Annotated in this window: 210 protein-coding genes, 5 tRNA genes and 1 pseudogene (2 of these 216 running past the window's edge); 94 read left to right on the top strand and 122 right to left on the bottom strand. The window is 61.4% G+C overall.

Annotation, left to right across the window (positions count from 1 at the left end):
• Positions 1 to 146 carry the 3' portion of a PEP-CTERM-box response regulator transcription factor gene (gene prsR, locus EOE18_RS04730; protein WP_127706775.1) on the top strand. 1216 nt of this gene lie to the left of the window's left edge, so the window shows 146 of its 1362 coding nt (coding positions 1217-1362); its start codon lies off the left edge, out of view; it ends in the stop codon at positions 144 to 146.
• A 225-nt stretch (positions 147 to 371) separates the two neighbouring features.
• On the opposite strand, the gene EOE18_RS04735 is transcribed toward prsR, so the two are convergent.
• Both EOE18_RS04735 and panB read right to left on the bottom strand, forming a co-directional pair.
• Entirely contained in the window at positions 372 to 1424 is a 1053-nt protein-coding gene (locus EOE18_RS04735; protein WP_127706777.1) for a DUF475 domain-containing protein, read from the bottom strand.
• Positions 1424 to 2302 carry a 3-methyl-2-oxobutanoate hydroxymethyltransferase gene (gene panB, locus EOE18_RS04740; RefSeq protein WP_127706779.1) on the bottom strand — a complete coding sequence of 293 codons (879 nt, stop codon included), beginning with the start codon at positions 2300 to 2302 and terminating at the stop codon, positions 1424 to 1426. Before panB ends, EOE18_RS04735 begins: the two co-directional genes overlap by 1 nt.
• Before the next feature lie 248 nt (positions 2303 to 2550).
• Here panB and EOE18_RS04745 point away from each other — a divergent pair, with 248 nt between their 5' ends.
• Positions 2551 to 4080 (top strand): amino acid permease, encoded by a 1530-nt coding sequence (locus tag EOE18_RS04745; RefSeq protein ID WP_127706781.1) that lies wholly within the window; start codon positions 2551 to 2553, stop codon positions 4078 to 4080.
• A 62-nt stretch (positions 4081 to 4142) separates the two neighbouring features.
• Here EOE18_RS04745 and phoB read toward each other — a convergent pair whose 3' ends face one another.
• The 6 genes from phoB to recJ all read right to left on the bottom strand — a co-directional run bounded on the left by phoB (position 4143) and on the right by recJ (position 9238).
• Complete coding sequence (gene phoB / locus EOE18_RS04750; protein WP_127706783.1) at positions 4143 to 4832, bottom strand: phosphate regulon transcriptional regulator PhoB; 690 nt, start codon at positions 4830 to 4832, stop codon at positions 4143 to 4145.
• A gap of 29 nt (positions 4833 to 4861) precedes the next feature.
• Positions 4862 to 5545, bottom strand: coding sequence for a phosphate signaling complex protein PhoU (gene phoU, locus EOE18_RS04755; RefSeq protein WP_127706785.1), 684 nt, complete (start codon positions 5543 to 5545; stop codon positions 4862 to 4864).
• A gap of 173 nt (positions 5546 to 5718) precedes the next feature.
• Positions 5719 to 6948: a sensor histidine kinase gene (locus EOE18_RS04760; RefSeq protein ID WP_246027264.1), complete on the bottom strand. Its 1230-nt coding sequence runs from the start codon at positions 6946 to 6948 to the stop codon at positions 5719 to 5721.
• Positions 6949 to 7098: 150 nt separating this feature from the next.
• Positions 7099 to 7173 (bottom strand) — tRNA-Glu (locus EOE18_RS04765).
• A 60-nt stretch (positions 7174 to 7233) separates the two neighbouring features.
• Positions 7234 to 7308, bottom strand: a tRNA-Glu gene (locus EOE18_RS04770).
• A 136-nt stretch (positions 7309 to 7444) separates the two neighbouring features.
• Positions 7445 to 9238, bottom strand: a complete 1794-nt coding sequence (gene recJ, locus EOE18_RS04775; RefSeq protein WP_246027265.1) for a single-stranded-DNA-specific exonuclease RecJ — start codon at positions 9236 to 9238, stop codon at positions 7445 to 7447.
• 192 nt (positions 9239 to 9430) lie between these two features.
• On the opposite strand from recJ, the gene EOE18_RS04780 reads away from it, so the two are divergent.
• Entirely contained in the window at positions 9431 to 10192 is a 762-nt protein-coding gene (locus EOE18_RS04780) for a hypothetical protein (RefSeq protein ID WP_164852664.1), read from the top strand.
• 47 nt (positions 10193 to 10239) lie between these two features.
• On the opposite strand, the gene leuA is transcribed toward EOE18_RS04780, so the two are convergent.
• The 6 genes from leuA to miaA all read right to left on the bottom strand — a co-directional run bounded on the left by leuA (position 10240) and on the right by miaA (position 17914).
• On the bottom strand, positions 10240 to 11916 hold the full coding sequence (gene leuA, locus EOE18_RS04785; RefSeq protein WP_127706789.1) for a 2-isopropylmalate synthase: 1677 nt from the start codon (positions 11914 to 11916) through the stop codon (positions 10240 to 10242).
• Positions 11917 to 12093: 177 nt separating this feature from the next.
• The gene (locus tag EOE18_RS04790) at positions 12094 to 13233 is read right to left on the bottom strand and encodes a glycosyltransferase (protein ID WP_127706791.1); all 1140 of its coding nucleotides are present in this window, start codon (positions 13231 to 13233) and stop codon (positions 12094 to 12096) included.
• Positions 13234 to 13276: 43 nt separating this feature from the next.
• The gene (gene ilvC / locus EOE18_RS04795; RefSeq protein WP_127706793.1) at positions 13277 to 14296 is read right to left on the bottom strand and encodes a ketol-acid reductoisomerase; all 1020 of its coding nucleotides are present in this window, start codon (positions 14294 to 14296) and stop codon (positions 13277 to 13279) included.
• A 134-nt stretch (positions 14297 to 14430) separates the two neighbouring features.
• Entirely contained in the window at positions 14431 to 14946 is a 516-nt protein-coding gene (ilvN, locus tag EOE18_RS04800) for an acetolactate synthase small subunit (RefSeq protein ID WP_127707393.1), read from the bottom strand.
• A gap of 17 nt (positions 14947 to 14963) precedes the next feature.
• Positions 14964 to 16706 (bottom strand): biosynthetic-type acetolactate synthase large subunit, encoded by a 1743-nt coding sequence (gene ilvB / locus EOE18_RS04805; protein ID WP_127706795.1) that lies wholly within the window; start codon positions 16704 to 16706, stop codon positions 14964 to 14966.
• Between the two features lie 230 nt (positions 16707 to 16936).
• Entirely contained in the window at positions 16937 to 17914 is a 978-nt protein-coding gene (miaA, locus tag EOE18_RS04810; protein ID WP_127706797.1) for a tRNA (adenosine(37)-N6)-dimethylallyltransferase MiaA, read from the bottom strand.
• Here miaA and serB point away from each other — a divergent pair.
• Positions 17907 to 18782 (top strand): phosphoserine phosphatase SerB, encoded by an 876-nt coding sequence (gene serB / locus EOE18_RS04815; RefSeq protein ID WP_246027266.1) that lies wholly within the window; start codon positions 17907 to 17909, stop codon positions 18780 to 18782. The two genes, miaA and serB, sit on opposite strands and share 8 nt — an antisense overlap.
• 210 nt (positions 18783 to 18992) lie before the next feature.
• On the opposite strand, the gene purL is transcribed toward serB, so the two are convergent.
• A complete protein-coding gene (gene purL, locus EOE18_RS04820; RefSeq protein WP_127706799.1) occupies positions 18993 to 21164 on the bottom strand; it encodes a phosphoribosylformylglycinamidine synthase subunit PurL in 2172 nt (723 codons plus the stop codon).
• Between the two features lie 159 nt (positions 21165 to 21323).
• Between purL and EOE18_RS04825 the strand changes: the two genes are divergently transcribed.
• The 5 genes from EOE18_RS04825 to queA all read left to right on the top strand — a co-directional run bounded on the left by EOE18_RS04825 (position 21324) and on the right by queA (position 24996).
• On the top strand, positions 21324 to 21581 hold the full coding sequence (locus EOE18_RS04825; protein WP_127706801.1) for an exodeoxyribonuclease VII small subunit: 258 nt from the start codon (positions 21324 to 21326) through the stop codon (positions 21579 to 21581).
• A 9-nt stretch (positions 21582 to 21590) separates the two neighbouring features.
• Entirely contained in the window at positions 21591 to 22499 is a 909-nt protein-coding gene (locus EOE18_RS04830) for a polyprenyl synthetase family protein (RefSeq protein ID WP_127706803.1), read from the top strand.
• Positions 22500 to 22574: 75 nt separating this feature from the next.
• Positions 22575 to 23111 carry a pantetheine-phosphate adenylyltransferase gene (gene coaD / locus EOE18_RS04835; RefSeq protein ID WP_246027267.1) on the top strand — a complete coding sequence of 179 codons (537 nt, stop codon included), beginning with the start codon at positions 22575 to 22577 and terminating at the stop codon, positions 23109 to 23111.
• Between the two features lie 123 nt (positions 23112 to 23234).
• A complete protein-coding gene (locus tag EOE18_RS04840) occupies positions 23235 to 23942 on the top strand; it encodes a peptidylprolyl isomerase (RefSeq protein WP_127706805.1) in 708 nt (235 codons plus the stop codon).
• A 16-nt stretch (positions 23943 to 23958) separates the two neighbouring features.
• On the top strand, positions 23959 to 24996 hold the full coding sequence (gene queA, locus EOE18_RS04845) for a tRNA preQ1(34) S-adenosylmethionine ribosyltransferase-isomerase QueA (protein ID WP_127706807.1): 1038 nt from the start codon (positions 23959 to 23961) through the stop codon (positions 24994 to 24996).
• Here queA and EOE18_RS04850 read toward each other — a convergent pair.
• Entirely contained in the window at positions 24993 to 26057 is a 1065-nt protein-coding gene (locus tag EOE18_RS04850; RefSeq protein ID WP_127706809.1) for an FUSC family protein, read from the bottom strand. The two genes, queA and EOE18_RS04850, sit on opposite strands and share 4 nt — an antisense overlap.
• 120 nt (positions 26058 to 26177) lie before the next feature.
• Here EOE18_RS04850 and EOE18_RS04855 point away from each other — a divergent pair, with 120 nt between their 5' ends.
• On the top strand, positions 26178 to 26654 hold the full coding sequence (locus EOE18_RS04855) for a hypothetical protein (protein ID WP_127706811.1): 477 nt from the start codon (positions 26178 to 26180) through the stop codon (positions 26652 to 26654).
• A gap of 30 nt (positions 26655 to 26684) precedes the next feature.
• Here the strand turns inward: EOE18_RS04855 and EOE18_RS04860 are convergent, their stop codons facing one another.
• Positions 26685 to 27440 (bottom strand): TSUP family transporter, encoded by a 756-nt coding sequence (locus EOE18_RS04860; protein ID WP_127706813.1) that lies wholly within the window; start codon positions 27438 to 27440, stop codon positions 26685 to 26687.
• A gap of 118 nt (positions 27441 to 27558) precedes the next feature.
• Between EOE18_RS04860 and tgt the strand changes: the two genes are divergently transcribed.
• The 3 genes from tgt to EOE18_RS04875 all read left to right on the top strand — a co-directional run bounded on the left by tgt (position 27559) and on the right by EOE18_RS04875 (position 29923).
• Positions 27559 to 28686 carry a tRNA guanosine(34) transglycosylase Tgt gene (gene tgt / locus EOE18_RS04865; RefSeq protein WP_127706815.1) on the top strand — a complete coding sequence of 376 codons (1128 nt, stop codon included), beginning with the start codon at positions 27559 to 27561 and terminating at the stop codon, positions 28684 to 28686.
• Between the two features lie 73 nt (positions 28687 to 28759).
• Positions 28760 to 29587, top strand: a complete 828-nt coding sequence (locus EOE18_RS04870) for a MipA/OmpV family protein (protein ID WP_127706817.1) — start codon at positions 28760 to 28762, stop codon at positions 29585 to 29587.
• Positions 29588 to 29593: 6 nt separating this feature from the next.
• Complete coding sequence (locus EOE18_RS04875) at positions 29594 to 29923, top strand: gamma-glutamylcyclotransferase family protein (RefSeq protein ID WP_127706819.1); 330 nt, start codon at positions 29594 to 29596, stop codon at positions 29921 to 29923.
• Here EOE18_RS04875 and EOE18_RS04880 read toward each other — a convergent pair.
• The 10 genes from EOE18_RS04880 to EOE18_RS04925 form a co-directional block, all read right to left on the bottom strand.
• Positions 29908 to 30108 (bottom strand): hypothetical protein, encoded by a 201-nt coding sequence (locus tag EOE18_RS04880; protein WP_127706821.1) that lies wholly within the window; start codon positions 30106 to 30108, stop codon positions 29908 to 29910. The genes EOE18_RS04875 and EOE18_RS04880 overlap by 16 nt on opposite strands.
• 163 nt (positions 30109 to 30271) lie before the next feature.
• Positions 30272 to 30883, bottom strand: a complete 612-nt coding sequence (gene rpsD, locus EOE18_RS04885) for a 30S ribosomal protein S4 (protein WP_127706823.1) — start codon at positions 30881 to 30883, stop codon at positions 30272 to 30274.
• A 211-nt stretch (positions 30884 to 31094) separates the two neighbouring features.
• Entirely contained in the window at positions 31095 to 31865 is a 771-nt protein-coding gene (locus tag EOE18_RS04890) for an RNA methyltransferase (protein WP_127706825.1), read from the bottom strand.
• On the bottom strand, positions 31862 to 32341 hold the full coding sequence (gene nrdR / locus EOE18_RS04895; RefSeq protein ID WP_127706827.1) for a transcriptional regulator NrdR: 480 nt from the start codon (positions 32339 to 32341) through the stop codon (positions 31862 to 31864). Before nrdR ends, EOE18_RS04890 begins: the two co-directional genes overlap by 4 nt.
• A 2-nt stretch (positions 32342 to 32343) precedes the next feature.
• Positions 32344 to 33642 (bottom strand): serine hydroxymethyltransferase, encoded by a 1299-nt coding sequence (glyA, locus tag EOE18_RS04900; protein ID WP_127706829.1) that lies wholly within the window; start codon positions 33640 to 33642, stop codon positions 32344 to 32346.
• A gap of 16 nt (positions 33643 to 33658) precedes the next feature.
• Entirely contained in the window at positions 33659 to 34096 is a 438-nt protein-coding gene (gene rpiB, locus EOE18_RS04905; RefSeq protein ID WP_127706831.1) for a ribose 5-phosphate isomerase B, read from the bottom strand.
• 77 nt (positions 34097 to 34173) lie between these two features.
• Entirely contained in the window at positions 34174 to 34740 is a 567-nt protein-coding gene (locus EOE18_RS04910; protein WP_484213843.1) for a DUF2238 domain-containing protein, read from the bottom strand.
• Between the two features lie 69 nt (positions 34741 to 34809).
• The gene (gene rpoD / locus EOE18_RS04915) at positions 34810 to 36837 is read right to left on the bottom strand and encodes an RNA polymerase sigma factor RpoD (protein WP_246027292.1); all 2028 of its coding nucleotides are present in this window, start codon (positions 36835 to 36837) and stop codon (positions 34810 to 34812) included.
• Positions 36838 to 36885: 48 nt separating this feature from the next.
• Positions 36886 to 38814 carry a DNA primase gene (gene dnaG, locus EOE18_RS04920; protein WP_127706835.1) on the bottom strand — a complete coding sequence of 643 codons (1929 nt, stop codon included), beginning with the start codon at positions 38812 to 38814 and terminating at the stop codon, positions 36886 to 36888.
• Position 38815: 1 nt separating this feature from the next.
• Complete coding sequence (locus EOE18_RS04925; protein WP_127706837.1) at positions 38816 to 39268, bottom strand: GatB/YqeY domain-containing protein; 453 nt, start codon at positions 39266 to 39268, stop codon at positions 38816 to 38818.
• A gap of 270 nt (positions 39269 to 39538) precedes the next feature.
• On the opposite strand from EOE18_RS04925, the gene carA reads away from it, so the two are divergent.
• The 3 genes from carA (at position 39539) to greA (ending at position 44616) form a co-directional block, all read left to right on the top strand.
• Positions 39539 to 40705 (top strand): glutamine-hydrolyzing carbamoyl-phosphate synthase small subunit, encoded by a 1167-nt coding sequence (gene carA / locus EOE18_RS04930; protein WP_127706839.1) that lies wholly within the window; start codon positions 39539 to 39541, stop codon positions 40703 to 40705.
• Positions 40705 to 44019 (top strand): carbamoyl-phosphate synthase large subunit, encoded by a 3315-nt coding sequence (gene carB, locus EOE18_RS04935; protein ID WP_127706841.1) that lies wholly within the window; start codon positions 40705 to 40707, stop codon positions 44017 to 44019. Before carA ends, carB begins: the two co-directional genes overlap by 1 nt.
• A gap of 120 nt (positions 44020 to 44139) precedes the next feature.
• On the top strand, positions 44140 to 44616 hold the full coding sequence (greA, locus tag EOE18_RS04940) for a transcription elongation factor GreA (RefSeq protein ID WP_127706843.1): 477 nt from the start codon (positions 44140 to 44142) through the stop codon (positions 44614 to 44616).
• A gap of 99 nt (positions 44617 to 44715) precedes the next feature.
• Here greA and EOE18_RS04945 read toward each other — a convergent pair whose 3' ends face one another.
• The 4 genes from EOE18_RS04945 to EOE18_RS04960 all read right to left on the bottom strand — a co-directional run bounded on the left by EOE18_RS04945 (position 44716) and on the right by EOE18_RS04960 (position 46455).
• A complete protein-coding gene (locus EOE18_RS04945; RefSeq protein WP_127706845.1) occupies positions 44716 to 44937 on the bottom strand; it encodes a DUF4170 domain-containing protein in 222 nt (73 codons plus the stop codon).
• 109 nt (positions 44938 to 45046) lie between these two features.
• Complete coding sequence (locus EOE18_RS04950) at positions 45047 to 45415, bottom strand: hypothetical protein (RefSeq protein WP_127706847.1); 369 nt, start codon at positions 45413 to 45415, stop codon at positions 45047 to 45049.
• Positions 45412 to 45816, bottom strand: coding sequence for a hypothetical protein (locus EOE18_RS04955; protein WP_127706849.1), 405 nt, complete (start codon positions 45814 to 45816; stop codon positions 45412 to 45414). The genes EOE18_RS04950 and EOE18_RS04955 overlap by 4 nt, the downstream gene beginning before the upstream one ends.
• 63 nt (positions 45817 to 45879) lie before the next feature.
• The gene (locus EOE18_RS04960) at positions 45880 to 46455 is read right to left on the bottom strand and encodes a hypothetical protein (RefSeq protein WP_127706851.1); all 576 of its coding nucleotides are present in this window, start codon (positions 46453 to 46455) and stop codon (positions 45880 to 45882) included.
• 186 nt (positions 46456 to 46641) lie between these two features.
• Between EOE18_RS04960 and eno the strand changes: the two genes are divergently transcribed.
• Positions 46642 to 47928 carry a phosphopyruvate hydratase gene (gene eno / locus EOE18_RS04965; protein WP_127706853.1) on the top strand — a complete coding sequence of 429 codons (1287 nt, stop codon included), beginning with the start codon at positions 46642 to 46644 and terminating at the stop codon, positions 47926 to 47928.
• Between the two features lie 65 nt (positions 47929 to 47993).
• On the opposite strand, the gene EOE18_RS04970 is transcribed toward eno, so the two are convergent.
• Complete coding sequence (locus tag EOE18_RS04970; protein WP_246027268.1) at positions 47994 to 48635, bottom strand: hypothetical protein; 642 nt, start codon at positions 48633 to 48635, stop codon at positions 47994 to 47996.
• A 739-nt stretch (positions 48636 to 49374) separates the two neighbouring features.
• Here EOE18_RS04970 and EOE18_RS04975 point away from each other — a divergent pair.
• Positions 49375 to 49635: a hypothetical protein gene (locus EOE18_RS04975; RefSeq protein ID WP_127706855.1), complete on the top strand. Its 261-nt coding sequence runs from the start codon at positions 49375 to 49377 to the stop codon at positions 49633 to 49635.
• Positions 49636 to 49643: 8 nt separating this feature from the next.
• Here the strand turns inward: EOE18_RS04975 and ribH are convergent, their stop codons facing one another.
• From ribH to EOE18_RS05025, 10 genes are all read right to left on the bottom strand, one after another.
• On the bottom strand, positions 49644 to 50066 hold the full coding sequence (gene ribH / locus EOE18_RS04980) for a 6,7-dimethyl-8-ribityllumazine synthase (RefSeq protein WP_127706857.1): 423 nt from the start codon (positions 50064 to 50066) through the stop codon (positions 49644 to 49646).
• Between the two features lie 26 nt (positions 50067 to 50092).
• Positions 50093 to 51376 (bottom strand): 3,4-dihydroxy-2-butanone-4-phosphate synthase, encoded by a 1284-nt coding sequence (gene ribB, locus EOE18_RS04985; RefSeq protein WP_127706859.1) that lies wholly within the window; start codon positions 51374 to 51376, stop codon positions 50093 to 50095.
• A gap of 55 nt (positions 51377 to 51431) precedes the next feature.
• A complete protein-coding gene (locus EOE18_RS04990; protein ID WP_127706861.1) occupies positions 51432 to 52415 on the bottom strand; it encodes an acyltransferase family protein in 984 nt (327 codons plus the stop codon).
• 54 nt (positions 52416 to 52469) lie between these two features.
• Positions 52470 to 52545: transfer RNA gene (locus EOE18_RS04995), tRNA-Lys, on the bottom strand.
• A 31-nt stretch (positions 52546 to 52576) separates the two neighbouring features.
• Positions 52577 to 52652, bottom strand: a tRNA-Lys gene (locus EOE18_RS05000).
• Between the two features lie 153 nt (positions 52653 to 52805).
• Complete coding sequence (rodA, locus tag EOE18_RS05005; RefSeq protein WP_127706863.1) at positions 52806 to 53924, bottom strand: rod shape-determining protein RodA; 1119 nt, start codon at positions 53922 to 53924, stop codon at positions 52806 to 52808.
• Complete coding sequence (gene mrdA, locus EOE18_RS05010; protein WP_127706865.1) at positions 53921 to 55978, bottom strand: penicillin-binding protein 2; 2058 nt, start codon at positions 55976 to 55978, stop codon at positions 53921 to 53923. The genes rodA and mrdA overlap by 4 nt, the downstream gene beginning before the upstream one ends.
• Positions 55979 to 56545, bottom strand: coding sequence for a rod shape-determining protein MreD (mreD, locus tag EOE18_RS05015; protein WP_127706867.1), 567 nt, complete (start codon positions 56543 to 56545; stop codon positions 55979 to 55981).
• A gap of 1 nt (position 56546) precedes the next feature.
• Entirely contained in the window at positions 56547 to 57464 is a 918-nt protein-coding gene (locus EOE18_RS05020; protein WP_127706869.1) for a rod shape-determining protein MreC, read from the bottom strand.
• Between the two features lie 117 nt (positions 57465 to 57581).
• Positions 57582 to 58628, bottom strand: coding sequence for a rod shape-determining protein (locus tag EOE18_RS05025; RefSeq protein ID WP_127706871.1), 1047 nt, complete (start codon positions 58626 to 58628; stop codon positions 57582 to 57584).
• A gap of 315 nt (positions 58629 to 58943) precedes the next feature.
• On the opposite strand from EOE18_RS05025, the gene mutL reads away from it, so the two are divergent.
• The gene (gene mutL / locus EOE18_RS05030) at positions 58944 to 60779 is read left to right on the top strand and encodes a DNA mismatch repair endonuclease MutL (protein WP_127707402.1); all 1836 of its coding nucleotides are present in this window, start codon (positions 58944 to 58946) and stop codon (positions 60777 to 60779) included.
• Here mutL and EOE18_RS05035 read toward each other — a convergent pair whose 3' ends face one another.
• The 8 genes and pseudogenes from EOE18_RS05035 to EOE18_RS05070 all read right to left on the bottom strand — a co-directional run bounded on the left by EOE18_RS05035 (position 60780) and on the right by EOE18_RS05070 (position 68157).
• Positions 60780 to 61400, bottom strand: coding sequence for a DUF2490 domain-containing protein (locus EOE18_RS05035; RefSeq protein ID WP_164852665.1), 621 nt, complete (start codon positions 61398 to 61400; stop codon positions 60780 to 60782).
• Positions 61401 to 61471: 71 nt separating this feature from the next.
• The gene (locus EOE18_RS05040; protein ID WP_127706875.1) at positions 61472 to 62707 is read right to left on the bottom strand and encodes an alkaline phosphatase family protein; all 1236 of its coding nucleotides are present in this window, start codon (positions 62705 to 62707) and stop codon (positions 61472 to 61474) included.
• Positions 62708 to 62741: 34 nt separating this feature from the next.
• Entirely contained in the window at positions 62742 to 63842 is a 1101-nt protein-coding gene (gene ychF, locus EOE18_RS05045; RefSeq protein ID WP_127706877.1) for a redox-regulated ATPase YchF, read from the bottom strand.
• A 160-nt stretch (positions 63843 to 64002) separates the two neighbouring features.
• A complete protein-coding gene (locus tag EOE18_RS05050; RefSeq protein WP_127706879.1) occupies positions 64003 to 65169 on the bottom strand; it encodes a PEP-CTERM sorting domain-containing protein in 1167 nt (388 codons plus the stop codon).
• A 111-nt stretch (positions 65170 to 65280) separates the two neighbouring features.
• On the bottom strand, positions 65281 to 65850 hold the full coding sequence (gene pth, locus EOE18_RS05055; RefSeq protein ID WP_127706881.1) for an aminoacyl-tRNA hydrolase: 570 nt from the start codon (positions 65848 to 65850) through the stop codon (positions 65281 to 65283).
• A 121-nt stretch (positions 65851 to 65971) separates the two neighbouring features.
• Positions 65972 to 66259: pseudogene (gene rplY / locus EOE18_RS05060) on the bottom strand (50S ribosomal protein L25); the annotation flags it as partial.
• Positions 66260 to 66379: 120 nt separating this feature from the next.
• Positions 66380 to 67240 (bottom strand): TraB/GumN family protein, encoded by an 861-nt coding sequence (locus EOE18_RS05065; protein WP_127706885.1) that lies wholly within the window; start codon positions 67238 to 67240, stop codon positions 66380 to 66382.
• Positions 67240 to 68157 (bottom strand): TraB/GumN family protein, encoded by a 918-nt coding sequence (locus EOE18_RS05070; RefSeq protein WP_127706887.1) that lies wholly within the window; start codon positions 68155 to 68157, stop codon positions 67240 to 67242. The genes EOE18_RS05065 and EOE18_RS05070 overlap by 1 nt, the downstream gene beginning before the upstream one ends.
• Before the next feature lie 174 nt (positions 68158 to 68331).
• Between EOE18_RS05070 and EOE18_RS05075 the strand changes: the two genes are divergently transcribed.
• The 3 genes from EOE18_RS05075 to ppdK are packed head-to-tail and all read left to right on the top strand — an operon-like array spanning position 68332 to position 74022.
• Entirely contained in the window at positions 68332 to 69258 is a 927-nt protein-coding gene (locus EOE18_RS05075; protein WP_127706889.1) for a glycine--tRNA ligase subunit alpha, read from the top strand.
• Entirely contained in the window at positions 69255 to 71309 is a 2055-nt protein-coding gene (glyS, locus tag EOE18_RS05080; RefSeq protein WP_127706891.1) for a glycine--tRNA ligase subunit beta, read from the top strand. Before EOE18_RS05075 ends, glyS begins: the two co-directional genes overlap by 4 nt.
• A 49-nt stretch (positions 71310 to 71358) precedes the next feature.
• Entirely contained in the window at positions 71359 to 74022 is a 2664-nt protein-coding gene (ppdK, locus tag EOE18_RS05085) for a pyruvate, phosphate dikinase (protein ID WP_127706893.1), read from the top strand.
• Positions 74023 to 74166: 144 nt separating this feature from the next.
• Here the strand turns inward: ppdK and EOE18_RS05090 are convergent, their stop codons facing one another.
• On the bottom strand, positions 74167 to 74946 hold the full coding sequence (locus EOE18_RS05090; RefSeq protein ID WP_127706895.1) for a class I SAM-dependent methyltransferase: 780 nt from the start codon (positions 74944 to 74946) through the stop codon (positions 74167 to 74169).
• A gap of 86 nt (positions 74947 to 75032) precedes the next feature.
• Between EOE18_RS05090 and EOE18_RS05095 the strand changes: the two genes are divergently transcribed.
• Entirely contained in the window at positions 75033 to 75761 is a 729-nt protein-coding gene (locus EOE18_RS05095; protein ID WP_127706897.1) for a ComF family protein, read from the top strand.
• A gap of 350 nt (positions 75762 to 76111) precedes the next feature.
• Positions 76112 to 76486 carry a phosphoribosyl-AMP cyclohydrolase gene (hisI, locus tag EOE18_RS05100; protein WP_127706899.1) on the top strand — a complete coding sequence of 125 codons (375 nt, stop codon included), beginning with the start codon at positions 76112 to 76114 and terminating at the stop codon, positions 76484 to 76486.
• Between the two features lie 36 nt (positions 76487 to 76522).
• Here hisI and EOE18_RS05105 read toward each other — a convergent pair whose 3' ends face one another.
• The 4 genes from EOE18_RS05105 to tyrS all read right to left on the bottom strand — a co-directional run bounded on the left by EOE18_RS05105 (position 76523) and on the right by tyrS (position 80259).
• Positions 76523 to 77221, bottom strand: a complete 699-nt coding sequence (locus EOE18_RS05105) for a dienelactone hydrolase family protein (protein ID WP_127706901.1) — start codon at positions 77219 to 77221, stop codon at positions 76523 to 76525.
• The gene (locus EOE18_RS05110; protein ID WP_127706903.1) at positions 77214 to 78506 is read right to left on the bottom strand and encodes an MFS transporter; all 1293 of its coding nucleotides are present in this window, start codon (positions 78504 to 78506) and stop codon (positions 77214 to 77216) included. The genes EOE18_RS05105 and EOE18_RS05110 overlap by 8 nt, the downstream gene beginning before the upstream one ends.
• 84 nt (positions 78507 to 78590) lie before the next feature.
• Positions 78591 to 78929, bottom strand: coding sequence for a PilZ domain-containing protein (locus tag EOE18_RS05115; protein ID WP_127706905.1), 339 nt, complete (start codon positions 78927 to 78929; stop codon positions 78591 to 78593).
• Between the two features lie 100 nt (positions 78930 to 79029).
• The gene (tyrS, locus tag EOE18_RS05120; protein ID WP_127706907.1) at positions 79030 to 80259 is read right to left on the bottom strand and encodes a tyrosine--tRNA ligase; all 1230 of its coding nucleotides are present in this window, start codon (positions 80257 to 80259) and stop codon (positions 79030 to 79032) included.
• A gap of 79 nt (positions 80260 to 80338) precedes the next feature.
• On the opposite strand from tyrS, the gene EOE18_RS05125 reads away from it, so the two are divergent.
• From EOE18_RS05125 to EOE18_RS05135, 3 genes are all read left to right on the top strand, one after another.
• Positions 80339 to 80869 carry a DOMON-like domain-containing protein gene (locus EOE18_RS05125; RefSeq protein WP_127706909.1) on the top strand — a complete coding sequence of 177 codons (531 nt, stop codon included), beginning with the start codon at positions 80339 to 80341 and terminating at the stop codon, positions 80867 to 80869.
• A gap of 2 nt (positions 80870 to 80871) precedes the next feature.
• Positions 80872 to 82071 carry an exo-beta-N-acetylmuramidase NamZ family protein gene (locus EOE18_RS05130; RefSeq protein ID WP_127707404.1) on the top strand — a complete coding sequence of 400 codons (1200 nt, stop codon included), beginning with the start codon at positions 80872 to 80874 and terminating at the stop codon, positions 82069 to 82071.
• Between the two features lie 79 nt (positions 82072 to 82150).
• Positions 82151 to 82891: a glutathione S-transferase family protein gene (locus EOE18_RS05135; RefSeq protein ID WP_127706911.1), complete on the top strand. Its 741-nt coding sequence runs from the start codon at positions 82151 to 82153 to the stop codon at positions 82889 to 82891.
• A 26-nt stretch (positions 82892 to 82917) separates the two neighbouring features.
• On the opposite strand, the gene EOE18_RS05140 is transcribed toward EOE18_RS05135, so the two are convergent.
• The 4 genes from EOE18_RS05140 to EOE18_RS05155 form a co-directional block, all read right to left on the bottom strand.
• Positions 82918 to 83328, bottom strand: coding sequence for a GFA family protein (locus EOE18_RS05140; protein WP_127706913.1), 411 nt, complete (start codon positions 83326 to 83328; stop codon positions 82918 to 82920).
• A gap of 3 nt (positions 83329 to 83331) precedes the next feature.
• Positions 83332 to 84417: an acyltransferase family protein gene (locus tag EOE18_RS05145; protein ID WP_127706915.1), complete on the bottom strand. Its 1086-nt coding sequence runs from the start codon at positions 84415 to 84417 to the stop codon at positions 83332 to 83334.
• Positions 84414 to 86411, bottom strand: a complete 1998-nt coding sequence (parE, locus tag EOE18_RS05150) for a DNA topoisomerase IV subunit B (RefSeq protein WP_127706917.1) — start codon at positions 86409 to 86411, stop codon at positions 84414 to 84416. Before parE ends, EOE18_RS05145 begins: the two co-directional genes overlap by 4 nt.
• Positions 86412 to 86485: 74 nt before the next feature.
• Positions 86486 to 87694, bottom strand: coding sequence for a penicillin-binding protein activator (locus tag EOE18_RS05155; protein WP_246027269.1), 1209 nt, complete (start codon positions 87692 to 87694; stop codon positions 86486 to 86488).
• Between EOE18_RS05155 and rsmI the strand changes: the two genes are divergently transcribed.
• Genes rsmI through EOE18_RS05175 form a run of 4 tightly spaced genes read left to right on the top strand, consistent with a single transcriptional unit; the run spans position 87693 to position 91036 of the window.
• Positions 87693 to 88538, top strand: a complete 846-nt coding sequence (gene rsmI / locus EOE18_RS05160; protein WP_127706918.1) for a 16S rRNA (cytidine(1402)-2'-O)-methyltransferase — start codon at positions 87693 to 87695, stop codon at positions 88536 to 88538. The genes EOE18_RS05155 and rsmI overlap by 2 nt on opposite strands.
• Positions 88535 to 88906 (top strand): YraN family protein, encoded by a 372-nt coding sequence (locus EOE18_RS05165; protein ID WP_127706920.1) that lies wholly within the window; start codon positions 88535 to 88537, stop codon positions 88904 to 88906. Before rsmI ends, EOE18_RS05165 begins: the two co-directional genes overlap by 4 nt.
• Before the next feature lie 25 nt (positions 88907 to 88931).
• Positions 88932 to 89936: a glutathione synthase gene (gene gshB / locus EOE18_RS05170; RefSeq protein WP_127706922.1), complete on the top strand. Its 1005-nt coding sequence runs from the start codon at positions 88932 to 88934 to the stop codon at positions 89934 to 89936.
• Positions 89933 to 91036, top strand: coding sequence for an acyltransferase family protein (locus EOE18_RS05175; protein WP_127706924.1), 1104 nt, complete (start codon positions 89933 to 89935; stop codon positions 91034 to 91036). Before gshB ends, EOE18_RS05175 begins: the two co-directional genes overlap by 4 nt.
• Here the strand turns inward: EOE18_RS05175 and EOE18_RS05180 are convergent.
• Together EOE18_RS05180 and hemW are read right to left on the bottom strand one after the other, a co-directional pair.
• Positions 91033 to 91950 carry a tyrosine recombinase XerC gene (locus EOE18_RS05180; RefSeq protein ID WP_127706926.1) on the bottom strand — a complete coding sequence of 306 codons (918 nt, stop codon included), beginning with the start codon at positions 91948 to 91950 and terminating at the stop codon, positions 91033 to 91035. The genes EOE18_RS05175 and EOE18_RS05180 overlap by 4 nt on opposite strands.
• Complete coding sequence (hemW, locus tag EOE18_RS05185; RefSeq protein ID WP_127706928.1) at positions 91947 to 93095, bottom strand: radical SAM family heme chaperone HemW; 1149 nt, start codon at positions 93093 to 93095, stop codon at positions 91947 to 91949. Before hemW ends, EOE18_RS05180 begins: the two co-directional genes overlap by 4 nt.
• A 74-nt stretch (positions 93096 to 93169) precedes the next feature.
• On the opposite strand from hemW, the gene EOE18_RS05190 reads away from it, so the two are divergent.
• Positions 93170 to 93730: a CAP domain-containing protein gene (locus tag EOE18_RS05190; RefSeq protein ID WP_127706930.1), complete on the top strand. Its 561-nt coding sequence runs from the start codon at positions 93170 to 93172 to the stop codon at positions 93728 to 93730.
• Here the strand turns inward: EOE18_RS05190 and rdgB are convergent.
• Positions 93727 to 94356 carry an RdgB/HAM1 family non-canonical purine NTP pyrophosphatase gene (rdgB, locus tag EOE18_RS05195; protein ID WP_127706932.1) on the bottom strand — a complete coding sequence of 210 codons (630 nt, stop codon included), beginning with the start codon at positions 94354 to 94356 and terminating at the stop codon, positions 93727 to 93729. The two genes, EOE18_RS05190 and rdgB, sit on opposite strands and share 4 nt — an antisense overlap.
• 45 nt (positions 94357 to 94401) lie before the next feature.
• Complete coding sequence (gene rph, locus EOE18_RS05200) at positions 94402 to 95115, bottom strand: ribonuclease PH (RefSeq protein ID WP_127706934.1); 714 nt, start codon at positions 95113 to 95115, stop codon at positions 94402 to 94404.
• 82 nt (positions 95116 to 95197) lie between these two features.
• On the opposite strand from rph, the gene hrcA reads away from it, so the two are divergent.
• Both hrcA and grpE read left to right on the top strand, forming a co-directional pair.
• A complete protein-coding gene (gene hrcA, locus EOE18_RS05205; protein WP_127706937.1) occupies positions 95198 to 96250 on the top strand; it encodes a heat-inducible transcriptional repressor HrcA in 1053 nt (350 codons plus the stop codon).
• Between the two features lie 21 nt (positions 96251 to 96271).
• The gene (gene grpE / locus EOE18_RS05210) at positions 96272 to 96808 is read left to right on the top strand and encodes a nucleotide exchange factor GrpE (RefSeq protein WP_127706939.1); all 537 of its coding nucleotides are present in this window, start codon (positions 96272 to 96274) and stop codon (positions 96806 to 96808) included.
• 41 nt (positions 96809 to 96849) lie between these two features.
• Here grpE and EOE18_RS05215 read toward each other — a convergent pair whose 3' ends face one another.
• Complete coding sequence (locus EOE18_RS05215; RefSeq protein ID WP_127706941.1) at positions 96850 to 97371, bottom strand: copper chaperone PCu(A)C; 522 nt, start codon at positions 97369 to 97371, stop codon at positions 96850 to 96852.
• A gap of 239 nt (positions 97372 to 97610) precedes the next feature.
• Here EOE18_RS05215 and dnaK point away from each other — a divergent pair, with 239 nt between their 5' ends.
• The 9 genes from dnaK (at position 97611) to EOE18_RS05260 (ending at position 109402) form a co-directional block, all read left to right on the top strand.
• Positions 97611 to 99515 carry a molecular chaperone DnaK gene (gene dnaK, locus EOE18_RS05220; protein ID WP_127706943.1) on the top strand — a complete coding sequence of 635 codons (1905 nt, stop codon included), beginning with the start codon at positions 97611 to 97613 and terminating at the stop codon, positions 99513 to 99515.
• A gap of 65 nt (positions 99516 to 99580) precedes the next feature.
• Positions 99581 to 100720, top strand: coding sequence for a molecular chaperone DnaJ (gene dnaJ, locus EOE18_RS05225; RefSeq protein WP_127706945.1), 1140 nt, complete (start codon positions 99581 to 99583; stop codon positions 100718 to 100720).
• Positions 100721 to 100796: 76 nt separating this feature from the next.
• Positions 100797 to 102188, top strand: a complete 1392-nt coding sequence (gene radA, locus EOE18_RS05230) for a DNA repair protein RadA (protein WP_127706947.1) — start codon at positions 100797 to 100799, stop codon at positions 102186 to 102188.
• Between the two features lie 12 nt (positions 102189 to 102200).
• Positions 102201 to 102776, top strand: a complete 576-nt coding sequence (locus EOE18_RS05235; RefSeq protein WP_127706949.1) for a CvpA family protein — start codon at positions 102201 to 102203, stop codon at positions 102774 to 102776.
• Positions 102776 to 103213, top strand: a complete 438-nt coding sequence (locus EOE18_RS05240; RefSeq protein ID WP_181953015.1) for an iron-sulfur cluster assembly scaffold protein — start codon at positions 102776 to 102778, stop codon at positions 103211 to 103213. Before EOE18_RS05235 ends, EOE18_RS05240 begins: the two co-directional genes overlap by 1 nt.
• A gap of 132 nt (positions 103214 to 103345) precedes the next feature.
• On the top strand, positions 103346 to 103930 hold the full coding sequence (phaR, locus tag EOE18_RS05245) for a polyhydroxyalkanoate synthesis repressor PhaR (RefSeq protein WP_127706951.1): 585 nt from the start codon (positions 103346 to 103348) through the stop codon (positions 103928 to 103930).
• Between the two features lie 96 nt (positions 103931 to 104026).
• Positions 104027 to 105592, top strand: coding sequence for a proline--tRNA ligase (proS, locus tag EOE18_RS05250; protein ID WP_127706953.1), 1566 nt, complete (start codon positions 104027 to 104029; stop codon positions 105590 to 105592).
• Between the two features lie 97 nt (positions 105593 to 105689).
• Complete coding sequence (locus EOE18_RS05255) at positions 105690 to 106994, top strand: M20/M25/M40 family metallo-hydrolase (protein ID WP_127706955.1); 1305 nt, start codon at positions 105690 to 105692, stop codon at positions 106992 to 106994.
• A gap of 47 nt (positions 106995 to 107041) precedes the next feature.
• On the top strand, positions 107042 to 109402 hold the full coding sequence (locus EOE18_RS05260; RefSeq protein ID WP_127706957.1) for a ribonuclease R family protein: 2361 nt from the start codon (positions 107042 to 107044) through the stop codon (positions 109400 to 109402).
• On the opposite strand, the gene EOE18_RS05265 is transcribed toward EOE18_RS05260, so the two are convergent.
• The gene (locus EOE18_RS05265; RefSeq protein ID WP_127706959.1) at positions 109399 to 109854 is read right to left on the bottom strand and encodes a universal stress protein; all 456 of its coding nucleotides are present in this window, start codon (positions 109852 to 109854) and stop codon (positions 109399 to 109401) included. The two genes, EOE18_RS05260 and EOE18_RS05265, sit on opposite strands and share 4 nt — an antisense overlap.
• 144 nt (positions 109855 to 109998) lie before the next feature.
• Between EOE18_RS05265 and EOE18_RS05270 the strand changes: the two genes are divergently transcribed.
• The 4 genes from EOE18_RS05270 to EOE18_RS05285 all read left to right on the top strand — a co-directional run bounded on the left by EOE18_RS05270 (position 109999) and on the right by EOE18_RS05285 (position 114696).
• The gene (locus EOE18_RS05270) at positions 109999 to 111255 is read left to right on the top strand and encodes a pyruvate dehydrogenase complex dihydrolipoamide acetyltransferase (protein ID WP_127706961.1); all 1257 of its coding nucleotides are present in this window, start codon (positions 109999 to 110001) and stop codon (positions 111253 to 111255) included.
• Between the two features lie 6 nt (positions 111256 to 111261).
• Complete coding sequence (locus EOE18_RS05275; protein WP_127706963.1) at positions 111262 to 111669, top strand: acyl-CoA thioesterase; 408 nt, start codon at positions 111262 to 111264, stop codon at positions 111667 to 111669.
• 5 nt (positions 111670 to 111674) lie between these two features.
• Complete coding sequence (gene lpdA / locus EOE18_RS05280) at positions 111675 to 113087, top strand: dihydrolipoyl dehydrogenase (RefSeq protein ID WP_127706965.1); 1413 nt, start codon at positions 111675 to 111677, stop codon at positions 113085 to 113087.
• Positions 113088 to 113205: 118 nt separating this feature from the next.
• Positions 113206 to 114696: a hypothetical protein gene (locus EOE18_RS05285; RefSeq protein WP_127706967.1), complete on the top strand. Its 1491-nt coding sequence runs from the start codon at positions 113206 to 113208 to the stop codon at positions 114694 to 114696.
• Between the two features lie 81 nt (positions 114697 to 114777).
• Here the strand turns inward: EOE18_RS05285 and EOE18_RS05290 are convergent, their stop codons facing one another.
• The 8 genes from EOE18_RS05290 to EOE18_RS05325 form a co-directional block, all read right to left on the bottom strand.
• On the bottom strand, positions 114778 to 115557 hold the full coding sequence (locus EOE18_RS05290) for an MBL fold metallo-hydrolase (protein WP_127706969.1): 780 nt from the start codon (positions 115555 to 115557) through the stop codon (positions 114778 to 114780).
• Positions 115554 to 116333, bottom strand: coding sequence for a TatD family hydrolase (locus EOE18_RS05295; protein WP_127706971.1), 780 nt, complete (start codon positions 116331 to 116333; stop codon positions 115554 to 115556). Before EOE18_RS05295 ends, EOE18_RS05290 begins: the two co-directional genes overlap by 4 nt.
• On the bottom strand, positions 116333 to 117913 hold the full coding sequence (gene metG, locus EOE18_RS05300; protein WP_127706973.1) for a methionine--tRNA ligase: 1581 nt from the start codon (positions 117911 to 117913) through the stop codon (positions 116333 to 116335). The genes EOE18_RS05295 and metG overlap by 1 nt, the downstream gene beginning before the upstream one ends.
• A gap of 104 nt (positions 117914 to 118017) precedes the next feature.
• Positions 118018 to 118962 (bottom strand): AAA family ATPase, encoded by a 945-nt coding sequence (locus EOE18_RS05305; protein WP_246027270.1) that lies wholly within the window; start codon positions 118960 to 118962, stop codon positions 118018 to 118020.
• Positions 118953 to 119579 (bottom strand): dTMP kinase, encoded by a 627-nt coding sequence (gene tmk / locus EOE18_RS05310; RefSeq protein ID WP_127706975.1) that lies wholly within the window; start codon positions 119577 to 119579, stop codon positions 118953 to 118955. Before tmk ends, EOE18_RS05305 begins: the two co-directional genes overlap by 10 nt.
• Entirely contained in the window at positions 119576 to 120865 is a 1290-nt protein-coding gene (locus tag EOE18_RS05315; RefSeq protein WP_246027271.1) for a D-alanyl-D-alanine carboxypeptidase family protein, read from the bottom strand. Before EOE18_RS05315 ends, tmk begins: the two co-directional genes overlap by 4 nt.
• Before the next feature lie 8 nt (positions 120866 to 120873).
• Positions 120874 to 121893: an SPOR domain-containing protein gene (locus EOE18_RS05320; protein ID WP_127706977.1), complete on the bottom strand. Its 1020-nt coding sequence runs from the start codon at positions 121891 to 121893 to the stop codon at positions 120874 to 120876.
• Positions 121877 to 122974 (bottom strand): lytic murein transglycosylase, encoded by a 1098-nt coding sequence (locus EOE18_RS05325; RefSeq protein WP_127706979.1) that lies wholly within the window; start codon positions 122972 to 122974, stop codon positions 121877 to 121879. The genes EOE18_RS05320 and EOE18_RS05325 overlap by 17 nt, the downstream gene beginning before the upstream one ends.
• A 111-nt stretch (positions 122975 to 123085) precedes the next feature.
• Between EOE18_RS05325 and EOE18_RS05330 the strand changes: the two genes are divergently transcribed.
• Positions 123086 to 123175 (top strand) — tRNA-Ser (locus EOE18_RS05330).
• A 328-nt stretch (positions 123176 to 123503) separates the two neighbouring features.
• Here the strand turns inward: EOE18_RS05330 and EOE18_RS18675 are convergent.
• The 8 genes from EOE18_RS18675 to EOE18_RS05370 all read right to left on the bottom strand — a co-directional run bounded on the left by EOE18_RS18675 (position 123504) and on the right by EOE18_RS05370 (position 127730).
• Positions 123504 to 123878, bottom strand: a complete 375-nt coding sequence (locus EOE18_RS18675) for an HGGxSTG domain-containing protein (protein WP_220445971.1) — start codon at positions 123876 to 123878, stop codon at positions 123504 to 123506.
• Complete coding sequence (locus tag EOE18_RS05340; protein WP_127706981.1) at positions 123878 to 124693, bottom strand: hypothetical protein; 816 nt, start codon at positions 124691 to 124693, stop codon at positions 123878 to 123880. The genes EOE18_RS18675 and EOE18_RS05340 overlap by 1 nt, the downstream gene beginning before the upstream one ends.
• A gap of 50 nt (positions 124694 to 124743) precedes the next feature.
• Positions 124744 to 124938, bottom strand: coding sequence for a hypothetical protein (locus EOE18_RS05345; RefSeq protein WP_246027272.1), 195 nt, complete (start codon positions 124936 to 124938; stop codon positions 124744 to 124746).
• A gap of 92 nt (positions 124939 to 125030) precedes the next feature.
• Positions 125031 to 125234, bottom strand: a complete 204-nt coding sequence (locus tag EOE18_RS05350; protein ID WP_127706985.1) for a hypothetical protein — start codon at positions 125232 to 125234, stop codon at positions 125031 to 125033.
• A 187-nt stretch (positions 125235 to 125421) separates the two neighbouring features.
• Positions 125422 to 125607 carry a helix-turn-helix domain-containing protein gene (locus tag EOE18_RS05355; RefSeq protein ID WP_127706987.1) on the bottom strand — a complete coding sequence of 62 codons (186 nt, stop codon included), beginning with the start codon at positions 125605 to 125607 and terminating at the stop codon, positions 125422 to 125424.
• 91 nt (positions 125608 to 125698) lie between these two features.
• Positions 125699 to 126178 (bottom strand): hypothetical protein, encoded by a 480-nt coding sequence (locus EOE18_RS05360; RefSeq protein WP_127706989.1) that lies wholly within the window; start codon positions 126176 to 126178, stop codon positions 125699 to 125701.
• A complete protein-coding gene (locus EOE18_RS05365; RefSeq protein ID WP_127706991.1) occupies positions 126175 to 126489 on the bottom strand; it encodes a hypothetical protein in 315 nt (104 codons plus the stop codon). The genes EOE18_RS05360 and EOE18_RS05365 overlap by 4 nt, the downstream gene beginning before the upstream one ends.
• Positions 126486 to 127730 (bottom strand): tyrosine-type recombinase/integrase, encoded by a 1245-nt coding sequence (locus EOE18_RS05370; protein WP_127706993.1) that lies wholly within the window; start codon positions 127728 to 127730, stop codon positions 126486 to 126488. Before EOE18_RS05370 ends, EOE18_RS05365 begins: the two co-directional genes overlap by 4 nt.
• 350 nt (positions 127731 to 128080) lie before the next feature.
• Here EOE18_RS05370 and EOE18_RS05375 point away from each other — a divergent pair, with 350 nt between their 5' ends.
• From EOE18_RS05375 to EOE18_RS05390, 4 genes are read left to right on the top strand one after another with little or no spacing between them, the layout of a single operon-like run.
• Entirely contained in the window at positions 128081 to 130000 is a 1920-nt protein-coding gene (locus tag EOE18_RS05375) for a potassium transporter Kup (protein WP_127706995.1), read from the top strand.
• 8 nt (positions 130001 to 130008) lie between these two features.
• The gene (locus tag EOE18_RS05380) at positions 130009 to 131442 is read left to right on the top strand and encodes a DUF4118 domain-containing protein (RefSeq protein ID WP_127706997.1); all 1434 of its coding nucleotides are present in this window, start codon (positions 130009 to 130011) and stop codon (positions 131440 to 131442) included.
• Entirely contained in the window at positions 131439 to 132107 is a 669-nt protein-coding gene (locus EOE18_RS05385) for a response regulator transcription factor (protein WP_127706999.1), read from the top strand. The genes EOE18_RS05380 and EOE18_RS05385 overlap by 4 nt, the downstream gene beginning before the upstream one ends.
• A 3-nt stretch (positions 132108 to 132110) precedes the next feature.
• Positions 132111 to 132521, top strand: a complete 411-nt coding sequence (locus EOE18_RS05390) for a ribonuclease HI (protein WP_127707001.1) — start codon at positions 132111 to 132113, stop codon at positions 132519 to 132521.
• Here EOE18_RS05390 and EOE18_RS05395 read toward each other — a convergent pair.
• The 8 genes from EOE18_RS05395 to EOE18_RS05430 form a co-directional block, all read right to left on the bottom strand.
• Positions 132500 to 134071: a family 43 glycosylhydrolase gene (locus EOE18_RS05395; protein ID WP_127707003.1), complete on the bottom strand. Its 1572-nt coding sequence runs from the start codon at positions 134069 to 134071 to the stop codon at positions 132500 to 132502. The two genes, EOE18_RS05390 and EOE18_RS05395, sit on opposite strands and share 22 nt — an antisense overlap.
• Positions 134068 to 135087 carry an alpha/beta hydrolase gene (locus EOE18_RS05400; protein WP_246027273.1) on the bottom strand — a complete coding sequence of 340 codons (1020 nt, stop codon included), beginning with the start codon at positions 135085 to 135087 and terminating at the stop codon, positions 134068 to 134070. Before EOE18_RS05400 ends, EOE18_RS05395 begins: the two co-directional genes overlap by 4 nt.
• Before the next feature lie 59 nt (positions 135088 to 135146).
• On the bottom strand, positions 135147 to 138002 hold the full coding sequence (locus EOE18_RS05405; RefSeq protein ID WP_127707005.1) for a TonB-dependent receptor: 2856 nt from the start codon (positions 138000 to 138002) through the stop codon (positions 135147 to 135149).
• A gap of 301 nt (positions 138003 to 138303) precedes the next feature.
• Positions 138304 to 139839: a carboxylesterase/lipase family protein gene (locus tag EOE18_RS05410; RefSeq protein ID WP_127707007.1), complete on the bottom strand. Its 1536-nt coding sequence runs from the start codon at positions 139837 to 139839 to the stop codon at positions 138304 to 138306.
• Positions 139826 to 140836: a sugar kinase gene (locus EOE18_RS05415; RefSeq protein WP_127707009.1), complete on the bottom strand. Its 1011-nt coding sequence runs from the start codon at positions 140834 to 140836 to the stop codon at positions 139826 to 139828. Before EOE18_RS05415 ends, EOE18_RS05410 begins: the two co-directional genes overlap by 14 nt.
• A 28-nt stretch (positions 140837 to 140864) precedes the next feature.
• A complete protein-coding gene (gene kduD, locus EOE18_RS05420; RefSeq protein ID WP_127707011.1) occupies positions 140865 to 141632 on the bottom strand; it encodes a 2-dehydro-3-deoxy-D-gluconate 5-dehydrogenase KduD in 768 nt (255 codons plus the stop codon).
• A gap of 28 nt (positions 141633 to 141660) precedes the next feature.
• Positions 141661 to 142299, bottom strand: coding sequence for an RpiB/LacA/LacB family sugar-phosphate isomerase (locus EOE18_RS05425; RefSeq protein WP_127707013.1), 639 nt, complete (start codon positions 142297 to 142299; stop codon positions 141661 to 141663).
• 138 nt (positions 142300 to 142437) lie between these two features.
• Positions 142438 to 143457 (bottom strand): LacI family DNA-binding transcriptional regulator, encoded by a 1020-nt coding sequence (locus tag EOE18_RS05430; RefSeq protein ID WP_127707015.1) that lies wholly within the window; start codon positions 143455 to 143457, stop codon positions 142438 to 142440.
• Positions 143458 to 143624: 167 nt separating this feature from the next.
• On the opposite strand from EOE18_RS05430, the gene EOE18_RS05435 reads away from it, so the two are divergent.
• The 4 genes from EOE18_RS05435 (at position 143625) to mazG (ending at position 148202) form a co-directional block, all read left to right on the top strand.
• Positions 143625 to 145130, top strand: coding sequence for a UxaA family hydrolase (locus EOE18_RS05435; RefSeq protein WP_220445972.1), 1506 nt, complete (start codon positions 143625 to 143627; stop codon positions 145128 to 145130).
• Positions 145131 to 145214: 84 nt separating this feature from the next.
• Entirely contained in the window at positions 145215 to 146021 is an 807-nt protein-coding gene (locus EOE18_RS05440) for a 2-keto-4-pentenoate hydratase (protein ID WP_127707019.1), read from the top strand.
• 50 nt (positions 146022 to 146071) lie between these two features.
• Positions 146072 to 147349, top strand: a complete 1278-nt coding sequence (locus EOE18_RS05445; protein WP_127707021.1) for an MFS transporter — start codon at positions 146072 to 146074, stop codon at positions 147347 to 147349.
• Between the two features lie 79 nt (positions 147350 to 147428).
• Positions 147429 to 148202 carry a nucleoside triphosphate pyrophosphohydrolase gene (gene mazG, locus EOE18_RS05450; RefSeq protein ID WP_127707023.1) on the top strand — a complete coding sequence of 258 codons (774 nt, stop codon included), beginning with the start codon at positions 147429 to 147431 and terminating at the stop codon, positions 148200 to 148202.
• Positions 148203 to 148219: 17 nt separating this feature from the next.
• Here mazG and hflX read toward each other — a convergent pair whose 3' ends face one another.
• The 7 genes from hflX to dusB all read right to left on the bottom strand — a co-directional run bounded on the left by hflX (position 148220) and on the right by dusB (position 157620).
• Positions 148220 to 149542: a GTPase HflX gene (hflX, locus tag EOE18_RS05455; protein WP_127707418.1), complete on the bottom strand. Its 1323-nt coding sequence runs from the start codon at positions 149540 to 149542 to the stop codon at positions 148220 to 148222.
• 2 nt (positions 149543 to 149544) lie between these two features.
• A complete protein-coding gene (hfq, locus tag EOE18_RS05460; RefSeq protein WP_127707025.1) occupies positions 149545 to 150150 on the bottom strand; it encodes an RNA chaperone Hfq in 606 nt (201 codons plus the stop codon).
• A gap of 181 nt (positions 150151 to 150331) precedes the next feature.
• Positions 150332 to 151723, bottom strand: a complete 1392-nt coding sequence (gene ntrX / locus EOE18_RS05465; protein ID WP_127707027.1) for a nitrogen assimilation response regulator NtrX — start codon at positions 151721 to 151723, stop codon at positions 150332 to 150334.
• A gap of 24 nt (positions 151724 to 151747) precedes the next feature.
• Positions 151748 to 154012: a sensor histidine kinase gene (locus EOE18_RS05470; RefSeq protein WP_127707029.1), complete on the bottom strand. Its 2265-nt coding sequence runs from the start codon at positions 154010 to 154012 to the stop codon at positions 151748 to 151750.
• Positions 154013 to 154084: 72 nt separating this feature from the next.
• On the bottom strand, positions 154085 to 155506 hold the full coding sequence (locus tag EOE18_RS05475) for a sigma 54-interacting transcriptional regulator (protein ID WP_127707031.1): 1422 nt from the start codon (positions 155504 to 155506) through the stop codon (positions 154085 to 154087).
• A gap of 3 nt (positions 155507 to 155509) precedes the next feature.
• Positions 155510 to 156607, bottom strand: a complete 1098-nt coding sequence (locus EOE18_RS05480) for a two-component system sensor histidine kinase NtrB (protein WP_246027274.1) — start codon at positions 156605 to 156607, stop codon at positions 155510 to 155512.
• The gene (dusB, locus tag EOE18_RS05485; RefSeq protein WP_127707422.1) at positions 156607 to 157620 is read right to left on the bottom strand and encodes a tRNA dihydrouridine synthase DusB; all 1014 of its coding nucleotides are present in this window, start codon (positions 157618 to 157620) and stop codon (positions 156607 to 156609) included. The genes EOE18_RS05480 and dusB overlap by 1 nt, the downstream gene beginning before the upstream one ends.
• 110 nt (positions 157621 to 157730) lie before the next feature.
• Here dusB and EOE18_RS05490 point away from each other — a divergent pair, with 110 nt between their 5' ends.
• The 3 genes from EOE18_RS05490 to EOE18_RS05500 are packed head-to-tail and all read left to right on the top strand — an operon-like array spanning position 157731 to position 159945.
• Complete coding sequence (locus EOE18_RS05490) at positions 157731 to 158864, top strand: bifunctional 2-C-methyl-D-erythritol 4-phosphate cytidylyltransferase/2-C-methyl-D-erythritol 2,4-cyclodiphosphate synthase (protein WP_164852666.1); 1134 nt, start codon at positions 157731 to 157733, stop codon at positions 158862 to 158864.
• On the top strand, positions 158861 to 159406 hold the full coding sequence (locus tag EOE18_RS05495) for a hypothetical protein (RefSeq protein ID WP_127707035.1): 546 nt from the start codon (positions 158861 to 158863) through the stop codon (positions 159404 to 159406). Before EOE18_RS05490 ends, EOE18_RS05495 begins: the two co-directional genes overlap by 4 nt.
• Positions 159403 to 159945, top strand: coding sequence for a CinA family protein (locus tag EOE18_RS05500; RefSeq protein ID WP_127707037.1), 543 nt, complete (start codon positions 159403 to 159405; stop codon positions 159943 to 159945). Before EOE18_RS05495 ends, EOE18_RS05500 begins: the two co-directional genes overlap by 4 nt.
• On the opposite strand, the gene EOE18_RS05505 is transcribed toward EOE18_RS05500, so the two are convergent.
• Together EOE18_RS05505 and lipA are read right to left on the bottom strand one after the other, a co-directional pair.
• A complete protein-coding gene (locus EOE18_RS05505) occupies positions 159942 to 160382 on the bottom strand; it encodes a type II toxin-antitoxin system RatA family toxin (RefSeq protein ID WP_127707039.1) in 441 nt (146 codons plus the stop codon). The two genes, EOE18_RS05500 and EOE18_RS05505, sit on opposite strands and share 4 nt — an antisense overlap.
• Before the next feature lie 7 nt (positions 160383 to 160389).
• Positions 160390 to 161337, bottom strand: a complete 948-nt coding sequence (lipA, locus tag EOE18_RS05510) for a lipoyl synthase (RefSeq protein ID WP_127707041.1) — start codon at positions 161335 to 161337, stop codon at positions 160390 to 160392.
• A gap of 143 nt (positions 161338 to 161480) precedes the next feature.
• Here lipA and EOE18_RS05515 point away from each other — a divergent pair, with 143 nt between their 5' ends.
• Entirely contained in the window at positions 161481 to 162152 is a 672-nt protein-coding gene (locus tag EOE18_RS05515) for a carbonic anhydrase (RefSeq protein WP_127707043.1), read from the top strand.
• A gap of 69 nt (positions 162153 to 162221) precedes the next feature.
• Here the strand turns inward: EOE18_RS05515 and EOE18_RS05520 are convergent, their stop codons facing one another.
• Positions 162222 to 163478 (bottom strand): hypothetical protein, encoded by a 1257-nt coding sequence (locus tag EOE18_RS05520; RefSeq protein ID WP_127707045.1) that lies wholly within the window; start codon positions 163476 to 163478, stop codon positions 162222 to 162224.
• A 351-nt stretch (positions 163479 to 163829) separates the two neighbouring features.
• Between EOE18_RS05520 and gyrA the strand changes: the two genes are divergently transcribed.
• Genes gyrA through trmFO form a run of 3 tightly spaced genes read left to right on the top strand, consistent with a single transcriptional unit; the run spans position 163830 to position 168244 of the window.
• Entirely contained in the window at positions 163830 to 166502 is a 2673-nt protein-coding gene (gene gyrA, locus EOE18_RS05525) for a DNA gyrase subunit A (RefSeq protein ID WP_127707424.1), read from the top strand.
• Positions 166499 to 166840: a DUF952 domain-containing protein gene (locus EOE18_RS05530; protein WP_127707047.1), complete on the top strand. Its 342-nt coding sequence runs from the start codon at positions 166499 to 166501 to the stop codon at positions 166838 to 166840. The genes gyrA and EOE18_RS05530 overlap by 4 nt, the downstream gene beginning before the upstream one ends.
• 33 nt (positions 166841 to 166873) lie before the next feature.
• Complete coding sequence (trmFO, locus tag EOE18_RS05535) at positions 166874 to 168244, top strand: methylenetetrahydrofolate--tRNA-(uracil(54)-C(5))-methyltransferase (FADH(2)-oxidizing) TrmFO (RefSeq protein ID WP_127707049.1); 1371 nt, start codon at positions 166874 to 166876, stop codon at positions 168242 to 168244.
• On the opposite strand, the gene EOE18_RS05540 is transcribed toward trmFO, so the two are convergent.
• The 5 genes from EOE18_RS05540 to EOE18_RS05560 form a co-directional block, all read right to left on the bottom strand.
• Positions 168241 to 168774 (bottom strand): EF-hand domain-containing protein, encoded by a 534-nt coding sequence (locus EOE18_RS05540; RefSeq protein WP_127707050.1) that lies wholly within the window; start codon positions 168772 to 168774, stop codon positions 168241 to 168243. The two genes, trmFO and EOE18_RS05540, sit on opposite strands and share 4 nt — an antisense overlap.
• 38 nt (positions 168775 to 168812) lie before the next feature.
• Positions 168813 to 169445 carry a hypothetical protein gene (locus tag EOE18_RS05545; protein ID WP_127707052.1) on the bottom strand — a complete coding sequence of 211 codons (633 nt, stop codon included), beginning with the start codon at positions 169443 to 169445 and terminating at the stop codon, positions 168813 to 168815.
• Between the two features lie 69 nt (positions 169446 to 169514).
• Positions 169515 to 170846, bottom strand: coding sequence for a pyruvate dehydrogenase complex E1 component subunit beta (locus EOE18_RS05550; RefSeq protein ID WP_127707054.1), 1332 nt, complete (start codon positions 170844 to 170846; stop codon positions 169515 to 169517).
• A gap of 1 nt (position 170847) precedes the next feature.
• Entirely contained in the window at positions 170848 to 171912 is a 1065-nt protein-coding gene (gene pdhA, locus EOE18_RS05555; RefSeq protein WP_246027275.1) for a pyruvate dehydrogenase (acetyl-transferring) E1 component subunit alpha, read from the bottom strand.
• Between the two features lie 146 nt (positions 171913 to 172058).
• Positions 172059 to 172370 (bottom strand): FtsB family cell division protein, encoded by a 312-nt coding sequence (locus EOE18_RS05560; protein ID WP_127707058.1) that lies wholly within the window; start codon positions 172368 to 172370, stop codon positions 172059 to 172061.
• Positions 172371 to 172636: 266 nt separating this feature from the next.
• On the opposite strand from EOE18_RS05560, the gene EOE18_RS05565 reads away from it, so the two are divergent.
• Positions 172637 to 173038 carry a PilZ domain-containing protein gene (locus EOE18_RS05565; RefSeq protein WP_127707060.1) on the top strand — a complete coding sequence of 134 codons (402 nt, stop codon included), beginning with the start codon at positions 172637 to 172639 and terminating at the stop codon, positions 173036 to 173038.
• Here the strand turns inward: EOE18_RS05565 and EOE18_RS05570 are convergent, their stop codons facing one another.
• Together EOE18_RS05570 and EOE18_RS05575 are read right to left on the bottom strand one after the other, a co-directional pair.
• Entirely contained in the window at positions 173039 to 174412 is a 1374-nt protein-coding gene (locus EOE18_RS05570; RefSeq protein ID WP_127707062.1) for a cytochrome P450, read from the bottom strand. It lies immediately after the preceding gene.
• The gene (locus tag EOE18_RS05575; RefSeq protein WP_127707064.1) at positions 174405 to 175535 is read right to left on the bottom strand and encodes a hypothetical protein; all 1131 of its coding nucleotides are present in this window, start codon (positions 175533 to 175535) and stop codon (positions 174405 to 174407) included. Before EOE18_RS05575 ends, EOE18_RS05570 begins: the two co-directional genes overlap by 8 nt.
• A 21-nt stretch (positions 175536 to 175556) precedes the next feature.
• On the opposite strand from EOE18_RS05575, the gene EOE18_RS05580 reads away from it, so the two are divergent.
• Positions 175557 to 175841, top strand: coding sequence for a hypothetical protein (locus EOE18_RS05580; RefSeq protein ID WP_127707066.1), 285 nt, complete (start codon positions 175557 to 175559; stop codon positions 175839 to 175841).
• Between the two features lie 162 nt (positions 175842 to 176003).
• Here EOE18_RS05580 and EOE18_RS05585 read toward each other — a convergent pair whose 3' ends face one another.
• The 3 genes from EOE18_RS05585 to EOE18_RS05595 form a co-directional block, all read right to left on the bottom strand.
• On the bottom strand, positions 176004 to 176696 hold the full coding sequence (locus tag EOE18_RS05585; RefSeq protein ID WP_246027276.1) for a response regulator transcription factor: 693 nt from the start codon (positions 176694 to 176696) through the stop codon (positions 176004 to 176006).
• Positions 176693 to 178207, bottom strand: coding sequence for a sensor histidine kinase (locus EOE18_RS05590; RefSeq protein WP_164852667.1), 1515 nt, complete (start codon positions 178205 to 178207; stop codon positions 176693 to 176695). Before EOE18_RS05590 ends, EOE18_RS05585 begins: the two co-directional genes overlap by 4 nt.
• A 78-nt stretch (positions 178208 to 178285) precedes the next feature.
• Positions 178286 to 179632, bottom strand: coding sequence for an MFS transporter (locus EOE18_RS05595; RefSeq protein WP_127707070.1), 1347 nt, complete (start codon positions 179630 to 179632; stop codon positions 178286 to 178288).
• A gap of 191 nt (positions 179633 to 179823) precedes the next feature.
• On the opposite strand from EOE18_RS05595, the gene cyoA reads away from it, so the two are divergent.
• The 7 genes from cyoA to EOE18_RS05630 are packed head-to-tail and all read left to right on the top strand — an operon-like array spanning position 179824 to position 186621.
• Complete coding sequence (cyoA, locus tag EOE18_RS05600) at positions 179824 to 180996, top strand: ubiquinol oxidase subunit II (protein ID WP_127707072.1); 1173 nt, start codon at positions 179824 to 179826, stop codon at positions 180994 to 180996.
• A 12-nt stretch (positions 180997 to 181008) separates the two neighbouring features.
• Positions 181009 to 183027, top strand: a complete 2019-nt coding sequence (cyoB, locus tag EOE18_RS05605; protein WP_127707074.1) for a cytochrome o ubiquinol oxidase subunit I — start codon at positions 181009 to 181011, stop codon at positions 183025 to 183027.
• Positions 183027 to 183641 (top strand): cytochrome o ubiquinol oxidase subunit III, encoded by a 615-nt coding sequence (gene cyoC, locus EOE18_RS05610; protein ID WP_127707076.1) that lies wholly within the window; start codon positions 183027 to 183029, stop codon positions 183639 to 183641. Before cyoB ends, cyoC begins: the two co-directional genes overlap by 1 nt.
• Positions 183641 to 184018 (top strand): cytochrome o ubiquinol oxidase subunit IV, encoded by a 378-nt coding sequence (cyoD, locus tag EOE18_RS05615; protein ID WP_127707078.1) that lies wholly within the window; start codon positions 183641 to 183643, stop codon positions 184016 to 184018. Before cyoC ends, cyoD begins: the two co-directional genes overlap by 1 nt.
• Positions 184018 to 184752, top strand: a complete 735-nt coding sequence (locus EOE18_RS05620; protein WP_127707080.1) for an SURF1 family protein — start codon at positions 184018 to 184020, stop codon at positions 184750 to 184752. Before cyoD ends, EOE18_RS05620 begins: the two co-directional genes overlap by 1 nt.
• Before the next feature lie 13 nt (positions 184753 to 184765).
• Positions 184766 to 186088, top strand: a complete 1323-nt coding sequence (locus EOE18_RS05625; RefSeq protein ID WP_246027277.1) for an ATP-binding protein — start codon at positions 184766 to 184768, stop codon at positions 186086 to 186088.
• Complete coding sequence (locus EOE18_RS05630; protein WP_127707083.1) at positions 186085 to 186621, top strand: response regulator transcription factor; 537 nt, start codon at positions 186085 to 186087, stop codon at positions 186619 to 186621. The genes EOE18_RS05625 and EOE18_RS05630 overlap by 4 nt, the downstream gene beginning before the upstream one ends.
• Before the next feature lie 225 nt (positions 186622 to 186846).
• On the opposite strand, the gene EOE18_RS05635 is transcribed toward EOE18_RS05630, so the two are convergent.
• From EOE18_RS05635 to EOE18_RS05655, 5 genes are all read right to left on the bottom strand, one after another.
• Complete coding sequence (locus EOE18_RS05635) at positions 186847 to 188319, bottom strand: phosphomannomutase (protein ID WP_246027278.1); 1473 nt, start codon at positions 188317 to 188319, stop codon at positions 186847 to 186849.
• 89 nt (positions 188320 to 188408) lie between these two features.
• Entirely contained in the window at positions 188409 to 189530 is a 1122-nt protein-coding gene (locus tag EOE18_RS05640; protein WP_127707085.1) for a glycerophosphodiester phosphodiesterase, read from the bottom strand.
• A gap of 84 nt (positions 189531 to 189614) precedes the next feature.
• The gene (locus EOE18_RS05645; RefSeq protein WP_127707087.1) at positions 189615 to 190523 is read right to left on the bottom strand and encodes an SDR family NAD(P)-dependent oxidoreductase; all 909 of its coding nucleotides are present in this window, start codon (positions 190521 to 190523) and stop codon (positions 189615 to 189617) included.
• A 105-nt stretch (positions 190524 to 190628) separates the two neighbouring features.
• Positions 190629 to 191855 carry a BaiN/RdsA family NAD(P)/FAD-dependent oxidoreductase gene (locus tag EOE18_RS05650; RefSeq protein ID WP_246027279.1) on the bottom strand — a complete coding sequence of 409 codons (1227 nt, stop codon included), beginning with the start codon at positions 191853 to 191855 and terminating at the stop codon, positions 190629 to 190631.
• 46 nt (positions 191856 to 191901) lie between these two features.
• Positions 191902 to 192843 carry an NAD(P)/FAD-dependent oxidoreductase gene (locus EOE18_RS05655; RefSeq protein ID WP_127707089.1) on the bottom strand — a complete coding sequence of 314 codons (942 nt, stop codon included), beginning with the start codon at positions 192841 to 192843 and terminating at the stop codon, positions 191902 to 191904.
• 222 nt (positions 192844 to 193065) lie between these two features.
• Between EOE18_RS05655 and EOE18_RS05660 the strand changes: the two genes are divergently transcribed.
• Entirely contained in the window at positions 193066 to 193662 is a 597-nt protein-coding gene (locus tag EOE18_RS05660; RefSeq protein WP_127707434.1) for a PAS domain-containing protein, read from the top strand.
• A 167-nt stretch (positions 193663 to 193829) separates the two neighbouring features.
• The gene (locus EOE18_RS05665) at positions 193830 to 194537 is read left to right on the top strand and encodes an SDR family NAD(P)-dependent oxidoreductase (protein ID WP_127707091.1); all 708 of its coding nucleotides are present in this window, start codon (positions 193830 to 193832) and stop codon (positions 194535 to 194537) included.
• Position 194538: 1 nt separating this feature from the next.
• Here the strand turns inward: EOE18_RS05665 and EOE18_RS05670 are convergent, their stop codons facing one another.
• Entirely contained in the window at positions 194539 to 196962 is a 2424-nt protein-coding gene (locus EOE18_RS05670) for a zinc-dependent metalloprotease (protein ID WP_246027280.1), read from the bottom strand.
• Between the two features lie 166 nt (positions 196963 to 197128).
• On the opposite strand from EOE18_RS05670, the gene EOE18_RS05675 reads away from it, so the two are divergent.
• From EOE18_RS05675 to EOE18_RS05685, 4 genes are all read left to right on the top strand, one after another.
• Entirely contained in the window at positions 197129 to 197623 is a 495-nt protein-coding gene (locus EOE18_RS05675) for an Lrp/AsnC family transcriptional regulator (protein WP_127707093.1), read from the top strand.
• The gene (locus tag EOE18_RS18425; protein WP_164852668.1) at positions 197620 to 197787 is read left to right on the top strand and encodes a hypothetical protein; all 168 of its coding nucleotides are present in this window, start codon (positions 197620 to 197622) and stop codon (positions 197785 to 197787) included. The genes EOE18_RS05675 and EOE18_RS18425 overlap by 4 nt, the downstream gene beginning before the upstream one ends.
• 179 nt (positions 197788 to 197966) lie before the next feature.
• A complete protein-coding gene (locus EOE18_RS05680) occupies positions 197967 to 200936 on the top strand; it encodes a TonB-dependent receptor plug domain-containing protein (protein ID WP_127707095.1) in 2970 nt (989 codons plus the stop codon).
• A 28-nt stretch (positions 200937 to 200964) separates the two neighbouring features.
• Positions 200965 to 202542, top strand: a complete 1578-nt coding sequence (locus tag EOE18_RS05685; RefSeq protein ID WP_127707438.1) for an amidohydrolase — start codon at positions 200965 to 200967, stop codon at positions 202540 to 202542.
• A gap of 48 nt (positions 202543 to 202590) precedes the next feature.
• Here the strand turns inward: EOE18_RS05685 and EOE18_RS05690 are convergent, their stop codons facing one another.
• The gene (locus EOE18_RS05690) at positions 202591 to 203592 is read right to left on the bottom strand and encodes a phytase (protein ID WP_127707097.1); all 1002 of its coding nucleotides are present in this window, start codon (positions 203590 to 203592) and stop codon (positions 202591 to 202593) included.
• A complete protein-coding gene (locus tag EOE18_RS05695; RefSeq protein WP_127707099.1) occupies positions 203592 to 206378 on the bottom strand; it encodes a TonB-dependent receptor in 2787 nt (928 codons plus the stop codon). Before EOE18_RS05695 ends, EOE18_RS05690 begins: the two co-directional genes overlap by 1 nt.
• 230 nt (positions 206379 to 206608) lie before the next feature.
• Here EOE18_RS05695 and EOE18_RS05700 point away from each other — a divergent pair, with 230 nt between their 5' ends.
• From EOE18_RS05700 to EOE18_RS05760, 13 genes are all read left to right on the top strand, one after another.
• Positions 206609 to 207700 carry an alpha-hydroxy acid oxidase gene (locus tag EOE18_RS05700; RefSeq protein WP_127707101.1) on the top strand — a complete coding sequence of 364 codons (1092 nt, stop codon included), beginning with the start codon at positions 206609 to 206611 and terminating at the stop codon, positions 207698 to 207700.
• Positions 207701 to 207711: 11 nt separating this feature from the next.
• On the top strand, positions 207712 to 208407 hold the full coding sequence (locus EOE18_RS05705) for a Fe2+-dependent dioxygenase (protein ID WP_127707103.1): 696 nt from the start codon (positions 207712 to 207714) through the stop codon (positions 208405 to 208407).
• Positions 208408 to 208608: 201 nt separating this feature from the next.
• Positions 208609 to 210582, top strand: coding sequence for a methyl-accepting chemotaxis protein (locus EOE18_RS05710; protein ID WP_127707105.1), 1974 nt, complete (start codon positions 208609 to 208611; stop codon positions 210580 to 210582).
• 27 nt (positions 210583 to 210609) lie between these two features.
• A complete protein-coding gene (locus EOE18_RS05715; protein ID WP_127707107.1) occupies positions 210610 to 212196 on the top strand; it encodes a chemotaxis protein CheW in 1587 nt (528 codons plus the stop codon).
• Between the two features lie 38 nt (positions 212197 to 212234).
• A complete protein-coding gene (cheB, locus tag EOE18_RS05720) occupies positions 212235 to 213335 on the top strand; it encodes a chemotaxis-specific protein-glutamate methyltransferase CheB (RefSeq protein ID WP_127707109.1) in 1101 nt (366 codons plus the stop codon).
• A 25-nt stretch (positions 213336 to 213360) separates the two neighbouring features.
• On the top strand, positions 213361 to 213963 hold the full coding sequence (locus EOE18_RS05725) for a HEAT repeat domain-containing protein (protein WP_164852669.1): 603 nt from the start codon (positions 213361 to 213363) through the stop codon (positions 213961 to 213963).
• A gap of 4 nt (positions 213964 to 213967) precedes the next feature.
• Complete coding sequence (locus EOE18_RS05730; RefSeq protein ID WP_127707113.1) at positions 213968 to 214831, top strand: CheR family methyltransferase; 864 nt, start codon at positions 213968 to 213970, stop codon at positions 214829 to 214831.
• 8 nt (positions 214832 to 214839) lie between these two features.
• The gene (locus EOE18_RS05735; RefSeq protein ID WP_127707115.1) at positions 214840 to 215253 is read left to right on the top strand and encodes a response regulator; all 414 of its coding nucleotides are present in this window, start codon (positions 214840 to 214842) and stop codon (positions 215251 to 215253) included.
• Entirely contained in the window at positions 215244 to 217544 is a 2301-nt protein-coding gene (locus EOE18_RS05740; RefSeq protein WP_127707117.1) for a chemotaxis protein CheA, read from the top strand. The genes EOE18_RS05735 and EOE18_RS05740 overlap by 10 nt, the downstream gene beginning before the upstream one ends.
• Complete coding sequence (locus EOE18_RS18610) at positions 217544 to 217978, top strand: hypothetical protein (RefSeq protein ID WP_181953016.1); 435 nt, start codon at positions 217544 to 217546, stop codon at positions 217976 to 217978. The genes EOE18_RS05740 and EOE18_RS18610 overlap by 1 nt, the downstream gene beginning before the upstream one ends.
• The gene (locus EOE18_RS05750) at positions 217975 to 218349 is read left to right on the top strand and encodes a response regulator (protein ID WP_127707119.1); all 375 of its coding nucleotides are present in this window, start codon (positions 217975 to 217977) and stop codon (positions 218347 to 218349) included. The genes EOE18_RS18610 and EOE18_RS05750 overlap by 4 nt, the downstream gene beginning before the upstream one ends.
• Positions 218350 to 218354: 5 nt before the next feature.
• Entirely contained in the window at positions 218355 to 219473 is a 1119-nt protein-coding gene (locus EOE18_RS05755) for a methyl-accepting chemotaxis protein (protein ID WP_127707121.1), read from the top strand.
• Between the two features lie 381 nt (positions 219474 to 219854).
• Complete coding sequence (locus EOE18_RS05760; RefSeq protein ID WP_127707123.1) at positions 219855 to 220226, top strand: response regulator; 372 nt, start codon at positions 219855 to 219857, stop codon at positions 220224 to 220226.
• Between the two features lie 26 nt (positions 220227 to 220252).
• Here the strand turns inward: EOE18_RS05760 and EOE18_RS05765 are convergent, their stop codons facing one another.
• On the bottom strand, positions 220253 to 221218 hold the full coding sequence (locus EOE18_RS05765; RefSeq protein WP_127707125.1) for a helix-turn-helix domain-containing protein: 966 nt from the start codon (positions 221216 to 221218) through the stop codon (positions 220253 to 220255).
• Between the two features lie 401 nt (positions 221219 to 221619).
• Here EOE18_RS05765 and EOE18_RS05770 point away from each other — a divergent pair, with 401 nt between their 5' ends.
• Both EOE18_RS05770 and EOE18_RS05775 read left to right on the top strand, forming a co-directional pair.
• Positions 221620 to 222930: an MFS transporter gene (locus EOE18_RS05770; protein ID WP_127707127.1), complete on the top strand. Its 1311-nt coding sequence runs from the start codon at positions 221620 to 221622 to the stop codon at positions 222928 to 222930.
• A 98-nt stretch (positions 222931 to 223028) separates the two neighbouring features.
• Positions 223029 to 224516, top strand: coding sequence for an alginate export family protein (locus EOE18_RS05775; RefSeq protein ID WP_127707129.1), 1488 nt, complete (start codon positions 223029 to 223031; stop codon positions 224514 to 224516).
• 36 nt (positions 224517 to 224552) lie between these two features.
• Here EOE18_RS05775 and EOE18_RS05780 read toward each other — a convergent pair whose 3' ends face one another.
• The 3 genes from EOE18_RS05780 to EOE18_RS05790 form a co-directional block, all read right to left on the bottom strand.
• The gene (locus EOE18_RS05780; protein ID WP_127707131.1) at positions 224553 to 227300 is read right to left on the bottom strand and encodes a bifunctional diguanylate cyclase/phosphodiesterase; all 2748 of its coding nucleotides are present in this window, start codon (positions 227298 to 227300) and stop codon (positions 224553 to 224555) included.
• A gap of 95 nt (positions 227301 to 227395) precedes the next feature.
• A complete protein-coding gene (locus EOE18_RS05785; protein ID WP_127707133.1) occupies positions 227396 to 228502 on the bottom strand; it encodes an NADH:flavin oxidoreductase/NADH oxidase in 1107 nt (368 codons plus the stop codon).
• A gap of 14 nt (positions 228503 to 228516) precedes the next feature.
• Positions 228517 to 229035: an SRPBCC family protein gene (locus EOE18_RS05790; RefSeq protein WP_127707135.1), complete on the bottom strand. Its 519-nt coding sequence runs from the start codon at positions 229033 to 229035 to the stop codon at positions 228517 to 228519.
• A gap of 105 nt (positions 229036 to 229140) precedes the next feature.
• Between EOE18_RS05790 and EOE18_RS05795 the strand changes: the two genes are divergently transcribed.
• The gene (locus EOE18_RS05795) at positions 229141 to 230040 is read left to right on the top strand and encodes a LysR family transcriptional regulator (RefSeq protein WP_127707137.1); all 900 of its coding nucleotides are present in this window, start codon (positions 229141 to 229143) and stop codon (positions 230038 to 230040) included.
• Here EOE18_RS05795 and EOE18_RS05800 read toward each other — a convergent pair.
• On the bottom strand, positions 230031 to 230686 hold the end of the coding sequence (locus tag EOE18_RS05800; protein ID WP_127707139.1) for a chemotaxis protein CheW. The gene runs 811 nt beyond the window's last position; 656 of the gene's 1467 nt are visible here — the last part of the coding sequence; its start codon lies beyond the right edge, outside the window; its stop codon occupies positions 230031 to 230033. The two genes, EOE18_RS05795 and EOE18_RS05800, sit on opposite strands and share 10 nt — an antisense overlap.

Genomic DNA, 230686 nt, shown 5'->3' on the forward strand with positions numbered 1-230686 from the left:
AAGCGGCGCGTGAACAGGCCGACCGGGTAGTGATCCGTCAGGCCTTGGCGCGCAGCGAGGGCAACATTTCCTCGGCGGCCAAATTGCTGGGTATCAGCCGGCCCACTTTGTATGATTTGCTGAAACAATATGCGATGCAGGCCTGAGGCCAAACGCATTCGCCCAATTGAAAAGGGCGGCCCGCGAAGGCCGCCCTTTCCTCTCCCTTTTTTCTTCCGAAGCCCGTTTTGCACGGCCAGCCTATCCGGACAATCCCCAAATTCAGCGACTGGCCGCTCTTGTCACACTTCCTGTCGTATCGTTGCAATATAACCACACTGGCACAATGGCGTGAGGGACATTGACAGGGCTGTCATCTGGTCAATCGCAAATTAGTCCGACAATTCCTCCGACTTTTTGCCACGAATCGAAGCCCATAGCGCCGCGCCAATCAGAACCGCGCCAATCAAACCGGTCACCGATTCGGGAATTTCCACCAGAGCCGATGCCAGCATGATTCCCGCCAGCGCGATGATCGCCCAGAAAGCGCCATGTTCAAGGAAGGCATATTCGCTCAACGTCCCTTGCTCCACCAACAGCACGGTGAGCGAACGCACAAAGATCGCGCCGATGGATAGGCCGAGCGCAATCACGATCATGTTGTTCGACAGGGCAAAAGCGCCAATCACGCCATCAAGGCTGAAGGAGGAATCGAGCACGTTGAGATAGAGAAATCCGCCAAGGCCCGAACGGACTGCCGTTCCCGCCAAAGCGCGGGCGGCCTCGCGGCTTTCCAGATAATGGCCCAAAGCCTCCACCGCGATGAAGGTGACAATGCCAGCAATGCCCGAAACCAGCAGCGTATAGGCTTCCTCCTGAGGCAACCAGCGGCCAATACCCACCAGAGCCAGCAGCAACAGCGCCACTTCGCCCGCTTTGATTGAACCCACCAGTTTTAACCGCACTTCCAGCCAATGCAGCCAATGGGTTTCCTTGTCCGGATCGATAAAGAAGCCAAGCCCCACCATCGCCAGAAAGGCCCCGCCAAAGCCCGCGATGGGGATATGGGCGTGGATCATGATCGCTTCATATTCGGCCGGATGCTGCAGCGAAAGGCGCACCGCCTCCACCGGACCCAGCCCCGCCGTCAGCCCTACAATCAACAGCGGGAAAGCCACGCGCGTGCCGAATACCGCAATCAACATGCCCCAGGTCAGGAAGCGTTTGCGCCAGATCTCGTCCATTTCCTTCAACACCGCGGCATTGACCACCGCATTGTCAAAGGAGAGCGAAACCTCCAGCACCGCCAGCACCAGCACCACCCATAGCATGCTGCCTGTGGCGGCCAAAGATCCGGTATCGCTCCAGCCATAGGCAGCGGCCAGAGCAAGGCAGATGGCCGAAAAGATCAGCGAGCCGCTGAAATGTTTGAAGAAGGTAGCCATTATTTGGGAGCCTTGGGCTGATAGGTCTGTTCCACGCCGGGGAAGCTGCGCTCTCGCACCTCGGCGGCGTAACGTGCGGCGGCGCCCGAAATGGTGGTGGCAATATCCTCGTAACGCTTCACAAAACGGGGCACGCGCTCGAACATGCCCAGCATGTCCTCGGTCACCAGCACTTGCCCGTCGCATTGCGCCGAACCGCCAATGCCGATCACGGGGCAGGGCACAGCTTGGGTCACGGCCACGGCCAAAGGTTCGATCACGCCTTCGACCACGATGGAAAAGGCACCCGCATCGGACAAGGCCTTGGCGTCATCAATGATCTTGGCCGCTTCGGCCTCGCTGCGCCCGCGCGCGCCATAGCCGCCTAATACATTGACCGCCTGCGGCGTCAGGCCAATATGCCCCATCACCGGAATACCGCGCTGGATCAGGAAGTTGACGGTTTCGGCCATCGCCACCCCGCCTTCCAGCTTCACGCCCGCACAGCCGGTTTCCTTCAACAGGCGGGCTGCGCTTTCAAAGGCTTGCTGGGGCGATTGTTCATAGGTGCCAAAGGGCATGTCGACGATCACCGCTGCATGCCACGATCCGCGCACCACCGCCGCGCCATGGGCCACCATCATATCCAGCGTGACCGGCACGGAAGAAGGCAGGCCATAAATCACCTGCCCCAGCGAATCCCCCACCAACAGCAGGTCGCAATGGGCATCAAGCAATTGCGCCTGCCGCGCGGTATAGGCGGTCAGCATCACCACCGGTTCGGCGGTAACACCGTCCACTTTACGCTGGCGGATGGCGGGGATGGTCAACCGGCGCATGGGCGCGGGGGTGGGGTTGGCTCGGCTCGTGGCCGTGTCGATCTGAAAGGTGCTGGACATGGCACGCCTTCTAGTCCCAGTCTGGGGCGGGGGAAAGCGCCTAGAGCGAAATCCCTTCTGACTGCGTCATCCGGGGCGCTCTAGGTTTCTGTTATGCCGCGATTTCCGAGTCACCGGATGATTTCAGCCGGTTCGAAATCGCTCCGGAATGCGTAAAACTGGGGAACTACGCGAATCCGCCCCTTGCGAATGTTGCGCGTTCGGTTAACTTTCTTGCCCATTGCTCTTAATGAGTTCAGGGGAACTGCATGTTCGGTCGCGTAAAGCCGTTAGACGCCATATTGGCCACGGCTGAGAAAAAATCATTGCACCGCTCGCTCGGCGCTTTCCAGCTAACCATGCTGGGCGTGGGCGCGGTGATCGGTACGGGTATCTTCGTTTTGACGGCCGAAGCCGCGCAAAAGGCAGGTCCCGGCATGTTGATCAGCTTCATCATTGCGGGCTTTGTCTGCGCGGTGGCGGCGCTTTGCTATGCCGAAATGGCCAGCATGGTACCGGTGTCGGGCTCGGCCTACACCTATTCCTATGCGGTGATGGGTGAATTGGTCGCATGGATGGTCGGTTGGGCGCTCATTCTGGAATATGCGGTGGCCGCGGGCGCGGTCAGCGTGGGTTGGTCAGGCTATGTGGTCGGCTTGATCGAGAACGCGTTCCATATCGACATCCCCGACATGCTGGTGCGTGGCCCCTATGATGGCGGCATGGTCAATCTGCCCGCCATGTTGATCGCCGGTCTGGTGACCTGGTTGCTGGTGATCGGCACCAAGGAAAGCGCCACGGTCAATGCGGTGCTGGTGGCGATCAAAATTACGGCGCTGACGCTGTTTGTGATCCTGTCGGTTCCCGTGATGAAGATGGAGCATTTCGAACCTTTCGCGCCCATGGGCTTTGCCGGTATCGGCGGCGCGGCAGCTTCGATCTTCTTTGCCTATGTGGGCTTTGACGCGGTTTCCACCGCAGCCGAAGAAACCAAGAACCCCCAGCGCAACATGCCGATCGGCCTGATCGGCAGCCTGGCGATCTGCACCGTGTTCTATCTGCTGGTGTCTTCGGGCGTGATCGGTTCGGTGGGCGCACAGCCGGTGATGGACGCTGCCGGTAAGGCTTTCGAACCGGGCAGCCGCGAATTGTCGCATGCCTGTTCGGCGATCAATGATCAGGCGGTGGTCTGCTCGAAGGAAGCTTTGGCATGGACGCTGCGCCAAATCGGTTGGCCGCAGATCGGCAATCTGGTCGGCCTTGCTGCCGGTCTGGCGCTGCCTTCGGTGATCTTGATGATGATGTTCGGCCAGACCCGCATCTTCTTTGTGATGAGCCGCGATGGCCTGCTGCCCGAAGCTTTCTCGCGCATTCACCCCAAGTATAACACGCCGCATTTCATCACCATTCTGACCGGTGTGTTCGTGGCCCTGTTCTCGGCCTTCTTCCCGGTGGGTCTGCTGGCCAATATTTCGAACTCCGGCACGCTTTTCGCTTTTGCCGCCGTGTCGGTTGCCGTGATGGTCATTCGCAAGAAAGACCCCACCCGCCACCGCCCGTTCCGCACTCCGGCGCTGTTCCTGACGGCGCCGTTGTCGTTTCTGGGCTGCGCCTATCTCTTCTACAGCCTTGATGTGAAGAGCCAGATGCTGTTCGCGATCTGGGGTGCTATCGGTCTGGTGGTTTATTACAGCTACAGCCGCAGCCGCTCTTATGTGGGCCGTGGCATTATCGACGTGCATGAAGATGACGCCGGTGCGCCCGATCTGCCCGTTCCGCCCCTGCCGGGTATGGAATAAGGTTATCGTGCCTTGAATCAGAAAGGGCGGCCTTTGCGGGCCGCCCTTTTCGTTTGGGGATGTTACACCGCTTCCAGCGCATAGCCCGCCGAGCGGACCGTGCGTACCGGATCGGGCGCGCCTTCCAGCTCGATACCTTTACGTAGGCGGCGGATATGCACGTCCACGGTGCGCAATTCGATATCGCTATCGGTGCCCCATACCGCATCCAGCAATTGCCCGCGCGAAAACACGCGGCCCGGATGCTCCATAAAGAATTTGAGCAGGCGGAATTCGGTCGGGCCCAGCGCCAGAATGCTGCCGCGGCGCGTCACCTTATGCGCAGTGGCATCCATGGTCAGGTCGCCCACGGTAATCGATTCGCCCGCCAGAGCAGGGCGAATGCGGCGCATGATCGCCGATACGCGGGCGATCAATTCACGCGGCGAGAAAGGCTTGGTTAGATAATCATCCGCGCCGGTTTCCAGCCCGCGGATCATGTCATCTTCGGCCCCGCGCGCGGTCAGCATGACGATGGGAACATGGGCGGTGGCCTTGTCGCGGCGCAGACGGCGGCAAACCTCGATCCCGCTGGTGCCCTCGATCATCCAGTCCAGAATGACCAGATCAGGCGCTTCTTCGGACGCCCAGAGCAAGGCTTCATCGCCATCGGGCGTGACGCGCACATCGTAATTTTCAGCCTTGAACCGGAATTCCAGCAGTTCGGCCAGCGCCGGATCATCCTCGACCAGCAATAGGCGGGGTTGTTTCATGGCAAGCGCACTCCAGTTGATCGGCTTTATCAGTTCATCGGGCGTTCGGTGCGATCGGCCAGATATTCGGCGGTCGCGGCAAAATAGACCTGTTCGGCAACATTGGTGGCGTGGTCGCCGATCCGTTCAATGTTGCGCGCCACGAACAGCAGATGGGCCGCCGAGGTGATGGTGGAGGGATTTTCCACCATGAAGGACACCATATTGCGGAAGATGCTGTCGTAAAACGCATCAACCTTGGCATCGCGCTCGATCACTTCCACCGCCAGCGCGGCATCGCGCGCGGCATAGGCGGTCATCACATCATGCACCATGTCGGCGGCCATTTCGGCCATGGCGGGGATCAGCGTCAGCGGTTCAAAGCGCGTGCGTTCCTCGATCCGGCTGACGCGCTTGGCAATATTCTTGGCATAATCGCCGATGCGTTCCAGAATGCCGGCAATTTTCAACGCGGCAATCACCTCGCGCAGGTCGTCAGCCACCGGCGCCCGCAGGGCGATGATGCGGATGGCCAGACGGTCGACCTCGGCCTCCAGCTTGTCCAGCCGGGCATCGCGGGCGATCACCGCTTCGGCCATCGACAGCGAGCCTTTGGCCAGCGCCTGAATGCTTTCGTTAATGGCCATTTCGGCCAAGCCGCCCATTTCCGCGATCAACCCGCGCAGGCTGGTGATTTCGGCGTCAAAGGCCTTTACCGTATGTTCGGCCATCATAATCCGTCCTTTGTCACAATCCCGCCTGTGTTATTCGGCAGTGTGAGTGATCGTCACAAACTTGTCATAAATTCAGTTTTCGCCGCCTGAAACATGACGGCTACGCTGCAATTGTGACACTCTGTGACGTGGATTAATGACAGGACTATGACAAGTCTGAACTGCTTGCCGTCTTAGGCCTTTTTTACAAGAATAGGCAGGGCAATTGTGACCGTCGTGCCCACGCCCACCGTGCTGGCAATGTCCAGCTTGCCGCGGTGGCGCTCGACAATATGTTTCACAATGGCAAGGCCAAGGCCGGTTCCGCCCGCCGCGCGGCTGCGGCCCGGATCGGTGCGATAAAAGCGCCGCGTCAGATGGGGCAAGTGATCGGCGGCAATGCCCGGCCCGCGGTCTTGCACGGTCAATTTGGCCATGCCGCGCGCATCGGCGGTCAGGGCAACGCTGACTAGCTTATCCGCATCGGCATATTTCAACGCATTGTCGATCAGATTGCGGACAACCTGTTCGATCTGCTTCACGTCGCCGGTTACGGGGAAGGGCGTTTCGCCACGCTCCAGTTCCACACGGGCAGCACATCCGGGGGGCGGGGCAAATTCGGCCACCACCCGCGCGATCAAGGCGCCCAGTTCAATCTCGGCGGTGGGCGCATCATGCTTTTCCGCCTCCAGTTGCGACAAAGACATAAGGTCGATCAACAGGCTCTGCATCCGCTTTGCCTCACGCAAAACGGTGCCGAGGAAGCGGTTGGTGATTGCCGGTTCCATCGCGCCTTCGGCATCGGCCAGAGTTTCGACATAGCCGATGATGGAGGACAGAGGCGTGCGCAATTCATGGCTGGCATTGGCGACGAAATCGGTATGGGCGCGGCTGATGTCGGCTTCCGAGGTGCGGTCCTTGGCCTCGATGATCCATTGCCCCTGCGCCACCGTGTAGCGCGTCAATTGCCACAGGCTGCCGCTGCGGGTCAGGCCGGGGATGGTGGCGCTCACGGCGCCCTGATCGCTCTCGGGCGCCTCCAGCAGGTTGAAGGCATCGGGATGGCGCAAGGCGATGCGCGGGTCCTGCCCCACAATATGCCCGCCCAATGCCTCACGCGCGGCGGCATTGGCGAAAAGAATGCGTTGGCGGGTGGTGATCAGCAGGGCCGATGCCACCGGCTCCAGCGCGCTTTCTATCGCATGGCGCAGGGCGCGTTCCTGTTCGGCAGGATTGGGTTTGCGCTCGACGCTGGCCGGTTCCTGCACATCGGTCAGCCGCCACCACAGGAAGAACAGCGACAGGCCCCATAGCAGCGCCGTGATCGCCAGCATGATGAAGCCCGTTCCGCCAGTCCACAGCAGCAGGAGAGCCACCAGCGGCAGGATCAGGCTGGACCATGGAGAAAGAGATTCGCGCATCATTTGTCCCGTAACGCATAAGCGATAACTTGCTGCGGCACAGGCGCGGAGCAAGGGACAAGGTCCATGCAACACAGCGATGACAGATTCATGTCAAAGACAGATTATTGTCAATGACGCTGCGCGAGGATGATGATGGAATTGGGAAGAAAATGGTGACCCCTACGAGAATCGAACTCGTGTTTCAGCCGTGAAAGGGCCGCGTCCTAACCGCTAGACGAAGGGGCCATGCAATGGTGAACGTTACCGTTCCGCGCCATGCCAACAGGTTGCATGAACCTGAAAGAATGGTGACCCCTACGAGAATCGAACTCGTGTTTCAGCCGTGAAAGGGCCGCGTCCTAACCGCTAGACGAAGGGGCCAACTACCGACCGGAGCCGATGGCGTGGGCGGCCATCTATGTTGAAGAGGGGGGATGGTCAAGCCACAAAATTCAAAAAATTGCATTTGTTTGACAGAAGGCCGGAAATGCGGGGCTTTTGCCGTCTGGGCCGTGGTCTAGGCCCAGGCGGCATCGTCCACATGCAATTCGGCGGCGCGGCGCGAACCCCAATCATCGATTCGCGCGCGGCCTACCAGCCAGAATTTTCTATCCTGCGCGCCATGCAAAAGGGCCTGCCCCATATCGCTCTGTGCAGCGCGGAAAGCCATGGCTTTAAAGCTGGCGCCATCGTCCCCGCGAACGATCATGCGCAGATGGTCTGCGCCCACCACATCGGCCTTTACCATGCGCAACGGGCCAACCGCCACACGCGGGCTGGGCCAGCCCATGCCATAGGGGCCGGCGCTTTCCAACGCTTCCACCAGTTGCGGTTGAAGCCCGCGCGGGGCCACGGCCAGATCCAGCGCCAAACTCTGATGCATCCGCGCCGCCGCCACATCCGAGGCAAGGCGCTCGTCCAGCCAGTCGCGCAAGGGTTCCAGTTGATCGGGCGCCACCGTCAGGCCCGCCGCCATCGCATGCCCACCACCGGCCACCAACAGGCCAAATTCACGCGCCGCAATAATCGCCGCGCCCAGATCGACGCCGGCGATGGAGCGGCCCGAACCCTTGCCGTGGCCCGCCTCATCGGCATCCATGGCGATCACCAAAGTCGGCTTGCCGGTCTTTTCCTTCAACCGCCCCGCCACAATGCCGATCACGCCCGGATGCCAGCCAGCCCCGGCCACCACCACTACGGAGCGGTTATCCTGCGCGGGTAATTGCGCCTCGGCGGCCTCCTGCACCGCCATTTCGATGGCGCGGCGCTCTTCATTCAGGCGGGATAGTTGCGCGGCAATCTCCCGTGCTTCCTCTGCGTCCTGCGTGGTCAGCAGGCGCACGCCCAAAGTGGCCTCGCCCACACGTCCGCCTGCATTCACCCTTGGCCCCAGCGCAAAGCCCAGATCGGTGGCCGTAGGTGCCCGATTAAGGCGGCTAGCGTCGATCAGCGCGGCCATGCCGATGTTGTCCCGTCGTGCCATGACTTTCAGGCCCTGTGCCACCAGAGCGCGATTGAGCCCATGCAGCGCGGCGACATCGGCCACCGTGCCCAAGGCCACCAGATCGAGCAGGGCGAACAGGTCCGGCTCCTTGCGTTGGGCAAACCAGCCCCGCGCCCGCAGCACACGCAGCAGCGCTACCGCCAGCAGGAAGGCCACGCCCACCGCTGCCAGATGCCCATGCGCCGCGCCAATATCGCTTTCATCCAAACGGTTGGGGTTCACCAAGGCCAAGGCAGCGGGCAGTTCCGCACTGCATTTGTGGTGGTCGACCACGATCACTTCCACGCCTGCCTCGGCCGCCATGGCCAAGGCCTCATGCGCCATGGCCCCGCAATCGACCGTCACCACCAATTGCGAGCCTTCCTGCCCCAAGCGGACCAGAGCCTCGCCGCTGGGACCATAGCCTTCCAGCAGGCGGTCGGGGATATAGTGGCGCGCATCATGGCCCAGCATGCGGATCAGGCGGATCATCAGCGCGGCGCTGGTGGCGCCATCCACGTCATAATCGCCATAGATGGTGATCGCCTCGCGCCGCTCCAGCGCATCGGCCAGACGCTGCGCCGCCTTGTCCATGTCGCGGAAAGCAGAAGGGTCGGGCAGGAAGGCGCGCAGGGTAGGGGCTTTGTGCCGTTCCAGATCCTCACGCGGGACGCCGCGGGCCAACAGGATCTGCGTTACCAGATTGTCGCTCAGGCTGGCGGAAAAGCCGCCCTGCGCCGCCATATCCATATTGCCCGCGCGCCAGCGCCACTGGCGGCCCGTCAAGGAATGGGCCGCGCCGATCAATGCGTTATGTCCTGTATGCATGGCGCGCCTCTAGCCGATTGCGGGGCGGGGCAAAAGGGTGATGGCGGCGCGTGGCGTGGAATTGGAAAGCAAAGCTGCAATAAATATCTGAAAATACGACTATGATAAGAATTTGCGCTGCCATGGACCGCCATGCATTAATAGGCAGGCCAAGTGCGGCCATCCGGTCGTGGAGTCTGTTTGCCAATTGCCATGATCACGCCTGATGCCCCCTCTGCTATGCCCGCTTCGGGGTTTTACATCCTGTTTGCAGGCGGGGCTCGGCCCAATTTGGCCTCTGTGCTGGAATTGGCCGATACGGGGGCAGGCTTTGCCGTGGTGCATGAGGATGCCGGGCAGGGGTTGGCAGAGCTTTTGCAACATGGCCTGTCCTTCGATCTGACGGGGCTGGCGCCATGGGAAGGGGTGGCTGCTCCCGCCATCGCGCATCCTTTCGGTTTGGCCGTGCAAGGTATCCCGCAGGGCGAATGGGTGGTGTTGCGACCGGGCGCTCATCTTTCTGGCGGGCATCATCTGTTGCCGGTGATGCGGGCGATGGTGGAACTGGCACTGGCGCTCTTGGCCTTGCCACAGGCGCGGGCCTTGTGCTGGGCACCGGCAAGGACGGTGATGGCGCCCGATTATGCGCGGCATGTGTTGGCGCCATGGTTGGCGGGTGGGGCTTTCCCCGCCTTGGGGCTGACCGCGTTGGGGCAAGCAGGCGATAGCTCTTTTGCCAGCACAGGCATGGAATTTTTCACGGGGCAGGAATTGCGCATCACGCCTTCTGTCGCGCCGGACTGGGCAAGGGCTGCGCCTATCGCCTTTCATCTGATCCACAGGCTGGTCTCGCAGGGGGGCGAAGTCTCCAGCCCGATCGAGGTCGCAGGCCCGCAGGGGGAGCCATTGTTGTTGCAGCCCATGGCGGATGGGCGCGAGATATGGGTGCAGAGTGCCAAAGAAAACGGCCTGTAGGGTCATCACCCCACAGGCCGTTTCATGTTCCAATTGTTGGGACCAATTTATCCCAGACGAAGCGCGTTGGCCGCGCTCAGAACGGCACGGACCGAAGCGGTGGCGATGTCGGTGTCGATGCCCACGCCCCAGATGGTCTGGCCATCGGGACCGGTGCATTCGACATAGGCCGCCGCGCGGGCTTCCGAACCTGCCGCCATAGCGTGCTCGGAATAATCCTTCACCGACAGAACCACGCCAAAGCTTTCGGCCAGCGTGGAAACCACCGAGGAGATCAGGCCATTGCCACGGCCCGACACCGACTGCACCTGACCGCCCACGCCGATCTTGCCGGCAAAGACGCGCGTGCCATCATTGGCGCGGGCTTCTTCAAAGTCGATCAGTTGCAGATGCTGCGGATCGTTCACGTGATAGGCGCGCTGGAACACGTCCCAGATATCGCCCGCCACCAGTTCGCGGCCCAGTTCGTCGGCCAGTTCCTGCACATGGCGGCTGAAATGCGCCTGCATACGCTTGGGAAGCTTCAGCCCCTGATCCTGCTCCAGCACCCAGGCAAAGCCGCCCTTGCCGCTCTGCGAGTTGACGCGGATCACCGCCTCATAGCTGCGGCCCAGATCGGCGGGGTCGATCGGCAGATAGGGCACGGCCCAGAGCTGGTCATTGCGCTCGCCCTGCTTGGCAAAGCCCTTTTTGATGGCGTCCTGATGGCTGCCGGAGAAGGCGGTGAACACCAGCTCGCCGCCATAGGGGTGGCGCGGGTGGACGGGCAGTTGGTTGCAATATTCCACCGTCTGGATCACTTCGTCGATATCCGAGAAATCCAGTTGCGGATCAACGCCTTGCGTATAGAGGTTCATGCCGACTGTCACGAGGCAGCAATTGCCCGTGCGCTCGCCATTGCCGAACAGGCAGCCTTCCACGCGATCCGCGCCTGCCATCAGGCCCAGTTCAGCCGCAGCCACGCCCGTGCCACGGTCATTATGCGTGTGCAGGCTGATCACCGCGCTTTCGCGATTGGGCAGGTTGCGGCAGAAATATTCAATCTGGTCCGCATAGACATTGGGTGTGGCGCATTCCACCGTGGCGGGCAGGTTGAGGATGATCGGGTTCTCCGGCGTGGGCTGGAGAATGTTCATCACCGCCTCGCAGCATTCGATGCTGAAATCCAGCTCGGCGGTGGAGAAGGTTTCGGGGCTATATTCAAACTGCCACTTGGTCTGCGGGAAACGGGCCGCATTGTCGCGCAGCAGCTTGGCCGCATGTTCGGCAATCCCGCGCACTTGGCTCTGATCCATGCCGAACACCACCTCGCGCCACAGGGGCGAAACGGCATTGTAAACATGGACGATGGCCGAATGGATGCCCGCCAGCGATTCAAAGCTGGTCTTGATCAGATCCTCGCGCGCCTGCGTCAGCACCTGGATCAGCACATCGTCCGGCACGCGCCCATTATCGACCAGCCCGCGGATGAAGTCATATTCGGTCGCGCCCGCGCTGGGGAAGCCCACCTCGATTTCCTTCAGCCCCACTTTGAGCAGCAGATCAAAGAAGCGGTTCTTCTTTTCCGCGCCCATCGGGTCGATCAGGCTCTGGTTGCCATCGCGCAGGTCGGTGGAGAGCCAGCGCGGCGCCTTGTCGATAATCTTCGAGGGCCAAGTGCGATCTGGAATGTTGATCTGGGGGAACGGACGATATTTGACCGAAGGGTCTTTGAGCATGGGCATGACAGGATCTCGTATAAGCTGAAAATGCGACTGGTTAGCTTGCCTCCCTTGAGCGCCGCGCGCGCTCAGACGGCACGCCAGCTCACGCCCAAGGGCGGATTAGTCGCAGGGTAAGTTTCAGCTGGATGGTCATGGCACAAGCCTATGGGCAGGCGAGGGCCGTCTGTAAAGGGGTAATTAGCCTCGTTTGGCCGCCATAGCATCAAACCACGCCAGATAAGCGTCAGCGCAAGGCTCCGGCGCCAGATGGGCGATCAAGGGGCGCAAGGCTGCGGGCGAGGGGCGGGGGGCGGTGCATACCTGCGCCAAGGCTTGGGCCAAGTCCTTTGCGGTGCTGCTGGCTGTGATCTGCCCTGCTTCTGGAATCGTCATAATGTCGCGCAGGAAATGCGAGCAAGGGGTTGAAACCACGGGAACTCCATGCGCCAATGCCTCCACCGCCACCGCTGGACCGCCTTCAAACACAGAGGAAACCAGCAAGGCATCGGCCTGCGCCAGATAGGGGTCGATCGAGGGCACATGGCCGATAAAGCTCACTTGGTCGCCCAAACCCATTTTCGCGGCCAGCGCTTCCATCTTGGGCCGGAGATAGCCTTCGCCCAGCATGGTCAGCCGCGCTGGCATAAGGCGGTTGAGTTCGGCAATCGTGCGCAGGGCCAGCGGCGCATCCTTTTGCGGCTCGAACCTTCCCGCCCAGAGGATCTCCTTCACCGCCGTTTCCGCACGCGGTGCAGGGGGGGCGTCGGTCAGATAGACCGGATCATACAAAGTGGTGACATGGGTATCGGGCGCAATGGCGCGGATTTCAGCCTCCAGCCCGCGGTTCATCGCCGCAAACCCGTCCAGATGGCGCGCAAAACGGCGCAGCAGCCAACGAACGGGCAGCGCCACCAAACCCTGCGGCACGGCGGGATTGGAGATTTTTGCCACCAGCGCCGCCCGCCCGCGTGCCTTGCCCAAAGCGGGGATCAGCGGGAAATGGAAATTGCCGGGCAGGAAAATCACGTCCGGCGCCAATTCGGCCAGCATTTTGGCCATGGCGGGGCCAAGCTGCAAACGGCTGATCGGGCTGCGCGGGATTGGGGGGGATAGTTCCAGCACCGTTACGCGCGGGTCCACCGTGTCCTCCAGACCGCCCTGACGTGCGCCACAAAGGATCGTGACCCGGCGCCCCAATTCCACCCAGCGTTTTGCCATGCCGATGGCAATCCGCTCTGTGCCACCACGGTTGAAATCGTGGAAGCAGATCAGGATGTGGTTTGCAGTTTTACCGGTATTCTCGCCCATTCCTGCGCCAAACACCAAAAAGCGCGCCATGGGAAGCCCATGACGCGCCTTTTTGCAAACTATGCCGAAAGGCTTAGTTCTTGGTCTGGTCCACCAGCTTGTTGGCGCCGATCCAGGGCATCATGGCGCGCAGCTTGGCGCCGGTTTCCTCGATCGGGTGACGCTTGGCGGCAATACGCGAAGCCTTCAGCTCGGGCTGGCCGGCGCGGTTGTCCAGCACGAAGTTCTTCACAAAGCGGCCCGACTGGATGTCTTCCAGAACGCGCTTCATTTCCTTCTTGGTTTCGGCGGTGATGATGCGCGGGCCGGTCACGATGTCGCCATATTCGGCGGTGTTCGAGATCGAGTAACGCATGTTGGCGATGCCGCCTTCATACATCAGGTCCACGATCAGCTTCAGTTCGTGCAGACATTCGAAATAGGCCATTTCGGGGGCGTAGCCAGCTTCCACCAGCGTTTCGAAACCGGCCTGCACCAGCGCCGTGGCGCCGCCGCAAAGCACAGCCTGCTCACCGAACAGGTCGGTTTCGCATTCTTCGCGGAAATTGGTTTCGATGATGCCCGAACGGCCGCCACCAACGCCCGAAGCATAGGCCAGAGCGATGTCATGCGCGTTGCCGGTCACGTTCTGGTGGATGGCCACCAGACAGGGCACGCCGCCGCCCTTCACATATTCGCCGCGCACGGTGTGGCCAGGGCCCTTGGGAGCGATCATGATCACGTCAATGTCGGCGCGGGGTTCGATCAGGCCGAAGTGGACGTTCAGGCCGTGAGCGAAGGCCAGAGCAGCGCCGGGCTTCAGGTTGGCGTGCAGATCGGCGGCATAGATGGCAGCCTGATGCTCGTCGGGAGCCAGGATCATCAGAACGTCGGCCCAAGCAGCAGCTTCGGCGTTCGAGAGAACCTTGAAGCCAGCGCCTTCAGCCTTGGCAGCCGAAGCCGAACCGGGACGCAGCGCGATGGCCACTTCCTTCACGCCCGAATCGCGCAGGTTCTGCGCATGGGCGTGGCCCTGCGAACCGTAACCCAGGATCGCGATCTTCTTGTTGACGATCAGGTTCAGATCGGCATCTGCGTCGTAATAAACTTTCACAAAACTTCCCCTTTAATGCTCCCGTCATTGCAAGGGGAGCCAGCGGATGAAAGATACCGTGTCTCCACGGCGGATAATTTGACGGGCGCCCTGCAACAGAGCGCCAGTCAGGTCAAGCTTGGAGTAAGATCAGGTTAAACGCCCTTGGCTCCGCGGGTCATGCCCACAACGCCGGTGCGCGCCGTTTCCACCAATCCCAATTCGCTCATTAGGGCGACAAAGCTGTCGATCTTGTCCGGCGTGCCGGTCAGTTCGAAAATGAAGCTGCCGGTGGTGGTGTCCACCGGACGCGCGCGGAACACATCGGCCAGACGCAGCGCTTCGACGCGATGCTCGCCCTTGCCCGCCACTTTGACCAGCGCCAGTTCGCGCTCGACATAGGGGCCTTCCTCGGTGAGATCGATCACCTTGTGGACGGGCACCAGACGGTCAAGCTGGGCGTGGATCTGGTCGATCACGGCAGGCGGGCCATGCGTCACGATGGTGATGCGGCTCGTGGTGTGGTCCTCGGTGATTTCCGACACGGTGAGGCTGTCGATATTATAGCCGCGCGCGGTGAACAGACCCGCGATCTTGGCCAGAATGCCCGCCTCATTGTCCACCACCAGCGTCAGAACGTGGCGCTGTTCGGCCTTATGCTTGATTTTCATCATCTTGTCGGCCTCCCTTACACCAGAGCCTTGGCTTCATCATCGACAATCCCTGCCACGGTATCACCGTAGAGGATCATGTCCGTATGCGCCGCGCCGCTGGGGATCATCGGGAAGCAATTGGCCTCATTATGCACGCAGCAATCCACGATCACCGGACCATCATAGTCGATCATCGCCTGAATGCCCGCGTCCAGCTCGCTTTCGTTCTGGATGCGGATGCCCTTCCAGCCATAGGCTTCGGCCAGACGCACGAAGTCGGGCAGGCTGTCCGAATAGGAGTTCGAATAGCGGCTTTCATAGGTCAGTTCCTGCCACTGGCGGACCATGCCCATCCATTCATTGTTCAGGATGAACACCTTGACCGGCAGGCGATATTGCGTGGCGGTGCCCAGTTCCTGAATATTCATCTGGATCGAGGCGTCACCGGCAATGTCGATCACCAGACTGTCGGGATTGCCGACCTGCGCGCCAACCGCGGCGGGCAGGCCATAGCCCATCGTGCCAAGACCGCCACTCGTCAGCCACTTGTTGGGGCCGAAGAAGTGGAAATATTGCGCGGCCCACATCTGGTGCTGGCCAACCTCGGTGCTGATGATCGGGTTATGCGCCTTGGTCAGCTCGAACAGGCGTTCCACCGCATATTGCGGCATGATGCGCGATTCATGGCGGGGATAGGCAAGACTCTTCTTGCCGCGCCATTCGTTGATGCGCGCCTTCCAGGCGGTCAGATCCTGCGGCTTGCGGGTGCCCCAAGCGGTGATGATCTGTTCCAGCACCGTGGCGCAATCGCCCACGATCGGCAGGTCGACGCGCACGATCTTGTTGATGCTGGCGCGGTCGATGTCGATGTGGATCTTGGTCGAATTGGGCGCAAAGGCGTCAAGACGGCCCGTCACGCGGTCATCCCAACGGGCGCCGACGCAAAGGATCAGGTCGGCCTGATTCATCGCCCAATTGGCTTCATAGGTACCATGCATACCCAGCATGCCCAGCCAGTTTTCATTCTGGGCAGGGAAGGCGCCAAGGCCCATCAGCGTGGACGTCACCGGCGCGCCGGTCAGCGCCTGCAACTGGCGCAGCAATTCGGCCGCACGTGGACCCGAATTGATCACGCCGCCGCCGGTATAGAGCACGGGCGCCTTGGCATTGGCCAGCAGTTCGACCGCCTGCGCGATTTCGGCATCGCTACCGGCAAGGCGCGGGCTGTAGCGGTTCTTGCGCTGAACGGGGCCTTCGCCAAAGGCGGCGGTGGCAATCTGCACGTCCTTGGGAATGTCGATAACCACCGGACCGGGGCGACCCGTCGTGGCGATCTGGAAGGCTTCGTCGATGACGGCGGCCAGATCGGCAGGATCCTTCACCAGATAGTTATGCTTGCAGCAGTGGCGCGTGATGCCCACCGTGTCGGCTTCCTGAAAAGCATCCGAACCGATCAGCGGCGTGCCGACCTGCCCCGTGATGACCACCAAGGGAATCGAGTCCAGAAAAGCATCGGCAATGCCGGTGACCGCGTTTGTCGCGCCGGGGCCAGAGGTGACCAGCACAACACCCGGCTTACCCGTAGAGCGGGCATAACCTTCGGCGGCATGGGCCGCGCCTGCCTCGTGACGCACAAGGATGTGGCGGATGCGTTCATCGCCAAACAGCGCGTCGTAAATCGGCAAAACCGCACCGCCCGGATAGCCGAACACGAATTCCACACCCTGACGGGCAAGGCTTTCGACCAGAATTTGGGCGCCGCTCAGCTCTTGGCTCACGGTAACTATCCTTCTTTCCAACGTTTTGACGCACAGGCCGCGCGTGTTGCGCGTGGCCGGACCAGCAAAGGTGCAATCGAGCGCCCATGCCGCCGCTTGGCCATCAGCGCAAGGGATTTGGCTGGCCCGCCGCCGGGTTTACGCCCTTTGGCCAGTATCCAGTCGCAACCTGACGCGCCTGCACCAGAGAGTGAGGCGGCGATAGGGAATGGAAAATGTCATGTCAACGGCTAATCGTGAAATAAAGAAACAAAATGGGAGCTGAAGTCGAAATCTTTGGGCGGAATCGCGGTGTAGCGTTGCCATTCCGGCGGGGGCTGGTTGCGGAACCACGTATATTGCCTTTTGGCATAGGTGCGCGTGGCCTGCGCGCCTTGGGCCATGGCTTCTTCCAGCGTCCAGTCTCCGCGCAGATGGGCGGCCAGTGCCTCCACGCCAATCGCGCGCATCACCGGCAACTGCGGATTAAGCCCGCGCTCCAGCAAACGCGCCACTTCCTCCAGCGCGCCTTGTTCCACCATCAGGCCAAAGCGGCGGTTGCAACGTTCATACAGCCACGCACGATCGGGCAGCAGGATGAAGGGCGCCAGCGTGATGCGATGGCCGATCCCGCCCACCAAGGCCTGTTGCCAATGGGTGATCGATTGGCCGGTGGAGAGCACCACTTCCAGCGCGCGATGGACACGGGTGGTGTCGGAAGGATGCAGGGCCGTAGCTTTTGGCGGATCGAGGCGGGAGAGTTCCTCATGCGCCTGCGCCACCGGCATGGCGCGCACCGCCTCACGAATGGCGGGGTCGATGGGCGGCACGGGGGCGATGCCGTCCAATAAGGTGCGCATATAGAGGCCGGTGCCGCCCACAAGGATGGGCGTGGCACCCTCAGCATGGGCTTTGTCGATGGCCTCGCGCGCTCTGGCGGCCCAATCGGCGGCGGAGCAACTGTCCGCCCCGTCCCATGCGCCATAGAGCAGATGGGGCACGGCGGCCAGATCCTGTGGCGGAGGCGCGGCGGACAGGATCGGCAGATCGGCATAGAGTTGCGCGCTATCGGCGTTGATAATCACTGCAGGCTTGCCCGCGGCCATCAGGCTTTGCGCAAGGCGCAGGGCAAGATCGCTCTTGCCGCTGGCGGTCGGTCCTGCAATGAGGCCGACCGCAGGGTGTTGATTGGCTCTGCCGCAGGAATCAGGGGAAGAAAAAGTGCTCATCGCGCGCGTACTAGCAGATCCTACCGGACTTTCGGCAAAGATTGATGATCTGCTGGAGGCATTGAGCCAAGGCGATGCGCTGGTCGAAGCGCGGCCCATCGCTGGCGGTGTGTGGGAAGTGGCAGCCGAAGGCGTGACCGACGATGTGATGCGCTGGGGCTTGGACACTTATATCGGCGCTTGCGACGCGCTGATCACCGATCACAAGCCGCGCATCCCCAAGCTGTTCATTTCCGACATGGATTCGACGATGATCAGCGCCGAATGCATTGACGAACTGGCCGATTTTGCCGGTATCAAGGATCAGGTAGCCGATATTACCGAGCGCGCCATGCGCGGCGAACTGGATTTCGCACAGGCTTTGACCGAGCGTGTGGGCCTGCTGGCTGGCCTGCCCGAAGAAGCGATTGCGCAATGTCTGGACGAGCGGATCGCGCCGATGAAGGGCGCCAAGGTGCTGGTGGCCACGCTGAAGGCCAAGGGTTGCCGCACGGTGCTGGTGACCGGCGGGTTCCATCAATTTGCCGATCCGGTGGCCGAAGATCTGGGCTTTGAGCGGGTTGTCGCCAACCGTCTGGGCGTGGACAATGGCAAGCTGACTGGCGGCCTCGTCGGCCCGATTTGCGACAGCAGCACCAAGAAGGCGACGCTGCTGGAAGAAATGGCGGCGTTCGGGGAAGGGGCTGCGGCTCTGGCCACGGGTGATGGCGCCAATGACATTCCGATGATCGAGGCGGCTGCCTATGGCGTTGCCTTCGTTGCCAAGCCCAAGGCGCGCGATGCGGCCAATGGTTGGGTGGATAGCGGGGATTTGACTTCTGTGTTGCGCCTGTTGGGCGTGCCGGAGAAGGATTGGGTTTTGGGGTAAGGAGCAAATGCCTCCGGCGGGCCAAGGGCGGGGGCCCTTGGCAATCCCATGAATGGGAACTCGCGTCTAAACAAATAAAGCCTGCGGCGCTCTACAAGGACAAGCGCCGCAGGCTTTAATTTTATCCATCAAGCGCAAGGCAGAAGCCCTAGCGCCACCCCGTAACGGGATTGCAAAGGCACGAGTCCCTTTGCTCGCCGGAGGCTAAACTCAGCCTTCCATCCAATCCTTGAAGAAGCCTTCATGCGCCTTCTTCAGATCGGACACCAACACGCCCGCTACTTCGGCACCGCCCACCGTGCCCAGACGGGTCGCGCCTTCCAGCACAACATCGGCTGCCGTGGTGACGAGATAGCGCGACTGGTCTTCACCAAAGGCCTGCGCCGTGCTCAGCGCGGTTTCCAGACGGATGCCAATACCGCCCGCCATCGCCATTTCGGCCAAAGCCACCAGCAAGCCGCCATCGGAAATGTCATGCACAGCGGTGGCCACGCCATCGCTGATCAACTGGCGCACGCTTTCGCCATTGCGCAGTTCGACGTCCAGATTGACTTCCGGCGCAGCGCCAGCCTCGCGGCCAAGGATCTCGCGGGCATAGAGCGACTGGCCAAGGTGGCTGCCTTCGCTGCCGATCAGCCAGACCACATCGCCAGCCTGCTTGAACTTCACCGTGGCCATCTTGGTGTGGTCCAGCATCAGACCCACGCCGCCAATCGCGGGGGTGGGCAGAATGGCGCTGCCGCCGCCGGTGGCCTTCGATTCGTTATACAGCGACACGTTGCCCGACACGATGGGATAATCCAGTGCGCGGCAGGCGTCCGCCATACCTTCAAGGCAGCCCACGATTTGCGCCATGATTTCGGGGCGCTGCGGATTGGCAAAGTTGAGGCAGTTGGTGATCGCCAAAGGCGTTGCGCCCACGGCGCAAATGTTGCGCCAGGTTTCGGCCACGGCCTGCTTGCCGCCTTCATAGGGGTTGGCATAGCAATAGCGGGGCGAGCAGTCCGTGCTCATCGCCAGCGCCTTTTGCGTGCCGTGGATACGCACCACAGCCGCATCGCCGCCCGACTTTTGCAGCGTGTCGCCGCCTACCTGACTGTCATATTGTTCAAAGATCCAGCGGCGCGAGGCCAGATCGGGGCAGCCAACCAGCTTGAGCAGATCCGCGCCCAGATCGGCGCTTTCGGGCACCGCATCCAGCTTGGGCACCTTGGCCCATGCGGCATAATCTTCACGCGTCAGGTGCGGGCGGTCATACAGCGGGGCATCTTCGGCCAGCGGGCCCAGCGGGATGTTGCAAACTTCCTCGCCTTCGAACGTCAGCACCATGTGGCCGGTGTCGGTCACTTCGCCGATAACGGCAAAGTCCAGTTCCCACTTCTTGAAGATGGCCTCGGCCATGGCTTCCTTGCCGGGCTTCAAGACCATGAGCATGCGCTCTTGGCTCTCGCTCAGCATCATTTCATAAGGCGTCATGCCTTCTTCGCGGCAGGGCACCTTGTCCATGTGGAGGATGATGCCGGCCTTGCCATTGGTGGCCATTTCGACCGAGGAGGAGGTGAGGCCCGCAGCGCCCATGTCCTGAATGGCGACGATGGCATCGGTGGCCATCAGTTCAAGGCAGGCTTCGATCAGCAGCTTTTCCACAAAAGGATCGCCCACCTGCACGGTCGGGCGCTTTTCCTCGATATCATCGCCAAAATCGGCGCTGGCCATGGTCGCGCCATGGATGCCATCGCGGCCGGTCTTGGAGCCGACATAGACGATGGGATTGCCAAGGCCGGTGGCGGCGGAATAAAAAATCTTGTCCGTATCGGCGACACCCACGGTCATGGCGTTGACCAGAATATTGCCGTCATAGGCGGGGTGGAAATTGGTTTCGCCGCCCACGGTGGGCACGCCAACGCAATTACCATAACCGCCGATGCCCGCGACAACGCCCTTGACCAGCGACTTCATCTTCGGGTGATCGGGGCGGCCAAAACGCAGGGCGTTCATATTGGCAACGGGGCGCGCGCCCATGGTGAACACGTCGCGCAAGATGCCGCCAACGCCGGTGGCCGCGCCCTGATAGGGTTCGATATAGGACGGGTGGTTATGCGATTCCATCTTGAAGATGGCGGCCTGACCATCGCCAATGTCGATCACGCCTGCGTTTTCGCCGGGGCCACAAATCACCCAAGGCGCCGTCGTCGGCAGCTTCTTGAGGTGGATACGGCTCGACTTATACGAGCAATGTTCCGACCACATCACCGAGAAAATGCCCAATTCCACAAGGTTGGGCTCGCGGCCAAGGGCGGAAAGAACCTTGTCATATTCCTCGGGGCTAAGCCCGTGGGCGGCGACAGTTTCGGCGGTGATGGTGGAGGCTGCTTGGGTCATGGCAGGGCCCTTAGCGGCATGAGCGGCGGATTTCCAGCCTGCATATGAACCCGCGCGGCACAGCGCCTGTAGATTGTTGGCAACAAGCAACATCCCCTTTGGTGCAAATGCCGGAGCGATGCCTTGACCGCTCGGCCCTGCGCGGTCATTGCTAGGGGCATGAACCAGACTTTGACTGATACGCCCGACCTTTCCGCCCTGTCTTTCGAGGAGGCGCTGCGGGCTTTGGAAGATGTGGTGCGCCGTCTGGAAAGCGGCGATGTGGCGCTCGATGATTCGATTTCGCTGTATGAGCGTGGCGAGAAATTGCGGGCGGCCTGTCAGGCCCGCCTTGATGCCGCGCAGGCGCGGATTGAACGGATCGTGGCGGGGCCTGATGGCAAGCCTGCCGGTACTAGCCCGCTAGACGGAGCATAAGGGAAGGACATGGCTGTGACGCTGGTAACCGATAATGTGCTGGCCGAAGGGCTAAAGACTATCCAGCGCGAGGTGGATGCAGCCTTCGATTCGCTGCTGCCCTTGCCGTCTGATCCGCGCAGCCGTTTGGTAGAGGCGATGCGTTACGCCACCATCGGCGGGGGCAAGCGTTTGCGGCCCCTGTTGCTGGCCGCTACGGCGGATATGTATGGCGTGGACCGCGATGCGGCCGTGCGGGCTGGCGTGGCGATCGAGGCGGTGCATGTCTATTCGCTGATCCACGATGATTTGCCCTGCATGGATGATGACGCCCTGCGCCATGGCAAGGCGACGCTGCATATCGCCTTTGACGAGGCGACAGCGGTGCTGGCAGGCGATGCCTTGCAGTGTTTTGCTTTTGAAGTGCTGGGCGATGTGGCGACCAGCGGCGATCCCTTTGTGCGGATCGAACTGGTGACCACACTGGCGGTGGCCAGCGGGCATAATGGCATGGCCGGTGGGCAGATGATGGATATTGCCGCCGAAACCTCCAGCTTTGATCTTTCCACCGTCACCCGCCTGCAACAGCTGAAAACCGGCGCTCTGCTGGGCGCGGCGGTGGAGATGGGGGCGATTCTGGGCAAGGTGCCGCATGAGGCGCGCAAACCCCTGCGGGCCTATGCGCGGGACATCGGTCTGGCGTTCCAGATCGTCGATGACCTGCTGGACCATGAGGGTGACGAGGAAGCCGCTGGCAAAGCCTTGCGCAAGGATGCCGAGCAGGGGAAGGAGACCTTCGTCTCGTTGTTGGGCCCCGAACGCGCGCGCGAACAGGCGCGGATGCTGGTGGATCAGGCGATCGGCCATCTGGCCACGCACGGACCGGAGGCGGACTTGTTGCGCGCCTTGGCCCGTTTCATTGTCGAGCGCGACCGTTAACTATCCAACACTTGCCGCTGCGCCTCTGTGGTTCTACCAAGCACAGAGGAGCAGCCGGCCAGAGAGGGTTATCGCGTGGCGCAAGAGCAGTTGACGCAAAAGGCGGAACGGGTTGGCATTTATCCCGGCACGTTTGATCCGATTACACTGGGCCATGCCGATATTATTCGGCGCGGAGCCAAATTGGTGGACCGGTTGATCATCGGGGTCACCACCAATCCTTCCAAAAACCCGCTGTTCACGCCCGATGAACGCATCGCCATGGTCGAGCGCGAGGCGGCAGTCTTGGGCTTGGACAATGTGCAAGTTGTGGGTTTCAACGCGCTATTGATGAAATTTGCCGAGAAGCAGGGGGCGAATATTATCATTCGCGGCCTGCGCGCGGTGGCCGATTTCGAATATGAATATCAAATGGCGGGCATGAACCAGCAGCTGAACGCCGGCATCGAGACGGTGTTCTTGATGGCCGATGTCTCGCTACAGCCGATTGCCAGCAAGTTGGTGAAAGAAATCGCGCTGTTTGGCGGGTCGATCAGCAAATTTGTCAGCCCCGCCGTGCGCGCCGATGTGTTGGCCCGCATTGATGAAGTGGGGCGCATGGGCGAGGATTGAGGCGTTTGCCCGACATTCGTTGCATTCCATTCATTGCCCCCATTCCATTCATTGCAACGTCAGGCTAGGCCAGCTAGACGCGCCGCAACACAGGCCGCCAACGCCCTTTTGCAAGAGAGCCGCATGACAAGTTCCCTTTTTGCCAAAACTGCCCTGACCCTTGCTTTGGGAACTTCCGTGCTGGTGGGCGGCTGCGCTCCTGGTAAGGACAAATTGGCCGCTGCGGCCAACAAGGCGGTGATCGCCGCCAAGGCCAAGCATTCGGCCAAAATCGATGCTGACATCACGCATGATCCCGAAAACGTCTTGCTGCTGGACTTGTCCAATGGTGGCCGCGTGGCGATCCGCCTGTCGCCCGATTGGGCGCCGGCGCATGTGGAGCGCGTGAAAAAGCTGACCCGTGAAGGTTTCTACGACGGCATCATCTTTCACCGCGTGATCGATGGTTTCATGGCGCAGACCGGTGATCCGACGGGCACGGGCGCGGGCGGCTCCAAGCTGCCCGACCTGAAGGCAGAGTTCAACGACATGCCCCATGTCCGCGGCAGCGTGGCCATGGCGCGCACCAATGAACCGAACACGGCCAACAGCCAGTTCTTCATCGTGTTCTATCCCCATTTCGCGTTGGACCGCCGCTATACCAATTTTGGCCGCGTGATTGCGGGCATGGATGTGGTCGATTCGGTTGTGCGTGGCGAGCCGCCAGCCAACCCGACCAAGATCGTTCAGGCCTCGATCGCAGCGGATAAAAAGCCGCGTCCTGTGGCCCCTGCCATTGCCGCCGGTGCCAAGATCAGCGCGGATGCCTTGTCCAACTCGCGCTCTAACTGAGCCAGAGAGATAGATTTTGCGCGTAGACCTGTTCGATTTCGACCTGCCTGCTGAAAATATTGCCCTGCGTCCGGCCAGCCCGCGCGATGCCGCGCGGATGCTGGTGGTGCGGCCTGATGGGCTGGTGGATAGCGGCGTGCGCGATCTGGCGCAGTGGCTGCGGGCGGGCGATGTGCTGGTGTTCAACGACACGCGCGTTATCCCTGCCCAGTTGGAAGGCATCCGGCGCTCGCAAAGCGGGGAGGCGCGCATTGGTGCTACCCTGCACAAGCGGTTGGACCTGCGCCGTTGGCAGGCCTTTGTTCGCAATGGCAAGAGATTGAAGGTTGGGGATGTCATTCACTTCCCCGCCGATGTTAAGGCGACTTCTGAAGAGCGCTTCGACGATGGCAGCTGGACCTTGGCCTTCCATGGCGAAGAGCCGGTGGAGGTTCTGCTGGAACGCGCAGGGCAAATGCCGCTGCCGCCCTATATCGCGGGCAAGCGCCCAACTGACGAGGCGGACAAGCGCGATTACCAGACCATGTTTGCCGCCAAGGATGGCGCGGTGGCGGCTCCAACTGCGGCTCTGCACTTCACGCCCAATCTGATCTCTTTGCTGGAAGAGGCTGGTATCGCGCGAGAATTCCTGACGCTGCATGTCGGCGCGGGCACGTTCCTGCCGGTGAAGGCAGATGATACGGCCGACCATGCCATGCATGCAGAATGGGGCACGATCACCCCCGAAGCAGCGGGGCGCTTGAATGCGGCGCGGGCTGCGGGTGGGCGGATTATCGCGGTCGGCACCACCAGCCTGCGCCTGCTGGAATCGGCTACTGGTGATGATGGCGTGATCCAGCCTTTCAGCGGCGATACGTCGATTTTCATCACGCCGGGCTATCGCTTCAAGGCGATTGATGGGCTGATGACCAATTTCCACCTGCCCAAATCCACCCTGTTCATGCTGGTCAGCGCGCTGATGGGGCTGGATGTGATGCAGGGTGCCTATGCCCATGCCATCGGCAATGGTTATCGGTTTTACAGCTACGGCGACTCCAGCCTGCTGCTTCCTTAATCGGCTTTGCGCATCATCCGCCGCCGCAGGGCAGGGTGATGCATCGCCACGCCAAACACCAGCGCCACACCGCAGCCGACCACCGTATCCCACAGCCGCGCCTTGATCAGCATGTCTGGCGCGATGCCTGCTTTGGCCTGCGCTTCACTGAGCGCAATGGCCAGTGGGGTGATGAAGATCACCGCTGTGCCAAAATGCCGGACGATCAGCATTTCGACCACGCAGGTCAGCCCCCCGATCAGCAGCGCCAATGGCCAGCCATGCAGCGGATGGGCCAGCATAAAAGACGCCAGCCCCAGCCCGACCACCGTGCCGATCACGCGATGCATATGCCGCGTCCAGACCTTGCGGAGCGAAATGGCCTGCACCACGGTCAGGCAACTGATCGGTGCCCAAAATGGTTTTTCCAGCCCCAGAAACAGCGCGAGCCATAGCGATAGGCCGCAAGCCACCCCGATCATCACAGGTTCAAAGCCCAAGGTTAGCCGGTTGAGCGGTGCTTGCGGCCGGTCGGGCGTAAACGGACGATGCCACAGGATGAACAGGCTGTAGAGTGTGCCAGTGACAAAGGCCAAAGCCGTGCCCAGAAACAGGATGCCGGTCCGCTGGGCGAAATGGGACGGGTCCGGCGTGATAAACAGCCCAATTGCGCAGGCCATCACGAAAAACAGCCCCGCTGGCGGTCCTTGGCGCAAGTATCGGCACATCACGGTGGCCGCAATCGCCACCAGCGTGATGGTCAAAGGTGCCAAAGCCGGAGCCAGAATTGCCGCTAACTGCCCCAGAGCAAAAGCGAAAGTGATCCCGAAGGCGCAAGCCATCAGCGTGGTCAGGCGCCGTGTCAGATCGCTAGGCGTCAAATAGGCAAAAATCATCGTACCCAGCGCCGCCGCGCCGCCTTCCGCCTCATGCCCCAGCCACCAACCGATCAGCAGTGGCAGCGCAGTGGTCACGCCTGCTGTAAAGGGCATTTGCCAGGGGCGGGGGCTGGGCTGGACATGGGACAGTTCGGCCCATTGATCGGCAAGGAAGGCGCGGGCGTTATCAGCGGGATTGGACATGCTTTCCCTCTTGCCTTGGCCAGCGCGCTTGTTCAACCTGTGTGCAGAAAAGTCGGATTAGGTTCGCAGGAATATTATGACTGGCGGCGGTGGGCTGCCTTGGCCGGAAGGGTGCGGGAAATGAGCAAGTTTGTAATGGGTGCGGCGCTGGTTCTGGCATCGCTTGCCTCGGCTCCGGCCATGGCGCAGGCGCCTGCTGCGGCTCCGGTCAATGACGAGGTTTCGCAGAAACTTGCCGAATGCGTGACCACCAAGGCGACGGCAGAGGATAAGGCGGCGCTGGCCAAATGGGTGGCGGTGGAGATTGCCTCAACGCCGGTGACCGCTGGGGCTGCGACGATTGATGCAGAGAAAAAGACGGCTTTTGATAAGGATACGGCGCATATCTTCACCCGTTTGGTAACCGTGGATTGCGTTGAATATACCAAGGTGCTGGCCAAGAGCGGTGGCGCGGCGGCTTTCCGTGCGGCGGGCGCGGCCATTTCACGTCTGGCCATTCGGGAGTTGATCGCCACGCCCGGCGTCAATTCCGCTATCGTGCGCAGCTATGTCACCAATCTCAATCAGGATGATTTCCGCAGGGTGATGCAGCCCTGATAGCTAGGGCTGGGGCTGGGGCTGGGCCGCCTATCCGGCGAACCAGCCCCATACCAGCTTGGCGGTCAGCGCCAGACTGACCACCACCAACAAGGGGCGGATGACCCGCGCGCCCAGCTTGGTGGCCATATGCGATCCGGCCCATGCGCCCGACATCGATCCCAGTGCCATGCACAGGCCCAGCGTATACAGGATCTTGCCCCCGAAGGCGAAAACCACCAGCGAGGCGACATTGCTGGTCAGGTTGAACAATTTGGTGAGGCCGGTGGCGCTGGTCAGCCCCATGCCGCGCAGGGAAACCTGCGTGATGGCAAAGAACTGGCCGGTGCCAGGGCCAAAGAAACCATCGTAAAAGCCAATGCCGCCCGCGATCGGCAGATAAGCTTTGGCCCCGATGCGCGGTTCGCCCGCATGGTCATGCATTTTCGGGCTGACCAGCGTGTAAAGCGCAATGGCAATCAGCATCAGCGGCACGATCAGTTTCAGCACCCCCGCATCCATCCGCTGCACCGCCCATGCGCCCAGCGCCGCGCCCGCCAGCACCGCCGCGACCGGCACCAGATTGGGGCGCAATTGGAACAGGCCCGCGCGGTGATATTTGAACGTGGCCAAAGCCGTCCCGCAGCTTGATTGCAGCTTGTTGGTGCCCAGCACCATCGCAGGCGGCAGGCCCGCATAGATCAGCGCAGGCACCGTAATAAGACCACCGCCGCCCGCCACCGCATCCACAAATCCCGCCACAGCAGCCGTGGCGGTAAGGGCGGGGTAAATCCAGTCGATGGTCATGAAGATCAGGCTCTCGTGAGGCAGATGTCGAAAGGAGAGACGCTAGCGGGGTGAAACACCCCCGTCCAGATTGCGCAACAATTGCCCGATGCCGCATTTCAGCGTAAGGCGCAGCCCCATGACCCGTTTTCAATTCCACATCCACGCCCGCGAAGGGCGCGCGCGCACCGGCACCATCACCATGCAGCGGGGCGAGATCCGCACGCCTGCGTTCATGCCGGTGGGCACCGCCGCCACGGTAAAGGCGATGAAGCCGGAAACCGTGCGCTCGATTGGCGCCGACATTATCCTGGGCAACACCTATCACCTGATGCTGCGCCCCGGTGCGGAGCGCGTGGCAAGGCTGGGCGGATTGCACAAGTTCATGAATTGGGATCGCCCGATCCTGACCGACAGCGGCGGCTATCAGGTGATGAGCCTGTCGGAGCTACGCAAGATCACCGAGGAAGGCGTGACCTTTGCCAGCCATATTGACGGCAGCCGTCACAATCTGACGCCCGAACGCAGCATGGAAATCCAGCGTTTGCTGGGCAGCGACATCGTGATGGCTTTTGACGAATGCCCCCGCGCCGATCAGGGCAAGGATGTGATCGAACGTTCCATGCTGATGTCCATGCGCTGGGCCCAGCGCAGCCGCGACGGGTTCAACAGCGGCGAGGAACATGCCGCGCGCTCGGCCCTGTTCGGCATCCAGCAGGGCGGTTTACACGAGGATCTGCGCGGCATTTCGGCAGCCAAGCTGCAGGATATCGGCTTTGACGGCTATGCCATCGGCGGTCTGGCCGTGGGCGAGGGGCAGGAGGCGATGTTCGCCACGCTGGACTTTGCGCCTTTGCAATTGCCCGATGACAAGCCGCGCTATCTGATGGGCGTGGGCAAGCCCGATGATCTGGTTGGCGCGGTGGAGCGCGGGGTCGATATGTTCGACTGCGTGCTGCCTTCGCGCTCGGGCCGCAATGGACAGGCCTTTACGTGGAATGGCCCGCTCAACATCCGCAATGCCAAACATGCCGAGGACACCGGCCCGATTGACGAGCGTTGCACCTGCTCGGTCTGCGCCACCTATAGCCGTGCCTATCTGCACCACCTGAACAAGGCGGGGGAGATTTTGGGCGCTATGCTGATGACCGAGCATAATCTGGCCTTTTACCAGCAATTGATGGCGGGCATGCGCGCCGCGATTGCCGAAAGTCGGTTTGCGGCCTTTGCCGCCGATTTCCGCCGGAACTATTTCGCGGGCAAGTAAATGCCCGAAGGGGCAGGTCTTTTTGCGGTCAGAAGCGTTTAGTTCCCATGGCATGAATTTGGGGAGATGACGGATGGTTTCTGGTCGCAAATGGATGGCTTGTGCGGTGATCGCCCTTTGGCCTTTGCAGGCGATGGCAGAGCAAGCCACCCCCGCCGCCAGTGGCGCGCCGATGGTCCCCGGTGGGCCGATGGTGGGGCCGCCCCGTGGAGATCATCTGACGCTTGGCCTCGGCACGCTTTATTCGGCGGGCTATGACGGCTCCAACCGCTATCGCGCGCGGGTTTTGCCGGTGATCGATTATGCCAAGGGGCGCTTCTTTGTGAACATGCGCCAAGGCATCGGTTTTCGTCTGGCCGAAACCGGTGGGCGCAAGGCCAGCGCCAGTCTGGCGGCGGGATTGACCTATGTGCCCGGTTATCGCCGTTCGGATGTGCCGGCGGGCGTGGGGCCTTTGCGTGCGGGTATGGGCCTGCGCGTTACGGCCAATGGGCGCGTGGGGCCACTGGTGGGTAGTCTTGGCGTTACCAAGCCGGTGCTGGGTGGCAGCGAGGGCGTCTTGGCCGATGCTTCCATCGGTATGCCATGGCGGATTGCGCCCAAGCTGGGGGCGATGACATCCTTGCGGCTTGGCTGGGCCGATGGCGATTATAACCGCGCCTATCATGGCATTGATGCGGTGCGCGCGGCCGCCTCCGGCCTGCCGCAATTCCGCCCCGGTGGTGGTTTGCGCGAAGTCGGCGCGCAGGTCGCCCTCAACTATCGCGTGACCGACCGGATCAGCCTGACCGCTTCGGGTGGTGTCAGCACCTTGCTGGGTGACATTCGCCACAGCCCGCTGGTCAAGGATGCGACGCAGCCGGTGGGGATTGTGTCTTTGTCCTATCGGTTCGGAAAGTAGTTGTTCGTGTCGATTGATCACTACCTCGCCACTTATGGCACTCTTGGGCCCGGTCGCCCCAATCATCACAAGCTGGCGCCTTTGGGCGGCATATGGCGGGATGGCGTGGTAAGGGGGCATCTTGTCGATGCAGGCTGGGGGGCGGCCATGGGCTATCCAGCGTTGAAACTGGAGCCAGAAGGCGAGGAAATCTTTGTGCAACTGTTGCATTGCGATTTGCTGCCGACGCAATGGGCCGCGCTCGATGCGTTTGAGGGTGATGGCTATCGCCGAGTTGCGACCACAGTTACCACTACCGATGGCACCTTTTCAGCTTGGATCTATGTCGCCGCCTGAAACGGTTGCACCCTGCCATCGGGCAGCAGCACTTCCAGCCTTGTGCCCAGATAGGCGCAAAACTCGCCGCTGCGCTGGGCCATAAAGCCTGCGCCGATGCGATAGGCTTGCGCCTTGGCCTGCATCAGGTCGGGATACCATTTGCCCACGCGGTGGGCGGTGACAAAGCGATAAAGTTTTCTCATGCCCGATCAACGCGATGGCCTTGGTCGGGTTCCTTTTGATGCGATCAGTTGTGGCGCTGCATCGGTGGTAGGATTCCAGCAAAACACCAGAAAACATCCAGCAAAAAAGGCGGCAGCCGAAGCCACCGCCTTTCCTGTTTGCTTGCCGTGATGGCAGGCCCAATTAGCGCGAATAGAATTCGACGACCAGATTGGGTTCCATCTTCACGGGATAGGGCACTTCGTCCAGCGTGGGAACGCGAACGAAGGTCACCTTGTCGCCGTCCTGAGCCACATAATCGGGAACTTCACGTTCCGGCAGGGTCAGGGCTTCGGCGATCAGAGCCATTTCCTTGGCCTTCTTGCCGAGGCTGATCACGTCACCGGGGCGAACGCGACGCGAAGCGATGTTGCACTTCACACCGTTCACATAGATGTGGCCGTGGTTCACGATCTGACGAGCCGAGAAGATCGTGGGGGCGAACTTGGAGCGATACACAACCGCGTCCAGACGCTGTTCCAGCAGACCGATCAGGTTCTGGCCGGTGTCACCCTTCAGGCGCGAAGCTTCCTGATAGGTAGCCTTGAACTGCTTTTCGGTGATGTCGCCATAGTAGCCCTTGAGCTTCTGCTTGGCGCGCAGCTGCAGACCGAAGTCCGAGATCTTGCCCTTGCGGCGCTGGCCGTGCTGGCCGGGGCCATACGAACGGCGGTTCACCGACGACTTGGGGCGACCCCAGATGTTTTCGCCAAGGCGACGGTCAATTTTGTACTTAGACGCGTGACGCTTCGACACTCGCCAATTCCTTCCTATTTGCTTGTTGCCCGGACATACTTGCAGATGAACCGCAAGCCGCGCCGGCCAGATGGATGTCCGGCGCGCACCTCATGAGCGGATCTCATGAGCGGCCACCGCTTCACCGGAGTGCGGGGCCAATGGAAAGCAGCGCCTGTGAACAGGCGCCGTCCTTGTGAAGCTGCGCCCTTGGCGACAACCAAGGCGTTTGTCAATCCGATTCGGGCGGATTTTCAGGCTTTGGTTGCGGCTTCGGGCGGGGTTGGGGCGCTTGGCCCGGTGTGCGTCCCATGGCCGACAGAATGCCGCGCATGGTCCGCACTTCCAGATGGTTCCACGCAGGCTTGGTCAGCAGGTTGCGCAAGGTAAGCCGCGTGACCGCCGCCCGCTTTTCGGGGAAGAAATAGTCGCGCGGTTCCAGCAGGGCTTCGAAATGGCCAATCATGCCTTCCAGTTCCTCCTGCGGGGCAGGGGGCAGGATTTCCTCCACCGGCGGCTGGGCAAGGCCGACATTCTTGGACCATTCATAGGCGCAAAGAATGACCGCCTGCGCCAGATTAAGCGAGGCAAATTCCGGATTGATCGGCACGGTGATGATGGCGCGGGCCAGCGCCACATCTTCGGTTTCAAGGCCGGAGCGTTCGGGGCCGAACACCAGCGCGCTGCGGGCATTGGTATGGGCGTGAACCTCCTGCGCGGCCTGTTCCGGCGTCAACACCGGCTTGGTCACGCCACGCTTGCGCACGGTGGTGGCATAGACATGGGCGCAATCGGCCACTGCCTCGGCCAGCGTCTCGAACACTTGCGCGCCTTCCAGCACGATGTCCGCCCCTGCCGCCGCAGGGCCTGCGCTGGGATTGGGCCAGCCATCGCGCGGCGATACCAGACGCAATTCGGTCAGGCCGAAATTGAGCATGGCGCGCGCGGCCTTGCCGATATTCTCGCCCAATTGGGGGCGGACCAGCACGATCACCGGTTTCATCGCTTTGTCTCCGCCGCATCACGGATCTGGCCCGCAAAGGCTTCAAAATCCTTCGCCTCGCCAAAATCGCGATAGACGCTGGCAAAACGGATATAGGCCACCGCATCCAGTTGACGCAGCCCTTCCATCACCATTTCGCCAATCACCTGGGAAGGCACTTCGCTTTCACCCAAAGTCTCGATCTGGCGCTGGATGCCGGACACCAGTTGGTCCAGCCTTTCCTGTGCCACGCCGCGCTTGCGGCAGGCGAGGGCCACCGATTGTTCGATCTTGGCACGGTCAAACGGTTCACGGCGGGGTTCGCTGCCCCCGCCGCTTTTTATCACGGTAATCTCGCGCAATTGCACCCGTTCAAACGTGGTGAAACGCGCGCCGCAACCCTCGCATTGACGGCGCCGACGGATGGACGTGTTGTCCTCCGTCGGGCGCGAGTCCTTAACTTGCGTGGTGTCGCAGGCGCAAAAGGGGCAGCGCAAACTTAGTAACCGAGCTTGGGATAGATCGGGAAGCGGGCGCAGAGGGCTTCGACCTCGGCAGCCACGCGGGCTTCGACCTGCGCGTCGCCTTCGGGGCCGTTCTTGCGAAGGCCATCAACCACTTGGGCGATCCACTTGCCGATCTGCGTGAACTCTTCCTCGCGGAAACCACGGGTGGTGCCAGCAGGCGTGCCCAGACGGATGCCGCTGGTCAGCAGGGGCTTTTCGTCGTCGAAGGGGATCGAGTTCTTGTTGCAGGTGATGCTGGCGCGGTCGAGTGCCTTTTCAGCGTGCTTGCCCTTGGCGCCATAGGGGCGCAGGTCGACCAGCATCAGGTGGTTGTCGGTGCCGCCCGACACAATGCCCAGACCTTCGGCCTGCAGCGAGGCGGCCAGCGCCTTTGCATTGGCTTTGATCTGCTGGGCATAGGCCTTGAATTCCGGCGTCAGCGCTTCACCAAAGGCCACAGCCTTGGCCGCGATGATATGCATCAGCGGGCCACCCTGCAGGCCGGGGAAGATCGCCGAGTTCAGCTTCTTGGCAATGGCTTCGTCATTAGACAGGATGATGCCCGAACGGGGGCCGCGCAGGCTCTTGTGCGTGGTGGTGGTGGTCACATCGGCAAAGGGCACCGGCGAGGGATGCGCGCCGCCAGCAACCAGACCCGAAATGTGGCTCATGTCGGCCAGCAGATAGGCGCCCACTTCATCGGCAATCTTGCGGAAACCGGCCCAATCCCATTCGCGCGAATAGGCGGTGCCGCCGCAAACGATCAGCTTGGGCTTGCACTCGCGGGCGATGCGGGCAACTTCGTCCATGTCGATCAGGTGGTTATCTTCGCGCACGCCATAGGGCACCACGTTGAACCACTTGCCGCTCATGTTCACCGGCGAACCATGCGTCAGGTGACCGCCCGAGTTCAGGTCCAGACCCATGAACGTATCGCCGGGCTGCAGCAGGGCGAGGAACACGGCCTGGTTCATCTGGCTGCCCGAATTGGGCTGAACGTTCGCGAACTTGGCGCCGAACAGTTCCTTGGCGCGGTCGATGGCGATCTGTTCGATTTCGTCGACATATTCGCAACCGCCATAATAGCGACGGCCCGGATAGCCTTCGGCATATTTGTTGGTCAGGATCGAACCTGCCGCTTCCAGCACAGCGGTCGAACAGATGTTTTCCGAAGCGATCAGCTCGATCTTGTCCTGCTGACGGCCCAGTTCCTTGTTGATCCAGCCAGCGATGACGGAATCGCGCTCAGACAGCGTGCCAGTGAAGAAGTCGGCGGGGCGAATATCGGTCATGGGTTGCGTGTCCTTATCAGAACGTGGGGGAGGTCAGCTTTTCAACGCGGCCAGCATGGCGGCCACCGCCGAATTCGGTGCTGAGAAAAGCGGTGAGGCAGGCCTTGGCCATATCGGGGCCGGTGAGGCGGGCGCCCATGGCAATGGCATTGGCATTGTTATGTTCACGGGCAAGAGCGGCCGACAGCGGCTCACCCACCAGTGCGCAGCGCAGGGCAGGGTGGCGGTTGACCGCAATCGAAATGCCGATGCCGCTGCCGCAAAGGGCCACGCCATAGGTCGCATCGCCCGAGGCTACGGCCTGTGCCAGCTTATAGCCATAATCGGGATAGTCCACGCGATCTTCGTTTTCCGGCCCCAGATCGAGCACATCATGGCCAGCGTCGCGCAGGAACTGGGCCAGTTCGGCCTTCAGGCCAACAGCGGCGTGATCGGAAGCGATAGCGATTTTCATGTTGCGGGTCCTGCTGAGGGATTCGCAAGCCCCTTAAACGTCAAGGCGCCCAATGGCCAGACCCATGCGCCCGTTCTTTAGGGTAGCCGGTCCAATAGCCGGTCATGAAGGCGTGACAGCAGCATCAGCGCCAGCACCGCGCCGGTTAGACAGCACAACATGTCCCATTGCGTGTCCCACGGGTCGCCCTGCGTGCCCAAAAACTCGTCTGCGCCTTGGCCCAGCGCCATAGCGGCGCCAAATTCAATGAGTTCGTAAGCGGCGCTGACGGTCAGGGCGCAGGCCAGCACCAAGCCTCTCAACATCCAACCGCGCCGAAGCCCCCCACCGCGGATCAGCATTTCCCGAAAGGCGATTGCGGGCACAAATCCCTGCATCAAATGGCCAAACCGGTCATAGGGGTTACGCGTCAGCCTAAGCCAATCCTGCAAGGCAAAACCAAAGGGCACGCGGGCATAAGTATAGGCCCCGCCCAACATGAGCACCAAGCCATGCCAGCCAATCAAGATAACCAGTAGCGGTGTGATGGTCCAACGTTGGCGATAAACCCAGAGAGTTGGCAGCACGATCAGGGTGGGGGCTATTTCCATCCACCATGTTGCGCGGTCAAAGGGATGTATGCCCGATAGAACAAGGCCTGCGATCTAGAAAAAGGTCAGCGCAGGCATTAGCGGGATTCCCGATGTTTTCATGGGAACCCCGCTGTAACGCGATTACTGGTCGAGGAAACTGCGCATCTTGCGGCTGCGGCTGGGGTGCTTCAGCTTGCGCAGGGCCTTGGCCTCGATCTGGCGGATACGTTCGCGCGTAACCGAGAACTGCTGGCCCACTTCTTCCAGCGTGTGATCGGTGTTCATGCCGATGCCGAAACGCATGCGCAGCACGCGTTCCTCACGCGGGGTAAGGCTGGCCAGAACGCGGGTGACCGTTTCCTTGAGATTGGCCTGAATGGCGGCATCCACCGGAATGATTGCATTCTTGTCCTCGATGAAATCGCCCAGATGCGAATCTTCCTCGTCGCCGATCGGCGTTTCAAGGGAGATCGGCTCCTTGGCGATTTTCATCACCTTGCGAACCTTTTCCAGCGGCATGGACAGACGCTCTGCCATTTCCTCGGGCGTGGGTTCGCGGCCCTGTTCGTGCAGGAACTGGCGGCTCGTTCGCACCAGCTTGTTGATCGTTTCGATCATATGCACCGGAATACGGATGGTGCGCGCCTGATCGGCGATCGAACGGGTGATGGCCTGACGGATCCACCACGTGGCATAGGTGCTGAACTTGTAACCGCGGCGATATTCGAACTTGTCCACCGCCTTCATCAGGCCGATGTTGCCTTCCTGAATAAGATCAAGGAATTGCAAGCCACGGTTCGTGTATTTTTTCGCAATCGAGATCACCAGACGAAGGTTGGCTTCCACCATTTCCTTCTTGGCAATACGTGCCTCGCGCTCACCCTTTTGCACCATGTTCACGATGCGGCGGAATTCGGGCAGGGCCATGCCGGTGGTGCTGGCAATATCCGACACTTCGGTGCGAATACGTTCTACCGCATCGGCCTCGTTGGCGGCGAAATTGGCCCACTTCTTGTCGCGCTTGGCGACCGAAACCAGCCAGTTGTCGTCCAGCTCGCGGCCGACATAGCATTCCAGGAAGTCCTTGCGGCTCACCTTGTGACGCTCGGCCAGGCGCAGCATCTGACCGCCCAGCGTGGTCAGGCGGCGGTTGAAGGCATACAGATTATCAACCAGATATTCGATCTTCTGGTTGTGGAACTGCACGCTTTCCACTTCGGCGGTCAGGTCTTCGCGCAGTTGTTGATAGGCGCGTTCCTTGTCGGCGGGATAGTCATTGCCCACCGCCATATAGTCCAGACGTTCACGCTGGGCCGCTTCAAAGCTGTGGAACAGCTCGGTGATGCGGGCAAACTTTTCCAGCGCTTCGGGCTTGAGCTGCGCTTCCATCTGGGCGAGCGAAAGAGTGTTATCCTCTTCCTCTTCTTCCACCGGACGGCGAGCGCGGCGTTCGATGCCGTCCTCGTCCTCGTCATCGGCCGAAGGCTCTTCCTCGATGTCTTCTTCTTCCTTGAAAGAAGGGCCAGCGGTGGCTTCCGAAATCTCGCCATCGCCTTCCTCGCCGTCTTCCGACAGGTTTTCGGGCTGAGGCTCCTTGCTCAACATCGCGTCCAGATCGAGGATCTCGCGCAGCTGCATTTCGCCGTTGTTGAGCGCTTCGGACCATTGGATGATGGCGTGGAAGGTGATCGGGCTTTCGCACAGGCCCAAGATCATCGTGTCGCGGCCTGCCTCGATGCGCTTGGCAATGGCGATTTCGCCCTCGCGGCTCAGCAGTTCCACAGCACCCATCTCGCGCAGATACATGCGGACAGGGTCGTCCGTGCGCTCGACAGTTTCCTTCTTTTTGACCAGATCGGGCCGTTCATCAACGGCCTCCTCGTCCTCGGCATCCTCGGCCTTGCGTTCTTCAGGGTCGATGGCGTCCTCATCGCTTTCCACGATGTTCACGCCCATCTCGCTGATCGCGGCCATGATGTCCTCGATCTGTTCCGAAGACATCTGGTCCTGCGGCAGGGCCTCGTTCAGCTCGTCATAGGTGATCACGCCGCGACGCTTGGCGCGCGCGATCAGCTTTTTGATCGAGGCTTCGTTGAGGTCGATCAGGGGCGCATCACCACCTTCGCCCTTGCCGCCTTCCATATCCGCGCCAGAAATCTCTTCGTCCATCATTTCGCCATCTTGTTGAGTGTGCTGGAAGGGTTACCCGCCAACACGTTAATCCTGGGCTGGATCACCGACCGCCGCTTGTGCTGATGCCATTTGGCCGAGTCGCGCGCGCAAATCCAGTTCTCTTTTACGCAAGTCCTGCAATCTTTCCTGAAGCCTTTTGTGTTCGGCCTCGGCTTCGGGTGTCAATTCCTGTGCATAGCGGGCCATGGCTTGCGCCTTGGCCGCCTCTGTTTCGGGGATGTCCACCAGCACGCACAACACATCGCCAAGCTCGGCCGCGGCCGTTTCGTCGCTGTGCTGCAAGAAGGAAAAGGCCATGTCCCGCTGTGGTTCCCCGCTGGGCATGGATAGCCCCCTGTTGTTGAATATGGCTTCAATTGCGCCAGTTTCAAGGGGGGCGCCGCTGTCGACGTGATCCAGAATGGCGTCAATCCGCGCATCCTCTGCCGCTAGTCGCGCCAATTGCGGCCCGTGGCGCAAGGCTAGATCGGGGCGGCGCATCAGGCCGGCGACCACCGCTTCCACCGTGCGGCTTCGCGCTTCATCGCCGGGCCTGCGCTGCAATCGCGCCGCCGTTTCCGGCAGCGGATTGGGTGAGGGCAAATCGCGCCAATTGCCCCGACCACCAGCCCGCTGCGGGCGGGCAGGGGCGTTGCGGGTAAAGTTGCGCTGATTGAAGCCACCCGATTCGCGGCGCGGGAAGGCGAAGTCGGAAAAGCGCTCCAGCAGGTCTCGGCGGTAGAGCGCCTTAATGTCATTATCGGCAATCGTGTCGACATGGGCCATCAACCGCGCCTTCAGGCCGGCCTTGTCCTCCGGCGTGGCGGCAGGCGAGGCATCCCGTTCGAACTGCCACAAAGCATCCAGCAGTCCCTGCGCGCCTTCCAGCAATTCTTCCATCGCCGCCGGACCTTGCGCTTTGATCAGATCATCCGGATCCTGCCCCTGCGGCATACGCACGATGCGCAGGCTATGGCCGGGGCGCAACAGGGGCAGGGCGCGGCTGATGGCGCGCATCGCTGCCCTTTGCCCCGCCGCGTCGCCATCGAAACACAGGACCGGCACCGGCACCATGCGCCACAGCATCTCGATCTGCGTTTCGGTCAGCGCCGTGCCCAAAGGCGCCACGCTCTCGCCAAAACCGGCGGCGGCCAGCGCGATCACATCCATATAGCCTTCGACCACGATCAGCCTTTTGGACTGGCGCGAGGCGGGGGAGGCGCGGTGGTGGTTATAGAGCGTGCGGCCCTTGTCGAACAAAGGCGTGTCGGGGGAATTGAGATATTTGGGCGCGTCTGTCTTGGTCTTGTCCAGAATGCGCCCGCCAAAGGCGATCACCCGCCCGCGCGCATCATGGATCGGCAGCATCAAACGGCCACGGAAGCGGTCGTAGGGTTCCTTGTCCTCCACCGCGATGCGCAGACCCGCCTCGATCAGCATCGGTTCGGGGAATTGGGTCAAAGCGCCCTTGAGCGCCTGACGCCCCTCCGGCGCATAGCCAAAGCCGAATTCGCGGCAGACGGCGGCGGAAAAGCCGCGCGTGGCCAGATAGGCGCGGGCGCGGGCGCCTTCCTCGCCGGAGAGTTGATCGACAAACCAGCCCTGCGCCGCGCCCATGCAATCATGCAGCGTCTTTTGCTGCTCGGCCCTTTGTGCCTGTTGGCGGGCGAATTGCGGGTCGGGCGCGGGCAATTCCATGCCCGCTTCCTCGGCCAGATCCTTTACCGCATCGATAAAGCTCATGCCGCGCTGGTCGGTCATCCAGCGGATGACATCGCCATGCGCCCCGCAGCCAAAGCAGTGGTAGAAGCCCTTTTCATCATTGATGGTGAAGCTAGGCGACTTTTCATTGTGGAACGGGCAGCAGGCCTTGAACTCCCGCCCCGCCTTGATGACGCGCACCGTCCGCCCGATCACGCCCGACAGCGTGATGCGGCTGCGCAATTCGTCAAGGAACTGGGGCGAGAGGCTCATTTTAAGCGAGCGCAGCCTTCACCAAAGCGCTGGCCTTGCCCATGTCGAGCTGCGAGCCATGCTTGGCCTTCAGAGCGGCCACAACCTTGCCCATGTCCTTGATGCTGGTAGCGCCCACTTCGGCCTTGATCGCCTCGATCGCGGCTTTCACCTCATCCTCGCCCAATTGCGCGGGCAGGAAACTTTCGATCACCGCCACTTCGGCCGCTTCGGCAGCGGCCAGTTCGGGGCGGCCGCCCTGTTCATACATGGCAATCGATTCGCGGCGCTGCTTCACCATCTTTTGCAGCACATCCACCACCAGCGTGTCATCATCGGGCTGCGTCGCGGCGGTGCGCAGTTCGATATCCTTGTCCTTCAGCTTGGCCAGAATGAGGCGCACAGCGGCAAGGCGTTCCTTGTCGCCCGACTTCATAGCTGCAACCTGAGCGGCCTTGATCGAATCGCGGATCATGTAATGTTCGTTCCTGTAAGGGTTGTCGCGCGGGACCCGCGCGGCGTGAATGGGGATTTACGCCTGTAGGCTGGCCGTCAAAGCAGCGCCTGTGCATCGCAATGGGACATGATAGCCAGAAATTGCCGCCAAAGCCAGATTTCCCTTTTGTCCGCCCACAGCAGTTTAGGGTGAGAACGGGGCAGGCTTGGGGTTGACGGATGGGCCCATGGGGTTTAGCGGGCGGCCCTTAGCAACCATTCCTGTAAAACTGTTCACGGAGCGCCCCCTATGGCAGACCCCGCCCCTTCGCTTGCGCCTAAACCTGTTGGCGCCACCGCTGTTCTGGTGCTCAGCGATGGGTATGTGGCTTGGGGTCGCGGCTTTGGCGCCAGCGGCAGCGCGGTGGGCGAAGTGTGTTTCAACACCGCCATCACCGGCTATCAAGAGATCATGACCGATCCTTCCTACGCTGGCCAGATCGTGACCTTCACATTCCCGCATATCGGCAATGTCGGTGTGAACGAAGAAGACCTCGAAAGCCGCTTTGACGGCGCGGTGGGCTGCCTTGTTCGCGAAGATGTTACCGCACCCTCCAACTTCCGCAGCGAAGGCACGTTTGATGCGTGGATGGCGGCCAAGGGCAAGATCGGCATTGCTGGTCTCGACACCCGCGCGCTGACCCGCCGCATCCGCCTTTCGGGCGCCCCCAATGCGGTGATCGCCCATTCGCCCGAAGGTGAATTCGACATTCCCGCGCTGCTGGCTCAGGCCAAGGCATGGCCGGGCCTTGAAGGCATGGATTTGGCCAAGGTGGTTTCGCGCAGCGCCAGCGAAAGCTGGACCGGCGATGCATGGGCCTTGGGCAAGGGCTATGGCGCAAGCGATGGCGAAGGCCGCCCGCATGTGGTCGCGCTGGATTTTGGCGCGAAAGACAACATCTTCCGCAACCTTGTTCACGCAGGGGCGAAGGTGACGGTGGTGCCCGGTAACACTTCTCTGGCCGATGTGCTGGCGCTCTCGCCTGCCGGCGTGTTCCTGTCCAACGGTCCGGGGGACCCTGCGGCCACTGGTGAATATGCCGTGCCGGTCATTCAGGGCCTGCTGGAAGCGGGCATCCCCATCTTCGGCATCTGCCTTGGCCACCAGATGCTGGCGCTGGCTGCTGGCGCCAAGACGATCAAGATGCATCAGGGCCACCGCGGCGCCAACCATCCGGTGAAGCGTCTGGCCGATGATGTGGTGGAAATCACCAGCATGAACCACGGTTTCGCCGTGGACGCGGCCAGCCTGCCCGCAGGCGTGGTTGAAACGCATCGCTCGCTGTTTGACGGGTCGAACTGTGGTATCGAGATCACCGGCAAGCGTGCCTTCTCGGTCCAGTACCACCCCGAAGCCTCGCCGGGGCCGATGGACAGCTTCTATCTTTTCACGAAATTCATTGAGAGCCTCGCCTGATGCCTAAGCGGACAGACATCTCCTCGATCCTCGTCATTGGCGCGGGGCCCATCATCATCGGTCAGGCTTGCGAGTTCGATTATTCGGGCACGCAGGCGATCAAGGCGCTGAAAGAGGAAGGCTATCGCGTCATCCTCGTGAACAGCAATCCTGCCACGATCATGACCGATCCCGAAATGGCGGATGCCACCTATATCGAACCGATCACGCCCGAAATCGTGGCCAAGATCATCGAGAAGGAGCGCCCCGATGCCGTGCTGCCCACCATGGGTGGCCAGACCGCGCTGAACACCGCGCTGGCGCTGTTTAACGATGGCACGCTGGAAAAGTTCGGTGTGCAGATGATCGGCGCGGATGCCGATGCCATCGACAAGGCCGAAGACCGCCAGCGTTTCCGCGAGGCGATGGACAAGATCGGGCTGGAATCGGCGCGTTCGGGCGTGGCCCATACGGTGGATGAAGCCTTTGCTGTGCTGGAACGCACCGGCCTGCCTTCGATTATCCGCCCCAGCTTCACGCTGGGCGGTACCGGCGGCGGTATCGCCTATAACAAGGCCGAGTTTGAAAAGATCGTGCGCAGCGGTCTGGAAGCCAGCCCCACCACCGAAGTGCTGATCGAAGAATCGCTGCTGGGTTGGAAGGAATATGAAATGGAGGTCGTGCGCGACCGCCATGACAATTCCATCATCATCTGCTCGATCGAAAACGTCGATCCGATGGGCGTGCATACGGGGGACTCGATCACGGTCGCGCCCGCGCTGACGCTGACGGACAAAGAATACCAGATCATGCGCACGGCGTCTTTGAACGTCCTGCGCGAGATCGGCGTGGAAACCGGCGGTTCGAACGTGCAGTTCGCGGTCAATCCCAAGGATGGCCGCCTGATCGTGATCGAAATGAACCCGCGCGTGTCGCGTAGCTCGGCTCTGGCATCGAAGGCCACCGGCTTCCCGATCGCCCGTGTTGCGGCCAAGCTGGCCGTGGGCTACACGCTGGACGAGCTGACCAATGAGATCACCGGCGCGACGCCTGCCTCGTTCGAGCCCAGCATCGACTATGTGGTCACCAAGATCCCGCGCTTTGCCTTTGAAAAGTTCAAGGGTTCGGAGCCTCTGCTCTCCACCGCGATGAAGTCGGTGGGTGAAGTGATGGCGATTGGCCGCAACATCAAGGAATCGATGCAGAAGGCGCTGCGCGGGCTGGAAACCGGCCTCGACGGCTTCAACCGCGTCGACGCTCTGGTGGGGGCAAGCCGTGACGAGATCACCGCTGAACTCTCGCGCGCCACGCCTGACCGTTTGCTGGTGGTGGCTCAAGCCTTCCGCGAAGGCTTCACCGCAGCCGAAATCAACAAGATCACCCATTACGACCCCTGGTTCCTGGCGCAGATCCAGGAAATCATCGAGGCGGAAGCCGAGGTGGAAGCCAATGGTCTGCCGCAGGACGCGCAAGGTCTGCGCCGTCTGAAGGCGATGGGCTTCTCGGACAAGCGTCTGGCCAAGCTGGCGGTGAAGTCGGCCAGCCTGAAGGGCAGCCCCAATATGGCGCGCTCTGGCCTGTTGCATGATGTGGTCGAAGCCATGGTGGGCGCCACCAGCGAAGCCGAAGTGCGCAGCCTGCGCCATCGGCTGGGCGTGCGTCCGGTGTTCAAGCGCATCGACAGCTGCGCGGCGGAATTCGAGGCGATCACGCCTTACATGTATTCCAGCTATGAAGCGCCGATGTTCGGTGAGCCGGAATGCGAAGCCGCGCCTTCGGATCGCAAGAAGATCGTCATTCTGGGCGGTGGTCCCAACCGTATCGGTCAGGGCATCGAGTTTGACTATTGCTGCTGCCACGCCTGTTTCTCGCTGGCCGATGCTGGCTATGAAACGATCATGGTCAACTGCAACCCCGAAACCGTGTCGACCGACTATGACACGTCGGACCGCCTCTATTTCGAACCTTTGACCGCCGAAGACGTTCTGGAAATTCTGGAAGTCGAGCGTTCGAAGGGCGAATTGGTCGGCGTGATCGTGCAGTTCGGCGGCCAGACCCCGCTGAAACTGGCGCAGGCGCTGGAAGATGCCGGCATCCCCATTCTGGGCACCAGCCCCGATGCCATCGACCTTGCCGAAGACCGCGAGCGCTTCTCGGCGCTGGTGGATCAGCTGGGCCTGTTGCAGCCCGCCAATGGCATTGCACGCAGCCGCGACGAAGCCGTGGCCGTGGCCGAACGCATCGGCTTCCCCGTGCTGATGCGTCCCAGCTATGTGTTGGGTGGTCGCGCGATGGAAATCGTCGATAGCGTGGCGCAGCTGGACGATTACATCGCCACCGCTGTGCAGGTGTCGGGCGACAGCCCCGTGCTGATCGACCAGTATCTGCGCGATGCGATTGAATGCGATGTGGACGCTTTGTGCGATGGCGAGAAGGTCGTTGTGGCCGGTGTGATGCAGCATATTGAAGAAGCTGGCATCCACTCGGGCGACTCGGCCTGCACCCTGCCGCCCTATAGCCTTGGCGCTGACATCATCGCCGAGATGGAACGTCAGGCCGAAGCTCTGGCGCTGGCGCTGGGCGTGAAGGGCCTGATGAACATCCAGTTCGCGGTCAAGGATGGCAAGGTTTACCTGATCGAGGTCAACCCCCGCGCCTCGCGCACGGTGCCTTTCGTGGCCAAGGCGATCGGTCAGCCGGTGGCCAAGATTGCCGCCCGCGTGATGGCTGGCGAAAAGCTGGACAACTTCCCGCCCTTCCGCCGCGATCTGCCTTATATGGCGGTGAAGGAAGCGGTGTTCCCGTTTGCCCGCTTCCCCGGCGTGGACCCCGTGCTCAGCCCCGAAATGAAGTCGACGGGCGAAGTGATGGGTCTGGACAAGGATTTTGGCACCGCTTTTGCCAAGAGCCAGCTGGGCGCAGGCGTCAAGTTGCCGCAGTCGGGCGTGGTCTTCATCTCGGTGAAGGACACGGACAAGCCGGTGATCCTGCCTGCCGCGCGCAAACTGGTGGAACTGGGCTTCAGCATCATCGCCACCGGTGGCACCGAACGCTTCCTCGCCGAAAATGGCGTGGCGGTACAGGTGGTCAACAAGGTGGCCGAAGGGCGCCCGCATATCGTTGACAAGATCATCGATGGCGAAGTGGCTCTGGTGGTCAACACCACCGAAGGTTGGCAGAGCCTGAAGGACTCGCAGAGCATCCGTCAGGCTGCGCTGAACTCCAAGGTTCCCTATTTCACCACCGCCGCGGCCAGTATCGCTGCTGTGGAAGGGATTGAAGCTTTGCGTGCAGCCAATCTTGAAGTCTTGCCTTTGCAAGCTTATTATAGCTGACCGACCACGTCCTTCTCTGCATTGCTGGACGGATTTCGCCCCGTGCTTTCCTTTGCCGGAAAGCGCGGGGTAGAATTTGACAGCAAAGCGGGGGAAGGGGGCTTTTAGGAAGAGTTACGAATGGCGAGTATCGAAAAGCTGCCGATGTTGGCCGCAGGCTATGAAAAGCTGACCGCCGAATTGCGCGCATTGCGTGACGAGCGTCCGCTGATCGTGGATGCGATCGAAGAAGCGCGGGCCCATGGTGACCTTTCGGAAAATGCCGAATATCACTCGGCCAAGGAACGTCAGGGGCAGGTGGAAGCCGCGATTGCCGATCTGGAAGATCGCGTGTCGCGGGCTCAGATCATCGATCCCACCACGCTGTCGGGCGACAAGATCATTTTTGGCGCCACGGTCACGTTGCTGGATGATGATGACAAGCCGGTGCGTTACCAGATTGTCGGCCCCTATGAGGCGGACGCCAAGGCTGGCAAGATCAGCTATAATTCGCCGCTGGGCCGCGCCTTGATCGGCAAGCGCGTGGGCGACGAAATGGAAGTCAGCGTGCCTGCAGGCGAGCGTTTTTATGCGGTGGAAAAGATCGAATTTATTTGATCTTTTTATCCGATCTGCCTGACCTAACAGGAAAATGACCGGACACGAAAAAGGCCCCGTATCGCTACGGGGCCTTTTGCTTTGGACCTCTGGCCGATCTTAATGATCGTGGCCGGGTTCCAGCAGCTTGTGCAGATGCACAACCACATATTTCATCTCGGCATCGTCCACGCTGCGCTGCGCAGCGGCGCGCCAGGCATCGACCGCCGAAGCATAGTCCGGAAACACGCCAACATAATCCAGTGCATTAAGGTCAACGAAATCAGTGCCCTGAGGGTCCTTTACGCGACCGCCGATAACCAGATGAAGAAGTTGCGACATGGGTTTTCCCGATTAGAGTGGGGGAGACAGAAGCCGTGCCATAGCATTGTGCGATGGCGAACGGCAAGTATGGCGCATAACAGGCTTCTGAAAAGCTAATGGCTGTGGCTCAAGTTTGATCATCCGTGGGGTCTTGCCCAACATCGACGGTTTTGCGCGAGAGCAGCCCTTTGGCCTTGGCCAGCACCGGAGCGGCCTTTGGCCCCAGCGCCACCACACCTTGCAACACCTGCTTGCGCGCCGCCCACAGCATCAAAGCAGTCAAGGTCCCGGCCAGAACGCCGCGATTATCGGCGGCAATTTCCATCGCCTGCGCCATGGCATTGCGGCCGTGGATCTCCAGATCGGCCCGCACGCGTTTGCCCAGAACCTTGGGATCGGACAGGCTCTTGGCCGCGGACAATTTGGCAGTAAGGCTTTTGCGCGCGGCATCGCGGCGGGCGCGCAGGGCCTCGAGGCGATCCTTGTCGGGGTTCACTGGTCTTTATCCTCGGCAATCAGGGCCAACAAGGACTGGAATGCGCGCCACGGCGCCTGAACGGCCCAAGCCAGCGCCGCCAGCAACAGGCCAAGGACGATCAGCAAAGCCCACCAGAAGCCGATGCTTTGTCCCAATGCCAGCAACAGGCCAACCACCAGCACCAGCAACGAAGCGAAAAGGAACGCTCCGGCCAAGGCCGCTCTGGCCACGAGATTGCCGCTTTCGCGCACCGCATAACGCAGACGTGCCTTTTGGAATGCGATCTCGCTGGACACCGCTTCTTTGGCTGCTCCGGTCAGCGCGTCCCATTCCGCTTCCAGCGTTGTCGATTGGTCGGCAGGTTGCGAAGCAAGGGGCTCGTCGCCACTGTCTAGCGGTTCTTGGCGGCGCTTGGGCATAGCAGAGAGGTTTCCGGTTTCGGCAAGAGGCGGCAGGTGGACTTCCTGCCGCCGTTCAGGTCATTATTCGGCGGCGTCATTATCCGCTTCAACGGCTTCCTCGCCGCCACCGCCCAACAATTTGGCCAGCGCAAAACCGACCACCGCCGCCGCGCCAATCGCCACAGCAGGGTTCTTTTTCACGAATTCCACCGCATCCTTGCCCAACTCGTCCAGTTCCTTGGATTCCAGCTTGGCGGCGGTTTCCTGAATGGAGCGGGCGGCGGTGCGGGCGTAATCGCCATATTTCGCGCCCAGCTTGTCATCGACCACGCTGGCATTGTCGGCAAACAACTTGCCCAGACCCGAAAGGGCATCACTGGCCTTCACCTTGCCCTCGGCGGCCAGAGCCAGCGCGCGTTCCTTGGCCTGTTCGCCAATGGCGCGTGCCTCGGCGGCCAGATCGGCGGAGGACAGCTTGTCTTCCAGCTTTTCGCGATAGGGGGCGGCCTTTTCCTGCAGGTCTTTGCCCAGAGCCACAGCGCTGGCCTTGGCATCTTCCAGCGCCTTGCTGAATTTTGCAGAGACGGTTTCGCCCGTTGCGGCCACAGTTTCAGCAACAGCTTCAGGTGCGAGCGGAGCGGTGGTTTCGTCAGCCATGGTCTTGTTCCTTTTCCCTGCGATGGCGGGTTAGCCTTTTGTCTCTAGCACCAAAAGCGGCGCATATGAATGGATCACCCGTCATGTGCCTATCATGCTGCAATGCAGCTTGCCTGCCAAGGTCTGCCTGCTAAGGAAACTCTCGTCAGGTGGCCAGAGTTTTGGCCGAGAGGAGATGTACCCGCCATGACTGCAATTATCGACATTCACGCCCGCGAAATTCTCGACAGCCGTGGTAATCCTACGGTTGAAGTCGACGTGCTGCTGGAAGATGGCAGCTTTGGCCGCGCCGCTGTGCCTTCGGGTGCCAGCACCGGCGCGCACGAAGCCGTTGAACTGCGCGATGGCGACAAGAGCCGCTATATGGGCAAGGGCGTGCAAAAGGCGGTGGAAGCCGTCAATTCGGAAATCAGCGAAGCGCTGATCGGCCTCGACGCTGAAGACCAGCGCGACATCGATCTGACCATGATCGAGTTGGATGGCACCGAGAACAAGGGCCGTCTGGGCGCCAACGCCATTCTGGGCACCTCGCTGGCCGTGGCCAAGGCAGCTGCCGATGCGCGCGGTCTGCCGCTGTACAGCTATGTGGGCGGCGTGTCGGCCCATGTTTTGCCCGTGCCGATGATGAACATTATCAATGGCGGCGAACATGCTGATAACCCGATCGATTTCCAGGAATTCATGATCATGCCCGTGGGGGCTGATTCGATTGCCGAAGCCGTGCGCTGGGGCAGCGAAATCTTCCACACGCTGAAAAAGGGCCTGCATGAAAAGGGTCTGGCCACGGCTGTCGGTGACGAAGGCGGCTTTGCCCCCAACATCGCCAGCACCCGCGCCGCGCTCGACTTCGTGTCGGCCTCGATCGAAAAGGCCGGCTTCAAGCTGGGCAGCGACATCCTGTTGGCGCTGGACTGCGCCGCCACCGAATTCTTCAAGAACGGCAAGTACGAGATCACCGGCGAAGGCCTGTCGCTCAGCCCGTTGGAATTTGCCGATTATCTGGCAAAGCTGGCCGCTGATTATCCGATCATCTCGATCGAAGACGGCATGGGCGAAGACGATTTTGAAGGTTGGGCCGCGCTGACCGCCGCCATTGGCGACAAGGTGCAACTGGTGGGCGATGACCTGTTCGTCACCAACCCCAAGCGTCTGACCATGGGCATCGAAAAGGGTCTGGCCAACTCGCTGCTGGTGAAGGTCAACCAGATTGGCAGCCTGACCGAGACGCTGGAAGCCGTCAGCATCGCCCAGCGCGCCGGTTACACCGCCGTGATGTCGCACCGTTCGGGTGAAACCGAAGACGCCACCATCGCCGATCTGGCCGTGGCCACCAATTGCGGTCAGATCAAGACCGGTTCGCTGGCCCGTTCGGACCGGTTGGCCAAGTATAACCAGCTGATCCGCATCGAAGAACAGCTGGGCGTGGCTTCGCGCTATGCCGGCAAGGCTGCTTTTGGCCGTCTGGCCCGCTGAGAGGCGAAAGGGAGCGCCACCTTACTCAGACTAGGGTAAGTGCTCCCAAAGGGCTACAGAGTGCCTTATAGGGCAATTGGGGGCATAAAAAGAGAGCGGCCGGAGGTGATAAAGCTTCCGGCCGCTTTTCTATGTGTTTTGCCGCAGCCTTGAATGCGACTGCCATCGTTTACAAATGGGTGAAATATTCGACCATCATCTCGCGTGCCTTCGGGGTCAGGCGCACAAAGGAGCGGCGGGCGTCTTGATTGTCGTCCTCTCGCTCCACCAGACCGCGCAGTTCCAGAACATTGAGCCAGCGCAGCGCCGTTGTGCTGGGCACACCCGAACCGATACAGGCGCTGGTAACCAGCCACTCGCTTGTTCTTTTCACCCGCTACAAACAGGTCGAGCAGGATATCCCAAGCGGGTTCGCCGAATAGAGTATCGTCGGCAAAAATTTCATTGCGGCGGCGGCGTTCGCGATAGGTGCGGAGAGCAAGGTCGCCCAGATCCTGCCGCGCTCTGGGCGCCAGCATGGCGGGGCGGTCGGCATGGGCGTGGCTCTCTGCCTGCTGGCCTGCTTCGCCCAACTCATTGGCCATAGCGATCAGCGAATGGGCCAAAGCCTTGAGCCGATCTTCCATGGGCAGATCATTGGCGGAATCTTGCCAAAGTCGGGTCATCGTCACTGCGAGCGCGGATGAACCCTTATCTTTCAAGTTCATGAAGGCCCCTCCTTCGCAACTCCCCGAAAAACCGTTAATGAGGAGCGCGTCGTAACAAGCCTAAAATTTCACGACTTGGCGATTTCGAGAACCCGAGGTTAATCGGCTTTGGAGGCATCATTGTCGGAAATGAAGGATCTTGCAATTTCATGCAGGCAGGCATCCAGATGCACCGCAGCAATGGGAGAGCCCAAAAACATCGAGCCGTTTTTGAACACCTTGGAGAAGTTCAAGAATATGGCCCAATTCTTCGGACTGGTTAAGCGTCTGTGTCTGGTGGGCGGCATTATTCAGACTGGCAGGCATTTTCCGGATTCCCTGGATTAGTTTGGCGACCGACAGGCGAAAAACCTATATGGATAAAAATGCGTATCAATATCGGTTTGTCTAAGTACAATATCGGATGTCTTTCGCAGTTGCAATATAGAATGTGAAATTTTTTCAACAAAATCCTTATATTAGTTGAATGCGTTCAGCCCTTTCTGCTGCTTGGCGACAGATATCGGCAAAATTGAATGCGGTAAGACGCTGCCTAAAAAATAGCCATTTGGGTTATTGTGTCGCATTTTTACAATTTTCGGCTTGTTTGCAAGCCGGATCGTACCGTGCTGCGGGTGCCATCGCGTCTGGAGAACTTCGGGGCGGCGTAGGATATTTCGGCATAAAGGTGCGGAGTGACCGAAAATAAATCCATTATGGAGTATGTTCGCGGAAGTAGAGGCAAAGCGCTGGCAAATTTGTGCATTTTGCATGGCCACAGCACTTTTCAGATCGCACATCGATTGCAGGTTTGTGCGAAATATCCACTCAGGCTGATTCGTTAAGGAATCCCGAACCGTTCTGCATAACTTTCGCAAATGAATGGTTCCCGAATAAAGATCAAAATTTTCAGAAGGATGTTGGCACCAGCCTGCTGGCGTGGTTCGGCTTGATCGGCGGCATGCATGAAAAAACGCCGGAGGATGGCTCCTCCGGCGTCTCGACTGGTCCAGTAATGTGACGGCTAGGTTACACGCCGAACTTTTCCTTGAGCTTCAACAGGGCAATCGCCGCCTTGGCTGCTTCACCGCCCTTGTCCTTCTGGGCGGGATCGGCGCGGACCAGAGCCTGTTCCTCGTTCTCCACGGTCAGAATACCATTGCCAATGGCCAGACCATCCATGGTCAGCGCCATGATACCGCGCGCGCTTTCGCCCGCGACGATCTCGAAATGATAGGTTTCGCCACGGATGACCACGCCAATGGCCACATAGCCTTCATAATCGCCCGCTTGATCGGCCAGAGCGATGGCGGCAGGGATTTCCAGCGCGCCCGGAACGGTGACAACATCCACCTTGTGACCGGCAGCCTTCAGGGCAGCCTTCGCGCCCTCCACCAACATATCGTTCAGGTGGTCATAGAAACGCGCTTCAATAATCAGAAACTTGGCCATGGTCGGTCCTTTCGCCCCTGCTGGGGTCAATCAATCTTTCGTTCGCCGGTGATGGTCAGGCCATAGCCTTCCAGCGCTACCAGCGTGTGATGGGTGTTGGTGAGCAGCACAAGTTCATGCACGCCCAGTTCCGCCAGAATTTGCGCACCCACGCCATAGTCGCGCAATTCCTCCATCGGCTTGGTGTTGCCCTGCTTGGCCTGTTCGCGCATGTCAAACGCCTTGGATGGCGATGTGACCGGACGGTTGACGAACACAATCACGCCCGAACCCTGTTCGCCGATGATATCCATCGAACGGTGCAGCAGGTTGGAACGTTCGCTTTCTTCACCCAGCAAATCGGCAAAGACCGAGGTGGCATGCATACGCACCAAAGTCGGCTTGGCAGGGTCGATGCGGCCCTTCACCAGCACCAGATTTTCCTCACCCGTCGCCTTGTTGAAATAGGCGCGGGCCAGCCAATCGCCGCCAAAGCGGCTCTTGAACGTGGTTTCCGATTTCAGGCTGACCATGCGGTCATGCTGGCGGCGATAGGCGATCAGGTCGCGGATCGTGCCGATCTTCATGTCATGCTGACGCGCAAAGACGATCAGGTCGTCCAGACGGGCCATCGTGCCATCGTCGCGCATGATCTCGCAAATCACGCCGCTGGGGTTCAGGCCGGCAAGGCGCGAGATATCTACCGCCGCCTCGGTATGGCCCGCACGCACCAATACGCCGCCGGGGCGGGCGCGCAGGGGGAACACATGGCCGGGGCTGGTGATGTCGGTTGCGCCCTTGCTGCCGTCGATGGCGACGGACACGGTGCGGGCACGGTCAGCGGCGGAAATGCCGGTGGTGATGCCTTCCTTGGCCTCGATCGACACGGTGAAGGCGGTGCCCAAGGGTGTGCCATTGCGGCGGCTCATCGGCTCAAGGCCCAATTGCTCAACACGTTCAGCCGACAGGGCAAGGCAGATCAGGCCGCGGCCATTGGTGGCCATGAAATTGATGCTGGAGGGGGTCGCCATCTGGGCAGGTATGATCAGATCGCCTTCATTCTCGCGGTCTTCATCGTCGACAAGGATATACATCCGGCCATTGCGGGCCTCTTCGATGATTTCCTCGATGCCTACCAAAACGGGGGTTTCGTCAGAGGCGTCGAGAAAGCGTTCCAGCTTGCCCAAAGTCTCGGCGGTGGGGTTCCATTCGGCCTCGGTGCAATCGCGCAAGGTGTTGGCATGAAGCCCTGCGGCGCGGGCGAGGCCGGCGCGGGTCATGCCCCCTTCGTTGACAAGGCGGCGGACGCGTTCGATGATGGTCTGTGTCATGGATGATGATATAGTCACAGTTGAATGTGACTTCAAGGGCGCTATCACATCGCCATCACATTTGGCGGTTGCGCCGCACATTCCATAAAGGTTTGGCCCAAGCTGCAATGATGCCCGCTCCGGCCGCCATTGCCAATCCGCTCCAATAGCCATAGCCCAGCATCTTCATCCCCTGAAGGATGGGCATTTGCAGCGCGAAGAGCGGGAAAGCGATGCGCCCGGCCCACATGGCAACCTGGGGCCAGCGCTGAAGGCGCAGGGCTCCCGCAATCATCAGGGGGCAGGCGATCAGCACAAAGGCCATATCAAACAGCCAGCCTTGCCATTTCAGCCACCACACCAGCGGCAGCAGTGCAGGCATCAGCGGCAGCGCCAGCCACCATGGGAAGGGCAGGGGGCCGCGCCGCGTCCACCAACGCGCCAAAGCGATGCCCAGCACATAGGCCGCCAAGGAGCGCAGCGCGCCCGCGAAGAAATTGGCTGGCTTCGCGCCAATATCCAGACCTTTGAAATGCCATGCCAGCCATGCATCGGCCAGCAGCAGGCCGATCACCCCTGCGCCAAACCACCAGCGCCTCAGCCTCCACAGGCCCGTCACATGCAGCGCATTGCAGGCCAATTCGCACAGGATCGTCCAAGCCGGAATATTGAGCGGGAACACAAACATCCGCCCCCACACCGGCAGCAGCGCCAGATTGAGCCCCGTCACGGTCAGGAAATCCTCCCAACCGGCCGAACGTGACCAAAGGCGCGGCAGGCCGATCACCCCGCCCAGCGCCATCATCGGCCATAGGCGCCAGATCCTTTTGGCCATAAAGTGCAGGGGTTCCGCTCCTGTCAAAAGCCTTGGTTCCTGCACCCGCGCCATCAGAAAGCCCGACAGCATCAGGAAGAAATCCACGCCCAGATAGCCCAGCCCGAACACCCGCTGCCCACCGAAAACCGCGCGCACATGCAGCAGCAGCACGCCACTGGCCGCGATCAGGCGCAGCCATTCCAGACCAGGCAAGCGCGTAGAAGGAAGGGGCGGTTGGCTCATGGCGCGCCTATGGCGTTACGCCTTGGATTTGGCAATTGTGTGGAAGATGGAAAATGGTGGACGCACTAGGGCTCGAACCTAGGACCCGCTGATTAAGAGTCAGCTGCTCTACCAACTGAGCTATGCGTCCATATCTTTCGCAGCAATTTCAACAAAAAGCTTGGTGGACGCACTAGGGCTCGAACCTAGGACCCGCTGATTAAGAGTCAGCTGCTCTACCAACTGAGCTATGCGTCCATCCTGCTTTTTGGTGGGCTACCTTGGTAAGTTGCCCTCGCCGGAGGCCGCTCCCTTAGCGTCTGATTTGCCGCCCGCAAGTGATTCTTTTCAAAAGCCTCAAACTTTTTTGCAAAAGCCCCGAAAATCGGGCCCTTGTGCCGATCCGCTTTTTCAGGCCAACCGGCCACCGGCACGCTTGCCCCAACGGTCCACCGCCATGATCGTGCCGATACAGATCATATTGGTCATCATGGAGGATCCGCCGTGGCTGACAAAGGGCAGTGGGATGCCGACCACAGGGGCCAGACCCATCACCATCATCATATTGATCGCCACATAGAAAAACACCGTGGCGGTCATGCCCGCGGCCAGCAACTGGCTGAACCGGTCGGGCGCGCGGCGTGCCACGCCCATGCCCCAGCGGAACAGCACGACAAAGAACACGGCAAGGATGAACAGACCGCCGACCATGCCCCATTCCTCGGCCATGGTGGCAAAGGCGAAGTCGGTATGGGCTTCGGGCAAATATTTGAGATGGCTTTGCGAGCCATTGCCCAGCCCCTTGCCCCAGAAACCTCCCGAGCCGATGGCGATCTTGGACTGGGTGATGTGATAACCTGATCCCAGCATGTCCGCTTCGGGATCAAGGAAAACCAGCACGCGCTTGCGTTGGTAATCATGCAGCAGGAAGAAAAAGGCCATGGGCGCGGCTACGACTGCAGCCGCTCCGCCCGAAATGAACCACCACAGTGGCACGCCCGACAGAAACACCACCACGACTGCGCCGAAACAGATCGACAGGCCCGTGCCCAGATCGGGCTGCAACATCACCAGACCGCCCGGCAGTCCCAGCAAGAGCAAAGGCGGGATCAAGGCCCGCCATGTGCGGATCATCGACGGGGGCAGGGTGGAATAGAACAAAGCCATGATCAGCACGATGCCCGGCTTCATCAACTCGGACGGTTGCAGGTTCATAAAGCCAAGGTTGAGCCAGCGCTGGCTGCCCTTGCTGACATGGCCCACCGCCTCCACCAGCACCAATAGCGCCACCAGCAAGCCGTAAATCGGATAGGCTGCCTGTTGAAACCGATGTTCGGGAACATGTGAGATAGCCAGCGCAAGGCCAAGGAATATCACGAAATTCATGATATGCTTCCACGCATAGGGCGCCATATGGCCCCCTGCAGCGGAATAAAGCACCGTCGCGCCAAACAGCATCAGACCCGTCAGCGGTATCAACATGCCCCAAGGCAGACCGCGCAAGGGGGCAGGGATGAAAGAAGGCGTCATGTCTGCGGCTCGGCGGCTGGTTTGGGGGTAGCGGCGGGGGCAGGGGCTGCGGACGCTTCCTCCGGCTCGGGGGCAGGCGGGGCGGCGTCGGACTGGATGGGCTGCGGAGCGGGCTTGGCAGCCTCTTGCTCCTGCTGCGCCAGCGCTTCCTCGCTGTCCTCCACCTGCGGCGCACGCACACCATATTGCGCGGCATAGGACCGGTATTTGGCCGCTTGCCGCTCCTGAGGCGTCCCGCCCCAGCCCTTTTCCAGCTCCAGCAAAGCGTCCCAGGCCTTTTGCTGGTCAAACATATAGGTCATCACGTCGCGGGCAATCGGCATGGCGGCCGGCGAACCGCCCCCATGTTCCACCAGCACGGCGCAGGCATATTTGGGCTTATCAAACGGGGCAAAGCAGATGAAATGGCCATGGTCACGGTGGCGCCACAGGCCGCCCTTGCCATTGCCTATGTTCAGACCCACAACCTGCGCGGTGCCGCTCTTGCCCGCCAGTTGGACGCCATCGATGGGCAGGCGCGCGGCATGGCCGGTGCCCAGACCGTTGACCATTTCCTTCATCGCGGCATGGATGAAATCCAGATGCTCCTGCGGCACGCCCAGCGAACCGGCAGCGGGGCGCGGATCATCATGCAACAGACGCGGCATCAACAGCTTGCCACTGGCCAGTCGGCTTGCGATCACCGCCTGTTGCAGCGGATTAACCTGCACATAGCCTTGGCCAATCGTGGCATTCACTGTGTCATAAATCGCCCATTCCTTGTTGTATTTCTTCAGCTTCCACGCCGGATCGGGCACCGTGCCAAAGGACTGGCTGGGATAGGGCAGCGGGAATTTCTGGCCATAGCCAATCTTGCGCATGGTGCGCGCAATCTGATCCATGCCGATTTGCTGGGCAAAGTGATAGAAATAGACGTCGCAGCTTTGATAAATGCCCTTGGCCATATCCACGCGGCCATGGCCATGGTGGTTCCAGCAATGGAACACGCGGTTGCCCACGCGCAAACCGCCAGAGCAATTGACCGCCGCATCGGGCGACAGCCCCGCCTCGAGGAAGGCCAAGGCCACCGTGGGCTTGACTGTAGAACCAGGGGGATAAAGCCCGTGCAAAATCTTGTTCCGCAAGGGAACATGGTCATCGTCGGACAGCATCTTCCATTCGATGCGGCCCACCCCGTCGGTAAAGCTGTTGGGGTCGAAACTGGGCATGGAGACGAAGGAGAGCAGGTCGCCCGTCTCGCAGTCCATCACGACCACGGCGGCGCTTTCGGTGCCGATGCGGCGCGCGGCATATTCCTGCAACCCCGCATGGACGGTCAGCTTGATCGCCTTGCCCGGCACATCCTCGCGCGTTTCCAGATCGCGCACCACGCGGCCACCGGCGGTCACCTCGCTGCGGCGGGCGCCCGGAACGCCGCGCAATTCGGCATCGAACTGCTTTTCCAGCCCGTCCTTGCCGATCTTGAAACCCGGCGTGATCAGCAGGGGATTATGCTCCTGCTCGTAATCTTTGGCATTGGCCACGCCGACATAGCCGACCAGATGCCCCACGCAGGGGCCGGACGGGTAATAGCGCGAGAAACTGCGTTGCGGCACCACGCCGGGCATGTCGGGCTGGCGCACGGATACGGCGGCAAATTGTTCCCAGCTTAGATGCGATCCGGCCTCTACAGGCTGGAATCCACGCGATTTTTCCAGATGGTCGCGGATCTCCTGCAGCGCGATCTCGTCCAGATGCAGGATACCCGCCAGTTCGGCCAGCGTCTTGTCCTGCTCGATCAGCTTTTCGGGGATCAGGTCGACGCGGAAATCGGCGCGGTTCGACGCAATCGGCTGCCCCATTCGGTCGAGGATCCAGCCACGACGCGGCGGGATCAGCGACAGGTTGACGCGGTTGCTTTCCGACATCGTCTTGTATTTTTCATTGTCGGCCAGCGCGATATAGCCCAGCCTTGTGGCCAGCAGCAGGCCCACCCCGCTTTGCAGCGAGCCCACCACCACGCTGCGCCGGTCAAAACTGTTGCGCAGCACGCCATTTGTTATCAGCTTGGCCATTTACCCGACCACTCGAAACCGCGTCAGGCGCCAGCGATCGATCCAGCCCACCACGCGGCCCACCATCGGATAGGCGATGACGGTCAGCCCCATTTGCACGCCAATATAGGCCCAAGGCGGCATGATGTCCGCCGGAACGCCATGCTGGTTAAAGCCCACGCAAGCGGCCAGATAGGCCAGCAGGAAGAGCGAGGCCACCAGCCAGTCGGTGATGAAATTGCGCCAAGGAAAACGTGCCTCGATAATCTCCAGCGTGATCAGCGTCAGCGTCCACAGGAAAATGGCACAACCAAACGGCTGCCCGCTGAACAGATCATCCACCAAGCCCAGCGGCAGCCCCGCCCAGATCGGCAGAAGACCGGGGCGCACCTGTCGCCATGCCAGCAACGACATGAAGCCTAAAGGCGGCATGACCGGCGCCATGGCTACCAAGGGCCAGCACGGCATGATCGACGCCAAAGCCACCGCCGCCCAAGGCGTTGCATAGGCAACAAAGGGCGAGGGCGCCTGACTGATCCGGCGGGCCAGCGGCTGCGCTCCCCGTCGCGAGAGCTTGCGCGCGATCATCCTATTGCGCCTTTGCTTTGGCGGCAGGTTTAGGCGGGGTCACATCCTCGGCCGGAGGGGGCAGGGTTGCATCCTGCGTCGGTGACCATGCCGGATAAACCGCGACCGTCTCGCTGACCGCAGGATCGCCCAGCACGCGGGCAATCGCGCCATCGCGGGTCAGGCTGGATACCACCGCGATCGGCGTATCGGGCCAGTACAGCCCGCCCGAACCGGAGGTAACAAAGGCGTCCCCCGGTTTCAGCGGATTGATGCCCAAAGTCAGCAGGCGCAGTTGCAAAGTGCCATCGCCCTTGCCCGTGGCAAAGGCGGGCAGGCCATCGCTGGCGCGGCGCACGGGCACCACGCTTTGCGCATCGGTGATCATCAATACGCGGGCGGAAATGCGCCCCACTTCCAGCACGCGCCCGATCAGGCCCATTGCGGTGCGGACCGGCATGCCCGTTTGCACGCCCTGATTGCTGCCCACCGAAATCGTGGCATAGCGCCGCGTGCTGCCGCTGGAGGAAGCCACCAGCCAGCCATAGGCGATAGGCTTGGGCGACACTTCACCCAGTTGCAGCATCGCCTGAAGGCGCTTGTTTTCCTGTTGCGCGGCGGCCAGTTCCACCGCCTTGACCCGGCCAATCGCCACTTCACGCTTCAGGCGCTCGTTCTCCGGCCCCCAAGTGGCATAGGCTTGCAGATTGGCGAAAGTCTGGCCCAGACCGGCGCGGCCTTGGGCTGCCAGTTTGGCCACAGGCTGCACCATATCGCTGGCCAAGACGCGCAATCCGCCAAAGCTTTCCGGCGAGGCATAGGACGCCAGCGCCAACCCGCCGCCGCCCAGCAGAATGGCACCCGCCGCCACATAGCCAAAGAAGATATTGTTGAGCGCCCGCCGCGAATAGGTCGAACGCCGGTTGCCTGGCGGCACCATGCATCCCGCCTTTCTTCTCATCTGGCATCCCGCCAGCCCCATATATAGGCGCCGGCGGGAGCATGTCGTCACATTCCGATGTCTGTGCGGGGCGCAAAACCCCCGCAGCAAACCGAGTTAGGCCGTCATCAACACGCCGCGATAGACCGGATCTTCCATCGCGCGCCCCGTGCCCAACGCCACGCAGGACAGCGGATCTTCGGCGATGCTGACCGGCAGGCCGGTTTCTTCACGCAAATATTCGTCCAGACCCTTGATCAGCGCGCCGCCGCCGGTCAGCACGATGCCCTGATCAACAATGTCCGCCGCCAGTTCGGGCGCCGTGTTCTCCAGCGCGATGCGCACACCTTCGATGATGGCGCTGATCGGTTCGGACAGGGCTTCGGCCACATTGGCCTGCGTGATGGTGATTTCCTTGGGCACGCCATTGACCAGATCGCGACCCTTCAGATGGATCGTTTCGCCCACGCCATCGGCGGGCACCATGGCAATGCCGTAATCCTTCTTGATCCGTTCCGCCGTGGCTTCGCCGATCAGCAGATTGTGATGACGGCGGACATAGGAAACGATGGCTTCGTCCATCTTGTCACCACCCACACGCACCGAAGTCGTGTAGGCCAGACCGCGCAGAGACAGCACCGCCACTTCGGTCGTGCCGCCACCAATGTCCACCACCATCGAACCCACCGGCTCGGTAACGGGCATATCGGCGCCGATGGCTGCGGCCATGGGTTCCAGAATCAGGAACACCTGGCTGGCACCGGCATTGCTGGCCGCATCGCGAATCGCGCGGCGTTCCACGCTGGTGCTGCCCGAGGGTACGCAGATCACGATTTCAGGATAGCGGAACAGGCTGCGCTTGCCATGCACCTTGCGGATAAAGTGCTTGATCATTTCTTCGGCGATTTCGATATCGGCAATCACGCCATCGCGCAGAGGGCGGATCGCTTCGATGCTGTCGGGCGTCTTGCCCATCATCATCTTGGCATCATCGCCCACAGCCTTGACGGTCTTGTTGCCATTGATCGTTTCAATGGCCACCACCGAAGGCTCGTTCAGCACAATGCCGCGGTCCTGCACATAGACCAGCGTGTTGGCCGTACCGAGGTCGATGGCCATGTTTTGCGAACCGAACTTGAAGAAACGCGAGAGATAGGACGACATCGATGGTTCCGTAGCTTTGCCCGACATAGCATCCGCAGGAAGGCATGGTCAGGCTGGAAATTGCATGGGCAGGCGGCCCCCTTAACGCAACGCTGCCGCAAAGGCCAAAGGATTGTTGCCCTTGTGCCGCAATGCACCATCACTTTATCGCGAATCGCGCCCTTGTGGTCGCACCATGGCGCAGGCTTGCGGCATTTGCATCCGGAATGACGGAAAACCCCTAAGAATTATGCGCGAATAATCGGGGATATCATGGGGCAGAGGCGGGTGAGGGGCGCTGCACTGGCGGCGGAGTGGTTTATAGAGACGCCCATGTTGCCGATCATCCGCCGCCTGCCCGAAAATCTGGTCAACCGCATCGCCGCTGGCGAGGTGGTGGAGCGCCCTGCTTCCGCTTTGAAAGAATTGGTAGAAAACGCCATCGATGCGGGCGCCAGCCAGATCACTATCCGCCTGACGGATGGAGGACTCGACGGGATTGAAGTGACCGATGACGGCTGCGGCATGGGGCCGGAGCAGATGGCGCTGGCGCTGGAACGCCATGCCACCTCCAAATTGCCCGATGAAGCGATCGAATTGGTGACGACTTTGGGCTTTCGCGGAGAGGCCTTGCCCTCCATCGCCAGCGTGGCTCGCATGACCATCGAAAGCCGCACCCGCGACAGCGCCGAGGGCTGGCGCCGCGTGGTGGACCATGGCGAGGTGGTGGGCGATGCGCCTGCGGCTCTGCCCCCCGGCACGCGGATCAGGGTCGAGGATCTGTTCGGCAAAGTGCCCGCCCGCCGCAAATTCCTGCGTTCGGGGCGGAGCGAATATGCCGCCTGCCTCGATGTGGTGCGGCGGCTTGCCATGGCGCGGCCCGATGTGGGCTTTGTGCTGGAACAGGACGGGCGGCGTGTGCTGGCGGTACAGTCGGGGGAGACGGCTCCCCAGCGCGTGGCGCGGATCGTTGCGCGTGAACTGGCCGATGATGGCGTGGTGATTGATCTGGAGCGTGGTCCGGCCCGATTGACCGGCGTTGCGGGCCTGCCGACCTTCAACCGCGGCGTGGCGGACCATCAATATTTGTTCGTAAACGGCAGGCCGGTGAAGGATCGCTTGCTGGTCGGCGCGGTGCGCGGCGCCTATGCCGAGATGTTGGCGCGGGACCGCCATGCGGTGCTGGCGCTGTTTCTGGATGTGCCGCCCGACGAGGTGGACGTGAATGTCCATCCCGCCAAAACCGAGGTGCGTTTTCGCGATCCTGCCTTTATCCGTGGCTTTATCGTCTCCGGCCTGCGCCACGCTTTGGAAGCGGCAGGACAAAAGACCGCCCAATCCCCCGCCGCCGATGCGATGGGGAATTGGCAGCGCGAACCTGTAGCGCCGATGGCCCCCGCACAGCCGCGTCTGGAAAGCCTGTTCGCCCGCCAATACACGCCCAACCGCGTGGGCGAGTCCGCCAGCGAGGCTTGGCGTTCCTATGAGGCGCAGAGCTTTGCCCCGCGTCCGATGGATCCGGCTCCTTTGGGCCGTGCTGAAATGGCGGAAGAGGCCGCGCCCGATGCGGTGGATTACCCTCTGGGCATTGCCCGTGGCCAAGTGGCCAACACCTATATTATCGCTGAGGCCAGCGATGGTCTGGTGATCGTCGACCAACATGCCGCCCATGAACGCATCGTGCTGGAACGGCTGCGCGCGGCAGGGGCGGGGGACAAGATGGCGGCGGCGCAGGCTCTGCTCTTGCCGCAAGTGGTGGAACTGGACGAACCGGCCTGTGATCGGTTGGAAGAAGTTGCGCCGGAGCTGGCCAGCCATGGCCTGTCGCTGGAACGTTTCGGCCCCTGCGCCATGCTGGTGCGCAGCGTGCCTGCCGTGCTGGCCAAGGGCGATGTGCAGGCCTTGGTGCGCGATGTGGCCGATGATCTGGCGCTCAATGGGCCAAGCGTAGAGGGCAGCTCGCTCTTGCTGGGCGAGAGGCTGGATCTGGTGCTGGCCACCATGGCCTGTCACGGCAGCGTGCGGGCGGGGCGGACGCTCAATGTGGCGGAAATGAACGCTCTGCTGCGCGAGATGGAAGTGACGCCGCGTTCGGGCCAGTGCAACCATGGGCGCCCCACTTGGGTGAAGCTGGCCCATGGCGATATTGAAAAGCTGTTTGGCCGCAAATGATTACATTCGGTAGGTCAACACGATAAAGGGGGTATGGCTGACCGTATCCTCGGCATGATGGCGGATCGCGCGATTATACAGATAGGCCAATTGCAGGTTAAACCGATGGTTGATCGGATGGCGCAGCGTGATCTGGCCGCGAAATCCGGTTAGGCCGGTTTGTTCGCGCGCGCTCATCTGGTTGAGCAGAAAGAAGAACTCGCCGCTAACCTTGCCCTCCCATTGGTGGTCGGCGTCCAGAGGGCGTGACAATTCCACCCTTTGCCGCCAGCGCCAGCCAATCGGTTTGCCGCCGGTCTGGAAGCGCTCCTCGATCCATTCGCGGATGGCAATGCCATGGTTGGACCATTCAACCTGTTGATAGGCGTCGGCCTCGTCGACCTGACGGTTTTCCATATATTGCACACCGCCGCCGGCCGACCAATGCGGGGAAAAGGCATGGTCGCCGGTGAAGCGCAGGATATGCACGTCGCCATTTTTCATCTCTGGCCGGAATCTTTGTTCCAATTGGGCGGAAACGGAGGTGGATGGTCCCAAGCCCATCACCAGCGTCTCCCCCGTCCAGACCTGCAATTCATCCTCTGTGGCATAGGCAGGCGCAGCACCCCCCAGCGCCAGCAAGCAGCCGGATGTGACAGTTGTGAGGCAATGAAAACCTTTCAGACCCATCCACGCCCCATGGCGCGGGAAAACTATTTCGGCAATGTGCCAAAGATCGTATTCACCCCGTCGCGGGGCGATCCCTGCGGCAGGCCCAACACATCGCGCAGCATGGGTTCGATGGCGGTATTGTCAAAAGCGGGGATGTGGCCCTTGGCTTTAAACGCAGGACCAGTGGCGATGAACAGCGCCGCCATATCGGGCGCGGCATTGTCATAACCATGGGTTCCACCCTTCACTGGCTTTTTGGGTGTATCGCGCAGCACTTCCCAGCCGCTATCGGCCAGACATAGCACTTCGGGCACGCGCGGATTGCTGCCATAGCGGAAACGGGCGGGGATGGCGCGCTTGGGCCAGCATTGCACATGCTCTGGCGCTTTGGACAAGGATGCTTCCAGCGCGGCCTCATGGCCTGCCACGGGGTTCAGGCCGGCAAAGGGGCCATCCTCGACCACCGTGTAATCCTGAGGATTGAGGAAGGAGGGCAGCAATATGGTGCGATCCTGCGACACCGCCGCCATGCCATGATCAGCCACCACCACCAGATTGGCGGTCAGGCCCAGCGCCTTGATGCCTTTCACCAGATCACCGATGCGCGCGTCCACATCCGACACAGCCTTGGTGGTTTCGGCGGCATCGGGGCCAAAATCATGCCCCGCCGTGTCCACCGTGTCGAAATAAAGCGTGACAAAGGCGGGCCGGATTGCGGCAGGGCGGCGCAGCCAGTCGAGCACGCCATTGACGCGCTGAACGCCGGTGACGTTCTGGCTGAACTGCTGCCAATCCTGCGGGCGCAACCCGTCATGCTCCACATTGGCGCCGGGCCAGAACATGGTGGCGGTGCGGATGCCCGCCTTTTCCGCCGCGATCCACACAGGCTCGCTCTCTGCCCACCAGAAAGCATCCTCGGTGGACATGGTGAACTTTTCGCCCGGCCGGCGCTTGTCGAACATGGAATTGGCCACAATGCCATTATGGTCGGGCACCAGGCCGGTTACCAAAGTGGTGTGGTTTGGAAAGGTCTTGGACGGGAAGGAGGGGCGCATCGAAGCGCTGATGCCCTTGGCCGCCAAAGCGTTGAGGTTGGGCGTGACGCCGCGTTGCAGATAATCGGGGCGGAAACCGTCAATCGAGATCAGGATGGTGACGGGCTTTTGCGCGGCGTGGTTGTGGGCGGCGGCAACAGGCGTTTTAGGCGCTGCCATCAGCGCGGGTGCGGACAGCGCCAAAGGCAAGGTGGCGAGCAGGGAAAGGAAAGACTTTTTCATGACCGCCACCTGTGCCTGAGCAGTTTTTCAGAATTTAGACATTGAACTTGAAGTGGAACACGTCGCCATCCTTGGTGACATATTCCTTGCCTTCCTGACGCAGCTTGCCCGCATCGCGGCAGGCCGCTTCACCGCCCAGCGTGACATAATCGTCATAGGCGATGGTTTCGGCACGGATGAAGCCGCGTTCAAAGTCGGAGTGGATGGCGCCAGCGGCTTGCGGGGCCTTGGAACCCTTGGCCACGGTCCATGCGCGGGCTTCCTTGGGGCCAACGGTAAAGAAGGTGAGCAGGCCCAGCAGATCATAGCCAGCGCGGATGATGCGGGCCAGACCGGTTTCCTTCAGGCCCAGTTCGGACAGGAATTCGGCGCGTTCTTCCGCTTCCATACCGATCAGATCGGCCTCGATCGCGGCGGAGACGATCACCGCAGTAGCGCCTTCGGCCTTGGCTTTGGCAAACACCTTTTCGGAGAAGGCATTGCCATTGGCGGCCGATTCTTCCTCCACGTTGCAAACGTAAAGCACCGGCTTGGCGGTCAGCAACTGGGCCTGCGCAAAGACGCGGGCTTCATCCTCGTCCTTGGGCTCGGTCAAGCGGGCGGGCTTGCCTTCGCGCAGCAATTCCAGCGCCTGACCCAGCACAGACGCGGTGATCTTGGCTTCCTTGTCGCCCTGCGTGGCTTTCTTCTGCGCGGCCGGCACGCGCTTTTCCAGGCTTTCCAGATCGGACAGCATCAATTCGGTTTCCACCGTTTCAGCGTCCGAGATGGGGTCTACGCGGTTGTCGACATGCTGGATGTCGTCATTTTCAAAACAGCGCAGCACATGGACAATGGCGTCCACTTCGCGGATGTTGCCAAGGAACTGGTTGCCCAGACCTTCGCCCTTGGACGCGCCGCGCACCAGACCGGCAATGTCGACAAAGCCCAGCTGGGTGGGGATGATCTTCTGGCTGCCGGCAATCTCGGCCAGCTTGTCCAGACGCGGATCGGGCACGCCCACATTGCCCACATTGGGTTCGATGGTGCAGAAGGGATAATTCGCCGCCTGTGCCGCCTGCGTTTCGGTCAGCGCGTTGAACAGGGTGGATTTGCCGACATTAGGCAGGCCGACAATACCGCAACGAAAACCCATTTTCTCTACTCCGGATCCAGTAAGGCGCGGACCGGGCCAGCGCCTTTGCGGCCAAGATGCGCCGCCTCAATCGGCGCCCCATAAAGCATAGGGGCGAAAAGTGGGAATGGGTTTTTTATCCCCCCGACGCTTTTTTACGGCGTCAGGGCGGGATGGGGGCTCAGTCGGGCGAGGTCATGTCGCTTTCGGCATCAGGCGTTTGGGAGGGTGTTTTCGGTTCTGCCGGTGCAAGGGGCGTGTTTTTACGACGGCGTGCACGGGCGAAAGCCAATCCCGCCACGCCTGCCCCCATCAGACCCAAAGTGCCCGGTTCCGGCACTTCGGTGGAGCCGGAAGAGGATGAGGAGGACGAGGAAGAAGAACTGCTCCAGTCGAACCAGCCCGATGTGCTGCTGGTCGAACTGCTGGAGCCGCCGGTTGTGGTCGAGCCTGTGCTGGTTGTTCCACCGGTCGTGGTCGAGCCTGTGCTGGTTGTTCCACCGGTCGTGGTCGAGCCGCCCGTTGTGGTGGTTGTGGTCGATCCGGTGCTGCCAGAGCTTGGGTCGCGGGGGCCAAAGCTGCTGCTGCCGGCGGTGGTGGTGCTTGTCGAGGAGCCGCCGGTCGTTGTCGTTGTCCCGCCCGATGTGCTGCCACCGGACGTAGAACTGCCCGCATTTCCGCCGGTTGTGGACGTGCTGCCCGTCGTGGTCGAACTGCCGGTTGTCGTTCCGCCCGTCGTAGTGCTGGTCCCGCCGCTGGTCGTTGTCGTCGTCGATCCGGTGCTGCTTCCAGTTGAGGTGGTCGAGCCGCCAGACCCAGTCGCCCCCGAAGTGCTGCCCGAGCCGCCCACGCCGGAACTACCTCCGGTGCTGCTTCCCCCGCGTCCGCCGCTGCTGCCTTGGCCGCCCGTGGTGGTGGTCGATGTAGAGGTACCGCCATCGAACATGCCGCTGGTGTTGGCCGAATGGCCGCCGGTGGTTGTGGTGCTCGATCCGCCAGAGCCAGAGGTCGTTCCGGTCTTGTGCGGGCCGAAACTGCTCGAACCGCCTGTGCTGCTAGTACTGCCAGTCGTCGTGCTTGTGGTGGTGGAAACGGCGCGCCCGCCGGTACTGCTGCTGCCCGTGCTGCTGTAAACCGGCGGTGTGCCGCGATCGCGTGGACCAAAGCCGCCCGTGCTGGTGCTCGTGCTTGATCCTGTGCTGGAACCGCCGCTCTTGGCTTTGATGACGGGTTTGGCCAGAACGGTCAGGTTCTTGGGGCAATTGCAATCCGCCTGCCGCGTCCAGCCCAGCACAGCCATCACCATGCTGCCCGCACAAACGCCCATCAGAAGCCAGTTCTGCTTCATGCCCCGTAACACCTTAGTTTCCAAAGCCTGCCATGGCCCATTTGGGCGATAGGCGTATCCAGCCTCAGCTATGGGGCAACAGGTGTTGAAACAGGGTTAAGCATAAACTTTTCAGTCGTTGAGGCGGCGGGCCACATCGCTCATAAAGCGCACATCATCGCCCTTGGCCAGCCATTCGGCCTCGGCCGCCACGGCGGTCAACATATCGGTCAACGGGTCCAGTTCCGACTTGGCATAATTGCCCAGCACATGGCCGGTCACGCGGTCCTTGTGCCCGGGATGACCAATGCCCAGACGGATGCGGCGGAAATCGGGCCCCAGATGCTGGTTGATGGATCGCAGGCCATTATGTCCCGCAATGCCGCCGCCCTGCTTCACCTTCACCTTCATCGGCGCCAGATCCAGTTCGTCATGGAACACGGTCAGCGCGGTCAGGTCCAGTTTGAAGAAGCGCAAAGCCTCGGAGACGGCGCGCCCGCTCTCGTTCATGAAGGTGGCGGGTTTGAGCAGGATGATGCGTATGCCGCCAATCCTTCCATCCTGCACCCAGCCCTGAAACTTTTTTTGCACGGGGCCAAAGCGATAGGCGTCGGCAATGGCATCGCAGGCCAGAAAGCCTACATTGTGGCGGTTCAGCTTATATTGCTCGCCCGGATTGCCCAGCCCTACCCACAATTGCATCTTTGCCTCGTGCCTTGAATATCATCGCGCAAAACGAAAGGCGGGAAAGAGCGGCGAACCAGCGCCATCTTTCCCGCCTTTTCCTTATGGCCGCCGTTTCAGGCCGCCATCAACCGCATTAAACGCGCAGGAAGTCCACGTGTTCCGGACGGTCGGTCACGGGGTGAACCGCAACGTCCTTGGCCACGGTCTTTACAGCGGCGCCGTCCACCACGATTTCCACTTCGCCGTCGAAGAAGTTGCCGGTGTTCAGCAGACGCACCAGTTCCTTTTCTTCCACGTGAGCGGCAACCGGTTCGGCATTGCCACCGTAAACCACGACAGGAACACGGCCTTCACGACGCAGGGCACGGCTGGCTCCCTTGCCAGTCTTCGCGCGCGTCTCGGCCGGCAGGCTAAAATTGCTCATGATACTTGCCTTTCGAAAACTCTGGAAAATCACAATCGCCCGCCACGCCTCCAGGGATGACCATGACGGGGAGCGGCCGCCCTTATAGCGCTTGGCGGGAAAATGCAAGGCGGTTGGGGCCTATTGGACCCGCTTCACCTTATACCCTTGCGCGGCCAGCATGGCGGGCAGGCCCTGTTCGCCCGCCATATGCGCCGCGCCAACGGCGACGAAAGGATGCTTGCCAGCGCGCAACATGGCTTCGATCTTGGCCGCCCATGCCTGATTGCGGCCCACGAACAATGCTTGCCGCAGCACCGGATCGGCCAGCATGCCGCGCTTTGTCTCCTGCGCCAAGGCATCGACATTGCCTTCGCTCCATGCCTTGGCCAAGGTGCTGCCATCATCGGGGGCGGCATTGATGGCCTCGGCCAATAGGCGGCGTTGGGCGCTTTCGGGCAGGCGGTCGAACAGGGATAGCTGGCCCATGGCGCCTTCCAGTTCGACCACGGTCTTGCCTTGGGGTGCGCTCAATATGGCGCGGTCTATGCCATGGGCGGGGTCGCCACTGGCGGCATCGCGGGCCAGCATCAGCGCCGCGGCCCAACTTTCGGTGTCGGTGAATTCTGTAGGGCTGCGGCCAGATAGCGCTTTGGCCAAAGCGGGGTGCATCGTTTCGGGCAGGCGCTGATCCAGCGGGGGCAGGGCGGGTGTATGGGCGAGGCTTTCGAAAGCCTTGGCGGTGGCGCTGCTGTCATTGAGCGCGGCAATTTCCACCACCACGCTATCGGCCTGCTGCCAAGCCTGCTCCACCGGCCCGCGCCGCCAGTCTACCGCGCGGGGCAGGGCGTGGATCGTGCCGAACAGCCAACCCTTTTGCCCCTGCGGGCCTTCCACTTGCCACAGGGCGGGGTGAACGGGTGCAGGGCTGGTGTAAAGCCACAGCGCCAAGGCGCCCAAGCCTGACAGCAAACCCAGTCCGGCCAGCCAGCTTTTGCGCATTATTGCACGCGCTTGACCGTGACGCCCAGTTTGCGCAGTTGCTCCTGAAGGCTGCCTTTGCCCGCCAGATGGCCTGCGCCCACCGCCACAAACAAAGTGCCCGGTTGATCCAGATGCGCCTTGATCCACTGCGCCCATGCGCGGTTGCGTTGATAGAGTAGCACTTCGGCCAGACGCGGATCGCTTTCCTCCGCATTCATCAGGCGGGCGAGTTTGGCCGCATCGCCAGCCTTCCATGCAGCAATCATCGCTGCCAATTCGCCGGTAATTTTGGGCGCGCCCACCGCCACTTCCTGCAAATAACTTTTTTGCAGCGGCAGGGGCAGGCCGTCGAACAGACCGAATTGATAGGCCGCCGTTTCCAGCGCCTCGCGCTTCTGCCCGCGCGCCTTGGCCAGAGCGCCCAGCTTGGTGTCCACGCCCTGTTCGGGGTCATAGCCAGCCTTTATCAGCGGCAGAGTGGACAAGGCCACCGCCGCATACCACGGGCGGAAAGGATCAAGTCGGGAAACTGGCTCGCCAATGCCGGTCAGCGCCTTCTCCAGCGCGAAGCGGGTTTTGGGAGGCAGGCTATCGCGCAGATTGCCCCCTTGCGGCAGCAGTGCCTTGGCCAGCAACTGGTTGCGCATTTCCTCGGGGTTCTGGTCGGCGATCTCGGTCACCAGCGCATCGGAACGGTTGAAGGCCTGCTCCAGCTTGCCATCCAGCCAGACCACATCAGCGGGCAGGGCGTGGACCGTGCCGAACAGATAGATCGTGGTGGCGCCCTTTTGCACCTGCCACAGGGCAGGGTGGGCAATGCTTTGCAGCTTGACGGGCTGGGCTGTGGGCACGCGCTGCGTCGCGGCCAAGGCGGGCAGCGTGACCAGCGACAGGCCTAAAGCGAGGCCGGAAATGATTTTGCGGAATTTTTGCATGGGCGCTGCCTATAGCGATTGGGCGGGGGCTGTCGATGGGGGCTTTACGCAAAGGACCATGCCCGCGCCGCATGAACATGTGGTGAAAAAAAACATGCCCGCGCCCATTGCCCGCCCCTGCGCCGCCAAACCCCCATTGACCCTTCACGCGCCATCGGCCAAAGGCTGGCCATTATGAGCGACCCAGCACTTAACTCCGCGCCAGAGAGCAAACTGCCTCTCAGCTTTCAGGACATGATCCTCACGCTCCATGCCTTTTGGAGCAAGCACGGCTGTCTGATCCTGCAACCTTATGACATGCGCATGGGCGCGGGTACGTTCCACCCCGCCACCACCTTGCGCGCGCTGGGTCCGGAAAGCTGGAAAGCCGCCTATGTCCAGCCCAGCCGCCGCCCCACCGACGGCCGCTATGGCGAGAACCCGAACCGGCTCCAGCATTATTACCAGTATCAGGTGATCCTGAAGCCCAGTCCGGCCAATCTGCAGGAGCTTTACCTGCAATCTCTGGCCGCGATTGGCGTGGACCTGCTGGCCCATGACATCCGCTTTGTCGAGGATGACTGGGAAAGCCCGACGCTTGGCGCATGGGGCCTTGGCTGGGAAGTGTGGTGCGATGGCATGGAAGTCACGCAATTCACCTATTTCCAGCAGGTGGGCGGGTTCGACTGCAAGCCGGTGGCGGGTGAACTGACCTACGGGCTGGAGCGTCTGGCCATGTATATTCAGGGTGTGGACCGCGTTTACGACCTGCGCTTCAACAATGAAGGCGTTTCCTACGGCGATGTTTTCCTGAAGAACGAGCAGGAAATGTCGAAGTATAACTTCGAGGTGGCCGATACCGAGCAATTGTTCCTCGGTTTCCAGCATGCCGAAAAGGAAGCCATGCGCTGTATCGAAGCGGGCGTTCCTTTGGCCGCCTATGATCAGGCCATCGAAGCCAGCCACCTGTTCAACCTGTTGCAAGCGCGCGGGGTGATTTCGGTGCAGGAGCGCGCCAGCTACATTGGCCGCGTGCGCGATCTGGCCAAGGGCGCCTGCGAGGCGTGGATCAACAAGAACGAGGCCGAATGGGCCGCAAAGTTTCCGGGGTGGAGCAAGTGAGCACCTTTCTTCTTGAACTGCGCAGCGAGGAAATCCCCGCGCGCATGCAGGCCGCTGCCCGTGGCGAGCTGGAAAAGCTGTTCCGTAATGCGTTGAACGCTGCTGGTGTGACGTTGGGGGGCTTGCAGGTGTGGTCCACGCCGCGCCGTCTGGCCCTGATCGCCACCGGCCTGCCGCTGGCGACCGAAGCGGTGAGCGAGGAAGTGAAAGGCCCCAAGGCTTCCGCGCCCGAACAGGCGCTGGCAGGCTTTCTGCGCAAGACCGGCCTGACGCGTGAGCAATTGGTGGAACGGGATGGCGTGTTGTTCGCCATCACCGAAAAGCCCGGCCGCGCCACGGCAGAAGTGCTGGCCGAAGCGATCCCCGCCATCGTGCGCGGTTTTAGCTGGCCCAAGAGCCAGCGCTGGGGCGCGGCTTCGCTGTCGAGCGAGAGCCTGCGCTGGGTGCGTCCTTTGCAGGGCATTGTGGCGCTGCTGGATGGCGCGGTGGTCGATTGCGAGGTTGGCGGGATCATTTCGGGGCGTGAGACGGTGGGTCATCGTTTCCATTCCACCGGCGCGGTGGCGATTGAAAGCGCCGAGACCTATGCCGCGCAATTGCGTCAGGCCTATGTGCTGGTGGATCATGAGGAACGTCAGGGCATCATCCGCAGCGGTGCGGCCAAGGCAGCGGCAGACGCTGGGCTGGTGCTGGTAGAGGATGAAGGTCTGGTGGTGGAAAACGCCGGCCTGACCGAATGGCCGGTGCCTTTGCTGGGGCGGTTTGAGGAGGAATTTCTTGAGGTTCCGCCTGAGACTATCCAGCTAACTGCGCGTATTAACCAGAAATATTTCATTTGCCGCGATGCCTCGGGCGCTCTGGCCAATGCTTTCATCTGCACCGCCAATATCGCGGCCAGCGATGGCGGCGAAGGCATTGTGGCGGGTAACCGCAAGGTGCTGGCCGCGCGTTTGAGCGATGCGCGCTTCTTCTGGCAGCAGGACCGCAAGGTGTCCCTGTCGGATCAGGCCAAGAAGCTGGAGCGGATTACGTTCCATGAAAAGCTGGGCACCGTGGCGCAGCGTCAGGAACGTTTCGTGGCTCTGGCTGGCGATTTCCAGGGTGCGCTGGCAGGCAGTACGGAGCATGCGCGCCAGGCGGCAGCCATTCTGAAGGCTGACCTCGTAACGGAAATGGTGGGTGAGTTCCCCGAACTACAGGGTTTGATGGGGGGGTATTATGCCGCCGCTGAGGGCATGCCTGTGCCGGTGGTGGCTGCCATTCGTGATCATTATAAGCCCGCTGGCCAGTCGGATGAATTGCCGACCGAAGGTGCCGCGATCCTGACCGCCTTGATCGACAAGGTGGACGCGCTGGTTGGCTTCTTTGGCGCTGACCTAAAGCCGACCGGTTCAAAAGATCCGTTTGCGCTGCGGCGCGCTGCCTTGGGCGTTATCCGCTTGATCACCGAAAACGGCCTGCGCCTCAATCTGGTGCCCCTGTTCGACGCAGCGGCCCAATTGTATCGTAATCAAGGCGTGGCGGTTGAGAATGTCGGGCAAGACCTCCTCACCTTCTTCGCCGACCGCCTCAAGGTCCAGCAGAAGGAAGCAGGTGTCCGCCACGACCTGATCGACGCGGTGTTCGCGCTGGGTGGTGAGGATGACCTCGTCCGCCTGCTCGCCCGCGTCCATGCGTTGCAGGCCTTTGTGCAGACCGAGGACGGGGTAAACCTCCTCGCCGGTTACAAGCGTGCGGCCAACATCCTGAAGGCCGAGGAAAAGAAGGGCTGGGACGAGGGCAAGAGTAACCCGAACCCCGATCCGGCCGAAGCCGCGCTGATCGCCGCTCTGGCGCAGGCCGCGCCCAAGGCAGAGGCGGCTGTGGCGGCGGAGGACTTCACCGGCGCGATGGCGGCTCTGGCCACTTTGCGCGGGGCGGTGGATGCGTTCTTTACCGATGTCATTGTCAACGCTGACAATTCCGACATCCGTTCGGCGCGTCTAACACTTTTGTCCGAACTGCGCGCTGCAGTGCACAAAGTGGCTGACTTCTCGCGTATCGAGGGCTAGGCGTAAAGCGAATCAGCCATCGATTCGCTTTACGAGGATCATTGTCAAAATGAGCGCATACGTATTCCAGTTCGGGGGCGATGCCACATCGTCCGATCCGCGCGCGCGCGACAAGACTGTTGTCGGCGGCAAGGGTGCCAATCTGGCCGAAATGGCAGCCATCGGCCTGCCGGTCCCCCCGGGCTTTACGATCTCGACGGAAGTTTGCGCTTTTTATAACGCCAATGGCAAATCATTTGACGATGCCTTGCGCGCCGGTGTGGCTGCCGGCGTCGCGCATATCGAAGGCACCACGGGCCGCAAGTTCGGCGATGTGGCCAATCCGCTGCTGGTTTCGGTGCGCTCTGGCGCGCGCGTTTCCATGCCGGGCATGATGGATACGGTGCTCAACCTTGGCCTGAATGACCAGACCGTGCTGGGTCTGGCCGAAGGTTCGGGCAACCCGCGTTTCGCATGGGATTCCTATCGCCGCTTTATCCAGATGTATTCCGACGTGGTGCTTGGCATTGACCATCACCTGTTCGAAGATGCGCTGGAAATGGTGAAGGAAGACAATGGCTTCTACAACGATATTGAACTGGAAGCCGAACATTGGCAGGCGCTGGTCGGCCAGTATAAGGTGATTGCCGAGCGCGAGCTGGGCCGTCCCTTCCCGCAGGATGTGCATGAACAGCTGTGGGGGGCCATTGGCGCCGTGTTTGACAGCTGGGAAAGCGACCGCGCCAAGGTCTATCGCCGCCTGAACGACATTCCGGGCGACTGGGGCACGGCCGTCAACGTGCAGGCCATGGTGTTCGGCAATATGGGCGACACCAGCGCCACCGGCGTGGCCTTCACCCGCGACCCTGCCACCGGCGAAAAGACCTATTATGGCGAATGGCTGGTCAATGCGCAGGGCGAAGACGTGGTGGCGGGCATCCGCACCCCGCAATATCTGACCAAATTCGCGCGGGAACGCGCCGGTGCCAAGCCGTTGAGCATGGAAGAAGCCATGCCCGAAGCTTACACCGAACTGGCCGCTGTGTTCGAATTGCTGGAAAAGCATTATAAGGACATGCAGGACATCGAGTTCACGGTTGAACGCAACAAGCTGTTCATGCTGCAAACCCGTTCGGGCAAGCGCACGGCCAAGGCGGCGCTGAAAATGGCGGTGGACATGGTGGCCGAAGGGCTGATCGATGAAGCCACGGCGATCAAGCGCGTCGATCCGATGGCGCTGGACCAGTTGCTGCACCCCACGCTGGACCCCAAGGCGCCGCGTGACTATCTGGGCAAGGGCCTGCCGGCTTCCCCCGGTGCTGCCTCGGGCGCGATCGTGCTGGACGCCGAAACCGCCCAGACCCGCGCCGAACGCGGCGATGCGGTCATTCTGGTCCGCGTGGAAACCAGCCCCGAAGACATCCATGGCATGCATGCGGCACGCGGCATTCTGACCGCCCGTGGCGGGATGACCAGCCACGCCGCCGTGGTGGCGCGTGGCATGGGCCGTCCCTGCGTTTCGGGTGCCAGCGCGGTGTCGATCAACGCTGCTGATCGCACGCTGAAGATCGGCAATCGCGAGCTGAAGGAAGGCGATATCATCACGCTGGATGGCGCCACCGGCGACATCATGCTGGGCGCTGTGCCAACCATCCAGCCCGAGCTGGTGGGTGACTTTGGCACTCTGATGGTCTGGGCCGACCAGCATCGCCGCATGAAAGTGCGCACCAATGCCGAAACGCCCGAGGATTGCCGCACCGCGCGCAGCTTTGGCGCGGAAGGCATCGGTCTGTGCCGCACGGAGCATATGTTCTTTGACGCGGGCCGCATTTCCGCCGTGCGCCAGATGATCCTGGCCGAAGATGGCGAGGGCCGCCGCGCCGCTCTGGCCAAGCTGCTGCCCGAACAGCGCGCCGACTTCCACGCCATCTTTGAAATCATGGCTGGCCTGCCGGTTACGATCCGCCTGCTCGATCCGCCGCTGCATGAATTCCTGCCGCATAGCGATGCCGAATTTGCCGAATTGTCAGCCGCCATCGGCATTGGCGTGGAAACTCTGAAGCGTCGCGCAGGCGAATTGCACGAGTTCAACCCGATGCTGGGCCATCGCGGTTGCCGTCTGGGCATCACCTTCCCCGAAATCTACGAAATGCAGGCCCGCGCCATTTTTGAAGCGGCTTGCGATGTGGCTTTGGCCAGCGGTGAAGCGGTTGTGCCCGAAGTGATGATCCCCTTGGTGGCAACCAAGAAGGAACTGTCGATCCTGAAGGCGCTGGTGGACAAGACCGCCGCTGAAGTCTTTGCCGAAAAGGGCAAGGTGCTGGATTATCTGGTCGGCACGATGATCGAATTGCCGCGTGCGGCGCTGATGGCGGGTGAAATTGCGGAGGAAGCGCGCTTCTTCTCCTTCGGCACCAACGATCTGACGCAGACCACGCTGGGCGTGTCGCGCGATGATGCGGCGCGTTTCCTGTCGGCCTACGTCGAGCAGGGCATTTACGCCCGCGATCCTTTCGTCAGCCTTGATATCGAAGGCGTGGGGCAGCTGGTCGAACTGGCCGCTGAACGTGGCCGCAAGACGCTGCCTGACATCAAGCTGGGCATTTGCGGCGAGCATGGGGGCGATCCTGCCTCGATCGCTTTCTGTGAAAAGGTCGGGCTGGATTATGTCTCGGCCTCGCCTTTCCGCGTGCCGATTGCGCGTCTGGCTGCGGCTCAGGCGGCTTTGGGGTGATCTATCGTTGGGGGGCCTCGCTCGCGAGGTGCCTCCGGCGGGTAAGGGGCCGGTGGCCCCTTACAACCCCGTTTCGTCTTCCGTCGAAGGGTTAACTTAAACGCGTATTACGTTGAGCGTCGTGGTTTTTTAAGGCCTGCGGCGCTAGGGACGCCAGCCACTCAAGGTCAAGACCTCAAAGCTCTCCGTCACTTTGCCCTCGTCGTCCCGCTTGGCGTCGAACGCGGCCAATGCTCTGGCCCAGCCAGCCTTGTCCACCGCCGCGCCTTGCTGCGTCAGAACGCCGCCCAAGGCCTGCGCACGCACATCACCCAGAAGGCCGGTCAGGCTGCGATAGCGCACCTTGATGTCGCGCCCATCGGCCACCGGATTGGCCAGTCCCGCCCTTTGCAGCAATTGCGCGCCCGCCCGAACATCCACCATGGGATGCATCCGCGCATAGGAACGCTCGCCATCGGCCGCCTGCATAATTTCGCGCAGCGCAGGCAAAGATCCCGCCGCCATCAGGCTGGCGATCAGCAAGCCACCGCTGTTCAACGCCTGCCTCAGGTGGATCAAGGCACCCGGCAGGTCATTCACCGTGTCCAACGTGCCGAGCGAGGCGATCAGGTCAAAACCACGGACCAGATAGGGCTGCTCTTCCTCCAGCCTCAGGGCATCGCCCAAAGCCGCCGGATCGGCGCAAGTCACCTCGATCCCCCGCGCCCGCAAAGCCATGGCCAGAGATCCGGTCCAGTCCCCCACCACCAAGGCGGTCTTGGGCTCCACGCGCAGAAAATCGATACGCTCCAGCACGTCCTCTACCATATCCTCAAGCACATAGCGCGCTGCATCAGGACGGCTTTGCAAGGCCCATGCGCGACGACGGGCGGCAAGGCGGCGATGCGGGGCGAAAATGCGGGGAGGGGTAGCAGGCTGGTTCATGCGGCGCTGTCTGCCGCGAAGTGCGGGCGGGGGCAAGTCCCCAATCCCACCCTTGCGGACAGGTTATAAGTGGATACACTGATACCATGCCGCTGGACTTGATCTTCCCCCCGCGATGCGCGCTTTGCGGCGCGGCGCTGGCCATGGGAGAGGGGCTATGTGCCGCCTGCTGGTCCAGCCTTGCGCTGCCAGGGGAACCGGCTTGCCAATTATGCCAACGCCCCTTGCCCAGCGAGGCGAAGAGCCACCACGCGGAACATATGCTCTGCGCGCCCTGTGTGGAAAAGCCGCCGCTGCATAAGGGGGTGGCGGCGGCGACGCTGTATAATGATACGTCCCGCCGGATGGTGATAGCGTTCAAATATGGGCGCAAGGTGGCTTTGGCCCGTTTGATGGGACGCATGATGGCGGCGCGGGCCAAGGCGCGCGGCGTGGGTGAAGGCTGGCTGCTGGTGCCGGTGCCGCTGCACCGCTGGCGGCTATGGGGGCGGGGTTTCAACCAGTCAGCCTTGTTGGCGCGGGAACTGGCCCAACAGATCGGCGCGTCTGCCTTGGTGGACGGCCTCCACCGCCTGCGCCCTACGCGCAAACTGGGCGGTCTGGGGGCGGAGGAACGTGCCCGCGTGATGACAGGCGTTATTGGCGTGCATCCGAGGCGAGCCAAGGCCTTGCAAGGGGCGCGGGTGTTATTGGTCGATGACGTATTGACCAGCGGCGCCACGACCGATGCCTGTATCCATGCGCTGCATAGCGCCGGTGTCGCCGAAGTGGTGGTGGCCTGTTTCGCCCGCGTCGACGGCGGCACCTTGGCGTAAAAAAAGCGCCCGGAGATTGCTCTCCGGGCGCCCACGTGACGAAACGATTTTGAGCGGCGCTTTCGCGTCAGGTGGTCGCCCCTGTACGGCCACCCTGGACTACCACACTCGAACCCTCACATCATTTCCCTGCCTTCCCCGAAAGGTGGCAAGATCTTTCCCTGAACCATGGCGCATCGCGCTGAACGGTTGCTTCCGGTCTCCCTCAAGACCGTGACACCTTTGTTTCACCGAATTTGCGGAAAGATAAAGCACGTATAAGGGGAGCTGTGGATTTTGGTGCTCACTTGTGGTTATCGGGCAACAGCTTTGGCCCAGTGATGGGCATAATCGAGAGAAAAGGGCAGAAAATGGCCAATGTCAGTGCAGAAGTTGAGAACGGCTCGCAGTTTTTGCCCCGTTTTGACGACAAGGGTTTGATCACCGCCATCGCGGTTGATTCGGCCTCGCGCGAAATTTTGATGGTCGCCTTTATGGACGCGCAGGCTCTGGCCAAGACGCGGGAAACCGGCCTTGCCCATTTCCATTCGCGCAGCCGTGGCAAATTGTGGCTGAAGGGGGAGACTTCGGGCCATTTCCTGAAAGTGCAGGAAATGCGCGTGGATTGCGATCAGGACGCTCTGGTCATGATCTGCGAGCCGCAAGGCCCTGCTTGCCACACAGGCGCGCAGAGCTGTTTCTACCGCCGCGTGACGGACACAGGGCTGGAACGGATCGAAGCGTAAAAGAAGAGGGGGCGCCGGAACAGCGCCCCCGACTGATCAGAAGATCTCGTCAAAGAAGCTGAGCATGGCGGCCCAGCTCTGGCGATCGGCGCTGGCATTATAGCCGAGGAAGGCCTTGCCGCGCTCGTCGCTGCCCTTGTCGGTAAAGCCGTGGCGCACGCGGGCGTAAGAATGGAAGTGCCAATCGGCACCGGCGGCATCCAGTTCCTCCCACAGACCCGCCACGTTTTCGCGGGTGGCCAGCGGGTCGGCATCGCCATGCAGCACCAGAATGCGGGCCTTGACCGCGCCTTCCTTGGCAGGCTGCTGGGTGCCGAACACGCCATGGAAGCTGACGGCGGCGGCAATGTCCGCCCCATCACGCGCCAGTTCCAATGCGGCCTGACCGCCCATGCAATAGCCGATCACGCCCAGCTTCAGACCCGCCGCTTCCGGCAACGCTGCAAGCGCGGCCAGCGCTGCGCGCAAGCGGGCGCGATAGGCGTCCCAATCGGCGCGCAAGGTTCCGGCCATGGGGGAGGCTGCTTCAAAGCTGGCCACAGGCGCGCCATAAAAATCGCCGATCAGCGCCAGATAGCCCTGCTCGGCCAGAGCGGCGGCGCGGGCCTCGATCGCGGGGCCGACATTGGCAATGGTGGGCCAGATCAGAATGGCGGCGCGGGGCGTGCCCTGCGGGCGGGCCAGCCAACCGGTTAGCGCGGTATCACCATCTTTATAATCAAGACGTTCAAGCATTGGCTTCATCCTGTTTGACATCAAAACTCTTGGCCTTGCGGATCGAGGGGAACAGCACCGCCCATAGCAAGGTGACCGCCACCGCGCCTAATCCGCCGAACACCACCGCTCCGGTTGCGCCCAGCAAAGTGGCGGCAAGGCCCGATTCCATCTCGCCCAATTCATTGGATGCGCCAATCGCCAGACCCGAAATCGCCTGCACCCGTCCGCGCATGGAATTGGGCGTATGCAACTGGATCAGGCTGCCGCGCACAAACATGCTGACCATATCCGCCCCGCCCAAAACGGCGAGCAGAACCAGCGAGAGTGTGTAATTGCGCGAAATGCCAAAGCCCGCCGTGGCCAGCCCGAACAGCACCACCGACCCCAGCATCACCACGCCGACATTGCGGCGCAGGGGCTTCCATGACAGCACCAAGCCCACCACCGCTGCGCCAATGGCAGGGGCGGCGCGCATCTGGCCAAGACCGGTGGCCCCAACATGCAGGATATCGCGCGCATAGACCGGCAGCAGAGCGGTAGCGCCGCCTAGCAGCACCGCGAAAAGGTCCAGCGTGATGCAGCCGAGCAGGAAGGGATTGCCCCGCACAAAGCGGAAACCATCGGCCAATAGGCGAAACGGATGCGCCTCCTTATTGGCAGCATGGGCGGGCAGGGGGCGAATGCGTTGCAGGTTGAACACAGACAAGCCGAGCAAACCCGCCGCCATTGCGTAAAAGCTGGGCGCATACCAACCGAACAGCAGACCCGCCGCCGCTGGCCCGATAATCGTGCCTGCCTGCATCGCCATGGAGTTCATCGCAATCGCACGGGGCAGCAAAGGGGCTGGCACAATCATCGGCGCGATGGCGCCAACGGCGGGGCCGATGAACACTTTGGTCGCCCCATGCGCCACACCCAGCCCCAGCAACAGCGGCAAGGACAAAGCATGCATCGAGGTCGCCAGCGCCAGCACCAGCGCGATCAAGCCATCGACCGCCACCGCCAGACCGCCCACCTTGCGCCGGTCGAACCGATCCGCCACCACGCCCGCCACTGGCGTCAACAGGAACATCGGCACAAATTGCACAAAGCCCAGCACGCCCAGCATCAGCGAGGCTTCCTTGATGCTCATGCCATAGGATTGGCGGGCCAGATCATACAGCTGATAGCCAATGATCACCACCATGCCGCTGGTGGCAAACCAGGATGCAAAGCGGGAAAACCAGAAGCGGCGGAAATCGGCGATCTGGAGCGGCGAGCTAGGCTCAAGCCGTGAAGCGGTGCTGTCTTGCGTGTAAGTCACAAGCAGCCCTGTGGCATCGGACGCGCCAAATGCCAAGCAAGGACTGCTTATATCTCGATGATTGCCCGATAGTCGGGCGCGCGATCAACGTTCGCGGCGCAGGCGCGGGTTGGGCTGCATCGCGGCCATCATGGCGTTGAAATCATCCAGACGGATGATGCGTTCGAATTGAAAACCGGCGCGTTCACCCGTGTTCCAGATCAGATGCGCCTCGATCCGCCCCGCCACCGGCAGGCGCACCGTCAGGCGTTCTCCACGGCCCAGTTCCAATTCCCCCGCCGCCATGAATCCATGGGCCGAGACATTGGCAATCTGCAATTCAAATTCGCCAAGACGGCGGTGTTCGGCCAGCACCCGATAATTGACCGGATGACGCGCCGAACGCCGCAAGTCGGTTACCGACAATTGCGCGCCATGGGCCATGTGCAAAACTCCTCGCCATCCAACTGAACACCGAGGAGTTTACGCAGGAATGCACAATAAACGGTAAAGACGGCAATCCTCTGCCGCCCTGACGGCAAATTTATGCCGGCTTCAGCACGCCATGCTTTTTCTTGCCCGAGGAAATACGGATTTCCCCCGAAGTCAATGTGATAGCATGGGCTTCATCCGTTACCGATTCCCCGTTCAATTTGGCGCCCCCGCCAGCAATCAATCTTTTTGCCTCGCCACGGCTTGCCGCGAATCCGATTCCCACCAGCGCGTCGATGATCGTCGCGCCCTCTGCGGGCACGTCCCACACCGGCAGATCAGCCCCGACTCCGCCACCGGCGAAGGTGGCCTTGGCGGTGGCTTCGGCGGCTTCGGCCGCTTCGGGACCGCGCACCAGCTTGGTCACCTCATTGGCCAACACCACCTTGGCGGCATTGATCTCGCTGCCCTGCAAGGCTTCAAGCCGCGCAATTTCATCTAACGGCAGGTCGGTGAAGATTTTAAGGAAGCGGCCAACATCGCGGTCGTCGGTGTTGCGCCAGAATTGCCAGAAATCATAATGGGGCAGCAGCTCTTCATTGAGCCAGACCGCGCCATTGACGCTCTTGCCCATCTTGGCCCCGTCCGCCGTGGTCAACAGTGGGGTGGTCAGGCCGAACAGTTCGATTCCATTCATACGGCGCGTCAGTTCGATGCCGTTGATGATATTGCCCCATTGATCCGACCCGCCCAATTGCAGGCGCACGCCATGGTTCAGCGCCAATTCGCGGAAGTCATAGGCCTGCAGGATCATGTAGTTGAATTCAAGGAAGGTCAGCGGCTGCTCGCGGTCCAGACGCAGCTTGACCGAATCAAAGGTCAGCATGCGATTGACCGTGAAATGCGGGCCGACATTGCGCAACAGGTCGATATAGCCCAACTCGCTGAGCCAATCGTCATTATTGACCATGATCGCGCCGGTGGGGCTGTCGTCGAAACGCAGCAGGCGGTCAAACACCTTGCGGATACCGGCAATATTGCTGGTGATCACCTCCTGCGTGATCATCTTGCGGCTTTCGTCCTTGCCGCTGGGGTCGCCCACCTTGGTGGTGCCGCCACCCATCAGGGCCACGGGGCGGTGGCCTGCCTGTTGCAAGCGGCGCAGCAGCATCACCGAGGCCAGATTGCCCACATGCAGGCTGGCCGCGGTGGCGTCATAGCCATTATAGGCCACCACAATTTCCTTTTGCGCCAGAGCGTCCAGCCCTTCGGCATCGGTCAACTGATGGATATGGCCCCGCTCGGACAGCAGGCGCAGCAGATCGGACTTATATTCGGTCATGGTTGCCTCTTTTGAAAATCCGCCTGTAAAGGGGATCTTCTGATGTGATCGAGCCGCCGCCTAGCACGGAGAATGCGCTTTGGGAACTTTCTCGCTGAATTGTCATCCTGCCACTCCTGCCAAATCTGTTCGGGGCCTGTCGGTGGGCTGGGCGCAAGAGGATAGCGCCTTGCGGCTGACCTATCGCGTGCAGGGGGCGCAGCATCTGGTTTTGCCCAAGACGCAGCCTGCGGCGCGGACGGATGGGCTATGGAAAACAACCTGTTTTGAAATGTTTCTCGGCCTGTCGGGCACGGCCTATAGCGAGTTCAATTTCTCCCCCTCCAGCCAATGGGCGGCCTATGGCTTCCACGATTACCGCGACTCTGCGGGCGATTGGCCGATGGCGCAGGCCCCGCAAGTAAGCGTGGAGCGGCAAGGTGAGGACGTTCTGGCCCATGTGCGCCTGCCATCGGTCGTGCTGGAAGGGGCGCGGGTGGCAGGGTTGACGGCAGTGATCGAGGAGGAGGGCGGCGTGCTGTCCTATTGGGCCTTGGCGCATGGTGTTAAGCCTGATTTTCATCTGCGCTCTTGCTTCACCCTGTCGATTGCGTCAGCAGAGGCCCCATGACGATGTTGAACGGACTTGACCGCCTGCTGGCCGATCCCGCCCTGCGCAAGCCTTTGGAAGGCAAGCGCGTCTCTCTGGTTGCCCATCCCGCCTCGGTGACGGCGGGACTGGTACATGGGCTGGATGCTTTGGCCGCCTGTGACGGCATTCGCCTGACCAGCGCCTTTGGGCCCCAGCACGGGCTGAAGGGTGACAAGCAGGACAATATGGTCGAGACCGAGGACGAGTTGGATGCCCGTCTCGGCATTCCGGTGTTCAGCCTTTATGGGCAAGTGCGTCGCCCGACAGCGGCGATGATGGACACGGCGGATGTATTCCTGTTTGATCTTCAGGACCTTGGCTGCCGTATCTATACCTTTGTCACAACTCTGCTTTACCTGCTGGAAGCCGCCCATGGCACCGGCAAAGCGGTGTGGGTGCTCGATCGCCCCAACCCCGCCGGTCGCCCGATCGAAGGATTGACCTTGCGCAAGGGCGAAGAAAGTTTTGTCGGTGCTGGCCCCATGCCGATGCGCCATGGTCTGACGCTGGGGGAAATGGGCCAGTGGTTCATCCATCACTTCAAGCTGGACGTGGATTACCGCGTGATCACCATGGAAGGCTGGCAACCGGAAGGCGCCGGTTTTGGCTGGCCGGAAAGCCGCATCTGGGTCAACCCCAGCCCGAACGCTGCCAATGTGAATATGGCGCGCGCCTATGCGGGCACAGTGATGCTGGAAGGGGCCACCCTGTCCGAAGGGCGCGGCACGACCCGCCCGCTCGAAGTGCTATTTGGCGCGCCCGATGTGGATGCCAAGGCGGTGCTGGAGCAGATGCAACGCTTTGCCCCGCAATGGATGGAGGGCTGCGCCCTGCGCGAATGCTGGTTCACGCCGACCTTCCACAAACATGCCGGCGCCTTGTGCAGTGCCTTGATGATCCATGCCGAGGGCAGTTTCTACAACCACGAGGCTTTCCGCCCGTGGCGTTTGCAATCCCTTGCTTTCAAGGCGTTTCGCCAGCTTTATCCCGATTATCCCCTCTGGCGCGACTTCCCCTATGAATATGAGTTCGAGCGCCTGGCGATTGACGTGATCAATGGCGGGCCGGACCTGCGCCTATGGGTGGACGATGCCGCCAGCGAGGCGGGCGATCTGGACGCGTTGGCCATGCCCGACGAAGCGGCTTGGGCCGAGGAAAGGCGCGAATTCCTGCTTTATTAAGCGGGTATAAACGCCACCACTTGTATGCCTTGCTGACAATATCTATGGTCCCATCCAAAGCAAAATGGATGGGACAGGTATGCTCAAACTCTATTCTTTCGGCCCCGCTGCCAATTCGATGAAGCCGCTGCTCACGCTCTATGAAAAGGGCACGGCGTTTGAAGGGCACCGGTTGAACCCCGCCACGTTCGAGCACCATTCGGACTGGTTCAAGGCGATCAACCCGCGTGGGCAAGTGCCCGCCTTGGTCGATGGCGACAAGGTCATCACCGAAAGCACGGTGATCTGCGAATATCTGGAAGACGAACACCCCAGCGCTGTGGCTTTACGCCCTGCCGATTCCTATGGCCGCGCGCAAATGCGCATCTGGACCAAATGGGTGGATGAATATTTCTGCTGGTGCGTGTCGACCATTGGCTGGCACCGCTATGTCGGCAATATGGTCAAGGCTTTGTCCGACGAGGAGTTTGAAGCCAAGGTGGCCGCCATTCCCGTGGTGGAGCAAAAGGTCAAATGGCGCCGCGCGCGTGAAGGTTTTCCGCAGGACATGCTGGACGAGGAAATGCGCAAGATTGCTTTCTCGGTGAAGCGACTTAACGATCATCTGGCCGACAATGAGTGGTTGGCGGGTGGCATGTTCTCTTTGGCCGACATCTGCAATTTCGCCATCGCCAATGGCATGCATTACGGTTTTGCCGAGCTGGTAAATGAAGCGGATACGCCGCATCTTCTGCGCTGGACCGCCCAGATTAACGAGCGGCCAGCGGTGAAGAAGATGTTTGCCGAAGTGCCGATGGAAAAGCTGCGCCCTCAGGATTGAGACCGTGAAAGCGCCGCTTGGCCTTTTCAGGCGGGCGGCGCTTTGGGATGGCGCGGCAGGCTGGGGTCAAACACGGCCCAGCTTGGCGCGCTATCGGCCCAGATGATGCCGCTTGGCTTGGCAATTTCGGGATTGTCCAACACGCCTGCGCGAATGCGATAGGGGGCAGGGGGCGTTACCAGCGGGCGGCTGAACACATGGCTGCCGCATGCGCTACAGAAAGCGCGTTCGACCGTGTTGCCGCTGTCGGCGGTCTTGTGGTGCAGGGTCAGATCGCCGGTAACCTCCACTGCCTCTGCAGGGAACAGGGCGTTGACCGTGGCCGAACCGCTGGCCAAACGCTGGCAATCGCGGCACCAGCACATGCGCGCGGCCAGAGGATCACCCGAGAGCGTCAGTTTCACCGCGCCGCAAAGGCATTGTCCGGTATGGGGCATTATCTATCCTTCCGTTTTCAGCCAGCGACGGCTTGCCCATGCGCGCAAAGGTTCGTCCCAGATCCGCATCGCCACGATGCCCAGACAGGTCAGGCCAATGAACAGCCATGGGGCCAGTTCCATCAGCGCCTCAGGCTTCACATCCTTTGTGAAGCTGATGTCCCAATACCAATAGATGAAAGGATAATGCACGATATATAGCGGATAAGACAAGCGCCCCAAACCCTTGGCAATCTTGCGCGTGGTGGGCCCCATGCGTGAATGCGCGCCCATCAGGATGATCAGCGGGAACAGCAGCGCGACATAGGCAAATTCCAGAATGCCATTACCGACGCCCACCTTGCCACCGGGCATACCCGCCAGAAACGCCACCGTCATCACCACCGAAAGGCCGACGAAGCTCATCCGCAGAGGCGTCAATTTGCCCAAGCTACGGCGCAGCAAGATGCCATAGAGGAAGGGGAAGGCGAGACGCGCTTCGGCCATCCACCAATTGCTCCACCCCCAACCGATGGACAGCGAGCCATAGACCCAGCCCCCCGCCAACAACACTGCCCCGGTAGGCAGCAGCAGCCAGGCCAGAGTCCTTCGGCTTAAACGATGCAAAACAAGGCCATAGGCGATGGAGCCGATATATTCCTGAAACAGCGTCCATGTCGGTCCGTCCAGCGAATGCGTATCATCTCCGCGATCGGCTACCGTGGCATAGGGCAGGCCGACATAGGCCGACACCACCGCCAGCCAAAAGGCACCATTGGCCACATGCGGCGTCAGCGCAAAGGGATCAAACACCCATGCCAGCGCCCCAACCGTCACCGCCAGCAACAGCATGGGGTGCAAACGGATCACGCGCCTCAGCATGAATTGGCCAAAACTCATGCCCTCGGCCATGCGCTTGTCATAGGCATGGGCGATCACAAAACCGGACAGGCCAAAGAAGAAATCAACCGCCAGCGCGCCATGGGGCAGCCAATTGTTCTGAGGCTGACCGTGGCTGAGGATTTCGCTGATGTGGAACACCAGAACTAACAGCGCAGCAACACCGCGCAGCCCGTCCAAAACCTCGAAATGGCGTGAAGTCTGGCTCATGCGTCAATCATATCCGGATCAATTTCGGCCGCGCGGTTCTGGATGAACTGGAAACGGTGTTCAGGATTGCGCCCCATCAACCGGTCGACCAGATCCTTCACCTGCGCCCGTCCTTCATATTCCTGCGGTAGCGTGATGCGCAAAAGGCTGCGCTTGGCAGGGTCCATTGTGGTTTCGCGCAATTGCTGGGGGTTCATCTCGCCCAGACCTTTAAATCGCCCCACTTCCACCTTCTTGCCCTTGAACTTGGTTTTTTCCAGCTCGATACGATGGGCGTCATCACGGGCATAGGCGCTCTCCTTGCCTGCGGTCAGGCGATAGAGCGGGGGTTGGGCCAGATAGATATGCCCGCGCCGCACCACTTCCGGCATTTCCTGAAAGAAGAAGGTCATCAGCAGCGTGGCAATATGCGCCCCGTCGACATCGGCGTCGGTCATGATGATAATGCGGTCATATCGCAGCAGATCGGGGTTGCAATCCTTGCGGCTGCCGCAACCCATGGCCAGCAACAGATCGGCAATTTCGCTATTGGCGCGGATCTTGTCATTGGTGGCGCTGGCCACGTTCAGGATTTTACCGCGAATGGGAAGGATCGCCTGCGTCTTGCGGTCTCGGGCCTGCTTGGCGCTGCCGCCGGCCGAATCGCCTTCCACAATGAACAATTCGGTCTCGCCGCTGCCTTCGCCACTGCAATCGGTCAGCTTGCCGGGCAGGCGCAGCTTGCGGGCGTTGGTGGCGGTCTTGCGCTTGACCTCGCGCTCCGCCTTGCGACGAAGCCGTTCGTCCATCCGCTCCATCACATAGGCCAGCAACGCTTTGCCGCGGTCCATATTGTCGGTCAGGAAATGGTCGAAATGGTCGCGCACCGCATTTTCCACCAGACGCGCCGCCTCGGGGCTGGTCAGGCGGTCCTTGGTCTGGCTCTGGAATTGCGGATCGCGGATGAAGACGGACAGCATGGCTTCACAGCCCACCACCACGTCTTCGGGCGCAATTTCCTTGGCCTTTTTATTGCCCACCAATTCGCCAAAAGCGCGGATGCCCTTGGTCAGCGCCGCGCGAAGGCCCTGTTCATGCGTGCCGCCATCGGGCGTGGGAATGGTGTTGCAATAATAGGAATAGGAGCCTTCGGACCACAAGGGCCATGCGATCGCCCATTCCACGCGGCCATTCAACTCGCCGGGGAAATCCTGCGTGCCGGAGAAGGCCTGCGTGGTCACGCATTCGCGCTTGCCGATTTGTTCGGCCAGATGGTCGGCCAAGCCACCGGGGAACTGGAACACCGCCTCGGCAGGCACATCCTCGCTGGCCAGACTTGGCGAGCATTTCCAGCGAATTTCCACGCCTGCAAACAGATAGGCCTTGGACCGCACCAGCTTGAACAGGCGAGAGGCCTTGAAACGGGCATCCGCGCCGAAAATTTCCGGATCGGGCGTGAAGCTGACCGAAGTGCCGCGCCGGTTGGGCGCCGCGCCAATCTTCTGGATCGGCCCCAAAGTCACCCCGCGCGAGAATTCCTGCGCGAATAGTTCCTTGTTCCGTGCCACTTCCACGCGCGTCAGCGTGGATAGCGCGTTGACCACGCTGATCCCCACGCCATGCAGACCGCCGCTGGTGGCATAGGCCTTGCCCGAAAATTTGCCGCCAGAGTGCAGGGTGGAGAGGATGACCTCCAGCGCGCTTTTGCCGGGGAATTTGGGATGTTCGTCGACGGGAATACCACGGCCATTGTCAACAATGGTTATTTTACCGGCAGTTCCGGCGACATCCTCCAGCGAAACCTCAATGCGGTTAGCATGGCCCGCCACCGCCTCGTCCATCGCATTGTCCAGCACTTCGGCCACCAGATGGTGCAAGGCGCGTTCATCCGTGCCGCCGATATACATGCCGGGGCGGCGGCGCACAGGTTCCAGACCTTCGAGAACCTCGATGGCCGAGCCGTCATAAGCCTCGCCCGTGGGGCCGCGTGGAGTTTCAAAGAGATCATCGGACATGGGCGGAGTTATGCCGCCTTTTGCGCGTGGCGCAAGCCGCCCACCGGTCAAAGCGGGCGGTTAGCGGGGGAAAATCAGTCCTCGAAGCGGGTAGGGGCGGGGCTGACCACGCTGGCCGTGCCCCAACGCGCTTCGCGCACTTCCAAAGAGCGCTCGATCACATCGGTGTCGTTGAAACGGAAAATGCCGTCCAGCCCAAGGAAACCGCCGCGATCATACAGGCGCTGGGTGGGGAACAATGTTCCCGGTTGCCATTCCCGCGCAATGCGCAGGGCCAGCAAGACGCTGTCATAACCCAAAGTGGACAGGCGATAGGGCGTATCACCAAAACGCTGCCGATAGCTTTCGGCAAAGCGGGGATAGCGTTGGTCGGACAGGGCCGCATACCACGCGCCATAAAGCGCCGGTGTTTGGGTTGAGGCGGCATCGGTCCCCCACAATTCTGTGCCCAGAATCCGAACGGCAGGCGCATTGGCCTTTAGCAAAGGCGCAGCCAAAGCCGCCACCCGCGCCGTATCGCCCACCAGCACCGCCTGATAAGACCCGCGCGCCTTCAAACGGCGCACCGCATTGCTCAGCCCATTGCGCGACTGGTCATAGCTTTCCATGCCGACCAGCATCGCGCCCGAAGCCTTGGTGGCCATGATCAAGGCATTGGAAACCCGCGCGCCATAGCTGCCCACCGGCACCAGAGCAGCAAAACGGGTAATCCCGCGCGCTTTGGCAAAGCGCACCACGCGGGCGACCGATTGCGTCGGCACTGTGCCCATCACAAATACATTATTGCCCGCAACGCCTGCGTCATTGCTGAAACTGATCACCGGAACGCGGGCATTATGCGCCATCGCGCCTACTTGCTGAGCCTCGTCGGCCTGAACAGGGCCAAGGATCAGGCGATTGCCATCGGCCAAAGCGCGACTCGCCGCCGCCGCCGCGCCATTGCCCGTGTCATAGGTTGTGATGCGAAGGCTGGTGGCGTTGGTGTCCAGCAAGGCCATGGTCGTGGCATTGGCTAAAGCCTGCCCCGCTGCGGCATTGATCCCCGTCATCGGCACCAACAAAGCCACGCGGTTGCGGCCGACATCGGTCGGCAGGCTGGGCGGCGGCGGGGCGGGCTGGTTGGAGGGTTGGTTGCGGCCCTGATCGGGCACCACCGCGCAGGCGGCCAACAGCGCGCTGGCGGCCAGTGCGAGAGAAAAACGCAGCCTTGCGCTACGCATTGGCGATTTGGCCTCGATCATTGCTTGTGCGATCCCGTCCCATGATGCATCGCCATTGGCCATGTCATCTTTGCATCCATCATCATCCACACTTTCATCCGGCCTTTACATCGTTGCCACACCGATTGGCAATCTTGGCGATATCACTTTGCGCGCAATCGAGATTTTGCGAGGCGTTTCTGCCATTGCTTGTGAAGATACGCGCGTAACTGGCAAATTATTGCAGCATTTGGGCATTAAACAAAGACTTATCCGTTATGATGACCATGCCGATGAACGCGCGCGCGTTGGTTTGCTGGCCTTGATGGCCGAAGGTCCGGTGGCTCTGGTGTCCGATGCTGGCACGCCCTTGGTGTCCGATCCGGGCTATCGTCTGGTGCGCGAATGTCGCGAGCGGGGGATTGCGGTCACCTCCATCCCCGGCCCCAGCGCGGCGATTGTCGGGATCACCCTGTCGGGCCTGCCTTCTGACCGGTTCATGTTCGCCGGTTTCCTGCCCAGCAAGGCCAAGGCGCGGGGTGATGTGCTGGCCGAACTGGCGGATGTGCCTGCCACCTTGGTGTTTTACGAAACCTCGCCGCGTCTGGTGGATGCCTTGCAGAGCATTGACGAGGTCTTGCCGGGCCGCGAGGTGGCGGTGGGGCGTGAATTGACCAAGATGTTCGAGGAATGCCGCAGCGGCAGCCCGCAGGAATTGATCGAGCATTACAGCGCCAACCCACCGCGCGGCGAGATCGTGCTGATGATCGGCCCCGCGCCCGCCAAGATATCCACCATGGAGGATGCCGAGAGCATGTTGCGCGCCGAACTGGTGCATAGCAAGGCCAGTCAGGCCGCCGCCACAGTGGCCAAGGCGACGGGGCTGGACCGCAAGGCGCTATATGCGCTGGCGCTCAGCCTGAAATGAACTGGCGCTCCCCAGCCAACCGCATGGCCGCCGAGGCGCGCGGGCGGCGGGGGGAGGCTTTGGCCTGTGCGTGGTTGCAGGAACAAGGCTATGAAATTTTGGCCCAGCGGGTGAAAACTCCGCGCGGCGAGGTGGATATTGTCGCCCGCCACACCGGCGTTACCGTATTTGTCGAGGTCAAATGGCGCGCCCGCGCCGCCGATCTGGACTTTGCGATAGACCAGCGCCGCCTGACTCGCGTGGCAAAAGCGGCGGAATTGCTGGCTCCAGCCTATGTGAAAGCTGGAGATGACATACGGGTAGATATTCTCTTGCTTGCGCCGGACGCTCCTGTGCGCCACATCGCCAACGCTTGGATGCCCATGTGAGGGCAGCCTGACGGAGTTTTGCCCCATGTCCTCTCTTCGCGTTGCGGTTCAGATGGACCCGCTGGCCACCATCAATGTTGCCGGTGATTCGACCTTTGCCCTGATGTTGAGCGCGCAGGCGCGTGGCCATGCCCTGTGGTATTATGATGTCGGCTCTCTGGCTTGGCAAAGCAGCACGGATGGCGGCCGTCTGACCGCATGGGCCGCGCCGGTGACGGTGCAGCGCCCGCAGGCGGCGGGGGAATCGCATTTCACTTTAGGCGAATTTGCCAATCTGGATCTGGTGACGGACTTGGATGTGGTTCTGATGCGTCAGGATCCGCCGTTTGATCTGGGCTATATCACCGGCGCGCATCTGCTGGAAAAGCTGAAGGGCAAGACCTTGGTGGTCAATGACCCCGAGCAGGTGCGCAATGCGCCGGAAAAAGTCTTCGTGCTGGATTACCCGCAGTTCATGCCCCCCACGCTGGTGGCGCGCCGAATTGAGGATGTGCGCGCGTTCCAAAAGCGCATGGTGGCCGAAGGCTTTGGCGGCGATCTGGTGATCAAGCCTCTGCATGGCAATGGTGGCAAGGCGGTGTTCCGCGTGCCCGCCAGCGGCGATAATCTGGGAGCCTTGGTCGAAGTGTTCGGCCAGATGTGGAAGGAGCCCTATATGGTGCAGCCTTTCCTGCCCGATGTGGCCAAGGGCGACAAGCGCATCGTGCTGGTGGATGGGGAAGTGGCCGGCGCCATCAACCGCCGTCCGGGCGAGGGTGAGTTCCGTAGCAATCTGGCCGTGGGCGGCAGCGCGGAGGCCACCGGCCTTACCGAGCGCGAGGCGGAAATCTGCCGCGTGTTGGGGCCGGAGCTGAAGGCGCGTGGGTTGGTGTTTGTGGGCATTGACGTGATCGGCGGCCATTGGCTGACCGAGATCAACGTGACCAGCCCAACCGGCATTGTGGCGATTGACCGTTTCAACGGCACAGACACCGGCGCGATGATCTGGGCGGCGATCGAGGCGCGGCATCAGGCTATGGTTACGGCTTGAGTGACCGCAGCCTGATGGCATCTCCGCAAAGGCTGGACCAACTCACCGCCCTGCGCTTCTTTGCGGCGCTGGCGGTGGTGGGGTCGCATCTATGGCCCTTGGCCGAATATCCCGGACCTTTGCAGGGATTGGCGCGCACGCTGCTGCATGAAGGCTATGCGGGCGTGTCCTTCTTCTTCATGCTGTCGGGCTATATTCTGGCGCATAGCTATACGGACAGGTTGGCGAGCGGGGCGGTGCCGGTGCGGCGCTATCTGGTCTTGCGGGTGGCGCGGATTGCGCCTTTGCACTGGCTGGTGGCGCTGCCGCTGGCAGGTCTGGCGCTTTGGCAGGATGGTTTATCTATCTGGCTCAAGGTTCTGGTAAACCTAAGCCTTTTGCAGGCATGGGTGCCCAGTTCGGATTGGTATTTCACCATCAACGAGCCAAGCTGGAGCCTGTCGGACGAGGCCTTTTTCTATGCCTGTTTTGCCGCGTTGGCCTGTTGGCCCTTGCGGCGGCTTAAAGGGCTGGCGGCGGGGCTGCTGGCGCTGAATCTTGGCGTGGTGCTCTGGCGTCTGTCTACCGGCCAAGGCGCGGTGCTGGATGGCGAGCGCAACACGCTGACCCACTGGCTGACCTATATTACCCCCGTGGCGCGGCTGCTGGATTTTGTGGTGGGCATGTTGGTCTATCATGCAACATGGCGTGGAGGCACGCGACGGGAATTGGGCGTGGCGGCACTATTGCTGACCGCGATGGTGGCCTATCCTGTGCTGGGCGTGCCTGATGCCTTGCGGATGCAATTGGCCTATCTGCCGATCATGGCGCTGGTTATCGGCATATTCGGGCAGGGGGATGGGGCTGTTTCGCGCTGGCTGGGAGGATGTCCCAAGCTGGTGCTGCTGGGCGATGCGTCTTTTGCGCTCTATCTGGTGCATCTGCCCATCCTGCATGGCGGGCTGTGGGTGCAGGAATGGCTGGGCGATGCCGCTTTGCCTTGGCTGGTCTGGTCGACTTTGGTGGTGTTGGTGTCGATGGGCGTGTCGGTGGTCGTGTATAAAGGCGTTGAAGTGCCCGTGGCCCGATCCCTTCGCCGCTGGATCGAAGCGAGGATCTAGTCCCCGCGCGGGTGGGCGTGGCGGTAGACGTCCAGCAAGACTGCCGCATCCACCTTGGTATAGATTTGCGTCGAGGACAGGCTAGCGTGCCCCAGCAATTCCTGCAGGCTACGCAAATCTGCCCCCGCGCCCAGCAGATGGGTGGCAAAGGAATGGCGCAGCGCATGGGGCGTGGCGCTATCGGGCAGGCCCAATCCGATGCGCGCCTTGGCCACCGCCTTTTGCACGATACCTGCGCGCAAAGCGCCCCCCTTGGCACCGCGAAACAGCGCCTCCTTGCGATCAAGCGGCCATGGGCATTGCGCGACATAATCCGCCACCGCATCGCGCACCACGGGTAGGATCGGCACCATGCGCTGCTTGTTGCCCTTGCCGGTCAAAACCAGCCTTTCGCCCAAGGGCCAATCCGCGCCGTTCAGGGACAGGGCCTCGGCAATGCGCAGGCCCGCGCCATAGAGCAGCAGCAGCACCGCCTTGTCCCGCGCGCCGATCCAGTCCTGCGCGGCATTTTCCGCCACATCCTCGGCCAGATTGATGGCCTCGTCAGGCGTTACAGGGCGCGGCAATCCACGTTTGACACGAGGCCCACGCAGGCGAGGGGCCACCGGATGGGCCTTGCCTGCCCTTTCCTGCGCAAAGACCAGAAAGCCGCGCAAGGCTGCCAATTCGCGCGCGGTGGAGGTCTGGCTGAGCCCCTGCGCCCGCCTTTGCGCCAGATGATGGCGCAGGCCCGCCGGATCGAGCCTTGCCAGTGTAGCCCAATCCCGCGCGCCCAGCGCATCGATCAACCGCGCCGCCGTGGCGACATAGGCGGTGACCGTGTGCGGGCTGCGGCGGCGGCTATGCGCCAGATAGTCGTGCCAAGCGGCCAGCAAATCAGCCCGCGCGGCCAGATCGGCGGCGGCTTCGTTCATTCGACCAGCTCTGCGGGCACGACTTCGGCAATCAAGGCGTTGAGCACCAGCATGCCCGCCTCGGTCACACCAATCTTGTTCCCCTGTTGCCACATCAGCCCTTGGCTTGTGTAGAGTTCCAGTTTCGCCTCATCGGCCACCTCTGCCGCCGTCAGGCCAAAACGCCCCGCCAGTTGCGCGGCATCCAGCCCCTCGGCCAGACGCAAGCCCATCAGCATCGCTTCGCTCGCCTGTTCGCGCAAGGTGAGCGGACGTTCCTCCTGCAATCCGGTGCCCGTGTTGGCCACGGCAGCCAGATAATTCTCCGGCTTCTTGTGCCTTTTGGTGGCCACGCCGCCACGCCGCCCATGCGCGCCCGGCCCGATGCCGACATAGTCCTGATAGCGCCAATAGGTCAGGTTATGGCGGCTTTCCTGCCCTGCGCGGGCATGGTTGGACACTTCATAGGCAGGCATACCAGCGGCAGCCGTCAGGCTGCGCGTAATCTGGAACAGGTCGGCGGCGGGGTCGTCCTCCAACGGGGCAAAGGCCCCTTCACGCACCAGCGTGGCAAAGCGGGTGCCTTCCTCGATGGTGAGTTGGTACAAGGAAAGGTGATCTGTGCCGAAAGACAGGGCGCGGGTGAGTTCGGCCTCCCATTGTTCGGCGGTCTGATTCGGGCGGGCATAGATCAGGTCGAAGCTGACGCGAGAGAAGTGTTTTAGCGCCAGTTCCAAAGCTTTAAGCGACTCGGACACCCCATGCAAACGCCCCAGAAACCGCAGTTCTGCGTCATCCAAAGCCTGCAATCCCAGCGAAACGCGGTTGATTCCGGCGGAGGACAAAGCGGGAAAATTGACCGATTCCAAAGTTGAGGGGTTTGCCTCCAAAGTTATTTCGACTGTGTCTGAAAAACCCCACAAATCCCGTGCCTTGTCCAGCAAAGCCTGCACCAGCGAAGCGGGCATTAAACTGGGCGTTCCACCCCCGAAAAACACACTTTCCAAACGCTCGCCACCGGCAAGTTCGAACTCGCGTTCCATCTCGGTGAGTAAAGCATTTTGCCATGTGCCATAATCAACTTGCGCGCGGACATGGCTGTTGAAATCGCAATAGGGGCATTTCTTCAGGCAAAAGGGCCAATGGATGTAAAGTGCTCTCGCCATGAGATTTTTGCTGGCCTTTCAAACGAAAACTTAAGTAAAAATACGGAATGAGACTAACGAAAGCCCTTCTTGGAATGGCGGTGTTGATCGTCAGTTCCATTGCCCAAGCCGCACCGCTGGAAAGCGATGCAAACGCCGAATTGCCTTGGCTTTCGGCTCCCTCCAATATCTGTTCCATCGCCAAGCCGCCAGCCCCTCCCGACGCCACGACCAGCCTGCTAGCGCTTCAAAATCAGGAGCGCGCCCGATTTGGCGAAGAACCGCTGGTCTGGGACGAAGGCCTTGCCAAGGCAGCAAGGGATTGGGCCAAGATCTTGGCCACAGAAGGTATGTTTGAACATTCGCCGCCATGGCTACGCGGCAATACAGGCGAAAACCTGTTCATGGGCACGGCGGGCGCTTTCACCCCCGCCGGCATGGTCAATGAATTTCTGGCCGAGCGCAAAGATTTCACGCCTGGCACTTTTCCCAATGTTTCGCGCACCGGCCAATGGCATGCGGTGGGCCATTACACCCAGATCATCTGGCGCGGCACCCGCAAGGTGGGATGCGCCATCACGCGAGGAGGCGGTTATGACTATCTCGTCTGTCGCTACTGGCCCGCGGGCAATGTCTCGGGCGAACAGGTCTATTAGGCCTGTGTATTGAACTGATCGGCCACCAGCTTGCGGAACGCGTCCGCACGATGGCTGATCGCATGCTTTTCGTCCGGTGCCAGTTCGGCAAAGGTGCGCGTGTCACCGCGGGGCACGAACACCGGATCAAAGCCAAAGCCCATGCGCCCGCGCGGAGGCCAGGTCATTTTGCCATCCACGCGGCCTTCGTAAACCGCATCCACGCCATCGGGCCAGGCCAGCGCCAGCACGCAGGCGAAATGTGCCGCGCGCCCAACATCCGGCCCATGGGCGCAAAGCAGGCCTTCGACCTTGCCCATCGCCATATACCAGTCGCGGCCCTCGCTGCCTTCATACCAATGCCTTTCGGCCCAGTCGGCGGTGTAGACGCCGGGCCTTCCGCCCAGCGCCTCCACACAAAGGCCCGAATCATCCGCCAGCGCGGGCAGGCCACTGGCCACGGCGGCAAAACGCGCCTTGATCAGCGCGTTTTCGATGAAGGTCGTGCCGGTTTCCGCCGGTTCCTCCAACCGCAGTTCACCGGCCGACACGCATTCCAACCCGTAGGGTTCGAGCAATTTCTGCATTTCATGCAGCTTGCCCAGATTATGCGTGGCAATCACGATTTTGCCGGTCAGTCGTGTCATAGCCTATCCCTTTGCGCGCGGCTTTTCAGGCAAGAGAACGGAAGATCAGCCAACAGCTTTAGCTTGCGCCGCAAAAATACGGTCGCAACCGATGCGGGCCAGACGCAAAAGGCGCAGCAGGCCTTCTTCATCGTAAGTCGCGCCTTCGGCAGTGGCCTGCACTTCGGCAATATGCCCACCTTCGATCAGCACGAAATTGGCATCGGCATCGGCGCTGCTATCCTCGATATAGTCAAGGTCAAGCACCGGAACGCCATTGGCGATCCCGCAGGAAACGGCAGCTACCTTGCGGGTCAACGGATCCTCGGTCACAAGGCCCTTGGCCATCAGGCCGTTGATCGCCAAACGCAGGGCCACCCATGCGCCCGAAATGGCCGCCGTGCGGGTGCCGCCATCGGCCTGCAACACATCGCAGTCCAGCGTGATCTGGCGCTCGCCCAGCTTCTTCATATCGGTGACAGCGCGCAAGCTCCGCCCGATAAGGCGCTGGATTTCCTGCGTGCGGCCCGACTGCTTGCCCTTGGCCGCTTCACGGCTGCCACGGGTATGCGTGGCGCGGGGCAACATCGAATATTCCGCCGTTACCCAGCCTTCGCCCTTGCCGCGCAGGAAGGGGGGGATGCGTTCTTCGACGCTGGCGGTGACCAGCACCTTGGTGTCACCAAAGCAAACCAGCACGCTGCCTTCGGCATGTTTGGTGAAATTGGTGATGATTTCGATGGGGCGCATTTCATCAGGCGTACGGCCGGAAGGACGCATGGGGTAAACTCCGTGGCAAATTTGCGCCTTCCTTGGCCGCATGGGCTTGCTGGTTCAAGGGTGATCGTTAAATAAGTTGTCTATGCAAAGCCTGCCGATCACCGAATTGACCGCCCGTGCGCGGGAAATCTTCCGCATGGTGGTGGAAGGCTATCTGCATTCAGGGCAACCGGTGGGGTCAAAAGCCTTGGCCATGCTGGGGGCGAGCGGGGGGCTGAACCTGTCGCCCGCCTCGATCCGCAGCGTGTTGTCTGATCTGGAAAGTCTGGGCCTGCTCAGCCACCCGCATACCAGCGCGGGGCGGATGCCCACCGAAATCGGCCTGCGCCTGTTTGTCGATGGCATGATGCAGGTGGCCGAACCCACAGCGGAGGAACGCGCGGCGATTGAACGCTCACTCTCCGCGCCGGGGCCGGTTGAGGCCGCCTTGGCCGCCACCAGCGCGGCGCTGTCGGACCTGAGCGCCTGTGCGGGCGTGGTGATGGTGCCAAGGCGCGAGCCGATCCTGTCGCAACTGAGCCTTGTGCCCTTGGGGCCGGGCAGGGCGCTGGCGGTGCTGGTGGGGCAGGATGGTGGGGTGGAAAACCGCTTGTTGCAATTCCCGCTCGGCCTGCCTGCGGGGGCTTTGGAGGAAGCCTCGAACTATATCACCGCCCATCTGGCCGGACGGACTTTGGCCGAGGCAGCCCGCGCGATGCAGGCGGATCTGGCCTCGGGGCGCTCGGCACTGGATGCGGCCAGCGCCGATCTGGTGCAGCGCGGGTTGGCGGTATGGAGTGAGGATGCCGAACGCCGTCCGGTGCTGATCGTGCGCGGACAGGCCAATTTGCTGGACGAGGCGGCTTTGTCCGACCTCGACCGCGTGCGGAGCCTGCTCGACGATCTGGAAAATAAACAATCGGTCGCCGACTTGCTGGATATCGCCCGTGAGGCCGATGCCACGCGCATTTTCATCGGCAGCGAGAACCGGCTTTTCGCGCTTTCCGGCTCCTCGGTGATTGCTTCACCCTATCGTGACCGCGAGGGGAGAGTGATCGGCGTTGTGGGGGTAATTGGGCCGACAAGGTTGAATTATGCGCGTCTCGTCCCCATGGTGGATTTCACGGCCCAGTCTCTGGGCAAGGTTATCGGATAATTTTGGAAGCTGTTACAGATTATGACTGAAGAAACCACGCAGGACCCTCAATCGACCGCCGAAGCCACCAGCGAAAGCGTTGATACGCAGGCCGAGCGCATTGCGCAGCTGGAAAGCGATCTGGAAGCGGCGAAGAATGAAGTGCTTTATGCCAAGGCTGACACCCAGAATGTGCGCCGCCGTCTGGAAAAGGACATTGCCGACGCCCGCGCCTATGCCAGCACCTCCTTTGCCCGCGATATGTTGAGCGTGGCCGACAATCTGGCCCGCGCGCTGGACGCGATCCCCGCCGAATTGCGCGAGGATGACAAGCTGAAATCGCTGGTCGCCGGTATCGAGGCCACGGGCCGCGAGCTGGAAAAGGTGTTTGGCCTGCATGGCATCACCAAGGTGGCGGCGCAGGGCATGCCTTTGGACCCCAACCAGCATCAGGCGATGATGGAAGTGCCCCATGACGCCGAACCGGGCACGGTCATTCAGGTGCTCCAGCATGGCTATACGATCAAGGATCGCCTGCTGCGCCCCGCGATGGTGACGGTGGCCAAGAAGCCGGATTGATCGACAAAAGGGGGCCTGAACAGCCCCCTTTTTTTATGCGCTTAATGCTGGTGGTCCATTCCCGACATGCCGCTGGCCATGCCACCGGGCGCCTCGGCGCTCAGCGTGCCTTCCAGCTTGCGCCCATCACTTAACACCAGCGTATAGGGCAGCTTGTCCCCCGCCTTGGCGCTGGCGGGCATGTCGAACACCATCACGTGATTGCCGCCCCGCGCAAAGGGCAGAGTGCCATGGGGCGCGACGGTGATCTTGTCCACCGGCACCATTTCCTGCCCCTTGGTTTCGTGCATTTCCGCCGCACCGGCACCGCGGATTTCCACGGAGGTAATAGTCACGGGCGCTTTTTCTGTATTGCGCCACAGCGGATAGGCCGCCGCAGGATTGCCCGCTACCGCAGGCAGGACAAGGCTTCCCGATGGGGTGGCGCTGGCTTGTTCGCCGGTGCTGGCCTCGGTCGGTGCGGCAGGCGAGGCAGGTTCCTCATGCTTGTGGCAAGCGCTTAGCGCGGCCACGGCCAACAAAGAAAGCGCCAACAGGGCAGGGGCGAAAGTGACGGGCTTCATCGGGCCTTTTCTCCTCTTTGCCGCTGGTTACCGGCCTTTTGCCCGTCTGCCAAGCAGGCGGCGTATAAAGCCCTTCGCGGCCCCAATGTGACATTTTGCGCAAAATTGCATGGGTCACAGGTCTTGTCGGGGGGGAAAGCCCACCTATATGCCGGTCTGTCAGCGAGCCGCGAAAGCTGCCTTGCCGGGATGCCGGGAGACACACTGGCGGTGTCACACGAGACGTAAGGGATTGAAACATGGCAAAAGTAATCGGTATTGACCTCGGCACCACCAACAGCTGTGTGGCCGTTATGGACGGCGGCAAGCCCAAGGTTATCGAAAATTCGGAAGGCGCGCGCACCACGCCCTCGATCGTGGCCTTCACCAAGGATGGCGAACGTCTGATTGGTCAGCCCGCAAAGCGTCAGGCCGTGACCAATCCGGACAACACGATTTTCGCGGTAAAGCGCCTCATCGGCCGCCGCTTTGATGATCCCATGACCCAGAAGGACATGGAACTGGTTCCCTATTCGATTGCCAAGGGCAAGAACGGGGACGCATGGGTGACCGCAGGCGGTACGGACTACTCGCCTTCGCAGGTCTCCGCTTTCACGCTGCAGAAGATGAAGGAAACGGCTGAGTCCTATCTGGGCGAAACCGTGACGCAGGCGGTGATCACCGTTCCGGCCTATTTCAACGACGCCCAGCGTCAGGCCACCAAGGATGCCGGCCAGATCGCAGGTCTGGAAGTCCTGCGCATCATCAACGAGCCGACCGCAGCCGCTCTGGCCTATGGTCTGGAAAAGAACGATGGCAAGACCATCGCCGTCTATGACCTTGGCGGCGGCACCTTCGACGTGTCGATCCTGGAAATCGGCGATGGCGTGTTCGAAGTGAAGTCGACCAATGGTGACACGTTCCTTGGCGGTGAAGATTTCGACACCAAGCTGGTTGAATATCTGGCCGACAAGTTCAAGGCCAAGGAAGGTCTGGACCTGCGCGGCGACCGTCTGGCCCTGCAGCGCCTGAAGGAAGCGGCGGAAAAGGCCAAGATCGAACTGTCGAGCGCCCAGACCACCGAAGTCAACCTGCCTTTCATCACCGCCCGTATGGAAGGTGGCAGCACCACCCCGCTGCACTTGGTGGAAACCATCACCCGCGCCGATCTGGAGCGTCTGGTGGCCGATCTGATCGCCCGCACCATGGAACCCTGCCGCAAGGCGCTGGCGGACGCTGGCGTGACCGCTGCGCAGATTGATGACGTGGTGCTGGTGGGCGGTATGACCCGCATGCCCAAGGTGCGCGAAGCGGTGAAGGACTTCTTTGGCAAGGAGCCCCACACTGGCGTGAACCCCGACGAAGTGGTGGCCATGGGTGCCGCCATTCAGGCGGGCGTGCTGCAGGGCGATGTGAAGGACGTTTTGCTGCTCGACGTGACCCCGCTGTCGCTGGGTATCGAAACGCTGGGCGGCGTGTTCACCCGCATGATCGACCGCAACACCACGATCCCGACCAAGAAGAGCCAAGTGTTCTCGACCGCTGACGACAACCAGCAGGCCGTGACCATCCGCGTGTTCCAAGGCGAGCGTGAAATGGCGGCGGATAACAAGATCCTCGGCCAGTTTGACCTGATCGGCATTCCGCCGGCGCGTCGCGGTGTGCCGCAGATCGAAGTGACCTTTGACATTGACGCCAACGGTCTGGTCAACGTGTCGGCCAAGGACAAGGGCACCGGCAAGGAACAGCAGATCCGCATTCAGGCCAGCGGTGGCCTGTCGGACAGCGACATTGACCAGATGGTCAAGGACGCCGAGCGTTTTGCCGAGGAAGACAAGAAGCGCCGTGAGGCTGCCGAGGCCAAGAACAATGCCGAAAGCCTTGTTCACGCCACCGAGCAGCAGATCGTGGAGCATGGCGACAAGATCGATGCTGGCCTGAAGGCTGAAATCGAGGCCGCGATTGCCGAGGCCAAGACCGCCATTGCCGGTAATGATCCGGCCGAAATGGGCGCCAAGACGCAGGCTCTTACCGAAAAGGCGATGAAACTGGGTCAGGCGATCTACGAGAAGGAACAGGCTGCCGCTGCTTCTCCGAATGCGGCTCCGGCTGCCGATGATGTGGTCGACGCCGAATTCTCGGAAGTGGACGACAAGAAGGCCTGATGTTGCGATGAAAGACGCCCGCTGCCGCTTCGGCGGTGGCGGGCCTCCTTTCGGGGGAAAATGCAATGTCGGCAGAAATCGACTATTACGAATTGCTCGAAGTCAGCCGTGACGCCGATGACGGGGTGCTGAAGTCCTCGTATCGCAAGCTGGCGATGAAATATCACCCGGACCGCAACCCCGGGGATGCCGAAGCCGAAGCGCGCTTCAAGCAGATCAGCGAAGCCTATGATTGTCTGAAGGACCCGCAAAAGCGCGCGGCCTATGACCGTTATGGCCATGCTGCCTATCAACAAGGCGGGGCCGGGGCAGGCGGCGGCGGCTTTCAGGGTGGCGCCGATTTCGGTGATTTCGGCGATATTTTCGAAAGCATCTTCGGCAATGCCTTTGGCGGCGGTGGCGGGCGGCAACAGGCCCGTCGCGGTGCCGATCTGCGCTATGATCTGGAAATCGGGCTGGAAGACGCTTTCCATGGCAAGACCGTGGAAGTGGAAGTCGATGTCGCGGTGGGCTGTGACCCTTGCAAGGGTTCGGGTGCCGAGCCGGGCACGGGCAAGCGCCGCTGCAACATGTGCGGTGGCCATGGCAAGGTGCGCGCGCAACAGGGCTTTTTCATGGTGGAGCGCACTTGCCCCACCTGTCATGGCCGCGGCGAGGTGATCGACAAGCCTTGCAAGAGCTGCCGTGGCGAAGGCCGTGTGGAACAGCGCAAGAAGCTGGAAGTGGCCATTCCCAAGGGCGTGGACGATGGCAACCGCATCCGCTTGCAGGGCAAGGGCGAGGCGGGGCCTGCGGGCACACCAGCGGGCGACCTGTACATCTTCCTGCACCTGCGTCGCCATCCGGTGTTCGACCGCGACGGCACGACGCTGCTGACGCGGGCGCATATCAGCTTCACCACCGCCGCGCTGGGGGGACAAATCGAAATCCCCGGCATGGATGGCCAGAAGCATGTGATCGACATTCCCGCCGGTATCCAGACCGGCAAGCAGTTGCGCAAGCGGGGCGCCGGTATGCCGGTGCTCAACGGGCGCGGGATTGGCGATCTGGTGGTAGAAGTGGCGGTGGAAACGCCCACCAAGCTGACCACACGCCAAAAGGAATTGCTGCGCGAGTTCCAGGCCAACGAGACGGGCGAACAATGCCCTGAAAGCAAGGGCTTCTTTGACCGGCTCAAAGAGGTCTGGAACGATCTGACCGAATGAACATCAAGCGGCGGGAGGCAAACACTCCCGCCGCTTTTTGCTTGCGTTCCTTTAATGTTCTCCCTAATTTGGCGCCATGGCCAAACCGAAACGTCGCTTTGTATGTTCTGCCTGTGGCAGCGTTACCCACCGTTGGCAGGGGCAGTGCGACGATTGTCAGGAATGGAACACGCTGACCGAGGAAGCACCGCAGACGGTGTTTTCGGCCAAGCATGATTTGTCCTCCGGCGGGCGCAAGGTTTTGTTCGAACCCTTGGATAAGCCCGGAGAGGCCTTGGTGCGGCGCAGCACCGGCATTGCCGAATTTGACCGCGCCTTGGGCGGGGGCCTCGTTCCGGGCAGCGCCATTTTGATGGGCGGCGATCCGGGTATCGGCAAATCCACGCTATTGTTGCAGGCCAGCGCGAAAGTGGCCCAATCGGGCGGATTGGCGGTCTATATCAGTGGCGAAGAGGCTCCCGGCCAGATCAGGTTGCGTGCCGAACGTTTGGGCGTGGCCAGCGCGCCGATCAAACTGGCAGCATCCACATCAGTGCGCGATATTCTCACCACTTTGGGCAGTATGGATACGCCCGACTTGCTGGTGATCGATTCAATCCAATGCATGCATTCCGACCAGATCGAGGGCGCGCCGGGCACGGTTAGTCAGGTTCGCGGCTGCGCCTTTGAATTGATCCGCTATGCCAAGGATAGTGGCGCGGCGGTGGTACTGGTGGGGCATGTGACCAAGGACGGCAATATTGCTGGGCCTCGCGTGCTGGAGCATATGGTCGATGTGGTGATGGCGTTCGAGGGCGAGCGCAGCCACCAATATCGCATCCTGCGCAATTTGAAGAACCGCTTTGGCCCCGTAGACGAGATTGGCGTATTTGCCATGGCGGGCGAGGGGCTGGCGGAAGTGGGCAATCCTTCGATGCTGTTCCTGTCTGGCCGCGACAATGCGATGGCGGGCAGCGCTGTGTTTCCCGCGATTGAAGGCACAAGGCCGGTGCTGGTGGAAATTCAGGCGCTGATCGTGCGTTTGCAATCGGGCGCCACGCCCCGCCGTGCAGTGGTGGGCTGGGATAGCGGGCGGCTTGCCATGTTGCTGGCGGTGCTGGAATCGCGCTGCGGGCTTAATTTCTCCAGCGCGGAAGTCTATTTGAACGTGGCGGGTGGTTATCGTCTCGCTGATCCGGCTGCCGATCTGGCGGTGGCGGCGGCGCTGGTTTCGGCGCTGGCGGACCGGCCTTTGGCCCAACGCGCCGTCTGGTTTGGCGAAGTATCACTGGCGGGCGAGATCAGGCCGGTGGCGCATGGCGGGTTGCGTTTGCGGGAATCGGCCAAGCTGGGCTTTGATCAGGCCTATGGTCCGGACGAGATGGGTGTTGGCGGCAAGGGCGGGAAGCCCAAGGCGGTGGAGGGCATGCGGCACCATCGCTTGTCTTTGCTGCCAAATCTCGTTGACCAGATTGTGGGGAGCGAATAGGCCCAAGCCATTATGACCGGTTTTGATATCCTTGTGCTGGTGGTGGTGGGCCTTGCCGCTACCTATGGTTTTCTGCGTGGCTTTGTGCAGGAGGCGATTTCGCTTTTCGCGATTGCCGCCTCGATCATCGCCATCCGCACTCTGCACACGCCTTTGGCCAATGTTCTGGGGCCAAAGGTCGGCACGGAAAGCGGCGCAAGTGTTCTGGCCTTTTTCCTGCTGTTGATCTTGCCCTATGTGGCTGTGCGTCTGCTTGCGCGGGCCTTGGGTTCGGCCTCGCGCGCTTCGGCCTTGGCGCCGGTGGATCGCGTGCTGGGCTTTGGCTTTGGCGCGGTGAAGGGCACGATCATTATCGTGATGGGCTTTTCGGTGATCGTGCTGTTTTACGATACGATCTGGGGGCCCGGTGGTCGGCCTGACTGGATGACCAAGGCGCGCACCTATCGCTTTATCGATGCTTGCAGCGTGGAAATGGTCAATCGCATTGCAGAGCGACGCAAGGCTTCGGCGGAAGCTGCCGCCAGCCCCACTCCTTCGCCAGAGCCCAGCGCGACCGCTACCCATCGCAAGCGGCACAAGGGGGCCTGATGGCCTTGGCCAGCGTTGCCGCCCTTTACACGCCGCAAGTGTTGATGCTGGCCACCTCGCTGGTGTCCTATCCGCTCGATGAAGCGCTTCCGCTGCAAGGCCATGCGCGCTCGGCATCCTGTGGCAGCAGCTTGCGCGTTGCTTTGGCGCTGGATGCGTCGGGCGCGATCGATCGCATAGGTGTGGCGGCACAAGCCTGTGCCATCGGTCAGGCGGCCACGGCGATTATGCTGGGCGCGGCAAAGGGGCTTGCGCTGGAAGATTTCCGGCGGGCCGAAACTGCCTTGCAAAACTGGCTGTCAGGCGAGGGTGATCTGCCCGATTGGCCGGGGCTGCATGTGCTGGAACCGGCGCGTGCCTTTGCCGGAAGGCATGGCGCGATCCTGCTTGGCTGGCAGGCGGTGATCAACGCTTTTTCCAGCGCAGACGCGGCATAACCCACCCTTTTGTGCGGATTGCTGCACCTTTTTTATTATCCCACACAAATCTCTGTTGCGCGGCAGCAACTTGTTGCTTTGCACATGCTGCAGGTGTTAGCCTGCAACATGCTCTGGGAGGAGTGATGAGATATGACAACACAATCAGAACAGAAGTCCGAAACGGTCATCATCAAGAAATATGCGAACCGTCGGCTGTATAACACCCAGTCCTCGAGCTATATCACGCTGGACCATCTGGCCAAGATGACCCGCGAGGGCATTGAATTCCGCGTGCTGGACGCCAAGACCGGCACCGATATCACCCACCAGATCCTGACGCAGATCATCATGGAAGAGGAAGCCAGCGGCGAGCAGATGCTGCCCGTCAACTTCCTTCGCCAGTTGATCGGCATGTATGGCAATTCGATGCAGGGCTTGATCCCGCATTATCTGGAAGCCTCGATGGACCAGTTCCGCGCCAACCAGCTCAAGCTGCGCAAGGCGTTTGAGGAAAGCATCGAGAGCAACCCGCTGGCCAAGCTGGCGCAGCAGAATATTGCCATGTTCCAGGCGGCGGCGGCGGCCTTCATCCCCGGCGCCGAAGCGGGCGGGGAAACGGCTGCGGCAGAGCCTGCCAAGGAAAAGCCTGCTGAAGGCGGCACGCGTGAGGAACTGGATGCTCTGCGCAGCCAGATGGCCGAGATGCAAAAGATGCTGGACAAGCTGGCCAAGTAAGCCATCGGGCCAGCCCGTATCATGGGCTGGCCCGCGATACCTTTGGTGCATTCCCTGTCTGGACTGGACGGTTCGGGGCCGCTAGGGCTTTGCGCCATGAACCAGAAGACTCAAAGCCCCGCCGCCAAAATCCGCCACGCCCTGACCATCAAGCGCGAGGAAGATTTCGCGCAATGGTATCAACAGGTTGTTTCTGAAGGGGAAATGGCGGAAGAAAGCGGCGTGCGCGGCTGCATGGTGATCAAGCCATGGGGCTATGGCATCTGGGAACGCATTCAAAAGCTGATGGATGCGCGGATCAAGGAAGCCGGCGTCGACAATTGCTATTTCCCGCTGTTCATCCCCTTGAGCTATTTTGCCAAGGAAGCGGACCATGTTGATGGTTTCGCCAAGGAAATGGCCGTTGTTACCCATCACCGCCTGATCGCCGATGGCAAGGGCGGCCTGATCCCCGATCCCGAAGCCAAGCTGGAAGAGCCGCTGATCGTGCGCCCCACCAGCGAGACGGTGATCGGTGCCGCCATGGCGCGCTGGGTTCAGAGCTGGCGCGATCTGCCCTTGATGGTCAACCAATGGGCCAATGTGGTGCGTTGGGAAATGCGAACCCGCATGTTCCTGCGCACCAGCGAATTCCTGTGGCAGGAAGGCCATACCGCCCATGCCGACCGCGAGGATGCGCTGAAGGAAACTCTGCGCGCGCTGGAAATGTATCGCGACTTTGCCGAAAACGTGCTGGCCATGCCGGTGGTGGCCGGTGAAAAGCCCGAGAACGAGCGCTTCCCCGGCGCCGTGGCCACCTATTCGATCGAAGCCATGATGCAGGATGGCAAGGCTTTGCAGGCGGGCACCAGCCATTATCTGGGCACCGGCTTTGCCGAGGCGGCGGGCATCCGTTACCAGAACCGCGAGGGCGAGCAGGCCTTGGCGCATACCACCAGCTGGGGCGTTTCCACCCGCATGATCGGCGGCCTAATCATGACCCATGGCGATGACGATGGGCTGCGCGTGCCGCCCGCCATCGCGCCGCATCAGATCATCATCCTGCCCATGCTGCGCGAGGATGATGGCGACGAGGCATTGCTGGCCTATTGCGAGGAACTGCGCCGCGAATTGGTCAAGCTGTCGGCTTTGGGCGAACCTTTGCGCGTTCTGCTCGACAAGCGTGCCGGCAAGGCCACGCAGAAGCGTTGGGCCTGGGTCAAGAAGGGCGCGCCGATCATTCTGGAAATCGGCGGGCGCGACGCGGCCAATGGTCAGGTTTCGGCTCTGCGCCGCGATGCCCTGTGGCGCGAGGATGCCAAGGTGAATTTTGTGGCGCAGGCCAAGGAAGCCTTCATCGCCGCCGCCGCCGCCGAGCTGGAAAGCATTCAGGCCAATCTGCACGCACAGGCCACCGCCCAGCGCGATGCCAATATCACCCGCGGCCTGACCACGCTGGACGAACTGGCCGCCTATTTCGGCGAGGACAAGAAATACCCCGGCTGGGTGGAAATGGGCTGGAGCCGTCCCACCGGCGCGGCGTTGGACAAGGTGGTGGAGCAGTTGAAAGCGCTCAAGCTGACCATCCGCAACACGCCGATGGATGGTCGCCCTGTGGAGGGCAACTGCCCCTTCACCGGCGAGCCTGCGGTAGAATGGATCTACGTGGCGCGCAGCTACTAATAATCCGAATGGCGGCATCCCAAGGGTGCCGCCATTTCTCTATCTACGCCAGATAGCTAACTTTCGCAGAGCACCGCGCCATGGCATTCTTGATGCCATGATCCGACACGCCCTTATCGCCGCAGCTTTGCTGCCTGCCGCAGCCTCTGCCCAAACCGTTCCTTCACCCGAACGCCTGCGTGCCACAGTGAGCACATTGGTCAGCTTCGGCACGCGCCACACGCTTTCCTCTCAGGACGACCCCAAGCGCGGGATTGGCGCTGCGCGGCGCTGGGCCGAGGCGCAACTCCGCCGAATCGGGGCGCAATGCAGCGATTGTCTGGTCATAGACCTGCCCGAACGCATGGTCACCAGCGCGCGCATCCCCACGCCAACCCGTCTGGTCAATGTGGTGGCCATTCAAAAGGGGACAGAGCGGCCCGATGAAGTGACTATCATTCAGGCCCATATCGACACGCGTGTCTCCGATCCCATGAATGCCACCGCCGATGCTCCGGGCGCCAATGATGATGGTTCGGGCGTGGCCCTGGTGCTGGAAGCGGCGCGGATCATGTCGAAGCGCCAATTCCCTACCACGGTGGTCTATGCCATCTTGTCGGGCGAGGAGCAGGGCTTGCTGGGCGGACGCCTGTTGGCCGATGTGGCGGCAGAGCGCGGGTGGAAGGTGAAAGCTGTGCTCAACAATGATATTGTGGGCAACACGCGCGGCTCGGACGGCTTGGTGGATGACAAGCATATCCGCGTCTTTTCTGAAGGCCCGCGCGCCAATGCCGATGCCAAGCTGACCGCCGCCCAGCGTCGTGAAGGGGGCGAGAATGACGGGCCGAGCCGCAATCTCTCGCGCTTTATCGCGGGCCTGTCCGCGCCCGATCTGGCCGTGCGGCAAGTGTGGCGAGCCGATCGCGTGGGGCGGGGAGGGGATCATCTGCCGTTCGAGGAAAAGGGCTTTCCGGCGGTGCGCTTCACGGTGGCGGTGGAAAATTACGACCACCAGCATCAGGACATCCGCCGCGAAGGCGCCACGCAATTTGGCGATACGATGGAATTCATGGACTTCCCCTATCTGGCCCGCGTCACCGCTCTCAACATCCGCGCCGCCACTGCTATAGCCGCCGCGCCCATGCCGCCAGCGGCAACCCAGAAGATTGCCGTTTCGCCCGATACCCAGCTTTCATGGAACGCGGTGGCGGGCGCCAAATCCTATGCCCTGTGGCGCCGCAGAACCGATGCCAGCGGGTGGGAGGCCAAGCCCTTTGCCATCACACAGGGCACCAGCATCACCTTGAAAGGCCTGCGCGGCGATGACTGGTTCTTTGGCCTTTCCGCCCGCGCCGCCAATGGCGCGCAAAGCCCGATTGCCAGCGCCTTGCCCGGTGGCGCCTATGAAAGGGCCGCCCCTTGACTGTGTGAGGGCTTGCCTCGGCCCTTGTTTGCGCTCATGGCATCCCCATGCCTTTTGACAAGAAACCCTCGCGCAAGACCCTTTCGCCCCGCACCGGGAACACCCCGCGCAAGCCCAAGTTTGAACCGGGCCTGCCCACGCGCCAGCAAGTGCTGGATTTCATCAGCAATGCCACCGAGGAAGTGGGCAAGCGCGAGATTGCCAAGGCCTTTGGCCTGAAAGGGCAGGAGAAGATCCAGCTCAAGGCCCTGTTGAAAGACATGGCCGATGAAGGCCTGATCGACGGCAAGCGTACCGCCTATCACCGCATGGGCGGCGTGCCCAAGGTGACCGTGCTGCGCGTGGTGGATATCGAGGATGGCGAACCGATTGCCATTCCCGACAATTGGGAGCCCGATGACGCCACCCCGCCGCCCCGCCTGCGCATTGTGGAACCACGCGGCAGCGCCAAGAAAGGCCCCGCCACTCGCGGGATTGGCCCGTTAAAGCCGGGCGACCGCATTCTGGCCCGCACCGAGGAAGCCGGCGCTGGCTGGTTGGCCCATGCGATGAAGAAAATGCCTTCCTCGCTGGAAGCGGTGATGGGCGTGGTGGAACTGGACGGCGCGGGCAAGGGCTGGCTGGCGCCGGTGGACAAGCGCGAACGCCATGCCTCCCCCATTTCCGATCTGGGCGGGGCAGAGGCGGGGCAATTGGTGCTGGCCGAACCGGCAGGCCGATCCCCGCGTGCGGGCATGCGGGTGACGGCGGTGCTGGGCGATCCGCTGGCGCCCAAGGCGTTCAGCCTGATTGCCATTCACAAACATGGCATCCCGCATGTGTTCACCAGCGAAGTGGTGAGCGAGGCGGAACTGTCGGCCAAGCAATCCCTGTCGCGGGAAAAGCGTGAGGATCTGACCCATTTGCCCATCGTGGCCATCGACCCCAGCGACGCGCGCGACCATGACGATGCGATCTGGGCCGAGGAAGACGGGCAGGGGGGCTGGCGCGCTGTGGTGGCGATTGCCGACGTGTCCTTCTATGTCCGCCCTGGCGGCGCGCTGGACCGCGAGGCGCGCAAGCGTGGCAATTCGGTCTATTTCCCCGACCGCGTGGTGCCGATGCTGCCCGAAGTGCTATCGGCCGATGTCTGTTCATTGAAGGCGGGGGCGCCGCGCGCGGCCATGGCCTGCCACATGACCTTTGATAGCGCGGGCAAGATGACATCTTTCCGCTTTACCCGCGCCATCGTGCAAATTGCCGAAGTGATAGCCTATGAGGAAGCGCAGGCGCGTATCGATGAGGCGCGCGCGCAGCCGCATCTGGTCAGCCTGTGGGGCGCATGGGCAGCCTTGGCCAAGGCGCGGGAAGCGCGCGATCCGCTCAATCTGGAACTGCCCGAACGCCGCGTGATGCTGGACGAGAAGGGGCGGATTACCTCCATCGCTCTGCGCGAACGTCTGGACGCGCATCGCGTGGTGGAAGATTTCATGATCGCGGCCAATGTGGCGGCGGCCAAGGCTTTGGAAAGCAAGGTAGCCCCTGTGGTCTATCGTATCCATGAACCGCCAAACCGCGAAAAGCTGATCGCGCTCAAGGATTATCTGGCGACCTTCGAGCGCAAGCTGTCGCTGGGACAGGTGATTACGCCCGCGCTGTTCAACCGCATGCTGTCGGCCATTGAGGATGAGGCGGAAAAGGCGCTGATTATGGAGGCGGTGCTGCGTAGCCAGACGCAGGCCTATTATGGTCCGCGCAATGCGGGCCATTTTGGGCTGGGATTGGGCAGCTATTCGCATTTCACCTCGCCCATCCGCCGCTATTCCGACCTTTTGGTGCATCGCGCTTTGGTCGATTCCTTTGGTTTAGAACAGCCCGCGCCGCATGAGGATCTGCCCGAGGCTTCCGGCCTGCATGCCCGCGACGGCGCCGATCTGGGCAAGATTTGCGATGCCATTTCGGTGGCCGAACGCCGCGCCATGACCGCCGAGCGCGAGACGATTGACCGCTATGTCGCCGCTTGGCTGGCCACCCGCGTGGGCGAAGTGTTTGATTGCCGCATCACCGGCGTGCAGCGCTTTGGCCTGTTCGCCACGATCATCTCACTGGGCGGCGATGGTTTGGTGCCCATTTCGGTGCTAGGCGATGAACGCTTTTTCCATGATGAAAAGGCGCAAGCGCTGGAAGGTGAGCGCACCGGCACGCGCTTTTCCATGGGCGACCGTATCCGCTTGCGTCTGGCCGAGGCCAATCCCTTGACCGGCGCGTTGAAATTCGAGCCGGAGGATAGCGAAGGCCGGATCGAGGCCCGTGGTGGCCACCGCGAGGACAAGCCCAAGCGCGAGCCTCTGTTCAAGCGCGGCAACCATCTGGTGGGCAAGCGTGGGCGTCCGGCCAATATCCGCCATCAGGGCAAGAAGAAGCGCTAACTGAGGCGATCGATCTCGGCTTCGCTCATGCCACCGGGAACGACAAATAGCGGGCAGGGAAGGGCGCCGATCCCTGCCCCCGTGAAATGGCTGATCAGCGGTCCGGGGGTGCCTTGCGAAGCGGCGCCCAGAACCAGAGCGGCCACTTCGGGGTGCTGTGCCAGATAGGTTTGCACCACCTTGATCGGGTCACCAGCGCTGACGCTGATGACCGGCATCAGGCCCGCTTCGGACATCACGCTGCCTGCTGCCGCCGTAGCCACGGTTTCGGCGCGGGCGCGGGCCTCGTCCTCGATGGTGGCCTGAATGCTGCCGAATGCGGAAAATGGCTGACGTGGTACGACAGCCAAAATATGCACCTGCCCCTCGGTCTTGATCGCGCGGCGCGTGGCAAAGCGCAGAGCGACAACGGATTCGTCCGTCTCATCCATGATAACCAAATAGACACGCATGGGCGTCACCTTTTAGCCACGAGCCATTAGTTTTGTGCGTAGACCTATCAACCACATTCCTATTCCGCGCAAGCATCTTGCCGAACGTGAACAATGTGGGCAGAAGCGCTTTGATTCCATCACCAAGAAGGACGCGAAGCACCCATGCCGATCGCAATCAAAATGCCCGCCTTGTCCCCCACCATGGAGCAGGGGAAACTGGCCCGCTGGCTGGTGAAGGTTGGCGATACGGTCAGCGCTGGCGACATCATGGCCGAAATCGAAACCGATAAGGCCACGATGGAGTTTGAAGCTGTTGATGAAGGCACGATTGTTTCCATCGAAGTGGCCGAAGGCACCGATGGCGTGGCCGTTGGCACGGTGATCGCCCAATTGGCGGGTGAAGACGAAGATGCCAGCGCGCCCGTGGCCAAGCCCGCTGCCGCCGCTCCGGTGGCTGCTGCGGCCCCTGTGGCCGCTGCGCCTGTCGCCGCTGCTGCCCCCGTGGCCGTTGCCGCCAAGGGTGACCGCGTGATCGCCACGCCGCTGGCCAAGCGCATTGCCGCGATCAAGGGTCTGGACCTGTCGGGCGTTGCGGGCACCGGCCCCAATGGCCGCATCGTGAAGGCTGACGTGGAAGGCGCTTCGCCTGTTGCCGCTGCGCCCGTGGCCGCGCCTGCTGCTGCGCCCGCTCCGGTGGCCGCTCCTGCTGCGCTGCCCGACTTTGGCATTCCGCATGAGGACGTTTCGCTGTCCGGCATGCGCAAGACCATCGCGCGCCGCCTGACCGAATCGAAGCAGACCGTGCCGCATATCTATCTGACGGTGGACGTGCGTCTGGACGCCCTGCTCAAGCTGCGCACCGAACTCAACAGCGCTTTGGCCGCGCGCGGTGTGAAGCTGTCGGTCAATGACATGCTGATCAAGGCTCTGGGCGTGGCCCTCACGCAGGTGCCCCAGTGCAATGTCGCCTTTGCCGGTGACACGCTGCGCCAGTACAGCCGCGCTGACATCAGCGTGGCCGTGTCGATCCCCAACGGCCTGATCACTCCGATCGTCACCGATGCCGCTGGCAAGGGTCTGGCCAAGATCAGCACCGAAATGGGCGACCTTGGCAAGCGCGCCAAGGAAGGCAAGCTGGCCCCCAACGAATATGTTGGCGGCACGGCCAGCCTGTCGAACATGGGCATGATGGGCATCAAGCAGTTCGAAGCCATCATCAACCCGCCGCAGGCCATGATCATGGCCATTGGCGCCGGTGAAAAGCGCCCCTGGGTGCTGGAAGACGGCTCGCTGGGCGTGGCATCGGTCATGTCGGCCACCGGCAGCTTTGACCACCGCGCCATTGACGGTTCGGACGGCGCACAGCTGATGAAGGCCTTCCGCGAACTGGTGGAAAACCCGCTGGCTCTGCTGGCCTAAGCTGCGATGATCGAGCCGACATCGCCGCGTTCGTCCGCCGAACCTGTCATCCGCGTGACCGCCATGCCGGCGGACGCGAATATGTATGGTGACATTTTCGGCGGATGGCTGCTGTGTTTGATGGACAATGGTGCGGGGCTGGTTGCCTCGCGCCATGCCCGGGGCCGCGCGGTGACCATCGCGATGGACGGGGTACAGTTCCTGAAGCCGGTTAAGGTTGGCGATGAAGTCTCTGTTTATGGCGAGATAATCAAGGTGGGCCGGTCGTCGATGACCATTCATATCGAGGCATGGCGGCGCGACCGCTTTGAACTGGAAATGATTCAGGTCACCGCGGCCACCTTCACCTTTGTGGCAGTTGATGATTCCGGCAGGCCGCGCGAAGTAGCGGCCGTTCCGGTGGTTCAGGAGTAAGACTTGTGGCTGAACAGTATGATGTGATCGTTCTGGGTTCGGGCCCTGGTGGCTATGTTGCGGCGATCCGCTCGGCCCAATTGGGGCTGAAGACGGCCATTGTGGAGCGCGAAAATCTGGGCGGTATCTGCCTGAACTGGGGCTGCATTCCTACCAAGGCGCTGCTGCGTTCGGCAGAAGTGTTCCACCAGATGCAGCATGCCAAGGCCTATGGTCTGTCGGCCACCGGCGTTGCCGCCGATCTGGCCGCTGTGGTCGCCCGTTCGCGCGGCGTGGCCAAGCAGCTTAATCAGGGCGTGACGCATCTGATGAAGAAGAACAAGGTTGCCGTGCACATGGGCGTCGGCAAACTGCTGGCCCCCGGCAAGCTGGAAGTGAAGGGCGAAAAGGGCACCGAGGTCCTGACCGCCAAGCACATTATCGTGGCGACCGGTGCGCGTGCCCGCGACCTGCCCTTTGCGCCTGCCGATGGCAACCGCATCTGGACCTATCGCCATGCGATGACGCCCAAGGAAATGCCGACCAAGTTGCTGGTGATCGGTTCGGGCGCAATCGGCATCGAATTTGCCAGCTTCTACAACGATCTGGGCGCTGATGTGACCGTGGTCGAAATGGCCGACCGCATCGTGCCTGCCGAAGACGCTGACGTCTCGGCCTTCCTTGAAAAGTCGCTGACCAAGCAGGGCTTCAAGATCCGCACCAAGACGGGTCTGGAAGGTCTGGTGGCCGATGCCAAGGGCGTGAAGGCCAAGATCAAGGCCCCCGATGGCAAGGTGACCGAGGAAGAGTTCAGCCATGTGATCGTGGCCGTGGGCGTTGTCGCCAATACCGAGAATATCGGTCTGGAAACCTTGGGCATTCCCACCGAGCGTGGCATCATCAACACCGATCCGCTGGGCCGCACCAACGTCAAAGGCGTGTGGGCCATTGGTGACGTGACGCCCGGACCGTGGTTGGCGCATAAGGCCAGCCATGAAGGCGTGACCGCTGCTGAAGCCATTGCGCAGGAATTCGGTAACAAGGAAGTCCACCCGCATGGTCTGGACCGCCGCAATATTCCGGGCTGCACCTATTGCCACCCGCAGGTGGCCAGCGTCGGCCTGACCGAGGCCAAGGCCAAGGAAGCCGGTTACACGCTCAAGGTTGGCACCTTCCCCTTCATCGGCAATGGTAAGGCCATCGCTCTGGGTGAGCCGGAAGGCTTCATCAAGACGGTGTTTGATGCCAAGACCGGCGAATTGCTGGGCGCCCACATGATCGGCGCCGAAGTGACCGAATTGATTCAGGGCTATGTGGTGGGCAAGACGCTGGAAACCACCGAGCAGGAACTGATGAACACGGTCTTCCCGCATCCAACCCTGTCGGAAATGATGCATGAAGCCACTTTGGCGGCTTATGGTCGTGCCCTGCATATCTGATCAGGTCACTTTCAGTTAAGCATCCAAGCTGTTGAAAAGAGGGGAGGGGCCATAGAGTCTCTCCCCTTTTTTATGCGTGGTTAGCGGTGAATTAACCATCATGGGCGAGGGTGGGGGGATGATGAAGGCAAGCCCCTCCATTTCTTTGCGCATGGTGATGCTGGCGTGGGTTTCTGCGCTGGGCCTGATGCAGGTTCTGTTGTGGCGCTATCTGGGGCTGGGTTGGGGCTGGTTTGCAGCCTCGGGTGGGGCTTTGGTGGCCCTGTTGCTGTTGATCGCGCGGCAGAAATGGACAGAATGCCGTATTGATAGACGGGTTTTTGCGGTCGCTCTCCCGCTTTCGGTCCTGTTGCTGGTGCTGGGCGGTGAAGGCGGGCTGTTTTATGCCACGCCCGATTGGCAAGTCCGCTATGCCGTGCTGCATGATCTGGCCACGCAACCTTGGCCCTTTGCCTTTGCGCATCACGGTGGGCCGCTGATCCTGCGCTTGCCTTTGGGCATGTATCTCTTGCCCGGTCTTGTTGGGCAATATGCCGGTTTTTCTGCTGCTTGCTGGGCATTGTTGGTGCAGAATAGCCTGTTGCTGACGGGACTAATCGCCATGGGTTCGGCGCTGTTTGAAGGCGCAAGGCGGCAGTGGGTGGCGCTGGGCAGTTTTCTCGGATTTTCCGGTATGGATGTTCTGGGCCAATGGGTGGCCGGCAAATCTCTGGCGCTGCATCTGGAAGGCTGGGCCGGAGTGCAATTTTCCAGCACGATCACGCAAATATTCTGGGTGCCGCAGCATGCCATGGCAGGCTGGGTGCTGGCGCTGGCCTATTTACTGTGGTGGCGGGGTTTGGTGCCTTTGGCCGTGCTGGTGGCAGCCATGCCTTTGGTGGCTTTGCTGTCTCCCTTGGCCATGATCGGCGGATTGCCATTTGTGGCCTATGCAGGCGGAGTGGAGGTCTGGCGAAGGAAATGGCTCTGGCATGAGTTTCTTGCTGGGGCGCTGGCTCTTGTGGCTTGCGGACCTGCGCTGCTTTATCTCACGGCGGGAAGCGGTGCGGTGAAGCAAGGCGCGGCCCAATCTTTCCAGATCACAGGATATCCCATATTTATCCTGTTGGAAATTAGCGCTTATTGCTTAGCGCTCTGGCGAATGAAGCGTCAGCAGCCCTTTGGAATAGACACCAGGTGGATAGCGGTGCTGGCGCTGCTCGTCGTGCCTTGCGGGCAAATTGGAGACGGCGTGGATTTTGCCATGCGAGCCAGCATTCCGGCTTTGGCGATTTTGGCCTTGTCGATCGGCCATGCCTTGGGAGAACCGCAGCCATGGGCTAAAGAGGCCAAGGGCTGGATCATGGTTGCGTTGGTTTTTGGGATTGCAACGCCTGCGGGGGAGATCTGGCGGGCGGTGACTTGGCAAGCAGCAACGCCGGTTCTGTGCGGCTATCTGGGCGTCATCCGCAATGGCTATGCGACTTACACGGCGCCATGGGCAGCTTTGCCGGAAGCGATCAGGTCATCGGATACGCAAATGGTGGTGGCGCATAATCCTTATCGCTGCTGGTCAAAGCCTTGGCGGGATCCTGTGTCGGGCGAGGCTTCTTTTCAGCACCCATATTGATGTAAATAGCGGGGCCCCACACCGGTCACCACGTTGGGTTTATAATCCACATTATGTAAACAAAGATCAGCGGCAGTGCGCTTAGACATCTACCCACATGCCATCATAGCCCACTTCCACATGGGCAGGCACCTCCTGGCTCAGCGTTGCATAATCCATGCTCTTATCCAGATGCGTCAGCACCACCCGCTTGGCCTTGGTAATCCGCGCCAGTTCCAAAGACATGCTCAAATTCGCGTGGGTTGGATGCGGATCACGCCGCAGACAGTCCACCACCAGCAAATCGCTGCCGTAGAACAAATTGACCATCTCATCGGAAATCTCGCTGAAATCCGTGGCATAGCTCACAACCTTGCCATCGCAGTCGAAGCGGAAGCCGGTGCTCATGGCAGGACCGTGCCGCATCAGGCACCAGTCCACGCCAAAGCCGACACACATTTTCAGCCGGTCAAGCGTCTCCAATTGCACGATCGTCGGATAGCCAAACTGCCCCGCAAACACATATCCGAAGCGATTGCGCAGTCGCCGCACCGTTTCTTCCGCTCCATAACCCAGCAGCGGTCCACCGCGACCGTAACGGAACGGGCGCAAGTCATCGATGCCGTGGCAATGGTCGGCATGGTCGTGCGTCCAGAACACAGCATCAAGACGGTGGATGTCATTGGCCATCAATTGCTGGCGCAAATCGGTGCTGGTATCGACCAAAAGCCGCGAACCTGCGTCATTTTCCAAAAGGATCGAGGCACGCGTACGGCGGTTTTTCGGTTCGTTGGGATTGCAATCGCCCCAATCTGGTCCATCCGGTCCCGCCAGGCGCGGCACGCCGGTTGAGGTCCCGCTGCCCAGCAACAAGACCTTCATGCGCGCACCGCCTTGGCAAACAGCCGATAGAAATTCGCGGTCGTCTGCTCCGCTAAAGCTTCCGGTGTCACACCGCGCAGACCTGCCACAAAGCGCGCCGTGTCGGCCGTGAAGGCTGGCTCACAAGTCTTGCCGCGATGGGGGACGGGGGCCAGCCATGGGGAGTCGGTTTCCACCAGCAACCGATCCTCAGGTATTTCCGCAGCAAAGCCTTGCAAGTCTTTGGCACTCTTGAAAGTTACAATGCCGGACAGCGAGATGGTCAACCCCAAATCCAGCATCCGCCGCCCGAAATCGGCCGAGGCGGTAAAGCAATGGATCAGCGCCGGAAAGGCTCCCATGGCCATTTCTTCTTCCAGAATGCGCGCCGTATCCTCCTCCGCATCGCGGGTATGGATCACCAGCGGCAGACCGGTTTCGCGCGCGGCGCGGATATGGGTGCGGAACACATCTTGCTGCACCTGCCGGTCGGAATGGTCGTAGTAATAGTCCAGACCACCCTCGCCCAGCCCTACCACTTTAGGATGGGCCGAGGCCGCCAGCAAAGCCGCCTCGCCCAGATCCTGATGGTCGTCGGCCTCATGCGGGTGGATACCCACCGTGGCCCAAACGTCAGCGTGACGCTCGGCGGTGGCAATCACCGCTTCCCATTCGCTGCGCATGGTGGAAATGTTCAGGAACGCGCCGATCCCCGCTGCCCGCGCACGGTCCAGCACGGCGGCTTGATCTTCCACCACGCCCTTGTGGTTGAGATGGCAGTGGGAATCGATCAGCATCAGTCGGCGTCCACCGGCATTTCCAGACGGGGGAACACGCCCACCGGCTGCGACAGGGTAAAGCCCGATTGGCGAAGGCGTTCATACCAAGTATAGGGATCGAGAGTATTTTCGTAAATCGATCCTAAGTTCCGCTCATCAGCTGGAATCCCCATCTGGTCTAGCAGCCTGTTAGCACTGTCTGGAATGACCGGTGCGATTGCGATTGCTAGATCCCGTAGCTGCAAGAACAACATAGCCAGAACGTCTTTCATGCGCTCCGGATTTTCTTTCTTTAATTTCCAAGGCGCCTGAGCATCGATGTATTGATTGCAAGCGTAAACAGCTCGCATCCAGCAATCAATTCCTTGTGAAAAATCCATCTTTTCAAATAATGGAATGAGGCCTTCGGCCAACTCTTTATACTGAATTTCGGCCAAGTTAATTTCTTCTTGGAAGGAATTGCCATTGAATTCCGGCAATTCGCCACCCAGATTTTTGAAGATAAGGCTAAGCGTGCGCTGCGCCAGATTGCCGAAACTGTTGGCCAATTCGGCATTGCAGCGCGTCACAATCGCCTTGGCGGAATAGCTGCCGTCGTTCCCAAAGCTGACTTCGCGCATCAGGAAATAGCGCAAGGCGTCCACGCCAAAGGTTTCGGCCAGTTCAAGCGGGTCCACCACATTGCCAAGGCTCTTGGACATTTTCTCGCCACGATGCAGCAGGAAGCCATGACCAAACACCGTTTTGGGCAGAGGCAAATCCGCGCTCATCAGGAAAGCGGGCCAATAGACGGTGTGGAAACGCACAATATCCTTGCCGATCAGGTGGATATTGGCAGGCCACCACTTTTCCATCTCCGGCGTTTTTTCCGGATAGCCAAGGCCGGTGATATAATTGGTCAGCGCATCGACCCAAACATACATCACATGGCCTGGCGCATCGGGCACCGGTACACCCCAATCAAACGAGGTGCGCGAAACAGACAGATCGCGCAAACCGCCCTTTACAAAGCTGATCACTTCGTTGCGGCGGCTCTCGGGCTGGATGAAATCGGGGTTGGCTTCAAAATAGGCCAGCAGCTTGTCGCCATAGGCAGACAGGCGGAAGAACCAGCTTTCTTCCACATTCCATTCCACCGGCGTGCCTTGCGGAGACAGCTTTACCCCGCCTTCGCCTTCGACCAGTTCGCTTTCGTCATAAAAAGCCTCGTCGCGCACCGAATACCAGCCTTCGTAGCGGTCGAGATAGAGGTCGCCCTTGTCCGCCATCGCGCGCCAGATGGCCTGGCTGGCGGTGTAATGTTCGGGCGCGGTGGTGCGCTGGAAACGGTCATAGGAAATATTCAACGCATCACACATGGCCTGAAAATGCGCGCTCATCTCGTCGCACAGGTCGCGCACAGTCATGCCAAGCTCGCGCGCCTTTTGCGCCATTTTCAGCCCGTGTTCGTCCGTGCCGGTCTGGAAACGCACGTCGCGGCCCTGCGCCCGCTGGAAACGGGCGATGACATCGGCGGCAATCGCTTCATAGGCATGGCCAATATGCGGCTTGCCATTGGGATAGGCGATGGCGGTGGTGATATAGAATGGTTCGGCCATGGGCCTGCAATACCTGTGCTGGAGAGAAATGTCGGCTGCCTCTCTAGGCAGGAGCGCGGGGGGAGGAAACAGTTTTTTGAAAGCGCAGCGCGATACCGGCCCGTTTAATGCGCCGCCGCGATCAAACCGCCCAATTCCATGGCCAGCATGGCCGCGTCATAATTGAACTGCGGCGCTTCCAGCCCCAATCGGGCCACGGCGCTATGCGCCTCGATCAAACGTGCCTGCCGCGCCGGATCAGCCCCGCGCAAGGCACCCGCCAACACCGCCCGCGCCAGTTCGAAGGTTGCCGCCACCCGCTCCCGACTGGGCCTTGCGCCCAATTCAGCGGACAAAGCCCCACGCAGGCGGAAACCGGCGTCCCCTTCATCCAGCAAACGCTGCATCAACTGATGCACAGGCGCCAGATCTTCCTCGACAAATTCCAGCGCCACACCGGGCGAGCCTTGGGCGGCCACAATTGCAGCGGCGCGAGTGGCTTCATCGCTGTTGGGCACGGCGCGGCTGAGCACCAGTTCCACTTGGGCGTCAGGCAAAGGCGCAAAGCGCAGGATACGGCAGCGTGAACGGATGGTGGGCAGCAAACGCCCGATCCGATGCGCCACCAACAGGAAATAGGTGCCCTCTGGCGGTTCCTCCAAGGATTTCAGCAGGCAGTTGACCGCATTCTTTTCCAGATGGTCCGCCGGATCGATAATCACCACCCGTCGCCGCCCCAGTGTAGGCCGCGTGGTCAAGCGGCGCTGGAGGTTGCGGATTTCATCAATGGTGATCGCCCGCTTCCGGTTGAAGGGCTGGCCCGCCTCGCGCTTTTTCTCATCCTCCTTGGTCGCGGGGGGATGTTCGGGGATCAGGATATCGGGATGGGCATCGGGCTCTGGCTGGGGCACGCCCGCCTCGGCCACCAGTTCGGCGGCAGCGGCCAGAGCAAAACTGCCCTTGCCCACGCCTTGCGGGCCAGACAGTATCCATGCGTGATGCATCCGGTGGCCCGCCATAGCCTGCCGCCATTCGCGCCACGGGGCCTCATGGCCCAGCATCATAGCCATGGCGCAAGCGCTGCCATCACCGTGTGATGCACTTCCTCCGCCGCGCCGCCGCCCTGAATGCGGGCAAAGCGCTCTGGCTCCGCCTGCGCATAGGCGGCAAAGGCGGCGGCCACGCGGGCGTGATAATCGGCAGGCCTGCCGCCTATCCGGTCCGATCCGTCCACATCACGCGCGGCAAGGCGGGCAGCGGTGATCTCGGGTGCCACTTCAAACAACAGCGTCAGGTCGGGCAGCAGGCCTTCACTGCCGATGGCGTGCAATTGGCGAATATCTGCGTCGGAAAGGCCGCTACCGCCGCCCTGATAGGCACGACTGGAGTCCAGAAACCTGTCACACACCACCCAAGCGCCCCGCGCCAGAGCGGGGCGGATCAAACGCTCCACATGGTCGGCGCGGGCAGCGGCAAACAGCAGAGCCTCGGCCCTTGCCCCCCATCCCTCACCATCGGTGCCCAGCACCAGCGCGCGGATCGCTTCCGCCCCTGCGGTGCCGCCCGGTTCGCGGGTCATCACCACTTCCAGCCCGCGTTCGCGCAAAGCCTGCGCCAACAGGCGGCTCTGGGTGGATTTGCCCACCCCTTCCCCGCCTTCCAGCGCGATGAAACGGCCGATCGTCATGCCGGAGCCTTTTCCGGCGCGGGCGCGATCAGGCGTGCAAAACCGGTTTTAACCCGCTCGATAAAGCCGCCCTTGGCCACATCTTCCGCGGCCGTTACCGGCAGGCGCACCGGCTTGTTCTTGCCCAGCTGCACTTCCAGTTCGGCCACGGTGGTTCCCTTCACAATCGGCGCGACCAAAGGCCCGTGGTAGACAAGACGCATCGACACCGGCGCATGGCCGCCCTTAGGCAGCGTAACATAGAAATCGCGCGGGGCCTCCAGCTTCACCTCGCTTTTCATGCCCCCCTGCACGGCGGCAGAGGAAAGTGGCGTCCCTTCCGGCACCAAAGGCTTATCTTCCCAAGCGTTAAAGCCCCATTCCAGCAAGGCTTTGGCGGCGGCGGTGCGTTCCTTGGGCGTTTCCACACCGGCCAGCACCATCACCAGACGCCTTTTCCCCCGCAACGCCGAGCCGAGGAAATTGTAATGCGCCTCGCCGGTAAAGCCGGTCTTGATGCCGTCCGCGCCTTCCACAATGCCCAAAGTCGGATCATGGTTGGGCTGAGTTATGCCGTTCCAAGTCATCCCCTTTTGCCCGACATAGCGGTGGTAATAGTCAGGGTGGCGATGGATCATCGCCTCGGACAATTTGACCAGATCGCGCGCCGAGACATGGGTGACGCCCTTGTCCATCCAGCCATTGGGCGTGCCGAAATGGCTATGCGTCATGCCCAATTCCTTGGCCGTGGCGTTCATGCGCGCCACAAAGGCAGCGACACTGCCCCCCGCCCCTTCGGCCAGAACCACCGCGCCATCATTGGCCGATACATTCATAATGCCCAGCAACAGGTCGCGGACAGGCACCTGGCTGCCATCGGACAGGAACATCCGGCTGCCCTTGCTATGCCATTCGCGCCATGCCTCTCGGCTGACCTTGAAAGTCTGCTCCTCGCGCAATTCACCCTTGGCCAGCATTTCAAAGGCGACAAAGGCCGTCATCGTCTTGGTGACGGATGCAGGCAGGAAAGGCTGGTCCGCATTATGCTCATAAAGCGTGCGGCCAGAGCCAAGGTCTACCAACAAAGCCACCGGAGCCGCCGCCACAGCAGCAGGCGGCGCGGGGTCATTGTCGCTGGCAGGCGCGGCCTCGGCCATGGTGGTGGAGGTGGGCGAAGGCAAAGGTGGCGCCAGTGGCACCGACACCGTGCCCGAGGCATGGCCGCCATATAGCGCTACTATCGCCAAGCCGGAAACCGTCAGCAGCCCTGCTGCCATCACACCCTTATGCCAAGCGGTAAAAGCCAAAACGCGTCCTATTCCCCGTGCTGGATTCGCGCCTCGCTATATCCTGCGTTCCGCGCCTTCGCCAGCGCCCAGCCAGCCTGTTGCTCTTTGGCATAGGGCCCAAGTCGCACGCGCCACAATTTACCCACAGTTGTGACACTTGCGCCCAGTTTTTGCGCGACAGCCTGCGCGCGGGCGCGGTCGGAAAAGGCGCCGACTTGCACATAGATATGGCCCGAAAGCGCCAGTCGCGCGGTGGCTAAGGTTGGAGCTGGCCGCGATTCGGGCTGGCTCGGCGGGTTAACCGGATCGGCGACAGGCTCTGGCGCGGAATAATCAGCGCCAGCGGTGGGAGGCTGGATGGTGGGCGGCAGAATCTTGGGTGCCTTGGCCACCTTGCCTGCCCCTGCCTTCACCGGCTTGGCAGGCGCAACCGGCATCACACCGGCAGGTTGATTACCGCGCACCAGCGAGGCTCCGGCGCGGGTGGCGGCGGGGTCTTTTTCCAGACGGCGGATCAACACATCCAGCAAGGTCTTGGGCGTGGCCATTCGCTCCGGCGCGGCATGGCCAGAGCGCAGCAACGCCCGATCCGTCTCCAACGGGTTCACGCGGCGCACACGGATCGCACCATCTCCCGACAGGCCCAATTGCGCCGCCGCCATAGGCGAGAGTTCCAGCGCATGCGTGCCATCCATCGGCCCGCGCCTTTCCACCCGAACCAAGATTGTGCGGCCAGAGGCAAGGCTGGTGACCTCGACATAGCTGGGCAAGGGCAAAGTATGATGCGCGGCGCTATAGCCGGTGGCGGGGCCACCTACGCTGGCATAGCCCACGGCATCGTAATTCATCGTGTCGGCGGGGGTGAAAACCGTCGCGCCAATCTTGTAGGGATCGCCCAGGATCACCGGATAATCCGCCGAAGGATCATTTACCACCGGCAGCGCCACAGGCGCGCGCCCTACCGCCTGAGACCCCAGCAAAGCCAGAGCGCAAACGCCGCTCCACAGGCTGCGCCGCAACAGCGGCAATCTATCGGGCAATCTCATCGGCCAGTAACCCCACGCTCAAGGCATAATAATTGGAACAATTGTAATCGAGGATAACCCTATAATTACCGGTTAAGAGATAGGCGGTTTTCCCGATGCCATCCGGTTCAATCAACGCTGCCAGTGTGTTGTCGGCCAGATATTTTTCACTGGTGACGCCCAAGGCGCGCCATTCAGCCATGGTTTTCCACTGGCTGTGGCGGGCATGAACGCGGGCGCAGGAGGGTGATTCGAGGCGACTTTGTAGCGCATCACGGTTTAGGTCAGCCGGAACCTGCGCCTGTACGCCCCAAGGCAGGCCCTTTTGCCAGCCTGCGCTGCGGAAATAGGCGGCGATAGAGGCCAGTGTATCGGGGCGGCTGTTCCAGATATCGGCCAAGCCATCCCCATCGGCATCCTTGGCATAGCGCAGATAGACCGAGGGCAGGAATTGAGGGTTGCCCAAGGCCCCTGCCCAGCTGCCCGTCAGACGATCACGCGGGACGCCTTTGTCGGCCATTTTGAGCAGGGCGACAAATTCCCCCGCAAACAATTCCCGCCGCCGCCCTTCAAAGGCCAGCGTGGCCAAGGCTCGCGCCAGATCAAACCCGCCCTTGGCCGCGCCATAATCGGTTTCCGCGCCCCAGATCGCCAGCAGGATCGGCACCGGCACGCCATAGCGAGCCTCCACCTGCGCGCCGGTATCGCCAAGCCCCCGCAGCACCGCCCGCCCGCGGTTGATCCGCGCGGCATCCACATGCGACAGCCGATAGGGCGTATAGGCGGGCGGGGTCGGGCTATTGCTGGCGCCGGGTTGATTGCGGTCCAGTTGCACGACGCGAGGGTTATAGCTGATGCCGCTGGTCATGGCGGTAATCGTGGCCTCGCTCACCCCTTCGGCGCGGGCGCGGGCGGCCAGCATTTGCAGATAGGCCTGAAATCCATCGGGGTCTTGCGGTGTCGGCGCCGTTGCGGGGGCCAGATCCAAAGGTTGCGCAGGGATAATCGGCGCAGGCTGGGCATCGGCGATGGTGGTGATAGAGGCCAGAAGCCAGCAGCAGGCAGCACCCGAAAGCCAATTCTTGAAGCGGAAATTCAGCATGCCATGGCCTATGGCACAGTAAGCGGCCAAGAAAAAGGCGGCCTTCCTGCGCATATTGGCTCAACCACCCCTTGCGCTCTGCCCGCTGGACACGCTATGCGCCCATGCAACGGACAGGTGGCCGAGTGGTTTAAGGCAGCGGTCTTGAAAACCGCCGTGGGTGGAAGCCCACCGTGGGTTCGAATCCCACCCTGTCCGCCAATAGACATTGATTTTACTGATTCTTTTTCAAATAAGCATCCCAGTTCCCATAACCGCTCCCCGATAGGTCGCGCGCTAGGCGCTTTGGCATGGGCAATGCTGCCGGAGCGATTTTCCAGATCGGGCACACAAATTCAGGGAGTTTGCCCGGCTGGCGCATGTGCAGTTCGATACACACCCTACGCGACAAATCGCGGCTGGAAATGGCGGGATGCCGGGCCGGAGTAGCTATGACAGCTTCACCGTCAAATGTGACGGGCGACAGGCAATCGACCGAAAACGCCGAAATACGCTGGATGCGCCAAACAATCCCTCTATTAAATCGAACCTATGACTTCCCGCGTTTCAAGCGGCCCAATTTGAGGTTTTCAAGCGCCTTTGCGCGGCCCTCTGGCGTGCGCGGCCCCGTCGATGCGCCGCCGTGGAATTTGCACCTGCCGTTCGCCCCCAGCGTCGTCATGCCGCAGGGTTTGCCGTTCTTCTTGATCGCACCACAGGCGAGGCCGCGAAGGTATTGGGGGAAGCTCGGCACATACCTGCCCGCCGCTTGTGCCTCATTGGCACGCGCAGCCCAATTGCGGAAAAGCACGCGCCTGTCATCGTCGGACAGTCGGGCGGCCCGTTCCTCCATTTCGCGCTGCCGGGCAAAGATCGCGGAAAACATCGCCAGCGCCGCCGAAACCTCTTTGTAGTGCCTGCCCATTATGACCCTGCCCTTCTCGCGCGCGTGGAACTGTGCGGCAACTCAACATGCATATTGCGTGCCTTCGTGCCGATATTCTGAGAGGTTCCGCAACGCTTGCCGATCACGCGCCCGCCCGCTTCCAGCCGCTCAAGGCCGAATTGTGACGCAGCCTCCGGGCTTGCGCCTTTCAGGACATAGGCAAGCGCTGCGTCCAGATTGACGGCGTAGAGGTCGGGATTGCCTGCCTCCAGCCCCAACCGCCCGCCAATCGGTTTGCTGTGGATCACGCGCGCCCGGTAAGGCTGCCCGGTGATCCGACGAAGCCAGCCCCGTTGCAGCGCCGTAACAACGGGCACCAAATCGGAAGGCACATGGGCGAGCAAGTGACAGTGCCCGCCTTTGTCATGCCCGTCGCCGGGGGCGTTTTCATGCGTCCAGAGCCATGCCGTGCCGCTGCCATGCCGGGCCAGCGCCTTTTTAAGCAGATCGGTAAAACGATAGGTCGCCTTCGCCATGCCCGCCAAGGGCACGCCAGCCGCCTGCCAGTGAATCGAGATCATACGGGTAAAGGGCAGCCCTATTTTATCGGCATGGTGCTCAGCGGCCTTGAGATTGCCAATTTGAGCGGCTGTCAGGGCATGGCTCTCCCGGTCGGCACGATTACGCGCGCCGCCTCTGCCAGTGCCACCAGCGGAAAGGGCTGCCACACCAGAGGTAAGGTAATTAATAGCAAGCGCCGTGCCAGTTTCTGAAACCAGAGGCTTTACGGCCTTTTGGGGCTGGCGCTGGGCAATTGAAACTCCACCGAAACCGCAATCCCGGTGGAGTTTCAAAGGGCCCCCTTGCGCTTGTGCGCGCGATGACTTGGGCATGGCGGCAGAGATCACGGGGCAACCCAGACAATAGCCAGCTTGCCTGTGCTATTCGGCCTGCGCTGCCCGCTGTCACGGATAAGCCCCTTGCGCTTCAATTCGCTGGTGCGAGGCTGGATTGACCAGCGGTCCATATTGAGCCGTGCCGCCAATTCATCGGCGGTAAGGCCATGCTCGCCAGCATCGCGGATTGCACCCTCTGCCATGCGCTGGAGCCTCCCCAACTTTGGGGAAAGGGAATTAGCAGCGGCAACCGAGGTTTCCACGTTCCGGTGCCCCGGTGCATCAGGATAGGTGCTCATGCCGCGCCTCCCTCTGTCATGGGCGGCAAGCCCGCGCGGTCCAGCAACTTGGCCAGCCAATCGGCCTGCGCTTCGCTCATGGGCGTGCAATCGACGGCAAGCTGGCCAAGGAATTGCCCGGCCTTGCGGCTCAGCCGGTGGTTGCCGTTAAGCAGGGCAAGCGCCGCTGCCCGGTGATCGGGAAAGGGGCTGTCATTCATGGCAGCCCTCCCCAAAGCAGTGCCGCGCCATATCCCGCGCCATCCAAGGCGACAGGCAGAAACGGGCCGCAAGCATTTGCGCCCGCCAGTCCGATGCGGTAGATGGGGAATGCGACCAGCCGAGAAAAAGCAGATCGCGCGAGACGCCGGGGGACAACCCGGCGTTTTGCATTTGTGCTGCCATCGCTCATACTCCCGCTTGATAGGTCGGGAGGCTGGCCAGATAGGCTTCAAGGTCGGCAAACGAGATTAGCGTGCGCCGCCCGGCCTTGCGAGCCTTGAGATCGCCGCGCTTCAATGCCTCATAGATCGAGGTGCGCGACATGCCCGAGAACTGCACGGCTTCGGGCAGGGTGCCGTATGCTTTTTTCATGGGTGTTATCCCTGTGTTACCGCCCGCGCTAAGTGCGGACGCACAGGGATTTAGGCTTGTCCGATTGGCCGCTTACCGAAGTGCCTAAAATTCAAGTTTCGCCGGAATCCTGAGACTCCGATAGTTCGCGCTCGAAACGGCGATAGGCCTGCCAGAGATTATCCACCACTGATTCTGGTAAGCCGAATCGCTCGGCAATCTCTGCAATGATCCGCCTTCTCGTTCCCCTTGGCGGTCTCGTCATGATGCGGGTGATGCGTGGCGGCGGATCGGGATTGTCCGGTGTTTCGTTCAGTGCGTGAAGTTCGGTTTCAATATCGGCGCGGTGCGTCTCGCCTTCGTCGTCGTCATACCACTGCAGACGTTGGCTCACCGGAACGCGCTGTGCGGCATCCCATAGGGATTGAATGTCGCTTTCCGTCCTGAAAAACCTAACCTTCTCTGCTTCAAACGCATTCGCCACGGCATCGCGCCAAGCGACTTCACATGCTTGGCCGACTTTTAGAACGTCATCAAAGCGCCACTTGCGAGGGCGACCAGCGCCACGGCGAGCGCCGCCGTGGTGCGTCATTCCTGCCCCCGTAGGCTTTCCAGATAGGCGTCAACCTCTGCCCGCCTTGCCGCTGGTAGTCGGTCATACTGCGCCTTGAATTGCTCAGCCCATGCGCGCTGTGCGAAGCCTTCCCGCATGTATTCAGCAATGCTCAGCGCGTCCGCACGGCTGGCGCACCAGTGACGGCGTTCCTCATGCCCGATGCGCCGCCCAACGGCATACCATCGGGTGCGATGGCGCACATTGACGAAATGCCGCTCGCTTTCGACCGTAACAATCCAGCGATCCTTCAGCGCGAAGGGCAGGACTGCCGCGCTTTCGTCGCTCATGCCGCCGCCCCCCGGATGGGAGAAACCTTCGCACCAGCCGCGCCGTTGTTGGCGCAATAGGTTGCCCAATCGGCCATGAGCCGCCGCCGCTTGTCGAATAGATCGCCGCGCCGGTAAGCCGCTTCAGATTTGTTGCCGATCACATGGGCCAGCGCCATTTCGCAAACCTCAAGAGCATAGCCGGTGCATTCGGCTGCCCAATCGCGGAAGCCTGAGCGGAAGCCGTGAACGGTGCATTCCACCATCATGCGGCGAAGCAACATTGACATAGCCATGGTGGACAGCTTGTCAGCCTTGTCGGCTGGAAACAGGTTGGCTTTGCCTAAAGGCTTCATGGCCTCCAGAATTTCGACCGCGCGCGACGACAGCGGTATGCGATGCTCCTTGCCCGCCTTCATGCGGGAGGCTGGCACTGTCCAGATTGCCCTGTCCAAATCGACTTCGGCCCAAGTTGCCCCCAGCACTTCGCTGGTGCGCGTGGCCGTGAGAATGACAAACTCCAGCGCCAGCGCAGCCGTTGCGTTGCGTTCGCGCAGTTTCGCCATGAATGCCGGAATTGCCTCATAGGGCATGGCCTTGTGGTGGCCGCGCGTGAGCCGGGAACGCGGCGGCAGGATTTGCGCGATATGCCCGCGCCAGCGTGCCGGGTTTTCTCCGTCACGGTATCCCCGCGCCTTGGCGGCATCCAGCACGGTTTCAATCCTGCCCCGGATGCGGCTGGCGGTTTCGGGCTTGTCCTGCCAGATCGGCTCAAGGATTTTCAGCACATGCGCCGTGCCAATGTCGGCAACCGGCAATTCGCCCATGACGGGATAGACGTAGCTGGCCAGCGTATTGCGCCATTGCTGCCGGTGCTTGTCATTACGCCAGCTTGCCTCATTCGCGCCGATATAAGCCTCTGCCACGGCCTTGAATGTCATTCTGGCTATCGCTGCCGCCTGAGCCGCTGCAAGTGCCTCTGTGGCTGCCTGCTGGCGTTCCTCCAGAGGATCAATCCCCGCCTTCACCTTGAGCCTCAGGGCATCGCGCGCCGTCCGGGCGTCGGCAAGAGAAATGCCGCCCGGTCCAGCCGCGCCCAAGCCAACATCGCGCGACTTGCCCTTCAGCATGAAGCGATAGACCCATGACCGTGCGCCGGTTTCCTTCACCAGCAAATGCAGCCCGCCCCCGTCTGCATGGCGTCCCGGTTTCGCGTTCTTGACCGCCAAGGGCGTTAGGGCGTTGCTGAGCTTGCGGGGCATGGCTGGCTTCTCCGTTCCCAAATCCGTTCCCCGATAATACGCCGGTTTTATGGGAACGCAACCGGATAGAACGGGACAGGAACGGAGCTTGATTGGCCAGATAATCGCCTATTTTCCGCGCCTAATTTAATGATGGCGGATGCATCTGGACGCTAGTTTCGGGGACACCCTGTCCGCCATTCATCATAAAATCAGCGCCTTAATCAAAGCTTTTGATGCCAAACCTATGGCATCAACGCGCCCAAGCCCGCCCGTCTTTATGCATTCCTAATGCTCCGCCCCCGCTTTCCCCATGGCTGTTTTATGCCTGTCCGGCGCAAAGGCTAAAGGTAATTCGGAGTATTCTGGCCATGACACCTTCCCCCCATGGGCCCGCATCGGGCCACAAGACTTCTGCTCTGGGCGCGCTGACACTGGGCGCGATCGGGGTGGTTTATGGCGATATTGGCACCAGCCCGCTTTATGCCTTTCGTGAGGCTTTGGCCCAATCGGCGGGCGGCGGCATTGATGGTGCCGAGATTTTGGGCGTGCTTTCGCTGGCGCTTTGGGCGCTGATTGTGGTGGTCAGCCTCAAATATGTGCTGTTTCTCAGCCGGATGGACAATAATGGCGAAGGCGGCGTGCTCTCGCTGATGGCGCTGGCGCAAAGGGCGACCAAGGGGCGCTGGGCGATTGTCACCTTGCTGGGCGCGACCGGTGCGGCGTTGTTTTATGGCGATGCGATCATCACCCCTGCCCTGTCGGTACTCTCGGCGGTGGAGGGGTTGAAAACCATCCCCGGTATGGAGACGATGCAGGAACCGACCATTCTGGGCCTGACCATGGGCATTCTGATCGGTCTGTTCGCCATCCAGTCGCGCGGGACGGCCAGTGTGGCGGTGTTGTTCGGGCCGGTTTGCGCGCTTTGGTTTGCGGTGTTGGCGGGTTTGGGTGTCATGCATATCATCGCCACACCGGCGGTGCTGGCCGCTATCAATCCCTATCACGCGGTCAGCTTTATGATGGGCCATGGCGTCACGGGCCTTTTCGTGCTGGGCGCGGTGTTCCTGACCGTGACGGGTGCCGAGGCCTTGATCGCCGATATGGGCCATTTCGGCCGCCAGCCTATTCAACTGGGCTGGGTGGCATTGGTTTGGCCCGCCTTGACCCTCAACTATCTGGGCCAAGGCGCGCTGGCGCTGCAAGCCTTGGCCAAGGCGCAGGCTGCGGGGCATGTGCTGGATAATGCCGACTGGTTCTTTCTGATGGCGCCCGACAGTCTGCGCGCCGTACTGGTGTTGTTGGCCACTTTGGCCACGATTATCGCCAGTCAGGCGGTTATCACCGGCGCTTTCTCGCTCACCCATCAGGCGATTGCCCTGGGCCTGCTACCCCGCATGACCATCCGCCAGACCTCGGCGGAACAGATGGGGCAGATCTATATGCCCGGCGTCAACTGGTTGCTGTTGCTGGGGGTGACCGTGCTGGTGTTTGCCTTTCGCTCCAGCTCGGCCATGGCGGCGGCCTATGGCATTGCGGTGACCGGCACGATGGTGGTCACCACCTGTCTGGCCTTTATCATCGCGTGGAAATTCTGGCATTGGGAGCCGGTTTGGACGGCCTTGCTGATCGCGCCCTTCCTTGCGCTGGACGTGTTTTTCTTTGGCGCCAATATCCTGCGCGTGGCTGAAGGTGGATGGGTGCCCTTGCTGGTCGCTGGCATGGTCGGACTGGTGATTGTGACTTGGTTGATGGGCCGTCGCGCTGTCTTGGCCCGCACCAGCCAATTGGGCATCAACATCGATGACATGGCCAATTCGCTGACCATCCGCATGCCGGTGGTGATTGACGGCACGGCGGTGTTCCTGACGCAGGATCTGGACATTGTGCCCTCGGCCCTGCTGCATAACCTCAAGCATAACAAGGCGCTGCATAGCTGCAACATCCTGCTGAAGGTCGAGGTACAAAGCACGCCATGGGTGGCCGAAGAGGACCGCTTGCAGGTCACGCCGCTCAATGACCATTTCTGCAAGGCTCGCCTCTGCTATGGTTACATGGACAAGGTGGACGTGCCCAGCGATCTGGCGCGGCGCGAAGGGCTGCTGGCAAGACCGGGGGGCACCTCCTTCTTTGTGGGGCGCAGCGCGATCCGCTTTGCCGCCCGCCCCACCCTGCCGCGCTGGATGACGCTGCTTTACACTTTCCTGCATCGCAATGCCGCCGATCCCACCGCCTATTTCAACATTCCGCCCAATCGCGTGGTGGAACTGGGCACGCAGATCGAGCTATAGTCATGGCCATGCGATCCACCCCCGCAGCTTATCTGCAAGCCCTGCTGGCCGTGGCGGCGGTGGCCTTTATCACCAGCGCATGGTTGCCATGGTTGGGGATTGCTTCGGCGGCGCTGCTGTTCCTGCTGCCGGTGCTGATGGCATCGGCGCGGGGCGGATTGGGGCCGGGGCTGGTGGCGGCGCTGGGCGGGGCGGCGGCCTATAATTTCTTTCTGCTGGAGCCGCGTTTTACCTTCCGCGTGCATCACTGGCACAATTTCGTATCGGTGCTGGTGCTGGTGGCGGTGGCTTTGGTCACCAGCAGGCTGGCCATGCAACTGCGCCTGCGTGAGGCAGAGGCTCTGGAACGGGCGCGGGCCAGTGACGAGATGGCGGCTTTGTCCAACCTGTTGGCCAGCGCCGCGCCAGAAGAGGCCATGGCGCAGGGCCTGGCCTTTTTGGGGCAACGCTATGGCGACATGCGCCTTTGTGATGAAAACATGATGGCTCAAGGGGATGCAGCCTTTTCCTCGCTTGATTTGTCCGCTGCGGCTTGGGCGCTGCATAATGGCGATGGAACCGGCCATGGCACAGAAGTCATGGCGGCGGCGGAATGGAGTTTTCTCCCCCTCTTGCCCAAGGATCGGCGGGGGGAGGCTGTCGTGGCGCTGGGCCGCCCTGCGGATGGTTGTGTGCGTTCGGCGGGGGAACTGGCCCATTTGCGCAACCTCTGCCTGTTGCTGGGGCAAAGCCATGACCGCGCGCAATGGGACAGCGAGCGCCGCGAACGGGAGGTGCTGCTTGAAACGGACCGTTTGCGCCGGACCTTCCTTGCCTCGTTGGCGCATGATTTGCGCACGCCGCTCACCGTGCTGACCGGCAGACTGGAACTGCTGGCCGCGCAACATGGCGAGGCGCAGGAGCCTCTTGCCGCCGCCCGCCAATTGCAGCGCATGATGCAGGACCTGCTGGGCGCAGCGCGGATCGATGCGGGGGCGTTGAAGCCCGCCAAGGACAGTCTCGATCTGGTGGATGTGGCTGATGCTGCCTGCGCGGGGCTGATCGTGCCAGAGGGTTTGGTGCTGGAACGCGCCATCGCGCCGGATCTGCCCTTTGTGCGTGGAGATGCCTTGCTGTTGCACCATGTGCTGGCCAATTTGCTGGACAACGGGTTGCGTCATGCCCGCAAGCACGTGAGGCTGAGCGCTGTGGCACAAGGCGAAAAACTGGTTCTATGCGTCGAGGATGACGGCCAAGGCATTCCAGAAGATCAGCGCGAAGCCGTGTTCGAACGTTTCCACCGCCTGTCCGGCCGCGATGATGCGCAAGGCAGCGGTCTGGGTCTGGCGATTGTCAAAGGCTTTGCCGATGCAATGGAGGCGGGCATCACGCTCGATATGTCTCCCTTGGGTGGCGCAAGCTTTACCTTGGCGCTGCCCATCGCTACGCCCTTGACCGCATGAGCCAGATCCTTTGCATCGATGATGAAGCCGCTATTCTGCGCCTGCTGGGCGTGGTGCTGGCGCGCGATGGGCACAAGATGCTGCCCGCTGCCAATGCGCGAGAGGCGCTGGCTTTAATCAAGGCGGGCGGCGTGGACGCGGTGCTGCTCGATCTGGGCCTGCCTGATCGGGATGGGCTGGAACTGATCGGTCCGTTACGCGACCATGCGCCGGTGCTGGTGGTTTCCGCGCGCAGCGATGTGCAGGAAAAGGTGGCGGCGCTGGATCTGGGCGCGGTGGATTATCTGACCAAGCCCTTTGATGGCGACGAAATGTTGGCCCGCCTGCGTGTGGCGCTGCGCGCTTCGGCCAAGGCTACGCCTACGCCGGATGTGCTGGAATATGGCCCGCTGCGCATGGACCTAGCCCGCCATGAATTGCAACGCGACGGGCAATTGGTGGGTTTGACGCCCAAGGAATTTGCCCTGTTGCAGGCGCTGATGCAGGCCGCTGGCCGGATACAGACCCATGCCGCCCTGCTGGAACAGGTTTGGGGCAAGGCGCATCGCGATGATGTGGACTATCTGCGCGTAGCCATCCGCGCGCTCAGGCTGAAGCTGGAGGCTGATCCCGCCCAGCCCAGCCTGATCCGCAACGAGCCGGGCATTGGCTATCGGCTGGGTTGAACCATGGTGAGGCAATCGAGGCTGAAAGTGTTCTTCGATGGCGGGTGCCAGCCCAACCCCGGCGCGATGGAAGTGGCGGTAGTGGTCAGAGGGCAGAGCTATTTCTTCGACGATCTGGGCCATGGCACGCATAATGACGCCGAATGGCTGGCCCTGATCAAAGCCTTGGAAGTGGCGCAGGGCTTGGGCACCGAGGCGTTTGACCTGATCGGCGACGCCGCCATGGTGATTGCGCAGGCCAATGGCACAGGCTCCTGCCCTGCTGCCCTATGCCACCATCGTGAGCAATTTCTGGCCCTAACCGCCAGCAACGCCCCCACCCGCATCCGTTGGATTGGGCGGGCGCAAAATCTGGCGGGCATCGCGCTGGAAAAACGCCGCGCAGGCCGGCGTCAATCGTCCAGCGCGCTATAACGGAAGTTGCGGAAACGCGCCTCACCCTGCCCTGCGGCGTAAAGGCCCGGCTTCAACGCCAGAAAGCCGCCCCGGACATTATGGTGATAGCCCGAAACCTCCATCCCACGGTCAAAGCGTTTCCATGTCTGCCCGCCATCGCCGCTGATATGGATGGCCACAATATGGCGGCGGTTGGTGATACGCAGGCTTAGCCGCTGGCCATAGGCATGGGCGGGCCGTCCGCGTTCGATACCATATTGGTGGGTGACAATACGCTCTGCGTCAAAGCCCAGCCCTGCATAGAGCTTGTCATCATAGAACAGCACCAGACCGGCGGTGGCGCCTGCGTCAATCTCTATGTCACATTGGAATTGGTAGGACGTGTCCCCTGCCGTCAACAGCAAGGGCGAACCGGAAGAAGGCGCGGCGCCCTTGGCCGTCAGATGCAAAGTGCCTGCCTCCACACGGACACGCTGCTCTTCGTCAGGCGCGGGGCGGAAGAAGGTCCATTTGCTGCCCAAGGCCAAAGGGGAGGCAAAATCATCCGACAAGGCCATACCATGCGGCAGCGCCATACCCCCGCGCGGCTTGGGCAAGGGGCGCGAAAGATCGCCGCCGATCATGCGCGGCCAGCCATCCTTGCCCCAAACCACCCTGTCGAGCAGACATTGCCGCCCCAAAGTCCAGAAATGGGCGCGATAGCCATGGTAAAGCGCCCACCATGACCCATCCGGCCCGTCGATAATCGTGGCATGGCCACGGCACCACCAAGCCTCGCTATCGCTGGTGGTGCGTACCAGCGGATTATCGGGGTGGTGTTGCCACGGCCCGTGGATCGAGCGTGAACGCGCCGCGATCACCATATGGCCGGTGGGCGGGCCTGCCGTGCCGCCCACGGCGGTGAACATATGGAACCAGCCATCATGGAACAGGATCTTGGGCCCTTCGGGGCTGAAACCCTCCACATCCCATGTGTCGGGATAGCGCCATGGATCGTAAACATGCTCTACCGCGCCCACGACCGACAGGCCATCATCGGCAAGGCGCACGCGATCCCCGCCCGACAGGAACAGCCAGCGCGAACCATCCTCGCCCACGGCGTGGCAGGGGTCGATATGGGCATGCAGGCCCAACGAAACCGGCTCGCTCCATGGCCCGTCGATGTGGTCGGCGTGGATGACGAAAATGTCGTTCTGCGCGGCTTTCACCGGAATATAGAGGAAATAGCGATGGCCATGTTTGGCAAGGCTGACCGCCCAGACCGAGCCGATATTCTTGAACAAAGCCGGTTTACGCGGTTGCCAGTTCACCAGATCGCGCGAATGCCAGATCGTCAGGCCCGGATAGGCATCGAAGCTGGAAAAGGTCATGTAATAATCCGCGCCATCTTTCAGCACGGCAGGATCGGGCCGGTCGCCGGACAGCACGGGGTTGAGGAAAGTGCCATTGCCCAGATCGGGTACCGCTTGCCGGTCAAAACCGCGCGGGGCGGATGCCGCTTGGGCGGTTTTGGGCGCCAAGGCCGCCAGAGCGGCCGCCTTCAGGGCCGAACGCCGGTCGATCGTCATGCAAACAACCCTTTGTCCCGCGCCCAGCCCAGCCAGAGTTGCGGCCAGATTTCGGCAGGCAGCCCTTTTGCATTGCGCAGGCCAAAGCCGTGCCCCCCACGCTCGAACAGATGGGTTTCCACCTTGATCCCCCTGCCCTTCAAAGCGTCGCGCAGAGCCAGAGAGTTGCCCACCGGCACGGCCGGATCATCCTCGGCATGGACGATGAAATGGGGCGGCGCATCGGCAGGGATCTGGCGGTGTGGGCTGTGCAGCGCCTCCATCTCCGGCGTGGGCGCATCGCCTAGCAATTGTGTACGCGAACCGGCATGGGCCAAAGGCGGGGTCATGGAGACAACTGGATAGATCGGCGCGGCGCAATAGGGACGTGTGTCCTGCGCGTCTGCCTCGTCGATCGGCATATAGGCCTTGGTGGCAAAGCGTGCGGCCAGATCGGCGCAGAGATGCCCGCCAGCGGAGAAGCCGATGGTGCCGACCTTGGCCGGATCAAAGCCATAGGTCGCGGCGCGATGGCGGATCAGGCGGATCGCGCGTTGCGCGTCGATCAACGCGGTTTCCGGCCCGCTGGCCCAGCCCTCACCGGGCAGGCGATAGAACAGCACAAAACAGGTGAAGCCGCGCTGCGCCAGAAATTGCGCCAGTTCATAGCCTTCGCGGTCAATCACCACCCGCACATAGCCCCCGCCCGGCGTGATCAACACGGCGGCGCCATTGGGTTTCTGCGGGCGGAACACCGCCATGCGCGGCGTGGAAATGCCATGCAGGGCGCGGTCATGGATGGTGGCGGGCTCGCGCGAACGCTCGGTCACCACCTCGGGAAAGTCGCGCAGGCGGCCAGCGCCCACGCCTTGTGGCCAGAGGTTGATCACCTCCGCCGCATCGGGAAGGGCCCTGCCCTGCCCCAAGGGGGTGGCGGGCGAAGGGGCCATCATCCCTTGCGCCCGCCATGGCATCAGACCGGCCAGCAAACCGGCCCCCAGCCCTGCTTTGACAATGTGTCGGCGTGGAATATCCACCTTTTCTGTCTCCCGTCACCCCAGCCAAAGCAAAGCTGTTTTTGGTCCGATGTTTAGACTTAATACTTCCAGCGCGCGCCGAACTGAATCACGCGGCCGAAATGGTTGTTTTCATAGTTACGCTGCGCCGTGATGTCGGTGTAGCGATAACGATAGGTGTCGAGCAGATTGTTGCCATCCACCGACAGTTCGATGTTCGGGCGGATTTTGTAACGCAGCGATGCGTCAAAGCTGGTGTAGCTGCTGTAACCTTCGAACACGTTGCCCGTGGCGCTGATGCCATCGCGGAAGGGACCGCGATAGGACAGCGAGCCGCGCACCGAGAACTTGCCATCGTCGTAATAAAGCGTGGCGTTCCACGCCAGCTTCGACACGTTGAGCAAGGAGCTGCCATAGGTCCGCGAAACCGCACCGCCCAAGGCGCAAGCCGAGGTGGCCGTCGCGCGCACGCAGGCATTGGTGGCCGCACCGGTGATCGTGTAATCGGCATGGGAGTCAACATAGGTGATGTTGCCCTGATAACCGATGTTCTTCAGCACGCCCGGCAGGAACTTGAAGGGCATTTGCAACGCCACTTCGACGCCCTTCAGGCTGGCGCCCTTGCCGTTCACGTTGGAGGAAACCAGATAAAGCTGGTTCGGATCATAGTTCAGATAGGCAGGCGAAGATGTGGGCAGCACATCCTTGCCCAGACCCAACTGGCCCAAAGTGGCCTGGAACGTGCCCGCCACGGGGAAGCTGGAAATATCCTTCTTGAACACCGCCACCGAGAAGACCGACTGGGGCGCGAAATAATATTCCACGGCCAGATCGTAATTGTCGGCACGGAACGGGTCAAGGAAGGGATTGCCATTGGTGACACGGAAGTTAAAGCCGTCCACCGAACCACCCGGCGTCAGGTTGCCCAGGGTCGGGCGGGTCACCACCTTGGCATAGGCGGCGCGGATGATCCACTTCTTGCTGGGGAAGAAGGCCAGATTGGCCGAGGGCAGCCAGTCATTATAGCTGCGCTCCACCGTGGTCATCACGCCAGACAGGATGCCGTTCGACTTCTGCGCGGTATGGGCATAACGCACACCCATATTGCCCGCCGTTTCAAGGCCGAAGATGTCGCGCTTAAAGTCAAATTGCAGGTAGCCGCCCGAGGTGGTTTCGCTCACCCCACGCACGTCACCGGCCACCGCATTGGCCGCGCGGCTATAGAGCTTGGTATAGGCCGTGGTCGCCGCCAGATTGGGCACGATATAGGTGCTGGTCGTGCCCGAGGGCTGGCCAGCGTTGCCCAGATTGACCGTATCCACCATCGCTGCGGTGACCGGCAAACCATAGGTCGTGGCCGAGCAAGTCACCGCGCCCAGCACCAGATCAGCGCCGCTGCTGCCGCAAACGGCGGTATCGCGCTGATAGCTGGCGGTATCAAAGGTGAAGCGGCGCCACACGCCACCGGTCTTGACGGTAAAGCCTTCGGTCACATCCCAGCTCAGGCTGCCCGAAATGGTCTTGAAACGGTTGGTGACGAAAGAGGGGCGGTCGCGGATTTCGGCCAGCTGGAATTTGGACGCATCGGTGACGCTGTCGCCAAAACGGATGACCGGATTGGACATATTAGTGTAATCGTAGAAAAAGCCATTGGCGTTGCGATTGTCCATGATCATCGTCGTTTCCAACGGGATCTGGGCATCGGACTTGGACGTCCCCGCCAGCACCTTCAGCTTCAGCTTGTCGGTGATGTCCTGCTCCAGCGTGGCGCCTACCTGATAGAAGGTGGTTTTCGACTGGCGCAGGTAATGTTCGGAACGCACCCATGCATTGTTGATCGTGGCCGAAATCATGTTGTTGTTGCTGTCATAGACAGGGTTCACAACGTCAAAGCGGCGCTCGTTGGTGCGGGCCAGCACTTCGATCCACTTTTCCTCACGGTCGGCGCGGAACTGCGAGAACAGGCCATCGATTGACAGCTTGGTGTGGTCGGTCGGCTTCCACTGAATCGAGCCAGTCAGGCCCAGACGTTCGCGGCGGTGCTCGATCACGCCATAGCGGGGAATGCGGGGGTGGAACGAAAGCGCGGCCTGATCGCAGGCGCTGCTGGGGCGATAGGAACCGCCGGTGCTGACCGGCGAGCCACCGGTGGCGGCGGCAACGCTGTAATAGCAATTGGTGCCATTGACCGAGTTGAACGCGGCCTGCGCCCAGCGCACGGTATTGTTGCCGCTTTCCACCGTGTTCAGCTTGGAATAGGCGGCCGAGACATTGACGCCGAAGGTCCCCTCGTCATTGCGCCAGCTGAGCAGGCCAGCCAGACGCGGACCAAGGTTCTTCGACAGGTCGTTATAGCTTCCCTGCACGTTGGCAACAGCGGTCAGGCCTGCCTTGCCGCCCAGCGGGTTGCCTGTGTTCAGATCCACCACCGCGCCCAGCGAGCCTTCGTCGAGCGAGGGTTCAGCGGTCTTGTGCACCACAAGGCTGGTGAACAGTTCGGAGGCGAAAACGTTGAAGTCAAACGCGCGGTCGCGGTTGGCGCTGGCGCCATCCTGAGAGGTGGCGACGGTTTCCATGCCATTGACGCGCACGCGGGTGAACTGGGCCGACAGGCCGCGCACGGTGATCGAGCGGCCTTCGCCGCCGTCACGCTGGATCGAGATACCGGGGATGCGCTGCAAGGATTCGGCCAGATTCTGGTCGGGGAACTTGGCGATATCCTCGGCCACAATCGCGTCGACGGCCGCCACGGAATTCTTTTTCAGGTTGAGCGCGGCTTCCAGCGAGCGGCGATAACCGGTGACGACGATGGCATCCTGCGCCGGAGCCTCGGCCACGGGGGCAGCGGTTTGCGCATGAAGCGCGGGCGCGGTCAAAGCGGTGCAAAGCACCAAGCCAACGCGCATGGCGGTCATTTTCGAAACATTACGAGGCATATGCACTCCCCCTGAGGACTCCCTGCGGCTGCGAGGCCGACATCAACGCATGTGACCCGAGCTTTGATACCGGTGTCAGAAGGTGGGAAATACAAAGGGGGCGAATCGCTCTGCCCCATGCCTTTCCATCCTGTCCCGACGCCAGATCTGGCTCGTTCTTTTCCCAAAGCCCAGATTTATTGCTCTTTTTGACAAGAGCCCAACCCGATGCTTGTCCGATTTGGTAACCGGTGTCATACCTTTGGCATGACCGGCCAACCTCTGTCAAGAACCGCTGACGGGCATTATTACCCTGCCGTGATCAACTCCCCGGTTGAACATAGGGCGCCATGGCCCACATGTGCCGCTCCCAACCACGCGGATCCTGCTCTACGCGGGGCTTTTCCCCCACCATCAGGGTGGCGCGCTCGGGCAAGCGATAGGGCTCCCACCCCGCCTGCCCCGTTTTGGCCAGTTTGACAAAGGCGCCTTGCAACAGGGCGGATGTCGCCCTTGCCCCTTGATCTACACCGGAATAGCTACCCTTGGCATCCAGAGTGCCGAAAACATAGGGTATGTCGTCAGTATGCGCCGCGCCGCGCAAGGGATCGACCGGCGAAGGCCGCTCCAGACAATAGACCCAAGTGCCTTTCGCCTGCGCCGCCGCTCTTGCATCCGCCTCGATCACTTGGCCGGGCCAACTGCGCCCTGCGGTGGTGGCCGCGTAAAACACCTGTTCCGGCGTCCACTCAGGGTGATGCTGGCGATATTGGGCCAGAACGTAGTTCGGCTCCAGATCGACCTTCACCTCGGCCATAATCCTGTCGGCCAGATTATCCCAGTCCAGCCCGCGCAATTTGGGCCCGCGCGGGTCGATGAAGGCGCGGGTTTCCTGCATCACATTGCCAAGGATCATCGGGATGCCCGTCGACTGTGGCGCAGCGTCCGGCCAAAAAGGGTGGCGCGGCAGGTTGGTGTGATCCAGCACCGGCCCGAAATAGGCTACCCCGCCCATGATTGGATCTGTTGCCGACAGGCCCTCCACCAAACGTTCCGCCGGCATGGTCAGCAAAGAGTCTATATCCTGCTCGCCAAGCTTCAGCGCCGCCAGGAAGGCACGGGTGCGGGCCTTGGCATGGGCGGGGCCGCTGGCCACCACTTGCTGCCCGCTCATCGTCGCTGCGGCATGGAACAGGCCTTGCGCCTTCGGCATGGCCATCAGCGTGGCTATTTTCGCGCCGCCGCCCGATTGGCCAAACACCATCACGTGCGATGGATCACCACCAAATTTTTCAATATGATCCCTCACCCATGTCAGAGCGCAGATGAGGTCCAATTGCCCCAGATTGCCGCTATCGGCAAAGCGCGGGCCAAAGGGTTGCAGCCAGAGATAGCCCAAGGCATTGAGCCGGTGGTTGACGGTTACCACCACCACATCGCCACTGGCAGCCAGATGTTGGCCATGGGTCAAAGGATCGGTGACGCTGCCGGTGGTATAGGCGCCGCCGTGGAAATAAACCATCACTGCCCGGCGGGCTTTAGGATTGGCCTCTGGCGTCCAAATATTGAGGCGCAGGCAATCCTCCGATTGCGCTTCCTCGCTCATTCCGCGTTGCGGGCAAATCGGGCCGAATTCAACACAGCGAACAGACTTTGCGGGCCAAGCCTCCTGCACTGGCGGGGCAAAACGCGCGGCCGTGGCATAGCACAACCCTTTGAAGGACAGAACACCAGCTTCCCGCGTCCCTTCATAAGGGCCAACGCGGTTGGATACCCCCCTTGATGCCAAGGCGGGCGCGGCCATCACAGCCGCAGCCCCGCCTAGCATCTGGCGGCGGTTGGCCTTAACGGCGGACATCACCGCCAACGCCGGTAAAGGCCTCGATCTCGGCGCGAGGCAGGCGCAGCCAGTCGCCATGCTGCGAATGTTTCAGCGCATTCATGGCCAGCCCCAGCTCCGCCATCTTGCGCGCGTCGCCGCCTTCCAGCCAACCGGTCAATACGCCAGCGGCAAAAGCATCGCCGCTGCCCACTCGGTCGATAATATCGGTGATCTCCACTTCCAGCGTCTGGAAACGGTCATCACGCGTATCGGCACGGGCGGCCAGACGGTGGTGGGTCTGGGTCAAAGGATGGCGGGCGGTGGAGGCCATCACCTGCAGCTTGGGGAATGTGGCAAAGGCCGCTTCCACCGCTTCACGGCGACGCTCTGCACCATCGCCGGAGAATGGCTTGTCCAGCAGCAGCGTCATATCGCGGTGGTTGCCGAAAAGGATCGTCGCCTCGCTGATGAGTTCCGTCAGGATTTCACGCGGATTGCTGTCCCAAGCGTACCACAGGCGTTCGCGGAAATTGCAATCGAACGAAACCGGCACACCAGCATCACGCGCGGCGCGAATGCCAGCGCGGGCCAGTTCCACGCCCTGCGGTCCCAAAGCGGCGGTGATACCCGACACATGGAACAGAGACGCACCTTCCAGCGCGGCGGCAAAGTCGAACTGGTCGGGCGTGGCGGTGGCAAAGGCCGAACCCGCGCGGTCATAGGTGATGGAGGAAGGGCGCAGCGAACCGCCCACTTCAAGGAAGTAGAGGCCCATACGCCCCGCGCCCTGACGGAAATGGCGCACGTCCACCCCCGCTCCGGCCAGCGCAGCCTTGGCCTTGGCGCCCAAAGGATTATCGGGCACCAGACCAACAAAGCGCGTTTCATGGCCCATGGCGTTGATCGCCACGGCCACATTGGCCTCTGCGCCGCCGATCACCAGATCCATGCTCTGCGCATCGGCAATCATCCGCCCGGCGGGGGTGGCAAAACGCAAAAGAACCTCGCCAAAGCAGACGACCGGACCAACCATCACACTATCTCCCAAAATTTCCGGCTGTTTAACGAGCCAGCCACCCGCCGTCGACTGCCAAAATCTGCCCCTGCACATAGTCGGCAGCACCGCTGGCAAGGAAGACGGCAGCACCGCCGATGTCTTCGGGCGCGCCCCAGCGACCTTCGGGGATGCGTTCAAGGATCTGGCGGTTGCGGGTCTCGTCCGCCTGCAGGGCCGCCGTATTGTTGGTGGCAATATAGCCCGGCGCAATCGCGTTCACATTCACCAGCTTGCTGGCCCATTCGCAGGCCAGCAGCTTGGTCAGGCCCGCCACGCCCGATTTGGACGCGGTATAGCTGGGCACGCGGATGCCGCCCTGGAACGAGAGCATCGAGGCAATGTTGATGATCTTGCCCCGCTCACCGGTCTTTTCGGCATGGGCAATCATGTGGCGGCCAGCGGCTTGGGCAAGGAAGAACACCACCTTGAGATTGGTGTCCACCACGGCATCCCAGTCTTCCTCGGTAAACTCCACCGCATCGGCGCGGCGGATGATACCGGCATTATTGACCAGAATATGCAGGCCGCCCAGCTCGTTTACCACCTGATCCACCACGCCCTCAACCGGCGCGGTGGAGGAGAGGTCTGCCTTTACCAACAGGCATTTGCGGCCAAGAGCTTTGACCTTTTCACAAGTTTCTTCCGCAGGCGTGCGGCCAACAGCGGCAATATCTGCCCCCGCCGCCGCCAGCGCCAGCGCAATGCCCTGACCAATGCCCGTGTTCGCGCCGGTAACGACCGCAACGCGGCCGGTAAGGTCGAAAATGCTCATCGCAATACCTCTCCCCTTAGCCGGTCGCTTAGGCGGTCAGTTCGCGCAAGTAAGCGGCGATCGCCTCGTCCTTGCAGTTGGGGTAGAAATATTCGGCGAACTTTTCGCCGGCAATCGTGGCCTTCAACAGGTCCTGATCCACCGTCTTGAGCACGGTCAGCATGTCGCGGCACGAGGCCGACTTCAGGCTGTTGAGGATGCCGCGGTTGGTCTTCATGATCGCGGCGCGCTCCTTGGGATAGCCAAGGCCGCGTTCACCGGTGAACAGCTTGGTGTAAACATCCTGCAGGTTCAGTTCGGCAGCCCAGCCAAAGCCCTTGGAATAGGGCATGGAAATGGCATTGCCATCATTGATCTGACCAAACAGGAAAGCGTCGGTCGGATCGATGATCAGGCCGCAGAGCACGCCGGGCATGGCATTGGCAGCCAGCATCGACCCCATGCCGGTGCCGCAACCGGTGACCACAAAGTCAGCCGCGCCCGAGTTCAGCAGGATACCGGCCAGCAGACCGTTCATCACATAGGTGAGCGAGGCCTTATCCTCGGGCGTGTACATGCCATAATGATGCACCTGATGGCCCAGAGGTTCGACCACGGTGGTCAGCGATTCGTGAACAATGCTGCTCTTCGCGGCCTGGCTGTTTTCGATAATCAGTGCGATTTTCATGGGAGTTCCTCTCAAATTCCGGCACGTTGTTTCACTATGTGCGCGAATGGTCAATCGCCATTGCGCATTTTGGCCACTTGGTAACCGGTGTCATGATGCGGGGCAAGATGTTTGTCGTGCATAATTCCACATGACCGATCAGGAAGCGGCCGGAGCGGTCGAGGCGCGGATCACGAATTCGGAACGGAAAAACGCGGTCTGCTCGGCAGCCTGATCGGGTCGGATCAATTTATGCGCCGCTGCCTTGGCCATCGCCCGAATCGGCCAGCGGACCGTGGTAAGCGGCGGCCAGATATGCGCGGCAATCGGCGTATCGTCGAAGCCGACAATTGACAGGTCCTGCGGGACATCAATCCCCATTTCCCGTGCCACATGCAGCGCGCCCGCCGCCATTTCATCATTGGCCACAAAGATCGCCGTTGGGCGTGGTTCGGCCCGCAGCAGGGCTTGCGCCGCCTGATAGCCCGATTCGAAGGTGTAATTGCCGCGCGCGAACCCCGCTTCGGGAAGGTCCAACCCCGCCGCCGTCAAAGCCTCGCGCAGACCTTGCTCGCGTTCATAGGCCGAACGGAAACCGGCAGGGCCCGCCAGATGGGCAATCCGTTGATGGCCCAAACCGATCAGATAGGTCACCGCGTCACGCACCGCCTCGCGGTCGTTGGATTCCACCAGATGCGCTTCGTCATCCAGCCTGGCCGAACCCATGCGCACGTAATGGCAACCCAGTTCCTTGCACAGGCAAGCGAAATCCTCGTTTTCCGAAACGGGGGGCAGGACATAGACGCCATAGAGGCGCTGCTGCTCAATAAAATGGCGAATATCAGATAGAAGGCGCGGGCTCTTGCGATCAACTGGCCGCACCACCAGCGCAAATTCGGTACCCTTCATCGCATCCAGCATGCCCTCCTGCACGGAAAGCACCGTCTGCGCATTGGGGTTATCATGGATCAGGCCAATCAGGAAATTGCGGCGCAGCGCCAAGGCTCGGGCCTGCGGATTGGGCACATAGCCCAGTTCGGCAATCACGGCCTCGACCTTTTCACGCGTGGCTGTGTTGAGCAAAGGCGAATTGTTGATCACCCGACTGACCGTCTTTTTCGACACGCCTGCGATGCGGGCGACGTCGTTGATGGTCGGCTTGGGCTCTTTGACTGCCATGATAACGATCCGCTCCTGCACGCTGCTCTATTTTCCCGCCTTGCCTTTGTGCGCGCTTCGTTGCAAGGATGGCACGCGTTGACACCGGTTACCATGCGAGAGCTATCACGCAGAACGGTCCAACGGAAAGCACAAATAGATGCGCAATGGCGCAAAAGGGAAGAGCAATGGCCGATCAACCCGCCCTCATCCGCGTTCACCCCGATGATTCGGTGGCCGTAGCGCTGCGCCCCATTCAGGCGGGCGAGGCGCTGGAGCTGGATGGCCAGACCGTGTCCGCGCTGGACGATATTGCACAGGGGCACAAGTTGGCGCTGCGTGATCATGCGGCGGGCGATGTGGTTCGCAAATATGGCCAGTCGATCGGTAAGGCGCATGCTGCCATCGCGCGTGGCGCGCATGTTCACACCCACAATCTGTCCACCGCGCTGGCTGGCGAGCTGACCTATGCCGCAGGCACCGCGCATGACGGGCAGGCCAAGCCCGCCGTTGAAGCCACATGGCACGGCTACCTTCGCGAGGATGGACGCGCCGCCACCCGCAACGAGATCTGGATCCTGCCCACAGTGGGCTGCGTAGGCCTGACGGCAGAGCAAGTGGCGCGCGAGGCCCAATTGCGCCATGCTGATCTGATCGCTGCGGGCAGGATTGATGGCATCCACGCCTTTTCCCACCCGCATGGCTGTTCGCAATTGGGCGACGATCTGGCCGGAACGCGCAGCGTGCTGGCGGGGCTAGCCGCCAATCCCAATGCTGCGGGGGTGTTGATCCTTGGGCTGGGCTGCGAATCCAACCAGATCGCCGAATTAATGGCCCTGCTGCCGGAAGCGGCGCGTAGCAAGTTGCGCTCGCTAAGCTCCCAGAGAGCAGGCGACGAATTGGCCGAAGCGGGTGCCTTGATCGACGCCATGGTACAGGAAGCGGCCAAGGCCGAACGGCAGCCCCTGCCCCTCTCCGCGCTGGTGGTGGGTCTGAAATGCGGCGGTTCGGACGGATTTTCGGGCCTGACTGCCAATCCTTTGCTGGGCCGTTTCAGCGAGACTTTGGCCAATGCCGGCGGCACGCCGGTCTTAACCGAGATCCCCGAAATCTTCGGCGCAGAGCAGGCCTTGCTCGACCGCGCCAAATCGCAGGAAATCTTCGCCGCCGCTGCCGATCTGGTCAATGGGTTCAAGCGCTATTACCTCGACCAAGGCCTGCCCGTCTCGGAAAACCCCTCGCCCGGCAATCTGGCCGGTGGCATCACCACGCTGGAGGAGAAATCTCTGGGTGCGGTGCAAAAGGCGGGCCATGCGGCTTTGTCGGCTGTGATTGGCTATGGGCAGCAGACGCCTCTGGGAGGTCTGTCCCTGCTGGAAGCGCCCGGCAATGATGCCATTTCCTCCACCGCTCTGGCGGCGGCGGGTGCGACCATGGTACTGTTTACCACCGGACGCGGAACACCTTTGGGCTTTCCTGTGCCCACGGTGAAGGTGGCCTCCAACCATGCCTTGGCCAAGGCCAAGCCGCATTGGATCGATTTTGACGCCGCCATCGCATTGGATGAAGGGCAGGACGTGGCCGACAAGGCTTTCCTGAACCGCCTGATCGCCATTGCCAGCGGAGAACGCACCGCCGCCGAGAAATCCGGCCAGCGTGCGATTGCCATTTGGCGGCGCGGCGTAACGCTGTAAGAGCGCCAAAATGTAAACCATTATCATTTACCGTTGACACCGGTTTCCAATACAAGTTTTAACATGATCAGATGTGGGGTAAGGATGACGACTGAAACCAACACCGCCCAGATTGCCGCCGCTTTTGTCGCCGCAAGGCGCGCTGGCTCGGGTCTGGCCACCTATCCGAGCGAAAAGCCCAGCACGCTGGCCGAGGCCTATACTATTCAGGATGCGGCCATCGCGCTGGATGGTCGCCCCGTGGTGGGCTGGAAAGTGGGCCGCATCAATGCCCCGCTCGACACGGAACTGGGCGCCAACCGCCTCGCGGGACCTATCTTCGCTGACACCGTGTTCAGCGCCGAAGGCAATACGCCCGAACTGCCCGTCTTTGCCGATGGCTTTATCGCGGGCGAAGCGGAAATGATGCTGCATGTAGCGGAAGGTTTTGCGGGCCCCATTCCCACCAATGACAATGAAACCAAGGCCATCCTTGATGAAGTTCGCCTTGGCATTGAAGTGGCCAGCTCCCCCTATCCCGGCATCAATGCCGATGGCCCTTGTGTGACCGCGTCCGATTTCGGCAATAATGCAGGGCTGGTGCTTGGCCCCGTGCTGGCGGATTGGCAGGCGCTGGACCTCTGCGCCATCGTGGTCACCACCGAAATCGACGGCGTCGTGGTCGGCGAAGCCACCGCGGCCACCATGCTCGATGGCCCCTATGGCGCGGTGCGCTTCCTGCTGGCCAATCTGGTCGCGCGTGGCATAGATGTGTCGCAGGGCTTCTGGGTGTCCACCGGCGCGATCACCGGCGTGCATCAGGCGCTGGTGGGGCAGAAGGTGACCGCAAGTTTCGGGCAGCATGGCAGTCTGTCCTGCATTTTGACCGCCGCTGGCCCGAAACAGGCCTGAAACGCCCCAAGCGCCCCAGACAAGAGCGGCGCAAGTATGGAGAGTGAAGGATGACCGGCGAAACGCAAGGTTTGAACCCCAAGGCGGGTCGGCAGCGCTGGGTGGTTTGCGGGCTTTTGTTCGCTGCAACCGCCGTCAATTACATCGACCGTCAGATGATCGGCGTGTTGAAGCCCACGTTGAAGGCCGAAATGGGCTGGCACGAGAGCGACTTTGCCACCATCGTCTTCTGGTTTCAGGTCGCCTATGCCTTGGGCTATTTCGGCTTTGGGCGCGTGGTGGACGTGCTGGGCGCAAGGCTGGGCTATGCGGTGGCGATTGTGGTTTGGACCATCGGCCATATGGCGCATGGTTTTGCCAGCGGCGTTTCCAGCTTTGCCGCCGCCCGCTTTGGACTTGGCGTGGGCGAGGCGGGCAATTTCCCCGCCGGTATCCGCGCTGTGGCCGACTGGTTCCCGCAAAAAGAACGCGCCTATGCGATTGGCTTGTTCAACGCGGGCGCCAATGTGGGGGCGATTATCACCCCGCTGCTGGTGCCTGCGCTGGTGCTATGGTTTGGCTGGCGCGCGGCTTTCTTCATCACCGGCGTGTTTGGCCTGACGTGGCTGGCGGCTTGGTGGGCGATCTATCGCCACCCATCGCAACAGCCCAAGCTGACCGAGGGCGAACGCGCATGGATTTCGCAGGACGCGCAGGACACGGTGGAAAAGATCGGTTGGGGCAAGCTGATCGCCCGCCGCGAGACCTGGGCCTATGCCCTCGGCAAGTTCCTGATCGATCCCGTCTGGTGGTTCTTCCTGTTCTGGCTGCCGGGCTATCTGTTCGACCGTTATCACCTTGACCTCAAGAGCTTTGGCCTGCCGCTTGCCGCCATCTACATCCTGTCGGATCTGGGCAGCATTGCCGGTGGCTGGATGTCCTCCGCCATGATGCGGCGCGGCTATTCGGTGAATGTGGCGCGCAAGGTGACCATGTTGCTCTGCGCCCTGCTGGTGCTGCCGATCTTTGTGGCGCAAGATATTGATAGTGTTTGGGGCGCGGTGCTGATCATCGGTCTGGCAACGGCTGCGCATCAGGCTTTCTCGGCCAATCTCTACACTCTGCCGTCCGACCTGTTCCCCCGCGCCGCCGTGGGCAGCGTAGTGGGCATCGGCGGCACGGTGGGCGCGCTGGGCGGCATGGGTATGGCTTTGTTCACCGGCTATATTCTGGACAAAACCGGCAATAATTATCAGGTGCTCTTCGCGCTCTGCGCCAGCGCCTATTTGCTGGCTCTGGCCTGCGTTCATCTGCTCAGCCCGCGTCTGGCACCCGCTGCGGTAGACTGAAGGCATCTTTGATCCTTGCGGGGACCGGTAGGGCTGCCTATGCCTTGCCGGTCCCTTTGCATTTCAAGGTTGTGCATTCATGAACTCTCCCGCCCTGTCCCGCCTGTTGGCCATCATGGCGCGCCTGCGCGATCCTGAAAGCGGCTGCGAATGGGATGTGGCGCAGACTTTCGCCACCATCGCCCCCTATACGATCGAGGAAGCCTATGAAGTGGCCGATGCGATCGAGCGCGAGGACATCCCCGCCCTGCGCGAGGAATTGGGCGACCTGCTGCTGCAAGTGGTGTTCCATAGTCGCATTGCCGAGGAAGCGGGCCATTTCCATTTCGACGATGTGGCCGCCGCGATCAGCGACAAGATGGAAGCGCGCCACCCGCATATCTTTGGCCAAGAGGATAACGAGGGCCAATCGCGCGAAATCCGCTGGGAAAAACTGAAGGCAGAAGAACGCGCGGCCAAGGGCGCTACCAGCGCACTGGATGGGGTGGCTCTTGCCCTGCCCGCGCTGATGCGGGCGGAAAAGCTGCAAAAGCGGGCGGCAAGGGTCGGATTTGACTGGCCCGATGTAGCCGGCCCTGCCGCCAAAGTGGCGGAAGAGGTGGAAGAATTGGCGCAGGCGCAAAGCCAGCAACATCGGATCGAGGAGGCAGGCGATTTCCTGTTCGCCGCCGTCAATCTGGTGCGCGCCTATAGCATAGCGCCCGAGGAAGCTCTGCGCGCCGCCAACGCCAAATTCGAGCGCCGCTTTCACGGTATGGAGGCTCTGGCCCGCGAACAGGGCGTGGATTTCGCCAAGCTGAGCCTCGATGAACAGGAAGCGCTTTGGCAGGCAGTGAAAAAGCAGGAGGCCTGAGCGTCAGGCCTCCCACCTTACAATTGCAGGAAACGCCCGAATTCGCGGGGCGTTAGGCGCACAGTCATGCGGCGATAGGTTTCATCCTCGGCATCCGCCTCATCCTCCAGCACCTCGCCATGGGCGTGGAGCCACGCCAGGCGCAGACCATCCGACACCGGCAGCGTAAAGGAATGTTCGCGCGCATCATCGGTCAGAAGACGATTGGCGGCGGCCAGCAATTCCTCGCAGCCCTCGCCCGTCAGCGCGGAAAGCGGGACGACCACCTCATCCTCATGCGCAGCCTCACGCGCAGCATGCCACAGATGGGCGGCGCGTTCAGGCTCCAGCAGGTCCCATTTGTTCCACACTTCGATGATCGGAACCTGCGGCGCCTGTGTGCCCTCCTCCAGCAAGCCCAGATCTTCCAGCACGGAAAGCACCTGCGCCTTCTGTGCGGCTGTGTCAGGATTGGCTATGTCGCGGACATGGACCACCACGTCCGCCGCCGTCACTTCTTCCAGTGTAGCGCGGAAAGCGGCCACCAATTGCGTGGGCAGATCGGAGATGAAGCCCACCGTGTCCGACAGGATCGCCTTGTCCAGACCGGGCAGGCGGATCGCCCGCATGGTCGGGTCCAGCGTGGCGAACAGCAGGTCCTGCGCCATCACATCCGCGCCGGTCAGGCGGTTGAACAAAGTGCTCTTGCCCGCATTGGTATAGCCGACCAAGGCGATCACCGGCCAAGGCGCCTTCTCGCGCCGGTCACGGTGCAGCCCGCGCGTGCGGCGCACCTGCTCCAGCTCGCGGCGGATGCGCGCCATGCGGTCGCGGATCATGCGGCGGTCGGCCTCGATCTGGGTTTCCCCCGGACCGCCAAGGAAGCCGAAGCCACCGCGCTGACGCTCAAGGTGAGTCCAGCTGCGCACCAGACGGCCCGCCTGATAATCCAGATGCGCCAGTTCGACCTGAAGCCGCCCTTCCGCCGTGGCCGCCCGCTCGCCAAAGATCTCGAGGATCAGGCCCGTGCGGTCGATCACCTTGCGTTTCAGCTTTTCCTCAAGATTGCGCTGCTGCACCGCCGATAGCGCGCCATCGACGATGATCAGATCCGCCTCATGCAGGGTGCAGGCGGTGGCGATGTTCTGGATCTGGCCTTCGCCAAACAAGGTGCCGGGCCGCGCCTCGCGAATGGGCAGAGGAAAAGCGTCGGCGATCACCAGCCCGATGGCCAGTGCCAAACCCTTGGCTTCCTCTACCCGCGATTCGGTGTCCGTTGCGCTGGCCCGCCCGCGAAATTCGGGGCAAACCACCAGCGCACGGGCGCCTCTTGTGACCTCACCGGTCAATTCATCAGAAATAATCAGGCTCCTGCGTCTTCTTCGCCGTCCCAATCACCGGTCAGATCGACCGGACCCAGCGGCTGAATGGTCGATACGGCGTGCTTATAGGCAAGCTGCACATAGCCTTCGCGTTCCAGCATCATGCAGAACAGGTCATAATTGGCCACGCGACCCTGCAACATCACGCCATTGACGAGGAACATCGTCACCTGAACGCTGGACGAGCGGATCGAGGACAGGAACACATCCTGCAACAGGCGGGCCTTCTTGCCATTTTCCGCGCCTTGCGAGAACAGGCGGGTGTCGATGGGCTGGCTGGGCATGATGGTCGAAACAGCGTGCTTATACACCAGCTGCGACTGGCCATCACGGCGCAACAGGATCGAAAAATTGTCGAACCACGTCACAATGCCCTGCAGCTTCACGCCCTTCACAAGGAACATGGTCACAGGGGTCTTGTTCTTGCGCAGATAGTTCAGGAACTGGTCCTGCAGGTTCTGGCCACCTTTGCCCACCGGCAGGGGGGCAGGGGCGGCAGTTTCCACGGCGGCGTTTGCGTCTTCCACCTCGGTCTCAACCGGCTTGGAACGAGGACGGGCGGAAAGAGTGCGTCCGGTGGTCGTCATGGGCTTTTTACTCCTATGTTTGTTGGCGGCCGCCAATACGGTCCGCATTCTGGACCGGCCATGAAGGGAGCCGGTCCGAAGTCTTGTGCCTCTTCTCTATCGCTTCGCAGTCGCAGCGTAAATGGGCTTTTTGACGCTATAGTGACCAATGTGGGACGTATTTCCGCAATCAGGGCGCGATCTAATCCTCGCCTTCCTCGTCATCGCGCTTATCCACCATGCCCAACAGCTTCAACTTGCGGTGAAGAGCAGAGCGTTCCATCCCGATAAAGGCCGCCGTTTTGGAGATATTTCCCGAAAAACGGCGGATTTGTACGCGCAAATATTCCCGTTCGAAATTCTCGCGCGCCTCGCGCAGCGGCACGCCCATAAGGGTGGACATGCCCCCGTCACCGGCCATGCGCCCATGGTTGATCTCGGCGGGCAGCATATCCAACTCTACGCGGCCCAATCGGTCACGCGGGGCGAGAATCACTGTCCGCTCCACCACATTGCGCAATTGGCGCACATTGCCGGGCCATTCATAGGCCTGCAAAGCCGCCATCGCCTCCAAGGAAATATCCGGCGGGGGCAGGCCATGCTCATTGGCATAACGGGCAAAGAAATGGTCGACCAGAGCGGGAATATCCTCGCGCCTTTCGGCCAGCGATGGCACCACCACCGGCACTACATTCAGGCGATAGAACAGATCCTCGCGGAACCGCTTTTCAGCGATTTCCTTCTCCAGATTGCGACTGGTGGAGGAAACCACCCGCACATCCACCCGCAATTGCCGGTTGCCACCCACGCGAACAAAGGCCTGATCAGTCAACACCCGCAGGATGCGCGCCTGTGTGGACAGCGGCATATCGCCCACTTCATCCAGATAAAGCGTGCCGCCATCGGCCAGTTCCAGCAGACCCGCCCGCAGCAATTGGCCATTGGCTTCCTCGCCGAACAGCTCCTCCTCAAACCTCTCCGGCGTGATCCGCGCCGAATTGACCGAGACAAAGGGCTTTTCCGCACGCGGACTCCACGAATGGAGCAGGCGCGCCGCCACCTCCTTGCCCGCACCGGACGGGCCGGAAATCAGCAAGCGGCTGCCGGTGTTGGCCACGCGCTTCAGCGTGGCGCGCACATGGTTGATCGTGCTGGAACTGCCTTGAAATTCGGTGCCCTGTTGCGCCGTATCCAGCTTCAACCGCGCATTTTCACGCCGCAGCTTTTCGGTTTCGGTGGCACGGGCCACCAGATGCAGCAGACGTTCGGTTTCAAAGGGCTTTTCAATAAAGTCCACCGCACCGCGACCAATCGCCGCCACCGCCGTGTCAATATTGCCATGGCCGGAAAAGATGATGACCGGCAATTCCGGCTCGCGCAGCTTGATCGCGTCCAGCACTTCCAGCCCGTCCATCGGGCTGCCCTGTAGCCATACGTCCAGCAGCACCAGCGAAGGGCGCCTTGCGTCCACCGCCGCCAGCGCCGAGCCGCTATCGCCTGCCGTGCGGCACTCATAGCCTTCGTCGGACAGGACGCCTGCGACCAGCTCGCGGATATCCTTCTCATCATCGACGATCAGAATTTCGACAGCCATGCTGCTCACCACCCTCTCACTTGATTAAACGCCATGTTCCGCAGCCTCTTCATCATGCAGCGGATCGCGGGCAAAGCGCAAGCTGACGCGGGTGCCGCCGCCGTCCACGCTGGCAAAGCCCATTTCGCCGCCATGTTCCTCCACAATCTTTTTCACGATCGCCAGCCCCAGCCCCGTGCCCTTTTCGCGGGTGGTGACATAGGGTTCGACGATCCGCTCACGGTCCTGCGGCAGACCGATGCCATTGTCGGTAATGCTGGCCACCACGCTATCGCCCTGCACGGTCAGCGCCAGTTCGATCTGGCCCCTATAATCCGCATGGGCAATTTTCTGCTTGGCTTCAACAGCTTCCGTTGCATTTTTCAAAACATTTGTCATCGCCTGACCAAATTGGTGGCGGTCGCAAGCGATCAGGCCCAGATCATCCTCCACCCGCATGGTGAAGACAATGTCGGTGCGCGCCACTTCCTGCAGGAACAGGGCCTGACGCGCCAGATCGGCGGGGTCCTCGGTGCGGAACACCGGCTTGGGCAGGCGGGCAAAGGAGGAGAACTCGTCCACCATCTTGCGCAGGTCGCCCACCTGCCGGATGATCGTGGCGGTCAATTCCTCGAACAATTCGGGCGCCTCCACGATCTGGCGGCGATAACGGCGGGACAGGCGCTCGGTGGCCAGCTGGATCGGGGTCAGCGGGTTTTTGATTTCATGCGCGATGCGCCGCGCCACGTCGGACCATGCCGCCTGCCGCTGGTCAAGCAATTGCCGCGTGATGTCTTCAAAGGTGATCACATGGCCGCTGATGGCGCTGCCGCTGCGGTTGGCCGTCACTTTCACCGCCAAAGTCATCAGATCGCCGCCACGGTCGGCGGGCATGCTATATTGCACCACCCCACCGCCCTTGCCGCGCCCCTCGCTGTCGGACAGCATGGTCAGCAATTGGGGCGCGATATCGGCCAAGGGCTTGCCCACAGGCGCGCCATCCTGACGCCCCAGCAGCAGCATTTGCGCCGAGGAGTTCATCAGCCGCACACAGCCCAGCGCATCGAGCGAGATCACCCCCGCAGTCACCGATTCCAGCACCGCCTCCATAAAGGCGCGCCTTTCATCGATCTGCAAATTGGCGCGGACAAGGGCCGCCGTCTGGCGCTCGATCTGTCCTGTCATGCGGTTGAAGGCGCGGTTGAGCAGGCCGATTTCGTCGCTGCTGGCCTGCCCTTCGATGCGGATGGCGTAATTGCCATCGCCCACTCGCCGAGCAGCCCCCACCAGCGCATAGAGCGGCTGCACCTGCCTGTCGGCAAAGCGCAGAGCCAGCCAGACCGACAGGCCCACCAAAGCCAGCGACACCACAAACAGCGCGATATTAAACCGCAACTGGAGCAAACGAGCTCTTTGCGTCAGCACCTGATAGGCGCGCACGATATTGTCGGCACGCCGCCCCTGACTGATCGCCAACAAGTCGGAGGTGCGCGCGGCATAGAGGTATAGCCCGCTGCGCTGGTCGATCAGGGTTACCGCCTCGATCCGGTCGGCTTTGGCATTGACCACAATCGGCTCGCCATTGTCGATCCTGCGGCGCTCCTCGGGCGTGATGCGAACCCGCGCGTCATCCTTGGTCGGATCGACAATCGCCACCGTGATCATATGCCCATCGGGCGCCTTTTGCTGGATCGCCACTTCGTCCAGCCCGCGTTGCAACACCTGATAGGACAGGCTCTGCTGGAACTCGAGGCTAACAATATTGGTCTGGCTTAGGATATAGCGCAGGTCGCTGGTCATCGCGATGGCTTCGTTGGAAACGTCGCGCTGCGATTGCTCGTAATAGCCCTGCGCCAGCTTGTTCGCGTTTTCCAGCAGTCCGCGCGAATTGTCGGAGAACCAGAATTCCACGCCCGACTGGAACAGCCACGAGGCGAAGATCACCACCAGCAGCGTTGGCACCGCCGCGATGACCGAGAACAGCAGCACCAGTTGGGTATGCAATTGCCCCTTGCCGCCAATGCTTTCCGCCGCGCGCCGCACCGCCATGCCGCGCCCGATCAGCACCAGAATGGCCATGGCCGGCACCAAAGTCGCCACCAGCAAAGTGGCGGTCATGCCGGTGGGCAGCAGTTCGCCCTTGGCCGACTGGTCCGAAACCGCCAGCCAACTGGCCAAAGTAGCGCCAAGAAAGGCGACAACCGAGGCCACCCAGATATAGGGAATGACATTGGTCCGCCGCACAGCGATGATCGCCCGTCGCAACCAGCGCGGATATTTGCGCGAAACCTTGATCCCTTGCGATGCCATCGTGTCCTGATTACAACGACACTGTGGCACAAATGCAAGGGAAAAGCGTTCGCTAGACCAAATGCCTGCCCATCACACCGGACGGCGCAGGAAATGGTCGGGATCAATCGCCAGATCGACCAGTCGTTTTCGCAAAGTATTGCGATTGATCCCCAGAATTTGCGCGGCGCGCAACTGGTTGCCGCCGGTCTGGCCAAGGATTTCGGTGAAAAGCGGCTTTTCAAACGCGGCCAGCGCCGCATCATAGATCGTGCCCGCCGCAGGCTGATGCGCGGCCAGCCACAGCGCCACCGCCTGCTCAAGGCTGACCGGCCCGCCGGTGGGCGCTTCCTCCGCCCGCGACGGCGCGATCAACATCGGTTCCAGCGCGGCGGCGTCGATAATATCCTCACGCGCCAACAGGGCGAGGCGGTAGATGAAATTGCGCAACTCGCGCACATTGCCGCGCCAAGGCTGCTGCGACAGCAGGATCAACGCTTCCTCGGTCAACTGGCGGCGCGGCAGCCCCTCCCCAGCAGCCAGCACGAGGAAATGGCGGGCCAAGGCAGGAATGTCATCGGCGCGCTCTCGCAAGGCAGGCAGGTGGATCGGCACCACATTCAGGCGGTAATAAAGATCCTCGCGGAACTGGCCCGCCGCGATCATTGGTTCCAGATCCTTGTTGGTGGCGGCGATAATGCGGGTGTCGATCCGCACTTCCTCGCGCCCGCCCACGCGGCGGATGCTGCCCGATTGCAAAGCGCGCAGCAGGCGGGTCTGGGCCTGCATCGGCATATCGCCAATTTCGTCAAGGAACAAAGTGCCCCCCGCCGCCTGCTCGAATTTGCCCACATGGCGCGCCACAGCGCCGGTAAAGGCGCCTTTCTCATGGCCGAAAAGCTCGCTTTCGATCAGATCCGCCGGAATGGCCGCCGTGTTCACCGCCACAAAGGGCCCGTGCTGGCGATGGCCCAATTGATGGATCGCCTCGGCCACCAATTCCTTGCCCGTGCCGGATTCGCCAAGGATGAGCACGGTCAGATCATTGCGCAAAACGCGGGTGATCATGCGATAGACCGCCTGCATCGAGGCAGAACGCCCTACCAGCGGCAGCCCCTGCCCCGCTTCATCCTCCAGCCCGATGGCTCCGGCCTGCCCGCTCTGGCCAGCGGCCTGGCGCACCGTCCGCACCAATTCGTCAATGTCGAAAGGTTTCGGAAAATATTCAAACGCGCCTTTGTCCGAGGCCCGCACCGCCGTATCCAGCGTGTTCTGTGCGCTCAGGATGATCACTGGCAGATCAGGATGGGAAGCGCGAACCTGCCCCAGCGATTCAATGCCGTCGCCATCGGTCAACATCACATCGGTCACTAGCGCGGAATAGCGCCGCTCCAGCAACAGCCGGTCCCGCCCCGCGATGGAATCGCAACGGGCCACATCAAAGCCCTCGGCCTCCAACGCGGCGGTGATCACAATGGCGATGGACTCATCGTCCTCAACCAACAGGATGCTCATGGCTTAATCCTTCATCCGCAGCGCAGGCGATGGCGCAACCGGCAAATGCAGGCGAAAATGGGTCCAACCGCCCACATCGTCGCGGTCATGGGTGATGCGGCCATTCATGTCGCGCACCAATTTGCGCACCAAGGCCAGTCCCAACCCCTGCCCCGATTTCTTGGACGTGACAAAGGGTTCGAAAATATGGTCGCGCACAGATGTGTCGATGCCCACGCCATTGTCCGACACCCGCACCTCGATCGGCAAACGAACCGCCTTGCCGCGATCGGTGGCGTGCAATTGCAGGCCGGAAACGAAACGGGTGCGCACGATGATACGGGGCCTGGCCTGATCGGCCACAGCCTCGCGCGCGTTGGACAAAAGGTTGATCAACACCTGCACCAACCCATGCGCGCTGCCCAAAACGGGGGGGAGCGAGGGGTCGAACTCCTCCTCGATACGCGGGGCGGTGCCTGCGGCTTGCAGGATGGAACTGGCGCGGCGGATCGTCTCGTGCAGATTGCAGGGTTCGACCGGCTCGGTGGTGCGGCGGCTCAAGGTCTGCATCTGGTCAATGAGCTTGGCGATGCGGTCCACCTCATCGGCGATCAGATGGGTCAAGGCCTGATCCTTGCCGGTCACCTTGCGCGCCAGCAATTGCGCCGCCCCCCGAATGCCCGCCAAAGGGTTCTTGATCTCATGCGCCAGAATTTCCGGTCCGCGCAGCACGCCCTGCCCATCGGCGGGCATGGCCTGCCCCAAAGGCTCCACCGCCGCGCTATCGCTCAACGTCAGCACTTGCCAGCCCGCGCTATCCACCACAGGCGAGGTGGAAATATCCACGCGGCGTCCGCCTTGCCCCGGCACTTGCGCATCCACATGGCGCGCGGTGATCGGCGCGTCACTCTCGGCCAGACGCTCCATCAACCGCGCATCGTCCAGCATGAACACTTCATGCAAAGACCGACCCAACAAGCGCCGCTGGCTCTGCCCCAAAAACTGCTCTGCCGCCGGATTGGCCAAAGATATCTTCTGCCCCGGCGCCAACAGGATCACCGCTTGCGGCAGGCTGGCCAGCATTTTGCGCGCATCCGGCGGAGGCGCAACATAGGGTTCCATCAGGCGGCCTGATCCAGCAAGGGCGCAAAGAATTCCGCCAGCGCGGCCTTTACGTCCTTGGGGTCCTCCATGAAATTGGCCTTGTTGCGGAAAGCTGCCGATCCGGCCAGCCCATGCGTGTACCAGCCCAGATGCTTGCGGAACATATGCACGCCGGTCTTGAAATCATAATGGGCCAGCATGTCGTCATAATGCTCCAGCAGAACGGCATAGCGTTCGGCCAAAGCGGGATCGGCCTTGCGCTCGCCCGTGGCCAGCCAATGCATCATCTGACCCAACAGCCAAGGCCTACCATAAGCCCCGCGCCCGATCATGATGCCATCCGCGCCCGATTGCTCGACAGCGGCGGCCGCGTCTTCGATCGTGCAAATATCGCCATTGACGATGACCGGAATATCCACCGCCTCTTTCACCTTGCGCACAAAGGCCCAATCGGCGCTGCCCTTATACATCTGGTTGCGGGTGCGGCCATGAACCGTCACCATCTTCGCGCCCAGATCCTGCGCCACGCGGGCCAGAGCGGGGGCGTTGAGGCTGTCATGGCACCAACCCATCCGCATCTTCACCGTGACCGGCACATCAACCGCCTTGACGCAGGCCTCGATCAAACGCGCCGCCAGATCAGGCACGCGCATGAGCGCCGAACCGGCATCACCATTGACCACCTTGCGCACGGGGCAGCCCATATTGATGTCGATAATCGCCGCGCCCTTGTCCTGAGCAATTCGGGCCGCCTCGCCCATCTGCTCGGGCTCGCAACCGACCAGCTGCATCGACACCGGCTCTTCCACCGGATCCCACGCCGCCTTCTGGATCGACTGGCGCGTTTCACGGATAGCGGCGGGCGAGGCGATCATTTCCGTCACGTTCAGGCCCGAACCATAGCGCCGCACCATCCGCCGGAACGGCAGATCAGTCACCGCCGTCATCGGCGCCAGAATGACCGGACAGTCGATCCGCACCGGGCCAATGTGGATAGGGTTAAGGGTCGGTGGCACCGGCGTGTCGGTCATAGCTGTCTCATTCATGGGCGTGCCTAAAAAGTGGGCAGCGCATAAAGGATTGCACGGCGCGCGGCAAGGGATTACCGGCGCGAGCGATGGAGCCGCAAGCGAATCCCCCTATGACGTCCAAAGTCGCCGCGCTGGTGGTTGCGGCGGGCCAAGGCTTGCGCGCGGGCCAACCCCTGCCAAAACAATTCGCTAACTGGCGTGGTAAGCCGGTTGTGCGTCATTCGGTCGAGGCTTTGCTGGCGGCGGGCGTCGCGCCGGTTCTGGTGGTGATACCCCAAGGTGCAGAGGAAATCGCCGCCACCTGCCTTACCGGCCTTGATGGTGTGGGCTTTGTTACCGGCGGCGAAACGCGGCAGGATTCGGTGCGGGCGGGGCTGGAAGCCTTGGTCAGTGATGCGCCGGAACTGGTGCTGATCCATGATGCCGCACGCCCTATCCTGCCTTTGGCGGTGATCGAGCGACTGGTGGCCGCGCTGGCGCTGGAGGCGGGTGCAATCCCTGTGCTGCCCGTGGTGGACAGCCTGTGCCATGCCGAGGGCGCGGTCATGGGCGCGCCGGCCAAGCGCGAGGCTCTGCGCCGCGTGCAAACCCCGCAGGCTTTCCGCTATGCCGATATTCTGGCCGCGCATCGCGCTTGGACTGGCGCCACACTGGCAGGCGATGACGCGCAAGTGGCGCAGGCCCATGGGCTGACCGTAGCGCTGGTGGATGGAGACGAGGCTTTGCACAAGTTGACCTATGCCAGCGATTTTGCCCCCGCCCTGCCCCTGGTGCGGATGGGCACGGGCTATGACGTCCACCGTCTGGAAGATGGCGAGGAGCTGTGGCTCTGCGGCGTTAAAATCGAGCATCATCAGGGGCTTTCGGGCCATTCCGATGCCGATGTGGCCATTCATGCGCTGGTGGATGCCATTCTGGGCGCCTGCGCGCGCGGCGACATTGGCCAGCATTTCCCGCCCAGCGATCCGCAATGGCGCGGGGCCTCGTCCGACCGTTTCCTTGCCCATGCGGTGAAACTGGCGGCGGAGGCGGGCTATGGCATCGGCCATGTGGATGTGACCATCATTTGCGAAGCGCCCAAGATCGGCCCGCACCGCGAAGCCATGCGTGCGCGTCTGGCGGAAGTCATGGGCGTGGATCTCGGTCTGGTCAGCGTGAAGGCGACCACCACGGAAAAGCTGGGCTTTACCGGTCGCGGCGAAGGCATTGCTGCCCAAGCGGCTGCCACTTTGGTGCGCCTGTGAAGCATTTTGCGCGCCTGTTGATGGCAACGATTACGCTGCTGCCCGCTGTGGCGCAGGCGGCGGAAGCGCCCTGTCTGGCATCAGCCGATGCGGCGGCCATTGTGGCCTATGGGCTGCCCGCCGCGCTGGAAGGTGCGCGCAAGACTTGTCAGAACAAGCTGGGCGAGGATGCATTCCTGCGCAGCCCAAAGGGCGCGGCCTATATCGAAGGCTTCAAGGCGGCCAAACCCACCCTGTGGCCCAAGGCCAAACCGGCTTTGGCCAATCTGGTCGCGGTTGGTTCCTCGCAAGCCTCCGCCGTGATCACCTATCTGCCCGATGCCCTGCAACAGCAGATGGTGGACGCCATGGTATCGGGCGTTGTGGCCGAAAAATTTCCTGCCGAACGTTGTGCCACGCTCAACCGTTCGGTTGCCCTCCTCTCCCCCCTTCCCCCTTTGGCCATGGCCGAGGCGATCAGCATGGTCGCCGGTCTTGGCGCGCAATTGGGGGAGCGTAACGCCGGACGTATCCGGATCGGAAAGATTGCGATTTGCCCATGACCCAGTCGATCTTCTTCCCCGCCGAAATCTATGATCTGGCGGCGCAAGTCATTGCGGAAAATCTGGCGCTGGGCCGCAAGGTGGTGCTGGCCGAAAGCTGCACCGGCGGGCTGGTGTCGGCCGCACTGACCGAGGTGCCTGGTTCCTCTGCGGTCGTGGAATGTGGTTTTGTCACCTATTCCAACGAGGCCAAGCAGAAGATGCTGGGCGTTTCGGGCGATATTATCGACACTTTTGGCGCGGTGTCCTGCGCCTGCGCATGGGCCATGGCGCAAGGCGCGCTGAAAAATTCCAACGCCGATGTGGCGGTGGCGATCAGCGGCATTGCTGGCCCCGATGGCGGCACCGCGTTGAAGCCGGTCGGTTTGGTGGTGTTCGCCAAGGCCGAGCGCAACAGCGATGAAGTCGTCGCCGAAGAGCGCAACTTCCCGCCCACGGGCCGTGGCGAAATCCGCGCCGATGCGGTGAAAGTGGCGCTGGAGCTGCTGCGTCCCGGCGCCACGCTGGAGGGTGAAGGCGGCTGCGAGGTGGAGTTCTAAGCCGCTTTTGTCCCGTAAAGCTCGGCGGCTCTTTCCTCAAAAGCCGCCACCATCTTACGGAAGGCGCGGTCGAAATACTGCCCCGCCAGCTTTTCAAACATCGGGTTGCGGAAGGTGAAGCTGACTGCGAAGTCCAGCTCGCAACCACCTTCCACATCACGAAATTGCCAGCAATTGTCGAGGTCGCGCATCGGCCCGTCGACATAATGCACCACCAGCTTGCCCGGCCTTTGCATCATCACGCGGCTGGTGAACTTTTCCCGCAGCATTTTAAAGCCCACCAGCATGTCGGCCACCATTTCATGGCCGTCATTGCTTTTGACGCGTGTGGCCACCACCCATGGCAAAAACTCGCCATAGCGGCCAACATCGGCAACAAGGTCAAACATCTGCTCGGCCGTGAAAGGCAGGCGGCGCACTTCGTGGATCGAGGGCATAACGGGATCAGGCCTTGGCTGCGGCCTTGGCCAGTTGCGCTTCACGCGCGGCCCGCATTTGCGCGAAATCCTCGCCCGCGTGATAGGACGAACGGGTCAGCGGGCTGGCCGCCACCTGCAGGAAGCCCTTTGCACGAGCGATAGCACCATAGGCAGCAAACGCGTCCGGCGTGACGAATTCCTTGACCTCGGCATGCTTGGGCGTGGGGCGCAGATATTGACCCATGGTCAGGAAATCGATCTGCGCGCTGCGCATATCATCCATCACCTGATGCACTTCCAAACGCTGCTCGCCCAAGCCCAGCATGACGCCGCTCTTGGTAAAGATCAGCGGGTTATGTGCCTTCACCTCTTCCAGCAGGCGCAGCGAGGCATAATAGCGCGCGCCGGGGCGAATGGTGGGATAGAGACGGGGCACGGTTTCCAGATTGTGGTTATACACATCCGGCCCTGCGGCGACGATAGCCTCGATCGCGGGGCGCATCTTGTTGCGGAAATCGGGCGTCAGGATTTCGATCGTGGTGTTGGGCGTATTCTTGCGCAACTCGTTGATCACCTTCACGAACTGGCCCGCGCCACCATCGGGCAAATCGTCGCGGTCCACCGAGGTGATAACGATATGTTCCAGCCCCAGCTTGGCCGCAGCCTCGGCCACATGGGCCGGTTCCAGCGGGTCCACCTTGCGCGGCATGCCGGTCTTGACGTTGCAGAAGGCACAGGCGCGGGTGCAAACGTCGCCCAGAATCATCACCGTGGCGTGTTTCTTGGTCCAGCACTCGCCAATGTTGGGGCAAGCGGCCTCTTCGCACACCGTGTTCAGGCCAAGCCCGCGCATCAAATCGCGCGTATTGCCATATTCGCGGCTGACGGGAGCCTTCACGCGGATCCAGTCCGGCTTGCGCTGGCGTTCTGGCTTGGGAGACTCAGGCGATGTCTGGGGAGAAAGGTCGTTCATGGCGCCTGCAGATAGGCCGATGTTGCCCCCCTTTCCAGTGCAATCTTTGCCTTTTGGCTACAGTTTTTGGTGACAGCGCCTTTGGCTGACCCACCCTTTTCACCCTCTTGCCAAGGCGGGGATGACGGGCCATGGAGCGGGCCATGGATACTGATGGAACCTCCCCCTCGCCCGCAGCGTCCCCTATCGACCGGCTGATCGCCGGCTATCGACGCTTCCGCCACACTGGCTGGCATCCTCGCCTCGAACGTTGGGAATCTCTGCGCCAAAGCCAGAAGCCCGAAGTGATGGTGATTGCCTGTTCGGACAGCCGCGTCGATCCGGCCCAGATCTTTGACGTCGATCCGGGCGAGATTTTTGTGGTGCGCAATGTGGCGGCCTTGGTGCCGCCTTTCGAAACGACACCGGGCCATCATGGCGTATCGGCGGCGCTGGAATTTGCGGTGCAAGTGCTGAAAGTGCGCGAGATTATCGTGCTGGGCCATGGCATGTGCGGCGGTTGCAAGGCGGCCCTGTCGCAGGAATTGCAGGGCTGCAAACCGGGTGAAGGTGGCTTTGTCGCCGACTGGATCTCGCTGCTCGACCCTGTGCGCGAGGCGGTTGTGGCCGAACATGGCACGGAAGGGCGCCCCGCCGAAAAGGCGATGGAGCATGCAGGCGTCAAGGTCAGCCTGACCAACCTGCGCAGCTTCCCTTGCGTGGCGCATAAAGAAGCGGCGGGCACGTTGAAGCTGCGCGGCGCGTTTTTTGCCATTTCCGATGGCGTTCTGCATTTGCTGGACGAGGAAAGCGGGCAATTCCAGCCCGCCGACTGATCACCCCAACAGAAAGGGCGGCCCGCCAAGGCCGCCCTTTCCATTTTTTAGAGCCTTGAAAGGCTGGACTTACTTGCCAGCAGCCTTCTGCGCAGCGAACGTGCTCCACAGCATGGCCATGCCCTGACGAGCGCCTTCGACCTTGCCAAAGCTTTCCTGCGCACCGGCATAATCGCCAGCATCCACCTGCGCGATGCCCAGACGGGTCAGCACAACCGGCTTGTCCACATTGGCCTTGGTCAGCGCCAGTTTGTACAGTTCTGCAGCCTTCGCACCTTCGCCATAGGACAGGAAGGCGTCGCCCGCACCGGCCAGCGTGGCTGCGGTAGCGTTGGGCATACGGGCGTCCTTTTCCAGACCGGGCAGCGAGGCCTTGTCGGGAGCGATACGCGGCGTGGCCACGCGCAGGGCTTCGGCATAGAAGGTCTTCTTGGCGTCCACCATGCCAGCGGCCACACCGGCATCGATCACAGCCTTGACTTCACCGGGGTTACGACGAGCGTCAGCAGCCTGCACGAATTCGCCATAGTCGCGTTCTTCGGCAAAGCTGTTGGTGCGGGCCATCAGACGCATCAGGTCAATCGTGTCCTGCGAAGGCAGGCGGGCCAGATCGCGCAGAACGGCAATCGCGGCCGACCAGTTCTGCTTGGTGGGATAGCCCTTCACCAGCTTGGCAGCCACGCTCACGGCGGCAGGATAGTCATTGATGGTATAGGCAGCGCCCAGAGCGCGGCGATACCAGCCTTCGGGAGCCGAAGCACCGGCGGCGTCAATCGCCTTGATCAGGACGGGCAGACCTTCCTTGTCCTGCTTTTCCTGGAAATAGGTTTCGGCCAGCAGCACCAGCGGATCGGCGCCCTGATAGCCAGCAGCCACAGCCGCCTGCAGCGAAGCGCGGGCAGCGGCATATTCCTTGGCTTCATAGGCAAAGTTGCCGGCATAGAAGTGCAGCTTGGGCAGCATGTCGGGAGCGGCCTTGCCGCTGGCGATCATCAATTCCACGCCCTTGCGCTGGATCGCGTTATCCTGGGCAAGGCTGCCGATCTGGATGCCGAAATTGCCAACGGCGAACTTGTCGTCCGGTGCAGTGGCCAGCGGGGCCACCTTTTCGAACTGGGCCTTCAAATCGGCCAGACCTTCGGGCGAAGGAGCCTTCTTGACCTTTTCGATCGCAGCCTGCAGCGGGCCAGCGGCGGCGATAAAGGCCTTGGAATAGGCAGGAGCAGGCGCAGCAGCCATGGCCGGCGACGCGCCAAGCCCGGCAATGCCCAACGCCAGAGCCGAAGCCAGCGCAACACGCGACAAACGCGAGCGGAAAGCGGTCATTTCAAAACATCTCCTCTAGGCCCGTCAGGCAACACGCACCCGTGCCCTGAAACGGGGTATCATGGTGATTGCGCGTGGTTTGGCGAGGAAATTCCACCTTGGCAACCGTCCACATGCATGGCGGGCTGCGCATGAATGCGAATTGAACCGACACCGCCCCCGATCGAACCGGATGGGCACAAGCGCCTTGTGGAAAAAGGCGGATTTCTGACCCTTTCACCGCGCGGAACGCTGGCTTTGCCCGATGCAATCGCCTAGAGCTAGGTCTACTTCCCTTTTATATAGACAGAAAAAACCCGCGTGAGCGACGACATCATCCTTACCGATCCCGCCGGACAGCCCTCTGGCCCCATGGGCGAATTCACGCGAGTCGACATCGTCGACGAAATGAAGACCAGCTATCTCGATTACGCGATGAGCGTGATCGTGGCGCGCGCCCTGCCCGATGTGCGCGACGGGTTGAAGCCGGTGCATCGCCGCATCCTGTGGACCTGTCACGAAAACGGATTTACCCATCAAAAGGCCTATCGCAAATCGGCGCGTATCGTCGGTGACGCGATGGGTAAATATCACCCGCACGGCGACAGCGCGATCTATGACGCCTTGGCGCGCATGACGCAGGACTGGTCGATGCGCCTGCCCCTGATCGATGGTCAGGGCAACTTCGGCAGCATGGACCCCGATCCGCCAGCCTCGATGCGCTATACCGAAGCGCGTCTGGCCAAGGTGGCTGACAGCCTGCTGGCCGATATTGACAAGAATACCGTCGATTTCACCCCCAACTATGACGGCAGCGAGCATGAGCCTCAGGCCCTGCCTGCGCGTTTCCCCAATCTGCTGGTCAATGGCGCGGGCGGTATTGCCGTGGGTATGGCCACCAATATCCCGCCGCATAATCTGGGCGAGGTGATCGACGCGACCTTTGCCGTGATGGACAATCCGGCGATTACCACCGACGAGTTGATGCAGATCGTGCCGGGACCTGATTTCCCGACGGCGCCTTTGATCCTCGGCCAAGGCGGTGCGCGCAATGCCTATAACACCGGCCGTGGCAGCATCATCATGCGTTGCCGCCACGAGATCGAGGAAGGCCGCGGCGACCGCCGCTCCATCGTGCTGACCTCGATCCCCTATCAGGTGGGCAAGAGCGGGCTGGTGGAAAAGCTGGCCGAAGCCGCCAAGGAAAAGCGGATCGAGGGCGTTTCGGACATCCGCGACGAATCGAACCGCGAAGGCGTGCGCGTGGTGATCGACCTGAAGCGCGATGCCACGCCGGAAGTGGTGCTTAACCAGATCTGGCGCAACACGCCGGCGCAAAGCTCCTTCCCCGCCAATATGCTGGCCATTCGCGGCGGACGCCCCGAAGTGCTGGGGCTGAAGGATTTCCTCACCAGCTTCATCGCCTTCCGCGAGGAAGTGATCACCCGTCGCACCAAATTCGAACTGAACAAGGCGCGAGACCGTGCGCATATCTTGCTCGGTCTAGTGGTGGCGGTCACCAATCTGGACGAGGTGGTGCGCATCATCCGTGGCGCGCCCAACCCGGCCGCTGCCCGCAATGCCTTGTTGGCGCGCGAATGGCCGATGGGCGAAATCGCACCCTATATCCGCTTGGTCGAGGCGATTGAGGAAGGCGGCGATGAAGTGTCCGCGCCCAGCTATCGCCTGAGTGAAATTCAGGTGAAGGCCATTCTGGACCTGCGCCTGCATCGCCTGACCGCGCTGGGCCGTGACGAAATCGGCAATGAATTGGAAGGCCTGGCCAAGGCGATTGCCGAATATCTCTCGATTCTGGCCGACCGCGTAAAGCTGTATGGCGTGATGCGTCAGGAACTGGTGGAAGTGCGCGCCGCTTTCGCCACGCCGCGCCTGTCGCAAATCACCGCCGCCGCCGATGGTATTGATGACGAGGATCTGATCGAGCGCGACGACATGGTCGTGACCGTGACGATGGACGGCTATATCAAGCGCACGCCTCTCAGCACCTTCCGCGCCCAGGCGCGTGGCGGCAAGGGACGCGCGGGCATGGCCACCAAGGATGAGGATGCCGTGGCGACCATGTTCGTCACCACCACCCATAATCCGGTGCTGTTCTTCTCGACCGCGGGCAAGGTCTATCGCCTGAAGGTTTATAAGCTGCCCGAAGGTGGCCCTGCCACGCGCGGTCGCCCGATTGTCAACATGCTGCCCGCACTGGACAAGGATGAGACGATTGCCACCGTGCTGCCATTGCCCGCCGATGAAGCGGAATGGGGCGCGTTGTCGGTGGTATTCGCCACCGCCAAGGGCAATGTCCGCCGTAACAATATGGATGCCTTCGCCAATATCCCCAGTAATGGCAAATTCGCCATGCGCTTTGACGAGGATAGCGAAGACCGCCTGATCGGCGTGGCATTGTTGAGCGAAAGCGACGATGTGTTGCTGGCCAGCAAGCAGGGCAAGGCGATCCGCTTTGCCGCCGATGATGTGCGTGAGTTCACTTCGCGTACCTCGACAGGTGTGCGCGGTATGTTGTTGAAGGATGGCGATGAAGTAATCTCGCTCTCCATCCTGCACCGCGTGGGCGCCAGCAGCGAGGAACGCGAGGATTACCTGAAATTCGCTCCCTGGAAGGGCGAGAAGGAAGGCGAACCCGCCACCCCCGCCGAACGCATGGCCGAACTGGCCGAGCGTGAGCAGTTCATCCTGACCGTTTGCGCCAATGGCTATGGCAAGCTGTCCTCGGCCTATGAATATCGCCGCACCGGTCGCGGTGGTCAGGGCATCACCAATATCGACAATATTGCCCGCAATGGTCAGGTTGTCGCCAGCTTCCCCGCCAGTCAAGCCGACCAGCTTATGCTGGTGACCGATCAGGCCAAGCTGATCCGCCTGCCGCTGACTAGCCTGCGCGTGATTGGTCGTGGCTCGGCCGGTGTTCGCCTGTTCAATGTGGCTGACGCCGAACAGGTGGTATCCGCCGTGCGCCTTGCCGAGAGCGAGGGCGACGAGGAAGGCGAAGTGGCGGAAGGTCAGGCCGAATGAGCAAAATCGCCTATAAAGTGCTGACCAAGGACCAGATGGCGGAGTTTCTGCGCGAGCAGAGCTTCGCCGGAGCGCCGGTGGATCTGGACGATGGCTATATCCACCTTTCCGCAGAGCCGCAGTTGGCCGAAACCATCGACAAGCATTTCGCAGGTCAAAGCAGCCTGTTTGTAGCTGCTGTTGATCTGGACGCCTTGGGCGATGCGGTGAAATGGGAGGAATCGCGCGGCGGCGCCTTGTTCCCCCATATCTATGCCGAACTGCCTTTGTCTGCCGTGCCTGCCTATGGGCCGCTCAGCCGCGAGGATGATGGCACGGTGATCCTGCCGGGCACTTGAACTCCTATGCCCTACGCGGCTAAGGCCGCTGGCATGACACATGACGTACATATTATCGGCGGCGGCCTCGCCGGAACGGAAGCCGCATGGCAATTGGCGCGGCGCGGTTACAAGGTGCGCCTGTCCGAAATGCGTGGCGGCGCGGCGGGTGAGCGCAGCCCCGCGCATCAGGGCGATGGGCTGGCTGAACTGGTTTGCTCCAATTCGCTGCGCAGCGATGATGACACGGCCAATGCGGTTGGTCTGCTGCATTATGAAATGCGGCAGATGGATAGCCTCATCATGCATGCCGCCGCCAAGGCCCGCGTGCCCGCCGGTTCAGCTCTGGCGGTGGATCGCGATGTGTTCAGCCGCGAGATTGAGAACGCGCTGACGTCCCATGACAATCTGACCCTATGCCGCGAAAGGGTGGATACCCTGCCCGCAGCGGGCCTGACCATTGTGGCTACCGGACCTTTGACGGCGGAAAGTCTGGCGCAAAGCATTGGCGCGGCCACGGGCGCTGACAGTCTGGCCTTTTTCGACGCGATTGCGCCCATCGTCTATCACGAATCCATCAATATGGATGTGGCATGGCGCGCCGCCCGCTGGGACAAGGGTGCCGAGGCCAGCATCGCCTTGGGCAGCGATGGCAAGGATTATATCAACTGCCCGATGAACAAGGCGGAATATCTGGCCTTCCGCGAAGAATTGCTGGCGGGTGAGAAAACCGTATTCAAGCAGTGGGAAGCCAACACGCCCTATTTCGACGGCTGCATGCCGATCGAAGTGATGGCTGAACGCGGCGAGGATACTCTGCGCTTTGGCCCGATGAAGCCGGTCGGCTTGGATGATCCGCGCACGGGCCGCTGGCCCTATGCCGTGGTGCAATTGCGGCAGGACAATGTGCATGGCACCTTATGGAACATCGTCGGTTTCCAGACCAAACTGAAATATGCCGAGCAGCAACGCGTGTTCCGCATGATCCCCGGCCTGGAAAATGCAGAATTTGCACGCTTTGGCGGGCTGCATCGCAACACTTTCCTCAATTCGCCCACGCTGCTCGACCGACAATTGCGGCTGAAATCTTCCCCCCATATCCGCTTTGCAGGCCAGATCACCGGCTGCGAGGGCTATGTGGAAAGCGCGAGCGTGGGTTTGTTGGCGGGCGTGATGACCGCTTGTGAACTGGCGGGCCGCGACTGGATCGATCCTCCGCGCAGCACCGCTTTGGGCGCTTTGCTGGCGCATATTACCGGCGATGCGGAAGCAGAGACCTATCAGCCGATGAACATCAACTTCGGCCTGTTCCCGCCCATCGTCACCGAAAAGAAGATCAAGAAGGCCGATCGCAAGCTGGTTTACACCTCGCGCGCCAAAGAAGATCTGGCGCCTTGGCTGGCGGCCACCGGGCTGGGCGTTTAATCTTCCTCATCCGGTTCGGGCTGGCCTGCGCCTTTGGTGGCGGGGCCAGCCTTTCCGCAGGAACAGGCCTTGGCATGCTCGGCCTTTTTGGCCTCTTGAGCAGCATAATAGGCTTTAAGCTCGTCGGCATTGACGATGCCATCACCATTGGCGTCGATGGTCTTGAAGCGATTGGCTGTTTTCACCGCCCACTCTTCAAAACTCAAAAGATTATCGTGATTTACGTCCAGCTTTTGAAAAGCCTTCACACGTGTGGACAGCATTTCATTGCGGATAATCGTTCCATCGCGGTTGCGGTCAAACCGGTTGAACCGCGCCTGATCTTTCGAAACCTTGCGCGTAACAGCGGTGGGCAAGGCTGGCCCTGCCCCATGTGGATCGGCACTGGGCAGCGCAACATCGGCGGGCGGCGGAGCGGCAACTTGGACCGGTGGAGCATCGCGCTCCAGAGCCGCTCGCCCCTGCCACCAGAAGAAACCTGCTCCCACCAGCACTAAAGCCGACACTGCGCCCAGAATTGTCCGATTCACGCGTCGATACCCTCTCCATTTATGGAGAGTAGCTTAGCTCAAACCCCGAAGAGGCCAAGGCGAATAAGTGTAAATACGGATATACTCTGCAATTTGGCTACATCGCCACGATGACGCGCAGCGATCCCGTGCAACACCGCCAAGGGGCGCATCGAGCGGGGCAAGCGCGATGCTTGCCAATCATGCGCGGCCATTTGATCGGCCAGAAGCACCAGTTCCTGCGCATCGCTGACATGCGCGGCCAGATCGGCCAAGGCCCAGCCCCGCGCCATCCGCTCCGCCTCCGCATGGGACGAAAGTGCGGCGCAGGCCGCAGCACGCCCGTCGGCCAAGGCCAACAAAGCCTCCGCTGCCAAAGGCGCCTCCCCCAGCAAGGCCTCCCAGCCATCCACCAGACCGACCAAAGCACCATGCTGATCATTCCAGCAATGCATCGCCGCCAGCAAAGGTTCGCCCTTGGGCCAGTTTGCGGATTTATCGTTCAACCGATCACGCCACCATGCAAGCCGCATCTGCGCCAAAATAGGTTCACGCGCGCCGCGCACCACACCGGCAAGCCGAATATCCAGCGCCAGCAGGGTCAACCACTGGCCCTTGGTAGCCTTGGGAGCATAGGCCAGAGCCAAACGCCAAAGCGGTGGCAGCGTTTCGATCAAAGTTTCATCTAACATGATGCCCCCATAGAAAAAGGGCGCCCCCACCGCAATGGGAGCGCCCCTTTGTCTGTCAGCCGTTAGCCCTTAGCGGTAGCAAACCTTCTTGGCAGCAGCCACAATGCGCGAGGCATCGATCAGCGCGGCCTTTTCAAGGTTGGCAGCATAAGGCAGCGGAACGTCTTCGTTGCACACGCGGATCACCGGCGCGTCGAGGTGATCGAAGCCGTCTTCCATGGCGATCGCGGCGATTTCCGACGCGATCGAGCAGGTCGGCCAGCCTTCTTCGGCCACAACGATGCGGTTGGTCTTGGCCAGCGAGGCCAGAACCGTTTCCTTATCCAGCGGACGCAGCGTGCGCAGGTCGATCACTTCGGCATCGATGCCTTCAGCGGCCAGCGTTTCGGCTGCTTCCAGCGCCATGCCAACGCCGATCGAGTAGGACACGATGGTCACGTCCTTGCCTTCGCGCATGATGCGGGCCTTGCCGATGGGCAGAACATGGTCGTCCAGCTCGGGCAGTTCGAAGGTGCGGCCATAGACCAGTTCGTTCTCGAGGAAAACGACCGGATCTTCGCTGCGGATAGCGGCCTTGAGCAGACCCTTGGCATCCGAAGCGTCATAGGGCGCGATCACGATCAGACCAGGCACATTGGCATACCACGGGCCATAGTTCTGCGAGTGCTGCGCGCCCACGCGGCTAGCCGCGCCGTTGGGACCACGGAACACCACCGGACAGCGCATCTGGCCGCCCGACATATAGTTGGTCTTGGCCGCCGAGTTGATGATGTGGTCAATCGCCTGCATGGCGAAGTTGAAGGTCATGAACTCGATCACTGGACGCAGACCGCCCATGGCGGCGCCCGTACCGATACCGGCAAAGCCATATTCGGTGATCGGCGTGTCAATCACGCGCTTGGGACCGAATTCGGCCAGCAGGCCCTGGGTCACCTTGTAAGCGCCCTGATATTCGGCCACTTCTTCGCCCATCACGAAAACGCGCGGATCGCGGCGCATTTCTTCGGCCATGGCATCACGCAGCGCGTCACGCACAGTCGAAGTCTTCATGTTGGTGCCATGCGGGATAACCGGATCGGCCGGACGAACCGAAGCCACCGGTGCAGCAACCGGAGCCGCAGCCGCCACAGGGGCAGCAGCAGCAGGAGCCGAAGCTTCACCCTCGCCACCGATTAGCGCGATCACCGTGCCGACCTTCACGCCTTCGGTGCCCTCGGCCACCAACAGCGCGCCCACGGTGCCTTCGTCCACCGCTTCAAATTCCATCGTGGCCTTGTCGGTTTCAATCTCGGCCAGAATATCGCCGGACTTCACCTCGTCGCCCACTTTCACCAGCCACTTGGCCAGCTTGCCCTCTTCCATCGTGGGCGAGAGCGCCGGCATCTTGAGTTCGATCGCCATCTCAGTAGCTCTCCACCAGAACGTCAGTATACAATTCGCCCATCGCCGGTTCGGGCGAGTTTTCGGCGAAATCGGCAGCTTCGGTGCAGATGGCGCGGATGCGCTTCTCGATGTCCTTCAGCGTCTCTTCCGAAACGCCGCGTGCCAGCAGATCAGCCTTGGCATGTTCGATCGGGTCGCGGTTATCGCGCACTTCGTTCACTTCGTCACGGCTGCGGTATTTCGCAGGGTCGGACATCGAGTGACCGCGATAGCGATAGGTGTTGAGTTCCATCAGCACAGGGCCGTTACCGGCGCGCACATGTTCCACCGCCAGATTGGCAGCAGCGCGCACTTCCAGAACGTCCATGCCGTTCACATCCATGCCGGGGATGCGGAAAGCCGCACCGCGACGGTGGAAATGCGTTTCGGCCGAGGAACGCTTCACAGCGGTGCCCATGGCGTACTGGTTGTTTTCCACAACGAAGATGATCGGCAGGTTCCAGAGAGCAGCCATATTGAAGCTCTCGTAAACCTGACCCTGATTCGCCGCGCCGTCGCCGAAGTAGGCCACGCAGAGGCCGCCATCTTCGTTATACTTATGCGCGAAAGCCAGACCTGCACCCAGCGAGACCTGGGCGCCCACGATGCCGTGGCCGCCATAGAACTTGTGGCTGGTGCTGAACATATGCATCGAACCGCCCTTGCCGCGGCTGATACCAGCTTCGCGACCGGTCAATTCGGCCATGATTACCTTGGGGTCGATGCCATAGGCCAGCATGTGACCATGGTCGCGATAGCCGGTAATCACGCTGTCGTGACCTTCCTGCAACGCCGACTGGATGCCCACCGCCACGGCTTCCTGGCCGATATAGAGGTGGCAGAAGCCGCCGATCAGGCCCAGACCGTATAGCTGGCCCGCGCGTTCTTCAAAGCGGCGGATGAGAACCATCTGCTCATAAAAATGCAGCAATTCCTCATTCGTCGCCTCATAGCGACGATTGGCCTCATAAGCGGCCTGAAGTGCATTGTCTGCGGTGGGCGCTGCGGCTTCTGCCGCGTTTTGTGTTTTGCCGGTTCTGGCCAAGACGCTTCCCCTGAAGGCGGATGTTGCGCTTTGCCTATAGGACCAAGAAAGCCCCCAGCAAACCACAACATACGAATTTTGTAATGACCCGACCATAGTTCCAATGGCCAATGCCGATCACGGCAAAGCAGGAATCACCTGCCGGATCAATGCACCATCATGATCATCTCATCAGGATGCGCAACATTAAGATTTTTGCGAAGAAGTTCGCTGGCCAGATCGGGGTCGGCATGGCGAGGGTCGAGCAGCGACACGCGGTTGCGCAATTCATCACGCTCCATCGCCAGCTTGCGAATCTGCTCCTGCTTTTCGGTCAACGCCCGATTGTTTTCACCCCAGGCCAGAAACCCGCTGGGGCCGGCCACGGCAAAAGCCAACATGAACAACAAGAGCAGCAAGGCCCCTGCCTGAACCGCTGCTTCCTTGGCCAATCTGGGTTGAGGAGACTTCTTTCGCATAGCCACCAAGAATCACAGATGGCGCCTTGTTTCAAGCGCTACGGCTAATTTTTCTGGGCCTAAAAACGGGAAATTCCCTCCATTTTGGCAACAGCTATGTAGCATTACGGTAACGTATCTGCAAATTAACTTATCGTTACAATACGTAAGCGTGCGTTCAGAGCCTCTTTGCCCAATGGGGCTATCGTCGTGGTCACAGCCATCATGGCCGATTGTTCCAATGTTCCGCCCCATAGCGAGTCCCCCCGCAAGTGAGCCTCGAAGCGATGACCACGGGTGAATCCGAAGCCAACCTGCGCAACAACCAGCGCAACGCCCTGTTTCTGCTGGCCTTGTGCCAATTGCCCAGTCGCCAGACCGAGCAGCGGGTGAAGGTGCGCAACATTTCGGCCACCGGGTTGATGGCCGAAGGCGCGCTGCGTCCGGTTACCGGCGAACCAGTCTGGCTGGACCTGCGCAACATTGGCCGCGTCGAAGGCGTGGTGGCATGGGTCAGCGAAAGCCGTTTCGGCGTGGCCTTTGCCAAGGAAATCGACCCCGCGCTGGTGCGCCAACCGCCAACGACGGTCGACAATGACGCCGAACCGCGCGACTATTACCAACGCGGGCCGCTCAGCACCCTGAAGCGGCAGGACGACCTGCGCCCCGATCGCCTGCGCATGATCTGATTATCGGGATGTCAGGCTCAGTTTGATACCCCCCACTGGCCGCAAGGTCAGGCGCGACACCATGTCCGGCTTTTTCGCCGCAGGATAGGCCAGTCGGAACGCCCGGACAATCTCGGCGATGATCAGCATCGCCTCCTGCTGGGCAAAACCTGCCCCGACACAAATCCTCTGTCCCCGTCCGAAAGGCAGCCAAGCCTGCCGCGCCATATCCGCATTGGCCGGATCGGCAAAACGGTCAGGGTCAAAGGAATGCGGGCAGGCCCAGTTCTGCTCATTCCGCTGGATCAGCCATGGCGAGATGACCAGCAGATCCCCCTCCGCCAAAGGCTTGTCACGGATCGTCACCGGCTTGGTCACCGTGCGCGGCAGAAAGCCCACCGGCGGATAGAGGCGCAAAGCCTCCTTGAACACATGGCGCACATCATCGAGCAGGCGGATATGGTCATGGGTAATCGGCCCGCCGCCGGTCACCTCCTCAATCTGGGCATAAAGCCGTTCCTGCCATTCAGGGCATTCGGCCAGCAGATAAAGCGTCCATGACAAGGCGCTGGCAGAAGTTTCATGCCCCGCAAGAAAGATGATCGATGCCTGATCGAGCAAGGCCTTGGCATCAAAGCTCTGCCCCGTTTCGGGGTGGCGGGCCTCCATCAGCGATTCCAGAATGTCGGGCTGTTCGGCGCGATGACCGGCAAGGTAGGCGGCATAGCGCTCGGCGATGATCGGCTCGAACACCGCCTGCACATCCAGCGCCGCCTTTTGCACCTTGCGCCGATACCACAGGCGCGGCAGGCCATAGAGGCCGAGCGTCGTGCTGCGCTGGGCATAATGTTGATAGCGGTTGAAGGCCTCATAGACCCTGCCCGATCCCGCCTCGTCCAGCGTGATCGAAAACAGCGTGCGGAAGATGATGTCCGCCGTGGCATGGGTCATCAAAGGATCAACATCGACAGGGCGTGACAGGTCATGTGCCCGCATCATTGCCACCACATCCTTGGCCGCATCGGCCATAGTGGCAAAGGCGCGCTTCAGATTGGTATGGGCAAAGGCGGGGTTGATCATCGTGCGTTGCCGCGCCCAATCCTCGCCATTGGCGGAAAACACGCTATTGCCCAGCAAAGGCTCCAGCAGGTCATTCATCAGCGCATGTTTGGGATAGATCCTTTCGGGATCATCCAGCACCTTGCCCGCCTGCTCCAAATCGTTGAGCAGGTAAAAGGTCAGGCGCGGCAGCTTCACCATGCCCATCTTCATCGTATAGCTTTTCTCGAACAGGGTGTGGACCCAGCTGTTCCAGTTGATGAAGAACCGCCGCAGCGCCCCCGCCTTGCTTTTCAATGGCTTGGGATAGGGCGGGGTAAAGGGGCACTCAGCCATGCTGTTCAGCCTCGAAAGCGGCGATAGAGGCATTCAGCGGGCGCGCCGATGCCGTCAATCCCAGAAAATCCAGCGCGGAAGGCCGGTCGAGCCGCCGCAAATAGTCGAAATGGGTGGTGTATTTATCACGCCGCCGCGCCTGATAGGTTGCGGCATCGCAATAACGGAACCAGCGTGGAGAAATTTGCGTCAGACCAGCGGGGCTCTCCACCGTGCGGCCAAGGCAGGGCGGCACCAAAGGCGCACAGGCCCCGTCAGTGGGCGAGCCGATATCCAGCCAGCGGAACTCGGCCTGCCCCAACCGGTCGAGCATGTGCCCGAACCAAGGCGCATCCTTGCGGCAGGCCAGCAACTGCATGCAATTGCCCAAAGTCACCAACGCGAAATGCGGCGGAATATGCCCGTCGCACAGGTCCAGCAAGCGCGCCATCAAAGGCACGGCAAGGATTGAGCCGTTGGAATGGGTGATGAACAGCACCTCGTCCCATTCCTCGGTGAAGGCCTGCCGGATACGCTCTGCCGCCTGCGCCAAGCGATCCTGATAGTCGGGACTGACCATTTCACGGGCAAGTGCATCATTGAACACCACAAAGCGCAGCAGCCACAAGGCGCTAATCCAGCGCAGCGCTGCAAAGGAGATACCCCATCCCAGCGCCAATCCCCCCACCAGCGCCGCCCACCATGGCATTGCCAGAGCCAGAAGATCGAACAGGATCAAGGGCAGCAGCACCGGCAACAGCAGATAGGCCACGCCGGGGAAAAACACTGCAATCCGGCTGCCGCGCGGGGTGCGGCCGGCCAGATCCCAATCCAGCCCACGCAGCATATGAAGATAGGCCCCTATCGCCTGCATCGCCAACCGAATCGGCGAGCGCGACCAGTCACCACGCACCAGATCGTCCCAGACGAGAAATTCGGTCTGCGCATAAAGCTGGGGCGTGTTGACATCCCACCCCATATTGCGCCCCATCCGGCGACGGGCAGAAAGGTGCAAAAGCCCCTCTGGCGCGGCTCCGGCGGCATTATGCGCGGCCACCTGCTGGGCCAGCAAATCATGGTAATACCGGCTGCCGCGCGGGTCATATCCGCCCAGATAGTAGATTTTCCGCTTGAAAGGCTGCATCACTCACGCTCTATCCGCGCCATGACCCAAAAGGAACGGCAATATTGCCTCTTCATGGACGGCACGAAGCGCAATCGCAACATTGGATGCAAAAAGCATGACAATGCCTATGGCATCAATGGCGGCGGCAGCGAGGCGGACCGACTGCGCGCCGACATGACCCTGTTCCGGCATATGCGCGGCAACCATGATCCGATGGCGCCGCTGGTTTTGCTGTTCACGCGGCTGTTTGGCTGGTTCTTTTTCAACTACCACGGACGCCCGTGGCGCGGGCAACTGGTGCGCAAAATCTTTCCCCGCTATTGAAAGTCGCGGCCTTTATGGGCTTTTTAGGTGAATTAAATCGCCGCGCCACCTAACAGGATAGCACAAAGCAAGAAGAGCCGCCCGACGCTTGATGCTCGGCGCCGATCCGCATACTGGGCTGCCATCCCGCCACAGATCCCGTGGCCGGATGGCGCCATTTCCTCAAGTAAAATTGGGCAATTCCAACCGATATCCCACGCCGGGTTCGGTCAGGATCATATGCGCAGCCCCGCCGCGCTCCTCCAGCTTTTGCCGCAGCATGCCGATATAGACCCGCAAATATTGCGGATCAGCCTCTGATCGCCCCCAGCCTGCCGCCAACAGGCGCTTTTGCGTCACCACCTGCCCCGCGCTTTCGGCCAGCATACGCAAAAGGTTATATTCCTTGGGCGAAAGTTTCAGCACCTCGCCCTGCAAGCGAACCTCGCGCGTACCGAAATCGATCGACAACCCGCCAGCCTCGAAACGCAAAGGCGCCTCGGTCTCGCTTCTTTTCCGGCGCAGGGCCGCACGCACCCGCGCCAACAATTCGCCCAGCACGAAAGGCTTATCCACATAATCATCCGCGCCTTCGTCCAGCGCGGCGATCTTTTCCTGTTCCTGATGGCGGGCGGAAATGACAATGATCGGGGTGCTGCGGCTTTCGCGGATCTGGCGGATCACCTGCTTGCCATCCATATCGGGCAGGCCAAGGTCCAGCACTACCACATCGGGATCGCCCAGCATGGCCGCTGCCAAGGCCTCTGTGCCATCCTTGGCCACGGTCACCTCATGCCCCAAGGCGCGCAAGGCAGGCCGCAAAGCCTTCACAATCGCCGGTTCATCGTCCACCAGCAAAATATGTCCGGTCATCATGCCCCTTCCTTGGACATGAACCCGCCTTCATGCAAGTCTTGCGATACCATCAGGGGCAGGATGATCGCCAGACTAGTGCCCTTTCCCTGCGCCACCGGCGAGGTAATCTCGATCCTGCCCCCACAGGCCTCCACAAACCCACGGGCAATCGACAGGCCCAGACCAGAACCTCTGGCCTGCCTTGCATTGTTCGTCCCCCGATAGAAGCGATCGAACACCAGCGCCTGTTCCGCCGCCGGGATGCCCTGTCCTTCATCGGTGACGGTGATTTTGCACCCTTGCGCATGGCGGGAGCAGGCAATCGTGATCGTACTGTCGGCAGGGCTATAAAGCGTGGCATTGTTTAGAACATTGGTGAGCGCCAGATCGAACAGCACGCGATCCCCCATGATTGCAAGCTCTTGCTCCGCACCGACCAGCACCAGCCTTTGGGCGACACCACCGCGCCTTTTACGCTCCACCACCGAAAGCAGGGTTTCCCCGACGGACAGGGGCGTCTGCAGCAGATTGGCACCGCCATCCTGCAATCGGGTCATTTGCAAAAGATTGGTGGTGACATCATTGAGCCGCGCGGCTTCCTCGACAATGCCTGCCAGCAATTCGCGCGAGGTTTCCGCATCGAAACTGGCGCCAAATTCCAGCAAGGACGCCGCCGAGGTGCTGATGGCGGTCAAAGGGCTGCGCAGGTCATGGCTGACCGAGGAAAGAAGCGCGGTTTTCAGATCCTCGGCGCGGGCCTGGGCATGGGCCTCGGCCAATTGCCGCGCCAAAGCCACACGCTCCAGCGCCAATGCCGCGAGACGCCCCTTGGCCAGCAGGAAACCGGCATCCAGCCCTGCCCCCTGCACCACCAACGCGCCCGTCGATCCTTCGCCCGATGCCAGACGGCAGGCCACCATATCGCCGATCTGCAAAACCTCCGCAGGCCCGCCAACCACTTCCCGCGCCATGATCGGGGCTTGCGGATCGTCCAGCATGCTGCCCAATTCCACCAATTGCCCGCCAGTGTCACGGAACAGGCCCAGCCTTTGGCCCTCGCCCCATGTGTCCGCCAAACCTTCCTGCAAGGCCTGATAGACCTGCTCTGCGCTATTGGCACGTTGCAGCCGGCGGGCGATGTCCAGCAGGTTTTGCAAATGCAGGTTTGACGCATTGGCGCGCATGGCCTCGTCACGTAAACGCCCCGATAACAGGCCGGAAATCAGGGCCGACAGGGTAAACACCACCAAGGGCGCAAGATCGGTCACCCGCCGCAGGCTGAGTTTGAACACCGGTTCGGACACGAAGAAATCAAACGCCAGCGCACCCAGCAAAGCCATGGCCAGCGCCACCGACAGGCCGCATAGCGCGCCCACCACCGACACGCCCACCACAAACACCAAGGCGGCATAGCCCTCGCCCAGATAGGGCGCGAGCCATACACCAAGCGCCGAAAACAGCGCCGTACAAGCGAGGCCCAGCGCAGGTCTTTGGCGATGGGCGGTCAAGGGAAAGGGCAGAGCAATTTTCACCCGCCCAATCTGACAGATGCAAAAAGGGGCGGCAATGGCCCAAACCATGCCGCCCCGATAGATCCCGTGAAGTTCAGTTTATGCCATGGACATCGTGCTCATCGCATTGTTGCGATTGCCCGCCAGTTCACGGTTGAGCCACAGGGCCACCAAAGTGGCCACCGAACCCGACAGCAGATAGGCGCCCGATGCGATCAGACCGAATTCCGTGGCCAAACGCAGTGCGATCAGCGGCGCAAAGGCGGCCCCCACCAGCCATGCAATATCGCTGGTCAGCGCCGAACCGGTGTAGCGGTGCTGGCTGGAGAAGCTGGAAGCCACAGCGCCCGAAGACTGACCAAAGCTGATACCAAGGATGGCAAAGCCGATGGTCATGAAGGCCACTTCACCGCCCGTTCCCATGCCCAGCATTTGCGGGGCAAAGCCCGAGAAGGCAGCGATACCGGCCGCCGAAGCGCCCAGCACCCAGCGGCGACCAAAACGGTCGGCCAGATAGCCCGACAGGATGATCGCCAGCACGCCAATCATGGCCGCACCCGTTTCGATAATCAGGAACGAGGCAGGGCGCTCAGGCGTGTTGAGCATCACATAGGACAGCGGGAACACCGTGACCATGTGGAACAGCGCAAAGCTGGCCAGCGGCGCCATGGCCCCGATCAGGATCGTGCGCCATTCCTCGCGGATAGTGACCATCGCCGGTTCGGGCTGCAGGTCGCGGCTTTCGAACAGGCGGACGAACTCGGGCGATTCCACCAGACGCAGGCGGGCGAACAGCGCCACCACGTTAATGGCGAAGGCCACAAAGAAGGGGAAACGCCAGCCCCAGCTGAGGAAATCTTCCGAAGGCAGAGCCGAGACAAAGAAAGCGAACATCGAGGAGGCCACAATCAGCCCCAGCGGCGCGCCCAATTGCGGCACCATGGCATACCAGCCACGACGCTCACGCGGGGCATTGAGCGCCAGCAGCGAGGCCAGACCATCCCAGCTGCCGCCCAGCGCGAAACCTTGCCCGATGCGGAACAGCGCCAGCAGCGCCACCGCGCCCATGCCCATCTGCCCATAACCGGGCAGGAAGGCGATTGCCGCCGTCGAACCGCCCAGCAGGAACAGTGCCACCGCCAGCTTGGCCGAGCGGCCATAGAGTCGGTCGATGGTCATGAATACAAAGGTACCGGCCGGACGCGCCATAAAGGCCAGCGGGAACAGCGCGAAGGAGAGCAGCGTACCTGTGTATCGATCAACAAAGGGAAAGAAAAAGCTGGGAAAGACCAGCACAGAAGCAATAGCGTAAACGAAAAAGTCAAAAAATTCAGACGTTCGCCCAATAATCACCCCGATGGCAATTTCGCCCGGTGATACAGGTGCAGCATGGCCCGCTTGACCGTTAACGGTCCCCGAAGCCACCACATTGTGGTTGGTGGTCATAGTTCGGCATCCCCAATTTATATCGTTGGGCCCGCCAAACGCATGGGTATTTCCGGTCTATTGTCCGGCTCCATGCCCAGCGCCTGACGCGCTAAGGGAAAGCTGCCTCAAAACTGCATTGATGGCAAACAAAATTGATGGGACAATATGTCCAATCGCGATCCTATATTGACACGCCTACGCGCACGGGCATGAGCAAGCGAAACCCCAACCCCCTTCGCCATGCGGGCCGACTAGGGCTAATAGCCCTGATCGCCTCGCTGTCCGCCTGTGATCCGGTGGTGCTGAACCCCGCGGGCGACATCGCCAAACAAGAAGCATCGCTGGTGGTCACGGCCACTTTGCTGATGCTGCTCATCATCGTTCCGGTGATGGCTTTGACGGTGTATTTCGCGTGGAAATACCGGGCTAGCGCAGAGGCGCGCTATGAGCCGGAATGGCATCACTCCACCCAACTCGAACTGGTCATCTGGGCCGCGCCGCTGGCGATCATCATCGCCCTTGGTTCGCTCACCTGGGTTACCACCCACACGCTCGATCCGTTCCGCCCCGTGGCCCGCATCGCCGAAGGCAAGCCCCTTCCCGCCGATGTGAAGCCGCTGGAAGTGGAAGTGGTCGCGCTCGACTGGAAGTGGCTGTTCATTTACCCCGAACAGAAGATCGCCACGGTGAACGAACTGGCCCTGCCGGTTGACCGTCCGATCAACTTCAAGATCACCGCCTCCTCGGTGATGAACTCCTTCTACATCCCCGCTCTGGCCGGCCAGATCTATGCCATGCCCGCCATGACCAGCCAGATGCACGCCGTGCTGAACAAGACCGGCACTTTCACCGGTTTCTCGGCCAATTATTCGGGCGCTGGCTTCTCGCACATGCGTTTCACCACGCTGGGCATGAAGGCTGGCGACTTTGACGCCTGGGCTGCCAAGGTGGCCAAGGGCGAAGCTGGCGACAATGCCGGTGCTCTGGACGCCAACGCTTACCTCAAGCTGGAACAGCCCAGCGAGAAGGAACCCGTCCACCGTTTCGCCAGCGTTTCGGGTGACCTGTTCCACAAGATCGTCAACCTCTGCGTTCGCCCTGGCAAGATGTGCCAGAACGAAATGATGGCGCTCGACGCCCGTGGCGGTGCTGGCAAGGCTGGCATCTATAATGTGGCAGCCGTTACCTATGACAAGTATGGTCGCGAAAGCACCGTGCCTGTGGTGGCCGGCCGTGACAATGTTCCCGCCGAAGCGCGCAACAAGGCCTTTGTCCGCGCCATCTGCGTTCCGCAGGGCGTGGCCAATCCGCTGCCTGCCGACCGCGCTGCCGCTGCTGCCAAGCTGAGCCTTGCTTCGCCTGCGCGTAACCCTCTTAGCTAAGAGCGAGATCCCATGATCCCGACCCATTCCAACTGGACACCGCTGCTGGGCCGCCTAGGCGCAGACGCGATTCCGACCGAGCCGATCGTGCTCGTCACCTTTGCCGCGGTCGCCCTTGGCGGCGCGGCGCTGGTGGCTGCACTGACCTATTTCCGCCTGTGGGGCTATCTCTGGAAAGAGTGGTTCACCAGTGTAGACCACAAGAAGATCGGGATCATGTATATGATCCTGGGCCTTGTCATGTTCCTGCGCGGCTTTGCCGACGCGATCATGATCCGCAGCCAGCAAGCGCTGGGCTTTGGCGGTAGCGATGGCTACCTCAACTCGCATCACTTCGATCAGGTGTTCACCGCACACGGCGTCATCATGATCTTCTTTGTGGCGATGCCCTTCGTCACCGGCCTGATGAACTATGTGGTGCCGCTGCAAATCGGCGCGCGCGATGTGTCCTTCCCCTTCCTGAACAATTTCTCGTTCTGGATGACGGCAGGCGGCGCGGTGCTGGTGATGGCCTCGCTGTTCATCGGCGAATTCGCCCGCACCGGTTGGCTGGCCTATCCCCCGCTTTCGGGTCTGGCCTATAGTCCCGATGTCGGCGTGGATTACTACATCTGGTCGCTGCAGGTGGCCGGTGTCGGCACCACGCTTTCGGGTGTGAACCTGATCGCCACCATCGTAAAGCTGCGTGCCCCCGGCATGAAGCTGATGCACATGCCCGTGTTCACCTGGACGGCTCTGGTCACCAACATCCTGATCGTGGCCGTGTTCCCCGTGCTGACCGTTGTTCTGGCTCTGCTGGGTCTGGACCGCGTGTTCCACACCAACTTCTTCACCAATGACTTCGGCGGTTCGCCGATGCTCTATGTCAACCTGATCTGGATCTGGGGCCACCCGGAAGTCTACATTCTGGTCCTGCCGATCTTCGGCGTGTTCTCGGAAGTGGTTTCCACCTTCTGCTCCAAGCGCCTGTTTGGCTATTCCTCGATGGTTTATGCCACCTGCGTGATCGGTATCCTGTCCTACATCGTCTGGCTGCACCACTTCTTCACCATGGGTTCGGGCGCCAGCGTCAACTCCTTCTTCGGGATCTCCACCATGGTGATCTCGATCCCGACCGGTGCAAAGCTGTTCAACTGGCTGTTCACCATGTTCCGTGGCCGCATCCGCTATGAACTGCCCATGATGTGGACCGTGGCCTTCATGCTCACCTTCACCATCGGCGGTATGACCGGCGTGATGATGGCTGTGCCTGCTGCCGACTTCGTTCTCCACAACTCGCTGTTCCTGATCGCCCACTTCCATAACGTCATCATCGGCGGCGTGGTGTGGGGCGTGTTTGCCGCCATCAACTACTGGTGGCCCAAGGCCTTTGGCTTCAAGCTCAACCAGTTCTGGGGCAAGGTCTCCTTCTGGTGCTGGGTCCCCGGCTTCTGGCTGGCCTTCACCCCGCTCTATATTCTGGGCCTGATGGGCGTTACCCGCCGTATGCGCGTGTTCGACGCCAGCTTTGATCCGCTGCGGATCTATTACTTCGTGGCTCTGCTGGGCGCATTGCTGATCGCTGCCGGTATTGGCGCGATGCTGGTGCAGTTTGCCGTGTCGATCTGGAAGCGTGAAGAATACAAGGACGTCAGCGGCGACCCGTGGGGCGGCCGCACTCTGGAGTGGGCAACCAGCTCGCCTCCGCCCGAGTATAACTTTGCCTTCACCCCCAAGATCCATGACATTGACGCATGGGCCGACATGAAGGCCAAGGGCGTTGCCCGTCCGGTGGAAGGCTTCCAGGCCATCCTGATGCCTCAGGGCACCTGGGCCGGTATCGTGCTGGCTGGCATCTCGACGGTCTGCGGCTTTGCCCTGATCTGGCAGGTGTGGTGGCTGGCGATTGCCTCCTTCGTCACGGTTGTCGCCACGGCGATCTTCCACACCTTCAACTATGACCGCAACTTCTACATCCCCGCCGACCATGTCGCCGAGGTGGAAGCTGCACGCACGGCGCAACTCGCCGCGCTGGAAAAGGGAGCCGCGTAATGTCTTCGGCTAACCTCACCGAGCAGTATTACGATCTGCACGAACACGCCCATCCGGACGGCTACAGCACCACGCTGGGCTTCTGGATCTATCTGATGAGCGACTGCCTGATCTTCGGCATGCTGTTCGCCACCTACGCGGTGCTGGGCGGTAACTATGCCGGCGGTCCGGCGCCCAAGGACCTGTTCGAGCTGCCTTTGGTGGCTCTGAACACCTCGCTGCTGCTCTTCTCGTCGATCACCTATGGCTTTGCCATGATCGCCATGCAGAATGGCAACAAGAAGGGTCTGACCGCTTGGTTGCTTTTGACGCTGATGTTCGGCCTCGGCTTCCTCAGCATCGAATTGTTCGAATTCCACAATCTGATCGAGGAAGGCGCTGGCCCTCAGCGTAGCGCTTTCCTGTCGGCCTTCTTCACGCTGGTCGGCACCCACGGTCTGCACGTGACCTTCGGTTCGATCTGGCTGGTGACGCTGCTGTTCCAGGTGAACAAGCATGGTCTGACCGACGCCAACAAGCGTCGCCTGTCCTGCCTGTCGCTGTTCTGGCACTTCCTTGACGTGGTGTGGATCGGCGTGTTCACCTTTGTTTATCTGATGGGAGTGCTGCGCTAATGGCTGACCATTCGCACGGGCATGACGCTCACGGGCACGACTCGGCCGCGTTTCACGCCACCACCAAGGATTATGTGATCGGCTTTCTGCTGTCGGTCGTGCTTACCGCCATTCCGTTCTGGCTGGTGATGAGCGGGGCGATTGCCGACAAGTCGACCACGGGCCTGATCATCATGGCTTTTGCCGCGGTGCAGGTTGTGGTCCACATGATCTACTTCCTGCATATGAACGGCAAGATCGAAGGGGGCTGGAACCTGATGGCTGCCCTCTTCACCATCCTTCTGGTGGCGATCATTCTGGCCGGTTCGGCCTGGGTGATGTTCCATCTGAACTATAACATGATGTCGGACATGCCCAAGATGGACGGCATGAGCTGATGAACCAGACCCTTTCGGGTCAGGCAAAGGGGCGGCGCCGGATCCTTCCGGTGGCCGCCCTGCTGCTATGTGCGACCCTGTTTGCCGCTTTGGGCACTTGGCAGGTCAAGCGACTGGCGTGGAAAGAGGCGTTGATTGCACATGTGAGTGCGGTTTCCACCGCCGCGCCGGTGGATGCGGCCAAGCTGCCTTCCGCACCGGATGCCGCTACATTGGACGATCTGGAATACCGGCAGGTTTCCGTATCGGGCCGCTTTGATCCTGCGGGCACCACGCTGGTTTCGGCGCTGACCGAATTGGGCGCGGGCTATTGGGTGCTGGCGCCGCTGAGGCTGGAGGATGGGCGGGCGATCTGGATCAACCGTGGCTATGTGCCTTTGGGCTCCACCCGTGGCCAACAGGCCACCTTGCTGCCCACATCGCCGCAAAGCCTGATCGGCCTGCTGCGCAAGAGCGAGGCCCCCTCCAACATCCTGCGCGCCAACCAGCCCGAAGCCGAGCGCTGGTATTTCCGCAACCTGCCGCAGATCGCCGCCAAGGCGGGGGTGAAGGATAGCGGGATCGCATGGTTCATCGATGCCAAGGCTGAAAGCGCGCCGGCCAAAGGCCAACCCGTCGCGGGCCTGACCGTCATTGCCTTCCCCAACAACCATCTGCCCTATGCCATCACATGGTTTGGCCTTTGTGCCATGTGCTTTGGGGGCATCTGGCTGGTCTTGCGCCATCGCGGCTGATAGAGGGGGCCTTATGGCTCCCTCCCCCCAGCACTCCACACCGCTGCCGCCCTTGGCCGAATATGACATAGCCCCTGCCAGCTATGGCAATATGGGCCTGTTGATGCAGTTGCGCTGGCTGGCGGTGCTCGGCCAATTGCTGACCATCTGGATCGCGCATCACTATATTGGCGTGCGGCTGCCGCTGGCGCAATTGGTCGCCGTGCCCGCCATGCTGGCCCTGATGAATGTGCTGACATGGGCCTTGGGACGGCACCGTTCGGGCTATTCCTATCTGGAATTGCTGGGCGCGCTGATGCTGGATGTCGAGGCGCTGAGCTGGCAGCTCTATTTCACCGGCGGGGCGACCAACCCTTTCATCTTCCTGTTTCTGGTGCAGATCATGATCGGCGCCATCCTGTTGCCCGCCCGCTGGAGCTGGATCGTGGCGCTGGTGGCTTGCTGTGACGTAGCCTTTCTCACCTTTGACTTCCGCCCGCTGGACCTGCCGCCTGCCTATGCGGGACAACATTTCCAGCTTTATCTAATCGGCAGCCTGTCCTGCTTCATGCTGATCGCCGCTTTGCTGGTGATCTATGTGGTGCGCATGGACCGCAACCAACGCAGCAGCAGCGCCGCTCTTGCCACTTTGCGCCAACGTGCTGCGGAGGAACAACATATCGTCCGCATGGGCCTATTGGCCAGCGGCGCGGCGCATGAGTTGGGCACGCCCATGGCCTCCATGTCGGTAATCCTTGGCGATTGGGCGCATCACCCTGCCATTGCCGATGCCGCCGATCTGGCCGAGGATCTGGCCGATATGCAGGCCGAATTGCAGCGCTGCAAAGGCATTCTGTCGGGCATATTGATGTCGGCGGGCGAAGTGCGCGGGGAGAACCCCACGGTCACCACCCTGCGCGGTTTCCTGCAGGACATTGCGCAGGACTGGCAGGCCCGCACCACCACCCCCATCACCCTGCATGACGCGCTGGGCGAGGATATGGACATTGTGGCCGACCCCGCCTTGCGACAGGTAATCGGCAATGTGGTGGACAATGCGCTGGAAGTCTCGCCCAAGGGCATCAACCTGATGGCGCGCCGCGATGGCGATTGGTGGCAAATTGCCGTGCGCGACCAAGGGCCCGGCTTTGCGCCCGAATTGCTGCCCCATGTCGGCCGCCCTTATATGTCGACCAAGGGGCGGGATGGCGGCGGACTTGGCCTGTTTCTGGTCGCCAATGTGCTGCGCCAGCTGGGCGGGCGGATGATGGTGGACAATCTGCCCGAGGGCGGCGCCGTTGTCGCCCTATCGATCCCGTTGTCGGCGCTGGCATTTCAGGGCAAGGGGGCTGCATGACGACTCCCCTGCCCCATCTGGTCATCGTGGAAGACGATCCCGCCTTTGGCCGCACCCTGCGCCGCTCCTTTGAACGGCGCGGCTATGAGGTCTTGCTGGCCACCAGTCCGGAAGAACTGGAACAATTGCTGACCCACACCGCTTTCCACTATGCGGTGGTGGACCTGAAACTGGGCACGGCATCGGGCCTCACCTGCGTGCAAATGCTGCATGAGAAAGACCCCGACACCAATATCGTCGTCCTCACCGGCTTTGCCAGCATCGCCACGGCGGTCGAAGCCATCAAGCTGGGCGCGGCGCATTACCTTGCCAAGCCCGCCAACACTGATGACATCGAAGACGCTTTCAACCGCCGCGAGGGCAATGCCGCCGTGCCGGTGGAAGGGCGCAAGACCAGCATCAAGACCGTGGAATGGGAATACATCCACACCACGCTGGCCGAGTGCAATTTCAACATTTCCGAAGCCGCGCGCCGGTTGGGGATGCATCGGCGGACTTTGGCGCGGAAGTTGGAGAAGCAGCAGGTTAAGTGAGAGGGAGTTTGCCTCCGGCGGGCAAAGGGACTCGTCCCTTTGCAATCCCGTTACAAGATGGTGCTCAATGGGATGCGGGGGTTGTTACGGTTTAAAGCCTGCGGCGCTGTGGGCGTTGCGCTGATCGGCGCCGCAGGCTTTAAAAATTCAGGCGCTGGCTAGTTCCCCAAATTATCGGGATTGCAAAGGGCCCCCGCCCTTTGCCCGCCGGAGGCACCCTGCCCTTTACGCCAATTCCTCCAACACCACCTTCAACGCCGCCTCATTGATCTCCCACGCACGCGCTGCATCGCTGGCTTCGCTGTAGCAGCGCAATTCCGGCGCATTGCCCGAACGGCGCAGGTGGAGCACGCAGCCATCCTCGCAAGACATGCGGATGCCATCGGTGAGATCGATGCCCACCACCGAACCGGCAATCGCCCCGAAATACTGGCTCAGGCGGACGATCTGATCCTGCTCGCTGCCCTCCAGCAAGGCGGCAAAGATCGCCTCGCTGCGCTCTGTAGCGAAATTCTGGATACGGTCGGAATAGGTCACGCGCGGGGGCAATTCACCTAGCAGGTCCGCTACGCGCCGCCTCTTGGCCGCGGCGATCACCGCCACCACCGGCAGCACCGCATCGCGGGTGGGCAGCGCGGTCAGCGCGCCAAAATCGCTGGCCAGCAGGAAGCCGCCATTGGCCTCATAGCCGCAGACCTTGTCCTGCCCTGCGGCCAGTGCCGCATTCATCGCATCGATCACGAAAGGCGAACCGATCTTCGTGCGGGCGCAGTGTTCGAAGGCGCCCGACAGTTCCAGCACCGTATTGCTCGACACCGGCGTCACCACCGTCCCCGCACCAATCGCCCGCGCGCAAAGCACGCCCAGCACATCCCCGCGTAACCACTCGCCGGTATGGTCGGCCAGCAAAGGCCGGTCGCTGTCGCCATCGGTGGAGATGATCGCATCAAACCCGTATTCCGCCGCCCAGTCACGCGCCAGCACCACATCTTCAGGGCGGATCGCTTCGGTATCGACAGGAATGAACTTGGTCGCGCGACCAATCGGCACGCCTTCCGCACCCAAGGCCTGCACGATGGATAGCACAATGTCGCGCCCCACCGCCGAATGCTGATAAACGCCAATCTTGCGTCCGGCCAAAGCATCCGCGCCAAAAGCGGTCACATAACGCGCGATATAGGCGGTGGCGGCATCGGTCACTTCAGGCAGTGAGGCAGCCTCGGCCAACATGCCGTCCGCGTCAAAGGCGGAGGTGAATTCCACCAGTTGCCGCTTCATGCCCGCTTCGTCAGACTTCAACACCTCGCCAGCGGGGCGGTAGAATTTGATGCCATTGCGATCATAGGGAATATGGCTGCCGGTGACCATCAGGCTGGGAATGCCCTGCCCGAAAGCGTAAAGCGCCAAGGCAGGCGTGGGCACATAGCCGCAAAACACCGGCTCCGCTCCCAGATCGCGGATTGCCTGTGCGCAAGCGGCCAGAATGCGCGGGGTGCTGGGGCGCAAATCGCCCGCCAGTGCAACGCGGCCACCGGAAAACTCGCCCAACTCGCGCAGGTAAGACAGAAAGCCCTGCGTATAACCATAGCATACGCGGTCGGTCATCGCCGTCACCATGCCGCGCGCGCCGCTGGTGCCAAATTGCACACCGGATTCCTGCATCAAGGCGTCGACGGTCAGGGGCGGGACAATAGTCATGGAACCTCAATGTGCAAAGGGCAATTACCCCCCCTTTACAACAGTTCAGTCTGCAATGAAGCCACAAATTATGACTATTTACCAATTAATTAGGATAATTTCATCCGATCAATCGCCGCTCGACCCAAGGCCGGATCATCGGTAAAGAACCCGTCCAGCCCCAGCGCCAGATAGCGCGCCATCTCGGCCAGACTGCCCGCCTCGTTGCGCGCGCCATCACCCGCGCCATTGCGCAGGTCCACCGGAAGGAAGCGATTTTCCGGTCGGAAGGTCCAGCACCCCACCAACAAACCAGCCTTGCGCGCCGCCTCCGCCAAACCGCTGGGTTGACCAAGGCGACCATCGGGCAGAGTGGGGATCAACAGGCGCTGGTTGGGCGAAATCCAGTCGGCATAGGTCGCCATCTCGGCCAAGCCTTCCGGCGTCAGCCATTGCGCCCAAGGCCTTTTGTCACCGGCCGCGGCGCGATCAGCAGGCACTTCCTGCGGCGCGCCGATCAATTGCATCAATTGCACATTGGGCATGTCGGACAGCCCCTTGCGCAAGGCCTGAAGGTTTCCGATCTCGAAACTCTGGATCACCACCGGCGCCTTGCGCGTATAGGTATGGGCGCGCAGGATCGCCATCATGCGCGCCTCGATAGGCAGGCCAATACTGGCAAAATAGGTGGAATGCTTGACCTCCGGGATGAGGCCGATCAACTTGCCCCGCGCCGCTGATTCCGCCGCCACAAAGTCGATCACCTCTTCCAAGGTCACCACCTGAAACTGGCCGTCATAGGAATGGCTTTCCTCACGCGTGCCGGTCAGGCGCTCCTTGGCTCGCAAGGTCTTCAATTCGGCCAGCGCGAAATCCTCGGTGAACCAGCCATCCAGCTTTTCACCATCGACGACTTTCACCCGCCGCCGATCGGCGAATTCGGGATGCGCGGCCACATCGGTGGTCTCGGCAATATTGTTCTCGTGCCGCGCCACCAGTGCCCCATCCTTGGTGCAGCACAGATCGGGTTCGATAAAATCCGCGCCATCGGCAATCGCCTTGGCATAGGATGCCAGAGTATGTTCAGGCCGCAAGGCGCTGGCCCCGCGATGGGCCAACAGCAAAGGTTTGGCAGGGCGGACCGGTCGCGCCATAGCATCAACACTCCACATCATGGCCGCACCCAAACCCGCGCCAGCGCACAGAATTTCGCGCCGAGACATTGCCATCATCGTTCCATCGCCTCTGATCCCGCTGCCGCTCAGGCAGCCATTACCAGCCAGCCCTAGAGCAGGATCAGAGGCAAAACCATGACATCAACCGTTGGTTTGCACGAAAACCTTGGCCCCATTGCTAGCCCAATCCATCAAGGCCTTGGTGCGCTTCTCCGCGCCTTCGGGATCGGCCTCCAAAGGCAGCACAGCATCGACGATCTTGTCGAAATGGGCGCGAATCTGCTCCTTCGCCTCGGGATAGGGAATGATGTAGAGATCGCCCTTCTCGATCCCCTTCTTGGTCCATTCGGCCAAGGTTTCCGGTTCCATCCCATGTTGATGGATCGAATTGAGCGATTCCACCGTCGCCTCATCCGCGCGATAGCCCGAGGGACCCAGATCGGCGGGGCGCAGTTTGGTGGCCTCGGCAATGTTCGACTTGATGTTCGCGGGGCAAATGACCGAAACACCGATGTTATATTTGGCCAGCCCCATGGCATAGCCTTCCATCAGATTGATCACCGCCGCCTTGGCCGCGCAATAGGGCGCGGCCAGCGCGCTGCCCGAAAGGCCACCCATCGAGGAGCAGGTGACAATATGCCCCGCCTTGCCGCTGGCGATCATGCGCGGGACGAAAGTGACCATGCCATTGATCACCCCGCCAAGGTTCACCCCGATCAGCCAGTCAAAATCGCCATAGGTGGTCTTTTCCACCGGACCAAAGCTGTTCACGCCCGCCGTGTTGAACAGCAGCGTGGGGGCTTGGCCAAAAACCTGCTCCACCTCATCGGCGGCGCGGGCATAGGCCTCGCGGTCGGTGATATCCAGCGTGATACCATGGGCGGTGATGCCTTCCGCCTTAAGTTTCTCCAGCGCGGCGGAAATGGCATCAGCGCGCAGATCGGCAATGACAATATGCGCGCCCGCGCGGCCAAACACCAGCGCCTGCCCCAGCCCTGCGCCCGATGCGCCGCCGGTGATGAACGCAAGTTCCCCTTGGAAATTCTGCATGGGTCATCCTCTCTCTTGTACCGTGCTGTTGTCGGTCACCAGCGAGTCTGGCGCCGCAATCTTGTTAGCACTACATACAATATTGAAAGAGGCTGGCAAGCAGGATCAGCCGCGCCTTTCCGCCATGGCACTGGCCGCCGCATGGGCGCTGGCCCAAGCCCATTGGAAATTATACCCGCCTAGCCAACCGGTTACGTCCATCGCCTCACCAATAGCATAAAGGCCGGGGACGGATTTGGCCTCCATCGTGCGGGATGACATGTCGGCGGTGCTGATCCCGCCAGCGGTCACTTCGGCCTTGGCATAGCCTTCGCTGCCATTGGGATCGAAACGCCAATCCATCAAACGCGCTTCGGCAGCGCGCAGAGCCTTGTCCGATTGCGCGCCCAATTCCCCCGCCAATTGCAATTGATCGAGCAAGGCCCCCACCAAGCGGTCGGGCAAATGCTCGCCCAATGTGCGACGCAGGCCTTGCTTGGGTTGGTTACGCTTGGCCTCCACCAGCCAGCCAGCGGGGGCATCGGGTGTGAAATTCACTCCCAGAGCCACGCCGCGTTGCCAATAGGAGGAGATTTGCAGGATGGCAGGGCCAGACAGGCCGCGATGGGTGAACAAGGCCGCCTCGCGGAACTGCGCCTTGCCCCAAGGCCCCTGAGTCACCCGCACCGATACAGGCGTGGCGACACCGGACAATTCGCGGAACAGGGCCTCCTCGGCGGGCAAAGTCAGCGGCACCAGAGCAGGGCGCGGTTGCACCACCTTCACCCCGAATTGCCGCGCCAATTCATAGGCAAAGCCGGTCGCGCCCATTTTGGGGATCGAAGGCCCGCCGGTGGCCACCACCAAGGCAGAAGCCCGCCATTGCCGACTATCCGTCTGGACCGAGAACATCCCGTCGGCATGATCGACCGCGCGGATGGACTGCTCACAGGCGATGGTCACCCCGCCCTTCGCGCATTCCTCCAGCAACATGGCCACGATCTGCTTGGCCGAACCATCGCAGAACAATTGCCCCAGCGTCTTTTCATGCCATGCGATGCCATAGCTCTCCACCAGCGTCAAAAAGTCCTGCGGCGTATAGCGGCTGAGCGCCGAGCGGGCGAAATGGGCGTTTTGCGACAGGTAACGGTCAGGCGCAGTATGCAGATTGGTGAAGTTGCAGCGCCCGCCGCCCGAAATCAGGATTTTGCGGCCCACCTCCGGCGCATGGTCCAGCACTGCTACGCGCAGCCCCCTTTGCCCCGCCACCGCCGCGCACATCAAGCCAGCAGCCCCTGCCCCCAGCACAATCGCGTCAATCTCGGTCACTCGGGCATGGTCAGGCGTCATCATGCCCCGCGCTCTAGGCGATCAGGCCGCAGCCTGCCAGCGCCAAGTATCAGCCCTGCACCATCCGTTGCGCCAGATCGCGGCCTGACAGCCAAGCCGCCTCTACGCCGGACCCCGCCAGCCAATCGCCGCAAGCCCCCAATTGCAACCCTGCGTTCCAGAAAGCCTTGCGCGACAGGCACCCGCCCGCAGGTTGGGCGAAACGCCAGCGATGCGCCGCCGCCAGAGCCGGTTCCTGCGTGCTGGCGGTCGCCTCCTGCAAGGCCGCCAACAACATCCCCGCAACCTTGGCATTGTCCTCTTCCAGATGCTGGCGGCTCCAGTCCTCATCGGCCTGCACCACCCAGCAACAGCCATCAGGCCGCCCCGGCTTGGCATTGTTGCGCAGCGCCAGATGGATGGGACCAGCCTCGGAGATAATATCGGGCGCATCCAGCGGCGCATCAAAGGCAAACATCGCGGTCCAGCACGGGATGGACACCACCTCCGCCGCTGCTCGCGCCATAGAAAAATCGTGCAATCCCGCCAGCAAAGCTGCCTGCTCCGCCGGAATGGCCAGCACCACGGCGTCAAAGGGGCCATGTGGCTTCAAGCCTTCATGCAGCCACCAATCCTGCCGCGCCTTGACCAGAGCGGTGATCTGCACGCCGTAGCGCACATCCATCCCAAGCCCTGCCTGCCGCACCAAGGCATTCATCGCCGGTACGCCAACCCAGCTTGGCCCCTCCGGATCAGGCCAACGGGCCACTACGCCCTGTTCGGCCCATTGCTCCAGCAGATCGACAAAATCGGGATGTTCGGCCAGAAACCATGGCGCGCCATGATCAAAATGGCGGCTGCCCTGCGGCGTATCCATCCGGCGGGTAGACATGCGCCCGCCCGGCCCACGCCCTTTGTCAAACAGCGTTACCTTGTGGCCAGCCTCTGCCAGCCCCTTGGCGCAGGTCAATCCGGACAGGCCGCCGCCAATAATGGCAATATTTTTCGTCATGACGAAGCCAGCCCATGCCACCCCATGCGCTTGGGCGCAGGAACAGCATCAAAGCCTTGATAAAGCATCATCATAAACAGGTGCGACCTTGCCAGAAAACGTCTGCCCGAGACATGCCGGACAGCTTCCACGTCGGCCTAATGATACCCAATCCCACTTGCCCACAACATAGACCAAAGGGCACGCCTTGGATTATGCGAAATAGTGTCCTACATTAACACCATGTCGCCCGACGAACTGATAGAGCAGAGCCCGATTGCCGCAGTGGTGAGCAATCCCAGGCTTCCCGATAACCCCATTGTGGCGTGTAATGACGCCTTTGTGGCCCTGACCGGTTATCCGCGTGAGGAGATTATCGGGCGCAATTGCCGTTTCCTGCGCGGGGATGACACGGAAAACTGGCTGACCGATATATTGCGCGAGGCGATTGCCCAGCGTCGGCCCTGCATGGTGGAAATCCGCAATTACAAGAAAGACGGCACGCCTTTCCGCAATGCCGTGATGATCGCGCCGATTTTCGGGGCCGATGGGGATGCCGATTATTTTCTGGGCTCGCAGGTAGAGGTCGCCGACCACGGGCCGACGCCCGCCCCCAGCGAGGATGCAAAATCAGCGGCCATCTCCCGCATCGACGCCCTGTCCCCGCGCCAGCGTCAGATTTTGATCGAGATGGCCGGTGGCAAATTGAACAAGCAGATCGCATGGGATCTTGGCCTGTCCGAACGCACGATCAAGATGCACCGTTCGGCCATGTTCCGCACCTTGGGCGTGCGGACCAGCGCAGAGGCCATCCGCGTGGCGGTAGAGGCAGGGCTGTAAAACCGCGCTTGCCCCTAAGAACAGGCTGCCTGCCAAGCCGATCCATGATCATCTTGCAATGTGCTTGGCGGTATCTTCCCTCCCCGCCTTGTGCAACTTGAGTATGTCTCAGGCGGGGCCGGTACTGTCCTCAACACGGCCCCGCCGCCCTTCACGGCGGTATGATCATGAAACAGGCCTGTGTGTTCGGCGCCAGCGGCGGGATTGGCGCGGCTTTCGCGCGGCAGTTGGTCGCTTCGGAGCGATTTGACCGCATCTGGGCCGGTTCGCGGTCCGGCATTGCGCCTGCGGGAACCCAAGGCTTTCATCTCGACCTGATGGACGAGGGCAGCATTGCCGAGGCATGCCAATCCATGGGCGCGCTGGATCTGGTGATCGTGGCCACCGGACTGTTGCAGGACGAAGCCGCCAACATCCGCCCCGAAAAGAGTTTCCGCGCGCTGGATGCTGCCGCCATGGCACAGGTCTATGCCGTCAACACCATCGGCCCGGCTTTGATCGCCAAGCACAGCCTGCCGCTGCTGCCCAAAGACAGGCGCGGGGTATTTGCCGCCATCTCCGCCCGCGTCGGCTCGATTGGCGACAATCGTTTGGGAGGATGGCACGCCTATCGGGCTTCCAAGGCGGCGCTGAATATGCTGATCGCCAATTTCGCCATCGAACTGGCCCGCACCAAACCACAGGCCCTAGCGGTGGGCCTCCACCCCGGCACAGTGGACACGGGCCTGTCCGCCCCATTCAAGAAAGGCGTACCACAGGCGAAACTCTTCACCCCCGATTTCAGCGCCAGCGCCATGCTTTCGGTTTTGGACGCCCTCACCCCAAGCGACAGCGGCAAGCTATTCGCATGGGACGGGGCGCCAATACCATTTTAGCTTACTGGCCGAACCATTCCGTCTCGCCGCCGATCGGCATGCCGGGCGGGATGGCGGGCGCACGGCGACCCATCTTGCCAATCTCGGCATCCAGCGAAGGGCCGGAACGCAGCAGCGCCGCCACCGTCGCGCCCCAACCGGCCTGCTTGGCCAAGCCTTCGGCCGCGCGGTCCAGCCTTTCCTGCAAGACGGCCGCCACATCCACCGGCGTTGCAGGGTCCTTGCGGCTGCGCGCGATGGTCAGCAATGTACGCAAGGCAATCCGCTTTTCCACCGCGCTGCCGGTGTGGTCATAGGTCGCAACGGCCAAAGCATCCAGCATCTCGCCCAGCCCCAATTGCCCTGCATCGCGGGCCTGTTGCTCATACACACGGGTCAGGCGCGTGGGGGCGAGCAGGCTATCGAGCGTCACCTGCGCCGCCACATCGGTCGCGACCAAGGGGTCAAACACCGCCGAGCCAGCGTTATCAAACACTTCCGTATCAAACTGCGCATCACTTTTGCCATTCACGCCGGAAGACAGCCAGCCCACCAAGCCATCGGGCACGCTCAGTTCCGCCGCCGACAAAGTCTTGAGCATGGCAGCCAAAGCGGCGCGCTGCCTGGACGCAGCCACGGGTGCGGGCGCCTTGTTCTCATCCCCTGCCAGCGCATAGGCATAATACACGCCGCCCACCCATTTGCCGGTGGCCGCCACTTCATAACGCGCCAACAACCACACCGGCACGAATTTGCGCCGCAGGTTGGACAGAGCCTCGCCCTTGCGCAGGATGTTCGGACCAAAGCTGTTCAGCGCCACCCGACGCACTGCCAGCATATGGGCCAGTTCGGCAGGCTTGTCCTCGCCATTGTCCCACATGCTGTCATGCGGGGCGGGCCCGTCATCAGCGCGACCGTCAATGTCGGTCATGAACCGCGTGCCACGCGCAAATTCAGCATCGGCCAGCGCCTTGGCCGCCTTGTCGTGGTCCTGCCCCGGCTTGGGCTGGCCATAGAGCCATTGCACGGTGAACTTGTCCCACGACCCGATGCCTTTGGCATAGGCGTTGGACAGGTCGATCTTGCCATCCTTCAACCCGATCAAAGGCCCGGGATAATCCATCACCGATGTGCGCCCTTGCGTCGATCCGGCGAAATTATGGACAAACCCGATGGCATGGCCCACCTCATGCGCGCCCAACTGGCTGATCCGGTCCAGCGAGACTTTCACCGGATCATTGGGCCCGCCGGTGTTATCCTGCGCAGATTCTTCCAGAGCCTCGAAAATCTGCATATCCTGCCGAACGCGCAAAGCGCCCAGCACGACATTGCCTTTGATGATCTCGCCTGTGCGCGGGTCGATGATCCCGCCGCCATAGGACCAGCTGCGGGTCAGGCGGTCGGCCCAGTTGACGATGGAATAGCGCGCATCCTGCGGGTCAATATCGGGGGGCAGGATCTTGACCTGGAAAGCGTCAATATAGCCCGCGCTTTCAAAGGCCTGATTCCACCACGCCACGCCTTTGGCCAGCGCGCCGCGGATCGGTTCGGGCGCGGCGGTGTCGATGTAGAAAGTGATCGGCTTTTTCACCCGCGACTTGGGCGCATTGGGGTCAATCTTTTCCAGACGGAAATGATTGGCCAGCTGATATTGCACGTCCTCGCCCAGCTTGGTGCCGAAATCATAGACCTGCGTGCCAAGGCTGCCCGAACGAATGTCAAACTTGCGGCTGACAAAACCGGCGGCGGGCAAGCGGATGATCGAGTGGCGGATAGTGAAGGAAATTTGCCGAGGATCCGTGGCGATCAGCGAGACCTCTTTGCCCGGCGTTTCCGAGGCGAAAGTCTGCACCGCATCCACTTCGATATTGTCGGGGAAGACCTTCACCGTGGTCGGGTCCACCGCCGACAGGCTGTCGGCCAGACGGAACCCCTTACCCTCGCGGTTGAGAGCATCGGCCAGCCCCATCGTATCGCGCGTCAGGAAAGGGCTGATGTCCACCACCGTGCCCTTGGCATCGCTGCTGATAACATCCAGCATAGCGATGGTGCTGAAAGGGAAGCTGGTCTTGGCGCCTTGCTGGACAGAGGCTTCCTCGGTCGCTCGAAATCGCGGGTTTTCATAGATTACTGCAACCTTCTTTCCAAAGCGCTTGAAGGCTAGAACCTGCGTAGGGCCCAGCATACCACGGTCAATCCGGATCGGGGCAGAGCCAAGTCCGCTGCGCACGGCGGTGGAGTAAAGGAAGCGCCCCATCACCCTTTCCGCATCGGCTTTGGGCAAGGTGAGCAGCACGCGCCCAGCCTCGGCATCCACCTTCACCGGTAACAAATCCCCATCCTTTGTGGAGGAAACCGCAACCGGTTCGGCCAGTGCAGGCCCAGCCACCGCCCATGCCAGCGCGAGTGATGCCGCGCCCATCCATGCCCTACGCTTCGAAATCATCACCTTGCCCCTTGAACTGTTTATTCTTTGTCGCCCAGCCTGCGCCGCTGCGAAAGGTGCCTATTTAGCGTATTGGTACGTCACGCCCCTGACGGCACTCTGTCTATAGAAATACGGGGGTATTTTCGGCGAAATTTCCTGAAATCCCCCAATCAAAGGGGCGAAAGTGACGGAAATCCACACCACCGATTTTGATGCAACCGACTTTCGCATCATGCGCGCTTTAAGCGAGGACGGGCGGATGTCGGATGTTACGCTGGGCGAGAAGGTGCATCTGTCCAGCACCGCCGCTGCGCGCCGCCGCAAGATCCTGGAGGAATGCGGCGCCATCTCCGGCTACACAGCCGAAATGGACCTGCCCATGCTGGGGCTGGGCATTGTGGTGATCGTCGCCATCGAATTGCGATCGCAGGCCGAAGCGGTGCTGAACGAATTCGAGGCCGCCGTCATCCATTGCCCCTCGGTCACTTTTTGCAGCTTTGTCTCTGGCGACACGGATTTCCTGATGATGGTCCATGTCAAAAACTTTGACGATTACGACCGCGTCTATCGCAGCGAGCTGGCCACCCTGCCCCATGTCGCGCGCATCCGTTCCAGCTTTGTCATGCGCAGCGTGACCCAGCGGACCGTGCCTCCCGCCATTTTCAACGGGGTGAAATGACCATGGCGAATCGCGGCAAAAATCCCGCCGAATTCCTGCAATCAGCCGCGCAAGCCACGCCGGAATTCAGCAACCACTTCGCACTTGCCGCATTATTCCACCACGCAATCGCGCCAAGGGCACAAGATTTCACAGGAAGCAGCAAAGCGCTTCGTGTAGCATAAAACGAGCCGTAACGGTTAACCGCGAAAGCGGCGCCATAATTTAACAACCAACATTAGATTTCATAATTAACACTCTTGATAATAACAAAACCATCACCCGACGGAAACAGGGCCGAAGGGGAAATCGATGGGAGAGACTGCCGAAAGTAACCAGTTTTAACATTAAAGGGGCTAGATCGATGGGGACCACCGTCAAGACCACAAGTGCCGCAAACGGAACCACCCAATGGCGTAACGGCCTGCTCTGCACCGCTGCGGCAGCCGTGCTTGGCGCGGTCATTGCTGCGCCTGCACAGGCTGCTGCCGCAGATCCCGCTGCCGATGCGGCCGCTGCCGAACCTGCTGGCGATATCGTCGTCACCGGCTCGCGCATTGTGAAGGATGGTTTCTCGGCCCCCACGCCGGTCAATGTGCTCTCCTCGCTGGACATCAAGGCGCAGGCGCCCGCCAACCTCTCCAACTTCGTCAACCAGCTGCCCGCCGTGACGCAGGGCTCCACCTCGGCCAACTCCTCGGGCAGCCTGTCCAACGGTCTGGCCGGTATCAACAGCGTCAACCTGCGCGGCCTTGGCGCCTCGCGCACGCTGGTGCTGGTGGATGGTCAGCGTTCGGTGGCCAGCGCCACCAATGGCGTGGTGGACGTGAACACCGTGCCGCAGGATCTGGTGGAACGCGTCGAAGTGGTCACCGGCGGCGCTTCGGCGCAATATGGTTCGGACGCGGTTGGCGGTGTGGTCAACTTCATCCTGAACAAGAAGTACAAGGGCTTCAAGCTCACCGCCGACCACGGCATCTCCACCTATGGCGATGCGCGCAACTATCGCATCAGCGGTTCGGCGGGCCTGTCCCTGATGGATGACCGCCTGCATGTGTTGATCAACGGCGAATATGCAAAGCAGGATGGCGTTTCCACCATCGCGCGCAGCTGGAACAATTCCGGCTATTTCATGGTCGCCAACCCCAACACCGCCGCTGGCCAGCCCAGCTGGATCAACGGCAGCGGCATTGGCCCCTCCACCTACACCGCTGGCGGCCTGATCACCGCCTCGACCAACAGCTCGCTGGTCGGCAAATATTTCATGGGCGCAGGGCAAGTCGGTACGCTGACCTATGGCGCCAAGAGCAGCTCGGGCTATATGGTCGGTGGCGATTACCAGACCACGCTGGCGGGCCATCTGGGCACCAACTCGCTGATGCCCGATGAAGCGCGTTTCAGCGGTTTTGGCCGCGTTGGTTTCGACCTGACCAATCGCATCGAACTCTTCGCGCAACTGGGCTGGAACCGCTACATCGGTGAAAGCTATTACCAGCAGACCCCCAGCACCGGCGTGATGATCAAGGGCGACAATGCCTATCTGCAGTCGCTCTATCCCACCATTGCCTCGGCTCTGGGCAATAGCTCGGCCAATTCCATCACCATCGGCACCAGCAATGCCGGTTTCCCCGTGCCCGGCAGCCATAACACCCGCGACGTGACGCGTGTCGTGCTGGGTTCAAAGGGCAGCTTTGATGCCTTTGGCCGCGAATGGAAATTCGACGCCTATTTCCAGCATGGCGAAACCAAGACCCACGAACAGTTGGTCAACACCTGGCAGACCGAGCGTATGGCGCTGGCGCAGGATGCGGTTTACGCGCCTGCTGGCAACACGGCGGGCATTGCGGCGGGCACCATCGTTTGCCGTTCGACGCTGACCAACCCCACCAATGGCTGCGTTCCGATCAACCGTCTGGGCACCACCGGCCCTTCGGCTGCCTCGCTTGCCTATATCTATGGCAACCAGCCCTGGCGTGACCAGACGCTCAAGCAGGATGTGGCCGCCGCCTCGCTCAGCGGTGATCTGTTCACTCTGCCCGGTGGCACCGCCGCCTTTGCCTTTGGTGGCGAATGGCGCCGTGAAAGCGTCAGCGGCTATGTGCCTGACGAATTCCAGCCCATCAAGAACGCCAATGGCACCACCACCTCGCGCTGGCTCTATGGCAACTATCTGCCCAACAGCGGCAAGATCAACGTGAAGGAAGCCTTCCTCGAACTCGATCTGCCGGTGGTCAAGGGCGTCAATGTCAACCTTGCCGCACGCGGCACCGATTATTCGACCAGCGGCAGCGTGCTGACCTATAAGGGCGGCGCGACGTGGCAGGTCAATTCGCTGCTGAAGCTGCGCGGCACTTACTCGCGTGATATTCGTGCGCCCAACCTGTCGGAACTGTTCGCCGCCCCCACCGCGCGCACCAACACGGTGGTGTTGCCCGCTGGCATTGCCGGTATCTCTGGCGTTACCGCCGGTTCGGCAGGCTTTGTGGAAAGCACGATCGGCAATGCCGCTCTGAAGCCGGAAAAGGCCAACACCTGGACCATGGGCGGCGTGCTGACGCCGGACTTCCTGCCCGGTTTCACCGCCAGCTTTGACTATTACGATATCAAGATCAAGGACGCCATCGGATCGGTCACCGCGCAAAACACGGTCGATTTCTGCGCCAGCGGCCAGGCCGCCTATTGCTCCAATCTGGTGTTCAGCGGTTCGACCCTGCAGTCGATCGTGATCCAGCCCTTCAACTTTGCCAGCCAGCATGCGAAGGGCTTTGACATCGAAGCCAGCTATCGCACGCCCTTGTCGAAGGTGAGCGCCAACCTGCCCGGCACGTTGACCATTCGGGGCACCACCACGCATTACATCGCCAACGTGGTCGACAACAAGATCTTCCCGATCGACTATGCCGGCGTGAATGGTGGCAGCCTGTCGGGTGGTTTCAGCTCGCCCAACTGGGTCTATCGCATCAGCGCCTTCTATGAAGTGGGCGCGGCCAATTTCAACCTCGTCTATCGCGGCTTCTCGGACGGTGTCTACGGCAACGATTATATCGAATGCACCAGCTCCTGCCCGACCTCGTCCACGCAATATCGCACGATCAACAACAACAAGATCAAGGGCATCAGCTACATCGACGCCTCGGTCCAGTTCAAGATCAAGAGCAAGCTGGCCAAGGATATGAGCCTGACCTTTGTGGTCAACAATCTGATGAACAAGGACCCTGTGTTGATCGGCAATGGCCCGACCGGCAACAATGTCCCCGCCTATGCCCAGACCAACCGCAGCATCTATGACACGATTGGTCGCACTTTCCGCATTTCGGCCAAGGCCGCCTTCTGATCGAGAGAGGATTACACCCATGCTACGGATGAAACATGCCGCATTGGCCCTGATGGCCTCTGCCGCCTTTGCCCAAGCCCCCATGGCCCATGCCGCCGCAGCCCCCAAGCTGAAGGCGGAGGCCGTGGCCGGTGTGGAGGCCCAGAAAAAGGCCATTCAGGTGATGGTCGACACCGTGTTCAGCTATTCCGAACCGGGCTTTCAGGAAGTGCGGACCTCGGCCTATCTGACCGATATTCTGGAAAAGAACGGCTTCAAGGTAACCCGTGGCGTCGCGGGCATTCCCACCGCCTTTACCGCCACTTGGGGCGAAGGCGGCCCCGTGCTGGCCTTGGGCAGCGACATTGACGACCTGCTCGGCCTGTCGCAGACCCCCGGCCTGCCCTATATCAAACCGATGGTCGAAGGCGCACCGGGCCATGGCGAAGGCCATAACTCCGGCATGCCGCTGGTGGTGGCAGCCGCCATCGCCGCCAAGCAGGTGATGGAAAAGAACCACATCCCCGGCCGCCTGATGATCTGGCCCGGCGTGGCCGAGGAATTGCTGGCCACCAAGGCCTATTATGTGCGCGCGGGCCTGTTCAAGGATGTGGATCTCTGCATCTTCACCCATGTCAGCTCCGACTTCGGCACCGCCTATGGCGATCTGGGCCAGAATGGCATGGTCAGCGTCGAATATAGCTTCAAGGGCAAGACGGCCCATGCCGGTGGCATGCCTTGGGAAGGCAAGAGCGCGCTGGATGCCGTGGAAGTGATGGACACGGCATGGAATTTCCGCCGCGAACATCTGCCGCTGACCCAGCGTTCGCATTATGTGATCACCAATGGCGGCGGCCAGCCCAACATCGTGCCCGACAATGCCAGCGTATGGTATTATTTCCGCGACCGCACTTTCGGGGCGGTGCGTAACCTCTACACCATCGGCAATGAAATCGCCGAGGGCGCGGCCAAGGCCACCGGCACGACGGTCACCTCCAAGATCCTTGGCTATGCCGCGCCCAATTTCGGCAACAAGCCGCTTGCCGAAGCCGCCTATGCCAATATCAAGGCAGTAGGCATGCCCAAGTGGAGCGCCGACGATCAAGCCTTTGCCAAAGCGGTGCAGACCATCAACAAGCGCAACATCAAGCCCCTGCCCGATACGGTTGGCCCGCTAGTGCCGCCGGAACAGCGCAGCAATTCGATGGGCGGCGGATCGGATGACATTGGCGATATCATGTGGACGGTGCCGACCATCACCATCCGCTATCCGGCCAATGTGCCCAACCTGATCGGCCACCACGTCCTGTCGGCGATGGCGATGGCGACACCTATCGCGCATAAGGGTGTGGAAGCGGGCGCCAAGGCCTTGGCCATGACCATTCTGGACGTGATGACCACGCCCAAATTGGTCAGCGATGCCAAGACCTATTTCAACGATGTGCAGTTGAAGACGGACAAATATGACCCGATTTTGGGTCCGGTCCCCGCCACTTGGCTGAACGAGAAAACCATGAAGGAATTCCGTCCTGCCATGGAAAAATATTATTACGATGCAACCAAATACCCGACTTACCTAGACCAGTTGGGGATCAAATATCCCACGCTGGAAGAACCCAAGAAGTAAGGCGATGTGAAAGGGGGCGGGCCGCGCAAGGCTCGCCCCCTTATCACCTTAGGGCCGGATCTGGCGGCGAATATCGCGCCAGGACACCAGTTTGAAATTCTGCGCATGGGGAGCATTGTTGCCATCCTGCGCCACAAACAGGCCGCCCTTGTAACGGCGACCGAAAGACCCTCGCGCTGCGGCAATGCCATCGGTATCCGATGTCGCCCCGAACCGCCCCGCCGCAATGCGGAAGCGACCAGCAGGCTTCACATCGGGCAAGGTATAGAGCGCATAGGCATTATCGCCCTGACTGGAGGCGATCAGCCAGCCCCCCTTCTTGCCCTTGGGCAGAATGGCCAGCCCTTCCACATCGGCCACCAATTGCCCGCCATCGACAGCGGCCACCAGCTTGCCCTGTGTGGCGCCATTGGGGCGCGCATCAAAGGCCCAGATGCCACGATCCTCCTCACCCACAAACAAGGTCTGCGTACGATGATCCACCACGCAGCCCTCGCTCTGGGTTTCCAGCTTCATCTGGCGCAGGATCGTGCCCTGTGCGGCATGGCGGCGCGCGGTTACCCCCACTTGCACCACCGTGCCATCCTTCAACACCGAATAGGCCTGCACCAGCCCGCCCACGCGGCCAAGGCAAATGCCGTAAGCCTCGCCAGCCCCGCCATCCACCGTGCCGATCGGGCGCAGCTTGGCGCGCTGCGTATCCAGCCAATAGAGCCGGATCTGCGCATGGGCCTTGTCATTGCGGTCACTGGCGGCCACCAACACCCGCCCGCGCCCCAGTTCGATCAGGTCCACATTGTTGAGGCGGCCATCGCGCGAGAAGTCCCGCACGCGCCCATCCAGACCATAGACGTAGAGTCCAGCCTGCTTGTCCGTCGCCACGATCAGGCTGCGGCGCGGATGGGCTGCATTGCGCCAGATGGCCGGATCATCGGCGGCATCCTTGGCCGCCGTGCCCACCGGCACCGTTTCCCCGCGCGCCTTCACCTCGGCGGTGTGGGGAGCAGCGCCAGCAAGTGCCAGCGCCGCCCATATTCCCATGCCCAGCATCAGAAGTTCACCCGAATGCCACCGCTAAACCGGCGGCCAAAGCGTTCCCATTCAATGGTGTTCTGCTTGGAGAAACCGGTGGGCACGCCCTTGGCCGTCAACAGGCCACCGGCGTCGATAAAGCGACGACCAGGCTGGTTGATCAGGTTCGACGCATCGAAATAGACCGATACATTCTTGGTGATCGCATAGCGGGCCGAGAAGTCCAGCTCGTCATCGGCATCCCAATAGGTATCGCCGCCCGGCTCGGTGAAGCCATCGGCAATTTCATCCAGCCACATCGAGCGATACTGATATTGCAGGCGCAGCGTCAGGCCATATTTCTCGTAATAACCGCCAAGATTATAGACCATGTCCGAGGTGTTGGGCAGACGCACCTTGCGGGCGGCAAAGCCGTCGCTGGCGGGCTTGGTCACCGAACTGTCGTTCAGCATCATATTGGCGTTCAGACCAAAACCGCCCATCCATTCGGGCAGACCCGCCTTTTGCACCCAAGGCTCAAGGCTTTGCTGCACGGCCAGTTCAAGGCCCATCAGATGGCCGTTCCCCGCATTGTTGATGCCGGTGTAGGTGTAGTTCGAACGGTCAATGCCATTGCTGTCCAGCGCATGCGAACCGAACACGCGGCTCGACTTATACAGCACATCGCTGACCTTCTTGTAATAAAGCCCCGCCGAGATGAAGCCGCTGGGGCGCATATACCATTCGAAATAGGCGTCCACGCCCATGGCGCGTTCCGGCTTGATCGAGGGGTTGCCGCCCGAAATGGCGGTGTTGCTGTCATTGACCACCACATTGGGGCGCATCTGGTCATAGTCGGCACGGGCCGCGCCGGTGCTGAAGGTCAGACGCAGCTTCTTGGTCTGGTCGACGTTATAATTGAAGTGAACGCTGGGGAAGGCCATCAACTGGCTGGAACCGGAATTGACCGTGGTGGAAACGCTGTTGATCGTGCCCAGCGCGCTGCCGTGGTTCTTGATCTTTTCCAGACGCACACCGGCCAGAATGCTGCCCCAGTCATAGCGCAGGGTACCCATCAGGAAACCGGCGTAAACCTGTTCGCGCACCGTGTAATCATTGGCCGAATTGGCGGTGCGGGCATAAAGCTCACGCGCCTTGGCGGCGACGGCGCGCATCTTGGCCGTGTCGAAATAGCGGAAAGTATAGCCCATCTTGATCTTGCCCATAAAGGCCTGATCCAGCGAGAAATCCTGATAGCTGGTGGGAATGCCCAGTGCCGCCAGATTGGTCGAACCCGTCACCGAGATCGCCCATTCATCCGCCGTCTTGGTGCGCTGGTCGAACTGCAGACCAGCCTTCAACGTCAGATTGCCGCCAAGGAATTCGGCCTGCTTCGACAGCACAGCCTTGGCGGTATAGGCCTTGGTGGTGTCCACCGCGTCCAGCAGGCTGAAGGACGTGGCCGATTTGGCAAAGCTGTCGATTGCCACCACCTGCGCGCCATTGGACAGGGTGCTGCCCGACACGGTGGTGTTATACAGGGTCAGCATCGACAGGCCGGGATTGGTGAAATCATAGGCCACGGTTGGACGCGCCGAAATGGTGCTGGGGCTTTCCCATGCGATTTCGCCCACCACGCTGCGATCATCCTTGCTGACCGTGTAATTGCCCAGCCAGTTCAGCTTCCAACCGCCATCAAACTCATGCGTGCCTTCCAGCGTGTTGGTGAAGATCGACTGTTTATAGGCGCGCAAAGTGTTGCGCTGGCGGATATCGATGCCGCGCACGGTACCCGCGTAGGTGGTGTTGCCCGAGCAGACATCGGCATAGCCTGAAGTGGTATAGCTGCTCTTCACCGAGGTGTCGCAGGCGGCAGTGCCAGCGACTTGCGAACTCTGCTTGTCGTCAAGGTCGAAGCGGTAATTGTCGCGCGCCTCGTCATCGCTGAAAATCGTGTAGATGCTGCGAACCGAGATCGTGTTGCGGTCGTTGGGCTTATAATCCACGCGGCCCGAAACCGACCAGTTCTTGCGGGTCAGACGATAGAGCTTGTTCTCGGTTTCCGAAACCCATTGGCGGCGTTCGTAACCGGGGCGGGTGTCCTGCGAGACGACCTCATAGTCATTCTCGAAATTGTCGGTGACCATGTTGCGTTCGTAATAGCTGCCCGAGAGCAACACGCCCAACTCGCCCCCGCCCACGTCAAAGCGGTCGGACAGGACCAGCGAGCTTTCATATTCGGGGCGCTTGCCATATTCCTGCTGGCCATAGCCCAGCTTGCCATTCAGATGCTTACCCTTGAAATCAAAGGCCGAACGGGTGACGACATTGACATTGCCCGCCACGGTTTCGCCGGGCATTTCAGGGGTGATCGCCTTGTTGACGATGATCTTGCCCGCAATGGCCGAAGGCACCGAGTCAAAACGGCTGTCGCGGCCTTCGGGGCTGATGACATTCACGCCGTCAAAGGACAGGGTGGTCCATGTCTTGGGGCCACCACGCAAGCTGATATAGCGCGCCTGCCCCTGATCGCGCTCCACCGCTACGCCGGGCAGACGGCCGGTGGCCTGCGCAATATTCTGGTCGGGCAGGCGCCCCACGGCGTCCGATGCGGCCACGGTTACCAGCGAGTCCGACAGTTTCTGCACCTGCAAGGCTGCCGCTTCAGATTCCGCAATCGGCCGCGTGCCCAAGACGACGATCTGGTCCTTGGCCTCTTCCTCGGCAGCTATAGCAGCCGTGGCAAAGGGCAGGCTGGCCACCGAGGTGAGCAGGCACAGGCGAACAGGCCGCGCCGACTGGCGCAGCAAGGCGGAAAATGACATGGAATGGCCCCTGATATGTTTAAGTCGCCCGCCGCGCTTAGGGACCCTGCGTGGCATTTCCGCGAAAGTTCGATGACACTTCGATGAAATGCTGGCGCTATTGCACAAAATTATCATAAAGCCCATCAAGCGCAGGTCGGGGGACTAACGGCACCTCCACCGCCTGCTTGACGCCAGCATGGGTTTCAGGCTTCAGAACATAGCCACCTTACACAGGATATTCCGCCACCATGGCCCCCTCGCCCGCCCATTCCATCCCTGGCACCATGCTCTGCCTGGCCGATTACCAGCGCGAGGCGGCACAGCGGGTCGATCCTGCGATCTGGGCATGGCTAGAAGGGGCAAGCGGCAGCGGCATGGCACGCCAACGCGAACAGGCCAGCTTTGCCCGCCATGCCATCCTGCCCCGCGTCTTGGCACCGGTGGCGCATGGTTCCACCCGCCTGCGCCTTTTGGGTCAGGATTTGGCGCATCCGGTGCTGCTTGGGCCGGTGGGCTATCATCAATTGCTGCATCCACAGGGGGAACTGGCTACCGCCGCTGGGGCGCTGGAAACGGTGATGTGCCTGTCCACCATGTCCAGCGTGGCGGTGGAGCAAGTGGCCACGCGGGCGCAGGGTCCCTTGTGGTTTCAACTCTATTGGCAAGCCCGCCGCGAGGATACGCTGACGCTTGTCCGCCGTGCCGAAGCGGCGGGCGCAAGGGCGCTGGTGCTGACGCTGGACACTTTGGCGCAACCGGCCAGCCATCACGCCATCCGCAGCGGTTTTGCCCTGCCGCCGCATATTTCCGCTGTCCATCTGCGAGACATTCCACCAGCTCCCACCATCGCGGGCCATTGGTATCACCCCGCACTGGCTGGCCTTGCCGCTGCCGCGCCGGTGCTGGAGGACTTGCACTGGCTGCGCAGCCAGACCGACCTGCCGCTGATCGCCAAGGGTGTTTGCCATACGGGTGATGCACAGGCCATCATGCAGGCGGGCTTTGCCGGCCTAGTTATCTCCACCCATGGCGGCCGCGCATTGGATGAAGCCCCCGCCCCCTTGGCGTTGCTGCCCGCTATGCGCGCTGCCTTGGGTGGCGACGCGGTCATCCTGATCGACGGCAGCATCCGTAGCGGTGGCGATGTGTTCAAGGCGCTGGCGCTGGGCGCGGATGCGGTGCTGTTGGGCCGCCCGCAATTGCATGCCTTGGCCGTGGCGGGCAGCCTTGGCGTGGCCCATATGCTCAAATTGCTACGCGAGGAGTTGGAGCTGACCATGGCTTTGGCCGGATGCACCAGCCTTGCCGATATTACCCCCGCCTGCCTGATCCCTGCGTAAGAAAGCGCCCCATGCTGACCATCATTGAAAAGCTGTTCACGCCGCAAGAAGTGGCATCCATGCGCGAAAGCCTGCTGGCCGCAGAATGGCAGGACGGCGCGGCGACGGCGGGCTCACGCTCGATCACCGTGAAGCAAAACCTGCAAATCCCCACCGACAGCCCGCTGGGGCAGGAATTGGGCGCAGAAATTCTGCGCCGGTTGCGCGCCCATCCGCTGTTTGTCTCGGCGGCTCTGCCCCATTCCATCCATCCGGCCAAGTTCAACCTCTACAAGGATGGCGGGCATTACGGATTGCACGTCGATGCGGCGCTGATGACTGCACCTTCGGGCAATCTGATGCGGACCGATCTGTCGGCCACCCTGTTCCTCAACGATCCGCAGGAATACGAAGGGGGCGAACTGACAATCGAAACTCCCTTTGGAAATCAGGCGGTAAAGCTGCCCGCTGGCGATCTGGTCCTGTATCCGGCCAACAGCCTGCATCAGGTTACACCGGTGACCAAAGGCTATAGACTGGCCTCTTTCTTCTGGATGCAAAGCCTTGTTCCCGATGAAGGAGAACGGACATTGCTGTTCGATCTGGACCAAACCATCCAGTCCCTGGCGGCGCAACATATGGAAAATGGCGCCGCAACCAAGGATGCCCAAGTAGACAGGCTGGGCTTCATCTATCACAACCTGTTGCGCCGATGGACAAAACTGTAAAAACCAAGTCGCAATCGATTGGCGCGACCAATGATGGCACCCTAAATTTACGGTTCATTTCATCCTAAGACTACCTAGGGCTTGCTACGTCAAGTAACACAGACGGGGCAGTAATGCCTTGTGTTGCATAAGCCTCCCCGAAGTCGGTGGGGGACAATGGGATCGCCTCCACATCCGACATTGATGACGGAGATGGAAGGCATGGCGCTCGTCAAGAAAGACCAAGTAAGCAGCCCCGCACCGAACAAGGGCATGCTGGCCAGCAAGGCATTGTCGGAGCGCAAGTCTGCACCGCCTGCCGCCAAGGATACCGGTGGCGCAGCCGCCAACCGCGAAGCCGATGCCCGCAAGCGTCAGGCCCGCACCTATGCTCGCCAGCAACAGGCCGCCGAACGCATCTCGGCCGCCAGCACCGAATTGGCCGGCGGCGTGACCGAAGCCTCCGAGGCGCTGGACCTGCTGCAATCGGCCATGACGCAAATCTCGGCCGGTGCAGAAGAAGCCTCCAGCGCCTCGCAGCAATCCTTGCGTAATGTGACGGCCATCAGCGGATTGATCCGTGAAAGCCGCCGCGCCGCGGACGGTTCGCTGGACCGTACCGCCGCGCTGCAAAAGCTGCTGGAGGAAAATCGCCTGCAGATTGCCGCCTCGGTGCGCGCACTGGAAACCGCCTCGGAACGTCAGACCGGCTCGGTCAAGACCGTGACCGATCTGGAGGCGCAGGCAGCCAATATTGGCGACATTGTGAAGGCCGTGGCCCGCATCGCCGACCAGACCAATCTGCTCGCGCTGAACGCCGCCATCGAGGCCGCGCGTGCCGGTGAACATGGCAAGGGCTTTGCCGTGGTGGCCGATGAAGTGCGCACGCTGGCCGAAACCAGCGAGAAGAGCGCCACCGAAATCCAGTCGCTGGTTGGCCAGATCCAGAGCGAGGTCAAGGTCATCGCCGAAGGCATCCTTTCTTCGGCAGAAGCCGCGCGTCAGGAAGCCCAGAAGGGCGGCGAAGTGACCGCCCAGATGATCGAATTGCGCACCGACATGGAAGCGATCATGGAAGTCACCCGCGAGGTGGCCCGCCTGAGCGAGGAGTCCGAAGTCGCCATCATCGAGGCGCAAAAGGGTTCCGAAGCTATTTCCAGCGCTGCTGCCGAGCAATCGGCGGCTTGTGAGGAAGTGCTGGCCACGCTGGAGCAGCAGAGCCATGCCCTGCGCGAGAGCGACATCACGGCGCAAAATCTGGCCGAAATTGCCGAGGATATGAAAAACTCGACCGACGTGCGTAAAAGCGCGGAGGATGTGGCTTCGGCGGCTGAGGAACTCTCCTCTGCCGTGGAAGAAATCAACCGTTCGGCCAGCCAGATTTTGGTGGCGATCGAACAGATCTCCAACGGCGCGCAGGCTTCCGCCGCCGCTGCCAACCAGTCGAGCGCAGCCGTGGAACAGATCCGCAAGGGTGCTGAACGCTCCTCGCATGCGGCAGGTTCGGGTCTGGAGCGGGGGCAGGCCGTATCCACGCTGATCGCCCAGAGCCGCGCTTCGGTGGACGAAATGATCACCGGCGTGGCGGAATCGGTCGATAACAATGCCGTTCTGCGCAATCAGGTAACGCAGCTGGCGCAGGTTTCGGGCCGTATCGACAAGATCGTCGAAGCGATCACCACCGTTGGCATCAAGACCAATATGCTGGCGGTCAATGGCTCAGTCGAAGCCGCGCGTGCTGGGGAATTCGGCCAAGGCTTTGCCGTGGTGTCCAATGACATCCGCAATCTGGCCGAGGAATCCTCGGAAAATGCCGACCGGATCAAGGATCTGGTCAAGACCATTCAGGAGCAGATCAGCAATGTCGCCCGCGATCTGGACGACATCAGCCGTTCGGCGCTGGCCGAAGTGGAAAAGAACAAGGTCATCACCGCCGATCTGGCCCGCGTAACCGAAGAAATGGCGGAAGTGCTGGCCGGCAACCGTTCGATCCAGAAGGCTTCGGATGAAATGCTGCGCCAGATCAGCGAGGTGCAAACCGGCATCAACCAGATCTCTGCCGCCGCCACGCAGGCCGATCAGGCCACCGTGCAGGCCGCCAGCGCCGCCAAGCAGCAGAGCCAGGGCGCCGAGGAACTGGCCTCCGCAATCGAGGAAATCGCTTCGATGGCTGACGAGCTGCAGTCGAACGCCTGATAGGGCACCCAGTTCGGGAGGCCGAGCATGTACCAGTCAAAAATCGTTGCTCAGGCGGGGACCGAAGGGTCCTCCGCCCCGAGCGGGCACGACCCCGCCCTGCCCCAGCAATTCACGATCTTCACCGTACAGGGCGAAACTTTCGCGGTCAGCCTGACCGAGGTGAAGGAAATCATCCGTATGCCAGAGGTGGTGCGCGTGCCATTGGCCCCGCCCAGTCTGGAAGGCTTGACCAATCTGCGCGGCACTGTGCTGCCCATCGTCAACACCCGCGCCTTGTTTGGCAGCGAGCGTGTGGCCGCCGATGATGCCACCCGTGTGGTGGTGCTGGACCAGGGCCATCCCATCGGCATCGTGGTGGACCGTGTGGTCAGCGTGGTGACCATCGACCCTGAAAGGATCGAATCCGCGCATGGGGTGGAAACCACCCTGTCATCGGAATTGCTGCGCGGCGTGATCAAGGATCAGGGCGATCTGGGTCTGGTGATGATCCTGGAAGCGGCGCGTCTGATCGAGCAGGAATTTGCCCTGCTGGCTTTGGCGCAGGGCAGCCATGCCAATCTGTTTGCCGACAGCACCAGCGCCATGGCCAACCTTCGCGCCGCCGACGCTTCTCAGGACGAAATCCAGCTGGTCAGTTTCGAAGTGGCGGGTCAGGAATATGCCCTGCCGATCCACAGCGTGCGCGAAATCGTGCAATTGCCCGAAAATGTGACCAAGGTTCCTAAGGCCGCTCCCAGCGTGATGGGGGTGATCTCCCTGCGCGACAGGCTGCTGCCGGTGGTGTCCTTGCGCCGCCTGTTCGGACTGCCCAGCGCCGAACGCGCCGATCACAACCGCGTTGCCGTGGTATCGGTCAACAATGGCGCCTTGATCGTTGGCGTGGTGCTGGATCGGGTAAATGAAGTGCTGCGCGTGCGGCGCGGGGCGATTGACTCCATGCCCGCCATGCTGGCCGCGCAGGACGATCTGGCCGAGATCAGCTCCATCTGCCGGTTGGACAATGGCAAAAGGCTGGTTTCCATCCTTTCGGCCGAGGCGATGTTCGATCGTCCGGCCATCACCAGCGCTCTGGAAGGCGCGCTGGAAGCGGCAGGAGCGGATATGGCGGTGCAGAACCAGGTTGAAACGCGCAGCGTGGGCAGCGCGCATCACGAGGAAGAGCAATTCGTGGTCTTCCGCCTGATGGACGAGGAATTCGGGGTGGAAATCGCCTCGGTGCAGGAAATCGTCCGCGTGCCCTCGGAACTGGCCAAAGTGCCCAAGACCGAGAATTTCATCCGCGGGGTGATGAACCTGCGCGGATCGGTAATCCCTCTGATCGATCAACGCGCCCGCTTTGGCCTGCCCGCCATCGAGGCCAATGATCGCCAGCGGATCGTGGTCTTCACTTTGGGCGGGGTACAGACCGGCTTCATCGTGGATTCGGTCTCTGAAGTGATGCGTATCCGCCGCGACCGGATCAAACCCGCACCCGATCTGTCGGAGAACCAGCGGCGCGTCATCCGCCGCGTGGCCAATCTGCCCGAAGCCAAGCGGATGATCCTGTTGCTGGATGCAGACCGCCTGCTGGATGCCGGCCAGATGGCCGAGGTGGTGCAGGCGGCTGCCTGACCCGACCTTAACCATAGGAAGGATGAAAGGCGAATAATATGAAAGCGTTGGTTGTCGACGATTCCGCCCTGATGCGGCGCCAGATCGGCGAGATCCTGACCCGTGGCGGTTTCGATGTCACCACAGCCCGCACCGGCGCCGAGGCGCTGTTGCGGATTGCGGAAGACAAGCCCGATGTGGTGACGCTGGATATCAACATGCCGGAAATGGACGGTTTGACCTGTCTGAGCCGGATCATGTCCGAAACGCCCCTGCCGGTGGTGATGATATCATCGCTGACCGAGCAGGGCGCTTTGGCCACTTTGGAAGCGATTGCGCTGGGCGCGGTGGATTATGTCCACAAGCCCGAGGGCACCGTGTCGGTGGCCATCAAGGAGCAGGAAGATCTGATCATCGGCAAGGTGAAAGCCGCCGCCGGTGCCCGCATCCGCCGCTCCACCGGCTTGCGCGAAAGGATGGCCGCCAAGCGCGAAACCATCATGCGCAAGACCTATATCCCGCGCGCCCGCAACAGCGGTTATGGTTCGGGTAACGAGGCCTTGACCTTGATCGGCGCCTCGACCGGCGGTCCGGCCGTGCTGGAAGAAATCCTCAGCAGCCTGACCGCCGATTATCCGATGCCGGTTTTGGTGTGCCAGCATATGCCCGCCACCGTGACCCGCCATTTTTCGGAAAGGCTCAACAATTACTGCGCCATGCCGGTGGTGGAACTGCGCCGTCAAACGGTGCTGGAACCCTCCACCATTTATGTGGCGCGGGGCGATGCAGACATGGTGGTGATGGAACGCAATGGCGAGTTGATGGCCACCATCGCCCCTTCGGACAAGCGTTACAACTGGCATCCCAGCGTCAGCCGCATGGTGTCCACCGCGATGGACACGGTAACTGCGGACTCGCTTATTGGCGTGCTTTTAACCGGCATGGGCGACGATGGCGCGGCCGAACTGGCCAAGCTTCATCGCGCCGGTGGCTATGTCTTTGCCGAGAGTGAAGAGAGCTGTGTGGTTTACGGGATGCCGCGCAGCCTGGTGGAAAGCGGATGCGTGAATGAAGTGATCACCGCCTCGCAAATCGCCGCAAGGCTGGAGCGGGTGGCCAATACACGGATGCATGCAATCAAAACGGCCATGAAGGCCTGAGCGGGGGAATGCAGCAATGGGCCTGTTGAAGACCAGCCAAAAAGCGCAGGAAGATCCGACACAGGCCGCAGGCGCCATGCCGCTGCCCGAACTGGACGATGCCGACCCGATGCAGCGCCGCCGCGCGGTGCGGATGCGGGCCAATGAACCCGATGCCGTGGCCGCTCTGGTGGGCCTGTTGGCCAGGGAAGAGGATAATCTGGTGCGCCAGACTGCCTTCCTTGAACTGGCCGCGCTCAACAGCGACGAAGCCGCGCTGGGCGTGTCGGAATTGCTGTCGGCCGCCGATCCGGCCCTGCGTAATGGCGCGTTGGAAGCTTTGAGCACCATGCCCGAGCATGCGGTGCGCCTGCTGGAACCTCTGGGTTACTGCCCCGACCCCGATGTGCGCATCTTTGCCGTGCTGCTGGCCAATGAATTGCATGTGGAATCCACCAGCGACTGGCTGATGGCCTTGGCCGAGCGGGAGGATGACGCCAATGTCTGTTCCAATCTGGCCGAAGCTTTGGGCGGGACGGGGCGACAGGATGTGCTGCCGATCCTGCAATCCATCATCGACAAATTCCCGCAAGAACCCTTCCTAGCCTTCGCCGCGGAAACGGCGATGCAGCGTATCCGCGAGGGATAAGAGGATGGGACAAGCCACCTCGGCCCAACAGGTGCCACGCATCTCGGTCGAAGACATCACGGCATTTTGCGACTTCTTTTACAAGAAGACCGGCATCAGCATGGATGCAAGCCGCCGCTATTTCATCGACCGGCGGCTGGAAGAACGCATGCTGGCCAATGAATGCAAAACCTTCCGCGAATATCTCAGCCTTGTGAAGTTCCAGGCGGGCGGCGCGGAGATGCAGGCCCTCATCAACGAGATGACGGTCAACGAAACCTATTTCTTCCGCGAGGATTACCAGTTCACCTGCCTGACCCGCAGGATGCTGGACGAGATCGCGGATAACAAGGACCCGCGCCGCGACCGTATCCGCATCTGGTCCATCCCCTGCTCTACGGGGGAGGAGCCCTATACGATCGCCATTTCCATTCTGGAAAACTGGAAGCGGGCATCCGAATTCGACATAGAAATTCTCGCCTCGGACATTGATACGCGCGTGATCGCCAAGGCGCAGCAGGGCATCTATCAGGCCCGCGCGCTGCATCGCGTGCCCACCAATATCCGCGAAACCTATTTCCAGCAGATCGACAGGGACAATTGGCAGGTCATCAAGGATCTGCGCGAATCCATCGATTTCAGCATCGTGAATGTCACCAATCCGGCCCATATGGCCCGTTTGCGCAACATTGACGTGATCTTCTGCCGCAATCTGCTGATCTATTTCGACGATATCTCGCGCCGCCGCGCGGCCGAGCATTTCTTCGACGCGCTCAACCCGGGCGGCTTTGTCTGCCTTGGCCATTCGGAGAGTATGAGCCGGATTTCGAACATATTCCTGCCCCGCAAGTTTCCCGAGGCGCTGGTTCACCAGCGCCCAATGAAGTGAACGCCGCCATGAACCAGCACACTTCCATTCCCGTGCCGATCGACCCGCCCGTCAGGGTGTTGATTGTGGACGACACGCTGACCGTGCGGCTTTACTGCTCGCAAATCCTCAAACGCGCCGGTTTTCTGGTGAGCGAGGCCATCAACGGGCTGGAGGGGCTGGAGGCGGCCCTGAAGGAAAGTTTTGACCTGTTTGTGGTCGATATCAACATGCAGAAAATGGACGGCTACGCCTTCCTTGCCGAAGCGCGCCGCCATCCCGATCTGCGCCATGTGCCCGCCGTGATGATGAGCACCGAACAGGGGCAGGAAGATATCCAGCGCGCCTATCTGGCCGGTGCCAATTTCTATCTCACCAAGCCTGTGGACCCGAGCCGTTTCCTGTCCACCGTCCAACTGATGACAGGTGTGCCATGCCCCTGAGGTCCAAAAACACCCAGCAGGACGCCCCTGCAAACCCCGTTTTCAGCGCTCAGGAATTGAGCGAACTGGCCGAAAGCTTTGTGCGCGAGGCGCGCGATTTGCTGGAGGAAGCCAATTCGGCCCTGCTGGAGCTGGAACGCCATCCCCAATCGCCCGAGGCGATCAATGCCCTGTTCCGTTGCGTCCATTCGATCAAGGGGGCGGCGGGGCTGTTTGACCTGCCCGCGCTGACGCATCTGGTGCATGCAGGTGAAGACCTGTTGGGCGCGATGCGCGATGGCCGTCTGGAGATGGATGGCACCACCGCCGATGAATTGCTGGCCGGATTGGACCATGTCGGCAATTGGCTGTCCGACTTTGCCGCCAACGGGGCCGAGCAAGAGGGCTGTATGGAGGTGGCTCGCCGCTACGCCACTGCCTATCGCGCAAGGCTGGACGGCCAAAGCGCGGGCGCCGATACCGGCGCAGAGACTGTAGCCGCAGATATGTTGCCCGAATGGGCCATCACCCATCGCGATGCGCTGTTGCTGGCGCTGGGCAATGTCAATCCCGTGTTGCTGTCCTATGTGCCCGATGAAGGCTGCTTCTTTGCCGGTGAGGATCCCTTGCGCATGGTGCTGGGCACGCCGGGCATGGTGTGGATGGACATCAAGCCGCGCGCCGATTGGGGGCCGAAGAACCAGTTCGATCCCTATGCCTGCAATCTGGAATTCCTGATCGCCTCTACCGCCCCGCGCCTGGAGGTCGAACATCACTTCCGCTATGTCGATGATTGCATCACGCTCTGCGCGCCCGATCTGGACCAGTTGATCGAGGCTGGGCCGCCGCTGGCGGAAAAGCTGACCCCGATCGGCCGTGAATTGCTGGAGGCGCAGCAGCGCGCTTTGGCCATTCCAGGCCGTCATGGGCAGGTGGTGGACATTGAAAATGTGCTGCGCCACCTCTGCCGCTCTTTGGGCTTGCCTTCCCCCTTGCCCGATGGCGGTGCGACGCCCGAAACCTTGTCCAACGCTTTGGCCAGCCTGTTGCAACAGGACGACCCGGCGCAGGACGATCGCGCCGGAGCCTCGACTAATGGTCTGCCGGATAATATCCTCGACCGTCCCGTCGAACGCAGCGAAACCGTGGTGGACCGTACCCTGCGCGTGGAGCAGGGCAAGGTCGATGCCATGATGAATCTGGTGGGCGAATTGGTGGTGGCCAAAAACGCCCTGCCTTTCCTGGCCCGCGATGCCGAGGTCCGTTTCGGCAGTCGTGAACTGGCGCGCGAGATCAAGGACAAATATTCGGTCATCGACCGCATCACCCGCCAGATGCAAAGCGCGGTGATGGACATTCGCATGATGCCGGTGTCCGAATTGTTCAAACGCTTCCCGCGTCTGGTGCGCGATATCGCGCGCAAGCAGAACAAGAAGGTCGATCTGGTCATCGAAGGCGAGACCACCGAGGCGGACAAGAACATTATCGAGGCGCTGGCCGACCCTCTGACGCATATTCTGCGCAACAGTTTGGACCATGGGATCTGCCCGCCCGAAATTCGGGTCACCACCAACAAGCCCCCCGTGGCCACCATTCGCCTGTCTGCCAAGCAGGAAGGCGACAGTGTCATCATCAGCGTCAGCGATGATGGACGCGGCATCGACCCTGAACGCGTCCGCGCCAAGGCGGTGGAGCGCGGCCTGCTGGATGCCGAAAGAGCGGCGCAATTGACCAGCGAACAAGCCGTGCAGCTGGTGTTTCTGCCCGGATTTTCGACCGCCGAACAAGTGTCGGACCTGTCCGGCCGCGGGGTCGGCATGGATGCGGTGCGTTCGGCGGTGGAGCGTTTGGGCGGCGCGGTCACGCTGGAATCCAGACTGGGCGAAGGCACCACCATTCGCATGAAGCTGCCCCTGTCCATGGCGGTGACGCGCGTGTTGACGGTCGATCTGGCCGGACAGCTCTATGGCGTGCCGATGGAACTGGTGGTGGAAACGGTGCGGATCGAACCTGCCAATATCCGCCGTATGAAATCCAGCGAGGCCGTCGTTCTGCGCGATCAGGTGATCCCCATCACCCGCCTGCGCAATCTGTTGGGCATGGAACCGCGTCCCGCCGCACTGGAATCGGTGCTGATCCTGCGCATCGGTTCGGTGTTGGTCGGTCTGGTGATCGACGATTTCGGGACCGGCATGGATATAATCCTTAAACCCTTTGCCGGTATTCTCGCGAATCTGGGAGGGTTCTCCGGAACCGCTGTTTTGGGCGATGGCCGCGTGTTGCTGGTCTTGAACCTGAAGGAGATCCTGTGATGCCTATTGCTTATCAGGATAGTGTGGCCAGCTTTGACGGTGATGTGACCGTGGAGGAAGCTGGTGAATTCGTCGAATGGCTGCTGGCCGAAGATGCGCGTCAGGTTGACCTGACGCCATGCACCGGCCTGCATAGCGCTTTGCTGCAGAGCCTGATGGCCTTGCAGCCGCGATTGGTGGCCTTGCCGCAGGATCAGCAACTGGCCCGCTGGCTCGCCCCCTTTGTGCCCCGCCCGCAGGGTCTGGCCCTGGTGGCTGTTCCCGAAGCGCCGGAGATCGCCGAGCCCACCGCCGAAGCCACCGACGAGGCCGAGACCGTTCTGCCCCCGCTACGCAGCGGGCAGCCGAAGAAAAAGACCACCGCCCGCCGTTCACGCAACTCTGCCAAGCATGACGGAACCACGGAAACTGTGGCCAAGGAACCTGTAGAATGACCAAGACCATCATGCTTGTCGACGATTCGCCCACCATTCTGATGAGCATGGGCGCCATTCTGGGGCGGGCCGGATATAATGTCGCCAAAGCCGCCAGCGGCGAGGAAGCCTTGCGCGAATTGCAGGGCGGGCAAAAACCCGCGCTGATCATCACCGATCTCAACATGGGGTCCATGAACGGGATCGAACTGATCCGCCGCTTGCGCCAGACGCCCACCACCCGCTTTACCCCGATCATCATGCTGACCACGGAAAGCGCGATGGACAAAAGGCAGGAAGCGCGCAGCGCGGGAGCAACCGGCTGGATCGTCAAACCTGTGCAACCGACCGACTTGTTGGCCGTGGTCAAGCAGATGGTGCCGGGAGCCTGATACCTATGGGATGGCTTTCGCGCCTCGTTAATGGCTGGTGGCGACAACAGGGGCCGCAAGGGGATGACACCCCCGAACCGGAACCTGTGGTCATGATCGTCGCTCCGCCAGAGCCAGACAATCTGGTGGAACTCAATCCACCCGGCGGCCGCATCCACCGCATCCATCCCGCCACCATGGCCTTGGTGGAGGAGATGAGCAGCTATGCCGAATTTGTGGAAGTGATGCAGCGCCATCTGCACAATGTCTGCAACGAAACGCAGGATGCCGCCGAGAATATTCTGGGTCAGGCGCTGGACGTGGAAGGCAGCGTGTCCGACCTGGTGCGCCATGTCAGCACCACGATGCAGTCGGACCAGTTCGTCGAGGCGGCAGAAACTCTGCAAATCAGCGTGGATGCGGGGCGCGGCATCATTTCCGACCTTATTCACCAGCATCACACAACCCAGCGCGAAATCCGTGACAGCATTTCGACCATGCATATGCTGTCCGACAAGATGAAGAGCCATCTGCGCGAAATCGAGGACATCCGCCGCTATACCGACCTGTTGGCCATCAATGCCCGCATCCGCATTGCAGGGCTTGGCAGCAACACCGGTTTGGAAGTGATTGCCGAGGAAATCCGCGAATTGTCCTCCAACACCGGTGCGCTGGCGCAAAACCTGCGCTCGGAACTGGGCGAGATGGACCGCCTGATCAGCGAGGACCTGCTGGCCCGCGTCACCGGTCAGGAATTGGCCGATGAAGCCCGTGCACGCGATTTGCAGGACAGTTTTGAATCTTTGTCCAACCATATGTCGATGCTAAGCCGGATGCAGGAAGAACTGCTGACCGAGGTGCATTTGCGTGGTGAAGCGGTGCGCGATCCGCTCAATACGCTCTGCGGTTCGATCCAGTTTCAGGATGTCGCCCGTCAGCAACTGGAACAGGTCGGGCGTGCGCTCAACATGATCTCGGATCATTTCGTCGCGCTGTCCAATGCGATCATCCATGACGATGCTCCGCCAGACAGTTCGATTGCGACCTGCCTGAGCAATATTCTGGAGAATTATGTGATGGAGCAGCAACGCGCCGCCCATGTCGGCGGTGCCTCGGCAGCTGCACCACGCATCGAATTGTTCTAACCCCGCAAAGCCTCCTGCAAGCCGTCCCGTTTGAGCCCGCCAGACATCTGGTCGGGCTTTTGCGCGTTTGGCGTCTGCCCGATGGTGCCAAGCAGGACCAAAACAATACCTACAAGAATATCCGTATGCCCTAAAGGGCAATTTGCGGCACAGCCATTCCACCCAAAAACGTGTTTTACAATAATACACCATTTAAATGCATGACCGTGTGGACACATCCACCCCAATTACGTCAATTTTCAAAAATACAAATCACACAAAGAACTAGAAATCGGAAAAATCTTAACCCGATTCGTTAGAACCCGTTTCCTCACCCCAAGCTATAAGCGGCTCACCAAAGAGGCGCCGATCACAGTGCCCGAACGGAAGGGATCCATTACGATGAGCAAAAAAATCCTGATCGTCGATGACTCGCCAACGATGATCATGAGTGTCCGCGCCTCGCTTGAAATGAACGGGTTCAAGGTGGAATCGGCACAAAACGGCCGCAAAGCTCTGGATACCCTCAAAGGGGGCTATAAGCCCGACCTGATCATTACCGATGTGAACATGCCCGACATGGGCGGCTTTGAACTGATCAAGCAGGCCCGCGCCATGCCCAGCTGCCGCTTCACCCCGATCCTGACGCTGACCACGGAAAGCGACAAGGCCAAGCGCGAGGAAAGCCGCAAGCTCGGCGCAACCGGTTGGCTGGTAAAGCCCATCCCCGGCCCTGATCTGGTCAATGTGGTGCGCCAAATCCTGCCTGCGTAACAGGCGTTGAGGGGGCACCAGCCCCCTCACCCTCCTGCCGTTAATCCAACCCCATCAAGCCCCCCGCGAAACCCGTTGGAACGCCGCCATGCGGTTGGTGTCTCTCCGGTTTCCTTTACGAAAAAACGGGTGAAGTAAGAGGCTTCGGAAAAGCCCAATTCATCCGAAATCTGCGCCACGGGCAAAGCGGTATAGGCCAGATAGCGCCGCGCTTCTGCCAAGAGCCTTTCATGCAGGATGGCCAAGGGCGACAGGCCCGCCATTTCGCCACAGGCCAGCCGCAATTGCGCCACGCTCACCCCCAGCAATTGCGCCATATCCGCCACCGACGGTTGATCGCGAAAACGGGTTTCCAGCAAGGCGCGGTAACGCTCCACCAGATCGGCCCGCCCATGGCCGGGCGCGGTCGGAGGCGCCGCCATCGGCCAATGGCGAAACAGGATCAGCATCACCGCCAGCAAGTGGATCTCCGATGCGATGGCCGAGCCGACCTGCTCGCCCCGCAATTCCTGCTCCAGCTTGGCGATCTCCGGCTCCAGCTTGGCCAACACCGCCAAATCCAGATCGAACACCCCCGCCGTCTGCAACACCATGCGCAAGGCCGGTGCCCGCTCCAGCAGATCGTCGAGGAAATGGTTCTCTATGGTCAGCACCCAGCCCTGCGTATCCAGATCATAGCGAAAGCCATGGATACGGTGGGGCGGCACCATCATCACGCTGCCCGGCCGGAACGACTGCTCGACGCCTTCGACATGCATTTCGCCCGCGCCATGGGTGACAATCATGATCTGCGCGAAACGGGGATGGACATGCGGCTTGATCACCCAACCACGATCGCGGCAACGCCGGTCCAGCGCCTCCAGATTGACGAACCAGTCCGGCCGATTGCCCGCATCGCCATAGAGCACATAGCGCGGCACGCCCACTTTGCTCAAACTGCCCGGCGCGGCGCGATTTAGCGAAATGTCCTGCTGAATGTCACTTTCCTTCATGGTCGCTGCCTAAGCATTTGGCCATAGATGCGCAACCGGCAAGACCGGAAGTTGCGCCAAGGGCGGCATGGATCGCGCCCCGACAACTTCCCCACGACATTGCCCCCCTTCGAGGCCCACCCCTTGGAGGAGCTTGCCCCTGTGCGAGGATCAGGAAAGGCCATGCCCCCGTTGCGCCCATCCGCCATGCCTTGCCCGTCCGCCCACGCGCGCCCGATGCATGGCTTGCACCCCTGCATGGCGCATATTTCGAGGTTATTTCATGGCCCGCCCCATCGTCATTTTTCAGCCAGCCGGTGACACGGCCTAACCGGACGGCGGCAATCCAGACCTCACGCTCCCTCGCTGGACAGGCATGTTCTGTCCGCCCCCACAACCAATCATAAAACAAGAGGAATACCATGGAAGACCCACGCGCCATCATCGCGCGCGAACCGATGCATTTCCGGCAAAAGCTGGCTATCGGCATCGCTACCGCGCTTAACGCTCTGGACGGCTTTGACGTCTTGTCGATCAGCTTCGCCTCGCCCGGCATTGCCAAGGACTGGCATGTGACCAAGCAGGCCTTGGGCGTGGTCCTGTCGATGGAATTGATCGGCATGGGCGTGGGCGCCTTTTTGCTGGGGATGCTGGCGGATCGCATTGGCCGCCGCCCCACCATCCTTGGCTGTCTGGTGGTGATGGCCAGCGGGATGTTCCTCGCCTCCACGGCGCAGGATGTGACGCAACTGTCGCTGTTTCGCCTTTATACCGGCCTTGGCATTGGCGGCATGTTGGCCGCGACCAACGCGATTGTCGCCGAATGCTCCAATGCCCAGCGCCGCAATCTGGCCGTGGCGATCATGGTCGGCGGCTATCCCATCGGCGCGGTGATCGGCGGTTTCATCGCCTCCAGCCTGTTGGCCGCCACTGGCCATTGGCAATCGGTGTTTGAATTTGGCGCAATGATGACCGCCTGCTTCCTGCCGATCGTGTGGTTCTTTGTACCCGAAACCGTGGCTTTCCTGCTGATCAAACAGCCCAAGGGCGCGCTGGACAAGATCAACCGCACGCTGACCCGTCAGGGCCGCGCAGCACTGGACGTTTTGCCTGCGATCGAAAAAACGGAGAAGAAGGGCGTTGCGCTGGCCCAGTTGTTCGCCCCCGGTATTGCGCTGGTCAGCGTCACGCTGATCTTTGCCTATTTCGCGCATATGATGACCTTCTACTTCCTGATGAAGTGGATCCCCAAGATCGTGGTCGACATGGGCTTCCCGCCTGCAGCGGCTGGCGGCGTGCTGGTCTGGGCCAATGTGGGCGGCGCGACGGGCGCGATCACCCTTTCGCTGCTGACCCAGCGCATGGGCGTTCGTCCTCTGGTGGTCGCCCTTATGCTGGGCGGCGCGGTGGCGGTGTTCGGCTTTGGTCAGGGTATCACCACGATTGCCCTGCTCTCGGCGGTGGCCTGTCTGGGTGGCTTCTTCACCAATGGCGCGACTGCTGGCCTTTATGCCGTGATCGCCCAATCCTATCCGGCCAGCCTGCGCGCAGGCGGCACGGGTCTGGTCATCGGTATTGGCCGTGCAGGCGCCGCGCTGGGCCCGATTGTGGCGGGCGCGCTGTTTGATGCCCATTGGTCGCTGGGCCATGTCGCGGCGATCATGGCCAGCGGCACGTTGCTGGGCGGCCTTGTGCTGGCTTCCTTGCGTTACCGCGAATCTGAACTGGCCTAAAGCCACTTCCACCACCCTCTCTCACAGGCGGGGCGGCTCTGAAACAATAGCCGCCCCAACTCCGGTGTCCTCACCGCCGGAGAAGGATTTTTGCACCCATGAAACAGCTTCTCTTGTCATCCCTCCCGCTGTTGCTGGCCCCTGCCATGGCCCATGCTGCGCCTGATGCTGCGCCTCAAACCACCGCAGCATCGCCCTCACCCTTAGCCGCCAAACCCAAATCCGCGCCCAAGCCCGCCGAACTCATCCCCGGTGGCCGCAAAGGTCCCGAAGGCGTGCCGCAGAACATGCGCTGGGCCGATGACTGGGGGCAAAAGCCCAAGGCGCAGGCGCCGTTTCTGGACCGCATCAAACATATCGACCTGACCGACCGCGATGATGTCTATCTCTCGCTGGGCGGCGGTTTGCGCGTCTATTACACCGACTGGAGCCATTCCACGCTGGGCCAAAAAGCCAATGACGCCAATGCTCCGGTGCAAAGCCGCGCCCGCCTCTATGCCGACCTGCACGCCACGCAATATCTGCGCGCCTATGTCGAATTGGGCGACAACCGCGAATATGGCGAAAAGCTGGTCACCGGCCCCAACAATGACCGGTTCGACGTGCAGCAAGCCTTTGTCGATCTGACGCTGCCTTTGGGTGACAAGGGCCAGATCACCTTGCGCCCCGGCCGTTATGAAATGCCCTTGGGCAATGGCAAATTGGTGGGCGTGCGCGAAGGGCTGAACATGCGCTTCAGCTATCAGGGTTTGCAGGCGAGCTATATCCTGCCCGGCAAGCTGGCCGTCCAGGCCTTCTCGGTCCGTCCGGTCAACATCAAGACCGGCAGCTTTGACGATGGCCCCAACCACAATGCCAGCTTTATGGGCGTCTATGCCAGCGCGCCTTCGGCTCTCAATGCCATCACGGCGGGCCTGAGCGCCGATCTCTACTTCTACGAAATGAACAAGGCCAGCGTGACCACCCGCGAAGGCAGCGGCATTGACCACCGCCAGAACTGGGGTGTGCGCCTGTGGAAGAAGGGCAAGCATGTCGATCTGGATCTGGAAACCGACCTGCAACGCGGCCATTATCGTGGCGAGCCGATCCATGCCTATGCGGTGATGTTCGAAGGCGGCTATACGCTGGCGCAGCAGCCATGGAGCCCCCGCCTTGGCCTGCGCGCCGATGTCTTCAGCGGCGATGGCAATCTGACCGATGGCCGCGCGGAAACCTTTGTGGCGGCGGCCCCTCGCCTGCCTTTGACCAGCGAGGCGGCTTTCTTCAACCTGTCCAATCTGGTGGACATCTATCCCAGCCTGACGGTGAAGCCACGCAAGGATGTGTCGATCATGGCAGGCCCCGATTTCCTGCGCCGCCAGACATCGGCCGATGGCGTCTATATCGGTCCGGCGGGCGCTTCGCTCAAACCCTATGCGGGCAGCCTGAGCATTGGCACCAGCTATAATCTGGAAGCCAGTTGGCAGGCCACGCGCCGCCTGCAATTCAAACTGTATGAAACCTATCTGGCCGCCAGCGATGGTCTGAAGGCCGATGGCGGGCGCAATGGCAATTACTTTGGCCTGATGGCTGACTGGAAATTGTAAAAGCCGATGAAGGGGAGCGCGACACTCCCCTTTTTCCTATCCGGTGGCGCCCAGCCCCAAGGGCGCACCATCGGCTTCCAAAGGCTGCGGGCGACCATAGAGATAACCCTGACCCTCGGCACAGCCCTCGCTCAGCAGCAATTCCAATTGCTCGGGGGTTTCGACCCCTTCGGCCAGCACCGGTATCTTCAGGCTGCGCCCCAAGGCCAGCACCGCGCGCAAAATGGCCGCGGCCTGCGGGCTGGTGGAGGATTGCATCAGGAAGGATTTATCGATCTTGATCTTGTCAAACGGGAAGGAATGCAAAGTATCGAGCGAGGAATAGCCCGTTCCGAAATCATCCATGGCGATGGAAATGCCCAAGGCCTTGATCTGACGCAGCATATGCAAGGCCTGTAGCTTGTCGGAAATGATCGCGCTTTCGGTAATCTCCAATTCCAAACGTTTGGGCGGCAGACCGCTTTCCAGCAGGATTTCGGTGATGCGGCGCACCAGATCAGGCTGTTGCAACTGCACCGGCGACAGGTTGACCGCCACCTTCAAACCATTGTCCCACTGCGCCGCCGCCATGGCCGCCTCGCGCAAGACCCATTCGCCAATCGCCAGAATGTCGCCGGTTTCCTCGGCAATGGGGATGAAGTCCATCGGGCTGATCATGCCGCGCGTGCCATGCACCCATCGCACCAGCACCTCATAACCGACAAGCTCGCCAGTCTGCACGGCATGTTGCGGTTGATAGAGCAGGCGCAGTTCCTGCCGCTCCACCGCATAGCGCAGATCGGCGGCGATCTGGCGGCGGGTGCGGACGGCCTCGTCCATCTCGGACTGGTAATAGCAAATCATCTCGCCAAAACTGGCCTTGGCGCGCTGCACCGCCAGATCGGCATTGACCAGCAAGGTCTCGCGGTCTGGCCCATCGGCGGGGGACAGGGCCACCCCGAATTTGGCGTTGACGCCCACGCTCTCCTCGCCTTCGAAACAGGACTGAAGGCGGGTGAGGAAATCGCTCAATTGCTGGTCATTTTCCAGAATGCGCCCAGCGGCAAATTCATCGCCGCCCAGACGCGCCACCCATTCCCCCTCACCACAAGCGGCCTGCAATCGGGCCGCAATGGCGCGCAGGGCCTGATCGCCACCGGCATAGCCATGCACATCATTGACCGTTCTGAACTGTTCCAGATCCATCGCCACCATGGCAAAGCGCAGACCATGGCGGGCGGCCTGCTCCAATTCCACCGCGCACCATTCGCCAAAATGCGCGCGATTGGGCAGGCCTGTCAAAGGATCATGCCGCGCCATATGGGCCAGACGGGCCTCTGTGCGGCGGCTTTCGGTAATATCCTCAAAGGTGGAAACCCATCCGCCCTCGGCCAAAGGCCTGCTGATCACGGACAGCACGAAATCCTCGCGGCAGGCCAGCACGCCCGGTTCGGCAGTATAGGCCACCAGCGCCATTTCCAATTGGGCGCGCAATTCGCCATCGCCCTTGGCCAGAACCGACAACACCTCGCCCAGCGTCATGCCCGCCGTGATGGCATCGGGTTCGACGCCCCACAATTGGCTGAGACGGCGGTTGCACAGCACCAGACGCTCGTCGGCGTCAAACAGGGCAAGGCCTTGGTGCATATTGTCCAGCGCCATATCCAATTGGCCCTTCATCGCCGCCAACTGGTCCTGATCCTGTTTGAAACGGGTCATGTCGCGGGTGATCTTGGCAAAGCCGATGAACTGGCCTTCCTCGTCCACGATCTTTTCGATGGTCACATGCGCCCAAAAGGTCGTGCCATCCTTGCGGCAACGATAACCCTCGCCGGTGAACTTGCCCTCATCATGGGCAATGGCCAAGGCCCGCTGCGGAGCGCCACGCGCGCGATCCTCCATGGTGTAGAAACGCGCCAGAGGCTCGCCCACCACTTCCTCGGCGGTGTAGCCCTTCAACCTTTGTGCGCCTGCATTCCAATTGGCCACCTTGCCCTGCGGGGTCAGCATATAGAGCGCGCAGTCCGAAATACCTTTGACCAGAATGGAAAAGTCCCGCTCGCGGGCCTGTAATCGCGCCCACATCCGGCGGCTGACCATCATGGCCACCGCGCAAAGCGTCAATTGCAATCCCGTGGCCAGCCCCACCACCGCGGACATGACCGCCGGTGCCAGCACCAGACCTTGCGCCTGTGCCATGCGGGAAGGCACCAGTTCCATCGCCGTCATGCCGGTGAAATGCAGCAAGACCACGCCCAGCGTCAGCCAACCGGCGGCCTGCCACAAGGGGCGATCGGACAGCACGACCTGAAAAGCGGGATAGAGCGGCACCACAGAGGCAACCAGCGAAGCCAAGACATAGGCCTCGTTCCAGCGGATGCTGGCGGGCATTTCCAAGGCGCTCATGCCCAGATAATGCATGGCCGCCACCGATCCACCCACCACCATCGCGCCCAAAGTGCAGGCTGCCTGCCTCGTGCCTTTCCACCCCACGCCAAGCCCCAAGGCCAGCGCAAAGCCCAGCACGATCCCGCCCATCACCAAGGCCAGCGACAAAAGCGTAGGCCAGACCAGATAGGACACCGGCACGCCCGGCAAATAGCCGAGCATGGCCACGAAATGGGTGGACCACACGCCAAAGCCGGTGGACAGACCCGCCGCCACCATCCAATGCAACGCCCGCCGTTCATGCGCGCGGCGCAGCATGGATGTGCCGCTGATGGCGGTGGCCAGACAGATCGCTGCCGCCATTGCCACCAGCCAAGGCTGGTGTTGATAGGCAATGCAAGTAAGTAGTGAGGGCATGGATTGTCCTGAGCGATCTTAAGATTGCCTATCCTTAAGCCCTCAGGGTAAAGCGCGGGGGAACACCCGATAGGTATCCCCCGCAGGGTTCACGGTCAGCCTTTGGCTACGCCGTGATAACGTTCCAGCCAATGGGCATAGGGGGTGGGCAGAACCCAGTCAGGCTTGGCCACACCCAGCTTCTGCGCCAGCACATAGGGGTAATGCGGGTTGGCCAGAAAGGCCCGACCGATCATCACCACATCCATCTGCCCCTCGGCGATGGCGCGTTCGGCATCATCGGGCGCATCAAAGCCCCATGCCGTTGCCACCGGAATGCCCGCCTCTTCGCGCACGCGCTTGGCATAGGGGCCCATGAAGGCAGGTCCCCAAGGCACTTGCGCATCGGGCGTGGAAAAGCCGATCGAGACGCTGAGGAAATCCAGCCCACCTTCGCGCATCTGGCGGGTCAGGCCGATGGCTTCAGCCAGGGTTTCCTCGTCGCGGCCATCAAATTCCAGCACGCCGAACCGAGCGGTCAAAGGCAGGCGCTCGGGCCAGACTTCGCGCACCGCCGCCAAAGTTTCCTGCAAGAAGCGCCCGCGCCCCGCCGCATCGCCACCATAGGCATCGCTGCGCTGGTTGGCGTGGATGGAGAAAAAGCTCTGCGCCAGATAGCCATGGGCGAAATGCAGTTCCAGCCATTCAAAACCAGCCTCCAGAGCGCGACGGGCGGCGGCCACAAAGTCGGCCTTGACGCGGGCAATATCCTCCAAGGTCATTTCGCGCGGCACACGCGACAGACCGCCACCAAAGGCGATGGGCGAAGGCGAGATGATTTCCCAATAGCGCGGGTCATCCAAGGCAATATGGTCGTCGCCTCCCCATGGACAATTGGCATTGGCCTTGCGACCGGCATGGGCCAACTGGATGCCCGCCACCGCGCCGCCCGCCTTGATCGCAGCGGCCACTTTGGCCATGCCCGTGATATGGGCATCGCTCCACAGGCCGGTGCAATCGGGGCTGATCCGGCCATCAGGCGAAACGCCGGTCGCCTCGACAATCACCAACCCTGCGCCGCCGCGTGCCATGCCGGCGTAATGCGTTTCGTGCCAATCGGTGACGAAGCCATCCTTGGCGCTATATTGGCACATGGGCGGCACCGCTATGCGGTTGCGCAGGGTGATGTCTTTCAATTTGTAAGGGGTGAACAGCGCAGACATGGGAATTTCCTTTATCAAGCGGGGATAGCGCGGTTTTCTTGGGCGGCGGCGATCATGCCTTTGATCCAGTCTTGATGACCATTGATCATCGGATCAGGGCGGGCGCTGGCAAGGGCTTTGGCGGGCGCACCATTCTGGGTTTCCTGCGTCAGGATGCGCAACCGTCCGCCCTGCAAATCCTCGACCAGCCATGCGTGATGCACGTCCAGCCTCTCCGCACCCTCGCCGCACCAGCCATGCCATGCCACGCGCCCGACAACCCCGCGGGCAGGGGCGACATATTCGGTCACTTGCGCCTCGACACCAAAGCCAAAGGTGCGGAAGAAGAAACGGGCACCTTCGCTGAGCACCGGCCCTGTGCCATCATGGAAAGCGATATCGGCGCAATTGTCGTAATAGGTCGGCCAAGCCTTGGTGTTGGCCAGATAGGGCCAGACCTGCTGCGCCGTCAGTCCGGCGACGATCATTTCATTGGAGGCAAAATTATCGGAAAAGCCGGGAAGATAGCCCTCCGGCCATTGGATTGCATGCATGATAAACCTGTCCTTGTGGCCGCGCGCCGATGCGCCAGCGCTTGCCATCGGGATATGGGATGGGGCATGACATAATTCCAATCACGCCATGCGATAAAGCCCATCATGACAGATGATATCAGAAGCCTCGACCTCAACCTGCTCAAAGCGCTGGACGCTTTGCTGGTCGAACGCAATGTCACCCGCGCCGCCAAACGTCTGGGCCTGACGCAACCGGCGGTGAGCGGGATGCTGGCCCGCCTGCGCGAAGCCTTTGACGATCCCCTGTTCAGCCGCGCCAGCCATGGCATTGTCCCCACCCCGCGCGCGCTGGCTCTGGCCGAACCCTTGCGGGCGATTATGGGCGGTGTCGAAGGGCTGATCCAGCCTGCCAGCTTTGATCCGGCCACCGTGCAGGCCACATTGTCCATTGCCGCCACCGATTATGCGCAACAGGTCTTGCTGGTGCCCCTGCTGGCCGTGCTGCGCCGGCAAGCGCCGGGCATACGCGTGGCGGTGCGTTCGGTGCCCGACGGACAATTGATGGCCGCCTTTGAACAGGGCGAGATCGACCTTGCCCTGTTAACCCCCGACAGCGCCCCGCCCAGCCTGCATGCCCGCCGCCTGTATGACGAGACCTATGTGCTGGCCATGCGCGAAGGCCATCCCGCCGCCGAGGGCGCGATGGACCTCGACCGCTTTTGTGCGCTGGAACACGGGCTGGTGTCGCTGCGGGGTGATCCCTTTGCCGGTATTGTGGATGACGCCTTGGCCGAGATGGGGCGGCATAGGCGCGTGATGCTGTCCTCCGCCTGCTTCCTTGTTCTGGCCGAAGTGTTGCGGCGGTCGGATATGGTGGCGGCGGTCCCTGCACGCCTGCTCGATTGCGCGCATGGGTTGGTTCGCCGCCCCCTGCCGTTACAGGTTGAAGGCTTCACCAAAATCGCCGTGTGGCACGAACGCAGCCACCGCGACCCGATGCACCGCTGGCTGCGCGGCTTGCTGCGGGACCTGTGTCAAGGCTGAGCGTCGATCAAATCGGCCAGATTGAGGATCGAGCACGTCTTGCCCTCCTGCGTCAGGATGGTCGCGCCGGGCAGGCCTGATGGGGCAAAGCGCCCTGCCGATCCCGCGCCCGCCTGCGCCAGTTCGCGCGGGACCACGCGCTCCACCGCCGACAGGGCATCGATCATAAAGCCCATCCGCCGCCCCTCGCTGCTGGCCAACAGGATGAACGGGCCGTGGCGGGTGGAACCCACACCCAAACGGCTGCCCAGATCCACCAGCGGCACCGCCGCCCCGCGATGCGGCATCAGGCCGATCACACAGCCCGCCTCGCCCGCCAAAGGGATGCGTTCCACCAGCGAGGCGGTCAGCACTTCATCCACCTCTTCCAAGGGCACGGCATGGGCACCCTCACCCAATGTGATGATCAGATAGGCTTTGCGCCCTTGCCCGATCGCTTCGGCGGCCGCGCTGACACGGTTGCCTTCCTCCAGTCGCGCCAGATTTTGCAAGGTCGCGTCTGCCGCCAGCTTTGCCGGGTCCAGCATCAGGATCGTCTGATCCCCCGGATAGGCCCCGCCCAGCAGGCCGCGCTGACCAATGGTCATGCCTTGCAGGGTCAACCAATCCTCGCGGCGGATGCGGGCCATGTCGTGCACGCGGTCAA

Origin of the sequence: Novosphingobium umbonatum, from assembly GCF_004005905.1 — a bacterium.
GTDB classification, from domain to species: Bacteria; Pseudomonadota; Alphaproteobacteria; order Sphingomonadales; family Sphingomonadaceae; genus Novosphingobium; species Novosphingobium umbonatum.

Coding starts and splice junctions, on each gene's coding strand:
- EOE18_RS04825 (WP_127706801.1), top strand. CDS start 21,324: ATGAACCAGACTTTGACTGATACGCCCGACCTTTCCGCCCTGTCTTTC.
- EOE18_RS05670 (WP_246027280.1), bottom strand. CDS start 196,962: ATGATTTCGAAGCGTAGGGCATGGATGGGCGCGGCATCACTCGCGCTG.
- EOE18_RS04745 (WP_127706781.1), top strand. CDS start 2,551: ATGTTCGGTCGCGTAAAGCCGTTAGACGCCATATTGGCCACGGCTGAG.
- panB (WP_127706779.1), bottom strand. CDS start 2,302: ATGTCCAGCACCTTTCAGATCGACACGGCCACGAGCCGAGCCAACCCC.
- ribB (WP_127706859.1), bottom strand. CDS start 51,376: ATGACACAGACCATCATCGAACGCGTCCGCCGCCTTGTCAACGAAGGG.
- EOE18_RS05070 (WP_127706887.1), bottom strand. CDS start 68,157: ATGCAAAAATTCCGCAAAATCATTTCCGGCCTCGCTTTAGGCCTGTCG.
- EOE18_RS05515 (WP_127707043.1), top strand. CDS start 161,481: ATGGATACTGATGGAACCTCCCCCTCGCCCGCAGCGTCCCCTATCGAC.
- EOE18_RS05755 (WP_127707121.1), top strand. CDS start 218,355: ATGGGATGGCTTTCGCGCCTCGTTAATGGCTGGTGGCGACAACAGGGG.
- rpiB (WP_127706831.1), bottom strand. CDS start 34,096: ATGAAAATCGCTATCGCTTCCGATCACGCCGCTGTTGGCCTGAAGGCC.
- EOE18_RS04955 (WP_127706849.1), bottom strand. CDS start 45,816: ATGCCCAAGCGCCGCCAAGAACCGCTAGACAGTGGCGACGAGCCCCTT.
- rdgB (WP_127706932.1), bottom strand. CDS start 94,356: ATGACACGACTGACCGGCAAAATCGTGATTGCCACGCATAATCTGGGC.
- EOE18_RS05760 (WP_127707123.1), top strand. CDS start 219,855: ATGAGCAAAAAAATCCTGATCGTCGATGACTCGCCAACGATGATCATG.
- EOE18_RS05305 (WP_246027270.1), bottom strand. CDS start 118,962: ATGGCTATGATGCTGGGCCATGAGGCCCCGTGGCGCGAATGGCGGCAG.
- EOE18_RS04880 (WP_127706821.1), bottom strand. CDS start 30,108: ATGAGAAAACTTTATCGCTTTGTCACCGCCCACCGCGTGGGCAAATGG.
- EOE18_RS05145 (WP_127706915.1), bottom strand. CDS start 84,417: ATGAGCCAGACTTCACGCCATTTCGAGGTTTTGGACGGGCTGCGCGGT.
- EOE18_RS05735 (WP_127707115.1), top strand. CDS start 214,840: ATGAACCAGCACACTTCCATTCCCGTGCCGATCGACCCGCCCGTCAGG.
- EOE18_RS05565 (WP_127707060.1), top strand. CDS start 172,637: ATGACCACGGGTGAATCCGAAGCCAACCTGCGCAACAACCAGCGCAAC.
- pth (WP_127706881.1), bottom strand. CDS start 65,850: ATGCAATTGTGGGTAGGGCTGGGCAATCCGGGCGAGCAATATAAGCTG.
- EOE18_RS05505 (WP_127707039.1), bottom strand. CDS start 160,382: ATGCCCTCGATCCACGAAGTGCGCCGCCTGCCTTTCACGGCCGAGCAG.
- rph (WP_127706934.1), bottom strand. CDS start 95,115: ATGCGTCCTTCCGGCCGTACGCCTGATGAAATGCGCCCCATCGAAATC.
- EOE18_RS05775 (WP_127707129.1), top strand. CDS start 223,029: ATGAAACAGCTTCTCTTGTCATCCCTCCCGCTGTTGCTGGCCCCTGCC.
- EOE18_RS05320 (WP_127706977.1), bottom strand. CDS start 121,893: ATGAGATTGCCCGATAGATTGCCGCTGTTGCGGCGCAGCCTGTGGAGC.
- EOE18_RS05780 (WP_127707131.1), bottom strand. CDS start 227,300: ATGCCCTCACTACTTACTTGCATTGCCTATCAACACCAGCCTTGGCTG.
- cyoC (WP_127707076.1), top strand. CDS start 183,027: ATGTCTTCGGCTAACCTCACCGAGCAGTATTACGATCTGCACGAACAC.
- EOE18_RS05730 (WP_127707113.1), top strand. CDS start 213,968: ATGGGACAAGCCACCTCGGCCCAACAGGTGCCACGCATCTCGGTCGAA.
- mreD (WP_127706867.1), bottom strand. CDS start 56,545: ATGATCGCGCGCAAGCTCTCGCGACGGGGAGCGCAGCCGCTGGCCCGC.
- rsmI (WP_127706918.1), top strand. CDS start 87,693: ATGTCATCTTTGCATCCATCATCATCCACACTTTCATCCGGCCTTTAC.
- radA (WP_127706947.1), top strand. CDS start 100,797: ATGGCCAAACCGAAACGTCGCTTTGTATGTTCTGCCTGTGGCAGCGTT.
- cyoA (WP_127707072.1), top strand. CDS start 179,824: ATGAGCAAGCGAAACCCCAACCCCCTTCGCCATGCGGGCCGACTAGGG.
- EOE18_RS05435 (WP_220445972.1), top strand. CDS start 143,625: ATGGCCGATCAACCCGCCCTCATCCGCGTTCACCCCGATGATTCGGTG.
- EOE18_RS05620 (WP_127707080.1), top strand. CDS start 184,018: ATGAACCAGACCCTTTCGGGTCAGGCAAAGGGGCGGCGCCGGATCCTT.
- cyoB (WP_127707074.1), top strand. CDS start 181,009: ATGATCCCGACCCATTCCAACTGGACACCGCTGCTGGGCCGCCTAGGC.
- tgt (WP_127706815.1), top strand. CDS start 27,559: ATGACCCGTTTTCAATTCCACATCCACGCCCGCGAAGGGCGCGCGCGC.
- EOE18_RS05355 (WP_127706987.1), bottom strand. CDS start 125,607: ATGAAAAAAGCATACGGCACCCTGCCCGAAGCCGTGCAGTTCTCGGGC.
- EOE18_RS05560 (WP_127707058.1), bottom strand. CDS start 172,370: ATGCGAAAGAAGTCTCCTCAACCCAGATTGGCCAAGGAAGCAGCGGTT.
- EOE18_RS05155 (WP_246027269.1), bottom strand. CDS start 87,694: ATGGCCAATGGCGATGCATCATGGGACGGGATCGCACAAGCAATGATC.
- dusB (WP_127707422.1), bottom strand. CDS start 157,620: ATGACCGACACGCCGGTGCCACCGACCCTTAACCCTATCCACATTGGC.
- EOE18_RS05295 (WP_127706971.1), bottom strand. CDS start 116,333: ATGCTGATCGATTCCCACTGCCATCTCAACCACAAGGGCGTGGTGGAA.
- EOE18_RS05240 (WP_181953015.1), top strand. CDS start 102,776: ATGGCCTTGGCCAGCGTTGCCGCCCTTTACACGCCGCAAGTGTTGATG.
- EOE18_RS05255 (WP_127706955.1), top strand. CDS start 105,690: ATGATCCGACACGCCCTTATCGCCGCAGCTTTGCTGCCTGCCGCAGCC.
- EOE18_RS05395 (WP_127707003.1), bottom strand. CDS start 134,071: ATGACGATCGACCGGCGTTCGGCCCTGAAGGCGGCCGCTCTGGCGGCC.
- EOE18_RS04780 (WP_164852664.1), top strand. CDS start 9,431: ATGATCACGCCTGATGCCCCCTCTGCTATGCCCGCTTCGGGGTTTTAC.
- recJ (WP_246027265.1), bottom strand. CDS start 9,238: ATGCATACAGGACATAACGCATTGATCGGCGCGGCCCATTCCTTGACG.
- dnaK (WP_127706943.1), top strand. CDS start 97,611: ATGGCAAAAGTAATCGGTATTGACCTCGGCACCACCAACAGCTGTGTG.
- gyrA (WP_127707424.1), top strand. CDS start 163,830: ATGGGCGAATTCACGCGAGTCGACATCGTCGACGAAATGAAGACCAGC.
- kduD (WP_127707011.1), bottom strand. CDS start 141,632: ATGAGCATTTTCGACCTTACCGGCCGCGTTGCGGTCGTTACCGGCGCG.
- hrcA (WP_127706937.1), top strand. CDS start 95,198: ATGCAAAGCCTGCCGATCACCGAATTGACCGCCCGTGCGCGGGAAATC.
- EOE18_RS05475 (WP_127707031.1), bottom strand. CDS start 155,506: ATGAGCATCCTGTTGGTTGAGGACGATGAGTCCATCGCCATTGTGATC.
- EOE18_RS05425 (WP_127707013.1), bottom strand. CDS start 142,299: ATGAAAATCGCACTGATTATCGAAAACAGCCAGGCCGCGAAGAGCAGC.
- EOE18_RS05380 (WP_127706997.1), top strand. CDS start 130,009: ATGCGATCCACCCCCGCAGCTTATCTGCAAGCCCTGCTGGCCGTGGCG.
- EOE18_RS04870 (WP_127706817.1), top strand. CDS start 28,760: ATGGTTTCTGGTCGCAAATGGATGGCTTGTGCGGTGATCGCCCTTTGG.
- miaA (WP_127706797.1), bottom strand. CDS start 17,914: ATGAGCACTTTTTCTTCCCCTGATTCCTGCGGCAGAGCCAATCAACAC.
- EOE18_RS05190 (WP_127706930.1), top strand. CDS start 93,170: ATGGCGGTGTTGATCGTCAGTTCCATTGCCCAAGCCGCACCGCTGGAA.
- EOE18_RS04945 (WP_127706845.1), bottom strand. CDS start 44,937: ATGTCGCAACTTCTTCATCTGGTTATCGGCGGTCGCGTAAAGGACCCT.
- EOE18_RS05500 (WP_127707037.1), top strand. CDS start 159,403: ATGACCCAGTCGATCTTCTTCCCCGCCGAAATCTATGATCTGGCGGCG.
- EOE18_RS05090 (WP_127706895.1), bottom strand. CDS start 74,946: ATGAACCAGCCTGCTACCCCTCCCCGCATTTTCGCCCCGCATCGCCGC.
- EOE18_RS05275 (WP_127706963.1), top strand. CDS start 111,262: ATGATCGAGCCGACATCGCCGCGTTCGTCCGCCGAACCTGTCATCCGC.
- EOE18_RS05530 (WP_127707047.1), top strand. CDS start 166,499: ATGAGCAAAATCGCCTATAAAGTGCTGACCAAGGACCAGATGGCGGAG.
- EOE18_RS05130 (WP_127707404.1), top strand. CDS start 80,872: ATGTTGAACGGACTTGACCGCCTGCTGGCCGATCCCGCCCTGCGCAAG.
- EOE18_RS05290 (WP_127706969.1), bottom strand. CDS start 115,557: ATGAAGGTCTTGTTGCTGGGCAGCGGGACCTCAACCGGCGTGCCGCGC.
- EOE18_RS05770 (WP_127707127.1), top strand. CDS start 221,620: ATGGAAGACCCACGCGCCATCATCGCGCGCGAACCGATGCATTTCCGG.
- EOE18_RS05580 (WP_127707066.1), top strand. CDS start 175,557: ATGACCCAAAAGGAACGGCAATATTGCCTCTTCATGGACGGCACGAAG.
- rodA (WP_127706863.1), bottom strand. CDS start 53,924: ATGACGCCTTCTTTCATCCCTGCCCCCTTGCGCGGTCTGCCTTGGGGC.
- EOE18_RS05180 (WP_127706926.1), bottom strand. CDS start 91,950: ATGAACGAAGCCGCCGCCGATCTGGCCGCGCGGGCTGATTTGCTGGCC.
- ntrX (WP_127707027.1), bottom strand. CDS start 151,723: ATGGCTGTCGAAATTCTGATCGTCGATGATGAGAAGGATATCCGCGAG.
- EOE18_RS05215 (WP_127706941.1), bottom strand. CDS start 97,371: ATGAAGCCCGTCACTTTCGCCCCTGCCCTGTTGGCGCTTTCTTTGTTG.
- EOE18_RS05385 (WP_127706999.1), top strand. CDS start 131,439: ATGAGCCAGATCCTTTGCATCGATGATGAAGCCGCTATTCTGCGCCTG.
- EOE18_RS05795 (WP_127707137.1), top strand. CDS start 229,141: ATGACAGATGATATCAGAAGCCTCGACCTCAACCTGCTCAAAGCGCTG.
- EOE18_RS04925 (WP_127706837.1), bottom strand. CDS start 39,268: ATGATCCGCGATTCGATCAAGGCCGCTCAGGTTGCAGCTATGAAGTCG.
- EOE18_RS05050 (WP_127706879.1), bottom strand. CDS start 65,169: ATGAAGCAGAACTGGCTTCTGATGGGCGTTTGTGCGGGCAGCATGGTG.
- hisI (WP_127706899.1), top strand. CDS start 76,112: ATGGCCAATGTCAGTGCAGAAGTTGAGAACGGCTCGCAGTTTTTGCCC.
- EOE18_RS05075 (WP_127706889.1), top strand. CDS start 68,332: ATGAGCGACCCAGCACTTAACTCCGCGCCAGAGAGCAAACTGCCTCTC.
- EOE18_RS05480 (WP_246027274.1), bottom strand. CDS start 156,607: ATGGAACCCTATGTTGCGCCTCCGCCGGATGCGCGCAAAATGCTGGCC.
- EOE18_RS05520 (WP_127707045.1), bottom strand. CDS start 163,478: ATGACCGCTTTCCGCTCGCGTTTGTCGCGTGTTGCGCTGGCTTCGGCT.
- rpoD (WP_246027292.1), bottom strand. CDS start 36,837: ATGGACGAAGAGATTTCTGGCGCGGATATGGAAGGCGGCAAGGGCGAA.
- EOE18_RS05410 (WP_127707007.1), bottom strand. CDS start 139,839: ATGTCCGCCGTTAAGGCCAACCGCCGCCAGATGCTAGGCGGGGCTGCG.
- EOE18_RS05095 (WP_127706897.1), top strand. CDS start 75,033: ATGCCGCTGGACTTGATCTTCCCCCCGCGATGCGCGCTTTGCGGCGCG.
- EOE18_RS04850 (WP_127706809.1), bottom strand. CDS start 26,057: ATGTCCAATCCCGCTGATAACGCCCGCGCCTTCCTTGCCGATCAATGG.
- EOE18_RS05285 (WP_127706967.1), top strand. CDS start 113,206: ATGATGAAGGCAAGCCCCTCCATTTCTTTGCGCATGGTGATGCTGGCG.
- EOE18_RS05040 (WP_127706875.1), bottom strand. CDS start 62,707: ATGAAAAAGTCTTTCCTTTCCCTGCTCGCCACCTTGCCTTTGGCGCTG.
- EOE18_RS05405 (WP_127707005.1), bottom strand. CDS start 138,002: ATGCCTCGTAATGTTTCGAAAATGACCGCCATGCGCGTTGGCTTGGTG.
- EOE18_RS05350 (WP_127706985.1), bottom strand. CDS start 125,234: ATGAATGACAGCCCCTTTCCCGATCACCGGGCAGCGGCGCTTGCCCTG.
- eno (WP_127706853.1), top strand. CDS start 46,642: ATGACTGCAATTATCGACATTCACGCCCGCGAAATTCTCGACAGCCGT.
- EOE18_RS05785 (WP_127707133.1), bottom strand. CDS start 228,502: ATGTCTGCGCTGTTCACCCCTTACAAATTGAAAGACATCACCCTGCGC.
- EOE18_RS05595 (WP_127707070.1), bottom strand. CDS start 179,632: ATGACCACCAACCACAATGTGGTGGCTTCGGGGACCGTTAACGGTCAA.
- EOE18_RS05360 (WP_127706989.1), bottom strand. CDS start 126,178: ATGACGCACCACGGCGGCGCTCGCCGTGGCGCTGGTCGCCCTCGCAAG.
- EOE18_RS05685 (WP_127707438.1), top strand. CDS start 200,965: ATGAAACATGCCGCATTGGCCCTGATGGCCTCTGCCGCCTTTGCCCAA.
- EOE18_RS05065 (WP_127706885.1), bottom strand. CDS start 67,240: ATGCGCAAAAGCTGGCTGGCCGGACTGGGTTTGCTGTCAGGCTTGGGC.
- EOE18_RS05490 (WP_164852666.1), top strand. CDS start 157,731: ATGACGTCCAAAGTCGCCGCGCTGGTGGTTGCGGCGGGCCAAGGCTTG.
- EOE18_RS05680 (WP_127707095.1), top strand. CDS start 197,967: ATGGGGACCACCGTCAAGACCACAAGTGCCGCAAACGGAACCACCCAA.
- phoU (WP_127706785.1), bottom strand. CDS start 5,545: ATGATGGCCGAACATACGGTAAAGGCCTTTGACGCCGAAATCACCAGC.
- EOE18_RS05325 (WP_127706979.1), bottom strand. CDS start 122,974: ATGCTGAATTTCCGCTTCAAGAATTGGCTTTCGGGTGCTGCCTGCTGC.
- EOE18_RS05260 (WP_127706957.1), top strand. CDS start 107,042: ATGCCTTTTGACAAGAAACCCTCGCGCAAGACCCTTTCGCCCCGCACC.
- EOE18_RS18610 (WP_181953016.1), top strand. CDS start 217,544: ATGCCTATTGCTTATCAGGATAGTGTGGCCAGCTTTGACGGTGATGTG.
- EOE18_RS05700 (WP_127707101.1), top strand. CDS start 206,609: ATGGCCCCCTCGCCCGCCCATTCCATCCCTGGCACCATGCTCTGCCTG.
- parE (WP_127706917.1), bottom strand. CDS start 86,411: ATGTCCGATGATCTCTTTGAAACTCCACGCGGCCCCACGGGCGAGGCT.
- EOE18_RS05625 (WP_246027277.1), top strand. CDS start 184,766: ATGGCTCCCTCCCCCCAGCACTCCACACCGCTGCCGCCCTTGGCCGAA.
- cyoD (WP_127707078.1), top strand. CDS start 183,641: ATGGCTGACCATTCGCACGGGCATGACGCTCACGGGCACGACTCGGCC.
- EOE18_RS05365 (WP_127706991.1), bottom strand. CDS start 126,489: ATGAGCGACGAAAGCGCGGCAGTCCTGCCCTTCGCGCTGAAGGATCGC.
- proS (WP_127706953.1), top strand. CDS start 104,027: ATGAACCAGAAGACTCAAAGCCCCGCCGCCAAAATCCGCCACGCCCTG.
- EOE18_RS05660 (WP_127707434.1), top strand. CDS start 193,066: ATGTCGCCCGACGAACTGATAGAGCAGAGCCCGATTGCCGCAGTGGTG.
- ppdK (WP_127706893.1), top strand. CDS start 71,359: ATGAGCGCATACGTATTCCAGTTCGGGGGCGATGCCACATCGTCCGAT.
- phaR (WP_127706951.1), top strand. CDS start 103,346: ATGACAACACAATCAGAACAGAAGTCCGAAACGGTCATCATCAAGAAA.
- EOE18_RS05430 (WP_127707015.1), bottom strand. CDS start 143,457: ATGGCAGTCAAAGAGCCCAAGCCGACCATCAACGACGTCGCCCGCATC.
- EOE18_RS18425 (WP_164852668.1), top strand. CDS start 197,620: ATGACCATGGCGAATCGCGGCAAAAATCCCGCCGAATTCCTGCAATCA.
- EOE18_RS04760 (WP_246027264.1), bottom strand. CDS start 6,948: ATGATGCGCGAATCTCTTTCTCCATGGTCCAGCCTGATCCTGCCGCTG.
- ychF (WP_127706877.1), bottom strand. CDS start 63,842: ATGGGTTTTCGTTGCGGTATTGTCGGCCTGCCTAATGTCGGCAAATCC.
- EOE18_RS05390 (WP_127707001.1), top strand. CDS start 132,111: ATGGTGAGGCAATCGAGGCTGAAAGTGTTCTTCGATGGCGGGTGCCAG.
- EOE18_RS05140 (WP_127706913.1), bottom strand. CDS start 83,328: ATGCCCCATACCGGACAATGCCTTTGCGGCGCGGTGAAACTGACGCTC.
- EOE18_RS05585 (WP_246027276.1), bottom strand. CDS start 176,696: ATGATGACCGGACATATTTTGCTGGTGGACGATGAACCGGCGATTGTG.
- tmk (WP_127706975.1), bottom strand. CDS start 119,579: ATGACGATCGGCCGTTTCATCGCGCTGGAAGGCGGGGAAGGGGTGGGC.
- EOE18_RS05440 (WP_127707019.1), top strand. CDS start 145,215: ATGACGACTGAAACCAACACCGCCCAGATTGCCGCCGCTTTTGTCGCC.
- EOE18_RS05545 (WP_127707052.1), bottom strand. CDS start 169,445: ATGTTAGATGAAACTTTGATCGAAACGCTGCCACCGCTTTGGCGTTTG.
- EOE18_RS04890 (WP_127706825.1), bottom strand. CDS start 31,865: ATGAAACCGGTGATCGTGCTGGTCCGCCCCCAATTGGGCGAGAATATC.
- EOE18_RS05645 (WP_127707087.1), bottom strand. CDS start 190,523: ATGCAGAATTTCCAAGGGGAACTTGCGTTCATCACCGGCGGCGCATCG.
- EOE18_RS05115 (WP_127706905.1), bottom strand. CDS start 78,929: ATGGCCCATGGCGCGCAATTGTCGGTAACCGACTTGCGGCGTTCGGCG.
- EOE18_RS05630 (WP_127707083.1), top strand. CDS start 186,085: ATGACGACTCCCCTGCCCCATCTGGTCATCGTGGAAGACGATCCCGCC.
- grpE (WP_127706939.1), top strand. CDS start 96,272: ATGACTGAAGAAACCACGCAGGACCCTCAATCGACCGCCGAAGCCACC.
- EOE18_RS04990 (WP_127706861.1), bottom strand. CDS start 52,415: ATGAGCCAACCGCCCCTTCCTTCTACGCGCTTGCCTGGTCTGGAATGG.
- EOE18_RS05695 (WP_127707099.1), bottom strand. CDS start 206,378: ATGTCATTTTCCGCCTTGCTGCGCCAGTCGGCGCGGCCTGTTCGCCTG.
- EOE18_RS05655 (WP_127707089.1), bottom strand. CDS start 192,843: ATGACGAAAAATATTGCCATTATTGGCGGCGGCCTGTCCGGATTGACC.
- EOE18_RS05635 (WP_246027278.1), bottom strand. CDS start 188,319: ATGACTATTGTCCCGCCCCTGACCGTCGACGCCTTGATGCAGGAATCC.
- EOE18_RS04735 (WP_127706777.1), bottom strand. CDS start 1,424: ATGGCTACCTTCTTCAAACATTTCAGCGGCTCGCTGATCTTTTCGGCC.
- metG (WP_127706973.1), bottom strand. CDS start 117,913: ATGGCCGAACCATTCTATATCACCACCGCCATCGCCTATCCCAATGGC.
- EOE18_RS05715 (WP_127707107.1), top strand. CDS start 210,610: ATGTACCAGTCAAAAATCGTTGCTCAGGCGGGGACCGAAGGGTCCTCC.
- EOE18_RS05765 (WP_127707125.1), bottom strand. CDS start 221,218: ATGAAGGAAAGTGACATTCAGCAGGACATTTCGCTAAATCGCGCCGCG.
- EOE18_RS05265 (WP_127706959.1), bottom strand. CDS start 109,854: ATGCGTGTCTATTTGGTTATCATGGATGAGACGGACGAATCCGTTGTC.
- dnaJ (WP_127706945.1), top strand. CDS start 99,581: ATGTCGGCAGAAATCGACTATTACGAATTGCTCGAAGTCAGCCGTGAC.
- hfq (WP_127707025.1), bottom strand. CDS start 150,150: ATGACGACCACCGGACGCACTCTTTCCGCCCGTCCTCGTTCCAAGCCG.
- EOE18_RS05375 (WP_127706995.1), top strand. CDS start 128,081: ATGACACCTTCCCCCCATGGGCCCGCATCGGGCCACAAGACTTCTGCT.
- mrdA (WP_127706865.1), bottom strand. CDS start 55,978: ATGGCCAAGCTGATAACAAATGGCGTGCTGCGCAACAGTTTTGACCGG.
- lipA (WP_127707041.1), bottom strand. CDS start 161,337: ATGAACGACCTTTCTCCCCAGACATCGCCTGAGTCTCCCAAGCCAGAA.
- EOE18_RS05415 (WP_127707009.1), bottom strand. CDS start 140,836: ATGGTTGGTCCGGTCGTCTGCTTTGGCGAGGTTCTTTTGCGTTTTGCC.
- EOE18_RS05750 (WP_127707119.1), top strand. CDS start 217,975: ATGACCAAGACCATCATGCTTGTCGACGATTCGCCCACCATTCTGATG.
- ribH (WP_127706857.1), bottom strand. CDS start 50,066: ATGGCCAAGTTTCTGATTATTGAAGCGCGTTTCTATGACCACCTGAAC.
- greA (WP_127706843.1), top strand. CDS start 44,140: ATGGCGAGTATCGAAAAGCTGCCGATGTTGGCCGCAGGCTATGAAAAG.
- purL (WP_127706799.1), bottom strand. CDS start 21,164: ATGACCCAAGCAGCCTCCACCATCACCGCCGAAACTGTCGCCGCCCAC.
- EOE18_RS05650 (WP_246027279.1), bottom strand. CDS start 191,855: ATGATGACGCCTGACCATGCCCGAGTGACCGAGATTGACGCGATTGTG.
- mazG (WP_127707023.1), top strand. CDS start 147,429: ATGAACTCTCCCGCCCTGTCCCGCCTGTTGGCCATCATGGCGCGCCTG.
- EOE18_RS18675 (WP_220445971.1), bottom strand. CDS start 123,878: ATGGGCAGGCACTACAAAGAGGTTTCGGCGGCGCTGGCGATGTTTTCC.
- EOE18_RS05470 (WP_127707029.1), bottom strand. CDS start 154,012: ATGGCATCGCAAGGGATCAAGGTTTCGCGCAAATATCCGCGCTGGTTG.
- EOE18_RS05705 (WP_127707103.1), top strand. CDS start 207,712: ATGCTGACCATCATTGAAAAGCTGTTCACGCCGCAAGAAGTGGCATCC.
- glyA (WP_127706829.1), bottom strand. CDS start 33,642: ATGACCGATATTCGCCCCGCCGACTTCTTCACTGGCACGCTGTCTGAG.
- EOE18_RS05710 (WP_127707105.1), top strand. CDS start 208,609: ATGGCGCTCGTCAAGAAAGACCAAGTAAGCAGCCCCGCACCGAACAAG.
- EOE18_RS05570 (WP_127707062.1), bottom strand. CDS start 174,412: ATGGCTGAGTGCCCCTTTACCCCGCCCTATCCCAAGCCATTGAAAAGC.
- carA (WP_127706839.1), top strand. CDS start 39,539: ATGGCAGACCCCGCCCCTTCGCTTGCGCCTAAACCTGTTGGCGCCACC.
- hemW (WP_127706928.1), bottom strand. CDS start 93,095: ATGGCGAGAGCACTTTACATCCATTGGCCCTTTTGCCTGAAGAAATGC.
- EOE18_RS05345 (WP_246027272.1), bottom strand. CDS start 124,938: ATGGCAGAGGGTGCAATCCGCGATGCTGGCGAGCATGGCCTTACCGCC.
- phoB (WP_127706783.1), bottom strand. CDS start 4,832: ATGAAACAACCCCGCCTATTGCTGGTCGAGGATGATCCGGCGCTGGCC.
- EOE18_RS05370 (WP_127706993.1), bottom strand. CDS start 127,730: ATGCCCCGCAAGCTCAGCAACGCCCTAACGCCCTTGGCGGTCAAGAAC.
- EOE18_RS05665 (WP_127707091.1), top strand. CDS start 193,830: ATGAAACAGGCCTGTGTGTTCGGCGCCAGCGGCGGGATTGGCGCGGCT.
- leuA (WP_127706789.1), bottom strand. CDS start 11,916: ATGCCCATGCTCAAAGACCCTTCGGTCAAATATCGTCCGTTCCCCCAG.
- EOE18_RS05270 (WP_127706961.1), top strand. CDS start 109,999: ATGCCGATCGCAATCAAAATGCCCGCCTTGTCCCCCACCATGGAGCAG.
- EOE18_RS05690 (WP_127707097.1), bottom strand. CDS start 203,592: ATGCTGGGCATGGGAATATGGGCGGCGCTGGCACTTGCTGGCGCTGCT.
- EOE18_RS04970 (WP_246027268.1), bottom strand. CDS start 48,635: ATGAACTTGAAAGATAAGGGTTCATCCGCGCTCGCAGTGACGATGACC.
- EOE18_RS05640 (WP_127707085.1), bottom strand. CDS start 189,530: ATGATGGCAATGTCTCGGCGCGAAATTCTGTGCGCTGGCGCGGGTTTG.
- EOE18_RS04830 (WP_127706803.1), top strand. CDS start 21,591: ATGGCTGTGACGCTGGTAACCGATAATGTGCTGGCCGAAGGGCTAAAG.
- EOE18_RS05165 (WP_127706920.1), top strand. CDS start 88,535: ATGAACTGGCGCTCCCCAGCCAACCGCATGGCCGCCGAGGCGCGCGGG.
- EOE18_RS05020 (WP_127706869.1), bottom strand. CDS start 57,464: ATGGTGCCGCCAGGCAACCGGCGTTCGACCTATTCGCGGCGGGCGCTC.
- EOE18_RS05790 (WP_127707135.1), bottom strand. CDS start 229,035: ATGCATGCAATCCAATGGCCGGAGGGCTATCTTCCCGGCTTTTCCGAT.
- cheB (WP_127707109.1), top strand. CDS start 212,235: ATGAAAGCGTTGGTTGTCGACGATTCCGCCCTGATGCGGCGCCAGATC.
- EOE18_RS05740 (WP_127707117.1), top strand. CDS start 215,244: ATGCCCCTGAGGTCCAAAAACACCCAGCAGGACGCCCCTGCAAACCCC.
- EOE18_RS04790 (WP_127706791.1), bottom strand. CDS start 13,233: ATGGCGCGCTTTTTGGTGTTTGGCGCAGGAATGGGCGAGAATACCGGT.
- EOE18_RS05575 (WP_127707064.1), bottom strand. CDS start 175,535: ATGCAGCCTTTCAAGCGGAAAATCTACTATCTGGGCGGATATGACCCG.
- EOE18_RS05025 (WP_127706871.1), bottom strand. CDS start 58,628: ATGTCGTCCTATCTCTCGCGTTTCTTCAAGTTCGGTTCGCAAAACATG.
- EOE18_RS04855 (WP_127706811.1), top strand. CDS start 26,178: ATGAGCAAGTTTGTAATGGGTGCGGCGCTGGTTCTGGCATCGCTTGCC.
- tyrS (WP_127706907.1), bottom strand. CDS start 80,259: ATGACCGAATATAAGTCCGATCTGCTGCGCCTGCTGTCCGAGCGGGGC.
- EOE18_RS04960 (WP_127706851.1), bottom strand. CDS start 46,455: ATGGCTGACGAAACCACCGCTCCGCTCGCACCTGAAGCTGTTGCTGAA.
- EOE18_RS05105 (WP_127706901.1), bottom strand. CDS start 77,221: ATGCTTGAACGTCTTGATTATAAAGATGGTGATACCGCGCTAACCGGT.
- carB (WP_127706841.1), top strand. CDS start 40,705: ATGCCTAAGCGGACAGACATCTCCTCGATCCTCGTCATTGGCGCGGGG.
- trmFO (WP_127707049.1), top strand. CDS start 166,874: ATGACACATGACGTACATATTATCGGCGGCGGCCTCGCCGGAACGGAA.
- EOE18_RS04840 (WP_127706805.1), top strand. CDS start 23,235: ATGACAAGTTCCCTTTTTGCCAAAACTGCCCTGACCCTTGCTTTGGGA.
- EOE18_RS05445 (WP_127707021.1), top strand. CDS start 146,072: ATGACCGGCGAAACGCAAGGTTTGAACCCCAAGGCGGGTCGGCAGCGC.
- gshB (WP_127706922.1), top strand. CDS start 88,932: ATGTCCTCTCTTCGCGTTGCGGTTCAGATGGACCCGCTGGCCACCATC.
- EOE18_RS05235 (WP_127706949.1), top strand. CDS start 102,201: ATGACCGGTTTTGATATCCTTGTGCTGGTGGTGGTGGGCCTTGCCGCT.
- EOE18_RS04860 (WP_127706813.1), bottom strand. CDS start 27,440: ATGACCATCGACTGGATTTACCCCGCCCTTACCGCCACGGCTGCTGTG.
- EOE18_RS05550 (WP_127707054.1), bottom strand. CDS start 170,846: ATGGCGATCGAACTCAAGATGCCGGCGCTCTCGCCCACGATGGAAGAG.
- dnaG (WP_127706835.1), bottom strand. CDS start 38,814: ATGAGCCTCTCGCCCCAGTTCCTTGACGAATTGCGCAGCCGCATCACG.
- EOE18_RS05135 (WP_127706911.1), top strand. CDS start 82,151: ATGCTCAAACTCTATTCTTTCGGCCCCGCTGCCAATTCGATGAAGCCG.
- ilvN (WP_127707393.1), bottom strand. CDS start 14,946: ATGAAAATCAAGCATAAGGCCGAACAGCGCCACGTTCTGACGCTGGTG.